We start from the raw sequence: 230686 nt of genomic DNA, 5'->3' as shown, positions 1-230686 counted from the left end.
GAGCACGATCGCACCGATGCGCGTGCCGCGGTCGCGCAGCGGGATGGTGCGCAGCGACACCTGCACGCCGCGAGCTTCCATGTCGGCCCGCCACGGAGCGCGACCGCTCACGACCACGGGGAGCGACTCGTCGACGTCTTGGCGCTTGGCGGGGAGGATGCGCGCGGTCACCTCGGCGAGCGACTCGCCCTCGAGCTCGTCGTCGAAGCCCATGCGGTTGAACGCCGACAGCGCGTTGGGGCTCGCGAAGGTCGTGATGCCGTCGACGTCGAGGCGGATGAGGCCGTCCGAGGCGCGGGGCGCTCCCCGCCGCGGGGCGGTGGGGGCGGTCAGGTCGGGGAACTCGGCGGACGAGATCATTCCGAAGAGGTCGTCGGCGCAGTCGTTGAAGGTGATCTGCTGGCGGGAGGGGGTGCGCGTCTCGCCCAGGTTGGTGTGGCGCGTCAGCACGCCGACGGTGGTTACGGCGTGACCCTCGCGCGAGAGTTCGCGCACGATCGGCACGGCGCGGACGCGGGTGGGCGTCTCTTCGAACCAGTCGGGCGAGGCCGAATCCACGATGCGCCCGCTCTGGAACGCCTCGCGCACCTGCGTGCGCCACTGGGGACGTACGCGATCGCCGACGATGTCGCGGTAGAACAGCGTCGCCGCTCCCCCCGGACGCGTGTGCGCGACGGCGACGAACGAGTCGTCGGGGGTGGGTACCCAGATGACGATGTCGGCGAAGGCCAGGTCGGCGAGAAACTGTCCATCGCCGGCGAGACGGTGCAGCCACTCGACATCGGCTTCGCTCGAGCGGCCCTGGGCGTAGACGAGTTCACTGAGTGTCGACACCCCTCCAGACTAGAGGGCTCGTCCGGCGGGACTCGCGGGGTCTCCACCGCGCGGGCGCCGGATCCCTCGGCGTGGGTGAACTCGAAGGTGAACTTGGACAGGCCGTCTCCTTCGGGCGGGCGAAGCGACAGACCATCACCGACGCGCGGAAACACCCGCACATCGCTGCGCGGGTTACGCCGCACCTCTCGTTCGCGTCTCACGGGTGATTCTCGTGTGCCCACCGAAATGGGGACATACTGACCGGATGACGGACGCGTCCTCACCCCGCGAGCGATTCGTCTCGGCCGACCAGGTCGCTCGCACGCTGGGCTTAGGTGTCGCCGACGTCATCGCGCTCGCCCGCGAGGGGCAGCTGCGCGGCGTCGAGATCGGGGAACCGCCACAATGGCGGATCGCCCTCGACAGCGTCGATGCCTACCTCGACGAACGGAGCGAGACGGCTCGCCGGGCGGCTCTCTGGCGGCAGTCGCAGGCGGCGAGTTTCCCCGAGCTGTGGGGACGCGGAGACATCCGCCACGACGACTGAACCCGCACAGAACCCACTCCCCCTCCCCACCTCACCCTTCCCGCGTTTCGTCCACAGAGGCGAAGAATGCCCCGGCGGGTGTTCTCCCGCTGGCCTACTCTCGGCCTCAGCCCCCCGCTCGTTGGCGCCATTCATGACGACGGAGGGAAGCATGACGCTGCCGCTCACACGCTCGACCGCGACCGGGGGCACCGCCACCCGCCACGACGACTTCTTCAGCCCGCAGAAGACGTCGGCGGACGCCCTTCCCCCACCCGAGACGTTCATCCGCAACATCGTGCGGGGCGTGCTCGAGGTGCTGGCCGGTGTTCGCGAGGTGGAGCAACTCGCGCGCTGGCTGTCGGAGGAGGTCTACCGGTCCCTGTCGGTGCGAGCGAACCTCGCGGCCCGCGCCCGCAGCGCGCGGCGCGTGGCCGCTCTTCGCGATGTGCACGAGATCCGCAACGTCCATCTCTCGCAGCCCGCCGACGGGGTCGTCGAGGCCACCGTCACCGCGGCTGCCCGCGCACGCACGCGCGCCATCGCGCTTCGTCTCGAGGGCCTCGACGGGCGATGGCGTGTGACGGCGTTGGCGCTTCTGTGACGACGGTCGATGTTCCCCAGAGGTGCCCCGACATGGGCGCAACGTTCACGCCCATCACTCTTCCGCCGTGGGCACCGTCATCCCGGCGTCGGAACCATACGCTGCACTCTCGACGCATCGGGGAGATCCCAGGCCGAGATGATGACATGCAAGGTCGCGAGCACACCGCATGACGGACGCGCAGCCGTCCGGCGAAGTGATCTTGTACCACCGTGAGGATGGTGCTCCGACCCTCCACGTCCGATTCGACGCGGAGACCGTCTGGTTGAGCCAGCAGCAGATCGCGGAACTTTTACAGACGTCACGTACGAACGTCGTCGAACACATCCAGCACGTCTACGACGAGGGTGAACTCGACGAGGCGGCAACCTGTCGGAAATTCCGACAGGTTCGCGTTGAGGGCCCACGCCGTGTAGCGCGCGAGCTTCCCTTCTACAATCTCGACGCCATCCTCTCCGTCGGCTACCGCGTGAAGAGCGCCACGGCCACACAGTTCCGGATCTGGGCCACCCGACAGTTACGCGAATACCTGGTTCGCGGATACGTCGTCAACGAGCAGCGCCTCGAACAACTCGACGCGATCGTCCACATCCTGCACCGCTCAACGGATGAACTCCTATCCGGAGTCGCTGACGTCCTCCAGAGCTACCTCCCCGGACTCACACTCCTCCGCGACTACGACGACGGAAAGATTGACGCCCAATCGTCCGTCATGCCCGCGTGGGAACTGACCCTCGATGACGCACACCACGTAGTCACGCAACTCCGCAAGGAGTTCCCCGCCGACACGCTACTCGGACGAGAACGCGGCGACAGACTCACCGGAATCATCGCAACGCTCTACCAGAGCTTCGACGGCCACGACCTCTACCCGACCGTCGAGGAAAAGGCAGCCAATTTGCTCTACCTCGTCGTGAAAGATCATCCGCTCGTGGACGGCAACAAACGCACCGCCGCTGCCCTGTTCGTCACCTTCCTCGCCAGGAACGGCATCCTGAACAAAGCGGGCGGCATAAGGCGTATATCAAACAATGCTCTGGCGGCGACCGCCCTACTCGTTGCAATGAGCGACCCGAAGGAAAAAGACGTCATGATCGCACTCGTGACGAGAATGATCACGGAGTAGTCGACGGCGAAGGCCGAGACCAGAATCTACGTAGAAACGTGCAGGAAACTTCCGCGCCCGACCTCGATCACGGCCGCCAGGACGACAAGAAGTTCCCCAACCGCTCGATCGCATCCGAGATCACGCGGGCCTCGGGCAGCGTGACGATGCGCACGTGGTCGGTCGCGGGCCAGTTGAAGCCCGACCCCTGCACCAGCAGCACGTGCTCGGCGATGAGGAAGTCGTGCACGAACTTGCCGTCGTCGGGGATCTCGTACACCTCGGGGTCGAACCGGGGGAAGGCGTAGAGCGCCCCGCGGGGCAGCACGCACGAGACACCCGGGATCGCTTCGAGTCCCTGCCAGGCGGCATCCCTCTGCTCGTGCAGACGACCGCTCGGGGCGATGAGCGCGTCGATGGACTGCACGCCCGACAGCGCCGCCTGCACCGCGAACTGCGCCGGCACGTTGGGGCACAGACGCGTGGATGCCAGCAGGTTGATGCCCTGCAGGAAGCCCTGCGCGTGCTCCATGGGCCCGGTGATCGCCAACCACCCCGAGCGGTAGCCCGCGACGCGGTAGGTCTTCGACAGGCCGTTGAAGGTCAGGCACAGCAGGTCGGGCGCGACCGTGGCCATGGGGATGTGCACCGCATCGTCGAACAGGATGCGGTCGTAGATCTCGTCGGCCAGGAGCAGCAGCGAGTACTCCCGGGCGATGTCGGCGATCCCCTCGAGCACCTCGCGCGAGTAGACCGCGCCCGTGGGGTTGTTGGGGTTGATGATGACGATCGCCTTGGTGCGGGGGGTCACCTTCGCGCGGATGTCGTCGAGGTCGGGCTGCCATTCGCGCTGCTCGTCGCACAGGTAGTGCACCGGCGTGCCGCCGCCCAGGCTCGTCATCGCCGTCCACAGCGGATAGTCGGGCGCGGGGATGAGCACCTCGTCACCCTCGTCGAGCAACGCCTGCATCGTCATGGTGATGAGTTCGGACACCCCGTTGCCGAGGTACACGTGGTCGGGGTCGAGGTGGGGGAACCCGGGCTCCTCCTCGTATCGCGAGACCACCGCGCGCCGCGCCGACAGGATGCCGCGGCTGTCGCTGTAGCCGTGCGCGTTGGGGATCGACTGGATCATGTCGCGCACGATCTGATGCGGAGCCTCGAAACCGAACGTGGCGGGGTTGCCCGTGTTGAGCTTGAGGATCGAGTGCCCCTCGGCCTCGAGCCGGTCGGCCTCGACGAGGGCCTCGCCGCGGATCTCGTAGAGGACATCCTTCAGCTTCGAGGACTGGTCGAGGGGGCGTAGCGGGCTCATCGGTTCAGGATATCCCCGCCGGTATCCAGCCAATCGACACCCGGTGGACCGCTCCTGCACCTCCCTGGTGAAACGACGGATGCCGCGCCCCCACGTGGGGGCGCGGCATCCGGGGTCGTTCTTACTTCTTCTTTCCGGCGGCGCGGCGGTCGGCACGGTTCCCGGATGCCGGCTCCTCGCCGTCGGTCCGCTGCCCGAACGCCCCGCGGGCCGCGGCCGGAGCCGCCTCGGTCGCCGGAGCGGCGGCCTGTCCGGACTGACGCAGGCGGTTGGTGGCTGCCTGCTGCACCTGTCCGCGATCGTTGCGCACCTCGACCTCGCCCGCGTCGTTCGCGGCGGAGTACTCGAGGCGCTGCGTCTCGACGGGGCTGACGGTGAGGCCCTTGGCCTCGACCTCGGCGTTGTCGCCCTCGACCTTCTTCACCTCGACTTCGAGGTTGTAGAGGTATCCGACCGACTCCTCCTTGATCTGCCCCATCATCGACTGGAACATCTGGTAGCCCTCGCGCTGGTACTCGATCAGCGGGTCGCGCTGAGCCATGGCACGCAGGCCGATGCCGTCTTTGAGGTAGTCCATCTCGTAGAGGTGCTCGCGCCAGCGGCGGTCGAGCACCTGCAGCACGACACGGCGTTCGAGCTCACGGATCGCCTGCTCGCCGAGGCTCTTCTCGCGATTCTCGTAAGCGATGCGGGCGTCGGAGATGATCTCGCGCTTGAGGCCCTCGGGGGTGATGCGCCCCTTGTTCCCACCGGCCTCGGCCACGACCTCGTCGATCGACACGCTCACCGGGTACATGGTCTTCAGCTCGGTCCACAGGGCGTCGAAGTCCCACGACTCGGTGTGCCCCGAGCCGGTGTGGTCGTCGATCACCGCGGTGATGGCGTCTTCGATGAAGTGCTGCACGCGGTCGGCGATGTCGTCGCCCTGGAGCATGTGACGGCGGTCGGCGTAGATGGCCTCGCGCTGACGGTTGAGCACGTCGTCGTACTTGAGGACGTTCTTGCGCATCTCGGCGTTGCGGGCCTCGACCTGCGACTGCGCGCTCTTGATCGCGCGCGACACCAGCCCCGACTCGATGGCGACGTCGTCGGGGAAGTTGGTGCGCGCGAGGATCGCCTCGGCCGCACCCGACTGGAACAGCCGCATGAGGTCGTCGGTCAGCGACAGGTAGAAGCGGCTCTCGCCGGGGTCGCCCTGTCGACCCGAACGACCGCGCAGCTGGTTGTCGATGCGGCGCGACTCGTGACGCTCGGTGCCCAGCACGTAGAGCCCGCCGGCCTCGACGACCTTGGCGGCCTCTTCGGCGACGGTGTCGCGCGTGCCCTTGTAGACCGAGTCCCACTCCGACTCGTAGGCCTCGGGCGTCTCGACGGGGTCGAGGTTCTTCGCCTTCATCTCTTGCACGGCGAGGAACTCGGCGTTGCCGCCGAGCATGATGTCGGTCCCACGGCCGGCCATGTTGGTGGCGACCGTCACGGCCCCCAGGCGACCGGCGCGGGCGACGATCTCGGCCTCTCGCGCGTGGTTCTTGGCGTTGAGCACCTCGTGGCGCACGCCCTTCTTCGCCAGCAGGCGCGAGAGGTATTCGCTCTTCTCGACGCTGGTGGTGCCGACGAGGACCGGCTGGCCCTTCTCGTGGCGCTCGACGATGTCTTCGACGACCTGCGCGAACTTCGCCGTCTCGTTCTTGTAGACGAGGTCGGACTGGTCCTTGCGCACCATCGGACGGTTCGTGGGGATGGGCACGACACCGAGTTTGTAGGTCGACATGAACTCGGCGGCCTCGGTCTCGGCGGTACCGGTCATGCCCGCGAGCTTGTCGTACAGGCGGAAGTAGTTCTGCAGCGTGACGGTGGCGAGGGTCTGGTTCTCGGCCTTGACCGGCACGGCCTCTTTGGCCTCGATCGCCTGGTGGATGCCCTCGTTGTAACGGCGCCCGACGAGGATGCGGCCGGTGTGCTCGTCGACGATCATCACCTCGTCGTTCATGACGACGTAGTCGGTGTCGCGCTTGAACAGCGCCATCGCCTTGATGGAGTTGTTGAGGAACGAGATCAGGGGCGTGTTCGCCGACTCGTACAGGTTGTCGATGCCGAGGTAGTCCTCGACCTTCTCGATACCAGGTTCGAGCACACCGATCGTGCGCTTCTTCTCGTCGACCTCGTAGTCGACGCCGGCCTCGAGGGTGCGGGCGAGCTTCGCGAACTCGGCGAACCAGCGGTTGGCCTCGCCGGATGCCGGACCCGAGATGATCAGCGGAGTGCGCGCCTCGTCGATGAGGATCGAGTCGACCTCGTCGACGATCGCGTAGAAGTGACCGCGCTGCACGAGGTCTTCTTTTCGCCACGCCATGTTGTCGCGCAGGTAGTCGAAGCCGAACTCGTTGTTCGTTCCGTAGCTGATGTCGGCCTCGTACTGCTCCCGACGCACCTCGGGGGTCTGTCCGGCCACGACGGTTCCGGTCGTCATGCCGAGAGCACGGTAGACGCGGCCCATGAGCTCCGACTGGTAGCTCGCGAGGAAGTCGTTGACGGTGATGACGTGCACACCCTCACCGGCGATGGCGTTGAGGTAGGCGGGGAGAGCCGCCGTCAGCGTCTTGCCCTCACCGGTCTTCATCTCGGCGATGTTGCCCAGGTGGAGGGCTGCGCCGCCCATGACCTGCACGTCGTAGGGACGCTGACCCAGGGTGCGCTTGGCCGCCTCGCGCACGGCGGCGAAGGCCTCGGGCATGAGCTGATCGAGCGTCTCGCCGGCCTTGTAGCGGGCGCGCAGCTCGACGGTCTCGTTGCGCAGCTCGTCGTCGGTGAGCTGCTCGTAGTCCTCCTCGAGCGCGCCGGTCGCTTTGACCACGCCCTGCAGACGGCGGAGGATGCGCCCCTCACCGGCGCGCAGCAGTTTCTCGAGCGGATTGGCCACGAAGCATCTCCATCTGTCGGGTGCGGCGCCCGCGTGGGCACCGGCCTGCGAACAGGCATACATCGCCCATGTTATCCGTGTTACCCGTTCGTGACCTGCGAGGCGGCCGCAATCCGAAAGTCGGCACTCGCGCCCAAAGCGAACACTCGGCGACGGCCCCTACCCCGCGGCCTAGGATCGACCCATGGCCGGTTTCTGGGGCAAGAGGAAGCGCGAAGAGCAAGACGCGGCGGACGCCGATCTCGCCCGCCGGGCGGAGCTCGCGATCGTCGCCGCCGATGAGCGCGTGCGCCTCACCTCCGACGAGCTGGACTTCGCCCGCGCCGAGCTCGGCGACAAGGCCACCGAAGATCTCGCGGCCGCCCTCGAGTCGGTGCGCACGCACCTCGCCGAGGCGTTCCGGCTGCACCAGCTGAACCACGACGAGATCCCCGACACCAAAGACGAGCTGCGCACGCGCAACGCGCGCATCATCCAGCTGTCGCAGTGGGCCGAAGACCTGCTCGAGGAGCGCACGCAGGTTCTCCAGCCCAAGATCGACGCCGTGCGCCGCGCACCCGAGACGATCGCTCGCGTACGCGCCGACCGCGACCGCCTCGCCGAGCGCGTCCCGAACGCCCGCGAGGTCGTCGAGCGGCTGTCGCGCCGTTACAGCGACTCCGCCCTGCAGCAGATCGGCGGGAATCCCGAAGAGATCGAGCAGCTGCTCGACTTCGCCGTGCACACCGCCGCCGTCTCGGAGCGTCGCCGCGAGGCCGGGCAGCGCGAGCAGGCCTCGGTCGCCCTCGAAGCCGCCACCGAATCGGCACGGCGCGCGGAGTCCCTGCTCGACGCGGTCGACATGTTCGAGATCGAAGCGCTCCGCGCGGAGTCCACCCTCGCCGCCGTCGTCGAGGACTCGCGCGGCGATCTCGCCGAAGCCCGTCGCGGCGCCCAGACCCCCGCCGTCACGCAGGCCATGGCCGACCTGGAGCGTGCTCTGGCGGCACTGCCGGCATCCGGAGCCCGCACCGACCCGTTCGCGGCACTGTCGTCCCTGCGGCAGGCCAACGCCGCTCTCGACCACGCGCGCGAGCGCGCCTCACGTCCCGTCCCCTCTCAGGAACAGGTCGAGCACGCGATCGACGACGCCGACCGTCAGCTCGCCGTCGCCCGCGGCCTGATCACCGGCCACCGCGGGTGGATCGGAGCCGACGCGCGGACGCGCTTCGTCGAGGCCGAGCGGTTGCGCGCGGGACTCCCCCTGGGGCCCGTCGCCGAAGACGATCGCGAGACGGTGCTGGCCACCGCTCGCCGGGCCGGCTCGCTCGCCTCGGAATCCCTGCAGATCGCCCAGCGCGACATCGAGCAGTCCCGACCCAACGAATGGGACGGCAGCGGGCGCGGCGGCGGTTACGGCCGCGGCGGCGGCGGAATGGGCGGCGGCAACATGGTCGGCGGCATGCTGGGCGGTCTCGTCATCGGCTCGCTGCTCGGCGACATCTTCGACGGCTGAGCACGGCCGGATCCGCTTCGCGCGGCGGATGACGCAGCTGCCGCGCTACGGGGTGCGGCAGCGCGAACCCGCGGGCCCCGCCAGACGGAGCCCCTGTCCACCCGGACAGGGGCTCCGTCATGCGGCAGGGTGCGTCAGGACGCGATCTGCTCCGCCGGTGGGGCCTGCGCGGCGAGCGCGATCACGCCGTAGTCCCAGCCCTTGCGGCGGTAGACGACGCTGGGGTGGTCGGTGCGGGCGTCGATGAAGAGGAAGAAGTCGTGGCCGACGAGCTCCATGCGGTCGACGGCGTCCTCGACCGTCATCCACTCGGCGCCGAACTCCTTCTGGCGGATGACGACGGGCGAGTACTCCGCCTCGTCGACATCGGAATCCTGGACCGGCACCTCACCGGTGGCGACGGCGCGCAGCACCTCGACGGAAGCGGGCTCGACGTCGATGCCCGCCAGTTCGCCGGTGCCTTTCTCGAAGCGTGCCCCGCGGGGGTGGTTTCGGGCGTCGACGCGCTTGTCTTTCGCGCGCCGCACCTGCTCGGAGATCTTGTCGACCGCGAGGTCGAGAGCGGCGAACTTATCGGCATCGGTGGCCTCGGCTCGGACCACCGGGCCCTTGCCGTCGAGGGTCAGCTCCACGGTGTCGTCTTCCATGCGCCCGTTGCGGTACGAGCGATGGGTGACCTTGACTTCGAGAGTCTGAGCGCGGGGCGCCAGGTGCTCGATGCGACTGACCTTCTCTTCAACCACGGTGCGGAAACGATCGGTGATACCGACTCCCACTCCGACGATGTTGGTGTCCATCAGTGACCTCCTTGTTCCGGGTTCCGCCCGGTCTAAGGGCGGAACATCCGTCGCCTTCAGTCATCCCCACGCTAGTCCGACGCCACCGCCCTGTCACGTAGCAATCACCTGCGATTCACCTTCTGATGCGCTGCGACGCGGCGTGTACGCGAGCGCGACGGCCCTCACCTCGGCGGCTCCCGCCGCTCGGAGGGCCCGCGTCGCCTCGATGAGCGTGGCCCCGGTCGTCACCACGTCGTCGACGACGACCACCCTGCGCCCGACGACGGACCGCGCGGCGAAGGCTCCCCCGACGTTCTGCTGTCGGGCGATGCGATCGAGGCCGCGCTGATCGGCCGGCGCGCGCCGCACCCGCAGCACGCGCTCCGGATGCCACCCCGCCCGACGCACCAGCAGCTCGACCGGTCGATAGCCGCGGCGTCGGAAGGCCGCAGCCGACGAGGGCACCGGGACGACGAGGGCACCGGAGACAACGGCCGCACGCAAGACATCGGCGAGAGCCGGGGCGAGATCCCGGGCGAGGGAGGTGCGACCGTCTTCTTTGAGGGCGCGCAGGACCCGCGCCGGCACCCCCGAGAACTCGAGCGCGCACAGCACGGGCACCCCCGGCCCCACCTCGCGCGGGACGGGGACGGCGGCCAGAGCCCGGCGGCATCCGGAGCACAGGGACTCATCGAGCGCGCCGCAGCCGGCGCACGCCAGCGGAAGCCAGAAGGTCAGGGCATCGCGGAGGGCCGACGAGATCGTGTCGGTGAGCGCAGGACGAGACATGCGGCCATCGTGGCGGACGCCCCGCACGGGCGCTGGGCGAGAGGCCCGAACCGTGGACGGATGTCACGCCGACCGCGCTGGGGAGAAGCCGCGCCCGCTCAGGACGTGGTGCCCTGCTGCGCCGCCAGCACCCGGATGTTGGAGGCCACCAGGGTCCACGAGCTTCCGCGCCGACTGTAGAGGCGCCCCTGATCGTCGAGCACGCGGACGCTCGTGCTCCCCGCGGCGAGCGTGCGCGCCCCCTCGGGCGCCTGCGCCTCGGTGCCGCGACCGCCCACGCTGAGCTCGCTCAAGCGGCTGACACCGTCGACCGACGAGAGGACGCCGATGGTGGTGTCGTCGAGCCACGCGAGGTCGAACGCCCCCTGCTGCGAGAACGACAGCACGTGCGGCGGACCGAGGTCGATCTCGCCCGCCGAGCGCAGGATGCCGGCGACCCACACCTCGCGCGCACCCGACACGGTGACGATGGCCGCCACCCTCGTACCATCACGGGAGATCTGCATCGCGGTGATCTCGGAGGCATCGGGCCACGCATTGCCGACGTCGCGGGGAACCCCTTCGGGCGTGATGACGTGCAGCTGCGCGGGGGCCGCACTCGGCACGCTCCAGATCGCTCCCTCGGCGTCGATCGTGGGGGCGATGAGGCCCGGGCGGTCGTCGAGCAGGAACGTCCGACCGTCGGCGAGCGCACTCGCCACCGTTCCCTGCTGCGTGCGCACCGCCGCCAGGCTGCGGTCGGCTTCGAGTTCCACCATCGTCGGCGCCAGGGACTCGATCGCGTCGGACAGACCCGGGATCGACTCGACCTGGTCGCCCGACAGGGCGCCGAACACGCCGAGCGAGGTGAGCACCGCCGGCGAGGGATCGATGCGCGTCACGCGCACGGCGACCTCGGAGGCGGTGACCGGGGTGCCCTCCACCGTCATCTGCACCTCGCTGATGCCGGCCGACGAGAGGCTGCGCGCCAGTTGGGTCTGCATGCGGTCGAGGGTCGTGCGGTCCAGGCTCAGAGCCGCCCGCGGCAGTTGTACCTGGGCGACTCCCCCCGACGACAGCGTCACCGAGCGCCCCACGAGCGACAGCTCTTCGGGGAAGGCGTTGCGCACGGCGCCCGACAGCCACGAGCTCGGCTGACCGTCGACCAGGGCGGTCGCGACGCGGCTGGCCACCAGCGCACGGGGGAACCATCGCACGTCGGGGACGATGAAGCTCCACGTCGGGTCGAAGTACGCGATGGATGCCGACTGGTAGACCGTCGGGAACACTTCCTCGTACAGCACGACCCCGTCGGGGGCGGAGGTGATCCGCCACTGGCCGTCGACCTGCGCGAGGGCGAAGGACAGGGTCTGGGCGCTGCCCGTGGCGGCCGGGGCGTAGGCGCCGTCGGCATCCACCCCCGCCACCGTCGACAGCGACACCGTCACCACCGTGCCGTCGGCGGAGGGTGCGGCGCGGCGCGCGGCGAGCGTGTCGATCGTCACGCGGGCGCGGGGGTCCCAGGTGGCACCGGGCGAGAGGAACAGCTTCGCGGTCGCCCAGTCGTCGGCCGGCCCCGAGCCGGCGCGCAGGAATCCCTCGACGATCTCGGCCGGCGACGCGTCATCCTGCGGACCGTCGGGCACGAACGCGAACGCCTGCGCGTCATCGCTCTGCGGGCCGCGCCCGGGGTTGACGTACCCGGTGGTCGGCAGTCCCGTGCACGCCGTCAAGACGAGCACGAGAGCGAGGCTGACGAGGGCCAAGGCGCGTCTCACGGCATCCTCCCGAAGGTCGAGCGGTTGAGCGAGATGGGCTGGGTGAGCCCCAGCGCCTCGAGGGCGCCGCCCTGCTCGTCGTCGGGGACGAGAGGCAGGGGCGAGGCGCCCACGGGTCGTCCGTCTCGGGGCAGGGTGAGCACGAAGTTGGATCCGCGGCCCGGTTCCGACCACACCGCCAGGGTGCCGCCGTGCAGCCGCGCGTCGCCCAGGGCGATCGACAGGCCCAGACCCGTGCCGCCCATCGTGCGCACCCGCGACGGGTCGGCCCGCCAGAACCGGTCGAACACGCGCTCGACGTCGTCGGCCTTCATGCCCAGACCGAAGTCACGCACGCCGAGTGCCACGGCGTCGCGGTTGCTGTCGACCGAGACGACGATCGGCCGCCCCTCGCCGTGCTCGATCGCGTTGCCGAGCAGGTTGCGCACCACGCGCCGCACGCGGCGGGCGTCCATGTCGACGGGGGTGTACCCGCCGGGTGCGACCAGGCGCACGTCGGAGCCGTGCCCTTCGGCGAGCTGCTCCATCGAGAGGATCACGTCTTCGGCGAGGTGGGCGAGGCTCGTCGCCTCGAGCTCGAGCTGCACGGAGCCGGCGTCGTACCGGCTGATCTCGAGCAGGTCGGTGAGCAGCACCTCGAAGCGCTGCACCTGCGCGTGCAGCAGCTCGGCCGCGCGCCCCGTGACCGGATCGAACTCCTCGCGCTGGTCGTTGATGATATCGGCGGCGAGGCGGATCGTCGTCAGCGGCGTGCGCAGCTCGTGCGAGACGTCGGACACGAAGCGCTGCTGCACGAGCGAGAGGTCGGCCAGCTCCTTGATCTGCGACTCGATGCTGTCGGCCATGGCGTTGAACGACCGGTTCAGCGTCGCCAGCTCGTCTTCGCCGCGCACGGGAAGACGCACGCCCAGATCGCCCGCCGCGAGCTTCGCGCTGGTCTCGGCGGCATCCGCGATGGGCGTGGTGATCGAGCGCAGCACGAACCACGCGATCGAACCGATGAGCACCACCAGGATCAGACCCACCACCCACAGCAGCACCTGGACGAACGCGAGGGTCTGCGAGGCGCTGATGAGGTCGTACCCCATGTACAGCTCGTAGGAATCGACCCCGTCTTCGGCCGGGAAGCGCAGTTGATGACCGACCAGGATGCCGGGAACGTCACGGCCCCCGTCGGAGGGCAACGCCACCGACTGCCACCACTGCAGATCGGGACTCGACTGCACCTGTTTGCGCAGCGCATCGGAGACGAGGCCCGACTCGAACGCGGGCGAGATGAACGGCTGCGGCGCCAGGGGCGAGGGCGGCCCGATGCGGTACAGCGCGATCAGATCGCTCGAGGACTGCTGCGACAGCCGCGTCGCGATGCCGTTCATGAGCGTCTGCGCCGCGGCCGGATCGGTCGAGTCGACGGCCGCGTCGAGCGTGGCCTGCGCCGACGCGGTCGCGCGCTGGGCCTCGAGGAGCACCTGGTCCTTGCGGGCGGTGAACAGCTCGTTCTGGATGACGAGGGCCATCGCCACGCACGTGACGAGGATGGTCGCGGCGGTGAGGGCCACCGTGATGAGGATCGTGCGGAAGCGCAGGGAGCGTCGCCACAGCGTCGCCAGGCGATCGCGGACCGCCCGCCAATCGCGCCAGCTGCTGACCCGCGGCGGGAGCGTCCGCACCGCGCCCGTCATCGCGCGCTCAGGCCACCGCGCCGGCGCGGTAGCCCACGCCGCGCACGGTGGTGACGATCCGCGGGTTGTCGGGGTCGGCCTCGATCTTGGCGCGCAGACGCTGCACGTGCACGTTCACCAGACGGGTGTCGGCCTTGTAGTGGTAGCCCCACACCTGCTCGAGCAGCATCTCGCGCGAGAACACCTGCTGCGGCTTCTCGGCCAGGGCGACGAGCAGTTCGAACTCGAGCGGCGTCAGTGCGATCGGGCTGTCGCCGCGTCGGACCTCGTGCGCGGCGACGTCGACGACGAGGTCGCCGATGCGCAACGTCTCGTCGACGGGAGCCTGGGACGGCCGCAGACGCGTGCGGATGCGAGCCACCAGCTCCTTCGGGTTGAACGGCTTCATGATGTAGTCGTCGGCGCCCGACTCGAGGCCCTTCACCAGGTCGGCGGTGTCGGTGCGCGCGGTGAGCATGATGATCGGCACGCCGGACTCGGCGCGCACGCGCGTGCAGATCTCGATGCCGTCGACCCCCGGCAGCATGAGGTCGAGCAGGATGAGGTCGGGTCGCTCGGTGCGCCACGCGTCGACGGCCTGGGCGCCGTCGGCGCAGAAGACCGTGTCGAATCCTTCGGTGCGCAGCACGATGCCGATCATCTCGGCCAGCGCGGTGTCGTCGTCGACCACCAGGATCCGTGAAGTCATTCGGGGGTACGTCTTCCGTCTCGAACCCGTGCGGCACGGGCACAACGCCCGGGGTGAGGGCGCGTTCCTCCGAGAGTAGTCGACGAGGGTGAGATGAGGCCGAGCGTGTCGGGGGTGTGTGACACGATGAAGACACTGCCGTGCAACGAGGAGGCGTCACCGTGACCGCGTATCCGAACTGGACCCCGGCCTCTCGACCCGGCATCGTGCCCCTGCACCCGTACGGCTTCGGCACGATCCTCGGCCGCTCGTTCGTCGCCCTGCGGCACAACCCGAAGGTGCTGCTCGGCTTCGCGCTCGTCGTGCAGGCCGTCGCCTACATCGTGCTGGCCGCCGCGGTGGGCGCCATCGCCGTCGCCAGCTTCTCGCGCCTCGACACCGTTGCCTACGGCGGTGACGACTGGGGCGCGATCTTCGCCGGATCCACCGTCATCACGGGCGCCGCCGCCCTGGTGCTGAGCCTGCTGGTCGGAGCGCTCAGCGTGGTGGTGCAGGGCGTCGTCGTCTCCGAGGTCGCTCACGCGGTCGTGGCCGAGAAGCCGACCCTGAAGGCCGTCTGGGCCCGCGTGCGGCCGGTGATCTGGCGACTCATCGGCTACAGCGCCCTGGTCGTGCTCGCCAGCCTGGTGGTCGTCGGCGTGCTCGCCGGCATCGTGACGCTGCTCGTGATCTCGGTGCTGTGGCTCGGCATCCTCGTCGGCGTGCTGTTCGTGCTCGGGCTCATCCCGCTGTACGCGTGGCTGACAACGAAGCTCTTCCTCGTGCCCTCGGCGATCATCCTCGAAGGCGCCGGCATCCGCGCGGGGATCGCCCGCTCGTGGCGGCTCACCCGCCGGCGGTTCTGGTCGACGTTCGGCGTGATCGTGATCATCTCGTTCGGCTTCAGCGTGCTCGCCCAGCTCATCTCGGTGCCCTTCAGCCTCATCGCGGGGATCGTTCCGGGCATCCTCGCCCCCACCGGCACCGACGAGATCGGGGCCGTCGTGGGAATGGTCGTGGTGCAGGTGATCGGCCAGTTCGGCATCCTGCTCGTGCAGTGCATCGCGCTGGTCGTGCAGTCGACCTCGGCCGCGCTGGTCTACGTCGACGCCCGCATGCGGGTCGAGGGACTCGACCACGATCTGCACACCTACGTCGAGGCACGCGATGCCGGGGCCACCGACCTCGCCGATCCGTACCTCGTCGGCGTCGGTCGCGTCGTCGAGCGGCCCGCACCCGTGCCCGTCGGCACGGCACCGCCGTACGCCGGCTACGGCGCACCGGCTGGATACGGCGCACCGGCCGGGTACGGCGCGCAGGCCGGGTACGGCGCTCAGGCCGGCTACGGCGCCCCCACCGGATACGGCGCCCCGGCGCCGTACGGTGCTCCCCCGGTCCCCGCTCCCGCCTGGGACGCACCCGCGGCGGGGTCGGTCACCCCCGCCGATCGGTCCGCCGACGACGCGGTCTCGGGTCCGGCGACTCCCCCGCCGGCCGCCCCGCCGAGCCCCGACGTGGCCCCGCCCGCGGCGCCCACCTCGTGGGCTGCGCCCGGGTCGCCGACCGATCGATGACGGCCGCCGCTCTCGCGACCGCCGCCGCCGCGGTGTTCCCGCTCCTCCCCGACCCCGACCAGGCGCGGGAGTGGGCGGAGCGCGAGCTCGAAGACCCCTCGTACCAGGCGTCCGAGCCGACCTTCATCGACCGTGTAGCGCAGGCCGTCGCCTCGTTCATCGGCGACCTGCTGCGGCCGTCGGGCAACGCCGACTGGGGGCCCTCGGCCCTCATCGTGCTGGCCGTGCTCTTGGCCGTCGGCATCATCGTCGCCCTGCTCATCTGGGGGCGCCCGCGCCGTCTCGTGCGCGCGCAGCCGGCGGCGCGCGCGCTCTTCGACGACGACGACGGGCGATCGGCCGACGAACTGCGACGCGAGGCCGATGAAGCCGCCGCCCGCGGGGCATGGGACGCCGCGATCGTGCTGCGCTTCCGCGCCGTCGCGCGCGGTCTGTCGGAGCGCGGCCTCGTGGACCCGCCGCCGGGGGCGACGGCGCGCGCCTTCGGCCGTGCCGCGGGGGTCGCCCTGCCCGCACTCGCCGCCGCGATGGACACCGCTGCCGCGAGCTTCGACGACGTGCGCTATCTGCGCCGCCCCGGAACCGCCGACGGGTATCGCGCGATCGCCGATCTCGACGAGGCCGCCGTCCGAGCCCGCGCCGTCACCGACAGCGCCGTCACCGACCGCGCGGCGGCCTCTTCATGAGCGCCCCCTCGGGTGTCGCGAGCCCCGCATCGGCCTCGCGCTCCGCACACCCCCGCCGACGCGCCGCCCTGGGGTGGATCGCGCTGGTGGTGGCCCTGCTGCTCGTCGCGCTCGTCGGCGGCTCCCTCGTGTACGGCGGCTACCAGCAGCGCGCGGTGCTCGACCCCGAGTCGGCCGGCCCCGACGGCACCCGGGCGGTGGTCCGGATCCTCGAGCAGCAGGGCGTCCGCGTCACCGTCGCCCGCGACCGTCAGGCCGCCGAACGCGCGCTCGGCGGAGGCGACGCCACGCTCGTGCTGCGCGACGCCCCGATGCTCTCCGACGACGCACTGAGCAACCTCGCGGAACGGGCACGGCACACCGTGCTCGTCGAACCGCGCTCGCGGGCGCTCGGCGTGCTCCTGAACGGCTCCTCGCTGGGCGGTTTCACCGACGACGCGACGACGGGCCCGGCGTGCGACGTGCCCGCGGCGCGTGGCGCCGGAGACGCCCGCGTGGGCGAACTGCTCGTGCCGGGCGACGGCGTGCAGGGCTGCTACCCCGTCGGCGACGAATACGCCCTGCTGACCGACGAGCGGGGCGGACGCACGGTGACCGCCCTCGACGGTCTGTCGGTGCTCACCAACTCCACCCTCACGGCCGACGGCAACGCCGCGCTGGCGATCGGTGTCCTCGGACAGACCGACGCTCTCGTCTGGTACGTGCCCTCCCCCTCCGACGCCGACCAGGGCACCACCGCCCCCACCCTCGCCGACCTGACACCCCCCTGGGTGACACCGGCGATCCTGCTGCTGCTCGCCTCCGCGCTCACCGCCGCCGTCTGGCGGGGCCGTCGGTTCGGCCCGCTCGTCACCGAGCGCCTCCCCGTCACGGTGCGGGCGAACGAGACCACCGAGGGCCGCGCGCGGCTGTACGCCGCCTCGGCCGACGCGGGGCACGCGCTCGACGAGCTACGGCGCGCGAGCCGCGCCCGGCTCGGTCGGCTGCTGGGCCTCGCGGCGCGCACCTCCCCCGTCGACACCTCCGATGCCGTCGCCGAACGACTGGGCGCCGACCGCGGCCTGGTCCGCGGCATCCTCGTCGACGACTCACCCCGTACCGACCGTGACCTCGTCGCGGCCGCCGACCGACTCCGCGATCTCGAGGCGAGCGTGCGCGCCGCCGTCCGAACCGAAGGGACCACCCGATGACCGACAGCCCCGAGAACTCCGCAGCTCCCCACACCACGACCGCGAGCGCCGACGACCACGCGGCCCTCCGCGAGGCCATGCACCAGGTGCGCCTCGAAGTCGGCAAGGCCGTCGTCGGCCAGGACGGCACCGTGACAGGGCTGCTGATCGCCCTGCTCTCGCGGGGACACGTGCTGCTCGAGGGCGTTCCGGGCGTCGCCAAGACGCTGCTGGTGCGCTCCTTCAGCCGCGCGCTCGGTCTCGACACCCGCCGCGTGCAGTTCACCCCCGACCTCATGCCCGGAGATGTGACGGGTTCGCTGATCTACGACGCGCGGGCCGGGGAGTTCGAGTTCCGCGCGGGCCCGGTGTTCACGCACGTGCTGCTCGCCGACGAGATCAACCGCACGCCCCCCAAGACGCAGGCGGCGCTGCTCGAGGCCATGGAAGAACGCCAGGTGTCGTCCGATGGGGTGAGCCGTGCGCTTCCCGACCCGTTCCTCGTCGCCGCCACGCAGAACCCCATCGAGCACGAGGGCACCTACACCCTGCCCGAGGCCCAGCTCGACCGGTTCCTGCTGAAGCTCGTCGTCGACCTGCCGGGCCGCGACGCCGAGGTCGACGTGCTCCGCCGGCACGCAGGAGGATTCGACCCTCGGCACCTCGACGAGGCCGGGGTGACGCCGGCGGTCACCGCGTCGCAGATCCTGGCGGCACAGCGCGCCGCGGCATCCGTGGCCGTCGACGACGACCTGCTCGGCTACGTGGTCGATCTCGCGCGCGCCACGCGTCAGAGCCCGTCGGTGCTGCTGGGCGTGAGCCCGCGCGCCAGCACGGGACTGCTCGCCGCCGCGAAGGCGTGGGCCTGGCTCGGCGGTTACCCGGCGATCACGCCCGACCACGTGCAGACCATGCTCGTGCCCGTCTGGCGTCACCGCATCCGCCTGCGGCCCGAGGCCGAGATCGAGGGCGTCTCGGTCGACGCGATCCTCACGTCGGTCCTGCAGCAGACGCGCGTCCCCATCTGATGTTCGTTTCCGGCCGTCTCGCCCTGCTCGTCGCCCTCGGCGTCGGGCCCCTCGTGCTGCTCAGCACCGCGGGGGCTCCGGCGTGGGCGGTCGCGGGCGGATGGGTGGCTCTGTGCGTCGTGCTCGCGGCGATCGACATCGCCCTCGCCGCCGACCCGCGCCGGGTCGAGATCACTCGCACGGTGCCGGAGCGGGCGCTGCGCGACGAGCCGGTGACCGGCGAACTGCGGGTGCGCAACCTCGGTACCCGCCTTCTGCGCGCTGTCGTGCGCGACGCGTGGCAGCCGACGGCCGGGGCGCCCGACGAGCGGCAGCGTTTCACCGTGCCGCCCGGCGAGCGACGGGGAGCTGCGCTGTCGTTGCTCCCGCGGCGCCGGGGCGAGTTGCGCAGCGCCTTCGTCACCGTGCGCGCCGCGGGTCCCCTGGGGCTCGCCGGCCGACAGGCGGTGGTCGACGCCCCCGGGCGTCTGCGCGTCCTGCCCCCGTTCACCTCCCGGCGACACCTCCCCTCGCGACTCGCCCGCCTGCGCGAGCTCGACGGCAACACCTCGCTACAGGTGCGCGGGCAGGGCACCGAGTTCGACAGCCTGCGCGAGTACGTGCGGGGCGACGACGTGCGCTCGATCGACTGGCGGGCGACGGCGCGCGCCGGAACGACCATGCTGCGCACCTGGCGTCCCGAGCGCGATCGGCACGTCGTCATCGTCATCGACACCGGACGAACAGCCGCCGCCCGCGTGGGTGACGGCGTGCGGCTGGATGCCGCGATGGAGGCCGCTCTGCTGCTGTCAGTGCTCGCGACGCGCGCCGGTGACCACGTGCACCTCCTCATGTTCGACCGCGTGACCCGCGCGCGCGTCACCCGCACCGACGGCGCGCAGCTGCTGCCCGCGCTGGTCGAGGCGATGGCGCCCGTCGACCCGCAACTCATCGACACCGACTGGGACGCCGCCTTCGCGCAGGTGCGGGGCCTCTCGGTGCGCCCCGCGCTGGTCGTGCTGCTGACGGCCGCCGACGACCCCGAAGCCGCACGCGCGTTCCTCGCGTCGCTCCCGGCGGTCGCGGCGCGATCGCGGCTGCTGGTGGCGACGGCGACCGACGGCCCGGGCGACGCCCCGGCCCACCGCGACGCCGCCGACGTGTACGCCGCCGCCGCGATCGAGCGCGCGCGGCATGACGCCGACCGGGTGCGGGCGGCCGTGGTCCGCGCCGGGGGCGACGCCGTCTCGGCGTCGGCCGACGATCTGCCGCCGCTCGTCGCCGACCGCTACCTCGCGCTGAAGGCGGCCGGGCGCCTGTAGCACACCCAGCCCCCATGCAGCCGAGGACATACGACGCGGCTTATCCTGGGGGGTACCCTTCGAGCCGTCGGCGCGTCCCCTCCGCGCCCGGCTGCGCCGTCTACGCACAGGATGCGGGAGAACTCTTGCCAGGAAACGCCACGACACGCTTCGACGATGTGGCCCTCGTATCGGTGGCGAGCGTTCTGCCCGGCCGGGTCACGACGTCGGACGACATCGAGGATCGGCTCGCTCCCGCGTTGCACCGGCTGAAGTTGAAGCCCGGTCTGCTCCGTCGCGTGGCCGGCGTCAACGAGCGTCGCAACTGGGCCGCGGGCGAGTCGTCCGATGAGGCGACCATCGCCGCGGGCAAGCAGGCACTGGCCGAGGCGGGCGTGGATCCGAGCGAGATCGGCCTGATCATCAACACCTCCGTCACCCGCAAGCACTTGGAGCCCTCGGTCGCCGTCCGCCTGCATCACGGCCTCGGTCTTCCCAGCTCCGCCATCAACTTCGACGTGGCCAACGCGTGCCTCGGCTTCATCAACGGTATGAGCCTCGCCGCGGGCATGATCCAGTCGGGCCAGGTGCGCTACGCGCTCATCGTCAACGGTGAGGACGCCGACGAGATCCAGGTCAACACGATCAACCGGCTCGTGCGCGAAGACCTCGATCGCGACGCGTTCATGCAGGAGTTCGCGTCGCTGACCCTCGGCTCCGGCGCGGCCGCCGCCGTGCTCGGACGCGCGAGCGACCATCCCGAGGGCCACCGCCTGGTCGGCGGCGTCACCCGCGCCGCGACCGAGTTCTACGACCTCTGCGTCGGCAGCGTCGACGGCATGTTCACCGACGCCAAGGCCCTGCTCAAGGGCGGACTCGACCTCGTCGTCTCGGCGTGGAAAGAAGCCAAGGGCGAGTTCTCGTGGACGGGTATGGACCGGTACATCACGCACCAGGTCTCGTCAGTGCACACCTCCGCGATCGTCCGCGCCGCCAAGCTCGACCGCACCCGCGTGCCCGTCACGTACCCCCACCTGGGCAATGTCGGTCCGGCATCCATTCCGATCACCCTCGCCGACGAGCAGCACACGCTCCGCCGGGGTGATCGCGTCCTGCTGATGGGGGTGGGCTCCGGGCTGAACACCGGCATGCTGGAGCTGGCCTGGTGAGGGTCACCGCCCCCGCCGCCACGCTTCCTCCGGCGGGACTGCCCGGGCTCGATCCGTCGCTCTCTCGACTGGTCGAGGTGCCCGGCGCCGCCGCCGACGCGGGGCGCACGCGCACCTGGCACGTGCTCGACACCGGTCCCGCCCTCGCGGAACGCGGCATCGAGCCCCGCGGCACCATCGTCGCGGTGCACGGCAACCCGACGTGGTCGTACCTCTGGCGCGCCCTGGTGAACGCCTCGCTCCGCCGCGCCGAGACCGGGGCGACCCCGTGGCGCGTCGTCGCCGTCGACCAGCTCGAGATGGGCTTCTCGGAGCGCACGACGCTCCGCCGCACGCTCGCGCAGCGCATCGCCGACCTCGACGCCCTCGTGACGAGGCTCGACCTCGCCGGCCCGGTCGTCACCATCGGCCACGACTGGGGCGGACCCGTCTCGCTCGGCTGGGCCGTCGAGAACCGCGACCGCCTCGCGGCCGTCATCGCCCTCAACACCGCCGTGCATCACCCCGACGGTGCCCCCCTGCCCTTCGCCCTGCGGGTGGCGACGGCGCGCGGAATGCTCGCCGCGGGCACCACCGGCACCACGGCGTTCCTCGACACCACCCTCGCGCTGGCCGATCTCGACCCGGCCGTGCGGGCGGCGTTCCGTTCCCCGTACGCCACCGTGGCCCGTCGCCGCGGCATCGGCGGGTTCGTGGCCGACATCCCGGCCACCGCGACCGACGAGAGCACTCCGGCGCTCCGTCGGATGTCGACGGGGCTCCGCGACCTCGACGTCCCCGCGCTCTTCCTGCGCGGACCGAAGGACCCCGTGTTCGGCGAGGGCCACCTCGACGATCTCACCGAGCGGATGCCGCACGCCGACGTGCATCGTTTCGAAGGCGCCGGGCACCTCATCGCCGAGGAGCGCCCCTACGCCGACGTCGTGCTCGACTGGCTCGACGAGAAGGTCGTCGCTCTCCCCGACACCGCCGATGCCGCCCCCGCCGAGACCCGCGCGGGCCGCGCGAAGGCGGCACGCGCGCAAGCGGAGCTCGACGGTGCGGGCGACACCGCCCCCGCCGGTCGCCTGTGGGACGCCCTCGTCGCCCGCCGAGACGACGACGACACCGCCGTGATCGACATGAGCACCGCGCGCGACGGCGCGCCGCTGCGCGTGAGCTGGCGGCAGCTGTCGACCCGCGTCGACGAGCTCGCCGCCGGTCTCGACGCCTTCGGCGTGCGCGCGGGCGACCGCGTCTCGCTCCTGGTGCCACCCGGACCCACCCTGACCGCGGCGTTGTACGCGTGCCTGCGCATCGGCGCCGTCGTGGTCGTGGCTGACCGGGGTCTCGGCATCCGGGGTCTGTCGCGTGCCGTGCGCGGCGCCGGTCCCGACGTCGTCATCGGCGAGGTCGCCGGTCTCGCCGCCGCCCGCGCGCTCGGATGGCCGGGACGCCGGGTGTCGGCCGCCTCTCTGCCGTCGGTGACCTCGCGCGCTCTCGGCGTCGAGGCGAGCCTGTCGGACCTCGCGCGTGCCGGCCGCGGACGCGCGCTGCCCGCCGCCCCCGACGCCGATGCCCTTGCGGCGATCCTGTTCACCTCGGGGTCCACGGGACCGGCGAAGGGCGTCGTGTACACGCACGCGCAACTCACGGCCCTGCGCGACACCCTGGCCGCGCACTTCGGCGTCACGGCCGACACCGGTCTGGTGACGGGCTTCGCGCCGTTCGCACTGCTGGGCCCGGCGCTCGGAACGCGTTCAGCGACCCCCGACATGGACGTCTCGGCGCCGCGCACCCTCACCGCCACGGCGGTGGCCGCAGCCGTCCGTGCCTCCGACGCCCGCATCGTGTTCCTCTCGCCCGCCGCGGTGCACAACGTCGTCGCCACCTCGGATGCCCTCGACGCCGACGACCGCGCCGCCCTCGCCCGCGTCTACACCTTCCTCTCGACGGGTGCCCCCGTGGGCATCGACCTGCTGCGCCGTGCGCAGGAGCTCATGCCCCGGGCGACCGCGCATACCCCGTACGGCATGACCGAGTGCCTGCTCGTCGCCGATGTGACCCTGCCCGAGATCGAGCGCGCGGCAGTGACCGGCGACCGCGGCGTCTGCGTCGGTCGTCCCCTCGGCACGGGCCAGGTGCGCATCTCGGCGATCGGCCCCGACGGCCGCGCCACCGGAGAGCCCTCGACCGACGCCGGAGTGACGGGCGAGGTCGTCATCTCAGCCCCGCACCTCAAGCGCGGATACTTCCGCCTCTACCTCACCGACCGCGAGGCCCGCCGCGGGGTCGCCGACCGCTGGCACCGCACGGGCGACGTGGGTCACCTCGACGCCGACGGACGCCTGTGGATCGAGGGGCGACTCCCCCACGTCATCACGACCGCCGAGGGTCCCGTCACCCCGGTCGGCATCGAGCAGGATGCCGAAACCGTGCCCGCCGTCGAACGCGCGGCCGCGGTCGGGGTCGGCCCCGTCGGTCGACAGGTCGTCGTGGCCGTGGTCGAGGCCGGCGCGCGGCGCCCGGGGCTGGCGACGCCGGAACTGACCGAGGCCGTCCGCGCCTCGACGGCGCAGTCGCTGGCCGCCGTGCTGGTGGTGCCGGCGCTGCCCACCGACATCCGCCACAACTCCAAGATCGACCGCTCGCGCCTCGCCGCGTGGGCCGAGCGTCTGCTCGCCGGCGCGAAGCCGACGGCGCCGTGAGGGTCCTCGCCACCGGCGCGTCCGGCTTTCTCGGCGGCGCGGTCGTGCGTGCCCTGCACGATGCCGGTCATCAGGTGCGCACGCTCCAGCGCCGCCCCTCGCGCGTCGACGGCGCCGAGGATCGCCTCGGTTCCGTGACGGATCCGGATGCCGTGGCATCCGCCCTCGAGGGTGTCGACGGCGTGGTGCATCTGGCCGCGAAGGTGTCGCTGGCGGGAGACCCCGCGCAGTTCCGGGCCGTCAACGTCGAGGGCACGCGGACGCTCCTCGACGCCGCGTCGGCCGCCGGCGTCCGGCGCATCGTGCACGTGTCGTCGCCGTCGGTCGCGCACGCCGGTCACGCCCTGGCCGGGGTCGGGGCCGAGCCCGCCGACCCCGACGCCGCGCACGGCGAGTACGCCCGCACGAAGGCCGAGGCCGAGCTGATCGCCCTCTCGCGCGCGGGCGGCGATACCGCCCTGGTCGCGATCCGCCCGCACCTCGTGTGGGGGCCGGGCGACACCCAGCTGATCGCCCGCGTGGTAGACCGCGCCCGCCGGGGTCGACTCCCGTTGCTCAATGGGGGAACCGCGCTCATCGATTCCACGTACGTCGACAATGCGGCATCCGGGATCGTCGCCGCGTTGGACCGCGTCAACGAGGTGAGCGGTCGCGCGTACGTGCTGACCAACGGCGAGCCGCGCCCGGTCGGCGACCTGCTCGCCGGGATCTGCCGCGCTTCGGGCGTCGAACCGCCGCGGTTCAGCGTGCCGGCGGGGCTGGCTCGCGCGGCCGGCGCCCTCGTCGAGCGCGTGTGGGCCGTGCGCCCGGGCGAGGACGAACCCCCCATGACGCGGTTCCTCGCCGAGCAGCTGTCGACCGCGCACTGGTTCGACCAGACCGAGATCCGCCGCGACCTGCGCTGGACGCCCGCGGTCTCTCTCGACGAGGGTCTGCGCCGCCTGTCGCTCGCCTGAGCCCGGCCGCATCCTCCCCTGCGCACGCGCCGCCCCCGCGAGGCGGTCGCCCGCACCCTGCATGTCCCACTTCGTGCAGTGCCCGTGCCCCAAACCTGCACAAAGTGGGACATCCCCCAGGCAGACACCGCCGCCACCTCGCGCATGTCCCACTTCGTGCAGCAACAGAGCCGCAAACCTGCACGAAGTGGGACATCCCCCGGCAGACACCGCCTCACGCGCCGCCTCTGCACGGCAGTCGCCCGCACCCTGCGTGTCCCACTTCGTGCGGCCCCAGCGCCGCAAACCCGCACAAAGTGGGGACATCCCCCAGGCAGACACCGCCGCCACCTCGCGCATGTCCCACTTCGTGCAGCAACCGGGCCGCAAACCCGCACAAAGTGGGACATCCCCCCGGCGGGGGGACGAAGGCAGCAACAGCTTGCCGGTGAGCCGCAGCAGCGCCGCGCGCACGACGAAAGGCCCGCCCCCGCGAGGGGACGGGCCTTCCGGATGCCGCGGGTACCGAGCCGCAGCGCACCCGCCGCAGCGGGGACGGATGGTCAGACCAGGTCGAAGCGGTCGAGCTCGGTGACCTTCTGCCAGGCGGCGACGAAGTCGCGCACGAACTTCTGCTTCGCGTCGTCCGAGGCGTAGACCTCGGCGAGCGCGCGCAGCTCGGAGTTCGACGAGAACACCAGGTCGACGCGCGTGCCGATCCCGACCGTCTCGCCGGAGCCGTCCTTCGTGCCCTGGAACGCGTGCTTGCCGCTGTCGAGCGGCTTCCACGTCGTGCCGAGGTCGAGCAGGTTCGCGAACACGTCGTTCGTCAGCGCACCGGGGGTGTCGGTGAAGACGCCCCAGTCGGAGCCGTCCCAGTTCGCGCCGATGGCCCGGAGGCCTCCGACCAGCACGGTCATCTCGGGCGCGGTGAGCGTCAGCAGGTTGGCCTTGTCGAGCAGCAGGAACTCCGCGGGCAGCCGCGCGTCGCGCGAAGCGTAGTTGCGGAAGCCGTCGGCGACCGGCTCGAGCCAGCGGAACGACTCGATCTCGGTCTGCTCCTGCGTCGCGTCGGTGCGGCCCGGGGTGAAGGGCACCTCGACCTCGACACCGCCCGCGCGAGCGGCCTGCTCGACACCAGCGTTGCCGGCGAGCACGAGCAGGTCGGCGATCGAGACCTTCTTGCCGTCCGCCGCCTGCGCGTCGAAGTCGGCCTTGAGGTTCTCGAGCACCGAGAGCACGGATGCCAGCTGCTCGGGGTTGTTGACCGTCCAGCTCTTCTGCGGCTCGAGGCGGATGCGCGCGCCGTTCACGCCACCGCGCTTGTCGCTGCCGCGGAAGGTGGAGGCGGCCGCCCAGGTCGTGGTGACCAGCTGCGGCACCGTCAGGCCGCTGTCGAGGATCTGCTGCTTCAGCGCCGCCGCTTCGGCGGCGTCGATGAGCGCGTGGTCGACGACGGGCACGGGGTCCTGCCAGACGAGCACCTCGGCGGGGACCTCGGAGCCGAGGTAACGCTCGCGCGGTCCCATGTCGCGGTGGGTCAGCTTGAACCAGGCGCGGGCGAAGGCGTCCTGGAAGGCGGCCGGGTCCTCGGCGAAGCGGCGCGAGATCTTCTCGTACGCCGGGTCGACGCGCAGCGCCAGGTCGCTCGTGAGCATGCGGGGCTCGCGGCGTCCGTCGGAGTGCGCCTCGGGCACCATGTCGGCGCCGCCACCGTTCTTCGGACGCCACTGGTGGGCGCCCGCCGGGCTCTGGAAGAGCTCCCACTCGTACGCGAAGAGGATGTGGAAGAACTCGTTGTCCCACCGGGTCGGGTGGTAGGTCCAGGTGACTTCGAGACCACTGGTGATGGTGTCGTCGCCCTTGCCCGTGCCGTGGCTGTTCTTCCAGCCGAGACCCTGGTCGTTGATGTCGGCGGCCTCGGGGTTCACTCCCACGTGCGAGTCGCTCGCGGCTCCGTGGGTCTTGCCGAAGGTGTGACCACCGGCGATGAGGGCGACGGTCTCTTCGTCGTTCATGGCCATGCGGCCGAACGTCTCACGGATGTCGTGGGCCGACAGCTGCGGGTCGGGGTTGCCGTTGGGGCCCTCGGGGTTGACGTAGATGAGGCCCATCTGGACGGCCGCGAGCGGGCGCTCCAGCTCGCGGTTGCCCGTGTAGCGCTCGTCGCCGAGCCACGTGGTCTCGGGGCCCCAGTACACGTCGTCGTCGGGCTCCCACACGTCGGTGCGGCCGCCGGCGAAGCCGAAGGTCGGGAACCCCATGTCCTCGAGCGCGACGTTGCCGGCGAGGATCATGAGGTCGGCCCACGAGATCGACTGGCCGTACTTCTTCTTGATGGGCCAGAGCAGGCGGCGAGCCTTGTCGAGGTTGACGTTGTCGGGCCAGCTGTTGAGCGGCGCGAAGCGCTGCATGCCCGCGCCCGAACCGCCGCGACCGTCGGTCACGCGGTAGGTGCCGGCGCTGTGCCACGCCATGCGGATCATAAGGGGGCCGTAGTGCCCGAAGTCGGCCGGCCACCAGTCCTGCGAGGTCGTCATGACCTGCTGGATGTCGCTCTTGACGGCGGCGAGGTCGAGCGCCTCGAACGCGGCGCGGTAGTCGAAGTCCGTGCCGAGCGGGTCGCGCAGCGCGTTGTTCTTCGCGAGGATCTTCACGTTCAGCGACTCGGGCCACCACACGCGGTTGGCGGAGCCCTGGGTCGGATGGGGCAGGGCGCCGGCGGGCTCGCTGTCGGCGGGGGCTTCGCCCACGGGCAGTCGGTTGTCGTCGGGGGCGGCTCCATCGTGGAAGACGGGGCACCCGTTCAGAGCGTCGCTCATCGGGATCCTCTCGGTTTTTCGGCTTCGGACTTCGCTCGACAATCGGAGCACACGCCCCAGAACGTCACCTCGGCGGTTTCGATGAGAAAGCCGCTCTGCTCCGGCATGTGCAGACAGGGAGCCGCGCCGACGACGCAGTCCACGTCGTCGATGCGTCCGCACCCGGTGCACACCACGTGGTGGTGGTTGTCGCCCACGCGCAGTTCGAAGGTGCCGGCGTGGCCGGCGGGTTCGATGCGGCGGGCGAGTCCCGCGTCGGCGAAGTCGCCGAGCGCGTTGTACACGGACTGTTTGCTGGTTCCGGGGAGGGTGCCCCGGATCCCGTCGAACACCGCGTCGGCGGTGGCGTGCGGCCGGGCGCGGAGCGCCTCGAGCACGGCGACGCGTGTCGCCGTCACCCGCAGACCCGCGCCGCGGATGAGGGCATCCGCGGTGGCGTCCGGCTGACTGTCGAGCATGCCTCCACCCTAGCTATTTTTGAGTGAATCAAAAATGACACGCCGGGGAACGGCCGGGAACGACCGGATGCCGTCAGCCGGCGGTGAGGGTCGAAGTCCCCGCCTCGTACTCGGTGAGATCGCCCGTCTCGCCCGCGGCCGCAGCCCTGCGGCCCACCCACAGCATGTAGAACAGGAACACGCCCAGCGCGAGCGCACCGATGGCGATCTTGATGGGCCACGGCCAGTCGCGGGGCGTGACGAAGCCCTCGACGAGACCCGACAGCGCCAGGGCGAACACGAGCCCCACCGCCACCGTGGCCAGCGATCGTCCGGCCGCCGCCAGAGCCGCGGCGCGCGTGCGCCGGCCGGGGGCGACCCAGGCCCAGAAGATCTGCAGACCCGCCGCTCCCGCGACGAAGATCGCGGTGAGCTCCAACAGGCCGTGCGGGAGGATGAACTGGAAGAACACGTCGGCGCGGTCGAAGGCGATCATGATCGCGGCCGACTGCCCCACGCCCACGGCGTTCTGCATGATCACCATCGCCGGCCAGAACCCGGTCACCCCGAACAGCACGCACTGCGCCGCGATCCACGCGTTGTTGGTCCAGACCGTCCCGGCGAAGATCGCGTTGGGATTCTCGCGGTAGTAGTCGACGAAGCGCTCGTCGGCGTAGTTCTGCAGCTCACTCTGCGAGCCGAGCGCGGCCACCGCGGCGGGGTCGTTCGAGATCCAGAGGGCGACGAGGGTGGCGACGGCGACGAAGAACACCGTCACCGCCAGCGTCATCCACCGCACCCGGTACAGCGCCGCGGGCAGCTGCTGCAGGAAGAAGCGCGGGAACTGCTTCAGCACGTTCTCGCGCACGCCCGTCAGCCGCAGCCGCGTGCGGGCGAGCAGCAGCGAGACGTAGTCGCCCTGCGGCGTGCGTCCGGCCGAGGTCTTGATGTCGGCCAGGTCGGCCGATGCCGCGCGGTAGCGCGTGACGAGTTCGTCGACCTCGGGGCCGCTCAACCGGCGCCGACGGCCGAGATCGTCGAGGCGGGACCACTCGTCTCGTCGGGCGGCCGTGAGGGCGTCGAGGTCCATGTGGTCAACTGTACGCATGGCATCGTCGTCGACCCCCGGACCTTCGGTCGCGCTCGTGCACACGGGTGCGGACGAGACCCTCACCGGCGAGGCCGTCGCCCTCGACGTCCAACCCCTCGGGTTCTTCCTGCGGGCGGTCGGCTGCCTCATCGACATGGTGGTGGGATTCGCGCTCCTGCTCGGTGGCGGCCTGCTGATCGCGACCATGGTCGTGGGAGCGACGCTGCCCGAGAGCGCGGTCGGGATCGCCGTGGTCACCCTGCTCGTCGTCGTCATGGTCGCGCTGCCCACGACGGTGGAAACCCTGTCGCGCGGACGCAGCCTCGGCCGCCTCGTGGTCGGTGGGCGCATCGTCCGCACCGACGGCGGCGCGGCGGGGTTCCGTCAGGCGTTCATCCGCTCCCTCGTCGGCGTGCTCGAACTGTGGTTCACCCTCGGGGCGATCGCGGCGGTGGTGGGGATGTTCACGCCCCGCTCCCAGCGCCTGGGCGATCTGCTCGCGGGCACCTCGAGCGAGCGCACGCGCACGCGTCCCCTGCCGCCGCCGGCCCCCGGCATCCCTCCGGGACTCGAATCGTGGGCCGCGATCGCCGACGTCTCGCGCCTGCCCGACCGACTGGCGGCGCGCATGTCGACCTTCGTGCGCGGGGCCGACGCGCTCGACCCGGTCTCGCGCGCGCGGGTCGCCGCCGCGCTGGCCGAGGCGGTCCGCCCGTTCGTGTCGCCCCTGCCCCCGACCGACCCCGAGACGCTCGTGCGGGCCGTGTCGACGGTGCGGCGCGACCGGGAGTACCGGGCGCTGCTGCTCGAGAATCAGCGCGCCGCCGCCCTCACCGAGCGGGTCTGACGCGGCGGGCTCAGGCGCGCAGCGTCTCGTGCCGCACGACGACCCACCCCTGCGGAACAGACAGGCGATCGGCGTGGATTGCGCACAGATCGTGCGCGTGGGGGTCTCCGACGGGACCGAGGGGGCCGAGGGCCGCCATCTGGTCGCCGTAGTCGTAGGTGAGGGTGCTCATCGCCTCGCGGGCGCACGCCACCTTCGAACAGAGTCTGTCGCGCATCGCGGGTCAGCCTACAGAGCCGGCGCATGGCGACCGCCGCGCCGCGCCGTCGCCCCCGGATGCCGCGCCCGACAGCGGCGGTACAGCCACACCATCGCGCCCTCTGCGCCGGGCCCGCATCGCCCCCACACGCATAAACGCTCATCCTGCGTATAAACGCGACGGCAGCGCGTTTATGCGCAGGATCCGCGTTTATGCGTCGACTTCATGCGTCGAAACGAACGGTGGCGGTGCCCGCGGATCATGCAGACGGTACCGACGGAGCTGCCGACGTCGCGCACCGCAACCATAGGATGAACGCATGGTGCGTCGACGATCCCGCGAAGCCCGGCCGGTCGTCCGTCCGTCGCGGCACGGCCGCCACGGGCGCGAGAACCGCAGTCCCGTCGTGCGTCCGCCGCTGCCGCCGGTCGACACGCGCGTCGAGCGCTTCGACGTCGCCGTGGGGGCCGCCGCGGAGTTCCTGCGCTCGGCCTGGACCGAGCTGCGCGACGTGTCGTTCGAGATCGGCATCATGCCGCCGGCCGCGACCGATGGCATCCCCCGGTGGACGGTGCTGCGCGAAGAGAAACGCATCATCCTCTACCGCGTGCCCATCGAGCGCCTCGGGCATCCGCATCACGACGACGACCTGCACCGCCGCATGGTGATCGAGGGCGCCGTCTTCCGCGCCGCGGCCGAGTTCCTCGACCGCGACCCGTGGGACCTCGGCCCCGAGCGCTTCCGCTTCTTCTGATCGACGCGCGCACGCCGCACGGGCGCGACGTCGCGGCGACGCGTCAGGGCAGGATCGTCAGCGCCGAAGCGGCGGCATCCGCCGGCCACAGCGGGTACGACGCGAGCGCGCCCGCTCCCGAGTAGGTCACCGCGGCATGAACCGCGGCGCTCGTCTCGAGACGATAGGCACCCGCCGCCGCGGGGACCGCGACGCTCGTTCCCGCGGCGACCGTCGCCACGATCGGCGCTCCCCCGTCGGTCGGGGCGAGGGTCACCGTGACGTCTTGGGCTTCGGCGGTCAGCACGACCGCGGCGCCCACGCCGGGAGCCACGGCGATGGTGCTCGCCGAGATGAAGCGCGGTGCCGGGGAGTACCAGGCGAAGTCGGCGCCCTCGCCGAATCCCGTGGTCGACCACGTCGCGCCCACGACCGGAGCCGAGGCGTCGACCTCGACGGTGTACGCGCCGGCGGCCAGACCCGACAGGTCGAGCGAGGTGGGTTTGCCGACGCTCAGCGGAACCTGACTCGGAGCGGGGGCGGCGACCGCGGCGTCCAGCGGCGACAGGGTCACCGTGGCGGTGGCGTCGGCGCCGGGCGACAGCAGACGCAGCACCGTGCCGGCCTGCCCCTGACCGGTGGTGAGCACCTCGACGCCCGGGATCACCAGCCGCGTGTCGGCCTGCGCGATCGGCGCGACCTGATCGCTCCCGCCGGGCAGCAGCACGCGGGTGAGGGCGGACTGCAGCGACGCGTGCACCGGAGCGCCCGAGGCGACCACGCGCACGACTGGGCTCTCCTCGCCCAGCAGGAGCCCCGCCAGGGGCACCACGCGGCGACCGGCGGGGGGCACGACGAGGTTGCGCCCGCCGGGAGGCGTCGACACGCCCTGCGCTCCGTAGACCGACAGCTGCACCGTCGCGGGAACCTCGCCGGGGTTGGCGAGCACGACCAGGTCGTTCGCGCCGGTGGTCGTCGCGCCTCCGACCAACCACGACTCCGCGAGGGGGGCGCGGCACGCGGATGCCGCGAACCCGGTCAGATCGTCCGAGACGGCGGTCGCCGACCCCGCGGCGGCCAGAGGGGTCTGGGTCTCGTCGAGCGGTGCCGCGCGGAGGGCCTCGGCGTCGCCGGACGCGTCGGCCGTGGCGCCGGTGAGCGTGGTGACCGCCGCGGCACTGTCGGCGGGTCCGCTGACGACCTGCTGGGCGGCGGCGGCGCTGAGGTTTCCGGCGGCGTCGGCGCTGCGCCCCAGGGCGAGCAGGGGGCCGTCGCACGCGAGCACGGTGTCGGAGGGAGCGGGCGTCGCCTCCACACGCACGGGAGTGGCCGTGTACTCGGGCCAGGGGGCGGCGATGCCGACCACGGTTCCCACCACCGCCGCCGTGGCGACGGCGGCGCCGGCCACGACGCGGGCGCTGGTGGCCGCCACGCGGGCCAAGCGACGGTTGCTCATCGGGATCCTCCCGGCGTCGGGCCGACGATGCGCGGCGTGCGGCGCGCGACGCGGCGCGACGCGGCGGTGGGAACGGCGAGCAGCAGGGCGACCAGCAGCACGCCGATCGATCCGAACGTCACCAGCCGTTGCAGGGCGACCTGGTGGGCGTCCATCTCGGCGCGCGGCTGCAGCGGGGCGTTGACGCGCCACAGGTCGCCCCGGGAGGTCGCCCCGACCGGGTCGAGCAGATCGCGCTGATCGAGCGAGGTGGCCGCCCCCAGGCGCGCCCCGCGGATGACGTCGTCCTCCCCCGCGGGGGCGGATTCCAGCAGCACGAAACCGATGCCGCGTGCGGCCAGGCGCGAGACGACGTCGCCGGCCGAGGGCGATACGAGATCCGCCGCGAGGGCGGCGAGCTCGACGTCGCCCGGACCGGGGGTCGTGCGCGTGGACTGCACGGTGCTCTGTCCCGACAGCGTGGCGCTTCCGCCCCAGACGACGTCGACCCGCAGCCCGTCGGCGCGCGGGTCGAGCACGATGGTCCCGACGTCGGTGGATCCGCGCCCCTCGGCGGCGACGAAGGCCGGCAGGGTCGAGACGGGACCGTTGGTGACGACCGAGCGCCCGGAGTCGCCGTTACCCGTCTGCGCCGTCAGGGCGGGCGCGACGGCGACGAGCAGGGCGGCGAGCACCACGAGGGCGCCGATCGGGCGCAGCGCCGAGACGCGCGGCACGATGCCGGCGTCGAGCGCGACGACCGCCGCACCGACCACCCCCACCCACGCCAGGCTCAGGCCGGCGCCGGGCCAGAGCGGCACCGCGACGGCGTGATCGAACGAGACGGCCACGCCGACGGCGGCGAAGGCGGTGGCCAGCCCGGCGGCGGTGACGACGATGAGAGCGGAGCCGGTGACCCACCGCGGGGTGAGCACCGACAGCACGGCGAGGACCGCCAAGGGTGCCACGAGAAGACCCACCCACCAGACGGGACCGCCGGTGAGCGACGCCCACCCGCCGGGGTCGGAGGTGGGGAAGCCGACGGCCAGGAGCGCCCGCCCGAGGGGATCGGACGGGACCTCGGCGCCGGCGTAGGGCACGCCGGGGTCGGCGAGCAGGCCCCAGACATTGCCCGTGCGCACCTGCGTCCACACCAGCGGCGCGAACACGACGATCGAGGGCACCAGCAGCCAGACCACGCGCGCCACGCCGCGACCGGCGACGAGGGCCACGACGACCAGGGCCGCCGACCAGAGCACGACCACGGCCGGAGCGAGCGAGGGGGCGCACGCGAGCACGCCCACCAGCAGAACGGATGCCGCCCCGGCGGGCGCCCACGAACGGTGGGCGACGCTCGCGGCGTAGAACAGCCACGGCAGCAGCAGGTGCAGCAGCACCCCAGCCGGGCGACCCTCGACGAGCGAGGCGAGGAACGTCGGGGCGAGCGCCCAGGCGAGGGCGGCCGTGATGCGCAGCAGCGACGACTCGGTCACGCGCGTCGCGGCGAACCACGCGCCGAGCACGGCGAGCGGCAGGGCCAGCACCCACAGCACCACGAAGGCCCGCGAGGGGTCGCCGGGCGACAGGGTGCCGATCAGCGCGACGAGGGCCGAGAACGGATCGGCGGGGCCCACGGCATCCAGGCCCAGGGGGCGCGCTCCCCAGGCGGCGTCCTGCCAGAGCTGGGCGATGTTGGCCCGCAGCGGCACGAGGGCGCCCCCGCCGAGCACGGGCCAGGCGAGGAGGGGGGCGAACAGCGCCGCCGACACCGCGAGGGCGCCGAGGACCGTCCACGCGCCCCCACCGACGAAGAAGCGCAGCTCCGAGCGCACGGGGGCGTCGGGGTCGGCCCCGTCGCCCTCCCATCGCAGCCGCATCTCTGCCCGGGAGACCCGCAGGGGGGCGATGCGCGACCACCCCACCGTGCGGACGGCGCGGATGCGGCGGCGGGCGCGGGCGACCGCGGCCACCCGGGCCATCACCAACAGTGTCGCGCCCCACTCGGGAAGGACCCGGTAGGGCATCTTCGTCACGAGGTGCAGCACTGTGCGCCAGAGCGCCAACGGCAGGAACGACAACCAGTGCAGGGGCACGGCGGGCGCCGGCGCGTAGGCGAGACGACGGTGCAACTGCGCGGTGCGCGTGGCGAAGGCGCGTCGTCGGGCCCGTCGACGGCCACGGGCCATCGCCGCGACACCGTCACCGGCGACCGCGACGCGGGCCGCGGGCACGACCGAGACGAGGGTGCCGGCGAGGCGGGCGCGCACGCCCAGGTCGAGCCCCTCGTCGGCGCCGCCCAGGGCGGGATCCAGGCCCCCGAGCGAGGTCCACGCGTCGCGTCGGACGAGCACGCCGCGCACGTCGGTGCCGAGCACGTCGGCGTCGCCGTCGTGCTGGCCCTGGTCGAGTTCGCCCGCGGCGAGCTCGACGGTGCTGCCGTAGTGGTTCATGCTGACGCCGAGCGAGAGGATCATGTCGCGCTCGTCCCACGCCACGAGCTTGGGGGCGGCGACCACGAGCGAGGGCGACAGCTCGAGGGCACCGGCCAGTCGCACGAGGGCGTCGGGGTCGGGCGCGGTGTCCTGCGCGAGCAGCCACACCGCGTCACCGGTGAGGCGTGGGGTCGCGAGTGCGGTCGCGGCGGCGAAGGAGGTTCCCGCGGGGGCGGTGATCACGCCCTCGGCGCCCGAGGTGGCGGCGAGCTGGGTCAGTGCCGGATCGGCGCCGCACAGCACGATGGTGAGGGCGTCGACGGGACGCGTTTGCGCGGCGAGCGCGGCGAGCGTCCGCTGCAGATGGTTCGCGGCGGGAGTGCGTCCTTCGGGGCGGACGACGAGGATGGCGTGTACACGAGCGGGCATGACGCGGATCAGCCTAAGCGCGGTCCTGCGCGATGACGCACGCCGCGCCGTCGGCGACGGGATCGCCCGGTTGCGGGTGAAGCGGGCCGGAGATCAGGCGCGGCGCTTGAGTTTGCGGCGCTCGCGCTCGCTGAGACCGCCCCAGATGCCGAAGCGCTCGTCGTTCTGCAGCGCGTATTCGAGGCACTCGGACTTCACGTCGCACGAGGTGCAGATGCGCTTGGCGTCGCGCGTCGAGCCGCCCTTCTCGGGGAAGAACGCCTCGGGGTCGGTCTGCGAGCACAGCGCATCGGTCTGCCACGAGAGGGTGCTCTCTTCGGTGGAGTCGATGTCACGACGGACTCCGGGAACACCGAGATCGACCGGATCGACGAACCAGTTGTCCGGCACACCGGACCGGTACTGCGATGTCGCCATATCGTCCTCCGCCTGGTTCGAACCCCGTGACGCGCGGTGCCGCGCATGAGTAATTACACCTGTGTCATTCGATTTGGTCAAGTCGCGGATCGTAAACCCTCAAGGCCGAGATGAACCTTCACGACGCGCCACGGCGTGTCGGGTCGTCAGGCGCCGGGCATCGCGACGAAGACCTCGCCGCCGCCGTCGGTCGAGACCGGCGACTCGTCGGGCGTGATGAGCGCCGCCTGACCCGCCGTCAGGGTCACCGTGCCCCCGGCGGCGCCGGTGAGCACCGTCTCACCCGAGACACCCAGGGCGATCGCCACCCCGCGCAGCTCCAGCGCCGCCGCGGCGCCGGGCAGGAGGTGTCCGAGGGCGAAGTCCGCGATCCCCGGGGCGAACACCTCGACACCGTCCGCGACGGTCGGGGGCAGGAACGGCGGCTCCGCCGGACGGAAGTCGACGAGCGAGAGCAGCTCCGCGACGTCGATGTGCTTGGGGGTCAGCCCCCCGCGCAGCACGTTGTCGCTGGCGGCCATGATCTCCACGCCGAGACCCGCGACGTACGCGTGCAGCACGCCGGCGGGCACGAAGATCGCCTCGCCGCGGCGCAGTTCGACGAGGTTCATCAGCAGCGCCACCACGATGCCCGGGTCGGCCGGATACGCCGAGTGGAGCGAGCCCGCCAACGCCAGTTCGGCCGCGAACTCGTCGGAGTGGGCCGCGGCCGCGGCGTCGACGATCTCGGCGATCTCCGCCGCATCGGCGTCTCCCAGCAGCCAGCCGATCGTCGAGCGCAGGGCCGCGCTCGCATCGTCGGCGGCCAGGCGCTCGCGCAGCGCCGTCACCGCGGGCGCGTCGCCGAGGGCGGCGACCAGGGCCCGGGTGCGCGCGATGTCGCGCAGGCCCGCCAGGGCGGTGAACGTGTCGCTGAGGGCGACGATGACCTCGGGCTTGTGGTTGTCGTCCTTGTAGTTGCGCGACCCCGCGTCGCGGGGAACACCGGCGGCCTCTTCACGGGCGAAGCCCTCGACGGCCTGATCCTTCGAGGGGTGCACCTGGATCGACAGGGGCGCGCCGGCGGCGAGCAGCTTGAGCAGGTACGGGAGTTTCGCCGGGACACCGTGCGCCGCGGCCTCGGCCGGGAGCCAGGCGTCGAGCGTGCGGTCGGAGCCGTCGTGCACCTCGGCGGGCGAGCCGGGGTGGTCGCCGAACCACACCTCGGCCTCGGGGGCGCCGGTGGGCTCGCGGCCCTCGAGGTCGGCGATGAGCGTCGGGCTGCCCCAGGCGTAGTCGCGGGGCGTGTTCGAGATCGCAACAAGCACGGGCGTCAGCCTAGTGGCAGCACCCCGCGCCCCCGGATGCCGACCGGTACCCTGAACACACCATGGCGATGTACACGAATCACCCCGTGTCGGCGCCGCCGACGGCACCGCCGCGCGAGACGACCGGGCACCTGCTGATGCGCGCCTGGTGCGTGCTCGTGCTCGTGCTCGCCCTGGGTGGCGTCGGGCTCGTCAACGCGGTCGGCCCCCTCGTCGCCGCGATCGTCGTCGCCTGCTCCGCCGTGGTCTCGGCGATCGTGTGGATCGTGGTGCGTCCCCCGGTGGCGGTGCGCCGCCTGCCCTGGCTCGCCTTCGGATACGTCGCCTGGGCGGCGGCCTCGATCTCGTGGAGCGCGTGGCCCGCGGCATCCGTGCTCACGTGGCTGCTGCTGGCCATCACGACCTTCCAGGCGCTGTTCATCGGCGCCGTGCTCACCTGGCGCGACGTCGTGCGGGCGGTCGCGTCGGCCGCCAAATGGATCGTGGGCCTGTCGCTGCTGTTCGAGGTCGTGGTCTCGGTGTTCGTGCGCGGCCCGCTGCTGCCCGGCTTCGTCGTGCCCTCGGAACGGGTCGATCCGATCGTCTACTGGTCGCGCGACAACCTCTTCGACGGCGGTCGCATCCAGGGCGTGTTCGGCAACGCCAACCTGCTGGCCGCGGTCATGCTCGTCGCCCTCATCGTCTTCGCGGTGCGCCTCGCCGCCGGAGCCCCCCGCCGCACGCTGCTCATCGGCTGGATGGCGGTCGCCGCCTTCCTCTTCGTCCGTGCCGGGTCGGCGACGGCCTTCATCGCGGCGGCCTTCGTCGCCCTCGTGCTCGGCACGGTGCTGGTGATGCGCACCGCCCGTCGCCCCGGCGAACGCACGCGGTGGTACCTGCTGTACGCCGCCGTCGGGCTCGGCGCGGGCGCCGCGCTGTGGTTCGGCCGCGACGCCCTGTTCGGGCTTCTCGGCCGCGGCGCAGACCTCACGGGCCGCGAGGGCATCTGGGCCGACGTCGTGGCGCGCGCCGACCAGCACCCGATCGTCGGGTGGGGCTTCTCGACGCCCTGGATCGCCTCGGAACCGCTCATCGACGGCTGGATCGTCGACCACGGACAGACCGTCGTGCAGGCGCACAGCATGTGGTTCGACGCCTATCTGCAGCTGGGGGGCATCGGCGTCCTGCTGCTCGCGCTGGTGTACCTCGCGTACGTCTGGCGCTCGTGGTTCTTCGCCGTCGATCGACCGCGGTGGGACCTGCGCGCCGATCGCCCGCACTCGCCCCTCACACTGCTCCCGACCCTGATCGGAGCACTGCTGGTCGTGCTCGGCCTGACCGAGTCCGGGCCGCTGCTGCTGTGGGGATGGATGTTCGTCGTGCTCTTCGGCGCGAAGATCAAGCAGACGCCGCTCGTGGGGGTCGGCCCCAGCGAGCAGAGCCTGTCGATCGAACGCGGCGAGCTGCAGAGACCCGCGCCGTGACCTCGGCGCCGGCCGCGCCGCTCCCCCTGCTCGCCTCCCCGGCCCTGGCCCGCGCCTTCACCCTCGCGGTGTTCGCCGCCGCCGTCGGCGGCTTCGCGATCGCGGCGGTCGCCGGGTCGGTGACGCTCGCGACGGTGTTCGCGGGGCTCTGCGCCCTCGGCGGCGCGATCCTCTGGGCCCGGCGCGACGAGATCGACCTCGTGCGCCTGGCCCCCACGACGCTCGTTCTGCTCGTGGCCTGGGCGGGGGCGAGCGTGTTCTGGAGCACGGCCCCCGCCGAGGCGCTCGGCGGATGGCTCTCCTTCGCCGCGCTGGCGTTCCTCGCGGTGGTCATCGGGCTCGTGCGCGACGCGGTGCAGACGGTGCGGGCGCTCGGCGACGTGCTGCGATGGCTGCTGGGCCTGTCGCTCGCGCTCGAGGTGCTCAGCGGCATCCTGCTGGATCTTCCGATCCCCTTCCTGCAGATCCAGGGGGCGATCGCCGACCTGGGCCCCGTGCAGGGCGTGTTCGGAACGCGCAACGCCCTCGGTTTCGTCACGGTCGTGGCCCTGATCACCTTCCTCGTGGAGTGGCGCACCCGCTCGGTCGGGACCGGGGTCGCGATCGGCTCGGTGCTGCTCGGCGGCGTGCTCGCGGCGCTCAGCGGCTCGCCCACCGTCATCGTCGTCGCCGCCGTGACCGGGCTGGCCGCGGGCGCCCTGTGGGCCGTGCGACGCGTTCCTGCCGCTCGCCGTCGCTCGGCGCAGACGCTGCTGGGCGCGGGCGTCGTCGTCGCGACGGGGGCGGTCTTCGCGCTGCGCGCTCCCCTCGTCGCCGCGCTCGGCGCGAGCGCCGACCTGTCGCTGCGCACCGATCTGTGGGTGCGCGTGCTCGACGTGGCCGAGCTGCGTCCGGTGCAGGGGTTCGGCTGGTTCGGGGCGTGGGTACCCGGCATCGTGCCGTTCGACCTGATCACCCTGGCGCTCGGCGCGTGGCATGCCTCCGCGCTCAGCGCCTTCCTCGACGTGCTGCTGCAGCTCGGGTGGGTGGGGCTGCTGCTCTTCGGCGCCCTCGGCGGCCTCGGCCTGGCCCGCGGGTGGCTCGTCGCGGGCTCCCGCCGCGCGGTCGTGCACGCGTGGGCCCCGTTGACGCTGGTCGCCCTGCTCACCGTCTCGGTGTTCGAGAGCTTCACGCTGACGGGGGCCGGGTGGCTGCTGCTCGCGCTGTGCGCGGTGCGGGCGGGGCAGTCCCGCTCGTGGCGCGAGCAGCTCGACCAGCGCATGGCCGCCGCCGCACCGCCGGGCGCTGCGGCGGGCGAGAACCCCGCCGCGGGCCCGCGCACCCCCCGCGCCGACGACGCCGGCGACGGGACCGACGGCGACGCCGACGCTCAGGACGGCCCGCGACGCGCCGGGTAGACTTCCCGCTGGCTGGCTGGCCGCCCGCGGCCGCGGCCCCTGAACGAAAGACCTCTTCGTGACGTACACCCTGCAGAACGCCGTGCTTCCGCTCGATCGCGACCCCGACCTTCTCCCGCTGTACGTCGACCCCGAGACCTGGTCGACGATCGACGAAGAGCCCGTGCGCGTCACGAACGTCGCCCAGCTCAGCAACATCCTCGACCGCCACCGCGCCCGCATCGTCGCGGGGCGCCGCGTGTCGTTCGGCACGTACTTCAACGCCTTCCCCGCCTCGTACTGGCAGCACTGGACGGCCGTCCGCCAGGTGCGCCTGACCGTGCACACCTCGGGCAACGCCACGATCCTGGTGTACCGCTCGAACGGCAGCGGCACGAAGCAGCGCATCGAGACCCGCGAGGTGAAGGGCGACGAGGTCGCGACCTCGTTCGACCTCGTGCTCGACCAGTACAGCGACGGCGGGTGGATCTGGTTCGACGTCGCCGCCGATCGCGCGGACGCGATGTTCGAGGGCGCCGAGTGGACCACCGAGCAGGAGCCGGCGCGCGGCGGCAAGGCCAGCATCGGCGTCACGACCTACAACAAGCCCGACTACTGCGTCGAGACGCTCCAGGCCCTCGCCGACGCCCCCGACGTGCTCGACGTCGTCGACCGCGTGTTCATCATCGACCAGGGCACCGACCTCGTCGAGGATCAGGACGCCTACCCCGCGGTGGCGGAACGCCTGGGTGAGACCTTGCAGGTGCTGCGTCAGCCCAACCTCGGCGGGTCGGGCGGGTTCGCCCGGGCCATGGTCGAGACCCTCGCCCGCTCGGGCAGCGACTTCGTGCAGCTGCTCGACGACGACGTGCGCATCGAGCCGGAATCCATCCGCCGCTCGGTGGTGTTCGGCCGCTACGCATCGGTTCCCACGATCGTCGGCGCCCACATGTTCGATCTGCTCGACCGCCCGAAGCTGCACGCGTGGGCCGAGGTCGTCGACGACGCCCCCTTCATGTGGCGGGCGCTCTACCAGGAGCGCCTCCCCCACGACTTCAGCGTCGCCAACCTGCGCCAGAGCCCCATGCTGCACATGCGCCTCGACGCCGACTACAACGGCTGGTGGATGTGCCTCATCCCCACGAGCATCCTGCGCGACATCGGCCTGTCGCTGCCGGCGTTCATCAAGTGGGACGACGCCGAGTTCTGCGTGCGGGCTCGGGATGCCGGGTACCCGACCGTGTCGATGCCGGGTGTGGCGTTGTGGCACGTGTCGTGGATCGGCAAAGACGATTCCATCGACTGGCAGGCGTACTTCCATGCCCGTAACCGCATCGTCGCGGCCCTGCTGCACTCCCGCTCACCGCTGGGCGGAACCCTCATCCGCCACAGTCGACGTGTCGATCTGAAGCACCTCATGATGATGCAGTACTACCCGGTGGAACTCCGGCACCGGGCACTGCGCGACATCCTGTCGGGCCCCGAGCACATGCGCGCGGGCCTGGCCACCGCCATGCCCGACGCCCGCGCCGTCGCCCGGAAGCACCCCGAGACCGTCGTCCACAAAGACTCGGGCGTTCCGCTGCGGGCCCGTCGCGGCCGGCAGGTGTTCAAGCGTCTGAAGAAGCACGAGTTCGACAGCCCGCGCGGCCTCGCCCTGCGCACCTTCACCGTGCGCACCCTGCTCTCGCACTGGTTCCACACCCCCGACCCGGCCAACGTCGACCAGCCCGAGGTCGAGTTCGGCAAGAACGACGCGCACTGGTGGCGCATCCCGACGTACGACAGCGCGCTCGTGAGCGCCGCCGACGGCTCGGGCAAGAACATCTACACCCGCGATCGCGCCCAGTTCCGCCGCATGCTCGTCGAGAGCGTGCGTCTGCACCGACGCCTGCAGCGCGAGTGGCCCCGCCTGTCCGCCCAGTACCGCCGGGCTCTTCCCGACCTCGTCTCCGAGGCCCAGTGGCGCGCGACCTTCGAGGAGCGCTCGTGAACGCGTTCGACCCGGCCACGGCGACGATCGTCGTCGTCACCTACAACCGCACGCACCTGCTGACGCGCCTGCTCGAGAGCATCACGCAGATGGAGCCGGCGCCCGGCCACCTCGTCGTCATCGACAACGCCTCCACCGATGACACGACCGCCGTCGTCGAATCGTTCCGGGACCGCCTCCCCACCGAGCTGGTGTACCGGCGACTCGACACGAACACGGGCGGCTCCGGCGGCTTCAGCGAGGGCATGCGCGTCGCGTACGAGCTCGGATCCGAGTGGATCTGGCTCATGGACGACGACGTCGAGGTCGTCTCCGACGGTCTCGCCCGCATGGGCCGATGGGCACCGCGATTCCGCAGCATCCAGGGGCGGCGCTACGACTACGACGGCAGCGAGTTCTACTGGCAGTACCGTGTCGCCGAGTCGATGGCGATCCCCATCCCCTTCGCCCCCGCCGGCTTCGACGAGTCCGGCTTCAAGCCGATGAACTCGGGCTGCTTCGAGGGGATGTTCATCCACCGCGACATCGTCGCGAAGATCGGCCTGCCCGATCCCCGATTCTTCATCTACTGGGACGACCAGCTCTACGGGTGGCTCGCCTCCCGCCAGACGCCCTCGGTGATCGTGAACGAGTTCGTGCTGCGCCGCACCCGCGAGATCAAGCAGTGGGACATGGGCATCCGCCACATGAACGCCTCCAGCGACGCGTACCGGTACTACATCATGCGCAACCGCGCGTATCTGCAGAAGTACTACCGCCAGCTCGGCGTCTACCGGGCCCTGCCGTTCAGCGCGGGGACCACCCTGACCTTCGTGAAGGAACTGATCCGCCTCGTGGTGGTGGAGCGCAAGCTCCGCGGCACGAGCCACCTGTTCCGCGGCCTCCGCGACGGGCGCCGCATCACCCGCGACGCGTCGTGGAAGCCGATGCCTCCCCTGGAGCCCGCTCAGCCCGTCGCGTAGTCGGCGTTGTACCGGTCGAGCACCTCGGCGATCGGGGCGTCGAGCTTCAGCTCGCCGCCGTCGAGGTAGAGCCCCCGCGTGCAGAACCGGCGCAGGTCCTTCTCGTTGTGGCTGACGAAGAACAGGGTGCGCCCCTCGGCGAGCAACTCGTCGATGCGGCGATAGCACTTCTCGCGGAACGACCGGTCGCCGACGGCGAGCACCTCGTCGACCAGCAGGATCGGCTCGTCGAGCTGCGAGACCACCGAGAACGCCAGGCGCACCTTCATCCCGTTCGACAGGTGCTTGTACGGGGTGTCGACGAAGTCGCCGATCTCGGCGAAGGCGATCATGTCGTCGAAGCGTCGGGAGACCTCGGCCCGTGGCATCCCGTGCAACCCGGCGGTCAACCGCACGTTCTCGCGGACGGTGAGGTCGCCGACGAAGCCCCCGGTGATCTCGATGAGCGGCGCGACCCCGCCGTCGACGGACACTCCCCCCTCGTCGGGGAGAAGGACGCCCGCGACGAGTTTGAGCAGCGTCGACTTGCCCTGGCCGTTGCGGCCGACCACGCCGATCGACTCCCCCGGCTGCACCCGGAACGACACGTCGCGCAGCGCCCAGAACTCGTCGGGCCGTGAACGGCGCGCGGTGCCGCCGAAGATGTCCTTGAGGCTGCGGCCACCCCGGCGGTTGCGGCGGAAGCGCACCCCCAACCCGTGGACGTCGATCGCGGGACCGGCCATCACAGCTCCTTCAACACCGGACGCTCGAGCCGCGGGAAGACCACCAGGCCCAGACCCAGGATGCCGAGGCTCACCGCCGCGCCCACCACGACCGTGAGGGTGTCCCACTGGTCGGGGAAGAACCCGACGCGGTAGAGCGTGAAGATCCCCGCGAGCGGGTTGAACGCCGCGATGTCCGCGAAGACGCCGGGGAGGTTGCCGACGCCGTAGATGATGGGCGACGCGTAGAACAGGGCCCGCAGCACCAGACGAGTGGTGCGTTCGAGGTCGCCGAACATCACGCACAGCGGGGCGACGATCAGACCGAGCCCCACCAGGAGCGTCGTCTGCAGCAGCACGGCGAGCGGGAAGGCCAGCAGCGCCCACGACACCTGCGCCCCGCCGAAGACCGCGAACAGCACGAGCACCGGGAGCGAGAAGAGGAACTCCACGCCCTTGCTCACCACGATGCGGTTCACCCAGATCCACCGCGGGATCGACGTCGAGCGCACCAGGCGGGAGTCCTTCTTGAACGCTTTCGTGAAATCCGTCACGGCGGAGTTGAACCACACCCACGGCAACAGGGCCGTGATGAGGAAGACGATGTAGGGCTCCTCCCCCACCGAGCGGTGGAAGACCTGGGTGAAGACGAACCAGTAGATGCCACTCATCACGAGGGGATCCAGCACCGACCACAGGTATCCCAACGCGCTGGTCGAGTAGCGCACGCGCAGATCGCGCGCCGACAGCAGCCACAGCGAGTGGAGGGAGCGCCGCGCCGATCCGGGGGCGCCGACGGCGGCGGGGGTCACGGGGAAATCCTACGCGGGGCGCTCATCCGAGCCTGGCCGGGAGCTGCTCGGCCAGCGACGGGCCGAGCGATCGGGCGTACATGCGGGTCAGGTGGTTGTCGTCGCGGTACACCGCGACGTTGCCGATGACACCGACGCAGAGGTCGTCGGGGCAGATCCACGGGGTGAGATCGACCAGGCTCAGCCCCGGTCGATCGAGGTCGTCGGCCGGGTTGCGGTCGGCGAGGGACGCCGAGCGGGGAACCGCGCACTCGAGCGGGTCGGCGGACTCGTTCACGCAGCCGAACATGTCGAAGGCGAACCGCGGGTTGTCGCGGATGCCGAGGACCTCGATCCCGGCATCGCCCATGCGGTCGAGGAACCCCTCGATGCCGGCCCGCACCATCTCGTCGTCGTCGCCGGCGTCGGAGCGCGTGACCACCGTCATCACGGCGTCGGGCGCGATCCGCTCGACGTGCGCGATGGCGGCCTCGCGCCAGTCGTCGCAGGTCGGATCGAGCCCCGGCTCGTCGAGGCCCATCGAGCATCCGCCCTTCACCAGCGACACCACTCCCCAGCGCTGCGCGTCGGCGACCGGCAGCAGCGCGGCCGTGATCTGCTGGGCGTGCGAGTCGCCGATGACGGCGACGGTCCGCGACGCGCGGGAGGTGCCCGCGGTCTCGAAGCACGTCCCCTCGAGGATCTGCTCGGTGACGAGCCGGTCCGACGAGCACACCTGCTCGAGCTGGGTCCACTCGTCGTCGAGCAGGGTGGGAAGCGGCAGCAGCATCGCGTCGGCGGGCGTCCGGGGCAGGGTCGGGTCGCGGAGCACGGCCGCGCCGGGGTTGGCGACCTCCGCGCGCGCAGCGATCACGCGTTGCTCGCTCCACGACGCGATCTGCCAGCTCGCCACCGGCACCGCGACCACCGTGGTGGCCACCGCCAGCACGGCGATCGGAACGAGCGCGGAGGGATCGGAACGCCGCCACGCCCGGACCGGGCGGTCGACGGCCCAGGTGAGCGCGCGCGCCAGCAGCAGCGACAGCACGATGATGCCCGCGCCCCCGACCAGCCCGACCTCGACGCGGTCGTTCACGACGAGGAAGGTCACCAGGATCGGCCAGTGCACGAGGTAGAGGGCGTACGCGTCGCGTCCCACCGCCCGCAGCGGTCGGGATGCCAGCAACCGCCCGGGACCGAGATCGCGTTCCCCGTCGGAGGTCGAGCCCGAGACCACGATCGCGGCGGCGCAGAGCACCGGCCAGAGCGCGAGGAAGCCCGGGAAACCGCCGCGGACATCGAGGACCATGCCGAGCACGAGCAGGCCCGCCAGCCCCGTCCACCCCACGACGGCGCGCGCCACCCGGCCCAGGCGCACGTGCGGCAGCACGAGCACGAGCAGGGAGCCCGCCGCGAACTCCCAGAGCCGAGCGCCGGTGTCGAAGTAGGCCGCCTCCTGCGCGGCCGCGGTGCGGATGACCGAGTAGACGAACGAGACGAGGAACACCGCGCCGAAGACCACCCCGACGACGCGATCGGGTGACAGCCCCCGGCGACGGACGAGCACCTGGCACAGCGCCAGCAGCGCGACCCACAGCAGGAACGCCTGCCCCTGCACCGACAGCGACCAGAAGTGCTGCAGCGGGCTCGGGACCTCGGTGCGCGCGTAGTAGTCCACGGCATCCGCCGCGAGCACCCGGTTCTGCACGTAGGCGAGCGAGGCCCACGTCTGCTCCCACACCATGCGCCACGCGGTGGGCGGGTACAGCGTCCACACCAGCGCGAGCACGCCGACGAGGGTCACCGCGGCGGCCGGCAGGAGCCGGCGGAAGGTTCCCAGCAGGTGGCGGATCGGGCGCACGGGGTGATCTCCGGCCATTCGCCGGACGAAACCGCGGGTGAGGAAGAACGCCGAGAGCATGAGAAAGACATCGACGCCGCCCGAGACCCGTCCGAACCACACGTGGTACAAGACGACCAGCAGGATGGCCACGGCACGCAGCCCGTCGATGTCGGGCCGATACGCCCAGCGCCCCTCGTCCGCCCGTCCGGCGCGTGCCGGGCGGGTGCGCGACCCGAGGGTCAGAGGCACGGCGACGTCACGCGAGCTGGTTGTTCCACATCGTCAGCGCGGAGCCGATCGCCATGTGCATGTCGAGGTACTGGTAGGTGCCCAGTCGTCCGCCGAAGTGCACGTCGCGCTCGCCCTTGGTCAGCTCGCGGTACGCGAGCAGACCGGTGCGGTCGTCGGCCGTGTTGACCGGGTAGTACGGCTCGTCGGCGCGCGTGGCGAAGCGGGAGTACTCCCGCACGATGACGGTCTTGTCGGTCGGGTAGGTGTCGGCGCGCTCGGGGTGGAAGTGCTTGAACTCGTGGATGCGCGTGTACGGGGTGTCGGCGTCGGCGTAGTTCATGACGCTGGTGCCCTGGAAGTCGCCGATCGGCAGCACCTCCTGCTCGAAGTCGAGCGTGCGCCACGACAGCTCGCCCTCGGCGTAGTCGAAGTACCGGTCGACCGGGCCGGTGTAGACCACGGGCACCTGGCCGACGGTGGCCTTCTTGTTCAGCGGCTGCGACTCGTCGAAGTAGTCGGTCGACAGCTTCACGTCGATGTTCGGGTGATCGGCCATGCGCTCCAACCACGCGGTGTAGCCGTCGACCGGCAGACCCTCCCACGTGTCGTTGAAGTAGCGGTTGTCGTACGTGTAGCGCACCGGGAGGCGCGAGATGACCTCGGCCGGCAGGTCTTTGGGGTCGGTCTGCCACTGCTTCGCGGTGTAGTCGCGGATGAACGCCTCGTACAGGGGGCGGCCGATCAGGGCGATCCCGCGCTCCTCGAGGTTCGTGGCGTCCTTGGCCTCGAACTCACCGGCGAGCTCGTGCACGAGCGCCCGCGCCTGATCGGGCGTGTACGCGGCCTGGAAGAACTGGTTGATCGTGCCGAGGTTGATCGGCAGCGGGAACACGACGCCCTTGTGGGTCGTGTACACGCGATGCACGTAGTCGGTGAACCGCGTGAAGCGGTTGACGTACTCCCACACCGTCGGGTTCGACGTGTGGAAGAGGTGCGCACCGTAGCGGTGCACCTCGATGCCCGTCTCGGGCTCGTTCTCGGAGTAGGCGTTGCCGCCGATGTGGTGGCGGCGGTCGATGACCGTCACCTTGCGACCTGCGGCGGCCGCGCGCTCGGCGATGGTCAGGCCGTAGAAACCCGAGCCGACGATGAGAAGATCCATGCGGAGAAGCGTCTTTCGTGTCGACGGATGCGCGGAGACGGTGCCGCGACCCGTCCAGTCTAAACGGCGGCCTCGCCGACGCCTTCAGGGGCGGGTCAGGGACCGTCCGTTAGCATGACTGACTGTCGTCCAGCGAGAAATGGGAGTGCATGAGCGATTCCTGGTCGGTGATCGTGATGCCCGTCATCGTCTCGATCCTCGCTCTCACCGTCCCCGGAATCGTCGTCCTCGCGGCCGGGTGGGGCGTGCGTCGCCTGCGCATCCTGACTCTGGCCCCGGTCGTGTCGATCGCGATCCTCGCGGTCTCCGCCACCGTGGCGCCCTTCGTCGGTCTGGGGTGGTCGCCGCTGCCGGTGGTGATCCTCACGGTCGTCGCCGCCGCCGCCGCGTTCGGGCTGGGCCGCTGGGTCGGCCCCGAACGCGACGACCGCACCCCGCCGTCCACCGCGGCGTGGGGCGTGGTGTCGCTCGGCATCGCAGCCGTCGTGATCGCGCTGCAGCTCGCCGTCGTCTTCGGCGGGCCGGCGCACATCTCGCAGACCTTCGACGCGATCGTCCACCTCAACACCGTCGCCTTCGCCGTCGACACCGACAACGCCTCGGCCTTCCACATCGGCGCGACATCCGACATCGGGTTCTACCCGAACGGCTGGCACACCGTCGCCGCCCTCGCGGCGAACGTCACGGGGGTCTCGGTCCCCCTCGCCGTCAACGCGGCCAACATCGCGCTGTCGGCCGTGGCCTGGCCGCTGTCGGTCGTCGCGCTCAGCACGGCCCTGCTGTCGGAGCGCACCGCGGTCGTGGTGAGCTCCGCGGCGCTGTCGACCGGATTCGGCGCCTTCCCGATCCTGCTGATGTTCTTCGGCGTGCTCTACCCGAACGCCATGGGCTACGCGGTGCTGCCCGGCGGCGTCGCCGTCGTGGTGCACCTGCTGCGCAGCCGCGGCCTGCCCGCCCGCGCCCGCGCCACCGTGCTGCTGCTCGTCGCCTCGGCGGGGGTCGGGTTGTCGCATCCGAACGCGTTCCTCGGCATGGTCGCCCTCGGCGCGGCGATCGTCGTCGTCGAGCTGCTGACCACGGCGATCTCGTTCCCCACCCGCCGCCGGTGGATGGCGACGGCGGCGATGCTGCTCGGACTGCTGCTCGTGCTCGCGGTGCTGTGGCGGGTCATGCGCACCAACGCCGAGATGTCGCGCTGGCTGCCGTGGCAGACCACCGCGCAGGCCCTCGGCGAGGCGCTGCTGCTGTCGCCCCACGGCTACACCGTCACCGTGACGATCTCGCTCCTGCTGCTCGTCGGCGTGGTCGCGATCGTCTGGCGCCCGCGCCGCCTGGTGGTCGCCGGCCCCATGGTGGTCGCCACCGTGCTGTTCGTGCTGGTGTCGGGCACCGCCGCGGGCAACCCGGTGCGCGAGCTGCTCACCAACCCCTGGTACAACGACTCCTTCCGCTTGGCCGCACTGCTCCCCGCCGCGGGGATCCCCGTCGCGGTGCTCGGCGCGATCACGCTGGTCGACCTCGCGGCGCGATCGCTGCAGCGCGCCCGCGCGGCACGCGGCCTGCGCGTGGCCATCGCCGCGGTCGCTGCCGTCGTCGTCTTCTCGGTCGGGGTGAGCCCCAACATCGTCCGCGCGGTGCAGGACGCCCGCGGCGCCTACGCGCTCGACGCGGGTTCGCCCCTGCTCACGGCCGACGAAGAGGCCCTGCTCGAGCGCCTTCCCGAGACCACCCCCGCCGACGCCGTCATCGCGGGCAGCCCCTGGACCGGCACGTCGCTCGCCTACGCGATCGGCGAGCGCGAGGTGCTGCGCAAGCACGTCTTCGGCGCGTTCGGGCCCGACGAGGAGCTGCTCAACAACGCCCTGCGCGACATCGACAGCGACCCCCGGGTGTGCGAGGCGGTCGATCGCCTCGGCGTCGACTACGTCCTCGACTTCGGTGCGCAGAACGTGTGGAACAACCCCGGCGTCGGACTCGACCGCCAGGGACTGTACGGCCTCACCCCGTCGGAGCACCTCGTGCTCGTCGACCAGCAGGGACCCGCCGCACGCCTGTTCCGCATCGAGGGCTGCTGAGGTGCCCCGCTCTTCGACGGTCGCCGTCGCCTACGACTGCCTCTTCCCGTACTCCACGGGCGGGGGCGAGCGGCAGTACCGCGCGTTCGCCGACGAGCTGGGGCGGCGGGGCCTCGAGGTCGACTACCTCACCGCCGTGCAGTGGGAGGGCGCGACCCCCGTCGAGGAGCGCTTCCGCATCCGTCCCGTCACCGGCCGCCTGTCGCTGTACTCCGCCGACGGCGTGCGCCGCATCCCGGCGGCCCTGCGCTACGCCGCCGCACTCTTCCGCGCCCTCGTGCGTCGGCGCCGGCGCTACGCCGCCGTCATCGTGAGCGGACTGCCCATCTTCAACGTCTTCGCCGCGCGCCTGGCGCTGCTCGGCTCCGGCACGCGCCTGGTGGTCGACTACCTCGAGGTGTGGCACCGCCGCCAGTGGGTCGAGTACTCCGGCGCCGTCACCGGCACGATCGCGTGGGTGCTGCAGCGCGCGGCGATCGCGATCACGCCCCTCGCGACCTGTCACTCGCAGCTCAGCGCCACGCGCCTGCGCCGCGAAGGGCTCCGCCGCCCGCCCGTGGTGAGCCCGGGCCTCATCGACGGCGCCGTCGACGTGGCGGCCCCCTCCCCCGCGACCACGCCGCCCTACGTGCTGTACGTCGGTCGTCACATCCCCGACAAGCGCGTCGAGGCCCTGCCCGCCGCCGTCGCCGCCGCCCGCGCGGGAATCCCCGACCTGCGCCTGGTCGTGCTGGGCACCGGACCCAGCTCCGACGCCGTCCGAGCCGAGGTGCGCCGCGTCGGGGGCGACGAGTGGACCGACTTCCCCGGCTTCGTCTCGGATGCCGAGCTCGACACGCTCCTGCACGGCGCCCTGTGCCTGGCGAACCCGTCGCGTCGCGAGGGGTACGGACTCGTCGTCGTCGAGGCCAACGCCCACGGCACGCCCGTCGTGCTCGTGGCCGACGAGGGAAACGCCGCCACCGAACTCATCGACGACGGCGTCAACGGCGTCGTCGCCCCCTCCACCCGACCCGACGACCTCGCCCGGGCGATCCGGGCCGTCGCCGACGGGGGTGACGACCTGCGCCGCACCTCGCGAGCCTGGTACGACACCGCCGTGGGCACCCGCACCATCCGCCGCACCGTGGAAGGGATCCTCTCGGCACTGCCGCTGCCGGCCCCCGCCGCGGTGAAGACGAAAGAAGACACCCCGTGACCACTCCCGACTCGACGGACGTCGAGCTGACGATCCTCATGCCGTGCCTCAACGAGGCCGAGACGCTGGAGATCTGCATCCGCAAGGCGCAGGGCTTCCTCGCCCGCAGCGGCATCCGGGGCGAGGTGCTGATCTCCGACAACGGCAGCACCGACGGCTCGCAGGCCCTCGCCGAGCGCCTGGGCGCCCGCGTCTCGCACGCGCCGCGGCGCGGCTACGGCGCGGCCCTCATCAACGGCATCGAGACCGCGCGCGGGCAGTACGTCATCATGGCCGACGCCGACGACAGCTACGACTTCGAGAACCTCGAGCCGTTCGTCGAGCGCCTGCGCGCCGGAGCCGACCTGGTGATGGGCAACCGGTTCCTCGGCGGCATCGCCCCGGGCGCCATGCCGCCGCTGCACAAGTACCTCGGCAACCCGGTCCTGTCGTTCATCGGACAGCTGTTCTTCCGACCGGGCATCCGCGACTTCCACTGCGGCCTGCGCGGCTTCAACCGCGCGCGCATCCGCGAGCTCGACCTGCAGACCACGGGGATGGAGTTCGCCTCCGAGATGGTGGTGCGCGCGTCGCTCGCGCGGTACCGCATCGAAGAAGTACCCACCACGCTGAAGAAGGACGGGCGTTCGCGTCCTCCCCACCTGCGCAGCTGGCACGACGGCTGGCGCCACCTGCGCTTCCTGCTGCTGTTCGCCCCGCGCTGGCTCTTCGTCTACCCGGGCCTGGTGGCGTTCTTCCTGGGGGCCATCACCGTCGGCGTGCTGTCGTTCGGCGGCATCGAGATCGCCGGGGTCGGGTTCGACGTGACGACCATGGTCTACGCGAGCGCGCTGTGCGTGACGGGGTTCCAATCCCTGCTGTTCTTCTGGTTGACCAAGCTCTACGCCACGCAAGAGGGCTTCCTCCCCACCAGTGAGCGGTATCGGCGGATCGTGGCGAGGTGGTCCGCCGAGCGCGGCCTCCTCATCGGCGTCGGCCTGTTCCTGCTCGGCATCGTGATCGCCATCGTGCAGGTCTCGCTGTGGGGCAGCCTCGACTTCGGCACGCAGAACGCCGCCCAGGCGGTGCGCATCGCCGTACCCAGCGCCCTGACGATCGTCCTGGGCTTCCAGACGGTGATGATGAGCTTCTTCTCGGGCGTGCTCACCACGCCCCGGCGCGAGCAGCGCCCCGAAGCCGTCATCGAGAGCTGATGGCCGACCGACGCATCCTCGTCGATCTGCTCGGCTTCACCGGGTCGCGCGGAGGCACCGAGACGTACGTGCGCGAGCTTCTGCCGCGCCTGGCGGAGCGCCTGCCGCACGTGCGCTTCGCCGCCCTGACGGGCCGCGCCGGCGCCGAGCGCGTGTCGTCGTTCTTCCCGGGGCACGTGCAGACGGTGCCGTGGGTGGGCGCCGACCCCGCCACGTGGGCGCTGGGCGCCGTCGCCGTCACCGGCCCCGTCGCCCGTCGCGGCCGCGCCGACCTCGTGTGGGCGCCGGCGAACTTCGGGCCGGTGTTCCGCGGCGTCCCGCGCGTGGTGACCGTGCACGACGCCATCTACGACGAAGTGCCGGGCGGCCTGGCCCAGCGGGCGCAGCGCGCGGTGACCTCGACGCTCATGCGCCGGTCGGCCCGCACCGCCGACCGCGTGCTCACCGTCTCGCACGCGGCGGCGGCCAGCATCTCGGCGCATCTCGACGTCGACGCCACGCGCATCCGCGTCGTGCACAACGGCAGCACCGCACCGCGTCCGGTCGCCGATCCCGCCGGCATCCTGGCGCCGCTCGGACTGCCCGATGACCGGCCGATCGTGCTGAGCGTGGGCAACCGCATGCCCCACAAGAACTTCCCCGGCCTGCTCGCCGCTTGCGCCACCATCGACCCGGCCGTGCGCCCCGTCGTGGTCGTCGCGGGCAGCCGCCTGCCCGACCCGCTCGCCGAAGACGTGCGGCGACTCGGCCTCGAGCGCGACGTGGTGCTGCCCGGGTGGGTGAGCGACGACCAGCTCGAGGCGCTGTTCCAGGTCGCCGACCTGTACGCGTGCCCCTCGCTGGTCGAGGGCTTCGGGCTGCCGGTGGTCGATGCGCTGCGGCGCGGCGTCGCCGTGCTCGCCCACGACGTGCCCGTGCTGCGCGAGGTCGGCGGCGACGCCGCCCGGTACGCCGATGCGACGGATGCCGCCGCCTTCGGCGCCGCGATCACCTCCGCGCTGACGGCGCCGCCGGATGCCGCCACGCGATCCGCCGCCCAGCGGTGGGCGTCGCGCTTCACGTGGGACGACGCGGCCGACGCCACCGCCGAGGTGCTGGATCGCACGCGCGGGGAGCGACGACGGTGAAGGTCCTGCTCGCGCGCCTGATCGGCTTCGGCACCGCCCCGATGATCGTCGCGGTCGTGCCGCTGCTGGTGCTGCCGATCGCGGCGCGCATCCAGGGCGCCGAGGGATGGGCGGCGATCGGAACGGGTCAGGCGCTCGGCAGCCTGTTGGCGATGATCTCGAGCTACGGCTGGAACGTCGCCGGTGGCGCCCGGATCGCGATGGCCGAGCACGACGAGGCGCGTCGCGACGTCTACGCGCACAGCTTCTGGTCGCGTCTGGCCGTCTTCGCCGTCGTCGGCGGCGTGACGGCCGCGATCGCCGCGGCCCTCGTCGGCGGGGCGTTCGGCGGGGTGGCCGCTCTCGTGGTGCTCGCGACGGGGCTCACCGGCCTGACGATGTCGTGGTACGCCGTCGGCACCGGCCGGGCGCGGATGGTGCTGTGGTTCGAGGCGATCCCCATGGCCGTGTTCACGGCCGCGAGCGCCGCGATCATGCAGCTCACCGGTCAGCTGGTGGCGTATCCGCTCATGATGATCGCGGGCGTACTCGTCGGTCTCGCCGCGCTGCACGTGCACATGTACGGCCGCGTCGTCCCCCCGTTCCACGTCGGCGGCATCGGGCGCAGCTTCCGCGAGAACCTGCCCCTCGCCAGCGCCGACGGCCTCGGCGGCAGCTACACCACCGCGCCGGTGCCGATCGCGCAGGGGGTCGTGGGCACGCAGGCCGCGGCCGAGCTCACCTCGGCCGACAAGCTGTACCGGGTCGGCCTCACGGCCATCCTCATCGTGGGCAACACCCTGCAGAAGTGGGTGCTCGAAGCCTCGTGGGCGGCCGGCCGCACCCGCCGCCACCTCGTCGCGCTCGCGCTGCACCTCGTCGTCGGCGTGATCGGCCTGCTGGTGCTCGTGCTGCTCGGCCCCTGGCTCACGGCGGCGTTCCTCGGCGAGGCGGTGGCCCCTCCGGCATCCATGTTCCCCGCCTACGGCGTGACGTACCTGATCATCTCGCTGACGACGCCGCTCATCCGCAACGTCCTGGTACCGGCGGGCCGCAACCGCGTCGTGCTGCTGGCGATCGTCGCTTCGGCGAGCGTCGGCCTTCCGGCCATGTTCGTGCTCGGCGCGACCCTCGGCGCGACCGCGATCGTCTGGGGTCTGGCCGTGTCGGAGGTCGTGGTGCTCACGGTCGTCGGCATCGCCGCGACCCGCGAGATCCGCGCGCAGCGCAGGCTCCTCACCCGCGGCTGAGGGCACGGCCCGGGCAGACGCACCGACCGCGGCGGCTCAGCGCGCGGCGTTCCCGCGCCGACCGCCCGTGACGCTCCAGAGCGCCGCCCCGAGCAGGTGTACGACGGCGGTGCGCGGGGTCGCCTCCGAGCGACGGACGGCCCCGACAACGGCGCGCACCGTCGCCCCGGCCCGCCGGCGACGGCCGAAGGCGGCGGCGAGCGCGCGCGCGACGGGGGTGTCGACCCGTGCGCGCAGGGCGTCGGTCATGGCTTCGGCCCAGCCGGCGTTGACGACGTAGAGCGAGCGGGCGAGGGCGCGCGGGCCTCCGCCCTCGGCGGCGAGCGCCGCGCGGCGTCGTCTCAGCGTCTCGCGCCAGCCGAGGCGCGCGGCATCGGCCTCGCCGAGCACGTTGGCGGTGTGCTGCACGTAGTCCTGCACGACCCGGTCGACCACGCGGGTGCCGTCGGTCGCGGCGGCGCACACGGCCAGCCAGTGATCGTGCACCTGCGCGGGTCCGGGGAGGTCGGGGAAGGGCAGGGCCACGTCGAGCAGCGAGCGGCGCAGAACGCACAAAGCGCCCGAGAACTGGTTCTCCAGCACCAGCGAGGCCGCGTCCACCTCGCGCCGCGCCGTGGATGCCGTGACCACCACGCCCTCCGGATACGTCACCACGCGCGCCTGCCCGCTGACGAGCGCAGCGTCCTGCAGCGCCGGCACGAGGGTGGCGAGCTTGTCCGGCATCCAGACGTCGTCCTGGTCGCTCAGGGCGACCCACGCGGCGTCGGCGGGCACGGCGGCCAGTCCGCGTTCGAAGTTGCGGTAGAAGCCGACGCGCTCCTCGAACCCGATGACCTCGAACCTGTCGTCGTCGCCGACGGCGTCGATCATCTGCGCGCGCACCGCGTCGGAGCCGCCGTCGGCGACGACGAGGCAGCGGAACGCGCCGAGCGTCTGCGCCTGGAGCGAGCGCAGCTGTCGGGCGAACAACTCCGCCGGGGGCCGGTACGCCGCCAGCACGATGTACCCCTCGGTCGGGGCGGCGGCGGGGTCGGTGGGGGTCATGGGCGGGTGCGCCGGGGAGGCGGTCCCATCGTACCGACCCGGGTCGACCACGGGTGCGGTCGTACACTGGGGGCTCATCCCCCGTGCTGCCCTCCGGGTGCCGGTGTCCGAACGAAAGGCCGGTCGCGCATGAGTGCCGATCCCGAGATCGACATCGTGATCCCCGTGTACGGGGGCTGGGACTTCGTGCGCACGTGCGTGCGCGCGGCGCTGGACCAGAGCGTCGCGGCACGCGTCATCGTCGTCGACGACCGCTCGCCCGACGACACCGCCGACCGCATCGAGAAGGCCTTCCCCGAGGTCACGCTGCTGCGCAACGAGGTCAACCTCGGCTTCGCCCGCACGTGCAACGTGGGCATGGAGGCGGGAGACGCGCGGCTGGTCATGCTCGTCAACAGCGACGTCGTGCTCGAGCCCGGTGCGGTCGCTGCGGCGATCACCGCGCTGCCCGACGACTCGGCATCCCGCATCGGCAGCGCCGCGACCCTGCTGCTCGCCCCCGACGGCTCCGTCGACTCGTACGGCATCGTCGCCGACGTCACCGGCGCCGGCTTCGTGCGCTTCCACGGCGCGCCCCTCGCGGCGGTGCACGCGAGCGTCCCGCCCGTGCTCGGTCCGTACGGCGCGGTCGCGGTCTACCGCCGCGCCGCGCTCGACGAGGTGGGCACGTTCGACACGAACATCTTCATGTACGGCGAGGAGCTCGACCTGGCCTTCCGCCTGCGCGCGGCGCGCTGGGGCTGCGTCGCGATCACCGAGCCGGTGGGCACGCACCTCGGCGGGGCGAGCGCGGGCACCGAGTCGGAGCGCCAGCGCCGGTTGTCGGGGTTCGCCCGCGGCTACCTGCTGCGCAAGTACGGCGTGCTGCGTTCGCGGTGGGGACTGCGTGCCGTCGCCGTCGAAGCGGTGGTGTCGGTCGCGCGCCTCGTGCTGCGGCGCGACCTGGTGTCGCTGCGCGGCCGCATCGAGGGATGGCGCCGCGGTGCGCGGGCGCCCCGACTCCCCCTGCCGCTCGACGCCGTCGACGCGACGATCGATCTGCGCACCTCGCTGCGCATGCGCGGCGACGGCTACTGGGCCGGGCGCGCCTGACCCCGTCGGCCGCATCGCCGGTCGCTCCGTAAAATCGGACGCATGCTGTCCGCTCTCCGCTCGCGCGTGCGCGCCGCGCGCGACCTCGCTCCCCTGCGCCCCCTGGTCGCGCGCCTCGACCGCGTCTGGTGGGCGCGCGTCATCCGGCGGGCGGGCATCGTCGACCTCGACTACGTCCGCGCGCAGACGGGTTCGCCGCTCTCCGAGGCCGCCGCCGTGCGCCGCTACGTGAACGGCGGATACCGCGACGGCCTGCGCCTGTCTCCGCTGTTCGTCGACACCGCGGTCGGCGACCACCTCCCCGAGGCGTGGCGCGTTCCCGCGCTGTACGCCTATCTCGTCGCCGATCCGCGAGGTCTGCAGGTGAGCCCCCTGTGGGATGCCGTCGCGTACGGCACCCGTCATCCCGACGCGTGGGACGCCCCGGGAGGACCGGTCGGACACGCCTGGCGCCGGCGCGAGGCCCACTCCCTGCCCTACGGCCCCGCGGCGGAACCCGCCGTCGCGACGTGGTCCGAGCTGTCCCGCACGATCATCGCGGCGGCGTCGCGCGCGCGCGTCGGCGGAGAGGTCGCCGCGACGGCGGGTCGCACTCCCCTGTCCCGCGAGCTGCTGCTCGCCCTCGGCCCCGAGGAGTGGGATTTCGACGAGTCGATCGCCGAGGCCGTGCGCTTCGCCGACGTCGACGGTCAGGGAGTGGCGATCGCCGTGCTCGACGACCGCCCCGAGGACTGGACGCTCGCCTCGATCATGGCCGCGTCGCACCCACGCGTCCGTATCAGTCGGCGGAGGCATGACGACGCCGCGCGCGCCCTCGACGAACTCGTGCAGACCTCGACCGCCGAGGTGCTGGTGCTGCGCGGCCCCAACGAGACGCTGACCGCCGCCGACGCGGTCGTCCTGACAGCGCGCGTCGCCGCGGAGCCGTCGGGAACGGCCGTCGCCCCGGTCTGGCGCGACGGCGACGGCACGATCGCCGCGGTCGGAGCGACCTCCGAGGGGCGCTTCCTCGCCGGGCACCCCGTGGAGGACCTCACCGCCCTCTCCCCCGCCACGATGCTCGAGGTCCCGTCCCTGGCGGGCCTCACCGTCGCCGTCCGTCGCGCCGACATCGACACCGCGCTGCGGGGCCTGGATGCCGCGGGCCGCCTCGGCACCCGCGCGCTCGTCGCCCTCGACCTCGAGACGCGCACGCGCTCGCGCGTCGCCGACCCCACCGCGCAGACCCCGGATGCCGGTTCCCGCACTCCCGGATCCGCCGGCCGCGACGCGGCGTCTGCCGAGGCGCCGCGGCCCCTCGCCGGTGCCGACGACCTCCTCCGCCGCGCGGGGTGGGAGCGCACGCGCTCCGGTCCGCTCCCCCGGGTGCGGCGCCCCGGGCGCACGATCGAGCTCGCCGACGGCACCGAGGTCCCCGTGCTGCGCTGGGCCCTGCGGACCGCGACACCGGTCGGCGTGCGGGCCGAGGGATGGGGCGACACGCACTTCGCCCGCGCCCTGGCCGGGGCGCTCCGCCGGCTGGGGCAGGAGGTCGTGATCGACTCCTACGCCGCTCGCACGCGCTCCACGCGGCACCTCGACGACGTCACGGTCGCCCTGCGGGGTCCCGAACCCCTCGAGGCCTCCCCCTTCGGCGTCTCCCTGCTGTGGGTCATCAGCCACCCCGACGAGATCACCGCGACCGACGTCGCGGGCTTCGACCGGGTCTTCGCGGCCTCCGCCCCCTGGGCCGCCGCCACCGGCGCCGAGCTCGGCGTCGCCATCACGCCCCTGCTGCAGTGCACCGATGCGACGCGTTTCCGCCCCGAGGGGCGCGAGCGCGGCGACGACATCCTCTTCGTGGGCACGGCGCGCGGCATCCTGCGCCCCTCGATCGTCGAGCCCATCCGCGCCGGCATCCCCGTCACCGTCATCGGTCCCGATTGGCGCGGCTGGATCCCGGCCTCGCACATCCGCGCGACCGGTGTGTCGAACGACAACCTGCCGGGCCTGTACGAGAGCGCCGGTGTGGTGCTGAACGACCACTGGCCCGCCATGCAGCAGCGGGGGTTCATCGGCAACCGCCTCTTCGACGTGGTCGCCGCGGGCGGCCGGGCCATCAGCGACCGGGTCGAGGGGATCGACGAGCTGTTCGGCGGCGCCGTCGCCACCTACGACGAGGTGCCCGAGCTCATCCGCATGCTCTCGCACGACGTGGATGCCGTCTTCCCCGACGCCGATGTGCTGGCCGCGGCCGGCGCGCGGGTGCGCGCCGAGCACTCTTTCGACGCCCGGGCGCGTACGCTGCTCGACGCTGCCGTGCGCGCCTCGGAGGCGCAGCCGCGACGCTGACCCGCGGGTGCGGGTCGGCGGGGGCTCAGCGGAAGCGCACCTCGGCGGGGACCGAACCCAGCGAGTCCGACCGGCCGTGCACCGTGAACTCCGCGCCCTGCATGAGGGCGTGCGAGGTCGACTCGCTGATGCCGTGCAGGTTCGCATTGACCCAGTAGCTGCCCGGGTTGAACCGGGCGCTGTCGACGTCGATCTCGACGGTCGTCGTCTCGCCCTCGTGCAGCGGCGGCAGCGAGGTGCCCAGCATGCTGGTGTTCGACGCCAGGGCCAGCAGACCCGACGAGGTGTCGATGCTGAAGCCGAGCGCCCACTCGTCGAGCGTGCGCAGACCGTGCACGGTCACACCGACGCGGAAGGAATCGCCCGTCTGGAAGTCGTTGGACCGGGTGCCGTCGGCCGCGCGCACGTCGACCGCGACGATCTCCGCTGCCCGCAGCACCTGCTCGGGGCGCGCGGACACCTTGCCGGATCCCTCCTCGAGCAGCTCGCGGAAGCGATCCACGGCGGCCTCGGCGAGACCGTCGAACGCGACCCGACCCTTGTCCATAAGGATCACCCGATCGCACAGCTCCTCGATCTGGTCGAGGGCGTGCGACACGATGATGATCGTGCGCCCCTGGCGCTGGAACTCCTTGATCTTGTCGAGGCACTTGCGCTGGAACTGCTCGTCGCCCACGGCGAGCACCTCGTCGACGAGCAGGATGTCGGGGTCGGTGTGCACGGCGATCGCGAACGCGAGGCGCACGAACATCCCCGACGAGTAGAACTTGACCTGGGTGTCGATGAAGTCGCCGACGCCCGAGAAGTCGAGGATGTCGTCGAAGCTCGCCCGGGTCTCTTCCCGGCTGAGCCCGAGCACCGAGGCGTTCAGGTAGACGTTCTCGCGACCGGTGAGGTCAGGGTGGAACCCGGCGCCCAGCTCGATCAGAGCCGCCACGCGTCCGCGCTGCTTCACGTCGCCGGAGGTCGGCTGGATGATTCCTCCGATGACCTTCAGCAGCGTGCTCTTGCCCGAGCCGTTGTGCCCGATCAGACCGATGGTGTTGCCCGCGCGGATGTCGAGGCTCACGTCGTTCAGCGCCCAGAAGTCCTGGCGGTGGCGACGGCCGGCACGGCCGAGCGTGACGAGGCGCTCCTTGATGGAGGTGTCTTTGCGCACGACGAACCGCTTCGACACGTCAATGAGCACGACGACCTCGGGGCGCGCCAGGGCGGGAGTCACGTCAAAAGACATATCGATCACAGTTCCTGGGCGAAGTTGCCCTGAAGGCGCACGAAGACACGGTGGCTGAGCACGAGCAGCACGAAACCGATGAGCAGTGCGACGACCATGCGCAACACGAGGTGGGCGGGCTGATCCAGACCGTCGCCCCCGAGCCAGAACGCCCGTTGGAATCCGAGCACGGCGAGGGTCAACGGGTTGTTCGTGTAGATCTCCAGCAGCGTCGGGCTGGTGATGATCTGACGCGCAAGGTGCCAGGCGTACAGCACGGGCGAGAGCCACATGAGGAGCATCGTCACGACCTCCACCAGGTACTGCACGTCGCGCAGGTAGACGTTCACCGCCGAGAAGAAGAGGGAGAAGGCCATACCGTAGACGAGGATGAGCAACAGCGAGGGGACCACGTAGACGATCTGCCAGTGCAGCGGTGGCTTGCCCGCGATCAGCGTCGCGACCAGCAGCACACCGAGTTGGATGAGGAAGTTGAACAGGGCCGACCCGGTCGCCGCGAGCGGGAAGATCTCGCGCGGCATGTACACCTTCTTCACGACACCGCCGTTGGCGATGATCGACCCGGTGCCGCCCACGGCGATCTCCTGGAACAGGCTCATCGCCGTCAGGCCGGTGAAGATGAAGATGGCGAAGTCCGGGATGCCGCGCGCCGCGCCCAGGAACTGGCCCAGCACGACGAAGTAGATACCCAGCAGGATGAGGGGGCGGATGAGCGCCCACACGAATCCGAGCGCGGAATCCTTGTAGCGCGCCTTGATGTCGCGCTTGACGAGGAGGTCGAGCATCTCGCGGCGCGCGAAGATGTCCCGCAGCGTCGTCCAGAGCGATGCGAACCCCAGGCCGGGGGTGACGCCGACGGAGCGCATCGGCATCTCCGCGAGGCGGGCGAAGCGCGCGTTATCCGCGGAGGATGAGGAACTGGACATGGGGACCGATTCTACTGGTGGGTTCCTGCACGGGGTCTGAACTCACCGACGACGCAGTCGCTGACGGGCCCGCCAGAGGCGCCCACGGACACGCTCGGTGGAGGTGAATACCCGATCGATGCGGTCGGCGGCCGAGGGCCGGTGCAGCCGGACCCACATGTCGACGAAGTCACGGAATCGTCCCCACCCGATGTAGCCGGCGCGTCGGAGAAACTGCACTTGGTGCTGCGTGTCCTCGGGCATCGTGGCCGACATGTGGTCGAGGTTGTAGTCGAAGGCGGTGTAGCTCTTCGAGAGGTACTCGGGGGTGGCGATGGTCATCGAGTGATACCCGAGCTCGCCGGCCGCGTAGACCGGCATCCGCTCGAGAATGTGCGCGAGTCCCCCGTCGACGTACGCCTCGACACCGCCGAACTCGTCGTAGGTCCACTCGCGCTCCAGAAGCAGGCGCAGCGCCTGAGGACGGGCGAAGAACATCGACCCGAACGGCGCGAGGGGCGAGACCTCGTCGAGCGGAACCCGGATGCCGAGCTCGGCGCACAACTCGGCCACCCCGGGCCGATTCGCCCACCATCCGTGCCCCATGGTCGGGTGTCCGAGGTGCACGGTGGGGGGGAACGCGAGTCCGAGACCCGGCTGCTGCTGGAAGAGCGAGACGATGGTGGCTGCCTCGTGGGGGCCGCCGAGCAGGTTCTCGAACTGGTGGCGACGGAAATGACGACCCATGTTCGCGCCATCCTGCGGCGTCTTCTTCGAGTGGATTTTGACCACCAGGTCGTACCGGTCCGACAGCAGCACGTCGCGGCATCCGATGAGGAAAGCCGCCTGGTCGCGGCCGTTGTTCGACGCCACCACCCGCACCTCGACGCGCCCGGGGAATCCCCGCGCGGCGATGATGCGCTCGATCTCGTCGGCGCGCTCGCGCTCGGGCGTCGTCACGATGAGGTCGACGTCGCCGGGCAGGTGGCCCGCGCGATCGAGGATCTCGTCGGTCATCTCAACGTAGAAGATGTGCGCGAACACGGCCGTGCGCATGGGCTTCGACGGGTCGTAGCCGTCGTCGGTGGGTGAGAGCACGCGCAGGAGCGCGGCGTCGGCGTTCAGCACACGCGGCTCGACGTTGCGCGCGAGGTCGTCGAAGATGAGCTCGACCGGGTAGCCGTTGCGCTCCACGGCTTCGAGGGTCCACTTGCCGACCACCGCGACGCGGTCCAGGAAGACCGGCCATTGGAAGAACGGCCGTCGCTTCAGCGTCGGGCACCCGGCGTTGATGAGCTGCTCGGCGTAGAGCACCGCGTGGTTCTCGATCTTGTCGGTCAGCGTCGGGAACGCGACCTCACCCGAGAAACCCTGCTGGGTGAAGTGCTGGGTGAAAATGCCCTCGTGCTTGGTGACCGCGTCGGAGTACGTCGTCATCGCCGGAAGGTCGCGCCAGTAGGCGTCCCACTCGGGCGAGGCGAACATGTTTCGACGTACGGCCACCCAGTACGACTGCAGGTGATACGGCAGGTAGTCCTCGTCGGACGTGAACGGGTGCGGTTCCACCCGCAGGTGGTCCGTCATGCCCCAGAAGTGCAGGGGGTGCGCGTTCATTCGCTCGAAGATCGGGCCGAACGGCCGGATGGGACCGAACCAGGTGTCGTTGACGAGCAGCAGCTCGTCGAACGACGCGACCCGCTCCCCGACGGCGTCCAGACCGTGCTTGTAGCCCCAGATGTCGTAGCCCTCGTTGGGACGCTCGAGAACCAGGTCGCCGACCGTCTCGAGCCGCGCGCGGCCCTGGGCGGTGAGCGGGCCGTTCGAGACCACCACGATCTCGTCGCAGAACGCGCGCATGTGCTCGAGGGCGTACAGCACGAAGTCGCCCACCTCGCCGCGACGGTCGAAGACGACGTAGATGAGCAGCCGCTTGCCGTCGGGAGGGAACGTGTCTGCTGGCCGCGTCCAGTCTCCGATTAGCTCTGCGGTCTTCACGACGACACCTCTCGCTCATTCTCGCCCCGTTCGCTGCGCAGGCTGCGTAGACGCGAGGCGACGCGGCGACCCGCCGACAGCACACGGTGAGCCCGCAGCGCCACGCGGTACACGGGACGGAAGACGTCCGCCACCCGCGGATGATTGGTGCGCACGTACATGCGCGCCAGGGCGACGATCCCGCCGTAGCCGGTGTAGCCGGCCCGATGCAGGAACCCGATCTGCTCGACGGGCCACCCGCGGGTGGTCGAGAACATCTGGTCGACCTTGTACTCGAGCGCGGTGTAGCCGATCTCGGCGTGCGCGTAGTTCAGCACGGTGCGGCAGTAGTAGCCGGCCTGCCCGGCCGCGGCGCTCACCAGTCGCTCCTGCAGGTGGGCGAGGTGACCGAAGCGCCGCTCACCCTTCCAGCCGTAGTCGGCGAAGGTCCACCGGCGCTGCGTCAGCACGCGGAAGGCCGCGGGACGCCCGACCCACATGCCCCCGTACGGCGCGAGGGGCGAGACGGCGTCGAGCGGCACGCGGATACCGAGGCGCTTGCTCAATCGTTCGGCGTGGGGTTCGAGCAGAGCCCACCCGCGCCCCATCGTCGCGTAGCCGATGTGGATCATCGGGGGGAAGACGACGCCCAGACGCTCTTCCTTCTCGAACAGCGACAACAGGTTGCGCACGTAGCCGGGGCTGCTGAGCAGGTTGTCGAACTGGTACCGGCGGAAATACCGCAGCCGGTTCATCGTCTTCCAGGGCGCGCGGCGCATGTGCAGCTTCACGACCAGGTCGTACTGGTCGGACTGGATGACGTCGCGGCATCCGACGAAGTAGTCGGCCATGTCGCGGCCGGGGCTCTGGGGGGTGACGCGCAACTCGTAGGTGTGCGCGTTGGTCGTGGCCCACGCTTCGAGCAGGCGCTCCAGGCGGGCCGCCGTGACGCCCTCGGTCGTCGTGATGAACACGGAAGCGCCCGACGGGAGGAACTGCAGGCGGCGCAGGGCCTCGTCGATCTCGTCGACGTCGCTCACGTGCACGACCGCGGCGATCGACAGCGACGATCCCGCGTCGGGCTCGACCGCTTCGTCGGACAGCACCGAGAGCAGCCCCAGCGTGGTGTTGAGCGCCTTCGGAGCCACGCACGTCGCGAGGCTCGAGCGCAGCACGTCGAGCGGGTACCCGCGCTCGCCCATCATCGCGGCGATCTCGCTGCCGATGATCGCGAAGCGATCGAGGAACGGCGGGTAGCTGGTGAACACCGCGCGGTCGACGAAGGGCACGTCGACGTCGAGCAGGTCTTCGGGCGCGAATAGCCCGGGGTCGTGCGCGTGGAAGCGTGTGGTGTCGAAGGCCCGCTCGTGGGCGAAGCCCGCCGCGGTCACCGCTGTGACGAGCGAGCGTTCCCGCTCACCGGCGGCGGGTGTCGGCCCCCACCACCGGTGCCACGCGGCACTCTCGAAGAGCGCGCGGCGGACCACGGTGAAGAACCAGGGCCGGTCGGCGATAGCGGGGAACCCCTCGCCCGGAAAGGCCTCGCGCGGCGGAGCCGCCGGCAGCACGTCCCAGACGTCGGCGGTACTGTCGGCCATGCGCTCGAACAACGGATGCAGGTCGGCCACAGGGCCGAACCAGGAGTCTCCGGTGAGCACGATCTCGTCGATCGCGGGCCACCGGCGGCGCAGGCGTTCCATCGCGGGGACGTACGCCTCCGAGTCGAACTCCTCGGCGTCGGTTTCGATGACGTCGTCGATCAGGTCATCGAGGCGGGCGCGGACTTCGGATGCCAGGGGCCCGGGGTGCACGAGCACGATCGCGGTCGACACGTGGCGCAACGCTTCGAGGGCGAGCACGCTGGTTTCTTCGATCCGGCCCGCCGCACGCACGGCGTAGACGACGGCGCGCCCGGCGGCACCCGGACGCGCGGAAGCGGACGTCTCCTCGGTCAGAGGTGTCGTCCGCTCCCGCTCAGCGCTCGGCACCATGTTCGAGAGCGCTGAGGAGGTAGCGACCGTAGCCGCTCTTCACCAGCGGCTCGGCGCGCGCGCGCAGTTCGTCGTCGGACAGGAAGCCCATGCGCCACGCCACCTCTTCGGGGCAACCGATCGACAGCCCCTGACGCTTCTCGACCGTGCGGATGAACTCCGTCGCCTCGCTCAGCGAGTCGAAGGTGCCGGTGTCGAGCCACGCGGTGCCGCGCGGGAGCAGCTCGACGCTCAGGCGCCCCTGCTCGAGGTAGGTGCGGTTGACGTCGGTGATCTCGAGCTCGCCGCGCGGCGACGGCGTGAGGGCACGGGCGATCTCGATCACGTCGTTGTCGTAGAAGTACAGTCCCGGGACCGCGTAGTTGCTCTTGGGGTGCTCGGGCTTCTCTTCGAGCGAGACGACGCGCCCCTCGGCGTCGAACTCGACGACGCCGTAGGCCGTGGGGTCGGCCACGCGGTATCCGAAGACGACACCGCCGTCGAGGTCGCTGTACTGGCGCAGGCGCGTTCCCATGCCCTGGCCGTAGAAGATGTTGTCGCCGAGAACGAGGGCGACCGAGTCGGAGCCGATGTGCTCCTCGCCCAGGATGAAGGCCTGCGCGAGACCGTCCGGCGAGGGCTGCACCCGATAGGTGAGCGAGATCCCGAAGCGCGAACCGTCGCCCAGCAGCCGCTGGAACTGCTCGGCGTCCTGCGGCGTCGTGATGATGAGGATGTCGCGGATCCCGGCCAGGATGAGGGTCGACAGGGGGTAGTAGATCATCGGCTTGTCGTAGACCGGTACGAGCTGCTTCGAGATGCCCTGAGTGATGGGGTGCAGTCGGGAGCCCGTGCCGCCCGCCAGAATGATTCCGCGCATGAGGTCCAGTTTCCCCCATCCGGAGGCGCCTGCCAATCCGGGTGCCCCGCGATCGGCCCGGGCGCCCCGGTAACCTGTCGGTATGAGTCGTCTTCTCGTGACCGGTGGCGCCGGTTTCATCGGTTCCAACTTCGTGCACCACGTCATCGCGCACACCGACCACACGGTGACCGTGCTCGACAAGCTCACCTACGCGGGCAACCGCGCCTCGCTCGAGGGGCTCCCCGCCGATCGCGTGCGCCTGGTCGTGGGCGACATCGCCGACGCCGCCGTGGTCGACCCGCTCGTCGCCGAGGCCGACGCCGTGGTGCACTACGCCGCGGAGTCACACAACGACAACTCGCTGCACGACCCGCGCCCCTTCCTCGACACCAACATCATCGGCACCTACACGCTGCTCGAGGCCGCGCGTCGTCACGACGTGCGCTTCCACCACATCTCGACCGACGAGGTGTACGGCGACCTCGAACTCGACGACCCCGCGCGCTTCACCGAGAACACTCCGTACAACCCGTCGTCGCCGTATTCCTCGACGAAGGCCGGTTCCGACCTGCTCGTTCGTGCCTGGGTGCGCTCGTTCGGCGTGCGCGCGACCATCAGCAACTGCTCGAACAACTACGGCCCGTACCAGCACGTCGAGAAGTTCATCCCCCGCCAGATCACCAACGTGCTCCGCGGAATTCGCCCGAAGCTGTACGGCACGGGCGAGAACGTGCGCGACTGGATCCACGCCGACGACCACTCGTCCGCCGTGCTGACGATCCTCGACAAGGGCGAGATCGGCGAGACGTACCTCATCGGCGCCGACGGCGAGAAGGACAACAAGAGCGTCGTCGAACTGATCCTGCAGCTCGCGGGCCAGCCCACCGACGCCTACGACCTCGTCACCGACCGGCCCGGACACGACCTGCGCTACGCGATCGACTCGACCAAGCTGCGCACCGAGCTCGGCTGGAAGCCCACCTACGGCGACTTCGAGTCGGGGCTCGCCGCCACGGTCGACTGGTACCGCGACAACGAAGCCTGGTGGGCGCCCACCAAGGACGGCGTCGAAGCCTTCTACGCCAGCAAGGGACAGTGACCACGGTGTCCATCGAGTTCGGCAAGTCCCTGTCGGTGCGCGAGACCCCCATCCCGGGGCTCGTCGTGCTCGATCTGCCGGTCCACGGCGACGCCCGCGGCTGGTTCAAAGAGAACTGGCAGCGCGAGAAGATGACGGCCGCCGGGATCGAGCTGCCGGACTTCGGCCCGGTGCAGAACAACATCTCGTTCAACGATGCCGTCGGCACGACCCGTGGCATCCACGCCGAGCCGTGGGACAAGTACGTCTCGGTCGCCACCGGCCGCATCTTCGGCGCCTGGGTCGACCTGCGCGAGGGCGACAGCTTCGGCGCCGTGTTCACCACCGAGCTCGACCCGTCGACGGCGATCTTCGTGCCGCGCGGCGTCGGCAACTCGTACCAGACGCTCGAACCCGACACCGCGTACACCTATCTCGTCAACGACCACTGGTCGCCCGACGCCACGTACACCTTCCTCAACCTCGCCGACGAGACCGCCGCGATCGCGTGGCCCATCCCCCTCGACGAGGTCGAGATCAGCGCCAAGGACATCCAGCACCCGCGCCTCGCCGACGTGGTGCCCATGCCCCCGCAGAAGATCCTCGTGACCGGGGCGAACGGTCAGCTCGGCCTCGCTCTGCGCGCGGAGTTCGGCGACCACCCGTGGATCGAATACGCCTCGCGCGCCGAGCTCGACCTCACCTCGCCCGAGCTCGACACCGCGCGCCGCTGGCGCGACTACGGCACGATCATCAACGCGGCCGCGTACACCAAGGTCGACGTGGCCGAGACGCCGGAGGGGCGTACCGAGGCGTGGGCCGCGAACGTCACCGCGGTGGCCGCGCTCGCCCGGATCGCCACCGCCAACGGCATCACCCTCGTGCACGTCTCGAGCGACTACGTCTTCGACGGGACGAAGGACGGCGCCTACGCGACCGACGACGTCGTCTCACCGCTCGGCGTCTACGGCCAGACGAAGGCCGCGGGCGACGCCCTCGTGTCGGCGGTCCCCCGCCACTACATCCTGCGCACCAGCTGGGTGATCGGCGAAGGCAACAACTTCGTGCGCACCATGGCCTCGCTCGCCGAACGCGGTATCGATCCGCGTGTGGTCGACGACCAGGTGGGACGCCTGACGTTCACCGTCGACATCGCGGCCGCGATCCGCGCCCTGCTCGACACGCGCGCCCCCGCCGGTGTCTACAACGTCACCGGCCAGGGCGAACCGACCACCTGGTTCGACATCGCCCGCCGGGTGTTCGAGCTGACAGGTCACGACCCCGGGCGCGTCAGCGGCGTGAGCACCGACGAGTACTTCGCCGGCGCTCAGGGGCCGGTGGCCCCGCGTCCGCTGAACAGCGTCCTCGACGCGCGAGCGACCGAGACCGCCGGTGTTCCGCTCGGCGACGCCGGCGTGCGACTGCGCGAGTACCTCGAACGCCCGTGAGCGAGCGCGTGTCCGCCCTCCCCGACGCGGTGAGCGCCACTCGAGGCTGACGCTCGAACGCGCGGGCCTCCAGGTGCGCCGACGAGGCGACACAGCGCCCACGCCAACCGAGACGGCGACCACGAAACGACCGCGGGCAAGCCACGTCGGGACAGTCCGCGGCCGCCCCCGCACCGGAGTGCGTACGACGCGCTCCGACTCCCCGACCACGTTGAACGGGCCCGTAGATCGCAGCGACGATCGACGGGCCCGTTCAGCGGTTCGGCTCGCCCTGCCTCAGCGGACCGTCACCGAGGTGCAGCCCAGCGACACGGGAGAACCGCCCTTGTCGTCGACGACGCTCGCGCACACCCGCCGATTGCCCTTCGAGGCCGTCAGCCGCTGCTCGAAACCGTGCGCCGAGCCGGCGGCCGGGAAGGCCGCCCCCACGTCGGGCCGATTCTTGTCTGCCCGGACCTCGCGCGTCGTGCCGTCGATGGCGACCCGCACGGTCACGGGACCCTTCACGTCGGGGTCGAACGCCCAGCCCCGCACCGACACCGTGCCGGTCCCTCCGCTGGCCGCATCGAGACGGCCCACCGGGGCACCGGCCATGCCGATCACGGTGCGGCAGCCCAGCAGGGGGTTGGCACCGGCGGTGTTGATCGCGTAGATGCACACGCGCGAGGTGCCGACCGGGATCGGCACGTTCGTCTGATACCCGTGCGCCGAACCGTAGGGCGGATACGCCGCGCCCACGTCGGGCCGGCTCCGGTCGGCGGTGAGCGCCGTAGCAGAACCCCCGACGTACACGTGGACGGCGATGGGACGCGCGGTGTCGGGATCGATCGCCCACCCGCGCACCGTGGCGGTCGTGCCCGAGACGCTCACCTCGTCGACGCTGCCGATCGGGGTGCGCCCCTCGTCGCGCGTGGTGATCGAACGGCATCCGAGGTCGGTGTCGGGCCCACTCGTGTTGACGGCGGTGACGCAGACCTTCGAGGGGCCGATGGGGATGTCCACCGCGCGCGAGAACCCGTGGGCCGCTCCGTACACGGGATAGGCGCCGGCCACGTCGGGGCGGTTGGCCTGGGCGGTGAGGCGGGTCACCTTGCCGTCGACCGAGATGCGCACCGCGATGGGACGCACGGTGTCGGGGTCGAGTGCCCAGCCGGTCACGGTGGCGCTGCGCCCCGAGACCGAGACCGACTCGAAGTTCCCGATGGGCGCGCGCCCCTGATCGGCCGCGGTGACGTCGCGGCATCCGAGGGTGGTGTTGGCGCCCGAGGTGTTGATGGCGTAGACGCAGACAGTGCTCCTGCCGGGCACCAGGTCGACGACCTCGGAGAAGCCGTGGGCGTTGCCGTACGCGGGGTAGGCCCCACCGACATCGCGACGGGAGTCGTCGGCGGTGATGGCCCGACCGGCTCCGGCGACGTAGATGTGCACCGGGATGGACTTCTTCGTGTCGGGGTCGATCGCCCAGCCCGACACGCGGGCCGACGTGCCCGCCACGTCGACGGCATCGAGGCTGCCGATCGGCGCGCGACCGATGTCGCGCGAGGCCGGCGTCATGATGCTGCGACAGCCGAGGGTCGTGTTGTCGCCGCGACCCGTGTTGATCCCGTACAGACAGATCTGCTTCGCATCGAGCGGGACCTTCAGCGTCGCGCTGTAGCCGTGCTTCGTGCCGTGCACGGGGTAGTGCGTGGCGAGGTCGGTGCGCGAGCCGGAGGCGCGGAGCGCCGTCCCGACTCCGTCGACGTACGCGTGCACGTCGATCGACGAGGCCGTGTCGGGGTCGATGGCCCATCCCGAGACCGTGACCGAGCCCGACGAGACCTTGACCGCGTCGACCGCGCCCACCGGTGACCCGGTGTAGAACGGCATGTCGCGGCATCCGAGGGTCACGTTGGACCCGCGGGCGGTGTTGATGGCGTAGACGCACACCTGCCCACTGCCCCCCTGGGTCACGGGGATGCGCGAATCGAAGCCGTGCCTACTGCCGCTGCCGGGATAGGCCGAGCCCACATCGGGTCGGTCGCCGTCGGCGGTGAGCGCGGTGGCGTCGCCCGCGAGGTAGGCGTGCACCTGGATCGGGTCGGAGGTGTCGGGATCGATCGCCCACCCCCGCACACGGATGCCGCCGGGGTACGCCTCGATGGCGTCGAGGTTGCCGAAGGGGCGGCCGCCGGCCTGCGTCGAGCCGAACCAGTCGGAGTAGGTACGCCAGAAGTTGCGGTTTCCGTAGGCCGAGCAGCCGTCGCCCTCGCCGTAGAGATTGTTCAACGCCGCCTGGTTGGGCACGTACGGGGTGTAGATGTAGAGCCCCGCGGTGGCCTGGTTCTCGATGAAGACCCGCTGCGTGCCGCAGCTCGCGCTGGGGTTGTAGAGGATGTTGTTCCAGCGGCCCGCCTGGTAGCCCCACCAGCTGGGGTTCATGCGGTACACCTCGAACTGCCGGGCGCCGTAGTAGACCTGGTAGAAGAAGCCCTGGGTCGACGCGTCGCACGGCGCGGTGTCGGGGCAGCCCTGGCCGGTGGCCGCGGAGTAGTTCCAGGCCGATGGGGCGGTCGAGGTGACCAGGCCCTGCTCTTTCTGCAGCAGGACGAGCAGCGCCTTCTGGCTGATCCCGCACGAGCGCGCGACCTTGTCGATGATGGTCGCGGCGCTCTCGTTGGCCGCGCCGGCGTACCCGTTGCAGTACTTGTCGGCGGGGCGGTCGTCGGTGTTCTGCCGGTAGTCCTTGAGGCAGGTGTAGCCCGACCGGCAGGTGGTGACCTTGCCGTTGAGGAAGCTCTGGATCTCGCCGGCACCCATCGCCGAGCCGTCGTAGAAGACCGCGTCGTCGATGATGTTGCCCGGGTTGAAGTCGCGGGCGTCGGCCGCGGCGGCCGACTCGACCGGGGCGATCGTCGCGGGGAGGGTGACGGGCACCGCGGCCAGCAGCGCGATGGCGCAGGCCCACGTGGCGATGACCGCCGCAACGCTGCGGCGGCGCGACCGCTGCCTCACGGCGCGAGCTCGATCGTGGCCGTCTCGGACTGCGCGCGCAGGTTCGACGAGGAGTAGCCGACGTGGAACGCGACGTCGGCGGAGGTCGTGTCGACGGCGATCGACATCACGCCGCAGTAAGTGACGTCTTTGCCCTCGTTGGCGGAGACCGATACGGACGCCTGGGTGTCGTCGAGCGTCAGCGTGCAGGTTCCCCCCGATTCCGACACCCCGGGGACCATCGCGGTGACCTCGAGGTTGCCGTCGCGCACCTCTGACGTGATGACGAGCACCTCGCCGTTGTACGGGGCGTCGGCGGTGGCGCTATCGGTGGGAGTCGGCTCGGGAGCCGCGGTCTCGGACGGCGACGCCGTCGGCGTCGGCGAGGCAGACGCCGTGGCCGACGCGGTCGGCGACGGGCTGGCCCCCGCCACCGGGGTGGCGCAGGCCGAAAGCGTCAGCACACCCGCCACGAGCAGGAGGCCGGGCAGCGCGACACGCGCGCGCCTCGAGCGAGACGGGCGGGCGGCGTCGAAAGCGTGCTTCACGCGTTCATTATGCGTGGCTTGAGTGACGGATGGGAATATTGCGTGGAATCGGTAAGCGGCCGTTACCGACGCCCGAGGCGGCGGCGCCACCCCCGCAGGCGCGAGAGAACCGGCTGGTGCGCGTCGATCTCGCGCCGCAGATCGTCGCGGATCTCGGCCCGCAGACGCTCCGCGACGCCGTCGAGCTGAGCGCTCAACTGGGCCTGCAGGGCCGACATGTACAGCGGCAGACCGGCCCCCTCTCGCTGCACCCACTCGGCGAGGGCGCGGTCGCGCACGACGGCGTCGTCGCGGGCGTGCTCGGCGGCCAGGCCGAACATGCTGTTGGCGTCGAGCCCGACGGAGTCGGGGCGCTGCGTCCAGAAGGCCAGGGGCTCCCCGCCGAGGAAGCCGATGTCGTGCCCGCGCAGGATGCGCAGGTAGAAGTCCCAGTCCTCGACGGCGTCAAGGGTCTCGTCGTACCCACCCACCTCGTCGTGCAGCGCACGGCGGTAGACGAACGAGATGGGCACCGCGCGGTTGACCGACATCATCTCGCCGAGTGAGATCCGCGTCATGCCCGCCCAGAAGGGGGCCCGGCCGACCTCGACCCACGCGCCGCCGCGGTTCTCTTCGTAGACGATCTCGGTCGCCGCCGAGACGGCCGCCTGGTCGGGGTGCGCGTCGAGCCAGGCACCGGTGCGGGCGAGGAACTCCGGATGCCACCGGTCGTCGTCGTCGTGCAGCACGACATAGTCGGTGCGCAGGGAGCGGATGCCGGCGTTCGCCGCCGCGCACCGCCCTCCGTCTCCCGGGGCGATGTGGATGACGTCGACGCGATCGCCGAGCTCCGCGGCGGCGACGATCGCGTCGACCTCGGCGGGGTCTCCCCCGTCGTTGACGACGACGAGACGCCACTCGGTCTCGGTCTGGGCGGCGATGTCGGTCAACGCCCGCCGGAGGAATCCGGGACGCTGACGGGTGCGGACGACGATCCCGACGGGTGCAGGCATGCGTCCGAGCTTAGGGGGCCGTCGCGCTGTCGTCCGCTGCGGTCACAACTCGGCGTGCAGGGCCCAGACCCGGTCGGCGCAGGCCTCCCAGGCGAAGCCCTTCGCCCGGTCGCCGGCGAGGACCCGCAGTCGGTCGGCGTCTTCTGCGATGGCCCGTGCCACGGCCGCGCCCAGCTCGTCGGCGGCCGCGAAGACCGCGGCGTCGGCGAGCACCTCGCGGTGCACCGGGGTGTCGAGGGCGACGATCGGCACGCCCACGGCGAGCGCGTCGACCGGGCGCCACGGCCAATCGGTGCGTCCGCACGCGGTGACGAAGGCCGCGGCGTGCGAGAGCACCGCCGCGCGGTCCCAGCGGTCGAGGGAGCCGCGCGCGTGCACGCGGGCCTCGGCGAGACCCGCCGCCGCCGCGATGTCGGCGATCGCCGGTTCCTCCCCCTCGGGGACGTCCAACACCACGACGTCGCCCTCCCAGCCCGAGGCGACGACGGCCGAGAACACCTCGGCGAGTCCGTCCGAGGCGGCGGCACCTCCGGCGGCGGCGAGGAAAGACAGGGGCAGATCGAGTGCGCGCAGGCGTCCCACGGCATCCGAGGGCACACGCAAGCCCGCGGCGGGGGCGCCGCCGATGACGCGCACCTTCTGCACGAGCTTGGATTTGGCGACCTCGGCGAGACGCTCGGCCATCGCGTGGGTGGGAACCACGACGGCGTCGGCGTGCTTGGCGACGCGCGAGAGCAGGGCGCGGCTCGCGAGGATCTCGGCCTTGGGCAGCTCGTCGGGCGTCTCCCAGGCGCGCAGATCCCACAGGGTCACCACGATCTGGTGCGTCTCGTTGACGCGGTCGTGGCGCACGAGGGGGGCGAGGGCGGTCGGCGAGTGGATGAGGCCCTTGCCAATCCCGGGGGCGACCCCGAGCTGCCACGAGGTCGCGAGCTCGCGACGGCGCACGGCCAGGCGCGTCTCGGAGGTGAGCCCGGTCACGCCGACGTCGTCGGGCAGCCCGGGCGCGGGGACGATCGCCGCCACGTCGCAGCCGCGCGGGGCGGTGTCGACGAGCGCCTGGGTGAGAGACGCCGAGGCCTCGGCGAGGTCGCGCGAGGTCGGTGAGACGAGTTGGTCGAGGACGACGCGCAGGGTGACGGTCATGGGGTGGGGCTTTCCGTCTCGGTCGGCGGGTGCAGTCTGTCGCGCACCATCTGCTGCACCTGGGCGTAGTCGGGGTCGAACTCGTCGACGCCGCCCTCGGGGGTCAGCTCCAGCGTGCCGACGGGCTGTCCCTTGGCCTTCAGCGCGAGGTCGACGAGCGTGGGGGCGATGAGGCCCTGCGGAAGGTCGGTCTCGACGACGTTCGTTCCCGCCTTCGCGACCTCCTGGAAGTGCGAGAGCACGTTCTGCGGCGTGAACTGGGCGAGGATCGCCTCTTGCAGCTGCCGCTGGCGACCCATGCGGTCGAAGTCGCTGGTCGTGTAGCGCGAACGGGCGAACCACTGGGCGGTGTCGCCGTCCATGTGCTGCGCGCCCGCTTCGACCCAGCCGAACGCCCAGTCGTCGACGGGCTGCCCGTCGTAGGCGGGGCCGCCCTTGGGCAGGCGCTCGTTGACGGTGATGTCGATTCCGCCGAGCGCGTCGATCACGTCGGCGAAGCCCTTCATGTCGATGAGCACGTAGTACGGGATCTGGATGCCGAGGATGCCCTCCGCCGCGTCTTTCGTGGCCTCGATGCCGGGCTCGGAGCCCTGCGACACGGCGTTCGGGTACAGCGCGTTGCCGTCCTGGCACACCTCGACCTCGGTGCGCAGCTGATTGATGCCGCTCCCCCACCCGCAGGTCGGGTCGAACTTGCCCTCGTGGCCGTTGGGGTACTCGTCCTGCATCGGGCCCGGAGCGAAGGGGAAGCCCGGCATGTCGCGCGGGATGCCGGTGATGGTCGTCGCGCCGGTGGTGGCGTTGACCGAGACCACCGAGATGCTGTCGAAGCGCATGGAGTCGCGACCCTCGCCGGAGTCGGCGCCGAGAAGGAGGATGTTGTAGTACCCGTCGGAGGGCGGCACGACGGGCGCCGACTGCGAGAAGATGTCGGCGAACGCGTCGCGCGTGGCGCCCGCGGTCTGCGCGGCCCACGCCGCCCCCGATCCCGAGAGCACGAGCAGGCCGACCGAGACGATCGTCATGCCGATCCTCGCCACGGGCCCGACCTTGACCAGGCGCACCAGACGCAGGGTGTCGATCGTGAGCACGACCCACAGCACGACGTAGGCCACCAGGGCGATCTGCACGAGGGTGAGCGGCAGCGGGCGGAACCACGACAGGAACTCGGGGATGAACGAGCCCGTCGCCAGGGCGAAGAACCCGCTCGGCCAGAGCGCCGCACCGACGGCGGTGAGCACGAGGATCGCCCACATCGCGAGGGTCGCGCCGAGGCCGATGCGCCCCAGCCGGCGGGTGCCGGCGAGCACTTGGGCCGACCCCGGCACGAGGAAGTTCATCACGACGAGCCACCAGCCGCGGCGGGTCATCACCGCGGGATCGGAGGCATCGGGGTTGCGCAGCGGGCGCGACTCGATGAGCGGCGCCTGCCGGCGGGGGCGCGGCGGGGCCGCCACGCTCACAGGGAGTCCTTCAAGCGGCGGTTCTTCTCTTCGACCTGGGCCTCGAGGTCGCGGGCGTACGACTCGATCCGATCGGCCACCGCGTCGTCGGAGGTGCCCAGGATGCGCGCGGCGAGCAGCCCCGCGTTCTTCGCCCCGTTGATCGAGACGGTCGCCACCGGGATGCCGGCGGGCATCTGCACGATGCTCAGCAGGGAGTCGAGACCGTCGAGGGTCGCCAGTTGCACCGGGACGCCGATGACCGGCAGGGCGGTGACCGAGGCCAGCATCCCCGGCAGGTGCGCGGCGCCCCCGGCCCCCGCGATGATCGCGCGCAGCCCCCGGCCGCGGGCCTCGCGGCCGTAGCGCATGAGCTTGTCGGGGGTGCGGTGCGCCGAGACGACCTCCACCTCGTGGGGGATGCCGAACTCGGTGAGCATCTGAGAGGCGTCGCTCATCACGCGCCAGTCGGAGTCGGAGCCCATGACGACGCCGACCACGGGCGTCTCGGAGGAATGCAGCGGCCGGGTCACCGGTCCAGAGTAGGGCGGCTCGCTGGAAGAAGCCGGAACGGCGCGCGAGCGCGGGCTCAGTCGAAGAACGCCGCGGCGCCGCGCGCCTCGTAGACCACATCGTCGAGGTCGTCGCCGATGACGGTGACGTGCCCCACCTTGCGACCCGGCCGGGGGGCCTTGCCGTAGGTGTGGATCTTCGCCGACGGGTGGGCGGCCATGGCCGGCGCGAAGCGCTCCTCGAGGGTGCCGTCCACGGGACCGCCGAGCACGTTGATCATGACGGACCAGGGCGCGATGGCATCCGTGGACCCCAGCGGCAGGTCGAGAACCGCGCGCAGGTGCTGCTCGAACTGGCTGGTGACCGCCCCGTCCTGCGTCCAGTGCCCGCTGTTGTGCGGGCGCATCGCGAGCTCGTTGATGAGGATGCGCTCGTCGGTGGTCTCGAACAGCTCGACCGCGAGCATGCCCGTGACCCCCAGGCCCTCGGCCACGGCGACACCGATCTCGGCGGCGACGCGCTGCACCCGGTCGGCCGCGCGGGGGGCCGGGGCGAGCACCTCGGCGCAGACGCCGCCGCGCTGCACGGTCTCGACGATCGGGTAAGCGCGCACCTCGCCCGACGGACGCCGCGCCACCTGCTGCGCGAGCTCGCGGGTGAAGTCGACGAGTTCCTCGACCAGGAGCGAGCCCCCGTTGCCGTCCTCGGCCAGGGCGGCGAACCAGTCGTCGGCCTCGGTCGCGGCCGACACGACGCGCACGCCCTTGCCGTCGTACCCGCCGCGCGGGGTCTTCACCACCGCGCGACCGCCGTGGTCGTCGAGGAAGGACTGCAGGTCGGCGGCGTCGGAGACGGCCGCCCATTCGGGCTGCGGGAGGCCGAGCTCGGCCATGCGCCGACGCATGACGAGCTTGTCCTGCGCCACCCCCAGCGGGGCGGGACCCGGGTGCACGGCGACACCGGCATCGACGAGGGCGGCCAGGACGTCCTGCGGCACGTGCTCGTGGTCGAAGGTGATCACGTCGACGTCGCGAGCGAACGCCAGCACGGTGTCGACGTCGCGATAGTCGCCCACGGCGGTCGCCGCCAGCGCCGCGGACATCCCCTCGTCTTCGGCGAGAACGCGGATCTCGAGCCCCAGCTCCACGGCGGGCGCGATCATCATCCGCGCCAGCTGTCCGCCACCGACCACTCCGACTCGCAGCACCATGCCGCTCCTTCCGTCGGCATCCATTCTGTCGGGCCCGTCACGGGGGCGCGAGCCGGATGCCGCCCACTCCGGGAGGCGCCGCTCGGGTCAGACGTCGACCGAGCCCGAGCCGAACGTCTGCGAATCGCGGTGCGCCAGGATCTGGTTGACCTCGACCTGGTCGACGAGGGTCTCGTGCACGAGCACCGCGTTCGGGATGTTCTTCATGCGCAGCGCCGGCTCCACGCCGTTCGACAGCGACAGGGTGCCCGCGCCCCACAGGCGCTGCAGGATGCCGCGCCGCATCTGGATCGCGTAGCCCCGCACGTGTGAGATCTCGCGGTGGTTCGCCCCGAACGGTCCCGAGCGTTCGATCACCCGGCGCGTCGTGATGGTCCAGGTGTGCGAGAGCCAGACGAGGAACGGGATGACCACGAGCAGCAGCACGAGCGCACCGGCCGTCGTCAGCAGCATCCAGTTCTCGTACGGCGCCGGGAGGTTGTCGTAGAAGTAGGCCGTCGCCCCCGCGACCGCGATCAGGACGAGGGCCGACCACGTCAGACGCCGCGCGTGGGCCCGCAGTCGCGCGATGCGCAGTTCCGGCGCGGCGGTGCCCGGCGCCGGCGTGCGCGGGCGCCCGATCGAGCTGGTCGGCTGGGTCACGTTCTCATTGTGCGGCGTGAGCCGCGTCAGACCCGTCGCACACGCGGAACGGCGGCGGGGTCATCGCCCGTGCGCCCTCGCGTCCGTCGGCGCGCGTGCCCGTCGGCGCACGTGCCCGTCGGCGCACGTGCCCGTCGGCGCGCGTGCCCGTCAGCGCACGTGGACGACGTCGCCGGCCGAGACGATCGTCTCGATCGTTCCGGATTCAACGACCAGGCGACCATCCCCGTCGAGGCGCGACGCGCGCCCCCGCACGCTCGTTCCGTCGGGAAGCGAGACAGTGACCTCGCGCCCGATCGTCGTGCACAGCTTCTCGATGTCGCGGTGCACGCGCTCGGCTCCTCCCGACGACAGGTGCGACAGCAGCTCGTCGAAGTGCTCGACATAGTCGGAGAGCAGCCGGTCGTCGTCGCACTCGGCACCGATCGCGGCGAACGAGGTGGCCGTGGTCACCGGCAGATCGGCACGGCTCATGCGCGTGTTGATCCCCGCGCCGACCACGACCGTGTCGAAGGTCCCCGGCACGGCCTCGGCCAGGATGCCGCAGATCTTGCCGCCGTCGACGAGGACGTCGTTCGGCCACTTGAGCTCGGCGGTGCCCCCGTGACCGGTCAGCTGGGTACGGATCGCCCGCGTCATCGCGGCGCCCGCCGCGAGCGGCACCCAGCCGCGCAGCGCGAGGGGGATCGTCGAGGCGTCGACCACCAGCGACACCGCGAGCGCGGTCCCCGCCGGCGCCGTCCACGACCGGTCGAGCCGCCCGCGCCCCGCGCGCTGGTCGTCGGTCACCAGCAGCGACAGGTGGGGCCAACCGGCCGGATCGTGCGTGACCGCGGCGACGACGTCGGCGTTCGTGGAGTCGGTGGTCTCGACCACCTGGACACGGGGGCTCCGGGCCGCGGTGCGCGGGTAACCGTCTGAGGGAATCGCCATGCACCACACCCTAGGGATCCCGCCGGATCGGGGCACCCGTCTTGCGCCTCGGCGCGTCACCGGGCAGGGACGGCGGTGGACGGATGCCACAGCACCCCACGGTTTCGCTTGTGCGTACCCTCCAACGCCGGTGCCGTCGCGGTCGCTAGGGTGGAAAGCGTGACCGACCAGCCCGATCTCTTCACCACCGCCGGCAAGATCGCGGACCTGCGCACCAGGTTCCAGGAGGCGGTCGTCGACGCCGAAGCCGCCGCCCGCGACAAGCAGCACGCGAAGGGCAAGCTCACCGCGCGCGAGCGCCTCGAGATGCTGGTCGACCCCGGCTCGTTCGTCGAACTCGACGAGTACGTCCGCCACCGCACCACCGCCTTCGGCATGGACAAGTCCCGCCCCTACGGCGACTCGGTCGTCACCGGCACCGGCACCATCCACGGCCGCACCGTCGCGGTGTACGCGCAGGACTTCTCGACCTTCGGCGGGTCGCTCGGCGAGGTCGCCGGCGACAAGATCATCAAGGTGATGGAGCTGGCCCTGCGCAGCGGCATCCCGATCATCGGCATCCTGGACTCCGGCGGAGCGCGCATCCAGGAGGGCGTCGTGGCCCTCGGCAAGTACGGCGAGATCTTCCGCCTGAACACCGCGGCCTCGGGCGTCATCCCGCAGATCTCGCTCATCATGGGCCCCGCCGCCGGAGGGGCCGTGTACTCCCCCGCCCTCACCGACTTCGTCATCATGGTCGACAAGACCAGCCAGATGTTCGTCACCGGTCCCGACGTGATCAAGACCGTCACCGGCGAGGACGTCGGGATGGAAGAGCTCGGCGGCGCGCACACGCACAACACCCGCTCGGGCGTCGCGCACTACCTCGCCGACGACGAGGACGACGCGATCGACTACGCGCGGAGCCTCATCGGCTACCTCCCCGACAACAACCTCGCCGAGATCCCGGTGTACGACACCCCGTTCGAGTTCGAGACGACCGATGCCGATCGCTCGCTCAACACGGTCATCCCCGACTCCCCCAACCAGCCGTACGACATCCACACGGTCATCTCCGGGCTCGTCGACGGCGCCGACTTCCTCGAGGTGCAGCCGCTGTTCGCCCCGAACATCGTGATCGGCTTCGGCCGCATCGAGGGACGCACGGTCGGCATCATCGCCAACCAGCCGTCGCAGATGGCGGGCACCCTCAACATCGACGCCGGCGAGAAGGCCAGCCGGTTCGTGCGCTTCTGCGACGCGTTCTCGATCCCCATCGTCACCCTCGTCGACGTCCCCGGCTACCTCCCCGGCACCGACCAGGAGTGGACCGGCGTCATCCGCCGCGGCGCGAAGCTGCTGTACGCCTACGCCGAGGCCACCGTGCCGCTGGTGACGGTGATCCTGCGCAAGGCCTACGGCGGGGCCTACATCGTCATGGGCTCGAAGCAGCTCGGCGCCGACATCAACCTCGCCTGGCCCACCGCCGAGATCGCCGTCATGGGCGGTCAGGGCGCGGTCAACATCCTGTACCGCGGCGAGATCAAACGCGCCGAAGAGGCCGGCGAAGACGTCGCCGCCGTGCGCACGCGCCTGGCCAACGAATACACGTACAACGTGGCATCGCCGTTCCTCGCCGCCGAACGCGGTGAACTCGACGGGATCATCGAACCGGCGCAGACGCGCGTGTCGATCGCCAAGGCCCTGCGGGCCCTGCGCAACAAGCGCGCGAGCCTGCCCGCCAAGAAGCACGGGAACATCCCGCTGTGAGCCGGCCGAGCACCGACGCCGGGATCGACCCCGGCGCACCGCGCGCCGTCGCCGAGGTCGTCCGCGGCACCCCCACCGACGAGGAGCTGGCTGCGGCGGTCGTCGTGGTCAGCGAGGCCTACCTGCGCGAGGTGGCCGACGCCACGGTGCCCGAGACCGCGACGCGCTCGCGGTGGGAGCTCTCGGCGCGCGGGCTGCGCCGGCCGCTCGACCGCATCGCCGGCTGGAACGGATTCACCGCCTGAACCTCGGAAGTGTCCCCCGAAATGCCTACAGACGACGGTGGGACAGCTGTCGAATACTGGAGGAGCTGGAACGCATCATGCGTTCGGTCGGACCGCTCTGAGAGCCGGTTCCGGCTTTGCGGGCAGTTTTCGGGTAACTGTCCGCCCGGGTGAGGGGTCGGCGATCACGCCGCCCCTCACCCCTCGGTCTTCTCGGTGCACGTGCGTCGGCGGTTCCCCCCTCCGCCCCCGGCCCCGGCTGTCAGCGGGGTCGGCGGATCTCCCGCCAGAGGTCGACCTCATCGTCGTCGCCGGAGCCGCCCTCGCCGCGGGAGCGCCCGACGACCGTCACCGCCACCTCGTGGTGCGGCGACGTGCGGATGATCAGGCGCTCCGAGACGGCATCGCTGAGGACGGATGCCAGTTCCGTGCGGATGTCGTCGAGGTCGGCCGCGCCGAGCCCCGCGAGCCCACCCTCGTCGAAGAGGTTCACCACGGCCCCGCGCCGGCGCGCAGCGTCGATCTCGGCGCGGACGCCGTCGTCGAGCAGGCGTGTGCCGCGCAGCTCGTCGCGGAGGCTGGCCTCGGCGCGGCGCGCAGCGGCCTTGTCGGACGGCCGGAGGTTGCCCCCCGACTCGATGGTGCGGGCCAGCACGGGGCCGGCCGCCTGCAACGCCCGCTGCACGTGGATACGACGTTCCCGCTGCCGGCCGCTCTGCGAAGCCTGCCAGGCCGACGCGGCCTGCTGCAGCTCCGCGAGATGGTCGGCGTCGCGGGCCGTGCGATCCAGAGCGATCATCACGAGCTGGGCGGCGGCGACCCAGACCAGAGAGCCGACGAGACCCAGGCTGAAGGCGGCGAGCGGGCCGAGCCAGAACGACGCCGACAGGGTGAGCACCGCCATGCCGACCCACGCGACGATCGGACGCCGACGGATCATGATGATGGTCATCAACGCGCCGATGGCGCCGATCACCCAGGTCACGAACGGTTGCGTCCGGCCCGCCTCGGTCACCGCGAAGAAGGTCGCGTTGGGGACGACGACGGCCGCCAGCATCGCCAGCGCCACGCCCCAGTTGGGCACGCGCCGCGCCACCCGGGGTTCGGCGGACTGCTCGGGGGTGCCCGTGCCGATCGCGAAGACCCACAGCCACGTCACCGGCAGGTACAGCACGAGCGCGGCCACGATCAGCCACCCGCGTTCGACGGTGTCGGGCTCGGTCCACAGCAGACCGCGCGCCGCGAGATAGGCGGTGAATGCGAGGGCGATCCCCGAGAGGATGGAACGGACGGTCACCAGCGGTCACCGCTCTCCCACTCGAGCGTGACGGTGGTGCCCGTCGGACCCGACTCAATGTCACTGCGTCCCCCGACCGCCGTCAGGCGGGCGATGATCGAGCCCCGGATGCCGAGACGATCGGGCTGGATCGAGTCGAGCACGAATCCGCCTCCGGAGTCGCGCACGCGCACGGCGACGCCTCCGGGCGCGGCATCACCGGTGAGCTGGACGGTCAGCCCCTGCGCGTCGGCGTGCTGCACGGCGTTCGCGACGGCCTGCATCGCCGCGAGCACGAGCGCACGGGCCACGCGTCCGGGCACGCGGGGAGTGCCCTCCTCGACGCGGCGCGCCACCTCGATCTCCACACCCAGGTCGCGCGCGGCGATCTCGATGTCGTCGGCGAGCCTCGAGGCGGGGACCGGCTCGTCGCTGCCCTCGAGGGCGTCCTTCTCGGCGTTGGCCAGACGCGTGAGAGCCTCACGCGCCATGCTGACCGCGAGGGTCCGCTCCCGCGGGGTGCCGGCGCGCTCCGCGGCCAGCAGAGCCCCCAGCACGCTGTCGTGCATCAGGGCCGCCACCGCGATGCGCTCGTGCTCGCTGGCGGCGGTAGCCGCCGCGGTCGCGTAGCTCGACACCGCGAGCGTGCGCGCCTGGTCGACGTTGGCCGCGATAGAGCGGTACATCCACGCCAGGGTGAGCAGCACGCTGCCGAGGATCAGCGCGAACGACACGTCGAGCAGGATCGGCACGATGAACTCGGGCCGCCCGCCGGCCTGCACCAGCCGCACGACGCCGAACAGCAGGGGTGCGGCGAGCGTCCACGCGATCTGGAACGGCAGCGGGAAGGCCACGACCGCGGCGACCGTGGCGACGTTGACGAGGTAGAAGATCCACGGGTTCTCGGTGGGCACGGGGGTCGGGCCGCCGGCCGTGGCCACCGGCCAGAGCGCGAGCGCGACCAGGAAGAGAACGGCGAAGATCCCCGAGAACGTGCGGGCGAAACGCCCCACCGCGCACGCCACGATCATGGCGACGAGCGGGACGAACACGCCGATGACGAGGGGCAGATGCCATCCCGCGGCCTCGTCGCCCGGGACGAACGCGGCGACGAACGCCTGAGCCCCCAGGACGAGGGACGCCGGCCCCACGATGATCGTGAGGACCCGCTCGATGCGGGTCTGCGTGAAGGAACCCGTGTCGGCTTGGACCTCACGAGTGTGGGGGATGCGTCCCCACGCTTCGTCCAGGACCGACCGGTCGTTCTCACCCATGGCCCGCGGGGGCGTCGGGCGCGTCGTGCAGGATGCCGTCTTCCATGGCCCGCCGCAGCAGGTCGACCTTGGTCGGCGCCGGGCGTCCGACCTCGACGTACTTCACCCGCACGCGCGTGATGTTCTCTTTCGCGGTCGAGTACGCCACTCCGAGCCGCTCTGCGACGGCTTTGAGCGGCAATCCGGCCGCGTACAGCCGCAGGACCTCGCGCTCACGCGCCGACAGCTGAGCGTCGGCGAACTCGCGGTCGCCCTCGACCGCGCTGGCCCACTCGACGTTGTCGAGCAGTTCGCCGCGGGCGACCACCGCGATGGCGCCCAGGACCTCGTGCGTCGGAGACGACTTGCTCACGATGCCGGCCGCTCCCGCGGCGAGCGCCTCGCGCACCGCGGCGGCGCGATCGGCGACGCTGTGGATGATGACGCTGGATCCGTCGCGCACGACGCGGTCGACGTTCTCGGACACCGTCGTGCCATCGCCGAGGGTGAGGTCGAGGACGACGACATCGGCCGGCGACGTGGCCGACGCGCGACGCCAGGCGAGGTAAGACGAGACGTTCGCGCCGGAGAAGACCACATCGGTGGCTTCGGTGCGCGTCAGTGCGGCTTCGAGTCCGAGCCGGACCGACTCGTGATCATCGATGAGGGCGACGCGCGTCATTGGTTCATCGTATCCATGCGGAGGTGCCGTGCGAGGGCTTGCAGACCCGCCGATCGGCGGGTCATCGGCGAAGAACGGCCACCGCTTCGACGTGATGCGAGTGGGGGAACAGGTCGATGCCACGGATTCCGCGATCGGCGCGATACCCCAGGTCGGCGAATGTCGACAGATCGCGGGCCAGGGCCACCGGGTCGCACGCGACGTAGACCACCGTCGAGGGGGCCAGGGCGGCGATGCCCTCGACGACCTCGCGGCCCGCCCCCGCGCGCGGCGGGTCGAGCAGCACCACGCCGCGCCCGAGGCGCTCGCGTTCGCGCTCCGAGGCGTCGGCGGCGAGCTTGGCGACGAAGCGGTCGGCGCGAGCCGTCTCGGCGCGCGCACCGATCCACTCGGCCAGGTTCTCGCCCGCGTGCTCGGTGGCGCGCGGGTCGGACTCCACGCTGACGACACGCGTCGAGGGGCCACCGAGATCGCCGAGGGTAGCGGCGAACAGGCCGACCCCGCCGTACAGGTCGAGGTGCAGCGCCTCGGGGTCGAGGCCGCCGATGGCCGCGATCTCTTCGGAGACCAGCGAGGTGAGGGTGCGCGCCGCGAGGCGATGCACCTGCCAGAAGCCGCCGGCGTCGACGCGGAACACGCGATCCCCCACGCGCTCCTCGACGACCTCGGGCGCGGGACGCGATTTCACGCCGTCGGGTCGCACGAGCACCCGGACGCGGCCGTCGGCCGGCTGGACGAGATCGATGCGACCCGGCTCACTCCCCCGCAGGGCGGCGGCGGCGCGGGCGACCTCGGCGGTGGCGAGGGGCAGGTCGGGCGTCTCGATCACGCGATGCGAACGGGCGGCGTACGCGCCGACGCGGCCGCTCTCGTCGACGTGCAGGCTCACGCGGGTGCGCCATCCCGTGCCGTCGGCGGACTCGGGGTCGGCGTCATCGCCGGCGGAACGCACCTCGACCGGGAGGTCGAGGCGACCCACGCGCTCCAGGGACTCGCGGATGACCCGCTCCTTCAACGCGCGCTGGTGCTCGAGGGCGATGTGCCCGAACTCCGCACCGCCGGGACGCTCTGCCGGATCGACGTCGATGTCGGCCGCCGCCCACACGTGCGGTCGCCGGTCGGCTGCGGCGTCAAGCACCTCGACGGCCTCGGCACGCCAGAACGCCTTCTTGCGCGTGTCGGTGACGCGCGCGCGCACGCGCTCGCCGGGCAGGGTGTCGGAGACGAACACCACGCGCCCCTCGTGCCGCCCGACGAAGACGCCGCCGTGCGCGATACCGGTGATGTCGAGATCGATGAGGTCGCCGTCGTGCATCCTCCGAGCCTGTCACATGCGGCCGGGACACCGCGCGGCGCCGGCGCCGCGGACGGAGCACCGGGAGCCTGTCGAACGGCCGGGGCGGTGGCGACGGCCCCGACGGGTCGGGTGCCGCCCGGCGGTGTGCCCGCACGTGGGTAGCGTGGACGCATGCGCGTGTGCCTGGCATCCACTTCCCCCGCCCGACTGATGCTGCTGCGCCAAGCGGGGATCGAACCCGAGGCGCGCGCGCCGCAGGTCGACGAAGAGGCCGTGATCGCCGAGGTGGAAGCCGCCGAGGGGCGACGCCTGCCCGCCGCCGAGCACGTGCTGCTGCTCGCGCGGCGCAAGGCCGCCGACGTCGCTCAGCGCCTGTGGGCCGACGACCCGGACTTCGAGGGCTTCGTCGTCGGGGGCGACTCGATGTTCGAGCTCGGCGACGAGATCCTCGGCAAGCCCTACACGCCCGAGGCGGCGACCGCGCGCTGGCGCGCGATGCGCGGATGCACCGGGGTGCTGCACTCGGGGCACAGCGTGTTCCGCCTCTCCCCCGGCGCCGCGCCCACCGAGGCGTCCGCCGTCGCCGAGGCCTCGGTCACCTTCGCCGACGACGTCGACGACGACGAGATCGCGGCCTACGTCGCCAGCGGCGAACCCCTGTTGGTGGCCGGGGCGTTCACCGTCGACAGCCTGGGGGGCGCGTTCATTCGGAACGTGCAGGGCGACCCGTCGACCGTCGTCGGGATGTCACTGTCGACCGTGCGCCGCCTGGTGCGCGAACTCGGCGGCTCGTGGACGGACCTGTGGAACCGTTCGTAGACTCCCGCACACGTTTTTCGGCGTTTCTTGTCGAGGAGGGTCAAAAGGGAGGGGGGACCCCTCGCTAGGCTGGGAGGATGCCGAAGATCGCCAAGGTCCTTGTCGCCAACCGCGGCGAGATCGCCGTCCGAATCATCCGTGCCGCCCGGGATTCGGGCAAGGCGTCCGTCGCCGTCTACGCCGACCAGGACCGCGACGCCCTGCACACCCGCCTCGCTGATGAGGCTTACGCCCTCGACGGCGCCACCAGCGCCGACACCTATCTCTCCATCGACAAGATCCTCTCGATCGCCCGGCGCTCCGGCGCCGACGCCGTGCACCCCGGCTACGGCTTCCTCGCGGAGAACGCCGACTTCGCCCGCGCCGTGATCGCGGCGGGGCTCGTGTGGATCGGTCCGTCGCCGGATGCCATCGAGGCCCTGGGCGACAAGGTCACCGCCCGCCACGTCGCCGAAAAGGTGGGCGCCCCGCTCGCCCCCGGCACGCCCGGTCCCGTCTCGGGCGCCGACGAGGTCATCGCCTTCGCCGAGCAGGTGGGGCTCCCCATCGCCATCAAGGCCGCCTACGGCGGCGGCGGACGCGGGCTCAAGGTGGCGCGCGAACTCGACGAAGTGGCCGAGATGTTCGAATCGGCCACGCGCGAGGCCGTCGCCGCCTTCGGCCGCGGCGAGTGCTTCGTCGAGAAGTACCTCGACAAGCCGCGCCACGTCGAGACCCAGTGCCTGGCCGACGCGAGCGGCAACGTCGTGGTCGTGTCGACGCGCGACTGCTCGCTGCAGCGTCGCCACCAGAAGCTCGTCGAAGAGGCGCCGGCGCCGTTCCTCACCGACGCGCAGAACGAGATCCTCTACACGGCATCCAAGGCGATCCTGCGCGAGGTCGGCTACGTCGGTGCCGGAACCTGCGAGTTCCTGATCGGCGCCGACGGCACCATCTCGTTCCTCGAGGTCAACACGCGCCTGCAGGTCGAGCACCCCGTCTCGGAAGAGGTCACCGGCCTCGACCTCGTGCGCGAGCAGTTCCGCCTCGCCGAGGGCGAGGAGCTCGGCTACGACGACCCCGCCCCGGTCGGCCACTCGATCGAGTTCCGCATCAACGGAGAAGACCCGGGCCGCGGGTTCCTGCCCCAGCCCGGTCCGATCCACGTCTTCAAGACGTTCGGCGGCCCCGGTATCCGCCTCGACTCGGGCGTGACCGCGGGCGACAGCGTCTCGGGCGCGTTCGACTCGCTGCTGGCGAAGATCATCGTGACCGGCCGCGACCGCGCCGAGGCGCTCGAGCGTTCGCGCCGTGCGCTCGACGAGTTCGAGGTCGCCGGCATGCCCACCGTGCTCCCCTTCCACCGCAAGGTGGTCCGCGACCCCGCCTTCACCGCCGAGGACGGCACGTTCGGCGTCTTCACGCGGTGGATCGAGACCGAGTTCGACAACGACATCCCCGCGTGGGACGGCGAGCTCGAGGCTCCCGCCACCGCCGCCGGCCGGCACACCGTCGTCGTCGAGGTCGCGGGCAAGCGCCTCGAGGTGAGCCTGCCCGACCGCATCTCGGCCGCCGCTCCGCAGGTGGGCCGCCCGGCCGCGGCCCCGCCGTCCCGACGCTCGCACGCCGCCTCGCCCGCCGCCGGCGCCACGGGCGACGCGGTGAAGTCGCCCATGCAGGCCACGATCGTCAAGGTCGCCGTCGAAGAAGGACAGCAGGTCGTCAAGGGCGACCTGGTCGTCGTTCTCGAGGCGATGAAGATGGAGCAGCCCCTGCAGGCCCACAAAGACGGAACCGTCACCGGCATCGACGCGACCGCCGGCACCACGGTGTCGGCCGGGCATCAGCTGCTGCTGATCAGCTGAGACGCACCGCATCCTTTCGACGCCGCATCCCTCTCGGGGTGCGGCGTCGTCGTTCCTCGCGGGGTCGGTTGGTGCGCGGGGGTGCGCCCCGCCGCGACGTACGCCGAGCGAGTGACGCGAGGGTCCCCCATCCGCATAAACGGTGATCCTGCGGAGAAACGCTCACACACCCCGTTTATGCGCAGGAACGGCGTTTATGCGTGGCTGCGCGCGGGACGAGCGCGGGCTCGGGCGGGGCGCGCGGCGCGCAGCGAGGGACGGATGCCGCGGAGCGCGGCATCCGGAAGGCTCAGTCCTCGCCGGGATCGTCGCGGTCGACGATGTGCATCGCGCGCGCGGCGTCGGTGATGCTCGAGGTCAGGGACGGGTACACCGCGAAGACGCGGGCGACCTGGTCGACGGTGAGGCGGCGCTCCACGGCGATCGCCAGCGGGTAGATCAGCTCCGACGCCTTGGGCCCGACGATGACGCCGCCCATGACCGTCCCACTGCCCTGCCGGGCGATGATCTTGACGAAGCCGTCGGTGATGCCCTGCATCTTCGCGCGCGGGTTGGCCGAGAGGGGGAGCTTCTTCACGACGCCCTTGAAGCGTCCCTCGGTCACGTCCTGCTCGCTGAAGCCGACGGTGGCGATCTCGGGGGCGGTGAAGATGTTGGCCGTGATGCGGCGGGTCTCGAGCGGGATGACGATGTCGCCGAGCGCGTGGAAGATGGCCTGACGCCCCTGCATCGACGCGACGGATGCCAGCGGCACGAAGTTCGTGCAGTCGCCGGCCGCGTAGATGTTCGGCACCGAGGTGCGCGCGACGCGGTTGACGCGGATGTTGCCCCCGGGCGTCATCTGCACACCGGCCTGCTCGAGACCGATGCCGGCGGTGTTGGGGATCGAGCCGACCGCCATCAGACAGTGGCTGCCCTCGATCGTGCGTCCGTCGGCGAGGGTGACGAGCACGCCGTCACCGGTGTTGACGACCGACTCGGCCCGCGCCTTCGCCAACAGCGTCATGCCGCCGCGCTGGAACACGCGCTCCAGCACGGCCGCGGCATCCTGGTCCTCACCGGGCAGCACCTGATCGCGGCTCGAGACCAGCGTGACCTTGGCACCGAGGTTCATGTACGCCGACGCGAACTCGGCGCCCGTGACGCCCGAGCCCACCACGATGAGGTGCGCGGGCACGGACTTCATGTTGTACAGCTGCGTCCACGTCAGGATGCGCTCGCCGTCGGGCTGCGCCGAGGGGAGCTCGCGCGGCGAGGCGCCCACCGAGACGACGAGCGTCTCGGCCTCGATACGGTCGAAGTCGGTGCCGCCGGCCTCGGTCGAGACCACCACCGCGGAACCGCCGTCGAGACGGCCGTGACCCGAGATGATGCGCACGCCCGCCTCGAGGAGCGAGCTGCGCATGTCATCGGACTGCTGACGGGCCAGCGAGAGCAGGCGCTGGTTGACGGCGGCGAGGTTGATGGCCACCTCGGGGGTGAGGGGCTTGCCGCGGTCGTCGCGGGCGAACAGCTGCACGCCGAGGTCGCTCGCCCCGCGGATCGCGACGGCCGCATCGGCGGTGGCGATGAGGGTCTTCGAGGGGACGACGTCGGTGATGACGGCCGAACCGCCCACGCCCGCGCGCTCCACCAGGGTCACGTCGGCGCCCAACTGCGCGGCGGACAGGGCCGCCTCGTAGCCGCCGGGGCCGCCCCCGACGATCGCGACGGACTGCTTGCGCTCGAAGCTCTGCACCATGGCATCCATTGTGTCAGCGTCGTCTGCGTCGGCGACACGCGAACGACCCGTTGTGCCCGCGTCTGGCCCCGGGGGCTCCGCGCTTTCTAGAGTGGAGGCATGTCCAACAGCACTTCTCACCCGCTCGATGACCCGGCGGTCGACCCGTTCGAGGTCGCCACGGCCGCAGCGGCCGACATCGCCCGCCTCTCCGGGGTCGAGCACCACGACATCGCCGTGACCCTCGGGTCGGGGTGGGGACGCGCCGCCGAGCTCATCGGCGAGGAGACGGCGTCGTTCCCCGCCACCGAGGTCGTCGGTTTCTCGAAGCCCGCCCTCGAGGGGCACGTCGGCACGCTCCGCAGCGTCCGCACCCCCGGCGGCAAGAACGTCCTGGTCATCGGCGCGCGGACGCACTACTACGAGGGTCACGGAGTACGCCGGGTCGTCCACAGCGTGCGCACGGCCGCCGCCACGGGGGCGACCACGATGATCCTCACCAACGGCGCGGGCGGCATCCGCGAGACGTGGACGCCCGGGCAGCCCGTGCTCATCAGCGACCACATCAACCTCACCGCCGACTCCCCGCTCGAGGGCGCGACCTTCATCGACCTCACCGACCTGTACTCGGCGCGGCTGCGCGCCGTCGCGCGCGAGATCGACCCCACGCTCGACGAGGGCGTCTACACGCAGTTCCGCGGTCCGCACTACGAGACCCCGGCCGAGGTGCAGATGGCGAAGACCATCGGCGGACACATCGTCGGCATGTCGACGGCCCTCGAGGCGATCGCCGCGCGTCAGGCCGGCATGGAGATCCTGGGCTTCTCGCTCATCACGAACCTGGCCGCCGGCATCCAGCAGACCCCGCTGAGCCACGCCGAGGTGCTCGAAGCCGGCCGCGAGGCCGAGCCCGTGATCTCGGCGCTGCTCGCGCGCGTGATCGGCGCGCTGTGAGCGCGTACCTCGACGCGGCCCGCGCGTGGCTCGCGCAGGATCCGGATGCCGTGACCCGCGACGAGCTGTCGGAGCTCATCGCCCGGGTGGAGACGGGGGATGCCGAGGCCGAGGCCGATCTGGACGACCGCTTCTCGACCCGCCTGGCGTTCGGCACGGCAGGCCTGCGCGGAACCCTGGGCGCCGGCTCCAACCGCATGAACCGCGTGCTCGTCGCGCAGGCCGCGGCCGGATTCGCCGCGTACCTGCTCGAGCATCGCCCCGGAACGCCGACCGTGGTGGTCGGCTACGACGGGCGTCGCAACTCCGACGTCTTCGCGCGCGACTCGGTCGAGATCTTCACGGGAGCGGGGCTGAACGCCATCCTGCTCCCCCGCATGCTGCCCACTCCCGTGCTCGCGTTCGCGGTGCGTCACCTGGGCGCCGACGCCGGCGTCATGGTGACCGCCAGCCACAACCCGCCCGACGACAACGGCTACAAGGTGTACCTCGGCGGCGTCGACCAGGGTGCGCAGATCGTGTCGCCCGCCGACGCCGAGATCGCCGCCCACATCCAGCGGATCGCCGACGAGGGCAACGTCACGGTGCTCCCCCGGTCGGTGGGCTACGCCAACGCCCCCGAGTCGGTCGTCGACGCCTACGTCGCGGCCACCGCGGCCGTCGCCCCCGCCCCCGCGGGGGCCGCGGGCCTGCGGTGGGTCTACACCGCGATGCACGGCGTCGGGTGGGAGACCGTCTCACGTGTGCTCGCCGAGGCGGGGTACCCGCAGCCCACGGTCGTCGAGGCGCAGATCCACCCCGACGGGCGGTTCCCGACCGTGGCGTTCCCCAACCCCGAGGAGCCGGGCGCGATGGACCTCGCGTTCGAGACCGCGCGCGAGGCGGACGCCGAGCTCGTCATCGCGAACGACCCGGATGCCGACCGCCTCGCCGTCGCGATCCCCGACTCCGACGCCGAGGCCGGCTGGCGCCGCCTGACCGGCAACGAGATCGGGCTGCTGTTGGGCTGGCGCGCGGCGCGGGCTGCGGCGTCCGCGCGCGACGACTCTGCGCACGACGCCCGGGACGCGGACGCGGGGGCCCCGGCATCCCTCGCCTGTTCGCTCGTGTCGTCGCCGGGCCTGCAGGCGGTCGCCGAGCACTACGGACTCGACTTCCACTCCACGCTCACCGGCTTCAAGTGGATCTCGCGGGCACCGGGCATCGTGTTCGGCTTCGAAGAGGCCCTGGGGTACCTCGTGAACCCCGTCACCGTGCGCGACAAGGACGGCATCTCCGCCGCCGTCGCGCTGCTTGAGATGGCGGCCGATGCCCGCGGCCAGGGCCGCACCGTCGCCGACCTGCTGCAGGAGTTCCGCGACACGTTCGGCGCGTTCGCGAGCGATCAGATCTCGATCCGCGTCAGCGACGTGAGCGAGATCGGCGGGATCATGGCATCCCTCCGCGCCCAGCCGCCGTCCGCGATCGGCGAGACCGCGGTGACGCGCATCGACGACCTGCTCGACGGCGTCGACGGCTTCCCGCCGGGCGACGTGCTGCGCCTGTGGCTCGACGACGGCTCGCGCCTGATCGTGCGTCCCAGCGGCACCGAGCCCAAGCTCAAGCTGTACCTCGACGTTCGCGGCACGTCGGCCAAGAAGGCGACCCGCCGCCTCGCCGCGCTGCGCGCGGGGGCGGAGGCGTTGTTGGTGTCGATGCGCTGAGCGGCGCGGCGCGGGGCCGGGCGGCGCGGCGGCGCGGCGCGAACGGGGCGCGATCGGGGCAACGGGGCGGTCGATGATCGCCCCGTTGCACCGATCCCGCCCCTATCCCGAGCTCCGCACGGTTCCTCCCCCGCGGGCAGGTTCGCGGCCCCGTCCCCAGACGGCCCGATCTGTGTGAGAGCAGCCCCACGAAGAAGACACAGTGGGTCGATGGACCCCCACGCCGTGCCGCTTCTTCGACGTGCCGATCTGGTCGAGCGCGGATGGCACTCCCGCCGCGTCCGGCGTGAACTCGACGTCGGGTTCCTGCGCTCCATCCGCCCGGGTATGTACGCCCGGGCGGCCGACGTGGATGGGCTCAGCCGCGAAGAGAAGATCGTCGTGAAGGCTCGTGCGCTGGCCCGCACGAGCGGGTCCCCGCCGGTGTTCTGCGGACTCACCGCCGCGGCTCTGCTGGGGCTGCCCTGCCTGCGAGACGACGGCGGTCTGCACGTCCTCACGGCTGAATCGCGCCCGAGCTCCGGCGCGGGGGTGGTGCGCCATCGCTCCCTCACCGAGGGGACGGAGCTGGTGGAGGTGGAGGGGCTGCGCTGCACGCCTCTCGCACGAACGATGGCGGATGTCGCGCGCGCGGAGACGCGGGAGGTCTCGGTCAGTATCGCCGATGCGGCACTGCGAGCTCGGGCGTTCTCTTCACCCGGCCGGTACGACGTCGAGGACGCGGAGCGCCTCCGCGAAGAGGCGTTGAGCTGGGCGCGCACGTCGCCCCGGGGTCGTCGCGCCGCCGAGAAGGTGCTGCTGTTCGCCGACGGGCGCGCCCAGCTGCCCGGTGAAAGCGTGAGCCGTCTGCGGCTGCACGACCTCGGCTTCGCACCGCCGTCCCTCCAAGTCGGGGTTCCCGGACCGCACGGCAACACGTATTGGGTCGACTTCGGCCTCGACGATGTCGCCGCATGGGGCGAGTTCGACGGTCGCGTGAAGTATCGGGGTATCGCGGCGGCCGAAGGCAAGACCCCTCAGCGCGTCATCGAAGAAGAGAAGCGCCGAGAGGACTGGATCCGCGGGACCACGCGGCGCCACGTCGCCCGGTGGGGCTGGGAGGATCTCGGCGACGCGGCCACGCTCGGCCTCCGCCTCGCTGCCTTCGGCATCACTCCTCCGCGCGGCGGGGCGCGATCGGCGCACCGGGGCGCGCAATGACCGCCCCGTTGCACCGAACCCGCCCCACACCAGGCGGCGCCGCGCGGCACGGCACGGCGGCGCGGCACTGCACGACACCGCGCGGCACGGCACGGCACCGCACGACACGGCGCCGCACGGCACGGCGGCACGGCACGGCGCCGCACGGCACGGCACGGCCGAAGGGGCCGATGTGTCAGCCGTCGATCACCGCGACCAGCTCGTCGAGGAACGCGGGGAAGCTCGTCGCCTTGCGCACGATCCGCTGCACGCTGTCGCGCTCGCTGAAGACCTCGACGAACTGCTCGAACACCGTCTGGAAGGCCTCGCGGTCGGTCTCGCTGAACGCCACCAGCGCCACGACCTGCACGCGGCCCTCTCCCCAGGTGATCGAGGGGTCGGCGATGCCGATCGCGATGCGCGTCTGCGTCGCGGTCATGCCCATCGCGTGCGGCACGGCGAGGGCGTCGGTGAACGCGGTCGACGAGATCGCCTCGCGCTCCACGGCGCGCACGACATAGGCGTCGTCGATCACCCCCTGCTCCACCAGCAGCCCGCCGAGGCGCCGGATGACGCCGGCCTCGCCGTCGGTGGCATCCAGGCCCCGCACGAACGCCCCGGGCGCGAAGTACCGCTCGAGCTCGGCGCGCAGCCGCGCCAGGCGACGCCCGCGGCGGATGCGACCGGCCGCGGCCTGTACGCGCTCGACGTCGGCGTCGGTGAGGAAGGGCTGGATCCGCACGAAGCGGTCACCGGGGCGCGGCGGGTCGATCGTGGTGAGCACCAGGTCGGTGTCGATCGCGTCCCAGGCCGGGTCGATGCGCGTCTCGACACCGACGACCTCGATGGCCTGACCGAGCGAGCGGTCGACGCTGGAGCGCAGCAGCTCGTGCAGCTCGTAGTACCCGGGGCACACGATCGTCGCCGTCAGCAGTTGGTCGGCGCGACGGCTGCGCTCGAGGCGCCCACCCACGTGCATCGCGATGTAGGCGATCTCGTCGTCGAGGATCGGAATGCCGAGGCCGTCCTGCAGTCCCTTGGCGATGTAGACGGCGACCTCGAAGATCATCGGGTAGGTCGACTTCAGCGAACGGGTCAGGGGGTTGCGCGACCAGGCCTGCTCGCGCGAGCGGTGCAGCAGGTTCTGCACGTGCAGCGCGAGGCGCAGGATGAAGTCGTCGTGCGCGATGTCGACGAGGAACTCGGATGCCGCGTTCTCGACGACCCGCCGCACGGCCACCTCCACCGCGGGGTCGAGGCGCGAGCGCACGTCGTCGACGGCCGGCGAGCCGGGGGCGACGATGCGCGTGAGCACGAGGGTCGCGAGATGGCGCAGGTCGCCGGAGCCCAGTTGCACGCCGATGTGCTTGAGCGTCAACCGGTCGAGCAGCGCCGCCACGGCGGCGGCGGCGTCCGACGAATCGCCGCCGGGAGATCCCAGCGCGCGGTCGCGGGTGGTGCGGTCGGCGGCGATGGCGATGTGCATGACGACGTCGCCGATGCCGATCTCGTTGACGTAGTACCCGAGGGATCCGAGTTCCGACACCAGCTCGGCCTTGAAGGGTCCGAAGGCGCGCGCACCCACCGAACGCTCCCCGAGCGTGCGCCGCAGGGCGTCGAGGTCGAAGTGCCCGGCATCCATCTCGTCGTGCGCGAGCTTCGAGAGCAGTCGGCGCTGGGCGACCTCGGTCCCGCGGAGGCGGGCGGTGGATGCCGAGCGCTCCAGGGTCAGTTCGGTGCCGCCGAGCAGTCCGCGCACGCGCGACAGATCGGCTTCGAGGGTCGCGGCGCTCACGTGCAGCGCGTCGGCGGTCGCGTAGACGTCGATGCCGTCGGCGGAGTCGAGCAGGCGCCGCACGAGGGTGTGGAGGCGGTCGCGGGGGGTTCCGGCATCCGATCCCGAGATCGCCCGCAGCGCGGCGGCCGCATCGGCTCCCGCGCGGTACCCGAGCGGGCCCGATTCGATGGCGGCGCCTCCCGCCACGCGCGCGTTGACGGCCGTCACGTACGACCGGACGCTGCGCGGGGTGACGCCCAACGCATCGGCCAAGGACGCTGCGGTCGACCATTCCCCGTCCCGCAGCAACAGGGCCAGCAGGCGGTCTTGGCGAGCTTTCGTCGTCACGATCCGTCCTCCGCGCCGCACCGAGTGTGGCAGCGCTCCCTCCATCCAACCACGCACCCCCTCCCCCGGCGCGGGTGGGCGGCATCCATGTTCCGGGGGGTGGGAAACGAACCTGGTTGTCTGCTGGGAGCGCGGTGCGGACAATCGAGAGGAAGAAAGGCCGGTCGATGAGGATCCTCGTGGTGTGCGGAGCGGGTGCGTCGAGCACGTTCGTCGCGCAACGCGTCCGTCATGCTGCGCAAGACAAGGGCCTCGCCTACTCCGCCTCGGCGGGAACCGTCCGCTCGTTGCCGATCGACCTCGATCAGGCCGACATCGTGCTCGTCGGACCCCACCTGGCCGCAGACCTGGAGCGCATCCGGCAGGACGCCGCCGCACGGGACGTCCTGGTCGCCCTGCTCCCCGACGACGTCTTCACCGACCGCAGCGGCATCCGCACGCTCGCGCTCGTCGAAGAGGCCCTGCGCGCCCGCCCGGGCGCGGACACGATCTGAGACCGACGGAAAGGATCCCCATGCCCCACCTCACCCGCACCGTCCGCATCGGATCGACGCACGGGCTGCACGCGCGCCCCGCGAAGCTCTTCGCCCAGGCCGCGAAGGACTCCGGCATCCCCGTGACGATCGCCAAGGACGCGGGCGCCGCGGTCAACGCCGCCAGCATCCTCGGCATCATCGCGCTGGGTCTCGAGTACGGCGACTACGTCACGCTCACCGCCGACGGCGACAGCGCCGAGGCCGTCATCGACCGCCTCAGCGAACTGCTGACCACCGACCACGACACCGAGTAAAGGAAACAGCACCATGACGGAACTCCGTGGAGTCGGAATCGGACTGGGCGTCGCCCAGGGACCCGTGGCGCGCATGGCCGAGCCCCTGCCCGCCCCGAAGGACGAGAAGAGCGCGCAGTCGGTCGAGGCCGAGACCACACGCGTGCGCGAGGCCATCGCGGCTGTCGCCCGCGAGCTCGAAGCCCGAGGAGCACAGGCCGGCGGCGCCGCCCGCGACGTGCTCGAAGCCCAGGCGATGATCGCCGAAGACCCCACCCTCGAGGCCGAGGTCGACAGCCGTCTCGCGACCGGCAAGACCGGCGAGTTCGCCGTGCACGACGCTTTCGCCTCGTTCCGTGAGCAGCTCGTCGCCCTCGGCGGCTACCTCGGCGAGCGCGCCGCCGACCTCGACGACGTCGCCCAGCGGGTCATCGCCCGCCTCCGCGGCGTCGCCGCCCCCGGCATCCCCGACCCCGGCCACCCGTTCGTGCTCGTCGCCAAGGACCTCGCCCCCGCCGACACCGCGCTGCTCGACCTCGACAAGGTGCTGGCCCTGGTCACCACCGAGGGCGGGCCCACCTCGCACACGGCGATCCTCGCCCGTGAGAAGTCGATCGTCGCCGTCGTCGGCGCGGCCGGCGCCAAAGACCTCGTCGACGGCCAGTCCGTGATCGTCGACGCCGCCGCCGGTGTCGTGACCCTCGACCCGACCGACGACGAGAAGGCGCGCGCGCTCACCCGCGCAGCCTCCCGTGCCGCCGCGGCATCCGCCCCCATCACCGACGGCGCGCTCGCCGACGGCACCAAGGTGCCCCTGCTGGCCAACCTCGGAAAGCCCGGCGGAGCCGCCGAAGCCGTCGAGCTGGGCGCCGAGGGCGTGGGCCTGTTCCGCACCGAGTTCCTCTTCCTGAGCTCCAGCTCCGCCCCCACCGTCGAGGAGCAGCGCGCCGCGTACACCGAGCTGCTCGGGGCGTTCCCCGGCAAGAAGGTCGTCGTGCGCGTGCTCGACGCCGGCGCCGACAAGCCCCTGCCCTTCCTCAACGACGCCCACGAAGAGAACCCGGCGCTGGGCCTTCGGGGCCTGCGCGCCCTGCGCGCGAGCGAGGACATCCTGCGCGAGCAGCTCACGGCCCTGGCCGAAGCGGATGCCGCGACCCGCAAGACCGAGGCGGGCCCCGCCGACCTGTGGGTCATGGCCCCCATGGTGTCGACGGTCGAAGAGACCCGGTACTTCACCGCGCTCGCCAAGGACTACGGCCTGAAGACCACCGGCGTCATGGTCGAGGTCCCCTCCTCGGCGCTGCTGGCCGACCGCATCCTGCAGATCGCCGACTTCGCCTCGATCGGCACCAACGACCTGACGCAGTACACCCTCGCCGCCGACCGGCTGCTCGGCTCGGTCGCGTCGTTCCAGGACCCGTGGCATCCGGCCGTCCTGCGCCTCATCCGCGAGGTCGGCGCCGCCGGACGCACCTACGACAAGCCCGTGGGCATCTGCGGCGAGGCCGCGGCCGACCCGCTGCTCGCCGTCGTGCTCGTCGGTCTCGGCGCCACCACGCTGTCGATGGCCCCCACCGCCCTCGCCGACGTGCGCGCCACCCTGCTCACCCACACTCTCGACGATGCGCTCCGCATCGCCGAGGCCGCCCTGGCCGCCGATGACGCGGCCTCCGCCCGAGAGGCGGCCCAGGCCGCCTCGGCAGCCCGGGAAGCGGCTCCCGCCTCGTCCTGACCACGTGAAGCGACCCCGGTCGCTTCCTCGAACACCGGCGGCACCAGCCGCTTCCCCACTGCGTGGCCCCCGCTGCGCACCACACCAAGGAGACACAGCAATGACGACGACGTCACCCACCAAGAAGCCGGGAGGGGCACGGGTCGCGGTACAGCGGTTCGGCACGTTCCTCTCCGGCATGATCATGCCGAACATCGCGGCCTTCATCGCATGGGGCTTCATCACCATGCTCTTCATCCCCGACGGCTTCTTCGGGGCGCGCAGCCCGTTCGGCTGGCACTGGGAGCCGGTTGCCGAGATCCTCGGCGGCGGCGGTGACGCCGCCACGATCGGCTGGCCCGGCGCCATGACCGCCCTCACCGAGGGCGACGCCGGCACCTACCAGGGCTACGTCGGCCTGGTCAGCGTCATGATCACCTACCTGCTGCCCCTGCTCATCGCCAACACCGGTGGACGCATCGTCTACGGTGCGCGCGGTGGCGTGGTCGCCACGATCGCGGTCATGGGTGTCATCGCCGGCACCAACATCCCGATGTTCCTCGGCGCGATGATCATGGGCCCGCTCGCGGCCTACGTCACCAAGCAGATGGACAAGCTGTGGGACGGCAAGATCCGCCCCGGCTTCGAGATGCTCGTGAACAACTTCTCGGCCGGCATCCTCGGCATGATCCTCGCGATCGTCGGCTTCTTCGCCTTCGGTCCGGTGTTCCTCGGCATCAGCGCCTTCCTCGGCGGCATCGTCGCCTTCCTCGTGCAGTTCAACCTGCTGCCGGTTCTGTCGATCATCGTCGAGCCCGCGAAGGTGCTGTTCCTCAACAACGCCATCAACCACGGCGTCTTCACCCCGCTCGGCATCGAGCAGGCGGCGGAGTCGGGCAAGTCGATCCTGTTCCTCATCGAGGCGAACCCCGGCCCCGGCCTCGGCCTGCTGCTCGCGTTCACCTTCTTCGGTGTCGGCGCGGCGAAGGCTTCGGCTCCCGGTGCGATCATCATCCAGTTCTTCGGCGGCATCCATGAGATCTACTTCCCGTACGCCCTCGCGAAGCCGATGACGATCCTCGCCCTGATCGCCGGTGGCGCTGCCGGTGTCGCCACGAACATGATCTTCGGCGGTGGCCTGCTCTTCCCGGCCGCTCCCGGCAGCATCATCGCCGTGACCGCCGCTGCCGCCGGTGGCGGCATCGCGAACGTGCTCGTGGTCTACCTCTCGGTGATCATCGCCGCCGCCGTGACCTTCCTGGTCGCGGGCGTCATCCTGCGGGCCTCGCGCAAGCGCGACCTGGCCGCCGAGGGGGGCGACGACAAGTTCGCCGCCGCCATCGACCAGACCCAGGCCAACAAGGGCAAGGAGTCCTCGACGCTCGGGGCCCTGCGCACCCGCACCTCGAACGACGTCAACGCCTCGGCGGACCGCGACGTCGAGGGCGCCCTGGGCGGCCTCGAGGGCGGCGCTGTCGCGACCAAGCAGCTGAACAACATCGTGTTCGCGTGCGACGCGGGCATGGGCTCGTCGGCGATGGGCGCGAGCGTCCTGCGCAACAAGATCAAGAAGGCGGGCATCGACGGCATCACGGTCACCAACCAGGCGATCGCGAACCTCGACGGCTCGGCCGATCTGGTCATCACGCAGAACCAGCTCACCGACCGCGCGAAGGCGCAGTCGCCCGACTCGCTCCACGTCTCGGTCGACAACTTCATGAACTCGCCGAAGTACGACGAGGTCGTGGAGATGGTGCGCGCCCAGCACGACGCGAAGTAATCCACTATCACGGAGGGGCCGGAGCACATGCGCCGGCCCCTCCGCCTTCCCGTCCGGCCCGATCTTTGCGAGGCTGGACAGCACGACGAGAAAGGCGAGAACCATGTCACACGACGTCCTCCGCATCGAATCCGTCCGCATCCACCCCGGGAGCGCCACCCGCGAGGAGGCGATGAAAGAGGCGGCCGACCTGCTGCAGGCCACGGGCTCGGTCACGGGTGAGTACTTCGCCGCCATGCAAGCCCGCGAAGAGACCGTCTCGACCTACATGGGCAATGAGCTCGCCATCCCCCACGGCACCAACGAGACCAAGCAGGCCATCCTCGAGTCCGGCCTGTCGGTCGTGCGCTACGACGGCGGCGTCGACTGGGGCGGAGAGCCCGTCAGCTTCGTCATCGGCATCGCCGGCAAGGGCGACGAGCACCTCGAGATCCTGTCGCAGATCGCCATCCTCTTCTCCGAGGACGATGACGTCGCGCGTCTGAAGGCGGCCTCCTCGCCCGAGGAGCTCTTCGAGGCCCTGTCCGGGTCCGTCAACGCATGAAGGCCGTCCACTTCGGCGCGGGCAACATCGGTCGCGGCTTCGTCGGACTGCTGCTGCACGAGGGCGGCTACGAGCTCGTCTTCTCCGACGTCTCGGCGGCTCTGGTCGCGGCCATCAACGACGTCTCGTCGTACACCGTCCACGAGGTGGGAGACGGCGGCGTCGACAAGACGGTCACCGGTTTCCGTGCCATCGACAGCTCGGTGGATGCCGAGTCCCTCGTCGACGAGATCGCCACGGCCGACGTGGTCACCACCGCCGTCGGTCCCACCATCCTGAAGTTCGTGGCCCCGCACATCGTCGCGGGGCTCGCGCTGCGCGACCCCTCGCTCGCCCCGCTGCAGATCATGGCGTGCGAGAACGCGATCGGCGCGACCGACCAGCTGCGCGAGCACATCGTCGAGCTGGCCGGCGAATCGTGGGACGCCCTGGCCGCCCGCGCGGTGTTCGCCAACACGGCGGTCGACCGCATCGTTCCCGCCCAGGCGCAGGGCGGTGTCGACGTCACCGTCGAGCCGTTCTACGAGTGGGCGATCGAGCGCGGGCCCTTCGGCGACACCCCTCCGCACATCCCCGGTGCGCACTTCGTCGACGACCTCGAGCCCTACATCGAGCGCAAGCTCTTCACGGTGAACACGGGCCACGCCACGACGGCGTACTTCGGCGCGCGCGCCGGCATCGACCGCATCTCCGACGCGCTGGCGGACCCTGCGATCTCGGCACGGGTCGAGGCCGCGCTGGAAGAGACCAGCGCCCTGCTGGTCCAGAAGCACGAGCTCGACCCCGACGTGCAGGGCGAGTACCGCGCGACGATCCTGCGCCGCTTCCGCAACGCGGCGCTTCCCGACACCGTCTGGCGGGTGGGTCGCCAGCCGCTGCGCAAGCTCTCGCGGCACGAGCGCTTCGTCGGGCCCGCCGCCGAGGCGATCGAGCGGGGGCTCCCGGTCGACGCGCTGGTCGCGGCCATGTCCGCCGCCCTCGACTTCTCGGATACCGAGGACACCCAGGCCGTCGACCTGCAGCGTCTGCTGCGCGAGCTCGACGCCGAGGCCTTCACGGCAGAGGTGACGGGGCTCACTCCCGAGCACCCGCTGCACGCCCGGATCGTCGAGATCGTCGCCGCACGGCAGGCAGCCCTGGCCGCGTGACAACCCCGGTCTCCTCACGACACGCAGCGTTACGCTCGTGAGGTGACCGACACCACCCCGTCCGACGCCGGCGGAGCGCCCCGAGCGCCCCGCCGGCGTCGTCGTGTTCTGCGCTGGGCCCTCGGCGGCATCGGCGCTCTCGTGGTGCTGCTGATCGCCGGGATCCTGATCTACACCCAGGTCGGCGTCATGGGCGCCGAGCCCGGCCCCCTCGCCGAGGCCGAGGCGGACCCCGCGCTGACGATCACCGACGACGGCGCGGGGATCGTGCTCTCGCCCACCGCCGGCGCCACGGGCCAGGGGCTGGTCTTCATCCCGGGCGCCAAGGTCGAGGCCGAGGGATACATCGCCACGTTCGCCGACACCGTCGTCGACGACGGCATCACCGTCGTCATCACCCGGCCGTGGCTGAACCTCGCGTTCTTCGACCCGCGGCCGCTGTCGACCTTCACCGACCTCGCCCCGGGGGTGTCGACCTGGGCGGTCGGCGGCCATTCCCTCGGCGGTGTCCGCGCCTGTCAGCTGGCACCCGACGCCGACGCACTCGTGCTCTTCGCCTCGTACTGCGCGAACGACCTCACGGCATCCGGACTCCCCGTCCTCAGCCTCTCGGGATCGGAAGACGGTCTGAGCACCCCGCAGAAGATCGCGGATGCCGAGAAGGAGCTCCCCGCGAACGCCACGTTCGTCGAGATCCCCGGCGCATCGCACGCCTCGTTCGGCGCGTACGGCCCCCAGCCGGGCGATGGCACGCCCACGGCTGATCCCGCCGACGTCGACCGGGTGATCGCCGAGCAGCTGGCCGGCTTCCTTCCTCGGCCCTGAGCTGACCTCGCGCTGCCCGGCGCAGGACGGGCGCGGCCCGCGGGGCGACGACGGCCGACCTCGGCGGGGCGGCGGTCCGGTGCCCCGGCCCGCGATCACCCCGTCGTGAGCTGAGCCCGTGCGCAAGACGTCTCGCGCACGGGCTCAGCCGGGTGACGCGTCCCCTCACCGACCCCCGTAGTCGCCTCGGTAGTAACCCCGTAGTCGGTCTGTTCCCGACCGCTCAGCGGATTCGTAGCATCGGTCGTACGGGTCCTCGCGAGGCAGATGAGGCGGACGAGACCCCGATCGTCCCGTCCCCCCGGATCGCCGCGACCCCCCGGTCGGTGATTCGCGACCCCGCGGCGCTGAGCGTCGCGCAAGAGGCCCATGCATCACTCGCGTCCCCCCGGCGCGCGCCGCCCGCGCGCGCTCGTCGCTTCCGCGGCGGCGACGCTGGCGGTCATGGCGGTGCTGGTGGGGTCGGGTGTCGCTCCGGCGAGCGCGCTCCCCCTTCCGCCGTCCCCCACGGGGAACCCGAGTGAGCCGACCGTCGCCCCATCACCGATGCCGAGCCCGAGCGACGCCCCCGGCACGCCGTCGCCCGCGGCGAGCCCGAGCGCGTCGGCGACGATCGCAGCCCCCACGCCCGGCGCCGACCGCCCCCTTCCCTCACCGGCCCCCGACGACGACGACACCGTCGACGTCCCGTCGACGCCCTCCCCGGACGGCGGCGAAACTCCCGACCCGCCCGCCGAATCCTCACCCGGCGACGAGGCCGACCCGCCCGGCGACGCCGACTCGACCCCCGGCCCCGAGGCGCGCGACGGCGCCGACACCGGCATGCCGGCGCAGCGCGCTCCGCCGAGCGCACGCATCGACGCCCTCGCGGCGGGGGTTCCCGAGGCACCCGCCACGGTGTGGACCGAGAGCTTCGAACAGGGCCTGACTCCGACCACGCTCACCTCCATCACCGGCTACGCCACCGGGCGCTTCACCGCCTCGACCGGCTGGGCGAGTGGCTCCACCTGCACCGGCGTGGTGCTGGCGTACGCCGCCCCCTACCCGAACGCGCAGGTCTGCCCCAACCAGGGCATCGTCTCGAACTCGTCGCTCTCCGCCCGCGAAGTCCGTCGCCTGGCCGACGTCCTCGGCCAGCTCGGCGCGGGCGTCGCCGGATCGACCGCCGCCGGCACCCCGGCCAGCGGCTCCACCGACGCGACCCGCGGCAACCACGCCGTGGTGGCCCTCCCCTACACCACCGTCGCCGGGGGCACGACGCTCGCCCAGAGCACCGCCGGCATCGGCGTGAGCGCGACCGCATCCCGCTACTACACCGTGCGGTTCGACGCCGCCGCCGCCGCGTGCTCGGCGAACACGCCCGCGCTGTCGGCGGGACTCTTCTCGGGAACGACGACGCTGCTCAGCGCCTTCCCCACCGCCGTGAACCCGTGCGCGGCGACCGGCCCCGTGTTCTACACCTCGACGCCCGTGCTCGCCCCGGGCGGCTCGATCGGCGGCATCCTCGATCCCACCATCAGCACCTCCGCCCGCGCCACGACCTACACGGGCACGGCGGCGGCGCTGCTCACGCCCGCACAGATCTCCGCCGCCCAGGTGCGCCTGACGAACACGACGACCGGCGCCGGCAGCGCTTTCGGCATCGACAATCTGCGCGTGCTCGATGCCACCCCCCGTCTCGACCTGTCGTTCTCGCCCGCCAGAGTCGCCGTCGGCTCGACCTCGACGCTCACCTACACCGTCACCAACACCTCCGAGGGCGCGTCGAAGAACGACTGGTCGTTCACCAACACCCTTCCCGCCGGGCTCACCGTCGCCCCGACACCGGCGATCGGCGGCACCTGCACGCAGGTCACCGGTACGGCCTTCGTCGTCACCGCCCTCGCCGGGGGCTCGAGCATCGCCGCCGTCGGCGGCGACCTCCCCGCCGGAAGCGCGAACACCTCGTGCACGATCACGGTGAACGTCGTGGCATCCGTCGAGGGCACGTACACGAACGGCCCCGGCAACGTCGTCACCCCGCTCATCGCCACCGAGGCGACGACGCTCGCCGTCACCCCCGCCACTCGCCTCACCCTGCGCAAGAACCTGCCCGCGCGCGGCGCCTCGACCGATCAGTTCACCCTCTCGATCCGCACCTCCGCGGCCACACTGGCCACGACGACGACGACCGGCAACAGCTCCGGCGTGCAGTCGGCGCAGATCTCGCGCCTGATCGTGAACCCCGGCGGCACCTACACGATCAGTGAATCGCCCACCTCGGGAACGGGACTCGGCTACGCCGCCTCGTACGACTGCACCCGCGACGGCACGGTCGTGGCCACCGGCACGTCCCGCTCGGGGACCATCAGGATGCCGGATGACGCGGGCGCCGAGATCGTCTGCACCTTCACGAACACCCTGCAGCAGACGCGCCTGGCCTGCGACAGCGGGTTGTTCTACGGCCTGACCGTCACGGGCGCACTCGTGCAGGGCGACATCGTCGGCGGAGGCCAGACGACCGTCGGCACCTGGCCGAACGTCGCGGCCGCGAACTCGCTCGGCATCTCCGCGGGCGGAACCACCGCGTACGCCCTGAACCGCTCCACCGACGGCGCGAACGTGCTGTCGATCCTCAAGTGGACGCCGAGCGGAGGCTTCGAGACCCTCGCGGGCACCGCGTACACGACCGCCGGGCCCGGGGGCACCGCCGTCGCCGGCAGCATCGTCACCGGCGCCGTCGACCTCTCCACCGGCCGGTACCTCTTCGGCAAGTTCACCAACGGCGCGTTCCACCTGTGGAGCTTCACCGAGTCGGCGCCGACCGCGTCGCGGTTCGCCTACCTCGGCTCCTTCTCGGCGGGCACCGCCCCCAACGGCAACGGGGACATGGCCTTCGACTCCCGCGGCAACCTCTACGTGCTGGGCGCGGCGACCGTCAACAACGCCAGCAGCGCCGCCATCTTCACCGTCACGACCGAGACCCTGGCCGCGGCCAGCGGCGGCACGCTCGCCGTGAACACCTCCAACACCCGCGCGCTCGTCGGCATCGACCCCACCCCGGCACCGGCCTTCGGCAGCGTCACGGGACTCGCCTTCTCGCCGCGCGGCACCGTCTACCTCGCCAGTAGCACCAGCGCCTACGAGTTCGACCCCACGTCGTGGACGCGCATCGCCGGGTCGCCGCGCCTCGACATCGCCGCCAGCGACCTGGCCAGCTGCACCGGTCCCGGGAGCGTCATCGTGCAGAAGAACGTCGTCGGACGCGCCGCGGCCGCCGATCAGTTCCAGCTCTCGCTGTCCGACGCCAGCGGCGCGGTGGGCACCGCCGTCACCCCGGGCGCCGCCACCGGGCGTCAATCGGCCCAGGTCGGCCCGTTCCCCGTGCAGGTGGGCACGACCCTGACGGTCTCCGAGACCATGGCGGCGGGCTCGACCTCGACCATCGGGGCGTATACCATCCGCGTGGAGTGCTGGAGCGACGGCATCCGGATCACGAGCGCGAGCTCCGCGAGCGCCGACGTCACCATGCCCGAGCGCTTCGGCGCGAGCGTCGTGTGCACGTTCTTCAACTCCCCCAGCCCCGTCGCGACGGTGACTCTCACCGCACGCGTGCTCGATCCGGCCACGGGGCAGACCACCCCGGTCGCCGGGTGGAGCCTGGGCACCGCGGCCGCGGCCACCGCAGGAACCGCCACCGCGCTCCCCAGCGAAGCACCGCGCCAGAACTCGGATCCCTCCGGCAACGCCGTGTGGAGCGTCCTCTTCGGCTCGGCGGCGTCCCGCGCCACGCTGACGATCTCCGAGGTGTTGCAGACCCGGTTCACTTTCGTCAGCGGAGCGTGCACCGTCAACGGCACGGCGGTCGCCGTCACGTTCACCACCGCGGGCGGCGTGGTCAGCGGCACCCTGCCCAACGTCGCTCCGTCCGCGATCGTCGCGTGCACGCTCATCACGCAGCCGGTCACCTCTCTCACCCTGGTGAAGTCCGTGTCGTTCGGCGCGGCCGCGGCGACGGACTGGACGCTCACCGCCGCCGCATCGACCGGTTCGCTGCCCGGCCCCACCGGACGCACCGGAACGGCCGCCACGACGAACGTGCCCGTCAGCCCCGGCCGCGCGTACCGCCTCTCGGAAGCCGGAACCACCGCCACCTATCTGCAGGTGGGGGCCTGGCGTTGCATCGAATCGACGGGAACCGTCGTCGCGGTGTCGACGGCCGGCGACGTCACTCTGCGAACGGGAGCCGCGGTCACCTGCACGGTCACCAACGCGACGGCGACCCTGACGGTGCTGAAGGACGTGCTCACCCCCAGCACCGGCTTCGTCCCGGCCACGTGGACGGTGACGGCGACCCCCGCGGTGCTGGCCGGGGCGTCCCTGCCGACGCAGAGTCGCGTGGGTGCGGCGTACGACGCCGTCGGCGGGAACGCCGCGAGCACCTTCGAGGTGCGCCCGGGCCACGGCTACACGCTGTCGGAGGCGCCGACGGTCGCGGGAACCCGCCTGGCGTACCAGACGCTGCGCCTCGAGCGCCTAGACGGAGCGACCTGGACCACGGTGGCGAGCCGGAGCATCACCGCGCCCGCCGCGGGACAGAGCGCCGTGTACCGGTTCGTCAACGCGCCCGTGACCGGCCCCGGCCTGCCGATGACGGGCGGTCTCGGCGCCGACACCTTCCTCCTCTCCGGAGGTCTCCTGCTCGCCCTGACCGTCGGGGGCGCCGTGATCCACCGCAGACGCAAGGGAGGAAGCCTTCCGCTATGACCTCTCCCGTCGGGCGACACCGCCGACTGCACGACTTCTCGATTCCCACCCTTCACCACCTTCCGAAAGGCACGCACATGTCCATCCGAAAGAGAGCAGGCGCCGTTCTGAGCGTCCTCGCGCTCGGAGCCCTCACCGTCGTCGGTGCCGTCGCACCGGCATCGGCCGTGACACTCCCGGGCAACATCGACTCCACCGTCACCCGCACCCTGACGCTGCACAAGCACGCGCTGGGGCCGTCGACGCCGCTGAACCCGACGTCGACGGGTCAGGAGCTGGCGAACCCGCCCGCCGACCCCCTCTCCGGCGCGCAGTTCACCGCCACCCTCGTGTCGGGCGTCGACCTGACCACCTCCGCGGGGTGGTCCCAGGCCGCCACGCTGACGCCGGCGCAGGCCGCTCAGCGCCCCAACACGGTCAGCTTCGTCTCGTCGTTGTCGAACACCGCCGGTCTCGCGACGTTCGCCCCCGACCCCGCGCTTTACCCGGACGGACTGCCCATCGGCGTCTACCTCATCACCGAGACGCAACTGCCGGCCACCGCCACCAACCCGGCCGCCCCGTTCCTGGTGACGCTGCCCACGCCGACCGGCGCGGCCGGATCCCCGGCCAACCAGTGGATCTACGACGTCCACGTCTACCCCAAGAACGCCGTCACTCAGCTGACGAAGACGCGCGTTCCGGCACCCGCCGGGTCGGTCGAGCAGCGCAACCCCGACCTGATCCGCTGGGCCGTCGCCTCGTCGATCCCGACGCTCGCCGCCGGTGACGCCATCGACGTGTTCACGCTCACCGACAACCTGCCGTCCGAGCTGACCTACCTGACGGCGGCCACCGTCCCGGCCGGGGTCACCCCGTCGAACGTCGTGGTCACCAACGCCGCCGGTGTCGCGCAGACCTTCACCGAGACCACCGACTACACCGTCGCCAACACCGCCGGGGCTCTCACGATGACCTTCACGCCCGCCGGACGCACCCGCCTCGCCGGACTCCCCGGCGGCACCGTGACGTTCAACGTGCTGACCAGGGCCACCTCCATCCCGGCCAGCGGCGTCATCGTCAACACCGCGACGGCGAACATCAACGGCAGCACCGAGTCGGTCACCGGCAGCACGCCGATCGGCCAGCTCACGGTGTCGGCGTACACGACCTCGAACGGCGCGCGCGTCCCGCTCGCCGGCGCGACGTACCAGGTGTTCCTCACGGAGCAGGATGCCATCAACGGCGCCAATCCGATCGTGATCAACGGCGAGACGAACTGGCTGACCCTGGCCAACGGCAACGTGCTCATCCCGATCATCACACCGGGCAACTACTGGGTGCGCGAGATCACGGCGCCCACCGGCTACCAGCTGCCGTCGCCCGACCGCATTCTGACCGCCGTGGTGCCCGGCCCGACCTCGACCACCGCTCCCGTGCGCAACTACCTCGAGTTCGCCCACAACCAGGTGCCCGCGTTCGCCCTGCCCATCACGGGTGGCGACGGCGGCCTCTGGTTCGGCGTCGGCGGGGCGGCCCTGCTGACGGTCATGGTGGGCTCGGCGTTGGTCGTCGCTCGCCGGCGTGCCCGCGCGGCCCAGGCTCCGGCCTGAGGACGGTCGATCGGTGAGCGGGGGGACGACGCAGCGGCCGGGCGCTGCGGCCTCGTCCCCCTCGCCGGAGGGGAGCCCCGATGCGCGGGACTCCCCTCCACCCGCGCGACGTGACCGCCGACGCCCGCGCTGGCGGCTCTCGATCGTCTCGCTGCTTCTGGCGGTGGGGGCGCTGGCGGGCGTCTGCCTGCTGATGTACCCCACCGTCGCCGGCTGGTTCGCCCAGTACGCCCAATCCCAGATCATCGACGGCTACTCGGATCAGATCCGCGACCTCGGCGCCGATACGCTCGCCGACCGACTCGACGCGGCACGGGAGTACAACACGCGGCTCGTCGACGGCGGCGCCGAGATCGCCGCGAACGAGCGGCTCCCGCTGGCGAACTCCGCCGATCAGCAGACCGACTACGCCGAGCAACTTCGCTCCGATCAATCGGGGCTCATGGCACGGGTGAAGATCCCCTCGATCGACGTCGACCTCCCGGTGTACCACGGCACCAGCGAGCAGGTCCTCTACGAGGGCGTGGGGCACCTCGAGGGCACCGCTCTGCCGGTGGGCGGCGAGACCACCCATTCGGTGCTCACCGCGCATCGCGGGCTCGCCACCGCGGAACTGTTCACGCACTTGGATCGGGTCGCCCTCGACGACACCGTCACGATCGAGGTGTTCGGCGAGGTCCTGGTGTACCGCGTCGTGCAGACCCTCGTCGTCGAACCCGAAGACACCGAGTCGCTGGTCCCCGTGGTGGGGCGCGATCTCGTCACCCTCGTGACGTGCACCCCGCTGGGCGTGAACAGCCACCGCATCCTCGTCACGGGTGAACGTGTCATCCCGACCCCGCAGGGCGCCCTCGACGGCGCAGGAACCCGCCCCGAGATCCCCACGTTCCCGTGGTGGATCGTCGTGCTCGCGGGGTCCGTGCTCGCCGCCGCCGCGTACGTGTGGGGGGCCGGTCGTCCCCCGCGGGCGCCTCGGAACGGGCCCGGGAACGACGACGGGCGCACGCCGGCATCGACGCGCGCCCGAGGTCGGGTCAGGCCTGGAAGCCCTCCGAGATGATCTCGATGAGCTCTTCGCGCTCCTCCACCGGCAGGAATGCGCCGGCGGCGGCGTTGAGCTGGAACGCCTCGAGGTCACCCAGGTCGTAGTCGAACGCCTGGGCCAGCAGCCCCAGCTCACGGGTGAGCGTCGTCGCGCTCATGAGGCGGTTGTCGACGTTCACCGTCACCGAGAAGTCGAGCTGGTACAGCAGGTCGAACGGGTGGGCGTCCATCGTGTCGCCCCAGGCCGTCACGGCGCCGCTCTGCAGGTTCGAGGTCGGCGACAGTTCCAGCGTGATCTCGCGGTCGCGCACCCAGCGCGCCAGGTCGCCGAAGGTGACCTGCACCTCTTCGCCCTCGCGCGAGACGACGTCGAGGTCGTTGGCGATGCGCACACCGTGGCCGAGGCGCAGGGCGCGTCCGTCGAGGAGTGCGGAACGAATGGATGCCAGACCCGCCCCCTCACCGGCGTGCACCGTGGTGGGGAAGAACTGCTCGGCCAGATAGTCGAACGCCTCGCGGTGACGCGACGGCAGGAAGCCGTCTTCCGGGCCGGCGATGTCGAAGCCGACGACGCCGCGACCGCGCCACGAGACGGCGAGTTCGGCGATGTCGCGGGAATTGTCGTTGTGGCGCAGCGCCGTGAGCAGCTGACCCACGCGGATGTCCTGTCCGCGGGCGTCGGCGGCGTCTTCCCCCGCTTCGATGCCCTCCTGCACCGCATCCACGACGTCGTCGAGGCTGAGACCGCGGGTGAGGTGCTGTTCCGGCGCCCACCGCACCTCGCCGTAGACGACGCCGTCGGCGGCGAGATCCTCGACGAACTCCTTCGCCGTGCGCACGAGACCCTCGCGGGTCTGCATCACCCCGACCGTCGCCGAGAACTTCTCGAGGTAGTCCTCGAGCGATCCGCCGTCGATGTGGTCCGAGAACCAGGCCTCGAGGCCCTTCGCGTCGTCGGCGGGGAGGTCGAGGTCGATCTCATCGGCCAGCTCGAGGACGGTCTGCGGGCGCAGTCCCCCGTCGAGGTGATCGTGCAGCGACACCTTGGGCAGGCTCTGCACCTTCACACCCCCGATGCGGACGTCGTCGGTGGCCATGGTGCTGCTCCTTCGGTCGGATGCCATCACGCGGTGATGCGCTCGCGCACGAGCGGGGATGCCGCAGGCGCCGTGTCGCCGATCTCCCACGCTCCATCGACCGAGGCGAGTGCCCGCTCGAAGCGGGCCCCGTCGTCCGCCGACAGCGTGAACAGGGGCTGGCCGGCCGTGATCGGCTGGCCGACGGTGACGTGCAGGTCGATGCCCGCGGCGTGCACGACCGCGTCTTCGGCACGGGCGCGACCGGCGCCCAGGCGCCAGGCGCCGACTCCGAACGGCAACGCCTCGATGCGCGTGACGATGCCCGAGCGGTCGGCGACGACCGTGTGGGTCTCGCGCGGCGTGGGCAGGGCGGCATCCGGATCGCCGTCCTGCGCGCGGATCATGCGCTTCCAGACGTCCATCGCGCGGCCGTCGTTCAACGCCGCCTCGACGTCGGCATCGGGCTGGCCGGCGAGCGTCAGCATCTCGCGGGCGAGCGAGACCGTGAGCTCCACGACGTCGGCGGGGCCGCCGCCGGCGAGCACCTCGACCGATTCGCGCACCTCGTTGGCGTTGCCGATGGCGAGGCCGAGCGGGGTGTTCATGTCGGTGAGGAGCGCGGTGGTGTTGACGCCGGAATCGGTGCCCAGGGCCACCATGGTGCGGGCCAGCTCGCGTGCGCGGTCGATGTCCTGCATGAAGGCGCCGGAGCCGAACTTCACGTCGAGCACGAGCGAGTCGGTGCCCTCGGCGATCTTCTTCGACATGATGCTCGACGCGATCAGCGGGATCGCCTCGACCGTTCCGGTGACGTCGCGGAGGGCGTAGAGCTTCTTGTCGGCCGGGGCGAGCCCGGTGCCCGCGGCGCAGATGACCGCGCCGACGTCGGCGAGCTGCGCCATGATCTCGTCGTTCGACAGCGCTGCGCGCCAGCCGGGGATCGACTCGAGCTTGTCGAGCGTGCCGCCGGTGTGCCCGAGGCCGCGACCCGAGAGCTGCGGCACGGCGACGCCGAACGCGGCCACGAGGGGCGCCAGCGGAAGCGTGATCTTGTCGCCGACCCCGCCGGTGGAGTGCTTGTCGACCGTCGGCTTGCCGAGCGACGAGAAGTCCATGCGCTCGCCCGAGGCGATCATGGCGTCGGTCATCACGCGGATCTCGTCGCGTTCCATCCCCCGCAGCAGCACGGCCATGGCGAACGAGGCCATCTGCGCGTCGGAGACGTAGCCCTTGGTGTAGTGCTCGATGAGCCAGCGAAGGGCCGACTCCGAGATCGTGCCGCCGTCGCGCTTGGTGCGGATGACTTCGACCGCGTCGTGCGGGTGAACGGTGGTCATCGTGCCGCCTCCTCGAGCTCGCGGGGCCCGAAGGCGTCGGGCAGCACTTCGTCGATCGTGCGGATGCCGCTGACGGTCTCGAGCAGCATCCCGGGGATGGCGTGCTCGAACAGCAGCTGGCGGCAGCGACCGCACGGCATGAGCGTGCGGCCCTCGCCGTCGACGCACACGAACGCGACGAGCTGGCCGCCACCGCTCATGTGCAGTTCGGAGACGAGCCCGCACTCGGCGCACAGCGTCACCCCGTACGAGGCGTTCTCGACGTTGCATCCCGAGACGATGCGGCCGTCGGCGACGAGCGCCGCGGCGCCCACCTTGAAGCGGGAGTAGGGCGCGTAGGCGCGGTGCATGGCGTCGGTCGCGGCGGAGCGCAACTCATCCCAGTCGATGTCGGTCATCGTGGAGTGCAGGGTCCTCTCGTGAAGGCGAAGTGGGCGGGTTCAGCCCTTGATATATGGTTTGCCGGCGGCCGCGGGGCCGCGGACCTTCCCGACGAGACCGGCGACGGCGAAGATCGTCACGACGTACGGCAGCATCAGCATGAACTCGCTCGGCACGGGCGACCCGATGACGCCGAGGGTGTTCTGCAGGTTCGAGGCGAAGCCGAACAGCAGGGCTGCGAGCGTCGCGCGGATCGGGTCCCACTGGCCGAAGATGACCGCCGCCAGAGCGATGTAACCGGCACCGGCCGTCATCTCTTTGTTGAAGGCTCCGACCGAACCGAGCGTGAAGAACGCGCCACCGACGCCCGCGATCGCGCCGCCCAGCGCCACGTTCCAGAAGCGGGTCTTGGCGATGTTGATGCCCACCGTGTCGGCGGCTTGCGGGTGCTCGCCGACCGCGCGCAGACGCAGACCCCAGCGCGTGTGGAACAGGCCCACGTACACCAGCGCCACCGTGACGTACATCAGGTACACGATGATCGTCTGGTTGAACAGCATGGGCCCGATAAGGGGGATGTCGGCGAGGAACGGGATCGGCAGGCGCGGGAAGCGCGGCGGCGCGTTCAGCGTCGCGGCGTTCGGGGCGAGCAGCTGGGAGAAGAGGAAGCTCGTCAGCCCCACCACGAGCACGTTCAAGACGACACCGACGATCACCTGGTCGACGAAGTACTTGATCGCGAACGCCGCGAGCACGAACGACACGAGCACGCCCGAGACGCCGGCCGCGAGCAGCCCGATGAACGGGTTTCCGGTCGCGGTGGCGACGATCGCCGAGGTGAACGCCCCCGCGAGGAGCTGGCCCTCGATCGCGATGTTCACCACGCCCACGCGCTCGCTCAAGACACCGGCCATCGCCCCGAAGATCAGCGGGACCGACAGGCTGAGGCCACCGGCGAGCAGGCCGGTCAACGGGATCACCGAGGTGGTGGCTCCGGCGGCGGCCCAGGTGAGGAAGCCGACCATGAAGACCAGCGCGAAGATGACGGCCAGCCACAGCGGCGGCCGGCGGTGCGCGCGCACCAGCAGGACGCTGGCGACGGTGACGAGCGCGAGCAGGACGGTGCAGACGGCGCCGGTGACGACCCCTCCGAGCACCACCTCGGGCAGTTGCAGGAACTCCCCCGGGCTCGAGATGCGGAACACCGCGTCGCCGTCCTGGCGGGCCACGACGAAGAGCACCGCGGCGAGCACGGTGATGACGCCGTAGACGATCGGCGCCTTCCAGCTGAGGACGACGGCCGTGTCGAGCGCCTCCGGCTGTGGTGACACCCCGTGGTGCTGTGCGGTGGTGCTCACTTGACCGCCTCCTTCTTCTTGGCGGCGCGGGTCTTCGACGCGCGCGCACCGGGCGCGGGCAGACGGAAGATGGCGCGCACGAGCGGGGGTGCGGCGATGAACAGCACGATGAGGGACTGCACGACGAGCACGATGTCGATCGGCACACCGTTCGCGGCCTGCATGGCGAAGCCGCCGGCCTTGAACGCGCCGAACAGGATGCCGGCGACCAGCACGCCGACCGGAGTGGATCGGCCCAGCAGGGCCACCGTGATGGCGTCGAACCCGATGCCGGCGTCGATACCGCTCGAGAAGCCCGTCGTCACGGTGCCGAGCACCTGGTCCACGCCGGCGAGGCCGATGAGGCCGCCGGAGATCAGCATCGCGACCACGTACATCGACTTGACGTTGATGCCGGCCACGCGCGCGGCGTTCGGGTTGAGCCCGACCGCGCGGAAACGGAAGCCCAGCGACGAGCGCTCGAGGATCCACCACACCAGGACGACGGCGGCGAGGGAGAGCAGGAACCCGAAGTGCAGGTTGTACGCGGGGCCGAACAGGTCGGGGAAGACCGCGGTCTCTTTCATCGCCGGCGTGGTGGGGTTGCTGGATCCCGGAGCCTGCAGTAAGCCGGGGGTGCGCAGCAGGTAGTAGACGAGGTAGAACGCGACGTAGTTGAGCATGATCGTGACGATCACCTCGTGCGCTCCGGTGCGGGCCTTCAGGAGCCCCGCGATTCCCGCCCACAGGGCACCCGCCACGACGCCCGCGACGAGCGCGACGAGCGCGTGCAGGCCCCAGGGGAGGTCGAAGGCGAACGCGACATAGCCGCCGGCCGCCGCGGCGACGAGCATCTGTCCGCGACCACCGATGTTGAACATGCCGACGCGGAACGCGAGCGCGACGCCGAGGCCCGCGGCGATGAGCGGCGTCGCGAAGGTGAGGGTCTCGGTCAGAGGACGGATCCCGGTCGCGAACTCGGGGCGGCGGAAGTTGTAGATCGCGCCCTGGAAGAACGACGCGTAGGCACCCGACACGGACTGCCAGATCGCGACGAGGGTGTCGCCCGGGCGCGCGAAGAAGTAGACCGCTGACGCCTGGACGTTCTCGTCGGTCGCCGCGATCATCACCGCTCCGACGAGGAGGGCGAGGATGACGGCGAGGACCGAGATGATGGCGTTGCCGGTGGCGACCTCGCGCAACGCGCGGCGCCAACGGTTCTCTTCGGTGGCGGGCTCGGGGGCGACCACGCGTGCGCCGGCGGCCGGGTCGACCTCGGCAGCGCCCTCGAGGGCAGCACCGGCGGAGGTCTGATCGGCGACCTCGGCGGCGCGGTCCGCGCGCGTGGCATTCGGGTCGTGCGGGCTATGCGGATCGCTCACGCCGCGACTCCTTCGTTCTGGGGTGTTTCGCCGGCCATCATCAGGCCCAGCACGTCGCGGGTGGTGTCGCCGGGCACGATGCCGACCACGCGGCCCCGATACATGACCATGATCCGATCAGCGAGCGCGGTCACCTCGTCGAGCTCGGTGGAGACGACGATCACCGGCACGCCCGTGTCGCGCGTCTCGATGATGCGCTTGTGGATGAACTCGATCGAGCCCACGTCGACACCGCGGGTGGGCTGTGCCGCCACGAACAGCCGCAGTTCGCGGCTGAGCTCGCGAGCGAGGACGACCTTCTGCTGGTTTCCGCCGGACAGCTTTCCGACGGGCGTCTCGATCGAGGGCGTGCGCACGTCGAACTCCGCCACCTTCTCGCGGGCGAAGCCCGCCAGCGTCGACAGCTGCAGCGCTCCCCCCTTGACGAAGGGGGCTCCGTCGGCACGATCGAGCATGAGGTTCTCGGCGATCGAGAACTCCCCCACGAGGCCGTCTTCTTTGCGGTCCTCGGGGACGAAGCCGACACCGGCATCGAGCACCGCGCGGACGGTCGAACCGGCGAGGTCTTTGCCGTCGAGCGTGATGGAGCCTTCGACCCGATCCTGCAGCCCGACGAGTGCCTCGGTGAGCTCGGTCTGGCCGTTGCCCTGCACGCCCGCGATGGCGAGGACCTCGCCGCGGCGCACCTCGAAGCTCACGTCGTTGACGACGACCTGTCCGATCGCGTCGACCACGGTCAGGCCCTTCACCGACAGCCCGACGTCGCCGAGAGTGGGCGCGTCCTTCTGCACGGTGAGCTCGACCGCGCGGCCGACCATGAGCGAGGCGAGTTCGGCGTTGGAGGCGGTGGGTTCGGCCTCGCCGACCACCTTGCCCAGGCGGACGACGGTGATGCGGTCCGCGACCTCGCGGACCTCACGCAGCTTGTGGGTGATGAAGACGATCGAGGTGCCCGCGGCCTTGAGCTGCCGCATGATCGACATGAGTTCGTCGGTTTCTTGCGGCGTGAGCACGGCGGTGGGCTCATCGAACACGAGCACCTTCGCGTCGCGCGAGAGCGCCTTGACGATCTCGACGCGCTGCTGCACGCCGACCGGCAGGTCGTCGACGAGAGCATCGGGATCGACGTCGAACCCGAAGCGGTCGGAGATTTCCTTCACCTTGGCGCGCGCGGCCGCGATGTCGAGGCGACCGCCGGCTTTCGTCGGCTCGTGCCCGAGCATGACGTTCTCGGCCACGGTGAAGACGGGGACGAGCATGAAGTGCTGGTGCACCATGCCGATGCCGGCGCGCATCGCGTCGCCGGGGCCGGAGAAGTGCTGGACGGCGTCGTCGAGCAGGATCTCTCCGCCGTCGGCCTGGTAGAGGCCGTAGAGGACGTTCATCAGAGTGGACTTGCCGGCGCCGTTCTCACCGAGCAGGCAGTGGATCTCTCCGGCCTCGACAGTGAGGTCGATGTGGTCGTTCGCCACGAGGGACCCGAAGGTTTTCGTGATCCCGCGGAGTTCGAGCTTCATGTTCCCGATCCTAAGTTCTGTGGCACCGGACGCGGGAGGCGTCTGGGAGGAGGCCGCGCCTCGTGTGCACCGGCTTCCCGGGGGGGGTGTGCGCGGTCGAGGGGACGCCCTCGACCATAAGGGAGGGGAGGCCGGCGGACGCCGGCCTCCCCTGGAGAATGGTTCTCTCAGCCGGCGAGGTAGGACTCGACGGTGATGTCGCCGCTGATAATCCCGGCCTTCAGCTCGTCAATCTTCGACGTGAGCTCGGCGGGGACGCGGTCGGCCCAGTCGTGGTACGGGGCCAGGCCCACGCCGTCGTTCTCGAGCGTGCCGACGAAGGGCGAAGTGTCGAACGTCCCTTGCCCCGCTGCGGTGATGGCGTCCTCGACGCCGACATCGATGCCCTTGCGGACCGAGGTCAGCAGGATCTTCTGCACGTCGGGGTTGGTGTCGGTTTCGTAGACGTCCGCGTCGACTCCGATCAGGGCGATGTCGCGGCCGGAGTCGAGGATTGCCACCGCACCTGACTGATAGGCGGGGCCGGCCACGGGCATGAGTACGTCGACGTTCTGGTCGATGATCGCCTGGGCGGTCTGACGCGCGGCGTCATTGGCCTCGAAGCCACCGGTGAAGGACCCGTCCTTGGCTGCGCGGTCCCAGCCCACGACGCGCACACTTGCGCCGTTGTCGGCGTTGTACTTCTCGACGCCCTGCGCGAAGCCGTCCATGAAGATGGTGACGGTGGGGATGTTCAAGCCACCGAATGTGCCGACCACACCAGTCTTCGACGTCCCGGCGGCGAGGTAGCCGGCGAGGTAGGCCGCCTGCGCGGTGTCGAAAATGATGGGCTTGATGTTCGGGGCGTCGGTCTTGCCGTCGAAGTCCTGGTCGACGGTGTCATCGATCGAGACGTACTGGAGGTCGGGGTTGGCCGTGGCCGACTCCAGAGCAGCGGGAGCGAGGAGGAAGCCGACGGTGACGATGGTGTCGCAACTCTGATCGACCAGGCTCTGCAGGTTGGACGCGAAGTCCGTCTCCGACTGGGACTGCACCTCAATGGGCTTCGCCGAGCCGAGGGCGGCGGCGGCGGCGTCGAGACCTTGCTTTCCGAGCTGGTTGAACGACTTGTCGTCGAATCCGCCCGAGTCCGAGACCATACAGGGAAGGTAATCGCTGGCTCCGGCGCTGGCACCGGTGCTCTCGGGTGCGGCGCCGCAACCGGCGAGCAGCGCTGTCACGCCGATCATGGCGAGGCCGCTGATGACGGCCTTCTTCGTGGTTTTCACGAATGGTCCTCCAAGACGGATGCCCCCAACGGGTTCGGGGGACGATCCCGTCACGTTACCCACTGTGACGCCGTGCTTGCGCACCGGTAGCCGCCGCGAGGCCCAATGGTTACAAAGACGCAATCTCACGTGATGCGGCCGCCGCACACCGGCCGACATGGCGGGACTGGATGCCGAAACAAATGGCATCCAGTCCCACGAAGGTGTCAGCGCGAAAACCGGGCTGACCTTCTCTGCATCACCAGGCTCCACCCTGGCTCGCGGATTGCGTTGATGCGTTGAACTGCAGCCACGCCGTCGAACTCGGGAAATCCAGCGTCTGCACATTGAACCGCAATTGAATTGCATCATCGTTGGGCTGCGTGAATTCCTGATTCGACGCATTGCCCCCCACGACACTCACGGACGGAGTGTGCCAATTCCAGACACTCGATCCACCCGACCACACGGAATAGCTCGTGTAGAAAGATGCGCCGATCGTCATGCTGGAGTTGTAGACGTAGCAGTCCTGCCCGTAACTCACGCCCGCGCTCGATCCGAGCGTGCAGCCGTAGTAGCTGGCCTGAGTTGAGAGCCCGTCCGATTCGGTTGCCTCTTTGGGGATCTGCACATCACTGCCGCGGACCGATCCGTCCGCGAACGTCGAGACGGTGCGCTCGAACCCGTCGACCTGCTCTGTCCGCACGGACACCGGTTCCGCTCCGGAATCGGAGTCGAGCACTTCACCGCGCTCCACCCGCTCCAGGAGGGCTTGCGCCGTGTCGTCGTCGACGCCCCATCGGACGGCGTTGTCGAGGAACCACTTCGCGTCCTCCGCGCTGACGGTCGAGGAGTCGGTCGAGGGCGCCTCCTGAGCGGCGTACGCTGGGGCGCCGCCCCAGAACATCGTCGTCGCCAGCGCGAGAGCGGCGAGACCCGTAACACGCGTCTTCATTGTCGTCTTCGTGTTCATGTCAGCGCTCCTCAGTAGTTCGCGTACGTGCTCACGCCGGACGACGTCGCGAGCAGTTTCAGGTATCGCGACGTCGTCGCGTACGGGTTGTCGGCTTGCCAGCTGTACTGCACCCAGGTGGAGCCGGGCGCGGTCGACTCGCTGAAAGTGCCGCCCGACACTCCCCCGGCGAGGTCGTAATTGACCCATGCGTCTCGCACGTCGTAGATGGATTGGTCGTTCGCCCACACGGAGTAACTCGCGCGGAACTGGGCACTCGCGGCCCCTGTCTCCTCCTTGACGAGGCAGTTCGTGCCGTACGCCACACCCGCGCTCGTGCCGCTCGTCGCACACTCCGTCACCGACATGGCGCTCAACTGCCCCTCGACCGGGGCCGCCGCGATACCGGAGGCCACGAACGAGCCGTCCTCGAAGGACTGGACCGTATACGGGAAACCGTCGACGACGCGTTCCTCGACCGTGACCGGGTCGGACGCGCCGTCGGAGTCCCAGGCGATCCCCGCCTGGAAATCGCGCACCAGCGAGTCGGCCTGGGCCGGCGACGCTCCGAAATCGACGAACTTGTCGGTCATGAATTGAACCTGGTCCGACGTCAACTGGTGCGACGACGATTCGTCGACCGTGGCCGCACCGGCCATGCTCGGCACGACAATGACCGAAGCCAGTCCTACGCATCCGGCGATGATTGCCGAACGAATTCGTGAATTCTTCATGCTCACCCTTCCTGATGAATTAGTTCCCTAATCCACACTAGGTCGGTGAGCGAATATGCCAAGTGAGAATACTCTCATTCGGAATTCACGCGGTAATCATGCTCCGATTGCATCGATGCGGCGGGGGCGCAACCTCCGAACTGGTCAGAGCACGTCGCCGCGGCCCGTGAGCTTGAGGGCGTCGACGACGCCCTTCACCCGCTGCGCGTTCTCGCTGGTGGTGACCAGGAGGGCGTCGGGGGTGTCCACGACGACGATGTCACGCACGCCGATGAGGCTGATCACGCGCTTGGTCTGCGACACGACGATGCCGCTCGAGGCGTCGGAGAGCACGCGGGCGTCTTCTCCGAGGATGGCGAGCTCGTTGCGGCCACCGTGCGAGTTGAGCTTGGACAGGCTGGCGAAGTCGCCCACGTCATCCCAGTCGAAGTGACCGGGGATCACGGCGAGGCGCCCCTTCTCGGCGGCCGGCTCGGCGACCGAGTAGTCGATGGCGATCTTCTTCAGGCTCGGCCACAGGCGGTCGACCGCGGGACCCCGGCGATCGCGGTCGTCCCAGGCGTCGGCGAGTTCGATCAACGACGCGTGCAGTTCGGGCTCGTTGACGGCGAGCTCCGCCAGCAGCACGTCGGCGCGGGTGATGAACATGCCGGCGTTCCAGAGGTACTCGCGGTCTTCGAAGTACTGCTTCGCCGTGTCGAGGTCGGGCTTCTCGACGAAGCGCTCCACCATGTAGGCCTCGGGGGCGCCGTCGACGATGAGCTCGCCGGCCTGCTTGATGTAGCCGAAGCCCACCGAGGCCTCGCTGGGCTGGATGCCGATGGTGCAGATGTACCCCTCGCGCGCGACGGCGACGGCCTGGCGCACGGCGAACTCGAACTGCCGGGTTTGGCGGATGACGTGGTCGGCGGCGAACGATCCGATGATGACGTCGGGTTCGCGGCGCACGAGGATCGCCGCGGCCAGGCCGATGGCGGCCGACGAGTCGCGGGGCTCCGACTCGAGGAACACATTGTGATCGGGGACGCCCGGGAGCTCCCGCTCGACGGCGGCGCGGTGGGCGCGGCCCGTCACGACGGCGATGCGGTCCTCGCCGGCGAGCGGCGCGAGCCGGTCCCACGTGTCACGCAGCAGCGTCTGCCCCGACCCGGTGAGGTCGTGCAGGAACTTGGGGGCGTCGGCGCGAGAGAGCGGCCAGAGGCGACTGCCGATGCCTCCGGCGGGGATCACGGCGTAGAAGTCTTCGATAGCGGGGTCAGCCATGGCCCCGACCCTAGCGGTCGCGGGCCCGCGCTCCCGCGAGGCGGTGCGCAGCGCCACCCGGGTGAGGTGGGCGCGTCTCGCCCGGGCGCGCGGCGCAGCACCGGAGATATCTCGACGTCGAGAGAGTGTTAGGCGCCCCTAATCCCCGCCGTTCATAGCCCGGACGTAGTATTCAATGGCGCCCGTGTGACGCTCGAGGCCTGTGTCGGCCTCACCTCGTGTTCGATCAGGGAGGACGACCGTGTCAGCACCAGCACGTGCCACGCCGTCAGTGAAAGCGACCACCTCGAAGAGGCCGCGCGGAACGCTGTACCGCGGCCGCGAAGGCATGTGGTCGTGGGTTCTGCACCGCATCACCGGTGTGGCGATCTTCTTCTTCCTGCTCGTGCACATCCTCGACACGGCGCTCATCCGCGTGTCCCCCGAGGCGTACGACGCGGTGATCGGCACGTACAAGAACCCCATCATGGGTCTCGGCGAGGTCGCCCTCGTCGGTGCGATCGCCTACCACGCCTTCAACGGCCTGCGCATCATCCTGGTCGACTTCTGGCCCTGGGCCACGCGCCACCAGCGTCAGCTGTGGTGGGGCGTGCTCGGCCTCTGGGTCGTCACGATGCTCGGCTTCACGCCGCGCCACCTGATCAACGTCTTCAGCGCCGTCACCGGGAGCCACTGATGTCCGTCGCCCAAGAAGCCGCCACGATCCCCGCTCCGCGCACGCCCAGTGTGCGCAAGAAGGGCGCCAACCTCGAGAAGTGGGGCTGGCTCTACATGCGCGCCTCCGGCGTGCTGTTGATCGTCCTGATCTTCGGCCACCTGTTCGTCAACCTCATGACGGGCGACGGCATCCACCAGATCGACTTCGCGTTCGTCGCGGGCAAGCTCGCCTCGCCGTTCTGGCAGTGGTGGGACGTCCTCATGCTGTGGCTGGCCCTCATCCACGGTGCCAACGGCATGCGCACGATCGTCAACGACTACGTCACCCACGCCACGGTCCGCAAGATCCTCGTGTGGTCGCTGTGGCTGTCGGCGGGCTTCCTGATCGTGCTCGGCACGCTCGTGGTCTTCACCTTCGACCCCTGCCTCGGCGTGACCGAGAGCAGCTCCCTGTGGGACGTGTGCCAGGCGGCGTGAGCCGACGGCATCCCTTCTTTCGACCGACAGCAGAGGTATTGCACACGTGAGCACTCAGAACACCGTGGACTCCACCGTCAAAGACGGTGTCCACTACCACCAGTTCGACGTCATCATCGTCGGCGCCGGCGGCGCAGGCATGCGCGCGGCGATCGAGGCCGGACCCGGTGCGAAGACCGCGGTCATCTCGAAGCTCTACCCCACCCGCTCCCACACGGGCGCAGCGCAGGGCGGCATGGCCGCAGCGCTGGCGAACGTCGAAGAGGACTCCTGGGAGTGGCACACCTTCGACACCATCAAGGGCGGCGACTACCTGGTCGACCAGGATGCCGCGGAGATCCTCGCCAAAGAGGCCATCGACGCCGTCATCGACCTCGAGAACATGGGCCTGCCGTTCAACCGCACGCCCGAGGGCAAGATCGACCAGCGGCGCTTCGGCGGCCACACCGCCGACCACGGCAAGACGCCCGTGCGCCGCGCCTGCTACGCGGCCGACCGCACCGGCCACATGATCCTCCAGACGCTGTTCCAGAACTGCGTCAAGCTCGGCATCAACTTCTTCAACGAGTTCTACGTGCTCGACCTGATCACGGTCAAGGACGCGGCGGGCGCGACCCAGGTCGCCGGCGTCGTCGCCTACGACCTCGCCACCGGCGAGCTGCACGTCTTCCAGTCCAAGGCCGTCGTCTTCGCCACCGGCGGTTTCGGCAAGATCTTCAAGACCACCTCCAACGCGCACACCCTCACCGGTGACGGCGTCGGCATCGTGTGGCGCAAGGGCCTGCCGCTCGAGGACATGGAGTTCTTCCAGTTCCACCCGACCGGCCTCGCCGGTCTCGGCATCCTTCTCACCGAGGGCGCCCGCGGCGAGGGAGCGATCCTGCGCAACGCCAGCGGTGAGCGCTTCATGGAGCGCTACGCCCCGACCATCAAGGACCTCGCGCCCCGCGACATCGTCGCGCGCTGCATGGTGCAGGAGGTCTCGGAGGGCCGCGGCGCGGGCCCCCACCGCGACTACGTGCTGCTCGACTGCACCCACCTGGGCGCCGAGGTGCTCGAGACCAAGCTCCCCGACATCACCGAGTTCGCCCGCACGTACCTGGGCGTCGACCCGGTCGTCGAGCCGGTCCCCGTCATGCCGACCGCGCACTACGCGATGGGCGGCATCCCGACCAACATCAAGGCCGAGGTGCTCGCCGACAACGACACCGTCGTGCCCGGCCTCTACGCCGCCGGCGAGTGCGCCTGCGTCTCGGTGCACGGCTCGAACCGCCTCGGCACCAACTCGCTGCTCGACATCAACGTGTTCGGCAAGCGCGCCGGACGCAACGCGGTCGAGTACGTCAAGACGGCCGACTTCGTGCCCCTGCCCGAAGACCCCGCCGCCGAGGTGCGCGGACTCATCGAGGGGCTCCGCAACAACAGCGGGACCGAGCGCATCGCCGTCCTGCGCAAGACGCTGCAGGACGAGATGGACAAGGGCGCGCAGGTGTTCCGCACCCACGACTCGCTCTCGAAGGTGCTCGACGTGATCGCCGACCTGCGCGAGCGCTACAAGAACATCCACGTCGACGACAAGGGCAAGCGCTTCAACACCGACCTGCTCGAAGCGGTCGAGTTGGGCTTCCTGCTCGACCTCGCCGAGGTCGTCGTCTACTCGGCGCAGAACCGCGAAGAGAGCCGTGGCGGTCACATGCGCGACGACTTCCCCACGCGCGACGACGAGAAGTACATGCAGCACACCATGGCGTACCTGTCGGGCGACCCCCACTCGTCGCACCCGGCCGATCACATCGAGCTGGGCTGGAAGCCCGTGGTGTTCACCAAGAACGAGGCGGGCGAGTTGCGTTACCCGCCGCTTGAGAGGAAGTACTGAGATGGCATCCACCGTCATCGAGAGCGTCGACACCTCCGACAAGGTCGAGCAGACCCCGGAGGACACCGGGATCCAGTCGTTCCTCGTCACCTTCAACATCCGTCGCTTCGACCCCGAGGTCGACGACGAGCCGCGTTGGGTCGACTACGACGTGGAGCTCTACTCCACCGACCGCGTGCTCGACGCGCTGCACAAGATCAAGTGGGAGACCGACGGCTCGCTGTCGTTCCGCCGCTCGTGCGCGCACGGCATCTGCGGATCGGATGCCATGCGCATCAACGGCCGCAACCGCCTGGCCTGCAAGACGCTGATCAAGGATCTTGACATCTCGCAGCCCATCTACGTCGAGGCGATCAAGGGCCTGCCCCTCGAGAAGGACCTCATCGTCGACATGGAGCCGTTCTTCGCCTCCTACCGCGAGGTGCAGCCCTTCCTGATCTCGAGCTCCAAGCCCGAGGCCGGCAAGGAGCGCGTGCAGTCGATCGTCGACCGCGAGGTCTTCGACGACACCACCAAGTGCATCCTGTGCGCCGCGTGCACCTCGTCGTGCCCCGTGTTCTGGACCGACGGGCAGTACTTCGGCCCCGCCGCGATCGTCAACGCGCACCGCTTCATCTTCGACTCGCGCGACGACGCCGGCGACGTGCGTCTCGACATCCTGAACGACAAAGAGGGCGTGTGGCGTTGCCGCACCACCTTCAACTGCACCGAGGCGTGCCCCCGCGGTATCGAGGTCACCAAGGCCATCGCCGAGGTCAAGCAGGCCGTCCTCCGCGGCGGTCGCTGACCCCTCCCCCTCGAACGGCGGGTGCGCTTCGGCGCCCCGCCGTTCGGCGTTCGACCCCGGGGCCCGACGCGGTCCGGCGTCGACGGAGGTCGCCGTCACGGGCGTGCGTCCCCGCGCGCGGCGAGGCCACGGCATCCATTCATTAGGCTCGACGGGTGACCGAGACCCACTCCGATCCGCGGCCGCTGCCCGCGGTCCGTGAGGACGACACGTCGCTGCGCGATCGGCTCGAGGCCGCGCAGAGCGCCGTGCGCAGCCGCCTCGATCAGCCCATCGCCCGCGCCGCCCGAATCGCGCGCTGGTTCCCGATCCGGGTGTGGCGGCACTTCCTGCAGCACAACGGCTTCCTGCTCGCGGCGGGTATGAGCTACCAGGGGATCTTCGCCGTCTTCTCGGCGCTGTACCTCGCCTTCGCCGGGGTGGGCATCTGGCTCGGCGGCAGCAAGAGCGCCATCGACGGGCTCATCGGGATCATCAACAGCTACATCCCCGGCATCATCAGCAAGAACGGGCTCGTCGATCGCGAGCAGGTCGAGTCCGTCGCCCAGGAGAGCGGACGGCTTCTCACCATCACGGGCATCGTCGCCGTGGTCGTCGTCGTCTGGACGGCCATCGGCTTCGTCACGTTCACGCGCCGGGCGGTGCGCGACACCTTCGGCCTTCCCTTCGACATGCGCAACTACGTGCTGCTCAAGGCCCGTGACTTCGTCGCCTCGATCCTCTTCGGGCTCGCGCTGCTCGTGGGCGCCCTGCTCGGCTCGGTCACGACCGGTGCCGTCGACCTGGTGTTCGGGTTCATCGGGTGGGACCGGGAGACACTCGGATGGTCCGTCGGCGCGCGGGTCGTCTCGCTGCTCGTCGCGTTCGCCGTGAACACCGTCGCCCTCGCCGCGCTGTTCCGGTTCCTCACCGGCACGACCCTCACGTGGCGCCGCGCCTGGCCCGGAGCCCTGGTCGGGGCGACCGGCATGGTGCTGCTGCAGGTCGGTGCGGGATTCCTCGTCGTGTACTCCCCCACGAACCCGCTGCTCGGCACGTTCGCGGTCCTGATCGGCTTCCTTCTGTGGTTCCGCCTCATCGGGATCGTCATCCTGGTCTCGGCGGCGTGGATCGCGGTGGCGGCGGGCGACCGCGACGTTCCGTTGCGCTCGCCCGAGGACCGTCGCGCCATGGAGCAGGCGGCCCTCGTGATCGCGGCGCAGGTGGGCGTGCGCGAGGCCGAGAAGACCCTGGCACTCACCCGGTGGCCGTGGCGCTGGCGCGCGAAGCGGGCGCTGTCCGCGGCCGAGAAGACCCTCGCCCGGGCCGAGGCGGACGTTCCCGCGCCCCGCCGCATGTCGCTGATCCCCGACTGACGCAGAGCGGCGAGGTGGGCGCCCCGTCGAGACCTGCGGCGATGTCGGACCCCGCGGCTAGGCTCGACGGGTGGCTCGTTCCGTACGTATCGTCTCCGTCAACGTCAATGGCATCCGTGCCGCCGTCCGCAAGGGCATGACCGAATGGCTCGACGCCTCCGGCGCCGACATCGTCACCCTTCAAGAGGTGCGGGCGACCGCCGAACAGCTGGCCGAGGCGCTGCCCGGCTGGCAGATCGTCAACGACGAGGCCCTGCAGAAGGGCCGCGCCGGTGTCGCGATCATCAGCCGGCTGCCCGGTATCGCGACGCGCACCCACCTCGGGCCCGAGCCGCTCGACGCCTCGGGCCGCTGGATCGAGACCGACTTCGACATCGACGGCGAAACCGTCACCATCGTCAGCGCGTACGTGCACAGCGGCGAGGTCGACACCCCCAAGCAAGACGCGAAGTGGGTGTTCCTCGATGCCATGGAGCAGCGGTTGGCCGATCTGGCTTCGGAGCGCGAGCTGGCTCTCGTCACGGGTGACCTCAACGTCGGCCATCGCGAGCTCGACATCAAGAACTGGCGCGGCAACCGCAAGAACGCCGGCTTCCTCCCGCGGGAGCGCGCGTACTTCGACCGGTTCTTCGGACCGGCCGGCGAGCAGGTCGAGGGCGTCGACGGTTCCACCGGCGCGGGCCTCGGCTGGGTCGACGTGGGTCGACGCGCCGTCGGCGAGGTCGACGGCCCGTACACGTTCTGGTCGATGCGCGGAAAGGCGTTCGACACCGACAGCGGCTGGCGCATCGACTACCACGTCGCCACTCCGGCCCTCGCGGAGCGCGTCACGAGCTATCACGTGGAGCGCGCCGCCTCGTACGACACCCGCTGGAGCGACCACGCTCCGGTGATCGTCGAGTACACGCTCGGCGCCTGAGGCCCGGCGCCGGTCCCACCGGCATCCGGATGCCGTCGCGTCGTCGTCGCGTGGCGCTCGGGGCATCGACCGCCGCCGACGCCGTCCCGAGAACGGTGCTCCCCGCACCGACGCCTAGGATCGAGGGGTGACTCAGCAGCGCCTCTATTCCGGAATGCAGCCCTCCGCCGACAGCCTCCAGATCGGCAACTACATCGGTGCGCTGCTGCAGTGGCGCGAGCTGCAGGACGAATACGACGCGTTCTTCTCGGTCGTCGACCTGCACGCGCTCACGCAGCCCGGCGACCCCGCCGAGCGCCGCGAGAAGACCCGCCGCACCGCGGCCCAGTACATCGCCGCCGGCATCGAGCCCTCGCGCTCGACTCTCTACGTGCAGTCGCACGTCCCCGCCCACGCCGAGCTGCAGTGGGTGCTGTCGACCCTCACCGGTTTCGGCGAGGCCGGGCGCATGACGCAGTTCAAGGACAAGTCGGCCCGCTACGGCACGGATGCCACGAACGTCGGCCTCTTCACCTACCCGGTGCTCATGGCCGCCGACATCCTGCTGTACCAGACCGACGTCGTTCCCGTCGGCGACGACCAGAAGCAGCACATCGAGCTCACCCGCGATCTGGCTGAGCGCTTCAACCAGCGCTTCGGCCAGACGTTCACCATGCCGAAGCCGATGATCCAGCGCGAAACCGCCCGCATCTTCGACCTGCAGAACCCGACCTCGAAGATGTCGAAGTCGGCCGAGTCCGACGCGGGCGTGCTGTGGATGCTCGACGAGCCGAAGGTGAGCGCCAAGAAGATCATGCGCGCGGTCACCGACTCCGAGGGAGCCGTGCGCTTCGACCGTGACGAGAAGCCCGGCGTCTCGAACCTCCTCGTGATCTACTCGGCCCTCACCGGTCGCGAGATCACCGCGATCGAAGACGAGTACTCCGGTCGCGGCTACGGCGACTTCAAGAAGGGGCTCGCCGAGGTCGTGGTGAACGAGTTCGAGCCGGTGCGCGAGCGCGCCCTCGAGCTGCTGTCCGACCCCGCCGAGCTCGACCGCGTGCTGGCCACGAACGCCGAGCGGGCGGCATCCGTCGCCGAGAAGACCCTCACCGACGTGTACGACAAGATCGGGCTGCTGCGCCGCGGCTGAGCCGGGCCGTTCGAGCCGCCACGCCGACGGTACGATGGCGCGACGGCAGGACGCCGTCCCGACAGGAGTCCCCGTGCCATCGCCGACGTCCTCGCGCCGCGCCGCTCTCATCGCACTGATCGCGCTGGTCGGCCTGAGCGTCCCGACCACCGCTCAGGCGGCCGCCCGCACCGACTGTCGTCCCGTGCCGGCGCCCGCGGCCGACATCCTGCGTGCCAGTGATGCCTGGAGCACGTTCGGGGTCGACGGCAGCGGCGTGCGAGTGGGCGTCATCTCGGACTCGTTCGGCACGGCCGGCGAGGACGTGGTCGCCGCCGACGTCGCAGCGGGATGGCTTCCCGGGCCGGGCAACCCCTGCGGATGGACCACGCCCACGCGGGTGGTGCTCGAGAATTCCACGAGCGCGAGCGACGAGGGCCGGGCGATGGCCCAGCTCGTCCACGGCATCGCGCCGGGGGCCGAACTGATGTTCGCCGCTCCCCCCACGAGCGACAACGCGGGCCTCGCCGTGGCCATCGACGCCCTTCGCGACGCGGGCGCCGACATCATCGTCGACGACCTCGCCGCCGACGACGACCTCGCGTACGAGCGTCTCGCGGCGGGATACGCCGTCCAGCGAGCCGTGGACGCCGGCGTCCTGTACGTCTCCGCCGCGGGGAACTTCGGCCGTCCCGGCGCGGAGGGATACCCCAGCGCGGGCTACCCGGTCTCGGGATGGTCGTCGAGCCGGTACCGCCCGATGCCCTGCGCCGCCGATGTCGAGCAGTCCGCCCTCGCTTCGGCCCCGGAGATCACCGCGGTGGACTGCATGGATGTCGACCCCGGCCCCGGGAGCGATCCGGGTCTGGGGGTGACGCTCTTGCCGGGCTTCGCCACCCTGTCCAACCTGCATTGGGCGCAGAAAGCGGGTTCCGTGACGACGCACCTGGGGTTGGGCGTCAAGAACCTCTCGACCGGAGAGCTGAAGGTCGTCTGGGCCTCCGATCCGGAGCGGCCGCTCGTTCCCTCGGCGTTGTCCGGCCTCGGATCGGCGGATCCGACCGAATGGGAGGTGTCGATCGTGCGTCGGGTGACACCCGAGGCGTCGACGCCGGCGGTCAGCATCGTGATGCCGAACGTCGTGAGGTTCCTCGCGGTCGCCGCTCTGGAGTATTTCCACTCCACCGAGACCGACGACATCGGGGGGAGCCTGATCGGCCACGAGGCCGACCCCGCGACGTTGGCCGTGGCCGCGGTCAACGCCTCCGACCTCACGCTCGGCACCTATTCGTCGGCCGGCCCGGCCACCACCCTGTTCGGCGTGCCGACGGCGACGACGGTGCCCGGTCCCGCGCTCGCGGGAGTCGACGGCCTGCCCGTGAGTCTGCCGATGGACGGTGAGGAGAACCTCTTCTTCGGCACGTCTGCCGCCGCTCCCACGGTCGCCGCCGTCGCCGCTCTCGCTGTGCAGGCGGCACCCGGCACGACGCCGGCTGCCTTGCGCGCCGCGCTCGTCGACGGTGCCCGCGCCGACGCGTTCGCCTCGCCGTGGCCGTCGACGCTCGACGCGTCGCGCTTCTCGGGGGCCGGCTTGACCGACGCGGTCGCGACGGTCGCCGCCGTCCTGCCGCCCGCGCCGACGCCGACGCCCACGCCCGTGCCGACGTCCGTTCCCACACCGACGGCCGTGCCCGCACCCGACCCGACCGCCGCGCCGGCCGCGGCGTCTCCCCCGGGCCGGCTCGCCGAGAGCGGGACGTCGATCGACGGCGTCGCCCTCGGCGCCGGCGTGCTGAGCCTGGTCGCGGGACTCGTCGTCGTGCGCGTCCGCACGCGTCGGCGAAACGGCAGCGACGCGGCGGTCACCGGACGCCGGTGACCGGGGGGAGCGGCCGCACGGCGTCCTGCCCGCGCGCAAGACCCGCCCGCGATGTCGGGGGTGCGTGACACGATGTCCCCATGCCGGAGATGCCAGAGGTCGAAGGGCTCGTCGAGTTCCTGCGCGGACGCATCACGGGGCTGCGCGTCGACAAAGCCACCGTGTCGGCGATCAACGCGCTGAAGACCTACGACCCCCCGCTCACCGCGCTGGTGGGGTCCACGGTCACCGCCGTCGATCGTCACGGCAAGTTCCTCGACGTCACGACCGATGCCGGGCTCCATCTCGTGTTCCATCTCGCCAAGGCCGGGTGGCTGCGGTGGTACGACGCGCTGCCGACGACGATCATCAAGCCCGGCAAGACGCCGATCGCGCTGCGCGTGGGCTTCGACGACGGCTCGGGGTTCGATCTCACCGAGGCCGGCACCAAGAAGTCGCTGGCCGTGTACGCGGTGCGCACGCCCGACGAGGTGCCGGGCATCGCACGGCTCGGCCCCGACCCCCTCGGCGAGGGCTTCGACCGCGCCGCCTTCGGCGCACTGATCGCCGGACGACGCACGCAGATCAAGGGCGTGCTGCGCGACCAGTCGATCATCGCCGGCGTCGGCAACGCGTACTCCGACGAGATCCTCCACGCCGCGAGAATGTCTCCTTATGCTCTGGCGGCGACGCTCACCGACGACGAGGTCGACCGCCTCTTCACCGCGATGACCGAGACCCTGGCCGAGGCGATCCACGAAGCTCGGGGCAAACCGCCCGCCCAGCTGAAGGATGCGAAGCGACGCGGCATGCGCGTGCACGGCCGACGCGGCGAGCAGTGCCCGGTCTGCGGCGACGAGGTGCGCAGCGTGTTCTTCGCCGACAACTCGCTCGAGTACTGCGCCACGTGCCAGACCGGCGGCAAGCTCCTCGCCGACCGGCGCCTGTCGCGGCTGCTGAAGTAGACGCCCGGGGGCGATGCGACCGTTCGCTGTGCGGTCCGGTCGGCCGGAGGCCCCGGTGATCATCACCAGCCTTTGACGACAGGAGTGTCGGCATGAACCGCCACCTCACCATCGCGAGCATCACTCGCGACATCGTCGGCGCAGATCGCGGCTTCAACGTCGCAGCCGACGTTCCCAGCATCACCGCCGACGGCGTTTCGCTGAACGACCTCTGGCGCGAGTTCTCTACGGCGCTCGCGGAGTGGAACAAGACGCGAGACGCAATCTCCGCCCTCTCCACCCGCGCGACCACCGAGTCGTTCGCGCAGACTCTGGTCGGGTCAAACAACATCGAGTTCGAGAAGCAGTCGGAGTTAGGCGTTCCGCAGGCGAGCCGTGTGAGCCCGGATTACATCCGGATGGGTTTCCCGCTCAACTGGTCGGACGCCGGTCTCCGGTATACGCGCAAGTTCCTCCGCGACGCGACTGCCGAGCAGGTCTGCGCGCAGCACCTTGCGGCGCTTGAGGCGGATAACCGAGCCACCTTCCGGGACACCATGTCTGCTCTCACCACCAAGGCGCAGAAGGGCTCTCGCGGCGCGAATCAGAACGGTGTCGAGATTCTTCGACCTCTGGGACGGATCGACCGGCGAGGTTCCGCCTTCGTACGCCGGCCGATCGTTCACGTCCACCCACGATCACTACCTCGCGTCGGGTGCGATGCAGATCGAATTAGGCGACATCGAGGCGCTGATCACCACGATTCAGGAGCACGGCCACGGTCTGCGCGAGTCGAACGAGCAGCTCATCATCATGGTGAACCCCGCACAGATGGACGCGATCAGCTCGTGGAGGAAAGGCGAAGCCAACGCGAACGGCGCGGTCGCGAAGTACGACTTCATCCCTGCCACGTCGGCACCGGCATACCTGACGGATCTGACTATCGTCGGCGACCGCTCACCGTCCCAGTTCAGCGGTCTCGCGCTCGAAGGGTCAATACGGCGACGCGTGGTTGACGAAGAGCTACTTCGCTCCGGCCAACTACCTGATCGCCGTCGCGACCGGAGGGGCGAACTCAGCACATCGGACGCCCCTCGAAGACGGACCTGCGCGGTGAGGTCGTGAACTACATCACCATGCATCGGGACGCGGGCGCTCGAATCTCCGAGATCGCACGCGAACTGAACGAGGCCGGCCACACCACGTCGCTCGGTAACCGGTTCTACCCGTCGACGGTGGCGAAACTGGTTGGGCGCGTCGCTGCGCTCACGGCTCAGAAAGGCGCACCCTCCTGCGGCGGCTCGGAAGCCGAAGAGCTTCGCAGCGTGAAGCTCGCGCTTCGCTTAGATTTCACCTCATCCGTCCATGACAGGCGGACGTAGACGAACCCTTCCTCGTCGGTCCCTCTGATGGTGCCGCTAAACTCCCCGAAAGCGATACCTGACAGTTTTGGCCAATAGGCCGCATCGTCAAACGCGAAGGATCCGTAGGTTCCGTCCGCATTATCCATCCGAACTCCGAGTGCGACACTGCCCGGAATGAGGTTCTCGATGCGGTAACGGCTCACACCGACTCGTCGGTCCTTCTCCGAGGTGACATTCGAAAGACGCCATCGCGGATCTGGCGTCGGCACCTCCGGCGCCTTGACGACGTCGACGCGATCTGCGTCGGTGATCCAAGCTGGGTTGCTCGGCGCCTTGACGTCGACGACCTTTTTGAGGCGAGCTACTTCCTTCTCTATGTCGGCCATTCTTGTCGCGGCAGCTTCTTTCTGCTCATTCATCTGAGTCAAGATTGTCAGCACGACGTTGGGGATTGACTCGCGCACTGCGTTGATAGCTGTGTCCGCGCGCTGCCCCATCGCCTGTCGAGCGACATCGGCTTCCCGAGTGTTCTCCGCCAAGGCCGCGAGCTCGCGCGCGTGCCGACGACTACTGACGGGCCGCCACGAGTAGGCCCACCGCCAAGCCCTGCGCAGACCCGATCGAACATGCGGCCCAAGGCGCGGGAGGCGGCTGAACACGCCGACGATGGCAATGACTAGAAGGCCGCCAATGATCGTCGCGCCGAGGTTGCCGTCGGCCCACTCCCAGAACTCGTTCCAAACCACGTGATCTCCGTCTCAAACCCTACGTTCCTCGGATGAGACGGATCATGGTCCAGTCTCAATCTTCGAAGAACTCATCTTCATCGACGAACTGCTCAGGCCGAGTCACGCCCTCGTCGGCGCGATGGACGACCTTCACTAGTTCACGCAGAATAACCACCAGCCGCACGGCGCCATGCGCGGCAAGCAACAGACAGAGCTCAACGGTCCAAACTGATATCCCGAACGCTCCGATGCCAGCTGCGCTCGCCGCGAGTAGCGCACCAAAAGCAGCGACAAGAGGGGTCGTCACTACCGAGGTCCAGTTTCGGCGCAGACTCGTCGCGGCCTTCATGCGAACTTCCCGGAACCGTGCGTCCTCGCTACTGAGTCCAAACACGACTACTACGCCCGCGAAACCACCGACCATCGCGGCCACGCCAGCCAACCCGAGCGCAAGCTGCGACAGGACTGAACGCTGATCGTTTTCGGATAGCTCGGAGAAGAGCAGGCTCAGATCGAGGTCGTGCAACCACAGAGCGGAGACAATGAATTGAACCGCGACGATTCCGACCAGCAGCGTTGTGACGACGGTCGGGTGATCGACGAACGTCGACAGCAACTTCTTCACCACGTGCATCACCCCCTGTGCGAGACGTTAGTCGGGGCCTCAGACACCGGGAGTGTTGTTGAACTCCTGCACGGCGTTAGACATCGCGACCAGAATCTCTTCGGTGGTCGAGCGCTTGTCACGATGGGTCTGCCAGTTCGCCTTCTTGGTGATCTTGTCGACCATCAAGTCGTGGGTCTCGCGCCTGAGGTCGCCGTCTTCGTTCTCGACGACCATGTTCACCTTGATCCGCCGCGCGAGTGAGTCTTCCTTGAACTTTGCCGCGATGCGCTTGAGCTGGTTTTTCTCCTGAGCGCTACCGCCCTTGATTCCTAGGGACCACCCGACCATCAATGTACCCGTCTGAGGGCCTTCCGCCCGGAGGTTCTCCACTGCGTCAAGCAACGGAATGCCGCCATCTCCGTCGTCGTCCGTGGCGATTTCTTCCTCGGAGTCGAGGTGGAATTCCACTCCAACCGCGCCTTCCGAGTTCAGCAGGCGTTCCAGCGCCGCGTCGTCGATGACAGGACGGAGTTCGATCGATTTTCCTTTCGTCACGTACCCGAGGGCCAAGGTGAGCCAGTTCCCAATGGTCTCGGCTCGGGTCGAACGCCCTGGGCTCATGACGGCGACGCGACCGCCCGAGCCGAAGGGCACGACGAATGTTGGCTCGGACACTCGCAGGTTGTCGGAAAGTACCAGGGGTGCAACCGTCCCTGTTACGAGGTCCGTCTGCTCGATGTGCTCCGATCGGTCGCGCAGCCGCCCTACCTGCAGGTGGTTGATCGCGGGCGCGGCGGGACGAACCACCTGCCCGTAAAACTGATTGCCCCGAATGGAGGTCGTCCGGTCCTTCGGATCTGTCTTTGCTTCGAGCTTGTCGAGCAGTCTGATCCAGAAAGTTGCCTTCACGCGCTTCTCGGTTAGCGGCTTCGTCGCCGTTGCGGCCTGCACGACCCACGTGTCGTAAAACCGTACTTCTTTCGTCGCCATCAGGCAGGTCCCCCCCAAGGTTCAGTCAAGATACGCTACCCGGCTCGTTGAGATTGCTGACGTCCGACTCGCAATCTCGACAGGGCAAAAGAAACACCAACAAGCGGCTCGCACTGTTCGTGTGACCTCGCGTGCACCACGTCCTCAACGCCCAGACCGAGATTTGCCGCCCAGGAACCGTGAGAGCGCGCCTCTAAAACTCAAGGGACCATCGCGCGGCGATATCGCGCCGGTTCGCTCGATGCGTCTTTCGCGCTTCTGGGACCGCCGTTTCGGCAGGCGCGAGTGAGCTACCGAGGACGAGTCACCAGTGGTCGATCCTCAGAGCCATTCCCCAGACGATCGGAACCGGTGCGCTACTTGTCCTAGCTTGCTGCGCGCGTTCGGGGACCGGTTCTACGCACTTGATCCGATGAGTGGCGTAGGCGTCGAGTAGGCGCGCGTCGCCCGACGAGATTCCGGCCGCGCGGCACACTGCGCCGAAGAATTTTTGGCTATCGCCTAGGGCAGCACCGTCGTTGCGACAGGTATGGGTGAAGCGAAATACGGCCTCGACACCACCGGTCGGATCATCCACGTATTCCCACACTGCGCTGATCCAATCGCGATTAGCCACCGACGACGACCGCCTCCCCCACTCGACCGTTCGGAAGCGCTGGTAGACCGCCTCGGATACAAACCACAGTTGACACTCGATGTAGGCGGCGCTGATCGGCTTCCGCAGCCGAGCCTTCTTCTCACCCATGTTTGCCATTCCTCTAACTGCCCCGGGAACGCAAAAACGGACCCGAAGCGTGATCGACGCTTGAGTCCTTTGGGAGCCTTTGGACTGCGGCTCTGGCAGTTCCTGCAGGCTATCACTGCGTCCTCAGCGGGACCATTCAATAACCACACGCGCCTCCATCGCTGCACGTGCCAGCGCAACTCGACGAGCCTCGAAAGCAGGTCCCGACTCCCCCTTACGGGGCAGGGTCGTCGTTGGCAGACCAGCCGGCCAGTCCCTCACCGAGACACGAGCGACCATCGCGCGGAAGAACAGCCGACGCTCACCGGGCGTCCAGTCATCGAATCGGTCGAGAACGTCGCGGCGCTCATGCCAAACGTCGCGCGCCACCGGGCCTCCACGCGAATGGTCGATCTGCTGCGTGAGGTGTGCGATTTCGGAGTCGAGGCGGGCTACCTCGATCTGGGCGTCACGCTCGCTCATGATCCCGGCGACGAATGCCCGCCCCGCGCGATCGCGTTCCCCTTGTCGAGCGTCTCGCTCGGCTCGCAGCTTGGCAGGGTTGCTGTCGGCTGTTTCGCGCTTGCGTTTTACGTCGTCCCAGAACTTGTCATCTTGGAGGTGCGCGAGGCACCGTTCGAAGAGGTGGGCTTCTAGGGCGGCAGCATCAATGCTGACGCGCCCCTCGCTCGTTCCGTTCTCGCGCTTCGGTTGATTCTCGTGGTCACCGTTCGCGAAAGCGCGGCAAACGAGCTTGGTCGGTGCACCCTGTCGTGCCACGGGGTGGAGCGGCTTCCCGCACCGACCGCAGACGATCAGACCTCCGCCAAGCGCGTGCTTCGAGGACTTCACGCCGAGGGGGTTTGTACGGCGCGCCGAATCCGGCGTAAGGCGCTCGGTCAGCCGGTCGAACGTCTGCTGATCGAGGATCGTACTCCAGCAGTTCTGCACACCCGCGGAGTTGGGGCCGATGAGCGCCAAATTGGTGAGGACGTTCCTGAGGACGCTGTGCTTCCAGGGAGCACCCTTCCGAGTCAGGTCACCGCGCTCGTTCCAGTCCTTCACAATGCTGTAAGGCGTCTCGTCCTGGTCGAGGACGCGGGATGCTGCCTCGCCGATCAACGCTGCTTCCCGGTCGTCAAGGACCAGAGTCTTCGACTCTTCAAGAAGCCGAATGGAGGGAGGCCACCGTGCCAGCGCCCAGACTCGACACGCTGAGTGGCCGCTCGCTTGACCCGCTCGCCCACCCGCTCCGCTTCGGCTTGGTCCCAGGTCGCCAGAGTGATTGCTGTAGCTCGGCCATCAGCGGTGCCGAGGTCGAACTCACCACACGCGACTGTCTTGATAACCACCCGACCCGCCTTCGCGAGGTCGATCAGATCGAGTGATTCCCGCAGACGACGGGTGAGGCGACTGTTCAAGTAGGCGAGGACGTGAGAGAACTCGCCCTCCTGCACGCGCCTCACCATGTCGTCGAAAGCTGGCCGGTTCTTCGTGGGGTTCGTCGACGCGGAAACGTTGTTGTCGGTGAAGACGTTCATGACGCGGAGGCCCAGGCGATCAGCCAGGTCACGGCAGTCCCGCTCTTGTCGCGCAACCCCGAGGGCAGCACCTTCCGGATCGTCAGAGATGCGCGTATAGATAGCTGCATGCCCAGGCGACGTAGCAACGGAACCCCTCGGGTCCGCACTGCTGATTCGTCCCATGTCTCGTCAGCCGATCGTGCTGCTGAGGACGCGGGGTATCGCACGTTCGAGTACTGCCCAACGTGCCAAACCCACGGCAGGATCCTCGCTGACCGGCGTCGCTCCCGTCTCGATAAATAGCGCAGGGCGCAAATGCGCCTTGATTACAACTCGCTCGAGTACTGCGCCACGTGCCAGACCGGCGGCAAGCTCCTCGCCGACCGGCGCCTGTCGCGGCTGCTCAAGTAGACGCGCGGACGAGCCCCCGTCGCGTGTCACTGCGTTTCGGGAATGAACCTCGAAACGATGCGTTGACTAGACTTCGAAGAGCAACAACGTGCTCCGGGGTCGGTGAGAATCCGAACCGGCGGTGACAGTCCGCGAACCCCTCCACCTCGGTGGTGGGGCCGATCCGGTGGAATTCCGGGACCGACGGTGATGCGACGGGTATCCGTCGCTAGTCCGGATAGGAGGCAGCACGGATGGCGTGACACGCCTTCCCGCTGGCCCTGCCCCGACTTCGCGGGAAAGGACAAGGCAATGGCATCCGCCGTCGAGATCGACGCCATGAGGCGAGCGCTGCAGCTCGCCCGGCGCGGCCCGCGCGGGCTGAACCCCCAGGTGGGTGCCGTGATCCTCTCCCCCGCCGGCGAGGTGCTGGCGGAGGGCTTCCACCGTGGCGCGGGAACCCCGCACGCCGAGGTCGACGCGCTCTCGCAGCTCGCCCCGGGCGCGGCCCGCGGCGCGACCGCCGTGGTGACCCTCGAGCCGTGCAATCACACCGGCCGTACCGGTCCGTGCGCGCTCGCCCTCATCGACGCCGGTGTGACCCGCGTCGTCTACGCGCTCGACGACCCCACCGACGCCGCCTCGGGCGGAGCCGATCGCCTGCGCCGGGCGGGCGTCGACGTCGAGTCCGGGATCGAGCGCGATGCCGCCGAGTCCGTCGTGCACGACTGGACCGCCCTCGTGCGCACCGGCCGCCCGCACGTCACGGTGAAGTGGGCGCAGAGCCTCGACGGTCGCGCCGCCGCCGACGACGGCACGAGCCAATGGATCACCGGCCCCGCCGCCCGGCGCGACGTGCACGCGCGACGCGCGGCCGCCGACGCGATCGTCGCCGGAACCGGCACCGTGCACGCCGACGATCCCGCTCTCACCGCCCGCGCCGACGACGGCTCGCTGCTCGACGCGCAGCCCACGCCCGTGATCGTCGGACAACGCGAAACTGCCCCGGATGCCGCGGTGCGCCGCCACCCGCGGGAGCCCCTGTTCTACGCCACCCACGATGTGGCCGCCGTGATGGCCGACCTCGGCGCGCGAGGCGTCCAGCGGGTGTTCGTCGAGGGCGGTCCGACGCTCGCGAGCGCGGTGGTCGGCGCGGGCCTCGCCGACGAGCTGCTCGTCTACGTCGCCCCCGTGCTGCTCGGGGGATCGCGCCTCGCCCTCGGCGACGTGGGCGTGTCGACCATCGCCGCCGCCCGTCGGCTGAGCGTGGCATCCATCCAGAACCTCGGCGACGACCTGTTGATCGTCGCCCACCCCAGCTCTGATCGAGAGGGACAATCCTGATGTTCACCGGAATCGTGGAAGAGATCGGCGCCGTCACCGCCGTGGAGCCCTCGGGCGACGGGGTGCGGCTGACGCTGCGCGCGCCGCTGTCGGTATCGGATGCCGGCCACGGCGACTCGATCTCGGTCAGCGGCGTGTGCCTCACCGTCGTCGACCAGGGCGACGACTGGTTCACCGCCGACGTCATGAAGCAGACGCTCGACATGTCGACGCTGGCCGGCGTCTCCGCCGGTCTGCCCGTCAACCTCGAGCGCGCCACCGCCGCACACGGGCGCCTGGGCGGTCACATCGTGCAGGGCCACATCGACGGCACCGGGGTGGTGCGCGAGGTGCGTCCGGGCGCGCAGTGGAGCGTCGTGCGGGTCGGCATCCCGGCTCACCTCGCCCCCCTGGTCGTCGACAAGGGCTCCATCGCGATCGACGGCGTCTCGCTCACCGTCAGCGCGGTCAGCGACGCCGCGGAGTCCGACCCGTGGCTCGAGGTCTCGCTCATCCCCGAGACGCTCGAGGCGACGACCCTGGGCCGCGCCGAGGCCGGCACCCCCGTCAACCTCGAGACCGACATCCTCGCGCGCCACGTGCAGCGCATGCTCGCCTTCCGTACGACCGAGAATCCCGCGGCTGCGGCCGCATCGACCGAGAGGGGCTCCGCATGAGCCTGTCCACCATCCCCGAGGCCCTGGAGGCCCTGCGTCAGGGCCGACCGATCCTGGTCGCCGACGATGAGGACCGCGAGAACGAGGGCGACGTCATCCTGTCGGCCCAGCTCGCGACCCCCGAGGCCCTCGCCTGGACCGTCCGCTGGTCGAGCGGATACGTCTGCGCCCCCATGCCGGGCGAGTGGGCCGACCGCCTGGATCTGCCGCCCATGGTGGCGGTGAACGAAGACGCCCGGGGCACCGCGTACACCGTGAGCGTCGACGCCGCCTCCGGCGTGACCACCGGCATCAGCGCCTCGGACCGCGCGCGCACGCTCAACGTGCTCGCCGACCCCGCGTCGGTGCCGACCAGCGTCATCCGCCCGGGGCACGTGCTGCCGCTGCGGGCCGTCGACGGCGGTGTGCGCGAGCGCGCCGGTCACACCGAGGCCGCCGTCGACCTCATGCGCCTCGCAGGCCTCGAGCCGGTCGGCGCGATCGCCGAGGTCGTCGCCGAGGACGGCAGCATGATGCGCCTGCCCGGACTCTTCGAGCTCGGCGAGCGCGACGGCATCCCGGTCATCACCATCGAGCAGCTCATCGGCTACCTGAACGAGACCGACCCGCTGCCGGTCACGGCTCCCGCGCGGCGCCGGGTGAGCCTGCGGGCGGAGTCGAACGTGCCCACCTCGCACGGCACGTTCCGCTTCCTCGCCTATAAGGACCGCGTCACCGGGACCGACCATCTCGCGGTCGTCTCGGGCGACCTGACCGAGCAGGCCCCGCTGGTGCGGGTGCACTCCGAGTGCCTGACCGGTGAGGCCTTCGGTTCGCTGAAGTGCGAGTGCGGCCCGCAGCTCGACGCCGCCCTCGACACGATCGACCGCGACGGCGGCATCGTCATCTACATGCGCGGCCACGAGGGGCGCGGGATCGGCCTCATCAACAAGCTGCGCGCGTACAACCTGCAGGAGCGCGGCCTCGACACCGTCGACGCCAACCTCGCGCTCGGCCTGCCCGCCGATGCCCGCGATTACGCCGCCGCCGCCGGCATCCTCACCGACCTCGGTGTCGACAAGGTGCGCCTGCTGACGAACAACACCGACAAGGTGTCGCAGTTGCGCGCCCTCGGCCTCGACGTCGTCGAGCAGGTCCCCCTGCTCGTGGGCGTCGGTCCCAACAACCACCAGTACCTCGAGACCAAGCGCGATCGCATGGGTCACATCATCGCCGAGGACGACCTGCGCGACGCCCTCGCGCACATGAAGGAAGAGAGCGCCTGATGGCCGGCAGTGGAGCACCCGAGACCGGCGGCATCGACGCGTCGGACCTGAACGTCGTCGTCATCGCCGGCACCTGGCACGAGGTCATCACGAACGGCCTGATCGCGGGCGCGAAGCGCGTTCTGGATGCCACCGGTGCGACGTACCGCGTCGTGCGGGTTCCGGGCTCCTTCGAGCTGCCGGTCGCCGCCCGGGCCGCCTTCGAGGGCGGCGCGGACGCCGTCGTCGCCCTCGGCGTGATCATCCGGGGCGGCACGCCGCACTTCGAGTTCGTGTCGTCGGCGGCGACCGACGGCCTCACCCGCGTCGCCCTCGACGCGGGCAAGCCCGTGGGATTCGGCGTGCTGACCCTCGACGACGAGCAGCAGGGTCTGGATCGGGCCGGGCTCGAGGGCTCGAAAGAGGACAAGGGCGAGGAGGCCGCGGACGCGGCCATCCGCACCGCCCTGGTTCTGCGGGAGCTGCGCGGCTGACGCGGTGCGGCGGGCCGGCGCGGCGGGCGCGGGTTCGGGGCGCGGAACGTGCACCGGGGCGGTCGACGGACGCCCCGGTGCACATTCTCCGCCCCGGTGTGATCCGGTGACGGTGTCATCCGGCGCTGAGCGCGCGACGGGCGGGACGCATTGCCAGGCGTAACCCGACGAACGCTCAGCGCACGCATAGACTGGTTCGCCTCACGCCCCTCACACGGGGACGTTCCCGGTGCCCCCGCCGCGCGCTCGATCTCGCACACCCCCGCGATCGTTCCGCGCCACCGCTGCGCCCCACCTCGGACGCGAACGATCGACCCTCCCGTCAGGCTGTCATGACCACCTCTTCCCCCTCCACCCGTTCCTCTTCGGCTCCGGCGAACCCGCGCTCGCGCGTCATCACCGCGAGCCTCATCGGAACGACGATCGAGTTCTACGACTTCTACGCGTATGCCACCGCGGCGGTGCTCGTCTTCCCGATCCTCTTCTTCCCCACCGGCAACGAGACCACGTCGCTCCTGCTGTCGTTCAGCGTCTTCGGCGCGGCCATGGTCGCGCGTCCCCTCGGCGCGGTGGTGTTCGGCCACTTCGGCGACCGGTTCGGCCGCAAGGCCACCCTCGTGGCATCCCTGCTGACGATGGGTGTCGCGACCTTCCTCATCGGCCTGCTCCCCACGTTCAACGACATCGGCGTGTGGGCGGCCATCCTGCTGCTGGTGATGCGCCTCGCGCAGGGCTTCGCCCTCGGCGGCGAGTGGTCGGGTGCGGCGCTGGTCGCGACCGAGAACGCCCCGAAGGGCAAGCGCGCGCTGTTCGGCACCTTCCCGCAGCTGGGCGCGCCGATCGGCTTCATCATCGCCAACGGCGTGTTCCTCTTCATCAACTTCGCCCTGCCGCACCCCGACGGCACCGCGCAGCGCTCGGCCGAGTTCCTCGCGTGGGGCTGGCGCGTGCCGTTCCTCTTCTCGGCCGTCATGGTGATCGTGGGCCTGTGGGTGCGTCTGCGCCTCGTCGAGAGCGAGTCGTTCGCCAAGGCCGAGAAGACCGGCGCGATCAAGAAGTTCCCGCTCGGCGAAGCGCTGCGCCGCAACTGGAAGCAGCTCATCCTCGGCACGTTCATCATGCTGGCGACCTACGTGCTGTTCTACCTGATGACGAGCTTCACGCTGTCGTACGGCACCAAGGCGACCCTCGAGGGCGCGCAGGCCGCGGCCGAGAAGGCCGGCACGCCGTTCGATGCCGCCGCCTACGTTCCCGGGTTGGGCTTCGGCTACACCGACTTCGTGATCATGCAGATCATCGGCGTGGTGTTCTTCGGCATCTTCACGATGCTGTCGGGCCCGATCGCCGACCGCATCGGACGCAAGCGCCTGCTGATCGGCGTCACGCTCGCGATCATCGTGTTCGGCCTGACGTTCTCGTTCTTCCTCGTGCCGCACGCCGACCCCGCATTCACCCGCGTGCTCGTGCAGTCGTTCCTCATCGTCGGATTCCTGCTCATGGGCGCGACCTTCGGTCCGATGGGCGCCGTGCTCCCCGAGCTGTTCCCGACGAACGTGCGGTACACGGGCTCGGCGATCTCGTACAACGTCTCGTCGATCCTCGGCGCGGCCCTGGCACCGATCGTGGCCGTCGCCCTGTGGGCGGCCGGCGACGGAAACCCGTGGCTCGTCGGCGTCTACCTCTCGGCCATGGGTGTGCTGACGCTCATCGCGCTCGTGCTCTCGCCCGAGACCAAGGACGTCGACTACGACGACAACATCGCCGCCGGAGCGATCGCGCCGTAGGCGCCGGTTCTTCGGACAGCGGATGCCACGGGGCCTGGGCCTCGTGGCATCCGTCGTCTGCACCCGGCGGCGCGTGCACGACTCCGGCAGATCGGACGCCGCGGCCGCCCGAGCGAGAGGGACGCGCCGAAGCGCAGGAGTCATGCACGTCGGCCGTCGCACCGCGGCGCGAGGTACGGTCGAAGGACCCCCTTTCTTCTTCCCGAGGTGAGCATGTCCGTTCCCGCTCCCGCGCGCGGTCGGCGCGGCCGCCGCGTGCCCCAGGGCCCGCGCGCGTCGTTCCGGCAGCTGCTGCCCTTCCTTCTCGAGCACAAGCGCACCCTCGTGGTCGTCGCCGTCTTGAGCGTGCTCGGCGCCGCCACCACCCTGGTGCAGCCGCTGCTGGTGGGCGAGGTCATCCAACGCGTGCAGAACACCGTGCCCCTCGGGGCGCTGGTCTGGCTGCTCATCGGCTTCGTGGTGCTGTCGTCGCTCATCTCGGGCTACCAGCACTACCTGCTGCAGCGCACCGGCACCGCCGTGGTCTACTCGAGCCGGCGGCGGCTGATCGCCCGCATCCTGCGCCTTCCGATCAGCGAGTTCGACGCACGCCGCACGGGTGACCTCGTCTCGCGCGTGGGTACCGACACCACGCTGCTGTACGCGGTGCTCACACAGGGACTCGCGGATGCCGTGGGCAACGCCCTCATCCTGGTCGGCGCCGTCATCGCCATGGCCTTCATCGACCCGCTGCTGCTCGGGCTCATCGTCGTCGTGATCGGCGCCTCGATCGCGGTGGTCGTCGGGCTGAGCACGCGCATCCGCGCGGCGTCGGCGGTGCAGCAAGAGAAGGTCGGCGAGCTGTCGTCGGGCGTCGAGCGCGCGGTCGGGTCGATCCGCACCATCCGCGCGGCGGGCGCGACCGAGCGCGAGACCGCCACCGTCACCGAGACCGCCACCGAGGCCTACGCCGCGGGCGTGCGCATCGCCAAGGTGTCGGCCCTCATCGTGCCCGTCGCGGGGATCGCCCTGCAGGTGTCGCTGCTCGTCGTGCTGGGCGTCGGCGGGTTCCGCGTGGCATCCGGAGCCATCGACGTGGCCGCCCTCGTGACGTTCGTGATCTTCCTGTTCCTGCTCGTGCAGCCCCTCGCCTCGGCGATCGGGGCCATCACGTCGGTCAATCAGGCGCTCGGGGCGCTCGGGCGCATCCAAGAGGTGCTCGACCTGCCTCTCGAGGACGACGGCGACCGCGCCGCCGGGGCGTCGCCGGTGGCGGATGCCGCGGCGATCGAGTTCCGCGACGTGCGGTTCCGCTACCCCGACCACGTCGTCGAAGCCCGCGAGGCCGCGGCGAGAGAAGCACGCTCGGTGCTCGCCGAGGTGCACCTCGACTCCGCCACCGCCGACGCCGGCACCGAGGTCGAGGACACCGACCGCGAGGTGCTGCGAGGCGTGTCGTTCACCGTGCCCCGCGGGGCGCGCGTCGCCCTGGTGGGCCCGTCGGGCGCCGGCAAGAGCACGATCCTCTCGCTCGTCGAGCGCTTCTACGACCCCACCGGCGGAGCGATCCTCGTCGACGGCGTGGACGCCCGTGACCTGGGACGCGACGCCCTGCGCGCCCGCTTCGGCTACGTCGAGCAGGACGCCCCGACGCTCGCCGGCACCATCGCCGACAACCTGCGCCTCGCCTCGCCGTCGGCCTCCGACGCCGACTGCGCGCGCGTGCTGCACGCCGTGAACCTCGGCGACGTGCTCGAGCGCAATCCGCTGGGCGTCGACGCCCCCGTCGGCGAAGACGGCGTCATGCTCTCGGGCGGCGAGCGTCAGCGCCTCGCGATCGCGCGAGCGCTGCTGGCCGCTCCCCCGGTGCTGCTGCTCGACGAATCGACCTCGTCGCTCGACGGCGTCAACGAGCAGCGCATGCGCGAAGCCATCGACGCCGTGGCCACCGACCGCACGCTGCTGGTCATCGCGCACCGCCTGTCGACGGTCGTCGACAGCGACGTGATCGTGGTGCTCGAGAACGGCCGCGTCGTCGGACAGGGCACGCACAGCGAGCTGGTGGCATCCACCCCGCTCTACCGGGATCTGGCCAAGCACCAGCTGCTCGTGTGAGGACGGCGGCTCGGCCGGAAGCGGAGTCGCCCTCCGCGCGGTGGCGCGGTGCGCGCGCGCTCCGCCGGCGCCGAGACCCGGGCCTCCGCTCGCGTCCCCGGCACGTGGCACGCGCACATGCCGATGCCCCTCGCGCGCGCCAAGAGCGGGAGGGGCATCGGAGTCGGGGCTCGTCTCGCGGCGCGGGACGAGCGGGGGCTCAGGCGCGCTGCAAGCGGTAGCGGAGCGCGGCGAGCTCGGCGCGCAGGGCGGCCGGAAGGTGACTGCCGAACGTGTCGTAGAACTCCTCGGTGAGGTCGGCCTCGGCGAGCCACGAAGCGCGGTCGATCGAGAACAGCTCGTCGAGGTCGGCGGCCGGCAGGTCGAGACCCGACAGCTGCAGATCCTCGACGCGCGGAAGGCGACCGATGGGGCTCTCGACGGCATCGACCTGACCGTCGACGCGGCGGATGATCCAGTCGATCACGCGGGCGTTGTCTCCGAAGCCGGGCCAGAGGAAGCGTCCGTCGTCGCCCTTGCGGAACCAGTTGACCTGGAAGATGCGCGGTGCGCGGTCGAAACGCAGCTTCTGGCCGACGGAGAGCCAGTGGCCGAAGTAGTCGCCCATGTTGTAGCCGCAGAACGGGAGCATGGCGAAGGGGTCGCGACGCAGCTCGCCGACCGTGCCCTCCTGCGCGGCCGTCTTCTCGGACGACACCGTCGAGCCGATGAAGACGCCGTGCGACCAGTCGGTGGCCTCGACCACGAGCGGCACGTTCGTGGCGCGTCGGCCGCCGAACAGGATGACGTCGAGCGGCACCCCCTGGGGGGCCTCCCAGTCCTCGGCGATCTGCGGGCACTGGGCGGCACCGACGGTGAAGCGCGAGTTGGGGTGCGCGGCGGGTCGACCCGACGCGGGCGTCCAGGGGTTGCCCTCCCAGTCGGTGAGGTGCGGGGGCGCCTCGTCGGTCAGGCCCTCCCACCAGACGTCGCCGTCGGGGCGGAGCGCGACGTTGGTGAAGATCGTGTTGCCCCAGAGCGTCTCGATGGCGGTGACGTTGGTCGACTCGCCCGTGCCCGGTGCGACGCCGAAGAAGCCGGCCTCGGGGTTGATTGCCCACAGGCGCCCGTCTTCTCCCGGACGGATCCAGGTGATGTCGTCGCCGAGGGTCTCGACGCGCCAGCCGGGGATGGTGGGGCGGAGCATGGCGAGGTTGGTCTTGCCGCAGGCCGAGGGGAAAGCGGCGGCCACGTGGTACGCCTTGCCCTTCGGGTCGATCACGCGGATGAGCAGCATGTGCTCGGCGAGCCAGCCCTCGTCGCGGCCGATGATCGACGCGATGCGCAGGGCGAAGCACTTCTTCGCCAGGATCGCGTTCCCGCCGTAGCCCGAGCCGAACGACCACACCTCGAGGGTGTCGGGGAAGTGCACGATGTACTTCTCGTCGTTGCAGGGCCACGAGACGTCGTCCTGACCGGCGGCGAGCGGCGCTCCGACCGAGTGCACGGTCTTGACCCACGGGGCCCCGGCGGCGATCTGCTCGGTGACGGCCGTGCCGACGCGCGTCATCACACCGATGGATGCCACGGCGTAGGCGCTGTCGGTGATCTGCACGCCGATGTGGCTGAGGGGGCCGCCGACCGCGCCCATCGAGAAGGGCACGACGTACATCGTGCGCCCGCGCATCGAACCCTCGAAGACGCCGTTCAACGTCTCGCGGATCTCGGCCGGGGCGATCCAGTTGTTGGTGGGCCCGGCATCCTCTTCGCTCTCGGAGGCGATGTAGGTGCGCGACTCGAGACGGGCGACGTCGCCGGGGTGCGAGCGGGCCAGGTACGAACCCGGACGCCACTCGGGGTTGAGCTTGATGAGCTTGCCCTCGTCGACCATCTCGCGCAGCAGGGCGTCGTTCTCGGCGGCCGAGCCGTCGACCCAGTGGATGCGGTCGGGCTGCGTGAGGGCGGCGACCTGGTCGACCCACGCGGTCAGCGCGGCGAGACCCGGGCCCTCGACGGCCGGACGCACGCCGTGACCGGCACGAGGGGCGCGGGTGGGGGACGCGACGTTGCGCGGGGTGGAGCTGAAGATGTCGGCGAGTGCCATGTCGTTCTCCTCGGTTGAGAGCGAAATCGGTGGTCTTCCTCCATGGTGCGGGTGCGTGCGGGTTCTTTCCGGCGAAAACAGCAGCAAGAATCGGCATTCTTTCGATATGGTCAAGGAATGGCATCGTCGTTCGAACTCACCACCCTGGGGCATCGCATCCGGCACCACCGCCTCGCCCGGGGATACACGCTCGACGAGCTCGGCGCGATGGTCGGAGTCGCCGGCAGCCAGCTGAGTCTCATCGAGAACGGCAAACGCGAACCCAAGCTCTCTCTGCTGCAGCAGATCGCGGGCGCGACCGAGACCGACGTCGCCGAGCTGCTGTCGAACGAGCCGCCGAACCGGCGGGCCGCCCTCGAGATCGAGCTCGACCGGGCGCAGACCAGTCCGTTCTTCCGGCAGCTCGGCATCCCCCCGATGAAGGTCACCAAGGGCACCAGCGACGACACGATCGAGGCCGTGCTGGGCCTGCACCGGGAACTCCAGCGCCGCGAGCGCGAGACGATCGCGAGCCCCGAAGAGGCCCGGCGCGCCAACACCGAGCTTCGCCTGCGCATGCGCTCCACCGACAACCACCTGCCCGAGATCGAGCGCCTCGCCGAGAAGCAGCTCAAGGCCGCCGGACACACCACGGGGGCCCTCACGCACCGCACGGTCAGCATCATGGCCGAGCAGCTGGGCTTCGAGCTCATCTACGTCAGCGACCTGCCGCACTCGGCCCGTTCGGTCACCGACCTCGAGAACGGCCGCGTGTACCTGCCGCCGGCCTCGATCCCCGGCGGCCACGGCCTGCGCTCGATGGCTCTGCAGGCGATGGCGCACCGCCTGCTGGGGCACCGCCCACCCACCGATTACGCCGACTTCCTGCAGCAGCGTCTCGAGATCAACTACTACGCCGCGTGCTGCCTCATGCCCGAGACGAGCGCGGTCGCCTTCCTCTCGCAGGCGAAGCGCGACCGCAACCTCGCCGTCGAGGACTTCCGCGACGCGTTCGGGGTGACCCACGAGGCAGCGGCCATGCGCATGACGAACCTCATGACCGCGCACCTCGGCATTCGGCTGCACTTCATGCGCGTCGACGGCGACGGGGCGATCTCGCGCGTGTACGAGAACGACGGCCTCCCCCTACCCACCGACGTCACCGGGTCGGTCGAGGGGCAGATCGTGTGCAAGAAGTTCTCGGCGCGCTCGGCCTTCGACGAGCACAACCGCACCACAGAGCACTACCAGTACACCGACACCCCGGCCGGAACCTTCTGGTGCTCGACCCAGACCGGCAGCACCTCGGCCGGCGACTTCTCGATCACCGTGGGCGTGCCGTTCGACGACGCCCGGTGGTTCCGCGGACGCGAGACCAGCACGCGCGGCATCTCACGCTGCCCCGACGAATCGTGCTGCCGCTGCCCCGACGCCGAGGCCGCCGAGCGGTGGCAGGGCAAGGCCTGGCCGAGCGCCCGAGTTCATCAGTACATGTTCTCGCCGCTCCCCCGCGGCATGTTCCCGGGCGTCGACGATGCCGAGGTCTTCGCGTTCCTCGACCGTCACGCCGACGGCTGAGGCGGGTCTTCGCGCGGGCCGTCCGCACGATTCCGGCAACGGCGCGCGAGCGGTGCGCGCGAGGACCGGGTCGTCGGTTCTGCCGGAGTCGTGCATCGGCGGCGGCCGACGGCGGCGGATGCCACGAGCCCGGGCCCTCACGGGGTGCCGGGGTCGTGGCATCCGGAGTTCAGGTGTTCACTCCACGCCGACCAGGTCGTCGGCCTCGACCGACGCCGCGGGCGGGATGTCGCGACCGGATGCCGAGACCTTGGGCAGCCGGCCCGTGTCGCGGTGGTGGAGGGTGAAGACGTCGGGCCGGGAGTAGTGCCCCACGGGGTCGGCGGCGTTCTTGGCGGCGAGGATGGCCGCGTAGTCGATGTCCGCGAAGAGGATGCCCTCCTCGTCGGGCGCGAGCGGGTCGGCGAGCGAGCTGCCGTCGGGACCGAAGATGCGGGCGTAGCCGCCGCCGAGCGGGAGCATGGCGCGCTTGGCGTCGGTGTCGGCGAACAGCTCCTGAGCCGCGGGACCGACCGTGGCACAGGGGGCGAGGACGAACGTCTGCCCCTCGACGGCGTACTGCCGCGATGCGCCGATGTTCACCTCGGGTCCGAGGGCGTTGACGGCACCGCCGAAGATCGAGAAGCTCGGCCACGCGGCGACGTGCAACTGCTCGTCCTGCGAGAACATCGCGTACTTGGTCAGGGGCTGCAGGTGCTCCCAGCAGTTGAGCGAACCGACGCGGCCGACGGGGGTGTCGACCACCACGACGTCGGAGCCGTCGCCGTCGCCGAACTGCGTGCGCTCGACGTGCGTCGGCTTGAGCTTGCGCCGGGTGTTGAGGGTGCGGCCGTCGGCGCCGATCACCGCCTGCCCCATGTACAGCGACCCGCCCGCGCGCTCGCTGAAGCCGAACGCGAGCGAGATGCCCACCGAACGGGCGATGCCCTCGAGCCGCTGCCACTCGGGACTGCCGATCTCGATCGAGTTGGCGGCGTACGGCACGACGAACTGCGACTGCCACGCCACGGAGTCCAACCACAGGAACCACGGGTAGCCGGGGATCCACACCTCGGGGAACGCGACGATGTCGGCTCCGCCGGCCCGGGCGTCGCGGGCGTAGGACTCCAGTTTGTCGATGCCCCCGTCGACGTCGTTCCAGACGGGTTCGGCCTGGACGGCGGCGGCGCGGAAGCTCTTTCGGTAGTCGGGCATGACGACTCCTTCGGGTGAGCGGGGTCGGATACCCCGCGGTGCCCACACGTTAGGAGCGGGTGCCGCGCGCGCACCCGGCTTCGCGCGCACACCGCCCGGCGTTGCACGCCCCGGTGCCGGGGCGCGTCGCGGCATCCGGCGATCCGCGCACGATTCCCGGCGCTCGCACCCGACGGCGCGCGGGCGAGGCGGCCCCGGGCGTATCATCCCCGCATGTCGCCTGTGGCCGTCTCCTCCGTCGCGGAGTGGACGCGCGCATGCAGCGGGGCCTTCGTCCCCCTGCGGGTGCACACGGCTGCACCGGCCTTCCGCGCCAGCCTCTCGCAGGTAAGGCTCGGACCCGCCGTGCGGGTGACCCGGGTGGTCAGCGAGGCATCGACGGTGTTCCGCGATCAGGACCTCATCCGCAGCCAGCCTCGCGACGACGTCCTCATCTCGTTGCACCGCCGCGGGCGGGGATCGATCCGTCAGCACGAGCGCACCGCCGAGCTCGGATGCGGATCGGCGGTCATGTACGACGCGGCTTCGCCCTATGCCCTGTCGTTCCCCGGGGCGATGAGCGAAGTGGTGCTGCAGCTCCCCCGTCGCACGCTCACCCGCACCGGGCACACCTTCGCGGGGCTGACCGCCGTGGAGCTGCCGGACTCGGCGCAGCTGCGCTCCCTCACGATGCTCGCCGCGTCCATCGAGCAGCCCGGAGACGATGAGGCGGAGGAGATCGGCGAGGCGCTCGTCGGGCTCCTCCGCGCGGTCGTCCGCGGGCGCGACACCCGCACGCCCGCAACCGACCCCCGGCTCCTGGCCGAGGGGATCCGACTCTGGATCGACGAGAACTCGGCCGATCCCGATCTCACGCCCGAACGGGTGGCCGCCCACTTCCACATCGCCGTGCGCACGTTGCAGAAACTGTTCGCCACCGAGGGCGAGTCCCCGGCGGCGTTCATCCGCAGCTGCCGCCTGCGGCGCAGCCGGTCGCTGTTGGCCGGCGGCGCGAGCGTGAGCGAGGCCGCGCGGCGCAGCGGCTTTCTCGACATCGACAGCTTCACCCGCGCATTCAAGCGCGAGTTCGCACAGACGCCGTCTTCTGTCCGCGCCGACGGCGTCCGCGCCGCCGGCGCCTGACGCGCGCACCCGGCGGTCCGGGCCGAACTCCTGAGAAATCGACGCCCGCCCGCCTCACAACGCGCCCACGACTGGCCCGCCCGGCCGACGCCGGCAGAAACTCAGGAGTTCGGCCCGCGTCGGAGAGGGGCAGGACGAGGGATGCCACGAACCCGGGCCCTCACGGGGCGCCGGGTCGTGGCATCCGGTGTTCTCGGCTCGGCCGATCAGGCGTACGGGTTCGCCGTCAGCGTGTACTTCGTCTGCAGGTACTCGTGGATGCCCTCGTCGCCGCCCTCGCGGCCGAGGCCCGACTGCTTCCACCCGCCGAAGGGGGCGGCGGCGTTGGAGACGACGCCGACGTTGAGGCCCATCATTCCGGTCTCGAGGCGGTCGATCATGCGCTGGCCGCGCGCGAGCGATTCGGTGAAGACGTACGAGACGAGGCCGTACTCGGTGTCGTTGGCGATGCGCACCGCGTCGTCCTCGTCATCGAAGGGGACGATCGCGAGCACGGGGCCGAAGATCTCCTCGCGCAGGATGTCGCTGCCCGGCTGCACGTCGGTGACCACGGTGGGCTCGAAGAACGTGCCGGGCCCGTCGATGGGCGACCCACCCGTGGTGACCGTGGCGCCGCGCTCGACGGCATCGCCCACCAGGGTGCGCGCCTTGTCGACGGCGCGGTCGTCGATCAGGGGTCCGATCTGCACGCCCTCCTCGGTGCCGCGGCCGATCGTGAGGCCCTGCACGCGCTCGGTCACGCGGCGCGAGAACTCCTCGACCACGCTGCGCTGCACGATGAAGCGGTTGGCGGCCGTGCACGCCTGACCGATGTTGCGGAACTTCGCGAGCATCGCCCCCTCGACCGCCTTGTCGAGGTCGGCGTCGTCGAAGACGACGAAGGGCGCGTTGCCGCCGAGTTCCATCGAGGTGCGGAGTACACCGGGAGCAGCCTGCTGCAGCAGCTTCACTCCGACGGGCGTGGAGCCGGTGAACGAGAGTTTGCGCAGGCGCGGGTCCGAGATGATGCGCTCCGAGACCGGGCCGGTGTTCGTCGTGGTGATCACGTTGACCACGCCCGCCGGCAGTCCGGCATCCTGCAGGATCTGCGCGAAGAAGAGCGTCGTGAGCGGCGTGAGGGTCGCCGGCTTGATGACGACCGTGCAGCCGGCGGCGAGCGCGGGCGCGATCTTGCGGGTCGCCATCGCGAGGGGGAAGTTCCAGGGGGTGATCAGGTAGCAGGGGCCCACGGGGTGCTGCGACACGATCATGCGGCCGGTGCCCTCGGGGTTGGCGCCGTAGCGGCCCTGCGTGTGCGCGGTGACCTCGCTGAACCAGCGCAGGAACTCCCCGCCGTAGGCAACCTCACCGCGGGCCTCGGCGAGGGGCTTGCCCATCTCGAGCGTCATCAGCAGCGCGATGTCCTCCTTGCGCTCCTGCAGCAGGGCGAACGCGCGGCGCAGGATCTCGGCCCGCTCGCGCGCGGGGGTCGCCGCCCAGGACGGGAAGGCGTCGGCCGCGGCATCCATCGCCGCGATCCCGTCGTCGACGGTGGCGTCGGCGATCTCGCGGATGACCTCGCCCGTGGCGGGGTCGTTCACGGCGACGGTCTCGCCGCCGGTGGCCGCGCGCCATTCGCCGCCGATCAGCAGACCGGTGGGTACGGATGCCAGCAGCTCGCTCTCGCGTGAATCGGTCATGGGTCCTCCTGGATCGGGGCGGGGTTCCCCGCCATTCTGCTCAGCCCGCGGGGCGGGGCCGATATACGTCGTGTACAAACGGGGTGTTGCCATGGCCGCGGTGGAGGCTCAGCGTCGTCGGGCGGTGGGCCGCCGACCACCGCCGGGGAGGTGCGGCTCCGGTGCGTTCGGCGGCGTGAGCGGCACGGGCCGCGGCGCCGGCCCTCACGCATAAACGCCGTTCGTGCGCAGAAACGCTCAGCCGACGCGTTCACGCGCAGGAACGGCGTTTATGCGAGAGGGGGTGCAGACGCGGGGCCCGACGACAGGAGCGCCCGCTCGAGGAACCGCTCCAGGCTCTCGGGCGCCGACAGCGGTAGAACGTGCGCCACGTACTGGTCGGGACGCACCACCACGACGGCACCCTCGGCCCCGATTCCCCGCTCGGCGAAGATGTCGGCGCTCGTCCACGCCGAGGGCGCGGCGGCGAACACCTTCTCGAGGTCGGTCAGGCCCAGCGGCCCGGACTGCGGGCGGAACAGCGAGGGCACCTCGGTCACGTCCTCCCAGCGGCCGGGGTAGACGACCTTCACGTCGAACACCGCGTCGAGGTCGGCGCCGTCGGGCGTGAACCGCTCCACGATCGGGCGCGCGGCCTCGGCCCAGTCGCGCAGCGCCGCGCCGTCGGCATCCGCGAAGGCGTAGACGCGCCACCGCCCGTCGGCGCGCGCGTGGTGCCCGAGGTGCACGGCGTTGCCGTCGCACACCCGCACGACCTCGACGCTGTGGAAGCGCCGACCGACGGGGAATCCGGATGCCAGCTGCTCGGCCGCCTCGGACGCGACGATCCGCGACGGGGCGTAGCGCGTGCCGAAGCCGGAGGGGAACTCCGCCGTCGCCAGGTAGTAGGTCGCTAGCTCGTCGGGGTCGGTGATCTCGCCGGGCTTGCGCGCCATGAGCGAAGACCACTCCCGGTCGAAGTCGATCAGCTGCTGGGCGACGGGGTGCCGCTCGTCGTTGTACGTGCGCAGCAGCTCCGCGGGCGCGAGGCCGGTGAGCACGTGCCCGAGCTTCCATCCGAGGTTGAAGCCGTCCTGCATCGAGACGTTCATCCCCTGGCCCGCCTTGGCGCTGTGCGTGTGACAGGCGTCGCCGGTGAGGAAGACGCGGGGGCTCTCGGCATCGTCGACGAAGCGGTCGGTCACCCGGTGCCCCACCTCGTAGACGCTGCTCCACGCGACCTGTTTCACGTCGATCGTGTACGGGTGCAGGATGGCGTTCGCCCGCGCGATCACCTCGTCGATCGGTGTCTGGCGCACCCGGTGGTCGTCGTCTTCGGCGACCTCGCCGAGGTCGATGTACATGCGGCTGAGGTATCCGCCCTCGCGCGGGATGTGCAGGATGTTGCCCGCGGCGGCGTTGATCGCGCACTTGATGCGCCAGTCGGGGAAGTCGGTCTCGACCAGCACGTCCATGACGCCCCAGGCGTGCTTCGCCGCCGCACCCACGTGCGGGCGGCCGATGGCCTGGCGCACGCCACTGCGGGCACCGTCGCACCCGGCGACGTACTTGGCGTGGATGGTGCGCTCCCCCGTTGCGTCTCGCACCGTCACCTCGACCGGGTACGCGCCCTCGCCGACCGTGAGGCCGACGAACTCCACGCCGTAGTCGGGCGCGATGCGCGCGGGGCCCTGGGCGGCGGCCTCGGCGAAGTAGTCCAGCACGCGCGCCTGGTTGACGATGAGGTGGGGGAACTCGCTGATCTTGAGCCCGTAGTCCTCGGTGCGGGTCGTGCGCACGATCCGGTCGGGGTTCTCGGGGTCGGGGGCCCAGAAGTTCATCCAGCCGATGTTGTACGCCTCGGCGGTGATGCGGTCGGCGAAGCCGAACGCCTGGAACGTCTCGACGCTGCGGGGTTGGATGCCGTCGGCCTGGCCGAGCGGCAGACGCCCCTCGCGCTTCTCGATGAGGCGCGTCGTGATCTGAGGGAACTGCGACATCTGGGCCGCGAGCAGCATGCCGGCGGGACCCGAGCCGACGATGAGCACGTCGACCTCGTCGGGGAGCTCCGCCGGGCGGTCGAGGCCCGTGCCGGTGGCGTTCTGCACGCGCGGGTCGCCCGAGACGTAACCGTGGTGGTGGAACTGCATGAGACTCCTGACGTCGGTGTCGGGGGCACCGCGACCTCGCGATGCTTGCGGGCAGATCCATCTGTGTTCTATATTCGAACGCAGCGTTCTGCTATCGAACGAAAGGTTAGCCGCTCCATGCCCCCACGGCAAGACTCCTCCCCCGCCTCGCAGACGCTGAGTCGCGGCATCCGCCTGCTCGAAGAGCTCGCCGATGCTCGGAGCCCCCTCACCATCGACGAGCTCGCGGAGTGCGTCGATCTGCACCGCTCGGTGACGTACCGACTGCTGCGCACGCTCGAAGACCACGGGCTCGTCTCTCGGGATGCCGCGGGCGCGGTGCGCCTGGGAACGGGCCTGGCGGCCCTCGCCGCGGGCGTCGCCGCGGACCTGCAGGCCGAGGCCCTGCCCGAACTCACCGCCGCGGCGAACGACCTGGGCATGACGTGCTTCCTCGTCGTGCTCGACCACGACGAATGCGTGACCCTGGTCAGCGTCGAGCCCCGGCACACGGTCACCGCCGTGGCGCAGCGGCCCGGGTCGCGGCATCCGGTCACCCGGGGCGCCCCCGGTCGGGCGATCCTCGCGCAGCTTTCCCCGCGCCGGTGGCCCGACGACGTCGACGCGCGGCTCGCGTCGGAGGTCGCCGACGCCGCGGAGCGCGGCTGGGCGACGAGTCACGACGAGGTGATCCCCACGTTCCGCGCCGTGGCGGTGCCCCTCGCCGTGCAGGGGCGCGAGCCCGCCGCCGTCGCCGCCGTGCACGTGGCGACCGACCTCGACGACGCGGCGATCGCGGGGCGACTCGAGGCTGCGGCGGACGCGATCCGCTCGGCGCTGTAGTTCGGCCCGACACCTTGAGGCCGCGCGCGGCTGGGCGAGCGGGCCGGGCGAGCGGGTCGGGCGGCGGGTGAGGCACGCCCCCGTCGCCCCGCGCCCGCGGATCGTATATGATCACTCCCGTCAGGCGCACGAGGTCGTGCGTCGCTGCTCGAAAAAAGGGCACGTAGCGCGAGAACCGCGCGAGACACATACGGCTCATTCCCGTTCCTGTTTCGCGAAAGGCTCGTCATGCCCATCGTCTCCGCGCACGTCGCCCACACCCTCGGCCGCCACCTCGACCACGTCTTCGGCGTGATGGGCAACGGCAACGCGTATTTCCTCGACGCCCTGCACCGCCACACCGACGCGACCTTCACCGCGATGCGGCACGAGGCCGGCGGAGTGGTCGCCGCCGACGCGCACTATCGCGCCTCGGGGCGCATCGCCGCCGCCACCGCCACCTACGGCGCCGGCTTCACCAACACCCTCACCGCTCTGGCCGAGTCGGCCCAGGCGCGTATCCCCCTGCTCCTCGTCGTCGGCGACGAGCCCACGTCGGGCCCGCGCCCGTGGGGGGTCGACCAGGTCGCGCTCGCGTCGGCGGTCGGGGTCCGCACGTACACCGTCGGCGATCGCGACGCCTCGGCCACCGTGCTCATTGCCCTCGAGCACGCCCTGACGTACCGCGTCCCCGTCGTGCTGGCAATCCCGTACGACGTGGTCATGCGCGAAGCGGGGCCGCTGACGGATGCCGGCACCGTGACGATCCCCGCACCCCTGCCCCCGCAGGGGCCCGCGGCCTCCGCCGCGCTCGACCGCATCGCCGACGCCCTGGCCGGCGCCGCGCGCCCCTTCCTGCTGGCCGGACGGGGAGCCTGGCTCGCCGACGCCGGCCCCGCGCTCGGTCGGCTCGCCGAGCTGACCGGGGCGATCACGGCATCCACCGCCCTCGGCCGCGGCATCTTCCCCGACACCGCCCACGACCTCGGCGTCACGGGGGGCTTCGGCGCCGAGGGCGCGATGGAGCTCGTGCGCGAGGCCGACGTCGCCGTGGTCTTCGGCGCGGGGCTGAACCAGTTCACGATGCGCTTCGGCGAGCTCTTCGCCCCCGGCACGCGGGTGTTCCAGGTCGACGTGGCGCCGACGGCGACGCACGCGCAGGTGGGCGGGTTCGTGCGGGCGGATGCCGCGCTGGCGGCCGACGAGATCGGGAACCGCCTGCGCTCCCGCGGTGCGGTGTCGTCGGGGTGGCGCGACCGCATCGATGTGGCGCCGCTGCGCGAGCAGGAGAGCGGCGAGGGTCTGGCCCCCGACGGCCGGCTCGACCCGCGCTCCGCCGCCGCACGGATCGGCGAGCTGCTCCCCGAGGACCGCGTCGTGGTGTCGGACGGTGGGCACTTCCTGGGCTGGTCGAACATGTACTGGCCCGTCTCCTCACCCGACCGCGTCATGATGATCGGCACCGCATACCAGTCCATCGGTCTCGGCTTCCCCTCGGTCGCCGGGGCGATCGCGGTCCGCCCCGACACCACCGTCGTGCTGACGACCGGCGACGGCGGCGGACTCATGGCCATCGCCGACCTCGAGAGCGCGGTACGCACGGCCGCCGGCCACGGCATCGCCGTCGTGTGGAACGACGCCGCCTACGGCGCCGAGATCAACCTGTACGGCCTCAAAGGCCTCGCCCGCGAGCCGATGCTCATCCCCGAGGTCGACTTCGCGGCCGTCGCGCGCGGCTTCGGCGCCGAGGGAGTGGTGGTGCGCGAGGTCGCCGACCTCGAGGCGCTGGCGGAGTGGACCCGGCGCGACCCCGCCGAGCGGCCGTTCCTGCTGCTCGACCTGCGCATCAGCGGCACCGTGATCGCGCCGTACCAGCGCGAGATCATCCGGGTGAACTCGTGAGCATCGTCGGGCTCGCCGCTCCGGGAGGCTCCGGCGACCCCGGCGACGGCCTCGACGCGCCGAGCGGCGGCACGGGTGAATCGGGGGACGTCCTCGACGAGCTGCGCGCCAACCTCGGCGAGCGCCTGCTCCACGACCCCGCGAGTCTCGCCGCGTACGCCGTCGACAGCTCGCGCGCACAGCCCGAGGGTCTGCCGATCGCCGTGGTCCGGGCGACCTCGACCGGCGACGTCTCGACCGCCCTGGCGTGGGCGCACGCCCGCGGCATCCGGGTCTCCGTCCGCGGCGCGGGCACCGGGCTCTCCGGCGGGGCCGTGGCCTACGCGGGCGGGCTCGTGGTGTCGTTGGAGGCGATGGATCGGATCGTCTCGATCGACGCCGACAACCGTCTCGCCGACGTCGAGGCGGGCGTCGTCACGGCCGACCTGGATGCCGCCGCCCACGCGCACGGCCTCTTCTTCCCGCCCGACCCGGCGAGCGCGCAGTGGTCGACGATCGGCGGCAACATCGCCACCAACGCCGGAGGCCTGCGCTGCGTCGCCCACGGCGTGACCACCGACGTCGTGGCTGCCCTCGAGGTGGTGCTCGCCGACGGGCGGATCATGCGCACCGGCGCCCGCACCCGCAAGAACACCACCGGCTACGACCTCACGAGCCTGTTCTGCGGGTCGGAGGGCACGCTCGGCGTGATCACGGCGGCGACCGTGCGCCTCAAGCCCGTGCCGCCGGGGCAGCCCCGCACCTTCCGCGCGAGCTTCGACGACATCGAAGACGCCGGCCGCGCGGTCACGGCGATCGTGTCGGGCCCCGCGGCCCCCGAGGTGCTCGAGCTGATCGATGCGCGCAGCGTCGAGATCATCGAAGCGTTCCACCCGAGCGGCCTCCCCTCCCCCGGCGCGGCCATGCTGGTCGGTCAGACCGTCGGGCTCACCGCCCACGACTCCGCCGAGGCGATCACCGCGATCTGTCGCGCGCACGGCGCCGTCGAGACCGAGGTCTCGGACTCCGACAGCCTGCTTGAGGCCCGGCGCCTCGCCAACCCGGCGCTGACCGCACAGGGACTGCGGGTGTCGTGCGACGTCGGCGTGCCGGTCTCGCAGCTGGCGACGGTGTTCCGCGGCATCGGCGAGCTGGCGCAGCGCCACGGCCGGCGCATCGCCATCGTCGCCCACGCCGGCGACGGCAACCTGCATCCGACCGTCGAGGCGGGAGACAGCCCCGCCGAGTATGCCGCGGCGGAGCTGGTGATCGACGACATCACGCACCTGGCGCTCTCGCTCGGCGGCACCATCTCGGGCGAGCACGGCATCGGCTCGGTCAAGCGTCACGAGCTCCCCTGGCAGCAGGATGCCGTGACCCTCGACGTGCAGCGCGCGATCAAGGCCGCACTGGACCCGAGCGGCATCCTGACGCCGGGGCGGGCGATCTAGCGACCGGACGGCCCGGAGCCGACGAGCGCGCGTGTCCGAGCCTTCTGGTCTCACGACAAGAACGCGCCTGATCGCCTCGGGCACCGCGATCGCGATGATCAGCGGCGCCGTGGTGGTGCTGTATTTCTTCCAGCCGTGGCGGAGCTGCGAGTACGAAGACACCTCCGCGGGCTGCTCGATGCTCCCGAACGACGCCGCCGCGATGGGTGTGGCGGTGTTGGTCTTCGTCGTGGGGATCGTCGTTCTCGCGGCGGGCCTGCTGATGCGCCGGGTGCCCACGTGACCGAACCGCGCACCCTCGAGACGAGGGGAAGGTTGCCTCGCGTCTGGTGGATCACGGTGGTGTGCGGTGTCCTGATCATGGGCCCCGTCGTCTTGGCCGGCTCATACCTCTGGGCTCGGCACCAGTACGAGAACGGCCCCGACGTGGACGGCGTCCTCTGGCGCCAGGTGGCATCGGTCGAGGACCCCTTCGACAGGGCGCTGTACTCACCGACGGCCGGCTCAGTCACGGCCCTTCTCGACGCGCTCGAAGGCAACCGATGGGATGGCAGCCCGGAGGGGGCGGACGCCCTGGACTTCTCCCGACCCACTCTGGTCATCCACGACATCGAGCAGGACACAGACGCGGTCGCCTTCCGGGTCTTCCTCTCGTCGGGAGAGCGCCCCGGTCCCCCCGGCCAGCGAGCCCGGCTGCCGTGGGAGTCCTCGGCGTACTTCACCTGTTACGGAGTGACCGTGACGTTCACGGGTTCCTCCCCACCCTCCGTCGCCGGAGCCGACGAGCGCGCGTGTCCGAGCCTTCTGGTCTCACGGATGCCATCCGACTCGGTGTACATGGTTCCCTCGACCTTTTCCGGGTGAGGCAGATGTCCTCTCGACGCGTCGGCGGTCGCTGACGTCACGGTCCCCGGCCAGAAGCAGAGCTATTCCGCAGGAGCCGTGCCGCCGCGCACGGACGTCGCGACCCCTCGCCCACCCGTGCACGCGAATGTGCTGTGCGCGCACGATCGATCCTCATCCCTGTCGCCGGGGCGCCCCTCTTCCTACGCTCGCGTCATGCGCAGAATCAGACGGCACGGGACCCCGGTCCTGCCGTCGGGCGCGCGGGTCGAGGTCGTACGGGTCGAGGGCGCGCGGGTCGGGGGCGCGCGGGTCGAGGGCGCGCGGGTCGGGGTCGGGCGATGACGATGGAGCTCCTGACGCACGGCGCCGCCCTCCTCTGCTCGGGGATCGCTGCGTGCTGCGCGAGATCGGGTCCCCCGGCGGAGCGTCGCGAGCGGGTCGCCACGTCGGCGCTCATGACCGCCGCGATGATCGATTCCGCCGTCCTGCACGCGGCCCCTCCCATCGTCTGGGCGGCCGTCCTCCTCGGGGTCGCGCTCGTCGTGAGCGCGGGGCGCCGGCTGCGCTCGGGGCGCGGCGGTCACGGCATCCACACCCCTGTAGGGCTCGTCGTCATGGCCGCCCTGATCGCGTCGACCACGCACGGCGACCCGGGCGCCGCCCCCGCCGCCGCCCACGCCCACGGCGGGATGGCTGTCGGCTCCGCGACCCTGGTGTGGCTCTGCGTGGCCCTCGCCGTCGCGCACGTCGTCGCTTCAGCGCACCGGGCGCTGAGCGGATCACGCGCGGATCGCGCGCACCATGCCGCGATGGGTGGATCGACCGCGCTGATGGCCCTGGCGGCGCTGCTGTGAGCCGCACCCTGCGCGATCCGGTGACCGTTCCCCCGCACCCGCACGACGAACGGCCCCGCCGCGGCTGTGCGCGAGAAGGCCGTTCTCTCACCGGGTCAGACGCGCGAGAGCCCGCGGATCGGGCTGACCTCCTGCTCGGCCTCGTGGTCGGGACCGAGGGGGATGCCGCTGCGGTCGCGCAGCAGCAGCGTCGCGACGAGGCCCAGCACCGCCATGATCGCCAGGTACACCGTCACCGACACGGTCGTTCCGGTCTGCTCCACGAGTGCCGTCGCGATGGTCGGGGCGAACGCTCCGCCGAGGATGGCGCCGAGAGCGTAGGCGATCGAGACGCCCGAGAAGCGGATGGATGCCGGGAACAGCTCGGCGTACAGCGCGGCCTGGGGGCCGTAGGTCAGGCCGAGGCCGACCGTGAGCAGCATGAGGCCGACCGTCAGCAGCACGATGCTGCCGGAGTTGACGAGCGGGAACAGCGCCACGATCGCCACGAGCATCGAGATCCATCCGATGATGTACGTGTTGCGGCGGCCGATCTTGTCGCCCAGCCACCCGCCGAGCCAGGTGAAGATGAGCCAGGTCACCGCCGACAGGGTCACGGCGCCGAGCACGTCGGCGGTCGCGAGACCGAGGGGACCGTCGGGGTTGGTCGCGTAGCGCTGGATGTACCCACCGGTGGTCATGTAGCCCACGGCGTTGTTGCCGGCGAAGACGAACGCGGCGATGAGCACGAGCAGCGAGTGCTTGCGGAACAGCTGCACGATCGGCATGCGGGTCTGCTCCTTGCGCTCGGCGAGTTCGACGAACACCGGGCTCTCCTCGACCTTCCGGCGCACGTAGTAGCCGACGAGGATCAGCACGAACGACAGCAGGAACGGCACGCGCCATCCCCACGCGAAGAAGGCGTCGCCGGGGGCGATCAGGGCCATCAGCCCGAGCATGCCGCTCGCGAGCAGCAGGCCGAGGGGCACGCCGAGCTGCGGCGAGGCGCCGAACAGGCTGCGCTTGGTCTTGGGGGCGTGCTCGACGGCCATGAGCACCGCGCCACCCCACTCGCCACCGGCCGAGATGCCCTGCAGCACGCGCAGCAGGATCAGCAGCACGGGGGCGGCGACGCCGATCACCTCGTAGGTGGGCAGCACGCCGATGAGCGTGGTCGAGGCGCCCATCATGATCAGGGTCAGCATGAGCACGACGCGGCGGCCGTACTTGTCGCCGAGGTGGCCGGCGAGGAAGGCGCCGAGGGGTCGGAACAGGAAGCTCAGACCTACGGTGAGGAACGCCAGGATCTGCGCGATGCCGGGGCCGGCGGGCGCGAAGAACAGCTGGCCGAAGACCAGGCCCGCGGCCGAGGCGTAGAGGAAGAAGTCGTACCACTCGACGGTGGTGCCGACAACGGTGGCGAAGACCACGCGGCGGCGGTCCTTCGTGGTGGAGATCGTGCCGGTGGGCGTGAAGCCCTGCGGCTGAGAGCGGGACATGGGGACTCCTTCGAGACGTCATCGTCGGGCCCCGGGACGTCGTCGTCGGTGACGAGGCGTGGTGTTGCTGGGGCGTTCGTCATCGTATACGATTTCGGATACGACGCAAGGGAGCTCCATGAACGACACCTCTGACCCCCGGTTCACCGCCCTCGGCGGCCGCCCGGGAAAGATCGTGGCCGTCCACCTCTCTTACACGTCCCGCGCTGACCAGCGCGGCCGCCGCCCGGCCGCCCCGTCGTACTTCTTCAAGCCGTCGAGCTCGCTCGCCGCCTCCGGATCCGAGATCGTGCGCCCCGCCGGCACCGAACTCCTCGCCTTCGAGGGCGAGATCGCGCTCGTGATCGGCGAGCCCGCCCGATGGGTGACTCCGGATGCCGCCTGGGCGCACGTGGCATCCGTCACCGCCGCGAACGACTTCGGTCTGTACGACCTGCGCGCGAACGACAAGGGATCGAACGTCCGCTCCAAGGGCGGCGACGGCTACACCCCGCTCGGTCCCGCGCTGATCGATGCCCGCGACGTCGATCCCGCCGCCCTGCGCCTGCGCACCTGGGTCGACGGCGAGCTCGTGCAAGACGACTCGACCGCGGGGCTGCTCTTCCCCCTCACCCAGATCGTCGCCGACCTGTCTCAGCACTTCACCCTCGAAACGGGCGACGTCATCCTCACCGGCACCCCCGCGGGCTCGTCGGTGGTCACGCCGGGCCAGGTCGTCGAGGTGCAGGTGGATGCCGGCTCCCTGTCGACCGGCCGACTCCGCACCGCGGTGGTCCAGGGCGACCGCGCGTTCGACGCCGCCCTCGGCTCCCTGCCCGCGGTGGACGACACCCAGCGCACCGAGGCGTGGGGGTCGGCCGAGGCCGCCGGGCTCGTCCCCGCCGCCCCCGTCCTCACCGCCGCCCTCCGCGACAAGCTCTCGCGCGTTCCCGTCGCGGCCCTCAGCGGACAGCTGCGCAAGCGCGGCCTCAACGACGTCACGATCGACGGCGTCCACGCGCTGACCCCGGGCAGCCGGTTCGTGGGCACGGCCCGCACCCTGCGCTTCGTCCCCCACCGCGAAGACCTCTTCGCCTCGCACGGCGGCGGCCAGAACGCCCAGAAGCGCGCGTTCGACGCGGTGGAAGAGGGCGAGGTCATCGTCATCGAGGCGCGCGGAGAGACCGGATCCGGCACCCTCGGCGACATCCTCGCGATCCGCGCGCACGCCCGCAAGGCCGCCGCGATCGTCACCGACGGCGGCGTCCGCGATGCCGAGGCCGTGGCCGCGGTCGGCATCCCCGTGTTCACCGCCGGCCCCCACCCCGCGGTCCTCGGCCGCCGGCACGTGCCGTGGGAGACCGACGTGGCCGTCGGCTGCGGAGGCACCACCGTCGAGCCCGGCGACATCCTCGTCGGCGACGGCGACGGCGTCATCGTCGTTCCTCCCGCCCTCGCCGAAGAAGTGGTCGACGCCGCCCTCGCGCAAGAGGCCGAAGATGCGTGGGTCGCCCGGCAGGTGGCATCCGGTCACCCCGTGAACGGGCTCTTCCCGATGAACGCCGAATGGCGCGCGCGCTACGAGAGCGAGGGGCGCTCATGAGAGACGTCACGACCCCGGCGACGAAGAGCAAGTCGCAGCAGGCCTACCAGTGGATCAAGCAGCGCATCGCGTCGCAGGAGTTCACCCCCGGCTACCGCCTGGTCCTCGGCTCGATCGCCGGCGAGCTCGACATGAGCGTCGTGCCGGTGCGCGAGGCGATCCGTCAGCTCGAGGCCGAGGGCCTCGTGATGTTCGAGCGCAACGTCGGCGCCCGCGTCTCGATGGTCGACGACACCGCGTACCGCTTCAGCATGCAGGCGCTGAGCCTGCTCGAGGGGGCGGCGACCGCCCTGTCGGCCCGGGCGCTCACCACCGAGGACGTGCGTCGCGCGCGGCAGGTGAACGAGCTCATGGTCGAGACCCTCGAGCACTTCGATCCCCGCGCCTTCACCGCGTTGAACCAGGAGTTCCACGCCATCCTGTTCGAGAAATGCGCCAACCCGCGCATGCTCGAGCTGGTGCAGGCCGAGTGGGCACGGCTCGGGCACCTGCGCGACTCGACGTTCAGCTTCGTGCCCGGACGCGCCGCCGAATCGGTGCGCGAGCACGAGAACATCCTCGTTCTCATCGAGACCGGCGCCCCGCTCGCCGAGATCGAGAAGGCGTCGCGGCGCCATCGCTCGGCCACCCTCGACGCGTACATGATCCACGAGCACCCCGACCAGGTGCTCGGACTTCCCGCTTTCTGATTCCGGATGCCACCGGCATCCGCCCCTCCAACGAAGGAGCATCCATGACCCGCCGCATCCCGGCCGACCTGCCCGAGCGCATCCAGCACTACATCGGGGGCGCCTTCGTCGACTCGGTCGACGGCGACACCTTCGACGTGCTCGACCCGGTGACGAACCAGACCTACGTCTCGGCCGCCGCCGGCAAGAAGGCCGACATCGACCTCGCCGTCGCCGCCGCCCGCACGGCCTTCACCGAGGGCCCGTGGCCGCGCATGCTGCCCCGCGAGCGTTCGCGCGTGCTGCACCGCATCGCCGACCTCGTCGAGTCGCGCGACGAGCGCCTCGCCGAACTCGAGAGCTTCGACTCTGGCCTGCCCATCACCCAGGCCCTCGGCCAGGCGCGGCGGGCGGCCGAGAACTTCCGCTTCTTCGCCGACCTGATCGTGGCGCAGACCGATGACGCGTTCAAGGTGCCCGGTCGCCAGCTCAACTACGTCAACCGCAAGCCGATCGGCGTCGCGGGGCTCATCACCCCGTGGAACACGCCGTTCATGCTCGAGTCGTGGAAGCTGGGCCCCGCCCTTGCGACCGGCAACACCGTGGTGCTCAAGCCCGCCGAGTTCACCCCCCTGTCGGCGTCGCTGTGGGCCGGGATCTTCGAGGAGGCGGGCCTTCCCGAGGGCGTGTTCAACCTCGTCAACGGACTCGGCGAAGACGCCGGCGATGCGCTCGTGAAGCACCCCGACGTGCCGCTCATCTCGTTCACCGGCGAGAGCAGCACCGGGCAGCTGATCTTCGCCAACGCCGCCCCCTTCCTCAAGGGCCTGTCGATGGAGCTCGGTGGCAAGAGCCCCGCGATCGTCTTCGCCGACGCCGCCATCGACGCCGCCATCGACGCCACGATCTTCGGCGTCTTCTCGCTCAACGGCGAGCGCTGCACCGCGGGCAGTCGCATCCTGGTCGAGCGCTCGGTGTACGACACCTTCGTCGAGCGCTACGCCGCGCAGGCCGACCGGGTGAGCGTCGGCTACCCCGACGATCCCGCGACCGAGGTCGGGGCGCTGGTGCACCCCGAGCACTACGCCAAGGTCATGTCGTACGTCGAGCTCGGCAAGACCGAGGGGCGCCTGGTCGCCGGCGGCGGCCGCCCCGAGGGGTTCGACGAGGGAAACTTCGTGCGACCCACGGTGTTCGCCGACGTCGCCCCCGATGCGCGGATCTTCCAGGAGGAGATCTTCGGCCCGGTCGTGGCGATCACGCCCTTCGACACCGATGCCGAGGCTCTCGCGCTCGCGAACGACACCCGCTACGGGCTGGCCGCCTACGTGTGGACGAACGACCTGAAGCGCGCGCACCTGTTCGCGCAGAACGTCGAGGCGGGCATGGTGTGGCTCAACAGCAACAACGTGCGCGACCTCCGCACCCCCTTCGGCGGGGTGAAGGCCTCGGGCCTCGGACACGAGGGCGGCTACCGCTCGATCGACTTCTACACCGACCAGCAGGCCGTGCACATCACGCTCGGCGGTGCCCACAACCCCACCTTCGGCAAGGCGCACTGACCCCGCCCCCGCCCCATCCCCCACTCGTCATACGCAAGGACGCGCACCATGGCAAAGCACACCGAAGAACAGAAGACCTCCTCGGGGTTCTGGGTGACCCAGGAAGCCCCCATCGTCTCCGAGAACCCCATCCCCACGCCCTCCTCCCCCGCGCCCGACATCCTGCGCTGCGCCTACATGGAACTCGTGGTGACCGACCTCGCGGCATCCCGGGTCTTCTACGTCGACGTGCTGGGCCTGCACGTCACCGAAGAAGACGACGAGGCGATCTACCTGCGCTCGACCGAGGAGTTCATCCACCACAACCTGGTGCTGCGGCGGGGCGAGGTCGCCGCGGTCGCCGCGTTCTCGTACCGCGTGCGCTCGTCCGACGACCTCGACGCGGCGGTCGCCTTCTACGAAGAGCTCGGCTGCGACGTGCGTCGGGAGCCCGGCGGCTTCACGAAGGGCATCGGCGACTCGGTGCGCGTCGTCGACCCCCTCGGCTTCCCGTACGAGTTCTTCTTCGACACCGAGCACCAGGAGCGCCTCTCGTGGCGCTACGACCTGCACTCCCCCGGCGAGCTCGTGCGCCTCGACCACTTCAACCAGATCACCCCCGACGTGCCCCGCGCGGTGAACTTCATGCAGTCGCTCGGCTTCCGCGTGACCGAGGACATCCAAGACGAAGAGGGCGTCGTCTACGCGGCCTGGATGCGCCGCAAGCCCACCGTGCACGACACCGCCATGACCGGCGGCGACGGCCCCCGCATGCATCACGTGTGCTTCGCGACGCACGAGAAGCACAACATCCTCGCCATCTGCGACAAGCTCGGGGCCCTCCGCCGATCGGATGCCATCGAGCGCGGCCCCGGCCGCCACGGCGTCTCGAACGCGTTCTACCTGTACCTGCGCGACCCCGACGGCCACCGCGTCGAGATCTACACGCAGGACTACTACACCGGCGACCCCGACAACCCCGTCATCACGTGGGACGTGCACGACAACCAGCGCCGCGACTGGTGGGGGAACCCCGTCGTGCCGTCGTGGTACACCGAGGGCTCGCTCGTGCTCGACCTCGACGGCCACCCGCAGCCGGTCCGCGCCCGCGAGGACTCGTCCGAGATGGCCGTGACGATCGGCGCCGACGGCTTCAGCTACACCCGCGCGCCCGAGGACACGGCATCCGCCACCCCCTCCGCCGAGTTCAAGCTCGGCAACCAGCTGTAGCCCGCCGGGCATGTCCCACTTCGTGCAGAAATCACCGCCGAACGTTGCACCAAGTGGGACACGCACCGCCCGCCCTGCCCCTCCCCGCCAGGCATGTCCCACTTCGTGCGGAAATCGCGGCAGAAGCTCGCACGAAATGGGACACGCACCGTCCGACCGTGCCCCATCGACAGGAGACAGCATGCTCACCGACGCACAGATCGACGCCATCGCGGCCGAGCTCGCCGAGGCCGACCGCGCCCACGCGGTCATCCCGCGCATCACGGCGAGGTACCCGGATGCCACGGTCGACGACTCGTATCGGATCCAGGGCCGCTGGCGCGATACGCAGATCGCCGCGGGGCGCACGCTCGTGGGGCGCAAGATCGGCCTGACGTCCAAAGCGATGCAGCAGGCGACGGGCATCACCGAGCCCGACTACGGCGTGATGTTCGACGACACCGTCCACCACTCCGGGGCGGCGATCCCCGTCGACCACTTCTCGAACGTGCGCATCGAGGTCGAGCTCGCCTTCGTACTGAAGGCGCCGCTCGAAGGCCCCGACTGCACGCTCGACGACGCCCTCGCCGCGATCGACTACGCCGTGCCCGCGCTCGAGGTGCTGAATTCGCACATCGAGCTCGAGGGCCGCACGATCGTCGACACGATCAGCGACAACGCCGCCTATGGCGCAATGGTGCTCGGCGACGTGCACAAACGCCCCGACGAGATCGACCTGCGCTGGGTCCCCGGCGTGCTGAGCCGCAACGGCGAGATCGAAGAGACGGGGGTCGCCGCCGGCGTCCTCGGTCACCCGGCGACCGGCGTCGCGTGGCTCGCCAACAAGTTCCATCAGCACGGCGCGCGCCTGGAGGCCGGCGAGATCATCCTGGCAGGATCGTTCACACGCCCGACGTGGGTGTCGCGCGGCGACGACGTGCTGTGCGATTACGGACCGATGGGAACGATCTCGTGCCGCTTCGTCTGACCCCCACCTTCCGGGCCGCGTTGGCGGCATCCGATCGTCCGCTCGCCGGCATGTGGCTCTGCACGGGCAATCCCGTCGTCGCCGAGGTGGCCGCCGGTTCCGGCCTCGACTGGCTGCTCATCGACATGGAGCACTCGGCGACCTCGATCGAGCAGGTGCTCGTGCAACTGCAGGTCGTCGCCGCCTACCCGATCACCCCCGTGGTGCGCGTGCCCGCGAACGACGTCGTCACCATCAAGCGCGTCCTCGACGTGGGCGCGCAGAACCTCATCGTGCCGATGGTCTCGTCCGCCGACGAGGCCCGGGCCGCCGTCGCGGCGACCCGGTATCCGCCGCAGGGCGTGCGCGGAGTGGGCAGCGCCCTGGCCCGCAGCGCCCGCTGGAACCGCATCGACGGCTACCTCGCCGAGGCCGCTGAGCACGTGTCGCTGACGGTGCAGATCGAGACCACCGCGGGTGTCGCCGCCGCGGCCGAGATCGCCGCCGTCGAGGGGGTGGATGCCGTCTTCGTCGGCCCCTCCGACCTGTCGGCGTCGATGGGACTCCTGGGGCAGCAGTCGCACCCCGAGGTCGTGGCAGCGGTGCACGCGGTGTTCGCCGCGGCGCGGGATGCCGGCACCCCGGTCGGCGTGAACGCCTTCGACCCGGCGGTGGCCGAGGCCTATCTCGACGCGGGCGCCGACTTCGTCGCGGTGGGGGCCGACGTGGCGCTGCTGGCGCGGGCGTCGGAAGCCCTGGCCGCGCGCTTCGTCAGCCCGCGCGGGGGTCTGCGCGAGAGCTACTGAGCGCGCGCCGTCCCCAGCGCCGCCAGCTCCGCGCGCGTGGAGACGCCGGCCTTCCGCAGCAGGTTCGACACGTGGAACTTCGCCGTGTTCTCGCTGATCCCCAGACGTTCGGCGATCGCGCGGTTGCGCGAACCCGCGACGACCAGGCTGAGCACCTCGCTCTCGCGGGGGCTGAGGTCGACCGCCTCGTCGAGGAAGTCGGGCCGCGGCGGCGGATCGAGCGGCAGCACGACCGACAGCTCGGAGCCCCATCCGGGCGTCGACGCGACGTCGAACGCCCCGTTCAGGGCACTCACCCGCTCGACGATCGGTCCGAGCGAATCGTCGTGGGCGGTGAGCGTGCCCGCCCCGTCGTCGCGGATGCCGATCAGCAGGTTGAGTCCGTCGCAGTCCCACTGGATGCGCACGCGGTGGGGCGTCCCCCGGTCGAGCAGGGCCAGCACGGCGCTGCGCACGATGGCCCGCGCCTCGTGGGCGACCTCGCCGGGCAGGGCGCGTCCGGTTGCGGGCGGCTCGACGAACTGCACGTCGAGGTCGCCGTGTCGCACGAGCGGGCGCAGGTCGGTGCGCAGCCGCGCGAACGCGCCGGTCACGGGTTCGAGCAGGGCGCTGCGCTGCTGGTCGGTCGAGGTGCGCAGAACGACGAGGGCGGCGGCCGCGGTCTCGACGGCCAGGGCACGGGCGGCCCGATCGTCGAGCCGCGCCGACCGCAGGATCGCCAGGATCGACTCGAGGGTCACCGCGTGACGGTCGGCCTGTTCGGCGACGATGCGCTCGTGTTCGATGACGAGCGCGCGCGACGCGGTCGACGACAGTTCGGGTGACTCACTCACGCGCCTAACCTAGCCCACCGGCAGGCACCTACCCGTTCGGGTAGGTAGGCCCGTGCCATCGACCGGCGACGGTCACGCCCGGCGAGGCGGAGCATGGAGGCATGACCTCATCCGACGCCCGCATCGCGGACTCCCTCGCCCGGATCTCCGGCGAGCTGACCGCGGTCGTCGACCGTCTCGTCACTGAGCCCGCCGGTCTCGACGGCGTCCTCGACGTGCTGACCGACGCCGACCGCGTCTTCGTCTTCGGCGCCGGTCGCTCGGGCCTGGCGCTGCGCATGACCGCGATGCGCCTCATGCACCTCGGCCTCGACGTGCACGTCGTCGGCGAGACCACCACCCCGGCCATCGGCCCCGGCGACGCGCTCCTGACCGCGAGCGGCTCGGGCACGACGGCGGGGATCGTCCGCGCGGCCGACACCGCGACCGAGGTCGGCGCGCGCATCGTCGCGATCACCACGGCCGCCGATTCGCCGCTCGGCCGCACCGCCGACGCGCTCGTCGTGGTTCCCGCCGCGGACAAGCTCGACCGCTCGGGAGCCGCCTCGACGCAGTACGCGGGCGGTCTCTTCGAGCAGGCCGTCGTGCTCGTCGGCGATGCGATCTTCGACGCGCTGTGGCAGCGCTCGGGACTCTCGGCCGACGACCTCTGGCCGCGCCACGCGAACCTCGAATGATTCCTCCCTCCCCACCGCAGAAAGTAAGGACACCCGCATGAAGCTGCAGTTCGCCATGGACACCCTCACGACCGAGGCCGCCCTCGACCTCGCCGCCGCCGCGGCGCCCCACGTCGACATCCTCGAGCTGGGCACGCCGCTCATCAAGAGCGAAGGCCTGTCGGCCATCACCGCGATCAAGAAGGCGCACCCCGACAAGATCGTCTTCGCCGACCTGAAGACGATGGATGCCGGTGAGCTCGAAGCCGACATCGCCTTCGGCGCCGGTGCCGACCTCGTCACCGTGCTCGGCTCGGCCGGCGACAGCACGATCGTCGGCGCGGTCACCGCGGCCAAGAAGCACGGCAAGGGCGTCGTCGTCGACCTGATCGGGGTGGCCGACAAGCCCGCCCGCGCCCGGGAGGTCATCGCCCTCGGCGCCGAGTTCGTCGAGATGCACGCCGGCCTCGACGAGCAGGCCGAAGAGGGCTTCACCTTCGGCACGCTGCTGCGCGACGGCGAAGCGGCCGGGGTGCCGTTCTCGGTCGCGGGCGGCGTCACCGTCGCGAGCATCGCCGACGTGCAGAAGTCGGGCGCGCAGGTCGCCGTCGCCGGCAGCGCCATCTACAGCGCCCCCGACGTGGGCGCCGCCGCGGCCGCGCTCCGCGCCGCGATCGTCTGACCGCAGCCCGAGCAGAATGAAAGAGGGACCGAGCCGCGCGGCTCGGTCCCTCTTCTCGTCTCGAGGATCAGCCCTCGGTGGTCTCTTCGTCGTCTTCTTCGTCGTCGCCGATGATCTCGATGTCTTCGACCTCGAGCTCGGGGGTCAGCTGCACGTGCACGAGCGCGTCGGGGAACGACGTCTGGCCGGCGAACACGACGATGATGGCGTCGGCGAACACGCCCACCCCGATCGCTTCGAGGTCGGTGCGCAGGTCGATGTCGGCGCTGAGCTCGTCGTCGTCGAGGGCGTCCTCGATGTCGCTCGCGACCTCTTCGACGATCGCGCGCCAGCGGTCCTCGCTCACCGACAGCACGTCCTTGAGCGCGACCATGATCGCGTCGAGGTCGGAGTCGCTCTCGTCGTCGAGCTCGGGGTCGAGGTCGACCTCCACCTCGACGCCGGCGGCATCCAGGTGCCCCACGCCGATGACGCTGTCTTCGTCGATCTGGGCGTCGTCGAGCAGACCGCTCTCGGTGACGCGGCGGAGGAGGTCGTTCAGCACAGACTCAGTCATGTCTCTACGATCCCACGTCGCCGGGTTTCGCGCCCGCCTCTTGCGCACGCCGCGCCGTGTGTTCAACCGGCGGCACCGAGCGGTTCACCGTCAGAGGGCGGTGGCACGCTCCGCGGCCTCGACGACGTTCGTCATGAGCAGCGCCACGGTCATCGGACCGACGCCTCCGGGGTTCGGCGAGACGAACCCGGCGACCTCGGCCACGTCGGGGTGCACGTCACCGTGAACGCGCGACTTGCCCGTCTCGGGGTCGGTCTCGCGGGTGACGCCCACGTCGAGCACCGCGGCGCCCGGCTTGACGTCTTCGGCGCGCACGATGTGCTTCACGCCGGCGGCGGCGACGATCACGTCGGCCTGACGCAGGTGCTTCGCCAGGTCGGCCGTTCCCGTGTGGGTGAGGGTGACGGTCGCGTTGATCTCGCGGCGGGTCAGCAGCAGCCCGATCGAACGGCCGATGGTCACGCCGCGCCCGACGACGACGACCTCTTTGCCCTTCAGGTCGTAGCCATTGCGCAGCAGCAGCTCGATCACTCCGCGCGGCGTGCACGGCAGCGGAGTGGTGATCGGCGCGTTGACGTTCAGCACCAGGCGACCAAGGTTGGTGGGGTGCAGGCCGTCGGCATCCTTGGCCGGGTCGATGCGCTCGAGGATCGCGTCGGTGTCTATGTGCTTCGGCAGGGGCAGCTGCACGATGTACCCGTGGCAGGCGGGGTCGGCGTTGAGCTGGTCGATGACGGCCTCGACCTCGGCCTGCGTGGCCTCGGCGGGCAGCTCCACCTGGATCGAGTTCATGCCGATCGCCTCGGACTGCCGGTGCTTCATCCCCACGTACAGCTGCGAGGCCGGGTCGGCGCCGACGAGCACCGTCGCGATGCCCGGCACGACCCCGCGCTCGCGCAGGGCCGCCACCCGCTCGGCGAGTTCGTCCTTGATCGCCGCCGAAGCGGCCTTGCCGTCGAGAATCGTCGCCGTCATGGCATCCCTCTTCCTGGTGTCGGTCATCGTCATGCGGGGGTGTTCGAGGACGCATAAACGGCATTGCTGCGCAGAAACACTCCCTCTGCGCGTTTATGCGCACGGACGGCGTTTATGCGTGGGGCTCGGTCGTCGAGGCATCCGGATGCCGGACCCGCGACGTCGCGACACGCCCGGCGCAGGAACGCGGCAGCGGATGCCGCGACCCCGCCGCTGTGCGTCGCGGGGCGGGTGCCGGGACGAACCGCCGCGCGACGCGGCGGCCGTCCCGGCCGGGGCTCACTGCTTTAGGTCGGGGTACAGCGGGAAGGCGTCGGCCAGCACGGCCACGCGCGCACGCAGGGCCTCGAGCTCGGCGCTGGGCTGCAGGGCCAAGGCGATGATGTCGGCCACCTCGGTGAACTCGGCGTCGCCGAAGCCGCGGGTCGCGAGCGCGGGGGTGCCGATGCGCAGGCCCGAAGTCACCATCGGCGGACGCGGGTCGTTCGGAACCGCGTTGCGGTTGACCGTGATGTGGATCTCGTGCAGCAGGTCTTCGGCCTGCTTGCCGTCGATCTCGGCGTCGCGCAGGTCGACGAGCACGAGGTGCACGTCGGTGCCGCCCGAGCGCACGGCGATGCCGGCGTTCGCGACGTCGTCCTGCGTGAGGCGGTCGGCGATGATCGACGCGCCGCGCAGGGTGCGCTCCTGGCGCTCCTTGAACTCGGGGGTCATCGCGAGCTTGAACGCGGTCGCCTTGGCGGCGATCACGTGCATGAGCGGACCACCCTGCTGGCCGGGGAAGACCGCGGTGTTGATCTTTTTGGCGAGATCGGCGTCGTTGGTGAGGATGAGGCCCGAGCGGGGGCCGCCGATGGTCTTGTGCACCGTGGTCGACACGACGTGCGCGTGCGGCACGGGGTTCGGGTGCACGCCCGCGGCGACGAGACCGGCGAAGTGCGCCATGTCGACCCACAGGTACGCGCCCACCTCGTCGGCGATCGCGCGGAACGCCTCGAAGTCGAGCTGACGGGGGTAGGCCGACCAGCCGGCGATGATGACCTTGGGCTTGTGCTCGACGGCGAGGCGGCGCACCTCGTCCATGTCGATGAGCGAGGTCTCGGGGTCGACGCCGTAGGCGACGATGTCGTACAGACGGCCCGAGAAGTTGATCTTCATGCCGTGGGTCAGGTGGCCGCCCTGGTCGAGCGAGAGGCCGAGCAGCGTGTCGCCGGGGCGGGCGATCGCGTGCAGCACGGCGGCGTTCGCGGTGGCACCGGAGTGGGGCTGCACGTTGGCGAACTCGGAGCCGAAGAGGGCCTTGGCGCGCTCGATGGCGAGCGACTCGGCGACGTCGACCTCTTCGCAGCCGCCGTAGTACCGGCGACCCGGGTAGCCCTCGGCGTACTTGTTCGTGAGCACCGAGCCCTGCGACTGCAGCACCGACACGGGCACGAAGTTCTCGGAGGCGATCATCTCGAGGAAGCTGCGCTGGCGGTCGAGCTCACGCTCGAGCACCTGGGCGATCTCGGGGTCGACCTCGGAGAGGGGGGCGTTGAAGTACTGATCGGTCATGCGATCTCCTTGACGATGGCTTCCGGATGCCGCGGGCTCGGTCGAGTCCGCGTGAATACCGCATCGACCCAGGCGTACGGTCGAATACCGCCAAGCGGTCGCTCCCCGGTGGTGGCCCACCTCAACGCCAGTCGCGACGGTGCCACTTTAGCGGGTAAAGCGTCCGCTCCCCCGCGTGTCCCGGCATCCACCGGTCCTCCACAGGGTCGTTCTCCGCTCGATGCCGAGAGACCCCGGATGCCGCGGCCCGGCGCCCACGTAAAATGAGGGGGTGACCGACTCATCGAACGTCCGCGCCCAGGCGCCTCTCGCTCCCGGCATGCGTCCGCGGCCGTCGGCGCTCGAGATCGTCGGAGTGCTCTGCGGGCTGTTCGCCTTCGTCACCCTGGCCGTCTGGGGTTTCCTCGCGTGGCCGTTCCCGTGGAACATCGTCGTCGGCATCGGCGCACCCGCCCTCGCCGTGCTCGTGTGGGCCCTCTTCGTCTCGCCGCGCGCCGTGCTCGCCGTGCACCCGTTCATCCGCGCGCTGGTCGAACTGTTCGTCTACGCCGCGGCGACCGTGGCGTGGTGGAGCATGGGCCAGGCCGCGATCGGCCTCGTCTTCGCCATCGTCGCCGTCGTGGTGGGCGCGCTGAACGGTCGCCGGCGCCTGGCATGACCGCCGACGTCGTCGCGCAGCTCCGTGCCGAGCTCGGCGCGCGCGTCGACACCTCGCCCGCCGCCCTCGAGGCCGCCCGGGCCGACAAGTCCGGCCACGCGGCCGAGAGCGTCCCCCTCGCCGTCGTGCGCGCGGCCTCCGTCGCCGACGTGCAAGCGGTGATGCGCATCGCCTCGGCCACCGGCACCCCGGTCGTCCCGCGGGGCGCCGGTACGGGTCTCGCCGGCGGCGCCAACACCGGGGGCGGCGAGATCTCGCTGTCGCTGCGCGCCATGGACCGACTGATCGAGGTGCGCCCCGACGACCTTCTCGCCGTCGTCGAACCCGGCATCCTCAACGCCGAGCTCAACGCGCTGCTCGAACCGCACGGCGTGTGGTGGGCGCCCGACCCGGCCAGTCGGGCGATCTCGACCGTCGGCGGCAACATCGCCACGGGCGCGGGCGGCCTGCTGTGCGCCAAGTACGGGGTCGTGCGCGACGCCGTCCTGGGAGTCGACCTCGTGCTCGCCGACGGGCGTCTGCTGCACCTGGGGCACCGCAGCGTGAAGGGCGTCACCGGACTCGACCTCACCTCGCTCGTGATCGGGTCCGAGGGCACGCTCGGCATCGTGGTGGGTGCCACGCTCAAGCTCCGCCGCCTCATCGCGGGCGAGCGCGTCACCCTCACCGCCCTCTTCGACGGCGTGCGCGCCGCCGCGGTCGCCTCGGCCGCGGTCACCGCATCCGCACCCCAGCCCGCGATCATGGAGCTGATGGATGCCACGAGCCTCGCCGCCGTGCACCGCCTGCTGTCGCTGCCGGCCCCGCCGGTGGGCGCGGCACAGCTGACGATCCAGACCGACGGACCGGTCGCGGCCGACGAGGCCCGCGCGATCGCCGACGTGCTGACGGCCGCGGGTGGGCGCGTGTCCGTCGCCGCCGACGACGCGGAGGGCGAGGAGCTGCTGGCCGTCCGCCGCGCGATGCACCCCGCGATGGAGACCCTCGGCACCGCCCTCATCGAAGACGTCTCGGTGCCGCGCAGCGCCCTGCCCGACATGTTCGACGAGATCGCCCGCATCGAGCGCCGGTTCGACCTGGTCATCCCGACCGTCGCGCACGCGGGCGACGGCAACCTGCACCCCAACTTCGTCTTCGAGGGGCCCGAGGTGCCGCCCGTGGTGTGGCAGGCCGCCGAAGAGCTGTTCCACGCGGCCCTGCGCCTGGGCGGAACGCTCACCGGCGAGCACGGCATCGGCGTGCTCAAGCGCCGCTGGCTGGCCGACGAGCTCGGCGACGACCAGTGGCGGCTGCAGCGCGACATCGCCCGGGTGTTCGACCCGAACGGCATCCTGAACCCGGGCAAGGTCTTCGCGCCGTGATCGCCCCCTGCATTTCTGCGGCGTGACCAGACCGTGATAATGCTCCCGGCGATTGCGCAGCAGACCCACTTACCATGGGAAGACTGACTACTGGGGGGTTTGACACATGACCGACGGCGCAAACGGCACCGACGGCGCGACCTACGCCTGGGCTCCGCCCGAGCCCACGAAGCGCAAGAACCGCTCCGGCCTGTGGATCGGCATTCCCGCCGGTGCGACGGCCGTGGCCCTCATCGCGGCCTCGCTCGTGCTCATCGCTCCCGGGGCCTCGGTCGCCGGCGTGCAGATCGGCGGTCTGACCGCCGGCGCCGCCGCACAGGCCATCTCGACGCGACTGGCGCAGACGGCCATCACGGTCGAGAGCCCCGCCGGAGAAGTCACCGTCACCGGCGCCGATCTGGGCGCCTCGGTCGACGCGGCCGCCCTGGCCGACAAGGCGTTCTCCGAGAACCCGATGTGGAAGCCCTCGTCGTGGTTCCCGCAGGGCACCGGAGTCACCGTCGCCGTCGACCCGTCGGCCGCCGCCGTGGCCCTGCGCGACCGTGCCCCCGGCACGTACCGCGCGCCCGTCGACGCCACCGTCGCCTATGACGCCGGCTCGCAGACGTACGTCACCTCCCCCGCCGAGGCGGGCGAGGGCATCGACGTCGCCGCCGTCACCGCCGCCCTGCAGTCGGCCTTCGACTCCGGCACCCCCGCGACCACGGTCGACGCGGCGCTCGTGCCGGTCGAAGCCCCCGTCAGCACCGAAGAGGCCGACGCGGCCGTCGCCACGCTCAACGGCGTGCTCGACACCGCCGGCTTCTACGTCGGCGACGAGCGCACCGTCACCGTCGATCGCGCCACCGCCGCCTCGTGGCTCACCGTCACCCCTGACGGCAAGGGCGACTTCGCCATCTCGGCCGACACCTCCGCCATCGAACAGGCCGTCGCCGGTCTTCCGGGCGCCGTCGACCGCGGAGCCGTGAACGCCGACGTGATCGTCGACAGCGGTGGAGAGGTCATCAAGACGCTCACCGAGGGTCAGACCGGTCGTGCCCTGGGCGACACCGCCGGCGTGGCCGCTGCTTTCGCCGCTCAGCTCGCCGACGGCAACGCCAAGTACTCCCTCGCCGTCTCCGAGACGCCGTTCGAGACCGCGAAGACCGAGCGTCGAATCGACGTGAACCTCAGCGCGCAGACGGTCACCCTGTACGAGAACGGTCAGGTCTACCGCAACTGGTCGATGTCGTCGGGCAAGAGCGGGTGGGAGACCCACACGGGCACCTACCGCATCGGCTGGAAGACCTCCATGCAGGACATGGGCTGCGCTCCCGGCTACGACTGGTGCACGAAGGACGTCCCCTGGGTCGCGTACTTCAACGGCGACGAGGCCTTCCACGGCACGTACTGGCACAACAACTTCGGCACCCCCATGAGCCACGGCTGCGTCAACCTCACGGTGAACAACGCCAAGGAGCTCTACGACTGGGCGTACAAGGGCACCGAGGTCTCGGTCCACTACTGAGCCCGCAACGGAGAAGGGGCGGATGCCGATGGCATCCGCCCCTTCGTCGTTCCTAGCCCCGCGTCACCGCCGCGGCGCGAGCGCACGTGTCCGCGCACGACTCCCGCAGAACAGCGCCGAACCGCGACACAGCCCGCGGGTCACGCCGGTGTGTCGGGGTCGTGCACGAGGCGCACGCGACGCAGCCGGTCAGACCTCGGCCCCGCGCCGGGAAACGGAAGAGGGGCGGATGCCCGCGGCATCCACCCCTCTCGCTTCAGCGTGTCAGCGACTCAGCGCAGACCGTCGACCACCGCGTTCAGCGTGGCCGAGGGACGCATGATCTTCTCGACGAGGGCGGTGTCGGGGCGGTAGTAGCCGCCGATCTCGGCTGTGTGGCCCTGCACCGCGTTGAGCTCCGCGACGATGGTCTCTTCTTCGGCGGCCAGCTTCTCGGCCACCGGGGCGAAGACTCCGGCCAGTTCGGCGTCGCTCGACTGCCGGGCCAGCTCCTGCGCCCAGTACAGGGCGAGGTAGAAGTGGCTGCCGCGGTTGTCGATGGTGCCGAGCGCGCGGCCGGGGGACTTGTCGTTCTCGAGGAACGTGCCGGTCGCGGCGTCGAGCGTCTGCGCGAGCACGCGGGCCTTCTCGTTGCCCGTCGTGTCGGCGAGGTGCTCGAGCGAGGCGGCCAGTGCGAAGAACTCGCCCAGCGAGTCCCAGCGCAGGTAGTCCTCTTCGAGCAGCTGCTGCACGTGCTTCGGGGCCGAACCGCCGGCGCCCGTCTCGAACAGTCCGCCGCCGGCGAGCAGCGGCACGATCGAGAGCATCTTGGCGCTGGTTCCGACCTCGAGGATCGGGAACAGGTCGGTGAGGTAGTCGCGCAGCACGTTGCCGGTCACCGAGATGGTGTCCTCGCCGCGGCGGATGCGCTCGAGCGAGTAGCGCGTCGCCTCGGCCGGCTCGAGGATCTCGATGGTGAGGCCCTCGGTGTCGTGGTCGGCGAGGTACTCGTGCACCTTGGCGATGAGGTTCTTGTCGTGCGCGCGGCTCTCGTCGAGCCAGAACACGGCCGGAACGCCCGCGGCGCGGGCACGGGTGACGGCGAGCTTCACCCAGTCGCGCACGGCGACGTCTTTGGTCTGGGTCGCGCGCCAGATGTCGCCCGTCTCGACCTCGTGCTCGAGCAGCACGTCGCCGTTCGAGGCGACGACCTGCACGCGGCCGGGGGCCGCGATCTCGAACGTCTTGTCGTGGCTGCCGTACTCTTCTGCGGCCTGGGCCATGAGACCCACGTTGGGCACCGAGCCGATGGTGGCGGGATCCAGTGGGCCGTTCGCGATGACGTCCTCGATGGTCGCCTGGTACACACCGGCGTAGGACGAGTCGGGGATCACGGCGAGGGTGTCGTCTTCTCCCCCGTCGACGCCCCACAGCTTGCCACCGTTGCGCACGAGCGCCGGCATCGAGGCATCCACGATGACGTCGGAGGGCACGTGCAGGTTGGTGGTGCCCTTGTCGCTGTTGACGTACGACAGACGCGGGCCGTTCGCGAGCGCGTCGCGGATCTCGGCCGCGATGGCGTCGCCGCCATCGACGTTCGACAGACCGGCGAGGATCGAGCCCAGGCCGTCGTTCGGGGTGAGACCGGCGGCCGCGAGGGCGTCGCCGTGGCGGTCGAACACGTCGGCGAAGAAGGCCTTCACGACGTGACCGAAGATGATCGGGTCGCTGACCTTCATCATCGTGGCCTTGAGGTGCACCGAGTAGAGCACGTCGTCGGCCTTCGCCTCGGCCAACGTGTCGGCGAGGAACGCGTCGAGCGCCGCGGCCGAGAGGAACGTGGAGTCCACGATCTCGCCCTGGAGGACCTTGAGTCCCTCCTTGAGCGTCGTGGTGGTGCCGTCGGCCGCGACGTGCTGGATCGTCAGCACGTCGTCGTCGGCCAGCACGACCGACTTCTCGTTCGAGCGGAAGTCGTCGTGCCCGAGGGTGGCGACGCGCGTCTTCGAGCCCGCGCCGAACGCCTTGTTGCGGTGCGGGTGCTTCTTGGCGTAGTTCTTCACGGCGAGCGGGGCACGGCGGTCGCTGTTGCCCTCGCGCAGCACGGGGTTCACGGCGGAACCCTTGATGCGGTCGTAGCGGGCGCGCACGTCTTTGTCTTCGACGCTCGACGCCTCGTCGGGGTAGTCGGGAATGTCGTATCCCTGCGCCTGCAGCTCGGCGATGGCCGCCTTCAACTGCGGGATGGATGCCGAGATGTTCGGCAGCTTGATGATGTTCGCCTCGGGCAGCGTGGCGAGTCCGCCGAGCTCGGCGAGGGCGTCGCCCACCTGCTGCTCGGGGGTCAGCCGCTGCGGGAAGGCGGCGAGGATGCGGCCGGCGAGCGAGATGTCGCGGGTCTCGACGTCGACGCCCGCCTGCTTCGTGACGGCCTGCACGATGGGCAGGAACGACGCCGTGGCAAGAGCCGGCGCCTCGTCGGTGTACGTGTAAATGATGGTGGAATCGGGCACGTCAGATCTCTCCGTAGAGGCGGCCAGGGTTGTGTTTCAGCCTATCGCACCGCGGCAAAGTCTCTTGATGTCGAGATAGTTCTCGGCATCCGCGCCCTGCCCCGACCCGCGCTGCGCCGGTCAGCGGCGCAGGCCGTGCTCGCGAGCGGTCTTGGGATTGCCCAGGCTCTCGGCGGGCAGATCCACCGCCCTGCCCCAGCCGGCGCCGCCGACGGCGACGCCGCGGGCGACCAGGCCGTCGATGACCGCGTCGACGGCCTCGGCCACGGTCGGAGCCAACTCGTCGCCGAGGACCATCGACACCACGATCTCGGTGAGATCGTCGCGCGGCGTCGCCTCGACGACGACCACCGCTTCCAGCGACAGCGGGCCGAGACGGGAGGTGAGGAGCGACAGTCCCGTGCCGTTGAGGATCGTGTCGCCCACGGCACTCCCCCGGCGGAGGACGATGACGCCGTCGGGCGCGTCGGCGCGGGTGAAACCCGCCCGGCCGAGAAGCTCGCCCACCGCGACGATGCCGGCCGTCGACTCGGAGGGCGGGACCGTGAAACGGCACGCGGCGCGGATCTTGTGGCCCCCGACGAGCGACTCGCGCCAGAGCGGGACCGCGCGCGCGGCGGCGCTCATCCGGGCCACCCGGTGGCCAGGTCGGCCTCGAGCTGCTCCACCTCGCCCACCCAGTCGTCGAGGGCCTGGCGCGTGCCGTCGAGCAGGGTGTTCATGCGGATCATTCCGGCGGACCACTCGGCCTGAGCCGACGCGTAGGCGGCCTGCGCGTCACCCGACCACCCGCCCGACAGCGTGGCGGCCGCGGATTCGAGCGCGCTCAGACGCTCGGCGATGCCCGACTGCGCCGCCGCGATCCGCGCGGCCGCCTCGTGCGCGGCGCTGAACTCGAGTCGCATCCCGCTCATCGCGGCATCCCTTCGGTCGGGCCGATCAGATCGGACAGACGGGCACGGAGCGCCGCCCCGCGGGCGAGGAGCCGCTCCCTCTCGAGCTCGAGCTCGGCGACGGGGTCGGGCTCTCCCTCGGCGTCGGCGATCGCCCGCGCCTCCTCGCCGAAGAGACCGACACCCTCGTTCGCCGCCTCCCGGACGCTGAGAGCGGCGACGCTGTCGTCGGTGCCGTCGAAGATGGCGGTGCGGCTGGTCTCGCCCAGGTCGATGCGCCCCTGCAGCACCTGCCAATCGATGCCGAGCTCCCCGGCGCGTGCGCGGCGGGCGAACTCCTCTTCGGCGTCGAGTTCTTCGTCGTCGTCGAGGGAGCGTGCCTCCGCGACGAGGGCTTCGATGCGGGCGATGCGCTGCCGGGTGAGGTCGAAGAGATCGTCGTTCATGCTGCCGCCCGCCTTCCGGTGTCGATGAGGAATCTCAGCAGGTCGTCGACCAGCAGGGCCGTCTCGACCAGTTGCGCTTTCGCCTCCACGGCACCCTCGATCGCATCGAAGATGGTGTCGACGATCGTGTAGATGAGGCGGACGAGCGAGAAGATCTTGGTCGCCAGGTGCGCACCCTCGGCCGCTGCCACGATCCAGCCCGCCACGGGAACGGTCGCCTCGGCCGCCATGCGCAGCAGCTTCTGCGAGATCTGGTTGAGGATGAGGCCGATGGCCGCGGCCGCCGACTTCGACACCAGCACCAAGGTGCCGACCTTCGCCGAGACGATGTCGCACGCCGCGCCGACGCCGAACATCGTTCCGCCGATCGCCGTCATCCCCCCGCGGAACGCCAGGCCGGCCTCGCCGTCCCAGAACTCGCCCTGCTGAACGAGGCCCGCCGTGTTGTCGGCGACGGCACGGCTCGCCTCCCCCAGGTACTGCCAGGCGATCGAGACCTCTTCGATCCCCGTCCAGTCGCCGGCGAACGGCTTCATGATGACGTCTTCGAGAAGGCTGAACCCGGCGATCTTCTCGAACACCCAGTCGACGCCTCCGAGGAGCGGACCCGCGCCCCAGCGCATCGATTCGACCTCGCTCTTCGTCGCATTCGGCGCGACCAGGAAGCTCGAGGGATCCTGCCGCTCCACGACGCCCGTGGCCCCGACTGACCAGGAGTTCACGGCGCCCGAGATGTCGTCGACCATGCCGCGACCCCCGCTGACGAGGGACTGACCGGCGTCGTAGGCCTGCTCGAACAGCCACGGCTCCGGATCGCCGTGCCCCGCCGGCGCCCCGCCCTGCGCGGCCGGGAGGGTCGGCGGGTTCGAACGCGGATCGACGAACGGCGTCCCCCCGCCCAGAGGCGCGAGGATCTGGTTCATCCGGTCGTGCAGAGCCTTCTCCTGCTCCGCATAGGCGGCCGCGGCGCCGTCGACCTTGTCGGCCGCGGAGTTCATCACCTGCGCCAGTCCCTCGGCGATCTGCACACCCACCACGGCGATCGCGAGCGAGAGCGCCGTGAACGGCATCATGATCATCCCCGTATCGGCGGGGGTCAGGATGCCGCGGTCCTGCACGTACCGCGACATCGCGGGGAGGTGCTGCTCACCTTGGCGGCGGAGCGTCTGCGAGCACAGGGCCAACTGTCCGTAATCCACACGCATTCGACAAGCCTAATCCGGGCCTGCGCGCACTTCCCAAGCCCCCTGCGTGCTCGTTGGTTCACCCCGGCCTTGGGGCTGAGGGATCGGGCCGCTAGCCTGGGCGCATGGCTGACCTGCGTCTCGTCGAACTGTCCGCCGCCACGATCGTGGCCGTGAACACCCTGTCGCTCAAGCCCGGGCAGGAGCAGTTCCTCGCTCCCGTCAGCTACGGCATCGCCGCGACGGTGAGCAATCCCCAGACGTCGTGGCAGCGCGTGGTGCTCGACGGCGACGAGGTGGTCGGCTTCGTCAGCGCCAACTTCGACCCCGAGGCCCACGAGGAGCATTTCCGCTCCGTGCTGTGGCGCATCAACGTCGACGCCGACGAGCAGGGCCGCGGCGTCGGCAGCTACGCGATCGCCGCCGTCCTCGAAGAGGCACGCGGTCGCGGGATGGATCACGTCGACGTCATCTACGAACCCGGTGTCGGCGGCCCCGAGGCCTTCTTCGAGCACGTCGGCTTCGAGGCGGTCGGCGAGACCGAGTACGGCGAGGTCATCGCACGCATCAGCGTCTGACGCCCGCACCTCGAACGACGGATGCCACGCTCCCCCGCGACGCGGGAGGCGTGGCATCCGTCATTGCGACGTGCCCCGAGGGCTCTGGCTCACACCAGCGACTGGCGCCAGGCGGCGTGCAGCTGGGCGAACTTGCCCGTGCCCGCGATGAGGGCCGCGGGGGCGTCGTCTTCGATGATGCGGCCGTGCTCCATGACCAGCACGCGATCGGCGATCGCGACCGTCGAGAGGCGGTGGGCGATGATGATCGCGGTGCGGTCGGCGAGCAGGGTCTGCAGCGCGTCCTGGATCTGACGTTCGCTCGGAATGTCGAGCGACGCCGTCGCCTCGTCGAGGATGAGCACCGCGGGATCGGCGAGGAACGCGCGCGCGAACGAGATCAGCTGACGCTGACCCGCCGAGACACGCCCACCGCGCTTGTTCACGTCGGTCTCGTAGCCGTCGGGCAGCTTCTCGATGAAGCCGTCGGCGCCCACGGCGCGCGCCGCCGCGCGGATCTCGTCCATCGTGGCGTCGGGCTTGCCCAGTGCGATGTTGTCGGCCACGGTCCCGCTGAACAGGTAGGCCTCTTGCGTGACCATGACGATCGCGCGGCGGAGGTCCTTCGGGTGCAACCGACGCAGGTCGACGTCGTCGAGGGTGACCGCCCCCTGCGAGGGGTCGTAGAAACGCGAGATGAGCTTCGCGAGCGTCGTCTTGCCGGCGCCCGTGGTGCCGACCAGGGCGATCGTCTGCCCCGCGGGGATGTCGAGCGAGAAGTTCGGCAGGATGACGCGACCTTCGGTGTAGCCGAAGGTGACCTCGTCGAAGCGCACGTGCCCGCGGGCGTTCCACAGGTCGACCGGGTCGGTGGGGTCGGGAACCGTCGGCTCCTCCTCGAGCACGCCCGACACCTTCTCGAGGGCAGCCGTGGCCGACTGGTAGGAGTTCAGGAAGAACGCGACCTCTTGCAGCGGCGAGAAGAAGTTGCGCACGTACAGCACCGCCGCCGTCAGCACACCGATCTCGAGCGGACCCGCGATGACACGACCGCCGCCCCAGAGCAGCACCAGGGCGACCGACACCGCGGCGACGGCCATGATGCCCGGCTCGAAGGTGCCGAAGAGGCGGATCGAGCGCATGTTGACGTCACGGTACGCGCCGGACAGGTCGCCGAACTCCTCGTCGTTACGGGGTTCCTTTCGGAAGGCCTTCACGGCGCGGATACCGGTCATGGTCTCGACGAACTTCACGATGACCTGCGCGCTGATGACGCGCGACTCGCGGTAGATCACCTGCGACCGCAGGTAGAACCACCGCATGAGCAGGTACATCGGAATGCCCATGACGGTCAGGATCACGCCCGACTGCCAATCGATGAGGAAGAGCGCCGCGAGCGTGAACAACCCGTACAGCACCCCCGACACCAGCTCGTTCAGACCGCCGTCGAGCAGCTCGCGGATCGTGTCGAGGTCGCTCGTCTGACGCGAGATGATGCGGCCCGACGTGTACGACTCGTGGAACTCGAGGCTCAGCTTCTGCGTGTGCAGGAAGATGCGTTTGCGCAGATCCAGCATCACCGCCTGGGTGAGGCGTGCGGCGACGACGACATACCACCCGATCAGCACGGCCCCGCCGATACCGGCGAGCAGGTACACCCCGACGACGCCGATGGTCGGCATCCAATCGCTCTGCTCGATGACGGCGGGCAGGGCGTTGTCGATGCCGTAGGCGATGAGCGCGGGGCCGGCGACGCGCAGCGCCGTCGACACGACGAGCACCGCCGCGGCGAGGATCAGCTGCCCGCGCAGGGGCGACACGAGAGAGCCCAGCAGGCGGAGCGAGCGCTGCCGGATCGAGCGGCTCTCGGCGCTCGTGTAGTCGGAGCGGTCTTCGCCGCTGGTGCCGGAGACGGTCGCGGTGCTCATCGGGTCGCCTCCTTCTCGGTGAGGGCATCGTCGTCGGAGGTGGTGATGACGGGAATGGCGCCGGTGCGGGCTTCGCGTTCGGCCTCTTCGAGGCTCGAGATGACGTACCGGTAGTGGTCGCTCTCGCGCAGCAGATCGGAGTGCACTCCGACGGCGGTGACGCGGCCGTCTTCGAGCAATGCCACGCGATCGGCGAGCGTCACGGTCGACGGGCGGTGAGCCACCACCAGGGCGGTCGTGGAGCTGAGCACCTCGCGGAGCGCGTCTTCGACGAGCGCCTCGGTGTCGACGTCGAGCGCCGACAGCGGGTCGTCGAGCACGAGCACGGCGGGCCGCGCCGCGACCGCGCGGGCGAGGGCCAGACGCTGCCGCTGGCCGCCCGACAGGCTGAGGCCCTCTTCGCCGATCACGGTGTCGAGGCCGTCGGGCAGCTCGTAGACGAAGTGCGCCTGGGCGACCTGCAGAGCTTCGCGCAGGACCTCCTCGGCCTCGTCGGACCCCGGAGTGAGGTCTTCTCGGCCGAGCAGGATGTTGTCGCGCACGGTCTGCGAGAACAGCGTCGCGTCTTCGAAGGCCATGCCCACGTGACGGCGCAGCTCGGCGAGCGTCAGGTCGCGCACGTCGACGCCGTCGATCAGCACGCGGCCGCCGGTGACGTCGTACAGGCGCCCCGGCAGGGTGGTCAGCGTGGTCTTGCCCGAACCGGTGAGTCCGACCAGGGCCATGGTCTCGCCGGGCCGCAGCACCAGGTCGATGCCGTCGAGAAGGTCGGGCTCGGTGGCCGCCGCATCCTGGTAACGGAAGTGCACGTCCTCGAACGTGAGTTCACCGCGGGGTGCGGTCAGGGTGCGCGGGTTCTCGGGATCGACGATGGTGTTCTGCTCGTCGAACACCTCGAAGATGCGGTCGGTCGCCGTGCGGGCGTCGAGCAGGAACGAGAAGAGGAAGCCGATGGACTCCATGGGCCACCGCAGCACGGTCGCCATCGCGAAGAACGCGACGAGCTCGGCGACCTGCAGCTGCCCGAGCTGCGTCAGCACGATGCCGGCGCCCAGGCACACGGCGAACGCGATGTCGGGCAGCAGCACCAGGAAGAACCAGATCCAGCCGACGGCGCGTGCCTTGTCGATCTCGGTCTCGCGCAGCGACTCGGCCTGGCGGGTGAACTTCTGCAGGGCGTGCCGGCCCCGGCCGAAGGCCTTGAGGACCCGGATGCCGTGGACGCTCTCTTCCACGGCGGTGGCGAGGTCGCCGGCCTGATCCTGGCTCTGACGGGTCAGCGCGCCGTACCGCTTCTCGAACCGGAAACCGACGTAGATGACGGGCGCGGAGGTGACGAGGAACAGCGCGCCGAGCAGCCAGTGCCACCGGAACAGCAGGACGGCGCCGATGACGATGGTCAGCATGTTGACCACGAGCAGGATGACGCCGAAGGCGAGCCAGCGGCGCAGCATGCTGATGTCCTGCATCATGCGCGAGAGCAGCTGACCCGACTGCCACCGGTCGTGGAACGCCACCGGAAGACGCTGCAGCCGCGAGTAGAACGACTGGCGCAGGTCGTACTCGACCTTGGTGGCCGGCCCGAGCACGAACCAGCGACGCAGCCACACCATCGCGGCTTCGGCGAGGCCGAGGCCGAGTACGGCCAGCGATCCCCACACGAGCGCGGTCGGGTCGAGCGAGGCGATGGGACCGGCGACGATCTGTTCGAGAACGAGGGGGATCGCCAAGGCCAGCAGGCTCGCGACGAGTGCGGTGCCGGCACCGGCGATGAGGCGCGGCAGCACCGGGCGAGCGATGGGGAGAAGGCGCGCGAGGGCGCGCGGCGTGGAGAGGTGCGGGCGGGGCGTGGAGGTGGTCATGATCCTCGAGGAGTCGAAGCGGGCGCCGGGATCGGGCGCGGAGGGGGAAGCCGTGAAGCGGCGCGACGAAGATCGTCGGGCGGGGCGGAACGGACGCGCCGAAGCGCGGAACGCGGGGCCCTAGGCGGATCGGCCGGGGCGCGCGACGACGAAGGGCGCGGCAACCGGGGCGACGGGGGCGTCGATTCGGTACATGGCATCCTCCTTGGTCGGCGTGAGCCACCGCGGGGGGACGGCAGCCCTCCAGAGTATCCCTGAGCGAAGCTCGGGGGCAAGAGTGTCTTCCGGGCCTCGATCGTCAGGCCGCCGACTCGCGCGCCAGCAGGCTCTCTTTCACCGGCGTGCCCCACGCGAAGCCGCCCATCGTTCCGTCACCGCGGAGCACCCGGTGACAGGGCACGAAGAGCGCGACGGCGTTGCGCGCGCAGATGGATGCCGCGGCGCGCACCGCCGACGGCGCCCCCAGGGCGGCGGCGAAGCCGGTGTAGGTGAGCGGGGTCCCGGCCGGAACGCGCCGAAGGGCCTCCCACCCGGTCCGCTGCAGCGGGGTGCCCCACTGGGCGACGGCGACGGAGTCGATGGCGGCGATGTCTCCGTCGTAGTAGGCGCGCACCGCCTCGGCCGCCGCGGTCTCGCCGGCCACGATGTCGGCCGGCCGACGTTCGGGGCGGAGCCGCGCGAGCACGGCGTCGGTGTCGGCGGTCCAGCCCGAGACGATCACCCGATCGGCGTCGTCGGCGAGGATCGCGAACGACCCGTCGGGGGTGTCCAGGAACTGGAGGGTGGCGGTGCTCATGCGGATCGCTCACTTTCAGGCGCGGGAGGGGAAGAAGGAAGGACCACATCGACCGCCCGGAGGTCGACGCGGGTGCTCGTCGTCCGCCGGCGCGGGCGCGTCACGGCGGCCGCCGCGGCCGTCTCGGCCGGGGAGCGCCACGCCTGGGTCACCGGGGCGGCGTACCAGTAGTGCGCCATCGCGTAGCTGCGCCAGGGCGCCAGGCGCTCCGACCACGCGGTGAAGCCCGCGGGGTCGGACGGCAACCCCAGCGCCGCCGCGCCCGCCCGGGCGGCCACGTCGCCGGGGAGCAGCACGTCGGGGTCGCCGAGCACGCGCATGCGCACGTAGTCGGCGGTCCACGGCCCGATCCCGCGGCGCGATAGGAGCTTGGCACGCTGCTCCGCGGCGTCATCGCCGGCACTGAGTTCGAGGGTGCCGTCGCTGAGCGCCGCGGCGGCCTCGACGATGGCGCGCATGCGCGCGGCGGGTCCGCGCAGCACCTCGAGACCCCGTTCCGCGATCGCCGCCGGCGTCGGGAAGAGTGTCATCGCCTCGGGGCCGACGGCGACCCGCTCGCCGAGTTCGGCCGACAGACGGCCCTGCATCGTGCGGGCGGCGGCGACGCTGATCTGCTGCCCGATCATGGCGCGCAGCAGCATCTCGTCGGCGTCGACGGCCCCGGGCACCCGGACACCGGGGATGGCGGCCACGGCGGGGGCGAGCTCGGGATGCCGGGCCAGGGCCTCATCGATCGCGAGCGGATCGGCATCGAGGTCGAACAGTCGCCGGATGCGCGAGATGAGGGTGCCGAGGTCGGCCAGGGCCGACAGCCGCGCGCGCAGACGCAGCCGCCCGTCGTCGGCGAGGCGCACCTCGAACCAGGCCGGACCGCCGGGCAGCCGCACGACCCGCGCGAACGAACGGTCGTCGCCCTGCTCGACACCGGGGATGGCGTGCGCCCTCATCCACCCGAAGAGACCGGTCGTGTCGATCGGTCCTCGCACGGGCAACGCGAGGTCGATCTCACCCGCCGACGCCTCGATGCCGGAGGCGTGCGAGCGTCGAGCGCGCAGGTCGCGCGGAGGCATGCCGAACACCTCGCCGATCGTCTCGGTGAACTGCCGGATGCTCGTGAACCCCGCCGAGAACGCGACATCGGCCGACGACAGGTCGGTGCCCACGAGCAGAGTGCGAGCCGTATGTGCGCGGTGCGCGCGGGCGAGGGCCAGGGGCCCGGCGCCGAGCTCCGCGGCGAGCAGACGCGTGAGATGGCGCGACGAATAGCCGAGGCGCCGGGCCAGACCGGGGACACCCTCGCGATCGACGACGCCGTCGGCGATGAGACGCATCGCGCGCGCCACGACGTCTCCGCGCACGTCCCACTGGGGCGAGCCGGGAGCGGCCTCGGGCAGACATCTCTTGCACGCGCGGTAGCCCGCCTCGTGGGCTGCGGCCGACGTGGCGTAGAAGGTGACGTTCTCTTCGTTCGGCGTGCGTGCGGGGCAGCTCGGGCGGCAGTAGATGCGGGTGGACCGCACGGCCGTGACGAACTGCCCGTCGAAGCGACGGTCGCGCGACTGGATGACGCGATAGCGCTCGGCGAAGCCCGGAGCGTCGGCCACGGTGGGGGTCATGGCATCCACCCTGCCACCGACCTCCGACATCGGCTGGCGGAAATCGGACACGGCCGTGAGGCGCGCCCGCCGCCCCCACGCGCCCCCGTCGCGAGACGCCGTCTCGCGCAGGACGACCGCCCCGGCCCCGCACCCGCACGAGCACGAACGCCCGAGCTGGCGAGGCGCTGCGCGCGGCCTGTCGACGTTAAGCGGAGGCCTGCCGCTCCGCGCGCAACCCCTGCGCGATGTCGGTGGCCGTCGATAGCGTGAGGATCATGAGCGAACGCGAATACGACCTCATCGTCATCGGTGCCGGCCCCGTCGGCGAGAACGTGGCCGACCGTGCCGTGCAGGCCGGCCTCACCGCCGCGATCGTCGAGTCCGAACTCGTCGGCGGCGAGTGCTCATACTGGGCGTGCATGCCCTCGAAGGCCCTGCTGCGCAGCGCCGCGGCCCTGCGCGCGGCCCGCGACGTCGACGGAGCCCGCCAAACCGTCACCGGCGACCTCGACGTCGCCGCCGTGCTGCGCCGCCGCGACACCATGACCAGCGGACACGACGACTCCGGCCAGGTCGAATGGTTGCAGGGCGCGGGGATCGACCTCGTGCGCGGACACGGCCGCCTCTCGGGTGAGAAGACCGTGCGCGTCACCGCCGAAGACGGCTCCACGACCGATCTCGTCGCGCGTCACGCCGTCGCCGTCTGCACCGGTACCGCCGCACTCCTGCCCGACATCCCGGGCCTCGCCGACATCTCGCCCTGGACCAGCCGCGAAGCCACCGCCGTGCAGCAGGTGCCCGGCTCGCTTGCGATCATCGGCGGGGGCGTGGTCGGCGCCGAGATGGCGACCGCGTTCCAGAGCCTCGGCACCGACGTCACGATCATCGCCCGCTCCGGCCTGCTCGGCGGCAACGAGCCGTTCGCCGGCGAGCTGGTCGCATCGTCGCTCCGCGACCGCGGCGTGACCGTCAAGAACGGAGCGGACGCCACGGCAGCCCGCCGCGACGGCGACGGACGCGCGGTCCTCGAACTCTCCGACGGCACCACCGTCACGGCCGACGAGGTCCTCGTCGCGGTCGGTCGCACTCCGCGCACCGGCGACCTCGGATTGGATGCCGTGGGCCTCGAGGCCGACACCTGGCTCGACGTCGACGACACCCTGCTCGTACGCGGGTTCGATTGGCTCTACGCCGTGGGCGATGTCAACCACCGCGCTCTCCTCACCCACCAGGGCAAGTACCAGGCGCGGGCGGCGGGCGACGTGATCGCGGCGCGGGCGCAGGGCGGCGAGGTCGACGACGCCCCGTGGGGTGCCCACGTCGCCACGGCCGATCACGACGCCGTCCCCCAGGTCACCTTCACCGACCCCGAGGTCGCCTCGGTCGGTCTCACCGCCAAGAAGGCCGAGCAGAAGGGCCTGAACGTGAAGGTGCTCGACTACGACCTCGCGAGCATCGCCGGGTCGAGCGAGCAGTCCGACTCCTACGTGGGCCAGGCCCGCGCGATCGTCGATCTCGACCGGGGCGTGCTCGTGGGTGCCACGTTCGTCGGACCCGACATCGCCGAGCTGCTGCACTCCGCCACGATCGCGATCGTCGGCGAAGTGCCGGTGAAGCGCCTCTGGCACGCGGTGCCGTCGTACCCGACGGTCAGCGAGGTCTGGCTGCGGCTGCTCGAGACGCTCGGGCGCGACTCGGCCTGACGCCGACCCGCGCGGGTGGGGCTTCGCGTGCGCCGGGCCTCGCGTGCGCCGGGCTTCCCGCGAGCCGGGCTTCGCGTGCACCGGGCTCCACGCGCACTGATGAGCTCACGCGAGTCGCGCTAGGGTCGCTGCATGTCCCGCAGCGTCGCCCTCATCCGCGGTGTCGGCGGTCCGACGGCGCTGAAGATGGCCGCGCTGCGCGAGGTGTTGGCATCCGCGGGTCTCGGTGGGGTCGAGACGCTGCAGGTCGCGGGGAACGTCGTGGTCGACGACGCCGGACGCTCCCCCGGCGACATCGCCTCGGTGGTGCGTGAGGCGGTGCGCGGGGCGTTCGGATTCGATCTGCCGGTCATCGTGCGCACGCACGCCGAGCTGGCCGCCAGCCGCGCCCGCAACCCCTACGCCCATGCCCCGGAGGGCCGCTGGGTGCAGACGGTGTTCCTCGACGCGAGACCCGCCGTCCGGCTCGAGCTGCCGGACGGCGTGCCCGAAGAGGCGGTGCTCGACGGCCGCGAGGTCTTCGTGCGCTACCCCGAGGGCATCGGCGGGTCGAAGCTGCAAGCGGGCTGGTTCGAGAAACGCCTCGGCGTCACCGGCACCGCACGCAACGCCAACACCGTCGCGAAGCTCATCGCGATGAGCGCCTGACGCGCGCCCGCCGCCCCGTGTCTGCCGCGCGCATCCGCGCCACCCCGGCCGCGCACGTAAACGCTATTCCTGCGGATAAACGCGGCGACAGCGCGTTTATGCGCAGAATCAGCGTTTATGCCTCAGCCCGCGCGCACACCGCGGCCCGAGCGCACACCGCGGCCCGAGCGCACACCGCGGCCCGAGCGCACGACCGCGCCGCTCCCGGCACGCATCTCGCACCGCACCGCACCGCACCGCACGACACCGGCCCCGCGCATAAACGCCGTTCCTGCGCATAAACGCCGCGACAGCGCGTTTATGCGCACGAATAGCGTTTATGCGTCCGTGCGCCTCCCCGACGCCACCCCGCCCACGCCGCGCCGCCACCCCCGCCCACGCCACCCCGCCCACGCCATGCCACGCCGCCGCCGCAGTGTCGGCGCCCGCACCCCGCACCCCGCACCACCGCCACCGCGCCTGCGCCCGCCCCACCGCCCCCACACACGACAACGCCACCGCAACCGAAGCTGCGACGGCGTCGACCGTGAGGCGAGGACTCAGTGGAAGAAGTGACGCTCCCCCGTGAAGAACATCGTCACGCCGGCCGCGCGGGCGGCGTCGACGACCTCGGCATCGCGCACCGAGCCGCCGGGCTGGATGATCGCCGAGATGCCGGCGTCGATCAGCACCTGGGGGCCGTCGGCGAAGGGGAAGAAGGCGTCGGATGCCGCGATGGAGCCGGCTGCCCGGTCACCGGCGCGCTCGACGGCGAGACGGCACGAGTCGACGCGGTTGACCTGGCCCATGCCGATCCCGACGGTGGCCGACCCCTGGGCGAGCACGATCGCGTTCGACTTGACGGCGCGGCACGACTTCCACGCGAAGATCAGGCTCTCCATGTCGGCCTCGGCGGGACGCTCGCCCGAGACGAGCTCCCAGTTCTTCGCGACCGACTCGATGTCGTCGGGGAAGCGGTCGGCGTCCTGCAGCAGCAGGCCGCCCGACACGAGCCGCACGTCCATGCGCTCCTGCTGCCAGTCGGCGGGCAGGCTCAGCACGCGCAGGTTCTTCTTGAGCTTGAACACCTCGAGCGCTTCGGGTTCGAAGTCGGGGGCGATGATGACCTCGGTGAAGATGTCGCGCAGGTTCTCGGCCATCTTCAGCGTGACCGTGCGGTTCGCGGCGATGACGCCGCCGAAGGCCGAGACCGGGTCGCACTCGTGGGCGCGCAGGTGTGCCGAGGCGATGGGGTCGAGGGCGTTGGGCGCGGCGACGGCGATCCCGCACGGGTTGGCGTGCTTGATGATCGCGACGGCCGGCTTCACCATGTCGAAGGCGGCGCGGAGCGCGGCGTCGGCGTCGACGTAGTTGTTGTACGACATCTCCTTGCCCTGCAGCTGCGTGGCCTGGGCGATGCCGTGGCCACCGACGCGCGAGTAGATCGCGGCGCGCTGGTGCGAGTTCTCGCCGTAGCGCAGCGTCGACAGGCGCTCGGCCTGGATGGTCAGGTGCGCGGGCAGGTCGATGTCGTCGGCGAGGGTGCCCTCGGCGAACCAGGTCGACACGGCGGTGTCGTACGCGGCGGTGTGCGAGAACGCGCGGGCGGCGAGCTCGCGGCGCTGCACGAGGTTGGTGCCGCCCTGGGACTGCAGGGCGTCGATGATCGCGGGGTACGACTCGGGCGAGACGACGATGGCGACGTTGGCGTGGTTCTTGGCCGCGGCGCGCACCATGGCGGGACCGCCGATGTCGATCTGCTCCACGACGTCGTCACCCTCGGCACCGGATGCCACGGTCTCGACGAACGGGTACAGGTTGACCACGACCAGCTCGAACGGGCGGATGTCGAGCTCCTCCAACTGCGCCTCGTGCGAGGCCAGACGCAGGTCGGCGAGCAGTCCGGCGTGCACCTTGGGGTGCAGCGTTTTCACGCGACCGTCGAGCGACTCGGGGAAGCCGGTGACGGCGGCGACGTCGACGACGTCGTAGCCGGCGTCGCGGATGGTCGAGGCGGTCGACCCGGTCGAGACGATCTCGACGCCGGCGGCGGCGAGGGCTTCGGCCAGCACCAGCAGGTGGGTCTTGTCGCTCACCGAGACCAGCGCCCGGCGGATGGGGACGACGTCGCGGGGACGGTAGTCGGCGGGGTCGTGGCGGGGTCCGGCCATGGCTTTCGGCTCCTGTGTCTCGAGTCGGATTCGGGTGCACGACGGGCCGGGGCCCGGCGGGCGGGTCAGGCGGTTCGGGATGCCGGGGCGGCGAGGTCGAGGTCGCCCTCGGCGATGCGACGGACGACGTCGATGAGCAGACGTCGTTCGACGGGCTTGATGCGTTCGTGCAGGGCGTCTTCGTCGTCGCCGGCCAGCACGGGGATGCGCTCCTGGGCGAGGATCGGCCCCGTGTCGACGCCGGAGTCGACGACGATGACACTGGCTCCGGTCTGCGTCACGCCCGCGGCCAGCGCGTCGCGCACACCGTGCGCGCCGGGGAACTCGGGCAGGTACGCGGGGTGCGTGTTGATGATGCGGGGTTCCCACTCGGCGACGAGGTCGGCCGGCAGGAGCCGCATCATGCCGCTCAGCACGACGAGGTCGGGCTGCCAGACGGCGAGCTGGGCTCCGAGTTCGGCGCCCCATTGCTCGCGCGAGGCGAAGGCGCTGTAGGGAACCAGGAAGGTGGGGATGCCGAAGTGCTCGGCGTGCGCGAAGCCGTCGGCCTCGCGATCAGCGCCGACCGCGACCACGCGCGCCGGGAAGTCGGGGGCGGCAGCCGCCTCGAGCAGGGCGCGGAGGTTGGAGCCGGTGCCGGAGATGAGGACGGCGACCGTGAGCACGCGCTCAGTCTACGCAGGTGCGTCGGAGCCCGTGGAGCCGCGGGATGGGCGACGTGGGGCGACCCGCGTCGGCCGCTCCGTCAGCGTCGACCCGCGGGACCCTTGTCGCCGTCGTCGGGATTCGCCCAGGCGGCGCGGATGCGCGCGCGTACCTCGTCGTCGTCGAGCGCGGCCGACGGTGCGTGATCGGCGTCTTCGGGGCCGCGGTACGCGCTGGGCCAGACGTCGGAGGCGATGCCGGTTCCGGGCGCCGACACGAGGGGCGCGGGTCCGGTCGCGTGCTCGTCGCGGTCGAAGGGAACGTGGGCGCGGGGCGCGAACGAGAATTCCGGGGTCTCGTCGCGCTCGTCTCGGACGCGCGGGGGAAGGTCGTCGGCGGCGGCACCGAAGCGGGGACTCAGCAGCAGGATGGCGAGCCCCAGCAGCACCTCGAGACCGAGGGCGAGGGCGAGGGGTCCGGGCTGGGGGCCCGTGTCGGCGAGGCGACCGGGTCCGAGCGAACCAGCCGAGACGAGCGCGGCGAGCGCGCCCGCGCCACCCGTGAGCGCGGCGACGACGACCGTGAGTGTCAGCCGGGGGCCGATCGGTTCGGGGTCGGTGGTCACCGGCATCCGGGAACGCAGGATCCAGCCGGCGAGGGCTCCGACGCCGATCGGCAGTAGCACGAGCAGCAGCAGCCACGACGAGGTCGAGTCCGGCACCGCGCCGAGCACGGGGATGCCGGGGAGGGCACCGACCTGCGTGGCGGCCGGGGTGATGGCGGTGTCGGTGCCCAGCGCGAACCCGGGGCCGGCGACGAACGACACCGCCCACAGCACCAGGGTCGGCAGGTACATGAGCTGGCCGAGGGCTATGACGGTGGCGCCGATGGCATCCGCGTTGCTGGCCTGGTAGATGCCGATCACCTGCGTCGAGCGGGCGATGAGTCCCACCACCACAACGATCCCGCCGACTCCCACGAGCCCCAGCGTCGTGAGCGCGAAACCGCGCAGCGCCAGCGCGGGCACCGTCGCCCAGGCGCCGGGGAGGCGCTCGACCCGTTCCCGCAGGGCGTCGATGGGTCCGTCGTCGCCGACCCGCCACGCTCCGACGATCGCACCCACGAACGACGGCACCAGAAACAGCAGCGACGGCAGCAGGATGGCCGGCCAGGTCTCGGATGCCACGAGCGCGGCGTTTCCGGTCAGGGCGACGAGGGTCGCGATGCCGGCGAAGACGACGGAGCCCGAGAGCCAACCGGTGAGCGCGGCGCCGGCCTCGCCCGCGCGGGCGCCCGAGCGGGCGGCGAACAGGGCCGTGAACGCGGCGAACGCCAGGGGCGCGAGCGACAGGGTGAAGTTCGCGAACGAGGGATCGATGCCGGTGGCGGCGAGGTAGGTGTCGGGCAGGGTCACCGTGATCGGCACGAGATGGCCCAGGTGCCAGACCGCTGCGGTCGTGGGCCACAGGGCTCCCCAGTCGGGGCTTCCCACGCCGACCACCCACAGCAGCGCGAGGGGGGCGAGGACCACGGCGATACCGCCCGCGGCGGCCAGGATGGCGTCGAGAGCGGCCAGGAGGGCGACGAGAAGGCGATGCATGGGCGACTGTGAGCGTACCCGCGTCGGCTCGGCGCACCTTTCAGGCGCGGCGGCGAGGGCGCACTCCGCGCGGCGTCGTCGCGCGACGACGCCGACGCCCGCGCGCGGGCGGTCTGCACGCAGACCGGGGCGATGGCGGCTCGCAGGTGCGCTCACGCGCGGCGGTCAGCGGCGTGTCCCCACTGTTGAGTGTCCAAGACACGCCGCATCCCTCTCGGGCACAGCGGCGTGTCCTGGACACTCAACGCTCTGAGACGGCGGCGTACACCCGGAGCGCCCCGGGGCGGCGGGGACCGCGCGGGCGGGCCTCAGCCGACGGGCGTCAGTCGAACGGCGTCAGCACGAACAGCTCGATGCGCCGCTCGGTCTTCTTCTGGTACTCGTCGTAGTCGGGCCAGACCTCGGTCGCGTAGCCCCACCACTCGTCGCGCTCGGCTCCCTCGGCCTGGTGCGCGTCGTACTCCTTCTTCACGTCGCCGTCCTGCAGGGCGACGCGGGGGTTCTTCACGAGGTTGTAGAACCACGCCGGATGCTCCGGAGCCCCACCCTTGGATGCCACGACCGCATACTTGCCGTCGTGCTCGACGCGCATGAGGGCGGTCTTTCGCAGGCCCCCGGTTTTGGCGCCGACGGTGGTGAGGACGATGATGGGTACGCCCCGCATGTCGGCGGACTCCTGGCCTCCCGAGGCCTCGAACGTCTCGGCCTGCTGGCGGGCCCATTCGCTGGTGCTGGGTAGATACTCTCCTGAGAGTGACATAGCTCACACGATACGTCGGCGTCTTCCCCTCCGGTCTAGTCCCTCCCCCTTTTTTCTGGAGCCTTCATGAGCGATTCCGCTCCCGAGACCACTGCTGCCACCGCACCGAAGAACCGTCTCGACCGGTTCTTCGAGATCACCGCCCGCGGCTCGACCGTCGGCACCGAGATCCGCGGAGGAGTGGTCACCTTCGTCACGATGGCGTACATCGTCATCCTGAACCCGATCATCCTGTCGGGAACCCCCGACGTCGCCGGCAACGCCCTCGGCTTCCCGCAGGTCGCCGCGGTCACCGCCCTCACAGCCGGTGTCATGACGATGCTGTTCGGCCTCGTCACGCGCCTGCCGTTCGCGTTCGCGGCGGGTCTGGGCATCAACTCGTTCCTGGCCGTCGGCATCGTCGGTCAGGTCACCTGGCCCGAGGCCATGGGCCTCGTCGTCATCAACGGCCTGATCATCGTGCTGCTGGCCGTCACCGGACTCCGCCGCATGATCTTCGAGGCGGTTCCCCTCGCGCTCAAGACCGCGATCACCGTCGGCATCGGCCTCTTCATCGCGTTCATCGGCTTCGTCGACAGCGGGCTGGTCACCTCGACCGGCCTGAGCTCGCCCCCGGTGGGCCTGGGTGTCGGCGGCTCGATCACCACGGTCCCCACCGCCCTGTTCGTGCTGACCCTCGTCATCACCGCCGTGCTGCTCGTGCGCAAGGTCAAAGCCGCGCTGCTGATCGGTCTGCTCTCGGGCACGGTCATCGCCGTGATCGTCGAGGCCGTCTTCGGTCTCGGCGCGCGCGCCGACGGCAACCCCGGCGGCTGGGGTCTGAGCGTTCCGACGCTCCCCGCGCAGTGGGTGAGCCTTCCCGACCTCGCGCTCGTCGGTCAGGTCGACCTCGTCGGATCCTTCGGCCGCATCGGCGTGCTCGCCGCCCTCATGCTGGTCTTCACCCTCGTGTTCACGAACTTCTTCGACGCCATGGGCACGATGACCGGCCTGTCGCGCGAGGCGGGTCTCGCGGCCCCCGACGGCACGTTCCCGCGCCTGCGTTCGGCGCTGGTCATCGAGGGCATCGGTGCCGTCGCCGGCGGCGCCACCTCGTCGTCGTCGAACACCGTCTTCATCGAGTCGGGATCGGGCATCGGCGAGGGCGCGCGCACGGGCCTGGCCAACGTCGTCACCGGCGGACTGTTTCTGCTCGCGATGTTCTTCACGCCGCTGACGAGCATCGTGCCCACCGAAATCGCGGCCGCGGCCCTGGTCATCGTCGGCGCACTCATGATGGGGCAGATCCGCCACGTTGACCTCAGCGACATGTCGGTGCTCATCCCGGTCTTCCTCACCGTGACCGTCATGCCCCTGACGTACTCGATCGCGAACGGCATCGGCGCGGGCTTCGTCAGCTGGGTGCTCATCCAGGCCCTGTCGGGCCGCGCCCGCCGGGTGAGCCCGCTGCTGTGGATCGTCGCCGCCGGCTTCGTCGTCTTCTTCGCCCGCGGCCCGGTCGAGGCGCTTCTGGGCTGAGCCCCGCGCTCGTGAGGGGCCCGGATGCCACGGCATCCGGGCCCCTTTTTCGTCGCCGCTGCGCCGTCGGACGTATCCGCGGCATCGAAACCGCACGCGTTTGCCGAGGACGCACCCGTTCGGCGCCAATCCGATGCGGTCTCGGCAATCTCGTGCGGTCTCGCGAGGTGCGTGTTCCGCGGCAGGCCCCGCCCGACACGAGAAAGGGCCCGGATGCCATGGCATCCGGGCCCTCGAGAGAGTGCTGCTTACAGGCTCTCGATGATCTCGCGCATCAGCGAAGCGGTCTCGGACGGCGTCTTGCCGACCTTGACGCCGGCGGCCTCGAGGGCCTCCTTCTTCGCCTGTGCCGTGCCGGCCGAGCCCGAGACGATGGCGCCGGCGTGGCCCATGGTCTTGCCCTCGGGGGCGGTGAAGCCGGCGACGTAACCGACGACGGGCTTGGTGACGTGCTCGGCGATGTAGGCGGCGGCGCGCTCTTCGGCGTCTCCGCCGATCTCACCGATCATGACGATGGCCTTGGTCTCGGGGTCGGCCTCGAACGCCGCGAGGGCGTCGATGTGCGTGGTGCCGATGACCGGGTCGCCGCCGATGCCGATGGCGGTCGAGAAGCCGAGGTCGCGCAGCTCGAACATCATCTGGTACGTCAGGGTGCCCGACTTCGACACGAGGCCGATGGGTCCCTTGCCGGTGATGTTCGCGGGGGTGATGCCCACGAGCGCCTCGCCGGGCGTGATGATGCCGGGGCAGTTCGGCCCGATGATGCGGGTCTTCTCGCCCTTGCTCTTCGCGTAGGCCCACGCCTCGGCGGTGTCGCCGACGGGCACGCCCTCGGTGATCACGACGAGCAGCGGGATCTCGGCGTCGATGGCCTCGACCATCGCGTCCTTCGTGAAGGCCGGGGGCACGAACGCGATCGACACGTCGGCGCCGGTCTCGCGGATGGCCTCTTCGACCGAGGCGAAGACGGGCAGCTCGACGTTGTTGCCTGCGGCGTCCTTGTGCGAGACGGTGGTTCCGGCCTTGCGGGCGTTCACTCCGCCGACGACCTGGGTGCCGGCCTTGAGCATGAGGGCGGTGTGCTTGGTGCCCTCGCCGCCGGTGATGCCCTGGACGATGACCTTGGAGTCTTTGTTGAGGTAGATCGACATGTCTGGTGTTTCCCTATCCCTTACGCGTTGGCCAGTTCGGCGGCCTTGTCGGCGCCCTCGTCCATACCGGCGGCGAGGGTGACGAGCGGGTGGTTGGCGGCGGCGAGGATCTCGCGGCCTTCCTCGACCTGGTTGCCGTCGAGGCGCACGACGAGCGGCTTGGTCGCGGTGTCGCCCAGGATCTCGAGGGCCTTGACGATGCCCTCGGCCACGGCGACGCACGACGTGATGCCGCCGAAGACGTTGACGAACACGCTCTTGACCTGCTCGTCGCCGAGGATGACGTCGAGGCCGGCGGCCATGACGGTCGCCGAGGCGCCGCCACCGATGTCGAGGAAGTTGGCGGGCTTGACGCCACCGTGGTTCTCACCGGCGTAGGCGACGACGTCGAGGGTCGACATGACCAGGCCCGCGCCGTTGCCGATGATGCCGACCTGACCGTCGAGCTTGACGTAGTTGAGGTCGTGCTGCTTGGCCTTGGCCTCGAGCGGGTCGGCCGCGTCCTTGTCTTCCAGCGCCTCGTGGTCGGGGTGGCGGAAGCCGGCGTTCTCGTCGAGCGAGACCTTGCCGTCGAGGGCGATGATGTCGCCGTCTTCGCTCTGGATGAGGGGGTTCACCTCGACGAGCGTGGCGTCCTCGCCCTTGTAGACGTTGAAGAGCTTGACGAACACGTCGGCCACCTTGGGGGCCAGCTCGTCGTCGAACTTCGCAGCCTTCGCGATCTCGAGCGCCTTCTCGGGCGTGATGCCCTCGATCGGGTCGACCTCGATGCGCGCGAGCGCCTCGGGACGCTCGACGGCGAGCTCTTCGATCTCCATTCCGCCCTCGACGCTCGAGAGCGACAGGTAGGAGCGGTTGGAGCGGTCGAGCAGCACCGAGAAGTAGAACTCCTTGGCGATGCGGGCGCCCGCTGCGACCATGACGCGCTTGACGACGTGGCCCTTGATGTCGAGGCCGAGGATGGCCTGGGCCGCCTCGAATGCCTCTTCGGGGTTCTTGGCGACCTTCACGCCGCCGGCCTTGCCGCGGCCTCCGGTCTTGACCTGAGCCTTGACGACGACCACACCGCCGAGCTTCTCGGCAGCCGCCTTCGCCTCCTCAGGGGTGTCGGCGATGATGCCGGCGAGTACCGGCACCTCGTACTTTTCGAACAGGTCACGTGCCTGGTACTCGTAGAGATCCACGGACAATCCTTCGCTGGGCGATCGGTGGTGGGAGAAGACGAAGTCTCTCGATATCAAGAGATCTCGCCAGTCGACAACCCTACTAGACGGGGGTGAAGGAGCCCGACCCTTGCACCTCCGAAGGGAGGGGGCAGAGGTGACTCGACCGCTCCCCGCCTCACTTTCGCGGACGCACCACGAGCCACGCGATCACGGCCCCGACGATTCCGACGACGAGGCCGAACGAGATCCCGAACCCGACCCCCACCGAGGGCACGAGCAGGCCGACGATCGGTCCCGCGATCATGCCGACGACGACTCCGATGATGACGTAGCGGGCCAGACCCGCGTCTCGCGATGCGCGCTCACTCATGCGCCGAAGCTACCGACGGTGATCGCCGTGCGGCAGTGGTTGACGCGCCGCGCTGTGCTGTGGGTGAGCGTCCTCGCGCCGGTCGCCGCTAGATCCAGCCCCGCTCGCGCGCGTGGATCGTCGCCTGCTGCCGGCTCGCCAGCCCGAGCTTGCCCAGCACCGACGAGACGTGGTTGCGCACCGTGCCGGCCGACAGGTGCAGGGATGCCGCGATCTCGGCGATCGTCTCACCGCGGGCGCCCGCCCTCAGCACGTCGAGCTCCCGGTCGGTGAGGGGGCTGCGTTCGTCGCTCAGGGCGTCGGCGGCGATCTCGGGGTCGACGTATCGGCGCCCCGCCGCGACCTCGCGGATCACCGCGGCCACGTCATCCGCGGGGCGCGACTTGGGCAGGAACCCGTCGACGCCCGCGCCGAGCGCCCGCCGCAGCACGCCGGGTCGGGCGTGCCGCGTGACGATCACGCAGCGCGAGGGCACGCGCCGCAGGATGCGCGCGGCCGTGTCGACGCCGTCGAGTCCCGGCATCTCGAGGTCGAGAAGGCACACGTCGGGCCGCAGTCGGTCGGCTTCGGCGATCGCGCTCTCGCCGTCGCGGCACTCGGCGACCACGTCGAGGTCGGGCTCGAGGCGCAAGAGGGCGGCGAGCGCCGTGCGGATCATGTCCTCGTCGTCGGCGATGAGCACGCGGATCACGCCATCACCCCCTCGGGCACCCGGACGGTGACCCTGAATCGATCGCCGGAGTGCCCGGCATCCACTGTTCCCCGCACGCTGCCGACGCGGTCGGCGATACCGTCCAGACCGCTGCCGCCCGTGCCACGTACCTCGCGCACGTCGTTGTCGATGGTGAAGACCCATTCGCCGTCGTGGTGCATCAGAGCGAGGGATGCCGAGACCCCACCGCCGTGCTTCAGCACGTTCGTCGTGCACTCGCGGATCACCGGGCCGAGCACGTCGGCCGGGGCGTCGGCGGCGTCGGGGGCGACCGACAGCTCGACGCGCAGCCCCGCGGCGCGCAGCAGGTCGGCGGCGTTCGCGAGTTCGTCCGGCAGCGGCACCCCACGGAAGCGCGTCGCGAGCTCGCGGGTGCCGCGGCGGGCTTCGTCGACGCTCGTGCGCGCGAGGCGCACCTGTTCCACGGCGGCCGCGGGGTCGCGGGCGAGCATCTTCTCGGCGAGTTCGAGCTGCAGCGCGATCACCTGCAGGTGGTGGCCCTGAAGATCGTGCAGGTCGCTGGCGAGACGCAGGCGCTCCTGGGCGGCGGCGAGACGCCCCTCGGCGCGACGAGCGCGGTCGAGTTCGCGCACGATGTCCCACCACCACAGCGACGTCGCCGTGAGCGGCGGCAGCATCGCGAGGAACAGGCCCACGCCGAAGGCATCGGCGACGTATCCGGCGGGGTTGAGGCGGGTGACCTCGATCACCCACGCCGCGACGATGACGACGATCAGCAGCACCACGAGACGCATCCGGATGCCGGCACGCCAGCGCACCAGACACAGTGTCTGCGCTCCGAGGACGACGGCGAGCAGCAGCGACCCGGCCGCCGCTCCCGTGACACCGCCGAAGACGATGCCGGCGATGACCAGCGGCCAGACGGGCCGGTGGCCCGAGACGTCGCCGATGTCGAGCGGTTCGCGGCGGTAGCGCGCCATCAGCAGCAGCGAGACGGCGACCGACCCGAGGCCGCCCGCGACGAAGAGCACGATGGCGGGCATCGACGCTCTCAGCACCATGAGCAGGGTCCAGATGAAGAGCCCGAACACCTGGAACCCGGCGATGGACGCGGCGGTGTACCACCACGTGACCCGCACGTCGCGGGCGAACGTCGACGCGGGCGGGGGCGCGGGGAGGGGGCTCGTCACACCGGCCACAGTACGTCCATGACATTCGTCACGGGTGGAGCGCCCGGCGCCCCACCCGCCGTTCGATCAGCCTTTCGGTGTCCGACGGCTGCTGTGGCGGTTGATCGCGTAGAAGATCGGTGTGAGGACGACGAGGATGCCGAGAGCCCCGGCCAGGATGTAGGTCGTGTCGTGCTGGAAGATCAGTTCGACGATCACGTATCCGAGCGCCGCGGCGAGCGCGCTGTAGAAAGCCTTGAGCCACTGTCGCGGTGCGGACGGGGCGGCGGGGTTGTCGGTCATGGTGCACTCTCCTTGGGGTTTGTCCGAACGTATCGAGAATTCCGCCGTCGCCCCAACGCCCACGCTCCCGCCGCGCCGCCGGGCGCATGACATTCGTCACGGGTCGGTCGGCACATCCTCCCGCCCGGTCATGACACCGCGACACTGCCGCGGAGACGCCGCTCCCGATGGGATGGGATCACCGCGGAACACGCCGCGGACTCGTCCCCCCAGGAGTCCTCATGTCGAACCCCGTCTCGGATCTCATCCTCGGCTTCCAGGGCCTCGTCGCCGACGTGCCCGACCTCGTGCAGCCGCTCATCGTCGCCCTCGCCGGTGCCGTGCCGTTCATCGAAGGAGAGGGTGCCGCCGCGATCGGCATCGTCGGCGGCATCCACCCGGCCGTCGCGGCCATCGCCGGCGCGATCGGCAACCTGATCTGCGTCGCCGTCGTCGTGTTCGCGACCTCGCGCGTGCGTACGGCCGTCACCACCCGTCGCGGAGCCGTCGAGAAGCCCCTGACCGCGCGCCGCCAGAAGTTCGAGAAGGCCTACCACCGCTACGGGACCCCCGGCGTGAGCCTGCTCGGCCCCCTGCTGCTGCCCACGCAGTTCACCGCTGCCGCCCTCACCTCGACCGGTGTCTCGCCCCTGCGCGTGCTCGCCTGGCAGGCCGCGGCGATCGCACTGTGGACGACGGTCATCACGCTGATCCTCACGGGCGTTCTGCGGGCGGTCGCCTGACGAAGGCTCCGGATGCCACTCCCCCGGCGCCCTCGACGCGGCAGGGCGGCCGCGGGCCGCGGCTCGAGTGCACATGCACACGTCCACATAGCGTTTCCATAGCTCTTCTTGGCTCCGCGTAGGGCTGGCTTAGGGCGCGAGAAGGGCGCGGCACCTTTCCTGGTGCCATGGACCCCGCAGCCCCCACCCCCGACACCGCCCCCGACGGTGCACCGGCCTCGGCCTCTCGCCGCGGCCGGGCGACGCCGTCCGACGGACCCCGCCGCCCGAAGCGGCCCGTCGCCCGCCGCGCCTTCCTCGCCGGCGGTTTGGCCGTCGCGCTCACCGTCGGCGGCTCCGCAGCGTGGGCCGCGAATCGCTTCCTCATCCCCCACGTCGAGATCACCGACGTCGCCGCGTACGAAGCCGCGCACGCCACGGCATCCGCCACGGCATCTGCCACCGCCGAGCCCGCGGCCACCGCCGCGACCGAGACGAGCCTGACCGACACCAGCTTCAGTGACGGCTCCACCTCGGTCACCGTCTCGACGGTGACCACCGACACGCTCACCTATTACGTCGCCGACGTCGTGCTCGGAGACGCCACCGACCTGCGTTCCGCCTTCGCGAACAACCAGTTCGGCGAGAACATCACGCAGACCACCAGCGAGATCGCCGCCGCCAACGACGCGGTCTTCGCCATCAACGGCGACTACTACGGCTTCCGCTCCACGGGCATCGAGATCCGCAACGGCGTCGTCTACCGCGACGAGGGCGCTCGGCAGGGACTCGCCTTCTACACCGACGGCCACGTCGAGGTGTACGACGAGACGCAGACCACGGCCGCCGAGCTGCTGGCATCCGGGGTCTGGAACACGCTCAGCTTCGGTCCCGCGATCGTCGAGGACGGCCAGGTCGTCGACGGCATCGAGAGCGTCGAGGTCGACACGAACGTCGGCAACCACTCGATCCAGGGCGACCAGCCGCGCACCGCCGTCGGTGTCATCGACGCCAACCACCTCGTCTTCGTCGTGGTCGACGGCCGCCAAGAGGGCTACAGCGAGGGCGTGACGCTGCCCGGGCTCGCCGACATCCTGCTCTCGCTCGGCGCGACGACCGCCTACAACCTCGACGGCGGCGGCTCGTCGACGATGTACTTCAACGGACAGGTGATCAACTCGCCCTCGAACGGCGGCGAGCGCGGCACCAGCGACATCCTCTACGTGGCGGGCTGAGCGGTGTTCGTTCTCATCCCCGCCTTCGAGCCCGGTCCGCGGATGCCGGCCCTCGTCGCCGCGCTGCTGCGCAACGACCCCGACGTCGACGTGCTCGTCGTCGACGACGGCAGCGGCCCCGCGTTCGCGGCGGTGTTCGACGCCGCCCTCGAGGCCGGCGCCCACGTCCTCACGCACGCGACCAACCGCGGCAAGGGCGCGGCTCTCAAGACGGGCTTCGCCCACATCGCCGCGCACGATCCGGATGCCGACGTGGTCACCGCCGACGCCGACGGGCAGCACACACCGGCCAACATCTGCCGCGTGGCCGACGCTCTGCGCACTGACGCGGCCGAGGGCCGCAGCGCCCTCGTGCTGGGGGTCCGCGGCTTCGACGGCGCCGTGCCGCTGCGCAGCCGCCTGGGCAATGCGGCCTCGCGCGGGCTGTTCCGCCTCGCCACCGGGCGGCGGGTGACCGACACGCAGACCGGGCTCCGCGGCATCCCCGCCGATCGCCTGGGCTGGGCCCTCGGCATACCGGGCGACGGGTTCGAGTACGAACAGCGGATGCTGTTGCGCCTCGGCCCCGACCAGGTCTCCGCGCACGAGGTGCCCGTCGACACCGTGTACCTCGACCGCAACTGGTCGAGTCACTTCCGTCCGGTGCGCGACTCGCTGCGCGTGCTGCTGCCGGTGCTGCTGTTCGCGTCGTCGTCTCTCGCGGCGTTCGTCGTCGACACCGTCGCGTTGCTCGTCCTGCAGGCGCTGACCGGATGGCTCGTGCCCTCGATCATCGCGGCGCGGGTGCTGTCGGCCACCGCGAACTTCGTCGTCAACCGCCGCGTGGTCTTCCGCGCGCGGGGCGGATCGATGCTTCCGCAGGCCCTGCGCTACGGCGTGCTCGCCCTCGCGCTGCTCGCCTCGAACATCGCGTGGATGTCGTTCCTCACCGACAACGGCCTGGCCCTGCTGCCCGCGAAGGTCGTGACCGAGGGCGTGCTGTTCGTCCTCAGCTACGGCGTGCAGCGCTCGCTCGTCTTCCCCCGAACGGATGCCGAGACCCCGGCGCGCGTGCCCATCTCACGCCCGGGGCCGCCCGGCGCGACAGCCCGCGGGCCCGACGCCCGCGACACGGCATCCGGATCCCCCGACACCTCTCCCCTCATCCCCGCAAGGAGCACCTCATGACCACCACCGCCCTGATCCTGGCCGCGACCGACCTCGTCGCCGCCGTCCTGCTGAGCGCCATCTACTTCCAGCGCCACCGCCGGCGAGACCTCGTCGTCGCCTTCCTCGGCGTCAACGTGGGCGTGCTCGCCGTCGCGACCGTCCTCGGCACCGCCGAAGTCGCTCTGGGCCTCGGGCTCGGACTGTTCGGGGTGCTGTCGATCATCCGGCTGCGCTCGAGCGAGATCACGCAGCGCGAGGTGGCGTACTACTTCGCGGCTCTGGCGATCGGCCTGATCTGCGGCCTGCCGCCCGTCGACCTCTCCATTCCCCTTCTGCTGGTCGGGCTCATCGTGGCCGTGCTCGCCGTCGCCGATCACCCGCGGGTGCTGTCGCGGGCCCGTCACCAGACCGTGCACCTCGATCGCGCGATCGCCGACGAGACCGAGCTGCGGGCCGAGCTCGGTCGCCTACTCGGCGGCGAGGTGACCGGCGTCACCGTGCAGCAGCTCGACCTGGTCGACGACACGACGCTGGTCGATGTGCGGTACCGGGTCCTGGCCGCCCCCACCGCGCCCGCCGCCGTTCGCGAAGCCGTCGACGCCACCCCCGGCCAACGCCGAACCACCGACGCGAGCTTTGCCGACCTGATCGGCGGCACCCGGTGACCGCCCGCGACCGCGCGGCCACCGCCATCGCAGCCCTCCCCGCGATCGGGCTCGACGCTCTCACCACCGAGGCCGCCCTGCTCACCCGCGTCGACCGCAAGTACGTCGTGCCGATGGATGCCGCGGCATCCCTGCTCGAGACCCTGCAGCGCTCCGACGAGACTCCCGCCGCCCTCGAGATCGCCGGCGAGCGCGAGCTGGCCTACCGCTCGGTGTACTTCGACACCCCCGATCTGCTCAGCTTCCGCCTCGCCGCTCACGGGCGCCGCCGCCGGTTCAAGCTGCGTACCCGCACCTACGTCGACACCGGGGCCGCCTACCTCGAGATGAAGACCCGCGGAGCGCGCGGTCTCACCCGCAAAGACAGGGATGCCTACGACCTCGATGCGGCCGACCGGCTCACCGCCGAAGCGCGCGACGACGTCGCCGAGGCCCTCGGCGCGATCGGCGTCGAGCCGGGTCGCGCCGACGACCTCGACGCGCGGCTGCAGACGCTGTATCGGCGCACGACGCTGCTGCTGGCGGGCGACGTGCCCTCCCGCGTCACGATCGACCTCGACCTGCGGTGGATCGATGCCGACGGCGCAGGGTTCACCCTCCCCCGCTACGCGATCGTCGAGACCAAATCGCCCGGGCAGGCGGGTGCTCTCGACCGCGCGCTCTGGCGAGCCGGGCACCGCCCGCAGCGCATCAGCAAGTACGCCACCGGCATGGCAGCCCTGCGCGCCGACCTCCCCCGCAACCGCTGGACCCGCGTGCTCGCGGGCCCCTTCGCCTCATCCCAGAACACCCGAAAGGACGCATCATGCGCCGCCTGATCCCCCTCGCCCTTCCCCTCGCTCTCGCGGGCCTCGTGCTCGCCGGGTGCGCCGTCACCGCTCAGCCCGCCGCGACATCGGCGCCGGCCACCACGGCATCCAGCGTCGAGTCGAGCGTGCAGACCACCTCCGACATCGACTCCACCATCCCCACGGCCGCCGCCGAACTGCTCGCGGCCAACGCCGACGGCACCGTCGTGAAAGACGACGAGTGGAACCTCGCGGATGCCGAGACCATCACGCTCGCGGGCTCCACCGCGTCGAGCGACTCGGCGGGAGTCCGCATCGACGGCTCGACCGTCACCATCACCGCCGCCGGCGTCTACACGCTGACCGGAACGCTCGACGGGAACGTGGTCGTCGCCGCCCCCGACGACGCGCAGGTGATCCTCGTGCTCGACGACGCGACCATCGAGAGCACCTCGGGCGCGGCCATCCAGGTCGTGACCGCCGACGACGTGGCGATCAACCTCGCGGCGGGCTCCACCAACACGGTCACCGCGGCGAGCTCCGCCGACGCCGACGCGAGCGCCGCCATCTACGCCGACAGCGACCTCACCGTCTCGGGCTCGGGGGCCCTCACCGTCACCGACACGGGCAACGACGGCATCTCGTCCACCGACGACCTCGCGATCATCGGCGGCACGATCACGGTGACCGCCGCCGACGATGCCCTGCGCGGCAAGGACTCGCTCGCCGTGAAAGACGGCACGCTCACCCTCACCGCCGGGGGCGACGCCCTCAAGAGCGACCAGACGGATGACGCCACCCAGGGCTACGTCTGGATCGCCGGCGGCACGATCGACGCCACCGCGACCGACGACGGCATCGACGCGTGGACCGACGCGCTGATCACCGGCGGCACCGTGTCGATCGCGGCCGAGGACGATGGCATCCATTCCGAAATCGCCCTGGCGATCGCGGGCGGAGACGTCACCATCAGCCAGTCGTACGAGGGCATCGAGTCGGGCGACATCCGCATCGCCGGCGGAATCACCTCGGTCATCTCGTCGGATGACGGGGTGAACGCCTCGGGCGCTACCACGACGAGCTCGGGCGGCGGAATGGGCGGTGTCATGCAGGACACCGGCGAGACCCTCACCATCTCGGGCGGCACCCTGGTGGTCGACGCTCAAGGCGATGGCCTCGACTCCAACGGCAGCATCACCATGACCGGCGGAGACGTCACCGTGTACGGTCCCACCCAGCAGGGCAACGGCGCGCTCGACTCGAACGGCGGCATCGACGTCTCGGGCGGCACGCTCGCCGCTCTCGGCAGCACCGGAATGGCCGAATCGCCCGACGAGTCGTCCGCGCAGGGGTGGCTGGCCGCGACGGCCTCGGGCAGCGCGGGCTCAACGGTGCAGATCACGGATGCCAGTGGCACGGTCATCGCGCAGTACACCGCCGAGAAGACCTTCGGATCGGTCGTGTTCACGTCGTCGGCGATCACCGACGGCCAGTCGTACACGGTGACCGTCGACGGGGTCGCGACCTCGGTCACAGCCGGCGTCGCGGTGGCCGGCGGAATGGGAGGTGGGGGCATGGGCGGCGGGCGCCCCTGAGCGTCGAGAGTGCGGGGCCGCGGGCCGGGGTTGCTCCCCTCGGGTCGCGGCTTTCGCGCGGTGTCGGGGATGGGTGAGCGGCAGAGTCTTTGCGGATGCCGATCCGCCGGGCACCAGAGAGGGAGGATGGGGCGCGGGCCCACGGCATCCGCGCCCCACCCCTGTCGTCAGAGCGAGCCCTGCAGACCTGCTCGGCTGATACCGTCAACGACCTCATGGCCAGCAACGCCTGGCTCGTGGTCGCGCTCGACACCCGAGTCGATCTGAGGCCATTCAAGAACTCATCTCGTTTACAGAAGGGCGCTCCGCGTGGCAATCGAACCCGGCATCTACGAACACTTCAAAGGCCGGCGGTACGAGGTGTTCGGAACGGCGAGGCATTCCGAGACCGAGGAGGTCTTCGTCTCGTACCGCAAGCTCTACGACGACTACTCGTTCTGGGTCCGCCCGGTGGAGATGTTCACCGAGACCGTCGACCGCGACGGCTACTCGGGACCCCGGTTCCGCCGCGTCGCCTAGGGCGCGGTCGCTCCGCCGGCCCGGTAGGGCGGGCAAGTGCGGTCGCCGATGCGCCGCGATTGCTCATCCGAACGCCGCGTCGTACACGGCAGTCAGCCCCGCATCGGCGACTCCGCTCACACCGCACGTGATGATGACGCCATCGGTGCTCGCGCTGATCAGATAGGTCTCACCCTCGACGAAGACGATCGGTTCGCCGTCGATACCGGCCCCGACGCCCTGAGTGACGGTCACCGTGTCACCGACCTCGCCGTCGAAGCGCTCGTCGACGGCGAGCGTGACGGTTCCGTCCGCGATGCTGCGGACGTCGGCGCGAAACGACGTACCTGCGGCCGCGACCGCCTCGGGGGTCACCTGGGCGCACATCGCCGCCGGCCCACCCGCACCCGGCTGCGTCAAAGCGGTCGCAGCGACCGAGGTGCCGACGATCGCAGGAACGGCGAGTGCCACGGCCGCGATCGCCGCCGCACCCGCGCCGATGGCGCCGAGAAGAAGTCCTGGCCGGTTGACACGGCTCCGGGGCGAGGTGTTCTGGGGGTTCATGGTGTCCTCCGAGAGTCGGATGATCTGGTCGCTCCGCAAAGGCGGGAGCGACGGAGCTGGGTCGCCCGCTCGGAGCAGTCGGCGCAGTGCGTCGTGGTGTGCGTCGTTCACGGCTCGTCCCCTTCTCTTGTCTCGATATGTCCGGAGCCTCCGTGGGTCTTACGCCATTCGCCCTCGAAGCGCCGTCGCGCGCGGTGCAGCCTCACCGTCGCAGCATTGACCGTGGTGCCGAGGACGATCGCGATCTCCCGCGGAGCGAGCTCGTCCCACGCCCACAGCCGCAGCACCTCTGCATCCGCTGTCCGCAGGCCCGCGAGGGTGACGCGCACCGCCTCGTCGACGGGTCCGCTGTGCTCGGCGACGAACGCGGCGGGCGGGTCGAGGACGGTGATCTTGGCGACCAATCTGTCGCGACGCCGCTGGGCTCGGTTCGCGTTCGCGAGTTGCAGCCGAGCCACACCGATCGCCCAGGCGACGGCCTCGGCGTCGGCCGGCATGCGCTCGTGACGTCGCCACATCACGATGAGGGTCTCTGCGAGCACATCCTCCGCGGTGGTGGGGTCAGCGCGTCGCCACAGGTAGCGGCGTACGGGGTCGCCCACGAGCCGCACCGTCTCCTCGAAACGCGCGCGGGCGGATGGGGATGACACATCTTCCACGCTTACCCATGTTCGTCATCGACGCGACTCTTACACGCGGTGCGAAATGAGTACGCCGGCTTGCTCGCTCCTGAGCTTCGCTCCGTGGGTGCCCGGGCGCGTGGGCCGCTGGCTCGCCGGGATCCGTGCTTAGGTGCCGACCGCGCGGCGAGAGAGCAGGCGTCTCACAACATTTGCCTGAATGGACCCGAGCGGACAGAATGCAGAAACATCGAGGACCGCGTGGGGGCCGTGGCCCGGGCGTGCAGCTGTCGATGAGAAACATTCAATTGGGGGAACAGTGGAGTTTCAGGACCGTCTTACCGCGCTCGCAACCAAGGTGAGCAATCAAGCGTCGGCTATCGGCACCGAGGAAGCAACGAAGAATGCCTTCGTCATGCCCTTCATCTCGACCATCTTGGGCTACGACGTGTTCGACCCGCTCGAGGTTGTTCCCGAGTTCACCGCCGATGTGGGGATCAAAAAGGGCGAGAAGGTCGACTACGCGATCATGCGCGACGCTGAGGTGCAGATCCTCATCGAGTGCAAGGCATCCACGGGCGTCCCCAAGATCGAGCATGCGTCGCAGTTGTTCCGCTACTTCTCGACCACGAACGCTCGGATCGCGGCGCTCACGAACGGCGTGATCTGGCAGTTCTTCACCGACCTCGACGCGCCGAACAAGATGGACGCCAAGCCGTTCCTGGTGCTCGATCTGCTGGATATCGATGACACGCTGATTCCCGAGGTCCAGAAACTCAGCAAGGACAGCTTCGACCTCGACTCGATCATCAGCGCAGCAGAAGAACTGAAATACGTGGGCGCACTCAAACGCGAGATCGCCGGCCAGTTCCGCGAACCTAGCGACGAGTGGATCAAGTTCTTCACCCAGAGGGTCTACGACGGCTCGTACACGGCGAAGGTTCGGGAGCAGTTCACGTCACTCGTGACGAAGGCCTCGCGACAGTTCCTCACGGAGAGCGTCAACGACCGCCTGAAGACCGCACTGGGTGCTGGCGCGGGCGTCGCGATACCACTGTCGGCGGAAAGCACGGCAGTGGTGTCGAGCGAGCCCGCCGCTCAGGCCGACCTCGATCGCGACACAGAGATCGATACGACCCTCGAGGAACTCGAGGGCTATCAAATCGTGAAGGCCATTGCGTGCGGCGAGACGAAGCCTCACCGGGTCACTCATCGCGACGCGAAGAGCTACTTCGCCGTGCTTCTTGACGACAACAACCGCAAGCCGATCGCACGGCTGCATTTCAACGGCCGACAGAAGTACCTGGGGTTGCTCGACGAGCAGAAGGTCGAGACACGTCACCCGATCGACGAACTCGATGCGATCTACGAGCACGCCGAGAGCATTCGCGAAGCCGTCGTCCGGTATCGGTGACGTCGGACCCACACCGCTGGTGTCACGGTGCCGCCCTTGGCTGGTGCTGGATCCGCCCGGTGGAGATGTTCACCGAGATCGTCGAGCGCGACGGCTACTCGGGGCCCAGATCTCGCCTCATTACTCAGGGCTCGGTCGCTTCGCTCGCCCGATCGGTTCGGCATGCGCTCACCTCTCGCTGAGAACTGATCAACCTCCTCCGAGCCCTGTCGAAGATCGCGGCCCCCGGCGTAGCATCGCCGGTACGTCGGAGTCCCTCCGCGGCCTCCGGTCCCTCCGAACCGACGAGAACACGGGAGATGCAGATGGACACGATGGCAATGATGAAGTCGATGGACATGGGCGAGATGACCATGGACATGGATGCCATGCAGGAATGCATGCAGTCGCTGAACGCCTGCGCGATGGCCGCGGCGATGTGCGCCGGCAGCGACATGATGCACGGCCCCGAGATGGCCACGTGCTGCGCGATGTGCTCGAACATGGTCGAGATGGCGCAGGCGACGATGCACATGATGATGCGTCCGGCGGGGATGAACATGGGCGTGATGAGCGCCATGATGACCGCCTGCATGGCCATGGGCAAGGCCTGCGCCGCCGAGTGCCGCGCGCACGCCGACATGGACGAGATGTGCCGCTACTGCGCGATGGCCTGCGACGACATGGTGATGAAGTGCGAGGCGATGATGGCCTCGATGTCTGCGTAGCTTTGGCGTTTACGCGACGCGCGCGGTAGTGAGGATCGCCGACGCGCTGAGGAGTTCCGCAACCGGGTGGTAGGCCACCGGCTCCCCCACCGCGAGGTCGACAGCCGGGCCGACGACCCGCAGGTCTACCGTCGTGCCGTTGAGCAGCGCGACGGTCGCCGTCGTGCCATCGGCGTCGATCACGAGGCCGTCCCACCACGCCGACGGGTTCGAGGCTGCCATGCAGCGCTGGATCGGGTGGACTGTCGACGAGATCGTGCGGGACGTGGCTTCACCTGCCTTCGGAGGGGTTGGTGAGATGAAGCTACGGGATGCCGCGGGGGTGGGCGATCCGGTGCGTATTGGGGCGTAACAACGGCGAGACGAGAGTGGACCAAACCGACATGATGGCGGTGTGGCACGTCTCCGACCGCCGTTTGGTGGGCACCACGCGGCGAGCGCGCTCCCCGGCACCACCGTGCTCAGGCGCCGCCAGCATGTCGAGATCGGGGCGGTTGTTGCGCGACGGCGAGGCCGGAGCGCGCCATTCTGAGGACTAATCACGCCAACTTGACACCGTCCCAGGCCCACGAGCGCTAACTTCCTCGCATCACGCGAAGACGCGGCGAGAACGGGGATCAAGATGCCGACCTACATTGTCAACGAGAACGCTCAAAGCAACGGCGACTACGAAGTCCATGACCAGGCCTCGGCCTACGGTTGCCTGCCCAACTCGTCGAACCAGGTATGGCTGGGTTCCTTCTCCTCCTGCAAGGGGGCAGTGGACGAGGCCAACTCGCCCGGATATAGCCCGGCAAACGGGTGCTTCTACTGCGCCAACAGCTGCCACACCGGCTGACGCCCTAAAACGCCTGGTCTCCGGGCGCAGGCCCAATTGTCAACGCCGCTTCAACGCCTGCCCCAAAGGGGAATGTCACACCCTCCCCCGTCGCGTCGAAGCAGGAGACGGGACCACCAGGCTCATAGAACGTGTCGCCCGCGCGGAGGATCCACCGTAGGGGGGGCGAGTTGAGGCGTCACCCGAGATATGGGTGTGACGATGCCGGTTGCCCTGGAGACGGCGCCGCTGATTGAAGTCTGATTGGACCAGTAGCTGGCCGCAACCTCGGTCCACTCCAAATTACTCGAGGCATAACGGTGCCATCGTTTTCCCGATAGAACTGGAGCGATCCGCCACCGTCGGTCGGCGCACGATGGGCTACTCGATTGCGAAACTCGCGCAAGGCTTCGGTAGTTTTGGACATCCTTCTCAAGGCCGCCAATTCTCAAGGGAGTCTTGATCCTCGTTCGCATGTACCGCTGCAAGTTTTAGAATAATTCTTGCACGAGAGATAGGGGCCTAGATTTTCGCGGGTCGTTTAAGACGCGGGGCGGCTCCCAGGAATGGCGGAAGACCACGCTCGGCCACCGAACCGCGAAGCCGCTGGTAACCCATTACGGGGGTTCTGCGGGTGATGGCGCAGGGATACTCCGCTCTCAAAATCACCTGCCCCTCATCCATTTGGATGAATAGATCCTCCTGAGCGTCTCGGAACCTGACGAGTCGACCGACGCGCCTCTGCTCCGGACTAGTGTTCGACCAATTCTCCTGTGGGGAGCGGGCGGCGTAGCGAACGCTGGGGCGCGTTCACGATGATGCCGCCGAACCGGTGTCCGTGGTCGCTCCTCGGTCGCGCACCTGAACGCCGCGTGCAACGCGCCTGCACAGAGAGAGCCGAGCGCGCGTGCGCTCGTGTCCTATGCCCGAAGAACCGAGGAATCTCCATGACCGATAACACTCCGGCCTACCCCGCAGGCTGGTACGCCGACACCAACGCACTCGGAACCGAGCGCTACTACGACGGCACCGCCTGGACGAACGAAACCCGCCCCGTGCCGATCGGGGCCAGTCCCCTCGCAGAACCTGCCGCCAAGGCACCCTGGTACAAGCGAAAGGCAATCGTCATCCCCGTCAGCGTCCTGGCCGGACTCATCGTCATCGGAAGCATCGGCAGCGCAATGGGTGGAGGAAAGGGTGCCACCACAACAGCCGACACGAAGGCAGTGGCGGCGGCTCCGGTCGTCGAAGAGGACACGGATGCCGCGATCACCGTTCCCGAGACAACGGGTCTGACCGCTAAGGAAGCGGCCGCGCTGATCGAGAACGCGGGACTTCAAGCGGAATTCTCCGCCGACAAGGGGTTCGTCATCGATCGAGACAACTGGACCGTCCTGAGCACGACTCCCGCTTCCGGGGCAGCCGCCAAGACCGGCGACACCGTCGTGATCAACGTCGAGAAGACGGCTGCCGCTGCGCCCTCGACCGCGCCTGAGGCCGCCGCCCCGTCAGCCCCACCCGCGGCCGCTGAGCCCAAGAAGCCCGCATTGACGACGGCGCAATCCAGCGCGGTCCGCTCAGCGAAGTCCTACCTGTCCTTTAAGGGCTTCTCGCGTGCCGGACTCAGCGAGCAGCTGACGAGCGAGTACGGAGAGGGGTTCGCCCCCGAGGACGCCGAGTTCGCCATCGCCCAATTGGAGGCCACCGGCGCCGTCGACTGGAACCAGGAGGCCGCAGAGGCAGCCAAGTCGTACCTGGGCTTCCAGGGGTTCTCTCGCGATGGTCTGTACGAACAGCTGACCAGCGAATACGGAGAGGGATTCACCCCCGAGCAGGCGAACTTCGGCCTCGCGGCCGTCGGCCTGTAAGTCGTGCATGGGGCGGGCATCACGACGCCCGCCCCATGCACCGCGTTCGCCGCATACGTGCGGCTGGGGGCCGCCTCTCCGTGATCAACCTTGAGCACGCGTGGCTGCTGCGGTCGTCGGCGGTGAGGCCAGAGTGCGCCACTCAGAGCACAAATCACGCTAGCGAGACGCCGTCTCAGACCCACGAGCGCCGAACACCCTCGCGGGCATTCCGCGGCGACGCGGCCACTCTCTCACCGCGTCGATGTCGACGCCCGGGCCGGCCATCTATGACCCGCTTATTGTGGCGAGTCGGGTTTGCGCCGCGCCGCGGCCGAGGCCTCCATTACGCCGCATAGCAAGCCGAGCGCGCCTCCGATCATCGTTGCAGCGGCAACGACGGGGCGCGCACTCGCGAAGCTCGCGTATCCCGCCGCAGCACCAATCGCGGCGGGCACCATGGCAACCGCCAAACGCGCCACGGGATGCTGAACAAACGACAGGGTCATAAGAGAGCGGGTCGTCCCCCATGCGATCAGGCCGAGCGCGGCCCCGATAGAAAACCCGGCAGGCCCTGCCCACAGCATCAACCCCCAAGGAGCTGTCGCCACCGATACTTCAGGACTCACGATCGCTAAAGCGGCCAACACCACGCCCCCTGCGCCCGCGACGAAGCACGCTAGGAAAGCTCGCGCGCTCGGGCGCAGGGAGGTGTGCCGCATGACCCGACGCTACAGCGTGCGCTGGCGGATTAGGTTGGCCAGGAAATTGGCCCACGTCTGGCTCGCGATGCGGCGATTTGTTTCGTTCGCGAGCGCACCTCGGTCCTTCCAGATGAGCGCAACGACCGAAATATGCAGCCACCCGGAACGGTCGTTGTAGAAGCGGAAGGAGACCGTAGAGTCAACTCCGTCGAAGTGACCGGGCAACGCGATGAAGTTGAATCCGTCTTTCACGACCGCTGAGACTCGCACCGGTGCCGCGACGTTGATCATGGTGAACGGGCTTGCGTTGAGATTGATGGTCTGACCGACTGATGGGAAGGCTCGCGGCGCGTTCGCAACCGGGAAACTGCAGTTGAAGCACCTTCTCAGCTCAGCCATGACCCGCGACGGCGTGGCCTTCTCCTTGCCGGTGATCAGGTTGAAGGATGCGTGATCTACCGCATAGGTCCAAGCCGGATCCGCCACCACGGGAAAAACTGCGCCGGTGAAATCAACGTGCTGCCGCAGTTCGTTTCCCGTCAGCGTGTAGCGGGTGGGGAGGTATCGCCCCGAGGCATCGATGGCCCAGGGTGCGGCAAGATCCACGATGTATCGATCATTTGAGTCGAGCACCTTGAACGCGTCGCCAACTTGCACGAGGTAGGGATCAAGGACGCCACCCATCTCGTACCTCAGATCGACGACGTCCTCCGCGGTGGGAAACGTCGAGATGATACGTATGCCATCCCCCGTCGCGTCCGTATAGAAGACCGGTGCGGCGGACGACTCGTCACCTTCGACCTCAGCTGAGGGCGTCGACGGCAGGACGACATCCACGGCCTGACCAGAGAGCCCCTCCGGACTCAGCTCAACTTCAGACGCGGCCCCGGCCTGGACCGGATCAGCCTGCTCTTCTCCGTAATGCGCCTCGAGAGCCCCCGCTGTGACCGCGGTGAGAGTGTCGCCTTCGGAAGGTTCGGGCGCCGTATCGGACGCGTAAACGGGCATCGCGACAGATATCGCGAGCGCGCAGGTAATCCCTGCGGTGATGACGACGTTCAATCGACGGCGCATTGGTCCTCCTCGTTGAGGAACACGGCGAGGCCCTTCCTCCCGTGTCGGTGCTCAACACCGAAGCAGGAGACCGCCGATCACTGAGGAGATTTCACTGCAGGGGAGCCCGTATTTCATCCGAGCGGCGCGGATCCCCTCGAGCAGGGCGCGCCTCGCGGCCCCGAGATGACGACGTGCTGCGCGATGTGCTCGAACATGGTCGAGATGGCTCAAGCGACGATGCACATGATGATGCGTCCAGCCGGAATGAATATGGACGTGATGAGCGCCATGATGACCGCCTGCATGACCATGGGCAAGGCCTGCGCCGCCGAGTGCCGCGCGCACGCCGATATGGACGAGATGTGCCGCTACTGCGCGATGGCCTGCGACGACATGGTGATGAAGTGCAAGGCGATGATGGCCTCGATGTCTTCCTGACCCACTTCGGGATCGAAGAACGTCGCCGGTAGCCCGGACGTCAATAGGAAGAAGACCGCAAGCACGGCGATGACGAGAACGGCGACCAGTACGGCGGGAGAACCCTCTCGCTCGCCCTGGGCCATTGGTCTGCCTCCCCTGCGAGGCTAAGCCAAGCGCGCGGTCGTGAGAATCGCCGACGCGCTGAGGAGTTCCGCAACCGGGTGGTAGGCCACCGGCTCCCCCACCGCGATGTCGACGGCTGGGCCGACCACCCGCAGCTCTACCGTCGCGCCGTTGAGCAGCGCGACGGTCGTCGTCGCTCCGTCTGCGTCGATCACGAGGCCGTCCCACCACGCTGACGGGTTCGAGGCTGCCATGCAGCGCTGGATCGGGTGGACTGTCGACGAGATCGTGCGGGACATGGCTTCACCTGCCTTCGGAGGGGTTGGTGAGATGAAGCTACGGGATGCCGTGGGGATGGGCGATCGGCGGCGTAGTAAGGCGTAACGACGCGGGCTCGCTCGACACCAATGCACTGCGCGTTCGGAGCTCTCGGCGCCGCAGAGGCGGGGAAGCGGAGCAGACCAGTCAAACTGACAGTTGACGTTATGCCAGTTGCGTAGCACCCCGGGCATTAGTTCAACGAAGTGTTCGATTTACGCCGCCGCCCCCGACGAAGTGAGCGGTTGCGTGCAGGCCTCCGCGAAGGGTATCTTCCCGACGTTCGGGGCAGAACGTGCATTGTCGCCTTCGAATAATCCTCGACTGAGCCGACGGGCAGCGGGCAGCGGCAGTGGACTTTCCGCTGCCGAACCTTGTTGACACAAGCGCTCGATTAGGGGGCCTTGGTTCAATCTGTCGACGCGGCGATGCCGGTCGAGCCTCGGACGATCAGCGTCGTTGACAGTCTCGTCTGGTCACTGTTCCCGGCGTCGCCGGAGAGACCGGCGAGGAGGTCCTCGACCGCGCGCCGGCCGGCTTCGGCCAGCTGCGCGCGCACTGTTGTCAGCGGTGGCGTGATGAGTTCGCTCCCGAAGATGTCGTCGAAGCCCGCGACGCTGAGCTGCCGTGGAACCTGAATGCCCTGCTCGGCTGCGGCTTGCATGAGGCCCAGACCCATCAGGTCGTTGAATGCGATGACCGCGGTCGGCCTCGCGGCCAGAACTCGCCGAAGCGCCGCCCGCCCGCCGTCGATCGTCGGCACATTCGGACCGATCTCGACGAGAGCAAACCCCAGCCGGTCAGCCTCTTCGAGCATCAGATCGAAGCGGCGATCGCTGATCCACGAGCTCTCCGGCCCGGCGAGGTAGACGATCGAACGGTGCTCGAGCTTCGCAAGATGCTCGAGCAGTTCGCTGACACCCTTCTCGACATTGGGGAGGACGCTGGGGATCCCTTCAACCGCGCGGTTGATAAGCACGACTGGCTTGCGCTCGGCGACGCTGACGATTCTCTCGTCGGAGAGCCGGGTGGTCGCCATGACGATGCCGTCCACAGTGGGAATCAGACGCTCGATGGCTTCAGCTTCCGCCTCGCCCGATTCCTGGGACTCGGCGATCACCAACGTGTAGCCCGCTGCGCTGGCGGCGTGCTCCGCTCCGCGGACGATGCCGAACACGACAGGGTTGGTGATGTCGGCGACGACCAGGGCAAACGTGTGGCTTCGGCCCGTCAAAAGTGCCCGGGCCATGGGGTTGAACCGGAAGTTCAGCTGCTCGGCCGCGGCGCGAACGCGTGCTTCGGTCTTGGCACTGATCCTCCCCGGCTTCGACAGCGCGCGCGAAACTGTCGAGGGCGAGACGCCAGCGAGCTCGGCGATGTCGTAGATCGTCGCAGCTCCCCCACGCCGTTGGAGTCGGGTTGCGAGCTCCGCGGGGATCTCCGGTTCGGTAGCGGTTCCGTCAGGCATGGGTCCTCCAGCGAACGAGCGAGACGAGAGGCATGGAGCGATCATCCCTGTTCGCCACGGACGACGCCAATCTGCACACGCGGGCCGATCTTCCACCGGGCACGTCGTTCACTGTTCCGCATTGGCGAAGATCTGTTGGCGGATGTTGTCGAGGACCCGCGCCGTGGAAAGGGTGGCCGCGGCATCATGCTCTGGATTCTCGCGCGTTCCCGCGGTGACCGCGGCCGCCACCGAACGGATCATCGGCACGTAGCCGTTACCCTCACGAGGTCGAAGAAGCGGGATCGGGTCGCCGAAGAGCGCTCCCTGCGAGCCCGCGTGCACGCGGGCGACGCCGCCCGCCCAGAACATCGCCGGGATCTCGATCCAGCCGGCAGTGCCGCTGATCGAGGCGGACGGGTCGAGGAATTCGAGGACCGAGCAGGCCAGCTGCGATGAGCCACCGTCGAGGTGTCCCAGCGTGATCTGCGCCGCCACGTCGACGCCGTCCCGCACTGCTCCGGTCGCCGTGATCAAGACCACGGGGCCGAGCAGCCACTCGGCGAGGGTCACGGGGTAGATGCCCTGGTCGAGGACCGTGCTGCCGCCGAGATCAGCCCGCCAGCGGCTACCGCCGGAGGGGAACGGCATGCCGAAGGCGCCACGGACGTATCGGGGAATTCCGAGGACTCCGTCGCGCACCTGGCGGGCGACCTCGAGGTGGAGCGGATTGAACTTCATCCACATCGCCTCCATGACGAAGCGGTCGTTCACTGCGGCGATCTCGAAGAGTCGTGCGGAATCGACGGCGCTGGTCGTCATCGGCTTCTCGACGAGGACGTGCTTGCCCGCCTGGAGCGCGCGGGCGGCGAGCTCGAGGTGGGTGGCCGGCGGGGTGGCGACGTAGACGATGTCGATCCCGGGGTCGCCGAGCAGGGCGTCCAGCTCTGTCGTGGAGCGCGGGATGCCGTGCGCGGCGGCGAAGGCCTCGACCGTCTCGGTGCGCCTCCCCCACACCGCGCCGACGACTCCGCCCGCCGCGCGGATGTCGGGGACGAAGGACTCCGAGATGCGGCCCGTGCCGAGTATTCCCCAGCGCAGCGGCGGTGCGTCCGTGCTTGGCTCGCTACTCATCGCTGGACGGCTTCGCGCCGTCGAGTCCGCGCCAGCGCTTGCGCAGCGCCCAGGCGGCGGCCTTGGGCTTGCGGTCGCGGGAGAAGACGCCCTTCTTGTTGCCGTCGACCCGGTGTAGGCCGTTGTCGGTGGCAAAGTCGGCGAAGTTCCAGACCTGCTCGCCGACGAACTGGGGGAAGCGGTCGAAAACGCGGTGGTTGGCGTCGAGGTAGGCGATCTGGTACTCCTCGGTCCAGACGCGGTCCTCCCAGACGGAGTGCAGTCCGGGCTCGGTGTCGGCGCCGTACTCGCTCATCATGATCGGCTTGTCGATGCGGTCGATCCAGCCCTGAATGTCGCCCTCCAAGTAGGCCTGCGCGACGTCGAGCTCGCCGCCGGCGATGTACCAGCCGTAGTAGCGGTTGAGGCTGATCACGTCGAAGAGGTCGATGATCCTGTCGTTCTGGAAGGTCGCGAACATCACCAGCGAGTAGGTGAGCGGGCGGGTCGGATCCAGCTCCCGGGCGAGGTTCACGAGCGGCTCGAAGTACTCGCGGGCGCCCTCCTCGTTGGAGGCGGGCTCGTTGGCGATGCTCCACATTACGACGGAGGGGTGGTTGCGGTCCCGGACGAGCAGCTCGCGCAGGTGCTGTGCGTGCGCGGCCTGGGTGTTGTCGTTGGCGAACTGGTCGGAGAAGGTCGGGAACGGGGGCGTTCCGCTCATCCCGCCGACGACGCCCATGTTCAGGCCGACGGCGGCGGTCTCGTCGATCACGACGATGCCGTGGCGGTCGGCGAACTCGAGCACTTCCTCGGCGTAAGGGTAGTGCGAGGTGCGGAACGAGTTGGCGCCGATCCACTCGAGCAGCTGGAAGTCGTGGACGAGGTAGGCGTCGTCGTGGCCCTTGCCGCGGATCGGGGTGTCCTCGTGCTTGCCGAAGCCGGTGAAGTAGAAGGGCTCGCCGTTGATGAGGAACTCGTGCCCGCGCACCTCGACCGTTCGAACGCCGACCGCTAGCGGGTAGCTGTCGACGACCTCGCCGCCGTCGACCAGCTCGACGGTCAGCTCGTAGAGGTAGGCGGCACCGGGCTTCCACAGCACGACGTCGGCGATCTCGAGGACGCCCTGCCCACCCTCCCCCTCGGCGACGACTGTGCCGTCGGCGTCCTTGAGGCGCACCCGGACATCGGCTCCGCCGGTGGACTCGACGCGGTAGTCGACGGAGCCGGCCGTGCCCTCGAAGTCGGTCACCACGACGACGTCGTCGATGCGGCTCTTCGGCCGGCTGTGCAGCCAGACGGAGCGGGCGAGGCCGGCGTAGTTGAAGAAGTCGTGGAAGTAGACCTGCTTGCGCTTGCCGGTCGCGGTCACGTCGATCCGGCCGGGCGGGATGGTCTCGTTGGTCAGATCGCCGCTCACCGCGACGGTCAGTCGGAACTCGCCGCCGGCGGCGACGTGGTCGGTGATGTCGACGTCGAAGGGCGTGTAACCGCCGACGTGCTCGCCGACGAGCTCGTCGTCGACGTAGACCTTCGCGGCGTGGGTCGCCGCGTCGAAGCGGAGCAGGATGTCGTCCTCGCCCCAGCCGCGGGGCACGCGCACGGTGCGCTGGTAGTAGACCCAACCGACGTGCTTGCGGATCTCCGGGTCGGTGAAGAGGTCGTTGTAGGACGCGGGGACCGCAGCCTCGAGCGGGGTGTGCAGCGTCGCGGTCCACGGCGACTCATCGACGCGGGAGTCGAGCGCGAAGCGCCAGACGCCGTCGAGGTTGACGAGCTCTCGGGTGGGAGTGGGACGGGGCTTCAGCATGCTTGCCTCTCTTCGGGTCGGCACGAAGCCGACGCGGTTCAGTGTGATCGAGCTTTCAGAGGGATCGCGGAGCGATCCGGGACGGTGAGTGGGTCGGCCGGCGGACGGTCACTCCGATGAGTGCACCGCCGAGCAGCGCGAGCGCTGCCGCCGTGAGGTAGAGGGCAGTGAAGTTCTCGCCGCCGCCGAGGGCGAGCACGAGCGGGGCGGCCAGCGGCGAGATCACTCCCGGGATCTTCTGCGCGAACAGGGTGATCGCGGTGTACCGCCCCGCCTGTATTTCCCGGTGCGGGAGGACGTCGAGCGAGAGCGCCTGCCCCACCGCGGAGAACAGCGCGATACCGAGGGAGGAGAGCAGCGAGCCGATCAGGAGCGTCGGCAGGGCGCCGGCCGTGGCGGAAACGATCGAGCCGACGGCGAACAGCGCGGCGCCGGCGACGACGAACGGCCGCCGCACTCCGGTGCGGTCGCTGAGCCAGCCGCCGCCGAGGGAGCCGACCAGCGCCGTACCGATGCTCAGCGCCGAGGTGAGCGCGAGCACGCCCGCGACGTCGGGCACCGCGAGGTCGAGGCGCTGGGCGAAGAAGAACACGGTGAAGCTGGTGGTGAGGCTCAGCCCGACGAAGAAGACGAACCGGCCGATCCAGTTCCACGTGAACTCGGGGAACGCCCGCGGGTCGAAGAAGTAGCTGCCGAGGATCCGACGGAGCGTCATCCGGTCCAGCGGCGCCGGGCCCCGACTGTCAGGATCGGCGGCGAAGCACGCGAACGCACCCGCGAGCAGGACGCCGACGACGGCCGGGATCGCGAAGACCAGCAGGGTCTCGGAGCGGACGGTCCCGACGAGCAGGATGCCAAGGACCGGCGAGATCTGCATCGTAAGTCCCGTGAGCCCGGAGACGGTGCCGCGCTGCTGCGCCGCGAGCCGGTCGGCCTGCCAGTTGCCGATCGAGGCGCCCGCCGTGTTCCAGCCGACCGTCGACAGGATCCACCCCACAGCGAGGACCGGGACGGTCGGCGCGGTCACGAGCACGGGGACCGCGGCGACGCCGAGGGCGATGCCAACCACGGTGAATGGCCGGCGGCGCCCCCAGCGGGACCGAGTCCGGTCGCTGAGCACACCGGTGAGCGGCGCGACGACCAGCGTCGCCGCGGAGCCGACGCCGAGCAGCACCCCGAGCAGATCCGGGCGGCCCGGAGCGAGCTCCTCGAGCCGGACCGCGAGCGAGTAGGCCATCGGCACGATCATCGCCATGCCGGAGCCGAATGTCGCCGCGACCAGCAGCGCGATCGCGAGCCGCCCGACCGGCCGTTGCTCGCCGACGACGCCGGTCTGCGAAGCCGGCGTCGCGGTGCTCCCCCTCATGCGGTCGGGCCTCTCACGCGGCTGCGAGCGTGAACCGGGTCACCAGGGCGTCGGTGCCCAGCGCCTCGACGCCGATCACGCGACCGGTGAAGCCGCCGGCGACCTCGGTCGAGAGGTACCGGCCGTCGAAGGACGCGAGCTCGACGAACCCCTCGGGGCCCTCGGCGCCGAGGACGATCCGGTCGGGACCCTGGCGCTGGCCGGGCTGTCCGCCGAAGGGGTCCGCGCGGAGGACCAGGTGCGCCTGAGCGCCGAGGTCGTCGCGCTCTCCCAGGACCTGGTCGAGCGGTCCGATGACGAGACGGGCGCGAACGCCGCCGCCGACACGCTCCACCATCGCCTGGTGCTCATCGTCGATCCGCACGGTCAGGGAGAGATCGCCATCCGCCGCCACCCGGGCCACCCAGGCCTGCTCGGTCGCGCGCACGGCGAGCAGCCGTTCGGCGGCCGGCGAATCCGGAGCGCGGCCGGCCCGGAGCCGGAGACCGGCGGGAGACGGCGACGCGAACGACGACGGCACCGCGCCCGGCGCGATCCAGCGCGGATCCAGCGACGGCCCGGAGAAGCGCTCGTCGAGATCGGCCGCGCCGGTCGCCGGCGCGAAGCGGCCCTCGACGACAACGGGCCAGTCGTCGACCCAGTCGATACCGGAGAGGAACGTCTCTCGACCGTTGGTGTGCCACTTCGGGAAGGATCCACGCGGGCGGGTGCCGAGATGCACGATCGCCCAGCCGCCGTCGGCCAGCTCGACGAGGTCCGCGTGACCGGTCGACTGCACCGGGTCGGTCGTGCTGCGATGAGTGAGGATCGGGTTCGCCGGGTTCGACTCATAGGGACCATCGGGAGCATCCGCCCGCGCGATCGTAACCATGTGGCCGTGCGCCGTCCCGCCCTCGGCAACCACCAGATACCAGCGGCCGCCGCGGGAGAACACGTGCGGGCCCTCGGCGTGCGCGCCACCGGTACCGCGCCAGATCTCCTTCGGTTCGGAAAGAACCTCCCCCGTCAGCGGGTCGACGACGGCCTGGGAGATGCCGCCGTTCACGACGTCGGACCAGGTCAGCCGGCAGACGCCGTCTTCGTCCCACGACAGGTCAGGATCAATGCCGAGCAGTCCGGTGGTGCGGACCGGTTCGCTCCACGGTCCGGCCGGGTCGTCGGCGTGCACGATCAGGTGCCCGTCGCGGATCTCGTGCAGGTTCGTGGTGACCATCCAGAAGCGACCGTCGTGGTGGCGAAGGGTCGGCGCATAGATTCCGCCGCTGGCGTTCTCGATGCCGGTACGCACCTGGAGCTGCGAGGGTCGGTCGAGGACGCTGCCGAGCTGCGTCCAGGTCGCGAGGTCGGTACTCGTGAAGATCGGGACGCCCGGGAAGTACTCGAAGCTCGAGGTGATGAGGAAGTACTGCTCCCCCGCTCGGCAGATCGACGGGTCCGGGTGGAACCCGGGCAGGGCGAGCGCAGTCATGACGCCTCCTTCAGCGTGATGCGGCGCTGCTCGCGGCGCGCGCTCTGGCGGCGCGGGTCGGCGACCGGGGCCGCCAGCAGGAGACGCCGGGTGTACGGGTGCGCCGGCGTCAGCGTGACCGTGGGCGCATCTCCCGTCTCGACCAGATCGCCGCGGTAGAGGACCGCGACCCGGTGGCTGATGTGCCGGATGACCGAGAGGTCGTGCGAGACGAAGAGGTAGGCGACGCCGGTGGCGCGCTGGATCTCGACGAACAGCTCCATCACCCGCGCCTGGGTGGAGAGGTCGAGCGCCGATACGGGCTCGTCGCAGACGATCAGACGCGGACCGGGGGCCAGCGCGCGGGCGATGGCGACGCGCTGGCGCTGCCCGCCGGAGAACTCGCGCGGCAGCCGCTCGAGGGCGTCGGACGGCAGCTGGACCTGGTCGAGCAGCGTGCGCACGCGGGCCCGGGCGTCCTTGGCGGTCGCGCCCTGGACGACGAGCGGCTCGGCGAGGATCTCGCCGATCGTCATCGACGGGTTCAGCGAGGTGTACGGGTCCTGGAAGACGACCTGGATCTGGTCGGCGATCGCGCGGCGCGCGGCGCCGCGCAAACCACCGATCTCCTGGCCGTTGAAGCGGATGGTCCCGGCGGAGGGCCGGACGAGGCCGAGGACGGCGCGGCCGATCGTGGTCTTACCGGAGCCGGATTCGCCGACGAGGCCGACGGTCTCCCCTGCGGCGACGTCGAGGTCGATGCCGTGCAGGACCTCGACGGGCTTCGCGCGGAAGCCGCGGCCGGGGAAGGCGACGCGCAGGTCGCGGATCTCGAGCAGGCTCACGCCGCACCTCCGGTGGTCGTCGCCGTCACCGGCGGGTCGGTTCTGACGGTGTCCTCGTCGAGGATCGAGTCGAGCAGCATCGCCGTGTAGGGGTGCTCGGGGGCGTCGAAGACGGCCTCGACGTCGCCCTGCTCGACGATCTCGCCCTGGCGCATCACGGCGATGCGGTTGCAGACGTCGGCGACGACGCCGAAGTTGTGGGTGACCAGCAGCACGGCCATGTCGAGCTCGTCCTGCAGGTCGCGCAGCAGGTCGAGGATCTCGGCCTGCACGGTCACATCCAGGGCCGTCGTGGGCTCGTCGGCGATCAGCAGCTTCGGGCGGCTGACGACGGCGCCGGCGATGAGGACGCGCTGCGCCATCCCGCCGGAGATCTGGTGCGGGTAGGAGCGGAAGGTGCTCTCGGGGTCGGCGATTCCCACCCGGGCGAGCAGCGCGATGATGCGCGACCGGGCCTCCTTCTTCGAGATCCCGAGCGCGGCGCGCGCGCCCTCGACGAGCTGCGCTCCCACGGTAAAGGAGGGGTCGAGGTTCGACATCGGCTCCTGCGGGATGTAGGAGATCGCCTTGCCGCGGAAGGGACGCATCTGGGCGTCGGAGAGCCCGATCAGCTCGGTGCCGTCGAAGAGGATGGAGCCTCGGACGACCACCGCCTCATTCGGCAGGACGCCGAGCGTCGCGAACGCCGTCTGGGACTTCCCGGACCCGGACTCGCCGACCAGCCCCATCACCTCGCCCCGGGCCACGGTGAGCGAGACGCCGTGGACCACCTCGTTGAGGGTGCCGTCGGGGCCCGGGTAGGCGATGACCAGGTCGCGGATGTCGAGCAGGGAGCGAGCGGCCCGCTCGCGGTCGACAGCCTCGTCGGCGACGACCCGCTGCCCTCCGCCGATCTTGGCGGGCTTGGGCTTGGAGCCCTCGAGCGCGTCGCGGAGCGAGTTGCCCAACAGGACGAGCGACGCGGTGATAATGCCGAGGCCGATACTGGGCCAGAGGAACTGGGTCGGGGCGATGTAGAGGTTGCGGAAGCCCGACGCGATCATCGCGCCGTAGCTGGGGACCTCAAGCGAGCCCACGCCGAGGAAGGCCAGGCCCGACTGCACGGCGATGGCCGAGCCGAAGAGGAAGGCGGCGGCGATGATGATGGGCCCGCGCACGACCGAGAGCACGTGCCGGCCGAGGATGCGGAGGTTCCCGAGCCCCGAGACGCGCGCCGCGTCGACGTAAAGCTCGTTCTTCACGCCGAGGACGAGGTTGCGGACGATGCGGTAGATACCCGGTGAGAGCAGGACGCCGAAGATCAGCATGGTGGCGCGGTAGTCGCCGCCGGTGACGGGCATCAGGATGATCAGCAGGAGCAGCCCGGGGAAGGTCATGATCAGGCTGAAGACCCACTCGGTGGTCGCCTGCGTCACGCGGCCGAAGTAGCCGCCGATGAGGCCGGCGACCACGCCGATCACGAGAGCGACCCCGGCGCCGATCAGTCCCGCGATGACGGCGGTCTGCGTCGAGAGGATCATCCTGCTCAGGATGTCGCGGCCGGACTCGTCCGCTCCGAACGGATAGCCCGGTGATCCGACGGGAGCGTTGATCGCGGAGAGGCTCGACTCGTTCGCGCCCATCGGTGCGAGCAGCGATGCGAAGACGCCGACGAGGAGGACGATGAGCAAGAGCACGGAGGTGATCAGCGCCTGCGGGTCCTTCAGCAAACGCCGCCAGAGCGACGTGCGAGCGGCGCGGACCTCGGCCGCGATGGTCTGCAGCCCCTCGGTGCTCGGGATCGCGATCGCCCGCGTGAGGGGAGCAGCATCCGCCGAGGCGGCGCCCGCTGCCTGCGAGGTGGGAGTGGACTGCGCCGGAGGGGCGGTCTGCTCGTCGGCCGGGCCGGTCGGGCGGGCGGTGTCGTCGGATGGGGTCATCGGACTCTCGCTTTCGGGTTGAGCCAGCCGTTGGCCAGGTCGGTGACGAGGTTGACCACGATGACCAGGGCCACACCGAACGCCGCGATGCCCAGGACCACCGGGATGTCTCCCTGCAGGGACGCGTTGAACGCGTAGCTGCCGTAGCCGGGGAGGGCGAAGACGTTCTCGATGATGAGGGCGGCGCCGAACATCTGGATGAACTCGAGGGACAGCACGGTCAGGGCCGGGCTGCCGGCGTTGCGCAGGGCGTGCTTGAGCACGATCGCGCGGGTGGGCACGCCGCGGGTGCGCAGAGTGCGGACGTAGTCGCGGCGCAGCTCGTCGATCATCCGGCCACGCACCTGCGCGGCGAGACCGGCGATGCCGCCGATCATCAGGACGATGACGGGGATGACGATGCTGCGGGCCCAGCCCACGGGGCTGTCAGTGAAGGGGGTGAAGCCGGTCGCGGGCAGCCACTTCAGCTGCACGGCGAATATCACGACCAGTCCGATCGCGAGCAGGAGGCCGGGGACGAGGTAGCCGACGAGCGAGATGCCCTGGGCGATCTTGTCGACGATGCCGCCACGCGAGGCGGCCCAGACGCCGAGTGCGGTGGCGATGACGGCGGTGAGGATCAGCGCCGGGACGATGATCGACAGGGTCACGGCCAGCCGCTGCAGCACCGAGGGGCCGACGGGCAGCGAGGTGTAGACGGAGATGCCGAGGTCGCCGCGCAGCAGGTGCAGCAGCCAGTCGGCGTACTGAACGAGGACCGGGCGGTCCCAACCCTTCGAGGCCATCAGCCCGGCGACGTTCTCGGGTGTCGCGGAAGAGCCGAGGATCGTGCTCGCGACGTCGCGGAAGGACGTGCTGAGCAGGAGGAAGGTGATGAAGGTGACCAGGAGGGCGAGGACGATTCCGGCCCCGAGGCGCTTCGCGATGTAGAGGATCATCTGATTCCCATCCCGCGGGGACGGCCGTCACCGGCCGCCCCCGCGTGGCGGTCAGCCTTCGTAGGCGAAGGTTCGGACGGTGGCGGGAGCGCCGCCGTAGTTGACGATGCTGATGCCGTCCGCGGTGGCCCACTTGCCTCCGACGAAGAGGATGGGCGCCTCCCAGGCCTGCTCGACCGCGTAGGCGTTGAGCTCCTTGTAGGTGGGGACCGCGGCGTCGAAATCGACGGTGGAGTTCAGAGTCGCGAACAGGCCGTCGAGGGTCGGGTCGGTGAAGTGCTGCGGGTTGCGGTCGCCGTCGACGCCGTAGTGCGTGAACGCGTCGGCCGGATCGGAGTTGAAGCCCGTGATCTGGTAGGTCAGCCCGAACTCGCCGGACTGCAGCGCCGACTGCGCCTGCTGCGGAGGAACCGCCACCCACTCCAGTCTCAGCCCGATGTCGGTGAACGCCTGCGAGAGCGTCGATTCGATCGTGGTGGTGAGGAAAGTGCTCGGGATCTTAAAGGTGGTCCCGGTGTAGCCGGCCTCCTCGACGAGCGCCTTGCCCTTCTCCGGGTCGTAGGAGTAGGTGCCGTTCAGCGACTCGTCGTAGACATCGCCCGCGGGGTTGAAGATCTGCTCGGTCGGCTGGCCGATGCCGTTGTAGATGCCATTGACGATGCCTTCGCGGTCGAGCGCGTAGTTGATCGCTTGACGGACCCGGACATCACCCAGAGCCGGATTGGTGGTACCCGCACGGTCGAGGATACCGATGTAGCCGACCGCTTGGACCTTCGTGTCCGTGATGGTGAAGCGGCTGGTGTCGAGCTGAGATGCGACCTGCGCCTGCACGGTTCCCGCGTTGATCTCGCCCGCCTGGAGGGCGTTGAGCGAGGCGGTCGGGTCCTGGAGCACGCGGACGGTCACCGAGGGGAACGGGTAGGCGTCGGCGTTCCAGTAGTCGTCGCGCTTCTTCAGGACGTAGGAGGTGCCGGGGACCGACGCCGCGGTGTCGAGCGTGTAGGGGCCCGAACCGATCGGGTCGGTGGCGGTCGAGGAATCATCGAGCGTCTCGGCGTCACCGATGGCGCCGGCGCCGAGGGCGAGCAGCCAGAGGAACTGCGCGTCGTAGGCGGTGAACGAGACCTTCACCGTGAGGTCGTCCTCGGCGGTGATGTCGGAGACGAGGCCGTAGCGCGGCTGGACGATCCCGGGGGTGTTCTTGCTGCGCAGCATTGTCGCGGCGACGGATGCGGCGGTGACGGGGTCCCCGTTGCTGAAGGTCATCCCTTCGCGGAGCTTCAGCGTGAGCTGCGTGCCGTCCTCGTTGTACTCCCAGCTCTCCGCCGCATTAGGGATGAGCTCTCCGGTCGCGCTGTCGCGGGCGAGGAGCGTGTCGAGCACC

General features: G+C 70.6%; 194 protein-coding genes and 2 riboswitches (2 of these 196 running past the window's edge). Of the genes, 95 read left to right on the top strand and 99 right to left on the bottom strand.

The annotated features are described in order from the left end of the window. Nucleotides 1-834, bottom strand: partial view of a sensor histidine kinase gene (locus ASF96_RS05455; RefSeq protein WP_055936704.1) — the 5' portion only. The gene continues 663 nt to the left of window position 1, outside the view; the window shows 834 of its 1497 coding nt (coding positions 1-834); the start codon lies at nucleotides 832-834; its stop codon lies off the left edge, out of view. A gap of 247 nt (nucleotides 835-1081) precedes the next feature. Here ASF96_RS05455 and ASF96_RS05450 point away from each other — a divergent pair, with 247 nt between their 5' ends. The 3 genes from ASF96_RS05450 (at nucleotide 1082) to rhuM (ending at nucleotide 3072) form a co-directional block, all read left to right on the top strand. Next, nucleotides 1082-1363, top strand: coding sequence for a helix-turn-helix domain-containing protein (locus ASF96_RS05450; RefSeq protein WP_055936701.1), 282 nt, complete (start codon nucleotides 1082-1084; stop codon nucleotides 1361-1363). 151 nt (nucleotides 1364-1514) lie between these two features. Continuing rightward, nucleotides 1515-1946 (top strand): Rv3235 family protein, encoded by a 432-nt coding sequence (locus ASF96_RS05445; RefSeq protein ID WP_055936699.1) that lies wholly within the window; start codon nucleotides 1515-1517, stop codon nucleotides 1944-1946. A 169-nt stretch (nucleotides 1947-2115) separates the two neighbouring features. Beyond that, the gene (rhuM, locus tag ASF96_RS05440) at nucleotides 2116-3072 is read left to right on the top strand and encodes a RhuM family protein (protein WP_055936696.1); all 957 of its coding nucleotides are present in this window, start codon (nucleotides 2116-2118) and stop codon (nucleotides 3070-3072) included. A gap of 67 nt (nucleotides 3073-3139) precedes the next feature. On the opposite strand, the gene ASF96_RS05435 is transcribed toward rhuM, so the two are convergent. Both ASF96_RS05435 and secA read right to left on the bottom strand, forming a co-directional pair. After that, entirely contained in the window at nucleotides 3140-4366 is a 1227-nt protein-coding gene (locus tag ASF96_RS05435; protein ID WP_055936693.1) for a pyridoxal phosphate-dependent aminotransferase, read from the bottom strand. Nucleotides 4367-4487: 121 nt separating this feature from the next. Next, nucleotides 4488-7286 carry a preprotein translocase subunit SecA gene (gene secA / locus ASF96_RS05430; RefSeq protein ID WP_055834588.1) on the bottom strand — a complete coding sequence of 933 codons (2799 nt, stop codon included), beginning with the start codon at nucleotides 7284-7286 and terminating at the stop codon, nucleotides 4488-4490. 184 nt (nucleotides 7287-7470) lie between these two features. Here secA and ASF96_RS05425 point away from each other — a divergent pair, with 184 nt between their 5' ends. After that, a complete protein-coding gene (locus ASF96_RS05425) occupies nucleotides 7471-8781 on the top strand; it encodes a hypothetical protein (RefSeq protein WP_055936691.1) in 1311 nt (436 codons plus the stop codon). 134 nt (nucleotides 8782-8915) lie between these two features. Here the strand turns inward: ASF96_RS05425 and hpf are convergent, their stop codons facing one another. From hpf to mtrA, 5 genes are all read right to left on the bottom strand, one after another. Further along, entirely contained in the window at nucleotides 8916-9578 is a 663-nt protein-coding gene (gene hpf / locus ASF96_RS05420) for a ribosome hibernation-promoting factor, HPF/YfiA family (protein ID WP_055834583.1), read from the bottom strand. A 93-nt stretch (nucleotides 9579-9671) separates the two neighbouring features. Next, entirely contained in the window at nucleotides 9672-10349 is a 678-nt protein-coding gene (locus ASF96_RS05415; protein WP_055834580.1) for a ComF family protein, read from the bottom strand. 98 nt (nucleotides 10350-10447) lie between these two features. Then, nucleotides 10448-12106 (bottom strand): LpqB family beta-propeller domain-containing protein, encoded by a 1659-nt coding sequence (locus ASF96_RS05410; RefSeq protein WP_156458736.1) that lies wholly within the window; start codon nucleotides 12104-12106, stop codon nucleotides 10448-10450. Further along, nucleotides 12103-13788, bottom strand: a complete 1686-nt coding sequence (gene mtrB, locus ASF96_RS05405; RefSeq protein ID WP_055936687.1) for an MtrAB system histidine kinase MtrB — start codon at nucleotides 13786-13788, stop codon at nucleotides 12103-12105. The genes ASF96_RS05410 and mtrB overlap by 4 nt, the downstream gene beginning before the upstream one ends. Before the next feature lie 7 nt (nucleotides 13789-13795). Then, on the bottom strand, nucleotides 13796-14476 hold the full coding sequence (mtrA, locus tag ASF96_RS05400; protein WP_055834573.1) for an MtrAB system response regulator MtrA: 681 nt from the start codon (nucleotides 14474-14476) through the stop codon (nucleotides 13796-13798). 161 nt (nucleotides 14477-14637) lie between these two features. Here mtrA and ASF96_RS17505 point away from each other — a divergent pair, with 161 nt between their 5' ends. From ASF96_RS17505 to ASF96_RS05360, 8 genes are all read left to right on the top strand, one after another. Further along, complete coding sequence (locus tag ASF96_RS17505) at nucleotides 14638-16029, top strand: glycerophosphoryl diester phosphodiesterase membrane domain-containing protein (RefSeq protein ID WP_055936685.1); 1392 nt, start codon at nucleotides 14638-14640, stop codon at nucleotides 16027-16029. Continuing rightward, nucleotides 16026-16715, top strand: a complete 690-nt coding sequence (locus ASF96_RS05390) for a DUF4129 domain-containing protein (RefSeq protein ID WP_156458735.1) — start codon at nucleotides 16026-16028, stop codon at nucleotides 16713-16715. The genes ASF96_RS17505 and ASF96_RS05390 overlap by 4 nt, the downstream gene beginning before the upstream one ends. Then, entirely contained in the window at nucleotides 16712-17905 is a 1194-nt protein-coding gene (locus ASF96_RS05385) for a DUF4350 domain-containing protein (protein WP_055834564.1), read from the top strand. The genes ASF96_RS05390 and ASF96_RS05385 overlap by 4 nt, the downstream gene beginning before the upstream one ends. Further along, nucleotides 17902-18912: an AAA family ATPase gene (locus tag ASF96_RS05380; protein WP_055936681.1), complete on the top strand. Its 1011-nt coding sequence runs from the start codon at nucleotides 17902-17904 to the stop codon at nucleotides 18910-18912. The genes ASF96_RS05385 and ASF96_RS05380 overlap by 4 nt, the downstream gene beginning before the upstream one ends. Beyond that, nucleotides 18912-20213: a DUF58 domain-containing protein gene (locus tag ASF96_RS05375; protein ID WP_055936678.1), complete on the top strand. Its 1302-nt coding sequence runs from the start codon at nucleotides 18912-18914 to the stop codon at nucleotides 20211-20213. The genes ASF96_RS05380 and ASF96_RS05375 overlap by 1 nt, the downstream gene beginning before the upstream one ends. A gap of 125 nt (nucleotides 20214-20338) precedes the next feature. Next, complete coding sequence (locus tag ASF96_RS05370; RefSeq protein WP_055936675.1) at nucleotides 20339-21361, top strand: 3-oxoacyl-ACP synthase III; 1023 nt, start codon at nucleotides 20339-20341, stop codon at nucleotides 21359-21361. After that, nucleotides 21358-24048: an alpha/beta fold hydrolase gene (locus tag ASF96_RS05365; protein ID WP_055936672.1), complete on the top strand. Its 2691-nt coding sequence runs from the start codon at nucleotides 21358-21360 to the stop codon at nucleotides 24046-24048. Before ASF96_RS05370 ends, ASF96_RS05365 begins: the two co-directional genes overlap by 4 nt. Beyond that, nucleotides 24045-25004 carry an NAD-dependent epimerase/dehydratase family protein gene (locus ASF96_RS05360; protein ID WP_055835930.1) on the top strand — a complete coding sequence of 320 codons (960 nt, stop codon included), beginning with the start codon at nucleotides 24045-24047 and terminating at the stop codon, nucleotides 25002-25004. Before ASF96_RS05365 ends, ASF96_RS05360 begins: the two co-directional genes overlap by 4 nt. Nucleotides 25005-25546: 542 nt before the next feature. Here the strand turns inward: ASF96_RS05360 and katG are convergent. The 3 genes from katG to ASF96_RS05345 form a co-directional block, all read right to left on the bottom strand. Next, nucleotides 25547-27805, bottom strand: a complete 2259-nt coding sequence (katG, locus tag ASF96_RS05355; protein ID WP_156458734.1) for a catalase/peroxidase HPI — start codon at nucleotides 27803-27805, stop codon at nucleotides 25547-25549. Then, a complete protein-coding gene (locus ASF96_RS05350; protein ID WP_055834549.1) occupies nucleotides 27802-28263 on the bottom strand; it encodes a Fur family transcriptional regulator in 462 nt (153 codons plus the stop codon). The genes katG and ASF96_RS05350 overlap by 4 nt, the downstream gene beginning before the upstream one ends. A 73-nt stretch (nucleotides 28264-28336) precedes the next feature. After that, a complete protein-coding gene (locus tag ASF96_RS05345) occupies nucleotides 28337-29332 on the bottom strand; it encodes a stage II sporulation protein M (RefSeq protein ID WP_055936669.1) in 996 nt (331 codons plus the stop codon). Nucleotides 29333-29348: 16 nt separating this feature from the next. On the opposite strand from ASF96_RS05345, the gene ASF96_RS05340 reads away from it, so the two are divergent. Continuing rightward, entirely contained in the window at nucleotides 29349-30179 is an 831-nt protein-coding gene (locus ASF96_RS05340) for an RDD family protein (protein ID WP_055936663.1), read from the top strand. A 10-nt stretch (nucleotides 30180-30189) separates the two neighbouring features. Here the strand turns inward: ASF96_RS05340 and ASF96_RS05335 are convergent, their stop codons facing one another. Next, nucleotides 30190-30396: a DUF3499 family protein gene (locus ASF96_RS05335; protein WP_055834540.1), complete on the bottom strand. Its 207-nt coding sequence runs from the start codon at nucleotides 30394-30396 to the stop codon at nucleotides 30190-30192. 301 nt (nucleotides 30397-30697) lie between these two features. Here ASF96_RS05335 and ASF96_RS05330 point away from each other — a divergent pair, with 301 nt between their 5' ends. Next, entirely contained in the window at nucleotides 30698-31132 is a 435-nt protein-coding gene (locus ASF96_RS05330; protein ID WP_191926293.1) for a hypothetical protein, read from the top strand. A gap of 43 nt (nucleotides 31133-31175) precedes the next feature. Here ASF96_RS05330 and ASF96_RS05325 read toward each other — a convergent pair whose 3' ends face one another. The 4 genes from ASF96_RS05325 to manA all read right to left on the bottom strand — a co-directional run bounded on the left by ASF96_RS05325 (nucleotide 31176) and on the right by manA (nucleotide 37131). Then, nucleotides 31176-32567 carry a DUF5719 family protein gene (locus ASF96_RS05325; RefSeq protein WP_055936660.1) on the bottom strand — a complete coding sequence of 464 codons (1392 nt, stop codon included), beginning with the start codon at nucleotides 32565-32567 and terminating at the stop codon, nucleotides 31176-31178. After that, the gene (locus ASF96_RS05320; protein ID WP_055936657.1) at nucleotides 32564-35407 is read right to left on the bottom strand and encodes a glycosyltransferase; all 2844 of its coding nucleotides are present in this window, start codon (nucleotides 35405-35407) and stop codon (nucleotides 32564-32566) included. The genes ASF96_RS05325 and ASF96_RS05320 overlap by 4 nt, the downstream gene beginning before the upstream one ends. A gap of 93 nt (nucleotides 35408-35500) precedes the next feature. Beyond that, on the bottom strand, nucleotides 35501-35824 hold the full coding sequence (locus ASF96_RS05315) for a WhiB family transcriptional regulator (RefSeq protein WP_082509300.1): 324 nt from the start codon (nucleotides 35822-35824) through the stop codon (nucleotides 35501-35503). A gap of 146 nt (nucleotides 35825-35970) precedes the next feature. Then, nucleotides 35971-37131, bottom strand: coding sequence for a mannose-6-phosphate isomerase, class I (gene manA, locus ASF96_RS05310; protein ID WP_055936649.1), 1161 nt, complete (start codon nucleotides 37129-37131; stop codon nucleotides 35971-35973). 62 nt (nucleotides 37132-37193) lie between these two features. On the opposite strand from manA, the gene ASF96_RS05305 reads away from it, so the two are divergent. The 4 genes from ASF96_RS05305 to ASF96_RS05290 are packed head-to-tail and all read left to right on the top strand — an operon-like array spanning nucleotide 37194 to nucleotide 42925. Further along, on the top strand, nucleotides 37194-38594 hold the full coding sequence (locus tag ASF96_RS05305) for an O-antigen ligase family protein (protein WP_055936646.1): 1401 nt from the start codon (nucleotides 37194-37196) through the stop codon (nucleotides 38592-38594). Then, complete coding sequence (locus ASF96_RS05300; protein WP_200934070.1) at nucleotides 38591-39991, top strand: O-antigen ligase family protein; 1401 nt, start codon at nucleotides 38591-38593, stop codon at nucleotides 39989-39991. Before ASF96_RS05305 ends, ASF96_RS05300 begins: the two co-directional genes overlap by 4 nt. Before the next feature lie 58 nt (nucleotides 39992-40049). Beyond that, complete coding sequence (locus tag ASF96_RS05295; protein ID WP_055936639.1) at nucleotides 40050-41963, top strand: glycosyltransferase; 1914 nt, start codon at nucleotides 40050-40052, stop codon at nucleotides 41961-41963. Beyond that, the gene (locus ASF96_RS05290; RefSeq protein WP_055936635.1) at nucleotides 41960-42925 is read left to right on the top strand and encodes a glycosyltransferase family 2 protein; all 966 of its coding nucleotides are present in this window, start codon (nucleotides 41960-41962) and stop codon (nucleotides 42923-42925) included. The genes ASF96_RS05295 and ASF96_RS05290 overlap by 4 nt, the downstream gene beginning before the upstream one ends. On the opposite strand, the gene ASF96_RS05285 is transcribed toward ASF96_RS05290, so the two are convergent. Genes ASF96_RS05285 through glf form a run of 4 tightly spaced genes read right to left on the bottom strand, consistent with a single transcriptional unit; the run spans nucleotide 42910 to nucleotide 47656 of the window. Continuing rightward, nucleotides 42910-43650 carry an ABC transporter ATP-binding protein gene (locus ASF96_RS05285; RefSeq protein ID WP_055834515.1) on the bottom strand — a complete coding sequence of 247 codons (741 nt, stop codon included), beginning with the start codon at nucleotides 43648-43650 and terminating at the stop codon, nucleotides 42910-42912. The genes ASF96_RS05290 and ASF96_RS05285 overlap by 16 nt on opposite strands. After that, entirely contained in the window at nucleotides 43650-44441 is a 792-nt protein-coding gene (locus ASF96_RS05280) for an ABC transporter permease (RefSeq protein ID WP_055834512.1), read from the bottom strand. Before ASF96_RS05280 ends, ASF96_RS05285 begins: the two co-directional genes overlap by 1 nt. A 22-nt stretch (nucleotides 44442-44463) precedes the next feature. Next, complete coding sequence (locus ASF96_RS05275) at nucleotides 44464-46512, bottom strand: acyltransferase family protein (protein WP_082509299.1); 2049 nt, start codon at nucleotides 46510-46512, stop codon at nucleotides 44464-44466. 7 nt (nucleotides 46513-46519) lie between these two features. After that, nucleotides 46520-47656, bottom strand: coding sequence for a UDP-galactopyranose mutase (gene glf, locus ASF96_RS05270; RefSeq protein WP_055834508.1), 1137 nt, complete (start codon nucleotides 47654-47656; stop codon nucleotides 46520-46522). A gap of 149 nt (nucleotides 47657-47805) precedes the next feature. Between glf and ASF96_RS16775 the strand changes: the two genes are divergently transcribed. From ASF96_RS16775 to ASF96_RS05245, 5 genes are read left to right on the top strand one after another with little or no spacing between them, the layout of a single operon-like run. After that, nucleotides 47806-49731 (top strand): DUF6541 family protein, encoded by a 1926-nt coding sequence (locus tag ASF96_RS16775; RefSeq protein ID WP_055936634.1) that lies wholly within the window; start codon nucleotides 47806-47808, stop codon nucleotides 49729-49731. Between the two features lies 1 nt (nucleotide 49732). After that, nucleotides 49733-50929: a glycosyltransferase family 4 protein gene (locus ASF96_RS05260; protein WP_055936631.1), complete on the top strand. Its 1197-nt coding sequence runs from the start codon at nucleotides 49733-49735 to the stop codon at nucleotides 50927-50929. Further along, on the top strand, nucleotides 50926-52122 hold the full coding sequence (locus tag ASF96_RS05255; protein ID WP_082509297.1) for a glycosyltransferase family 2 protein: 1197 nt from the start codon (nucleotides 50926-50928) through the stop codon (nucleotides 52120-52122). Before ASF96_RS05260 ends, ASF96_RS05255 begins: the two co-directional genes overlap by 4 nt. After that, a complete protein-coding gene (locus ASF96_RS05250) occupies nucleotides 52122-53249 on the top strand; it encodes a glycosyltransferase family 4 protein (RefSeq protein WP_055936628.1) in 1128 nt (375 codons plus the stop codon). Before ASF96_RS05255 ends, ASF96_RS05250 begins: the two co-directional genes overlap by 1 nt. Then, nucleotides 53246-54478, top strand: a complete 1233-nt coding sequence (locus ASF96_RS05245) for a lipopolysaccharide biosynthesis protein (RefSeq protein WP_055936624.1) — start codon at nucleotides 53246-53248, stop codon at nucleotides 54476-54478. The genes ASF96_RS05250 and ASF96_RS05245 overlap by 4 nt, the downstream gene beginning before the upstream one ends. Before the next feature lie 36 nt (nucleotides 54479-54514). On the opposite strand, the gene ASF96_RS05240 is transcribed toward ASF96_RS05245, so the two are convergent. Next, nucleotides 54515-55522, bottom strand: a complete 1008-nt coding sequence (locus tag ASF96_RS05240) for a glycosyltransferase (protein ID WP_055936621.1) — start codon at nucleotides 55520-55522, stop codon at nucleotides 54515-54517. A gap of 129 nt (nucleotides 55523-55651) precedes the next feature. Between ASF96_RS05240 and ASF96_RS05235 the strand changes: the two genes are divergently transcribed. Beyond that, nucleotides 55652-56614: a glycosyltransferase family 2 protein gene (locus ASF96_RS05235; RefSeq protein ID WP_055834491.1), complete on the top strand. Its 963-nt coding sequence runs from the start codon at nucleotides 55652-55654 to the stop codon at nucleotides 56612-56614. Between the two features lie 42 nt (nucleotides 56615-56656). After that, nucleotides 56657-58945 (top strand): glycosyltransferase, encoded by a 2289-nt coding sequence (locus ASF96_RS05230; RefSeq protein WP_055936618.1) that lies wholly within the window; start codon nucleotides 56657-56659, stop codon nucleotides 58943-58945. A 25-nt stretch (nucleotides 58946-58970) separates the two neighbouring features. Here ASF96_RS05230 and ASF96_RS05225 read toward each other — a convergent pair whose 3' ends face one another. From ASF96_RS05225 to rfbA, 5 genes are all read right to left on the bottom strand, one after another. Beyond that, a complete protein-coding gene (locus ASF96_RS05225; protein ID WP_055937716.1) occupies nucleotides 58971-60179 on the bottom strand; it encodes an ABC transporter ATP-binding protein in 1209 nt (402 codons plus the stop codon). A gap of 5 nt (nucleotides 60180-60184) precedes the next feature. Then, nucleotides 60185-61105 (bottom strand): ABC transporter permease, encoded by a 921-nt coding sequence (locus tag ASF96_RS05220; RefSeq protein ID WP_055936615.1) that lies wholly within the window; start codon nucleotides 61103-61105, stop codon nucleotides 60185-60187. 42 nt (nucleotides 61106-61147) lie between these two features. Further along, nucleotides 61148-63079, bottom strand: a complete 1932-nt coding sequence (locus ASF96_RS05215; RefSeq protein ID WP_055936612.1) for a rhamnan synthesis F family protein — start codon at nucleotides 63077-63079, stop codon at nucleotides 61148-61150. Beyond that, nucleotides 63076-64917, bottom strand: coding sequence for a rhamnan synthesis F family protein (locus tag ASF96_RS05210; protein WP_162239402.1), 1842 nt, complete (start codon nucleotides 64915-64917; stop codon nucleotides 63076-63078). The genes ASF96_RS05215 and ASF96_RS05210 overlap by 4 nt, the downstream gene beginning before the upstream one ends. Nucleotides 64918-65032: 115 nt before the next feature. Next, nucleotides 65033-65908: a glucose-1-phosphate thymidylyltransferase RfbA gene (gene rfbA / locus ASF96_RS05205; RefSeq protein WP_055936606.1), complete on the bottom strand. Its 876-nt coding sequence runs from the start codon at nucleotides 65906-65908 to the stop codon at nucleotides 65033-65035. 82 nt (nucleotides 65909-65990) lie between these two features. Here rfbA and rfbB point away from each other — a divergent pair, with 82 nt between their 5' ends. Together rfbB and ASF96_RS05195 are read left to right on the top strand one after the other, a co-directional pair. Further along, nucleotides 65991-66989 (top strand): dTDP-glucose 4,6-dehydratase, encoded by a 999-nt coding sequence (rfbB, locus tag ASF96_RS05200; protein WP_055936604.1) that lies wholly within the window; start codon nucleotides 65991-65993, stop codon nucleotides 66987-66989. Between the two features lie 5 nt (nucleotides 66990-66994). Then, the gene (locus ASF96_RS05195; protein WP_055937713.1) at nucleotides 66995-68416 is read left to right on the top strand and encodes a sugar nucleotide-binding protein; all 1422 of its coding nucleotides are present in this window, start codon (nucleotides 66995-66997) and stop codon (nucleotides 68414-68416) included. 276 nt (nucleotides 68417-68692) lie between these two features. Here the strand turns inward: ASF96_RS05195 and ASF96_RS05190 are convergent, their stop codons facing one another. The 9 genes from ASF96_RS05190 to ASF96_RS05150 all read right to left on the bottom strand — a co-directional run bounded on the left by ASF96_RS05190 (nucleotide 68693) and on the right by ASF96_RS05150 (nucleotide 78815). Then, nucleotides 68693-71410: a hypothetical protein gene (locus ASF96_RS05190; protein ID WP_235560533.1), complete on the bottom strand. Its 2718-nt coding sequence runs from the start codon at nucleotides 71408-71410 to the stop codon at nucleotides 68693-68695. Then, nucleotides 71407-71937: a hypothetical protein gene (locus ASF96_RS05185; protein WP_055936601.1), complete on the bottom strand. Its 531-nt coding sequence runs from the start codon at nucleotides 71935-71937 to the stop codon at nucleotides 71407-71409. Before ASF96_RS05185 ends, ASF96_RS05190 begins: the two co-directional genes overlap by 4 nt. Before the next feature lie 62 nt (nucleotides 71938-71999). Continuing rightward, on the bottom strand, nucleotides 72000-72929 hold the full coding sequence (locus ASF96_RS05180) for a glycosyltransferase family A protein (RefSeq protein ID WP_055834452.1): 930 nt from the start codon (nucleotides 72927-72929) through the stop codon (nucleotides 72000-72002). 42 nt (nucleotides 72930-72971) lie between these two features. Continuing rightward, the gene (locus tag ASF96_RS05175) at nucleotides 72972-74075 is read right to left on the bottom strand and encodes a hypothetical protein (protein WP_055936599.1); all 1104 of its coding nucleotides are present in this window, start codon (nucleotides 74073-74075) and stop codon (nucleotides 72972-72974) included. After that, nucleotides 74072-75538 (bottom strand): LCP family glycopolymer transferase, encoded by a 1467-nt coding sequence (locus tag ASF96_RS05170; protein ID WP_055936596.1) that lies wholly within the window; start codon nucleotides 75536-75538, stop codon nucleotides 74072-74074. Before ASF96_RS05170 ends, ASF96_RS05175 begins: the two co-directional genes overlap by 4 nt. After that, nucleotides 75535-76002: a 5-(carboxyamino)imidazole ribonucleotide mutase gene (gene purE / locus ASF96_RS05165; protein ID WP_055835907.1), complete on the bottom strand. Its 468-nt coding sequence runs from the start codon at nucleotides 76000-76002 to the stop codon at nucleotides 75535-75537. Before purE ends, ASF96_RS05170 begins: the two co-directional genes overlap by 4 nt. Before the next feature lie 104 nt (nucleotides 76003-76106). Then, nucleotides 76107-77240 (bottom strand): 5-(carboxyamino)imidazole ribonucleotide synthase, encoded by a 1134-nt coding sequence (locus ASF96_RS05160; protein WP_055834445.1) that lies wholly within the window; start codon nucleotides 77238-77240, stop codon nucleotides 76107-76109. Nucleotides 77241-77327: 87 nt separating this feature from the next. After that, nucleotides 77328-77882 carry a PH domain-containing protein gene (locus ASF96_RS05155; protein ID WP_055936592.1) on the bottom strand — a complete coding sequence of 185 codons (555 nt, stop codon included), beginning with the start codon at nucleotides 77880-77882 and terminating at the stop codon, nucleotides 77328-77330. Between the two features lie 150 nt (nucleotides 77883-78032). Beyond that, complete coding sequence (locus ASF96_RS05150; RefSeq protein WP_055834439.1) at nucleotides 78033-78815, bottom strand: biotin--[acetyl-CoA-carboxylase] ligase; 783 nt, start codon at nucleotides 78813-78815, stop codon at nucleotides 78033-78035. A gap of 159 nt (nucleotides 78816-78974) precedes the next feature. On the opposite strand from ASF96_RS05150, the gene ASF96_RS05145 reads away from it, so the two are divergent. Then, nucleotides 78975-80564 carry an acyl-CoA carboxylase subunit beta gene (locus ASF96_RS05145; protein ID WP_191926318.1) on the top strand — a complete coding sequence of 530 codons (1590 nt, stop codon included), beginning with the start codon at nucleotides 78975-78977 and terminating at the stop codon, nucleotides 80562-80564. Next, on the top strand, nucleotides 80561-80809 hold the full coding sequence (locus ASF96_RS05140; protein ID WP_055936589.1) for an acyl-CoA carboxylase epsilon subunit: 249 nt from the start codon (nucleotides 80561-80563) through the stop codon (nucleotides 80807-80809). The genes ASF96_RS05145 and ASF96_RS05140 overlap by 4 nt, the downstream gene beginning before the upstream one ends. A gap of 241 nt (nucleotides 80810-81050) precedes the next feature. Here the strand turns inward: ASF96_RS05140 and ASF96_RS05135 are convergent, their stop codons facing one another. The 4 genes from ASF96_RS05135 to ASF96_RS05120 all read right to left on the bottom strand — a co-directional run bounded on the left by ASF96_RS05135 (nucleotide 81051) and on the right by ASF96_RS05120 (nucleotide 85314). Further along, entirely contained in the window at nucleotides 81051-82085 is a 1035-nt protein-coding gene (locus ASF96_RS05135; protein WP_082509295.1) for a hypothetical protein, read from the bottom strand. Further along, the gene (locus ASF96_RS05130; protein WP_055834427.1) at nucleotides 82082-83338 is read right to left on the bottom strand and encodes a sensor histidine kinase; all 1257 of its coding nucleotides are present in this window, start codon (nucleotides 83336-83338) and stop codon (nucleotides 82082-82084) included. Before ASF96_RS05130 ends, ASF96_RS05135 begins: the two co-directional genes overlap by 4 nt. Next, on the bottom strand, nucleotides 83331-83999 hold the full coding sequence (locus ASF96_RS05125) for a response regulator transcription factor (protein ID WP_055834424.1): 669 nt from the start codon (nucleotides 83997-83999) through the stop codon (nucleotides 83331-83333). The genes ASF96_RS05130 and ASF96_RS05125 overlap by 8 nt, the downstream gene beginning before the upstream one ends. Nucleotides 84000-84060: 61 nt before the next feature. Continuing rightward, the gene (locus ASF96_RS05120; protein WP_055936586.1) at nucleotides 84061-85314 is read right to left on the bottom strand and encodes a class I SAM-dependent RNA methyltransferase; all 1254 of its coding nucleotides are present in this window, start codon (nucleotides 85312-85314) and stop codon (nucleotides 84061-84063) included. A 153-nt stretch (nucleotides 85315-85467) separates the two neighbouring features. Between ASF96_RS05120 and ASF96_RS05115 the strand changes: the two genes are divergently transcribed. After that, entirely contained in the window at nucleotides 85468-86115 is a 648-nt protein-coding gene (locus ASF96_RS05115) for a Maf family protein (RefSeq protein ID WP_055936583.1), read from the top strand. Nucleotides 86116-86192: 77 nt separating this feature from the next. Next, nucleotides 86193-87959 carry an ATP-binding protein gene (locus ASF96_RS05110; RefSeq protein WP_055834416.1) on the top strand — a complete coding sequence of 589 codons (1767 nt, stop codon included), beginning with the start codon at nucleotides 86193-86195 and terminating at the stop codon, nucleotides 87957-87959. 289 nt (nucleotides 87960-88248) lie between these two features. Here ASF96_RS05110 and ASF96_RS05105 read toward each other — a convergent pair whose 3' ends face one another. Beyond that, nucleotides 88249-89709, bottom strand: coding sequence for an NAD(P)H-quinone dehydrogenase (locus tag ASF96_RS05105; RefSeq protein ID WP_055834414.1), 1461 nt, complete (start codon nucleotides 89707-89709; stop codon nucleotides 88249-88251). Between the two features lie 90 nt (nucleotides 89710-89799). On the opposite strand from ASF96_RS05105, the gene ASF96_RS05100 reads away from it, so the two are divergent. From ASF96_RS05100 to ASF96_RS05090, 3 genes are all read left to right on the top strand, one after another. Further along, the gene (locus ASF96_RS05100) at nucleotides 89800-90633 is read left to right on the top strand and encodes a purine-nucleoside phosphorylase (protein ID WP_055936580.1); all 834 of its coding nucleotides are present in this window, start codon (nucleotides 89800-89802) and stop codon (nucleotides 90631-90633) included. Further along, a complete protein-coding gene (locus tag ASF96_RS05095; protein WP_055936577.1) occupies nucleotides 90630-92336 on the top strand; it encodes a phospho-sugar mutase in 1707 nt (568 codons plus the stop codon). Before ASF96_RS05100 ends, ASF96_RS05095 begins: the two co-directional genes overlap by 4 nt. A gap of 210 nt (nucleotides 92337-92546) precedes the next feature. Then, nucleotides 92547-93536 (top strand): hypothetical protein, encoded by a 990-nt coding sequence (locus ASF96_RS05090; protein ID WP_055936574.1) that lies wholly within the window; start codon nucleotides 92547-92549, stop codon nucleotides 93534-93536. Between the two features lie 175 nt (nucleotides 93537-93711). Here the strand turns inward: ASF96_RS05090 and ASF96_RS05085 are convergent, their stop codons facing one another. Then, a complete protein-coding gene (locus ASF96_RS05085) occupies nucleotides 93712-95685 on the bottom strand; it encodes a BglG family transcription antiterminator (protein ID WP_235560532.1) in 1974 nt (657 codons plus the stop codon). Nucleotides 95686-95807: 122 nt separating this feature from the next. Here ASF96_RS05085 and ASF96_RS05080 point away from each other — a divergent pair, with 122 nt between their 5' ends. From ASF96_RS05080 to ASF96_RS05030, 10 genes are all read left to right on the top strand, one after another. Next, complete coding sequence (locus ASF96_RS05080; protein WP_055834402.1) at nucleotides 95808-96134, top strand: PTS sugar transporter subunit IIB; 327 nt, start codon at nucleotides 95808-95810, stop codon at nucleotides 96132-96134. 20 nt (nucleotides 96135-96154) lie between these two features. After that, entirely contained in the window at nucleotides 96155-96430 is a 276-nt protein-coding gene (locus ASF96_RS05075) for an HPr family phosphocarrier protein (RefSeq protein WP_055834397.1), read from the top strand. A 13-nt stretch (nucleotides 96431-96443) separates the two neighbouring features. Next, a complete protein-coding gene (gene ptsP, locus ASF96_RS05070) occupies nucleotides 96444-98141 on the top strand; it encodes a phosphoenolpyruvate--protein phosphotransferase (RefSeq protein ID WP_055936571.1) in 1698 nt (565 codons plus the stop codon). Nucleotides 98142-98241: 100 nt separating this feature from the next. After that, entirely contained in the window at nucleotides 98242-99900 is a 1659-nt protein-coding gene (locus ASF96_RS05065) for a PTS mannitol transporter subunit IICB (protein ID WP_055936568.1), read from the top strand. 103 nt (nucleotides 99901-100003) lie between these two features. Continuing rightward, a complete protein-coding gene (locus ASF96_RS05060) occupies nucleotides 100004-100444 on the top strand; it encodes a PTS sugar transporter subunit IIA (protein ID WP_055936566.1) in 441 nt (146 codons plus the stop codon). After that, entirely contained in the window at nucleotides 100441-101592 is a 1152-nt protein-coding gene (locus ASF96_RS05055) for a mannitol-1-phosphate 5-dehydrogenase (RefSeq protein ID WP_055936564.1), read from the top strand. The genes ASF96_RS05060 and ASF96_RS05055 overlap by 4 nt, the downstream gene beginning before the upstream one ends. 42 nt (nucleotides 101593-101634) lie before the next feature. Then, nucleotides 101635-102417: an alpha/beta hydrolase gene (locus ASF96_RS05050; RefSeq protein WP_055936561.1), complete on the top strand. Its 783-nt coding sequence runs from the start codon at nucleotides 101635-101637 to the stop codon at nucleotides 102415-102417. 546 nt (nucleotides 102418-102963) lie between these two features. Then, the gene (locus ASF96_RS05040; protein WP_055936554.1) at nucleotides 102964-107163 is read left to right on the top strand and encodes a DUF7933 domain-containing protein; all 4200 of its coding nucleotides are present in this window, start codon (nucleotides 102964-102966) and stop codon (nucleotides 107161-107163) included. Then, nucleotides 107160-108755, top strand: coding sequence for a SpaH/EbpB family LPXTG-anchored major pilin (locus tag ASF96_RS05035; RefSeq protein ID WP_235560531.1), 1596 nt, complete (start codon nucleotides 107160-107162; stop codon nucleotides 108753-108755). The genes ASF96_RS05040 and ASF96_RS05035 overlap by 4 nt, the downstream gene beginning before the upstream one ends. 13 nt (nucleotides 108756-108768) lie before the next feature. Then, nucleotides 108769-109815 (top strand): class C sortase, encoded by a 1047-nt coding sequence (locus tag ASF96_RS05030; protein WP_156458733.1) that lies wholly within the window; start codon nucleotides 108769-108771, stop codon nucleotides 109813-109815. On the opposite strand, the gene ASF96_RS05025 is transcribed toward ASF96_RS05030, so the two are convergent. The 9 genes from ASF96_RS05025 to ASF96_RS04985 form a co-directional block, all read right to left on the bottom strand. Next, nucleotides 109790-110896, bottom strand: a complete 1107-nt coding sequence (locus ASF96_RS05025) for an adenosine deaminase (protein ID WP_055936551.1) — start codon at nucleotides 110894-110896, stop codon at nucleotides 109790-109792. The two genes, ASF96_RS05030 and ASF96_RS05025, sit on opposite strands and share 26 nt — an antisense overlap. 26 nt (nucleotides 110897-110922) lie before the next feature. After that, the gene (locus ASF96_RS05020; RefSeq protein ID WP_055936548.1) at nucleotides 110923-112215 is read right to left on the bottom strand and encodes a thymidine phosphorylase; all 1293 of its coding nucleotides are present in this window, start codon (nucleotides 112213-112215) and stop codon (nucleotides 110923-110925) included. Beyond that, nucleotides 112212-112613: a cytidine deaminase gene (locus tag ASF96_RS05015; protein ID WP_055834370.1), complete on the bottom strand. Its 402-nt coding sequence runs from the start codon at nucleotides 112611-112613 to the stop codon at nucleotides 112212-112214. Before ASF96_RS05015 ends, ASF96_RS05020 begins: the two co-directional genes overlap by 4 nt. Before the next feature lie 42 nt (nucleotides 112614-112655). Then, entirely contained in the window at nucleotides 112656-113954 is a 1299-nt protein-coding gene (locus ASF96_RS05010) for an ABC transporter permease (protein WP_082509293.1), read from the bottom strand. Next, the gene (locus tag ASF96_RS05005) at nucleotides 113951-115315 is read right to left on the bottom strand and encodes an ABC transporter permease (protein ID WP_200934068.1); all 1365 of its coding nucleotides are present in this window, start codon (nucleotides 115313-115315) and stop codon (nucleotides 113951-113953) included. The genes ASF96_RS05010 and ASF96_RS05005 overlap by 4 nt, the downstream gene beginning before the upstream one ends. Continuing rightward, nucleotides 115312-116832 carry an ABC transporter ATP-binding protein gene (locus tag ASF96_RS05000; RefSeq protein ID WP_055936545.1) on the bottom strand — a complete coding sequence of 507 codons (1521 nt, stop codon included), beginning with the start codon at nucleotides 116830-116832 and terminating at the stop codon, nucleotides 115312-115314. The genes ASF96_RS05005 and ASF96_RS05000 overlap by 4 nt, the downstream gene beginning before the upstream one ends. Nucleotides 116833-116999: 167 nt before the next feature. After that, a complete protein-coding gene (locus ASF96_RS04995; protein ID WP_235560530.1) occupies nucleotides 117000-118100 on the bottom strand; it encodes a BMP family lipoprotein in 1101 nt (366 codons plus the stop codon). A gap of 238 nt (nucleotides 118101-118338) precedes the next feature. Continuing rightward, nucleotides 118339-119052, bottom strand: a complete 714-nt coding sequence (locus ASF96_RS04990) for a hypothetical protein (RefSeq protein ID WP_055936542.1) — start codon at nucleotides 119050-119052, stop codon at nucleotides 118339-118341. Between the two features lie 11 nt (nucleotides 119053-119063). Then, nucleotides 119064-119624, bottom strand: coding sequence for a hypothetical protein (locus ASF96_RS04985; protein ID WP_156458732.1), 561 nt, complete (start codon nucleotides 119622-119624; stop codon nucleotides 119064-119066). Between the two features lie 49 nt (nucleotides 119625-119673). Between ASF96_RS04985 and ASF96_RS17500 the strand changes: the two genes are divergently transcribed. Then, entirely contained in the window at nucleotides 119674-119796 is a 123-nt protein-coding gene (locus tag ASF96_RS17500; RefSeq protein WP_268768478.1) for a hypothetical protein, read from the top strand. A gap of 113 nt (nucleotides 119797-119909) precedes the next feature. Here the strand turns inward: ASF96_RS17500 and ASF96_RS04980 are convergent, their stop codons facing one another. Then, the gene (locus ASF96_RS04980) at nucleotides 119910-121028 is read right to left on the bottom strand and encodes a mannose-1-phosphate guanylyltransferase (protein ID WP_055936536.1); all 1119 of its coding nucleotides are present in this window, start codon (nucleotides 121026-121028) and stop codon (nucleotides 119910-119912) included. A 241-nt stretch (nucleotides 121029-121269) separates the two neighbouring features. Between ASF96_RS04980 and sdhC the strand changes: the two genes are divergently transcribed. The 10 genes from sdhC (at nucleotide 121270) to ASF96_RS04930 (ending at nucleotide 132137) form a co-directional block, all read left to right on the top strand. Further along, the gene (gene sdhC, locus ASF96_RS04975) at nucleotides 121270-121704 is read left to right on the top strand and encodes a succinate dehydrogenase, cytochrome b556 subunit (RefSeq protein ID WP_082509292.1); all 435 of its coding nucleotides are present in this window, start codon (nucleotides 121270-121272) and stop codon (nucleotides 121702-121704) included. After that, nucleotides 121704-122162 carry a succinate dehydrogenase hydrophobic membrane anchor subunit gene (locus ASF96_RS04970; protein WP_055834361.1) on the top strand — a complete coding sequence of 153 codons (459 nt, stop codon included), beginning with the start codon at nucleotides 121704-121706 and terminating at the stop codon, nucleotides 122160-122162. The genes sdhC and ASF96_RS04970 overlap by 1 nt, the downstream gene beginning before the upstream one ends. A 46-nt stretch (nucleotides 122163-122208) precedes the next feature. Further along, nucleotides 122209-124038, top strand: coding sequence for a succinate dehydrogenase flavoprotein subunit (gene sdhA, locus ASF96_RS04965; protein ID WP_055936534.1), 1830 nt, complete (start codon nucleotides 122209-122211; stop codon nucleotides 124036-124038). Nucleotide 124039: 1 nt separating this feature from the next. Beyond that, the gene (locus tag ASF96_RS04960) at nucleotides 124040-124825 is read left to right on the top strand and encodes a succinate dehydrogenase iron-sulfur subunit (RefSeq protein WP_055834355.1); all 786 of its coding nucleotides are present in this window, start codon (nucleotides 124040-124042) and stop codon (nucleotides 124823-124825) included. Between the two features lie 155 nt (nucleotides 124826-124980). Next, on the top strand, nucleotides 124981-126180 hold the full coding sequence (locus ASF96_RS04955; protein WP_082509291.1) for a YihY/virulence factor BrkB family protein: 1200 nt from the start codon (nucleotides 124981-124983) through the stop codon (nucleotides 126178-126180). 70 nt (nucleotides 126181-126250) lie between these two features. Then, nucleotides 126251-127099 carry an exodeoxyribonuclease III gene (locus tag ASF96_RS04950; RefSeq protein WP_055936531.1) on the top strand — a complete coding sequence of 283 codons (849 nt, stop codon included), beginning with the start codon at nucleotides 126251-126253 and terminating at the stop codon, nucleotides 127097-127099. A gap of 127 nt (nucleotides 127100-127226) precedes the next feature. Next, a complete protein-coding gene (gene trpS / locus ASF96_RS04945; protein ID WP_082509290.1) occupies nucleotides 127227-128231 on the top strand; it encodes a tryptophan--tRNA ligase in 1005 nt (334 codons plus the stop codon). A gap of 73 nt (nucleotides 128232-128304) precedes the next feature. Further along, complete coding sequence (locus ASF96_RS04940; RefSeq protein ID WP_055936525.1) at nucleotides 128305-130089, top strand: S8 family serine peptidase; 1785 nt, start codon at nucleotides 128305-128307, stop codon at nucleotides 130087-130089. Nucleotides 130090-130169: 80 nt separating this feature from the next. Further along, on the top strand, nucleotides 130170-131033 hold the full coding sequence (locus ASF96_RS04935; protein ID WP_055936522.1) for an Fpg/Nei family DNA glycosylase: 864 nt from the start codon (nucleotides 130170-130172) through the stop codon (nucleotides 131031-131033). Between the two features lie 591 nt (nucleotides 131034-131624). Next, nucleotides 131625-132137, top strand: a complete 513-nt coding sequence (locus ASF96_RS04930; RefSeq protein ID WP_055936519.1) for a hypothetical protein — start codon at nucleotides 131625-131627, stop codon at nucleotides 132135-132137. Nucleotides 132138-132285: 148 nt separating this feature from the next. Here the strand turns inward: ASF96_RS04930 and ASF96_RS16770 are convergent, their stop codons facing one another. The 6 genes from ASF96_RS16770 to ASF96_RS16395 form a co-directional block, all read right to left on the bottom strand. Then, entirely contained in the window at nucleotides 132286-133122 is an 837-nt protein-coding gene (locus tag ASF96_RS16770) for a hypothetical protein (RefSeq protein WP_156458731.1), read from the bottom strand. Nucleotides 133123-133177: 55 nt separating this feature from the next. After that, nucleotides 133178-133732, bottom strand: coding sequence for a hypothetical protein (locus ASF96_RS04920; RefSeq protein ID WP_156458730.1), 555 nt, complete (start codon nucleotides 133730-133732; stop codon nucleotides 133178-133180). A gap of 36 nt (nucleotides 133733-133768) precedes the next feature. Continuing rightward, the gene (locus ASF96_RS04915; RefSeq protein ID WP_055936510.1) at nucleotides 133769-134701 is read right to left on the bottom strand and encodes a hypothetical protein; all 933 of its coding nucleotides are present in this window, start codon (nucleotides 134699-134701) and stop codon (nucleotides 133769-133771) included. Nucleotides 134702-135005: 304 nt separating this feature from the next. Further along, nucleotides 135006-135446, bottom strand: a complete 441-nt coding sequence (locus ASF96_RS16765; protein ID WP_156458729.1) for a hypothetical protein — start codon at nucleotides 135444-135446, stop codon at nucleotides 135006-135008. Nucleotides 135447-135569: 123 nt separating this feature from the next. Continuing rightward, nucleotides 135570-136547 (bottom strand): recombinase family protein, encoded by a 978-nt coding sequence (locus tag ASF96_RS16760; RefSeq protein WP_156458728.1) that lies wholly within the window; start codon nucleotides 136545-136547, stop codon nucleotides 135570-135572. Further along, complete coding sequence (locus ASF96_RS16395) at nucleotides 136544-137131, bottom strand: recombinase family protein (RefSeq protein ID WP_082509288.1); 588 nt, start codon at nucleotides 137129-137131, stop codon at nucleotides 136544-136546. The genes ASF96_RS16760 and ASF96_RS16395 overlap by 4 nt, the downstream gene beginning before the upstream one ends. Before the next feature lie 313 nt (nucleotides 137132-137444). Beyond that, a riboswitch (FMN riboswitch) is annotated at nucleotides 137445-137593 on the top strand. A 57-nt stretch (nucleotides 137594-137650) separates the two neighbouring features. On the opposite strand from ASF96_RS16395, the gene ribD reads away from it, so the two are divergent. The 6 genes from ribD (at nucleotide 137651) to ASF96_RS04875 (ending at nucleotide 144954) form a co-directional block, all read left to right on the top strand. Then, on the top strand, nucleotides 137651-138682 hold the full coding sequence (gene ribD, locus ASF96_RS04900; RefSeq protein WP_055936502.1) for a bifunctional diaminohydroxyphosphoribosylaminopyrimidine deaminase/5-amino-6-(5-phosphoribosylamino)uracil reductase RibD: 1032 nt from the start codon (nucleotides 137651-137653) through the stop codon (nucleotides 138680-138682). Continuing rightward, nucleotides 138682-139338: a riboflavin synthase gene (locus tag ASF96_RS04895; protein WP_055936499.1), complete on the top strand. Its 657-nt coding sequence runs from the start codon at nucleotides 138682-138684 to the stop codon at nucleotides 139336-139338. Before ribD ends, ASF96_RS04895 begins: the two co-directional genes overlap by 1 nt. After that, nucleotides 139335-140603: a bifunctional 3,4-dihydroxy-2-butanone-4-phosphate synthase/GTP cyclohydrolase II gene (locus ASF96_RS04890; protein ID WP_055834333.1), complete on the top strand. Its 1269-nt coding sequence runs from the start codon at nucleotides 139335-139337 to the stop codon at nucleotides 140601-140603. The genes ASF96_RS04895 and ASF96_RS04890 overlap by 4 nt, the downstream gene beginning before the upstream one ends. Next, nucleotides 140603-141076: a 6,7-dimethyl-8-ribityllumazine synthase gene (gene ribH, locus ASF96_RS04885; RefSeq protein WP_055834329.1), complete on the top strand. Its 474-nt coding sequence runs from the start codon at nucleotides 140603-140605 to the stop codon at nucleotides 141074-141076. The genes ASF96_RS04890 and ribH overlap by 1 nt, the downstream gene beginning before the upstream one ends. Nucleotides 141077-141408: 332 nt before the next feature. After that, complete coding sequence (locus ASF96_RS04880) at nucleotides 141409-142860, top strand: MFS transporter (RefSeq protein WP_055936496.1); 1452 nt, start codon at nucleotides 141409-141411, stop codon at nucleotides 142858-142860. A gap of 213 nt (nucleotides 142861-143073) precedes the next feature. After that, on the top strand, nucleotides 143074-144954 hold the full coding sequence (locus tag ASF96_RS04875) for an ABC transporter ATP-binding protein (protein WP_055936493.1): 1881 nt from the start codon (nucleotides 143074-143076) through the stop codon (nucleotides 144952-144954). Between the two features lie 199 nt (nucleotides 144955-145153). Here ASF96_RS04875 and ASF96_RS04870 read toward each other — a convergent pair whose 3' ends face one another. Continuing rightward, entirely contained in the window at nucleotides 145154-147037 is a 1884-nt protein-coding gene (locus ASF96_RS04870; protein WP_055936491.1) for a phosphoenolpyruvate carboxykinase (GTP), read from the bottom strand. Nucleotides 147038-147154: 117 nt separating this feature from the next. On the opposite strand from ASF96_RS04870, the gene ASF96_RS04865 reads away from it, so the two are divergent. Then, on the top strand, nucleotides 147155-148594 hold the full coding sequence (locus ASF96_RS04865) for a helix-turn-helix transcriptional regulator (RefSeq protein ID WP_055936488.1): 1440 nt from the start codon (nucleotides 147155-147157) through the stop codon (nucleotides 148592-148594). 177 nt (nucleotides 148595-148771) lie between these two features. Here ASF96_RS04865 and ASF96_RS04860 read toward each other — a convergent pair whose 3' ends face one another. Then, nucleotides 148772-149788 (bottom strand): carbon-nitrogen hydrolase family protein, encoded by a 1017-nt coding sequence (locus ASF96_RS04860; protein ID WP_082509287.1) that lies wholly within the window; start codon nucleotides 149786-149788, stop codon nucleotides 148772-148774. A 213-nt stretch (nucleotides 149789-150001) separates the two neighbouring features. Here ASF96_RS04860 and ASF96_RS04855 point away from each other — a divergent pair, with 213 nt between their 5' ends. Then, on the top strand, nucleotides 150002-150910 hold the full coding sequence (locus ASF96_RS04855; RefSeq protein ID WP_082509286.1) for a helix-turn-helix domain-containing protein: 909 nt from the start codon (nucleotides 150002-150004) through the stop codon (nucleotides 150908-150910). A gap of 206 nt (nucleotides 150911-151116) precedes the next feature. Here the strand turns inward: ASF96_RS04855 and ASF96_RS04850 are convergent, their stop codons facing one another. Together ASF96_RS04850 and ASF96_RS04845 are read right to left on the bottom strand one after the other, a co-directional pair. Continuing rightward, nucleotides 151117-152589 carry an NAD-dependent succinate-semialdehyde dehydrogenase gene (locus ASF96_RS04850; RefSeq protein WP_055936483.1) on the bottom strand — a complete coding sequence of 491 codons (1473 nt, stop codon included), beginning with the start codon at nucleotides 152587-152589 and terminating at the stop codon, nucleotides 151117-151119. Nucleotides 152590-152858: 269 nt separating this feature from the next. Continuing rightward, on the bottom strand, nucleotides 152859-154718 hold the full coding sequence (locus ASF96_RS04845) for an FAD-dependent monooxygenase (RefSeq protein ID WP_055936479.1): 1860 nt from the start codon (nucleotides 154716-154718) through the stop codon (nucleotides 152859-152861). Between the two features lie 117 nt (nucleotides 154719-154835). Between ASF96_RS04845 and ASF96_RS04840 the strand changes: the two genes are divergently transcribed. The 6 genes from ASF96_RS04840 to ASF96_RS04815 all read left to right on the top strand — a co-directional run bounded on the left by ASF96_RS04840 (nucleotide 154836) and on the right by ASF96_RS04815 (nucleotide 160551). Beyond that, nucleotides 154836-155540: an IclR family transcriptional regulator gene (locus tag ASF96_RS04840; RefSeq protein WP_055936476.1), complete on the top strand. Its 705-nt coding sequence runs from the start codon at nucleotides 154836-154838 to the stop codon at nucleotides 155538-155540. Nucleotides 155541-155768: 228 nt separating this feature from the next. Then, a complete protein-coding gene (locus tag ASF96_RS04835; protein WP_055936473.1) occupies nucleotides 155769-157421 on the top strand; it encodes a thiamine pyrophosphate-binding protein in 1653 nt (550 codons plus the stop codon). Continuing rightward, the gene (locus ASF96_RS04830; protein ID WP_235560529.1) at nucleotides 157418-158851 is read left to right on the top strand and encodes an FAD-binding oxidoreductase; all 1434 of its coding nucleotides are present in this window, start codon (nucleotides 157418-157420) and stop codon (nucleotides 158849-158851) included. The genes ASF96_RS04835 and ASF96_RS04830 overlap by 4 nt, the downstream gene beginning before the upstream one ends. 31 nt (nucleotides 158852-158882) lie before the next feature. Continuing rightward, complete coding sequence (locus tag ASF96_RS04825) at nucleotides 158883-159134, top strand: hypothetical protein (RefSeq protein WP_055936470.1); 252 nt, start codon at nucleotides 158883-158885, stop codon at nucleotides 159132-159134. 77 nt (nucleotides 159135-159211) lie between these two features. Continuing rightward, on the top strand, nucleotides 159212-159715 hold the full coding sequence (locus ASF96_RS04820; protein ID WP_162239401.1) for a hypothetical protein: 504 nt from the start codon (nucleotides 159212-159214) through the stop codon (nucleotides 159713-159715). A 320-nt stretch (nucleotides 159716-160035) separates the two neighbouring features. Then, complete coding sequence (locus ASF96_RS04815; protein WP_055936464.1) at nucleotides 160036-160551, top strand: hypothetical protein; 516 nt, start codon at nucleotides 160036-160038, stop codon at nucleotides 160549-160551. 95 nt (nucleotides 160552-160646) lie between these two features. Here the strand turns inward: ASF96_RS04815 and ASF96_RS04810 are convergent, their stop codons facing one another. Then, entirely contained in the window at nucleotides 160647-162029 is a 1383-nt protein-coding gene (locus tag ASF96_RS04810) for an MFS transporter (RefSeq protein ID WP_055834288.1), read from the bottom strand. A 118-nt stretch (nucleotides 162030-162147) separates the two neighbouring features. Here ASF96_RS04810 and ASF96_RS04805 point away from each other — a divergent pair, with 118 nt between their 5' ends. The 6 genes from ASF96_RS04805 (at nucleotide 162148) to ASF96_RS04780 (ending at nucleotide 168802) form a co-directional block, all read left to right on the top strand. Next, a complete protein-coding gene (locus ASF96_RS04805; RefSeq protein ID WP_055936461.1) occupies nucleotides 162148-163611 on the top strand; it encodes a fumarylacetoacetate hydrolase family protein in 1464 nt (487 codons plus the stop codon). Next, a complete protein-coding gene (locus ASF96_RS04800; protein WP_055936458.1) occupies nucleotides 163608-164300 on the top strand; it encodes a GntR family transcriptional regulator in 693 nt (230 codons plus the stop codon). Before ASF96_RS04805 ends, ASF96_RS04800 begins: the two co-directional genes overlap by 4 nt. A gap of 44 nt (nucleotides 164301-164344) precedes the next feature. Beyond that, nucleotides 164345-165841, top strand: a complete 1497-nt coding sequence (gene hpaE / locus ASF96_RS04795; RefSeq protein WP_055936455.1) for a 5-carboxymethyl-2-hydroxymuconate semialdehyde dehydrogenase — start codon at nucleotides 164345-164347, stop codon at nucleotides 165839-165841. A 48-nt stretch (nucleotides 165842-165889) separates the two neighbouring features. Further along, complete coding sequence (gene hpaD / locus ASF96_RS04790) at nucleotides 165890-167050, top strand: 3,4-dihydroxyphenylacetate 2,3-dioxygenase (RefSeq protein ID WP_055936452.1); 1161 nt, start codon at nucleotides 165890-165892, stop codon at nucleotides 167048-167050. Nucleotides 167051-167231: 181 nt separating this feature from the next. Then, a complete protein-coding gene (locus tag ASF96_RS04785) occupies nucleotides 167232-168017 on the top strand; it encodes a fumarylacetoacetate hydrolase family protein (protein ID WP_055936449.1) in 786 nt (261 codons plus the stop codon). Continuing rightward, on the top strand, nucleotides 168002-168802 hold the full coding sequence (locus tag ASF96_RS04780; RefSeq protein WP_055936446.1) for an aldolase/citrate lyase family protein: 801 nt from the start codon (nucleotides 168002-168004) through the stop codon (nucleotides 168800-168802). The genes ASF96_RS04785 and ASF96_RS04780 overlap by 16 nt, the downstream gene beginning before the upstream one ends. Here the strand turns inward: ASF96_RS04780 and ASF96_RS04775 are convergent. Beyond that, nucleotides 168796-169635, bottom strand: a complete 840-nt coding sequence (locus ASF96_RS04775; protein WP_055936443.1) for a helix-turn-helix transcriptional regulator — start codon at nucleotides 169633-169635, stop codon at nucleotides 168796-168798. The genes ASF96_RS04780 and ASF96_RS04775 overlap by 7 nt on opposite strands. A gap of 101 nt (nucleotides 169636-169736) precedes the next feature. On the opposite strand from ASF96_RS04775, the gene hxlB reads away from it, so the two are divergent. Together hxlB and hxlA are read left to right on the top strand one after the other, a co-directional pair. Continuing rightward, nucleotides 169737-170312 carry a 6-phospho-3-hexuloisomerase gene (gene hxlB, locus ASF96_RS04770; protein WP_055936440.1) on the top strand — a complete coding sequence of 192 codons (576 nt, stop codon included), beginning with the start codon at nucleotides 169737-169739 and terminating at the stop codon, nucleotides 170310-170312. A 37-nt stretch (nucleotides 170313-170349) separates the two neighbouring features. Next, nucleotides 170350-170973 carry a 3-hexulose-6-phosphate synthase gene (hxlA, locus tag ASF96_RS04765; RefSeq protein ID WP_055834260.1) on the top strand — a complete coding sequence of 208 codons (624 nt, stop codon included), beginning with the start codon at nucleotides 170350-170352 and terminating at the stop codon, nucleotides 170971-170973. A 67-nt stretch (nucleotides 170974-171040) separates the two neighbouring features. Here the strand turns inward: hxlA and ASF96_RS04760 are convergent, their stop codons facing one another. From ASF96_RS04760 to glyA, 3 genes are all read right to left on the bottom strand, one after another. Beyond that, nucleotides 171041-171529, bottom strand: a complete 489-nt coding sequence (locus tag ASF96_RS04760; RefSeq protein WP_156458725.1) for a cytochrome C5 — start codon at nucleotides 171527-171529, stop codon at nucleotides 171041-171043. A 90-nt stretch (nucleotides 171530-171619) separates the two neighbouring features. Further along, complete coding sequence (locus ASF96_RS04755; RefSeq protein WP_055936437.1) at nucleotides 171620-172504, bottom strand: bifunctional methylenetetrahydrofolate dehydrogenase/methenyltetrahydrofolate cyclohydrolase; 885 nt, start codon at nucleotides 172502-172504, stop codon at nucleotides 171620-171622. A 279-nt stretch (nucleotides 172505-172783) separates the two neighbouring features. Beyond that, nucleotides 172784-174058 (bottom strand): serine hydroxymethyltransferase, encoded by a 1275-nt coding sequence (gene glyA / locus ASF96_RS04750; protein WP_055936434.1) that lies wholly within the window; start codon nucleotides 174056-174058, stop codon nucleotides 172784-172786. Nucleotides 174059-174117: 59 nt separating this feature from the next. Further along, a riboswitch (ZMP/ZTP riboswitch) is annotated at nucleotides 174118-174203 on the bottom strand. 126 nt (nucleotides 174204-174329) lie between these two features. On the opposite strand from glyA, the gene ASF96_RS04745 reads away from it, so the two are divergent. From ASF96_RS04745 to ASF96_RS04735, 3 genes are all read left to right on the top strand, one after another. Continuing rightward, nucleotides 174330-174716 (top strand): YrdB family protein, encoded by a 387-nt coding sequence (locus ASF96_RS04745; RefSeq protein WP_235560528.1) that lies wholly within the window; start codon nucleotides 174330-174332, stop codon nucleotides 174714-174716. Then, nucleotides 174713-176077, top strand: coding sequence for an FAD-binding oxidoreductase (locus ASF96_RS04740; RefSeq protein ID WP_055936431.1), 1365 nt, complete (start codon nucleotides 174713-174715; stop codon nucleotides 176075-176077). Before ASF96_RS04745 ends, ASF96_RS04740 begins: the two co-directional genes overlap by 4 nt. 106 nt (nucleotides 176078-176183) lie before the next feature. Continuing rightward, a complete protein-coding gene (locus ASF96_RS04735) occupies nucleotides 176184-177584 on the top strand; it encodes a L,D-transpeptidase family protein (RefSeq protein ID WP_055834244.1) in 1401 nt (466 codons plus the stop codon). Nucleotides 177585-177856: 272 nt separating this feature from the next. On the opposite strand, the gene ASF96_RS04730 is transcribed toward ASF96_RS04735, so the two are convergent. The 5 genes from ASF96_RS04730 to ASF96_RS04710 all read right to left on the bottom strand — a co-directional run bounded on the left by ASF96_RS04730 (nucleotide 177857) and on the right by ASF96_RS04710 (nucleotide 182620). Continuing rightward, nucleotides 177857-180076: an NADP-dependent isocitrate dehydrogenase gene (locus tag ASF96_RS04730; protein WP_055936429.1), complete on the bottom strand. Its 2220-nt coding sequence runs from the start codon at nucleotides 180074-180076 to the stop codon at nucleotides 177857-177859. Nucleotides 180077-180196: 120 nt separating this feature from the next. After that, nucleotides 180197-180703, bottom strand: a complete 507-nt coding sequence (locus tag ASF96_RS04725) for a hypothetical protein (protein ID WP_156458724.1) — start codon at nucleotides 180701-180703, stop codon at nucleotides 180197-180199. Then, nucleotides 180700-180990 carry a WXG100 family type VII secretion target gene (locus ASF96_RS04720; protein ID WP_055936423.1) on the bottom strand — a complete coding sequence of 97 codons (291 nt, stop codon included), beginning with the start codon at nucleotides 180988-180990 and terminating at the stop codon, nucleotides 180700-180702. The genes ASF96_RS04725 and ASF96_RS04720 overlap by 4 nt, the downstream gene beginning before the upstream one ends. Beyond that, the gene (locus ASF96_RS04715; protein ID WP_055936420.1) at nucleotides 180987-181415 is read right to left on the bottom strand and encodes a hypothetical protein; all 429 of its coding nucleotides are present in this window, start codon (nucleotides 181413-181415) and stop codon (nucleotides 180987-180989) included. The genes ASF96_RS04720 and ASF96_RS04715 overlap by 4 nt, the downstream gene beginning before the upstream one ends. Next, nucleotides 181412-182620 carry a hypothetical protein gene (locus ASF96_RS04710; protein WP_156458723.1) on the bottom strand — a complete coding sequence of 403 codons (1209 nt, stop codon included), beginning with the start codon at nucleotides 182618-182620 and terminating at the stop codon, nucleotides 181412-181414. The genes ASF96_RS04715 and ASF96_RS04710 overlap by 4 nt, the downstream gene beginning before the upstream one ends. A 104-nt stretch (nucleotides 182621-182724) precedes the next feature. Between ASF96_RS04710 and ASF96_RS04705 the strand changes: the two genes are divergently transcribed. Beyond that, complete coding sequence (locus ASF96_RS04705; RefSeq protein WP_055936414.1) at nucleotides 182725-183177, top strand: GNAT family N-acetyltransferase; 453 nt, start codon at nucleotides 182725-182727, stop codon at nucleotides 183175-183177. Between the two features lie 89 nt (nucleotides 183178-183266). On the opposite strand, the gene ASF96_RS04700 is transcribed toward ASF96_RS04705, so the two are convergent. From ASF96_RS04700 to ASF96_RS04685, 4 genes are all read right to left on the bottom strand, one after another. Continuing rightward, nucleotides 183267-185084, bottom strand: a complete 1818-nt coding sequence (locus tag ASF96_RS04700; RefSeq protein ID WP_055936411.1) for an ABC transporter ATP-binding protein — start codon at nucleotides 185082-185084, stop codon at nucleotides 183267-183269. Then, nucleotides 185081-186946, bottom strand: coding sequence for an ABC transporter ATP-binding protein (locus ASF96_RS04695; protein ID WP_055834222.1), 1866 nt, complete (start codon nucleotides 186944-186946; stop codon nucleotides 185081-185083). Before ASF96_RS04695 ends, ASF96_RS04700 begins: the two co-directional genes overlap by 4 nt. A 298-nt stretch (nucleotides 186947-187244) precedes the next feature. Then, on the bottom strand, nucleotides 187245-187742 hold the full coding sequence (locus ASF96_RS04690) for a methylated-DNA--[protein]-cysteine S-methyltransferase (protein WP_055936408.1): 498 nt from the start codon (nucleotides 187740-187742) through the stop codon (nucleotides 187245-187247). Then, nucleotides 187739-189358 carry an AlkA N-terminal domain-containing protein gene (locus ASF96_RS04685; RefSeq protein ID WP_055936405.1) on the bottom strand — a complete coding sequence of 540 codons (1620 nt, stop codon included), beginning with the start codon at nucleotides 189356-189358 and terminating at the stop codon, nucleotides 187739-187741. The genes ASF96_RS04690 and ASF96_RS04685 overlap by 4 nt, the downstream gene beginning before the upstream one ends. Before the next feature lie 257 nt (nucleotides 189359-189615). On the opposite strand from ASF96_RS04685, the gene ASF96_RS04680 reads away from it, so the two are divergent. Further along, nucleotides 189616-191043 carry a dihydrolipoyl dehydrogenase family protein gene (locus ASF96_RS04680; protein WP_055936403.1) on the top strand — a complete coding sequence of 476 codons (1428 nt, stop codon included), beginning with the start codon at nucleotides 189616-189618 and terminating at the stop codon, nucleotides 191041-191043. Between the two features lie 132 nt (nucleotides 191044-191175). Continuing rightward, nucleotides 191176-191691 (top strand): DUF1697 domain-containing protein, encoded by a 516-nt coding sequence (locus ASF96_RS04675; RefSeq protein ID WP_055936400.1) that lies wholly within the window; start codon nucleotides 191176-191178, stop codon nucleotides 191689-191691. Nucleotides 191692-192230: 539 nt separating this feature from the next. Here ASF96_RS04675 and purH read toward each other — a convergent pair. From purH to ASF96_RS04655, 4 genes are all read right to left on the bottom strand, one after another. Beyond that, nucleotides 192231-193841 carry a bifunctional phosphoribosylaminoimidazolecarboxamide formyltransferase/IMP cyclohydrolase gene (gene purH, locus ASF96_RS04670; protein ID WP_055834207.1) on the bottom strand — a complete coding sequence of 537 codons (1611 nt, stop codon included), beginning with the start codon at nucleotides 193839-193841 and terminating at the stop codon, nucleotides 192231-192233. A gap of 65 nt (nucleotides 193842-193906) precedes the next feature. Next, nucleotides 193907-194506: a phosphoribosylglycinamide formyltransferase gene (gene purN / locus ASF96_RS04665; protein ID WP_055834203.1), complete on the bottom strand. Its 600-nt coding sequence runs from the start codon at nucleotides 194504-194506 to the stop codon at nucleotides 193907-193909. An 80-nt stretch (nucleotides 194507-194586) separates the two neighbouring features. Further along, nucleotides 194587-196086: a cell division protein PerM gene (locus ASF96_RS04660; protein ID WP_055936398.1), complete on the bottom strand. Its 1500-nt coding sequence runs from the start codon at nucleotides 196084-196086 to the stop codon at nucleotides 194587-194589. Between the two features lie 322 nt (nucleotides 196087-196408). Next, the gene (locus tag ASF96_RS04655) at nucleotides 196409-196846 is read right to left on the bottom strand and encodes a nitroreductase family deazaflavin-dependent oxidoreductase (protein WP_055936395.1); all 438 of its coding nucleotides are present in this window, start codon (nucleotides 196844-196846) and stop codon (nucleotides 196409-196411) included. 66 nt (nucleotides 196847-196912) lie between these two features. Here ASF96_RS04655 and ASF96_RS04650 point away from each other — a divergent pair, with 66 nt between their 5' ends. Further along, a complete protein-coding gene (locus ASF96_RS04650; RefSeq protein WP_055834182.1) occupies nucleotides 196913-198364 on the top strand; it encodes an NCS2 family permease in 1452 nt (483 codons plus the stop codon). Nucleotides 198365-198612: 248 nt separating this feature from the next. On the opposite strand, the gene sucD is transcribed toward ASF96_RS04650, so the two are convergent. The 6 genes from sucD to ASF96_RS04620 all read right to left on the bottom strand — a co-directional run bounded on the left by sucD (nucleotide 198613) and on the right by ASF96_RS04620 (nucleotide 203196). Beyond that, nucleotides 198613-199515: a succinate--CoA ligase subunit alpha gene (gene sucD, locus ASF96_RS04645; RefSeq protein WP_055936392.1), complete on the bottom strand. Its 903-nt coding sequence runs from the start codon at nucleotides 199513-199515 to the stop codon at nucleotides 198613-198615. Nucleotides 199516-199535: 20 nt separating this feature from the next. Further along, on the bottom strand, nucleotides 199536-200699 hold the full coding sequence (gene sucC, locus ASF96_RS04640; RefSeq protein ID WP_055834177.1) for an ADP-forming succinate--CoA ligase subunit beta: 1164 nt from the start codon (nucleotides 200697-200699) through the stop codon (nucleotides 199536-199538). A 157-nt stretch (nucleotides 200700-200856) separates the two neighbouring features. After that, nucleotides 200857-201051, bottom strand: a complete 195-nt coding sequence (locus ASF96_RS04635) for a hypothetical protein (protein ID WP_055834174.1) — start codon at nucleotides 201049-201051, stop codon at nucleotides 200857-200859. Between the two features lie 88 nt (nucleotides 201052-201139). Continuing rightward, nucleotides 201140-201742 carry a response regulator transcription factor gene (locus ASF96_RS04630; RefSeq protein WP_055936389.1) on the bottom strand — a complete coding sequence of 201 codons (603 nt, stop codon included), beginning with the start codon at nucleotides 201740-201742 and terminating at the stop codon, nucleotides 201140-201142. Continuing rightward, complete coding sequence (locus ASF96_RS04625; protein WP_055937699.1) at nucleotides 201739-202914, bottom strand: sensor histidine kinase; 1176 nt, start codon at nucleotides 202912-202914, stop codon at nucleotides 201739-201741. Before ASF96_RS04625 ends, ASF96_RS04630 begins: the two co-directional genes overlap by 4 nt. A 66-nt stretch (nucleotides 202915-202980) precedes the next feature. After that, nucleotides 202981-203196 (bottom strand): hypothetical protein, encoded by a 216-nt coding sequence (locus ASF96_RS04620; RefSeq protein ID WP_055936386.1) that lies wholly within the window; start codon nucleotides 203194-203196, stop codon nucleotides 202981-202983. Nucleotides 203197-203417: 221 nt separating this feature from the next. Between ASF96_RS04620 and ASF96_RS04615 the strand changes: the two genes are divergently transcribed. The 7 genes from ASF96_RS04615 to ASF96_RS04585 all read left to right on the top strand — a co-directional run bounded on the left by ASF96_RS04615 (nucleotide 203418) and on the right by ASF96_RS04585 (nucleotide 209848). Continuing rightward, nucleotides 203418-203918 carry a hypothetical protein gene (locus tag ASF96_RS04615; RefSeq protein ID WP_055936383.1) on the top strand — a complete coding sequence of 167 codons (501 nt, stop codon included), beginning with the start codon at nucleotides 203418-203420 and terminating at the stop codon, nucleotides 203916-203918. Between the two features lie 167 nt (nucleotides 203919-204085). Beyond that, a complete protein-coding gene (locus tag ASF96_RS04610) occupies nucleotides 204086-205132 on the top strand; it encodes a phosphodiester glycosidase family protein (protein WP_082509285.1) in 1047 nt (348 codons plus the stop codon). Nucleotides 205133-205135: 3 nt separating this feature from the next. Continuing rightward, the gene (locus ASF96_RS04605; RefSeq protein WP_055936380.1) at nucleotides 205136-206299 is read left to right on the top strand and encodes a bifunctional glycosyltransferase family 2/GtrA family protein; all 1164 of its coding nucleotides are present in this window, start codon (nucleotides 205136-205138) and stop codon (nucleotides 206297-206299) included. After that, nucleotides 206296-206946, top strand: coding sequence for a DUF4956 domain-containing protein (locus tag ASF96_RS04600; protein ID WP_082509284.1), 651 nt, complete (start codon nucleotides 206296-206298; stop codon nucleotides 206944-206946). The genes ASF96_RS04605 and ASF96_RS04600 overlap by 4 nt, the downstream gene beginning before the upstream one ends. After that, entirely contained in the window at nucleotides 206943-207764 is an 822-nt protein-coding gene (locus tag ASF96_RS04595; protein ID WP_055936377.1) for a polyphosphate polymerase domain-containing protein, read from the top strand. The genes ASF96_RS04600 and ASF96_RS04595 overlap by 4 nt, the downstream gene beginning before the upstream one ends. After that, the gene (locus ASF96_RS04590; protein ID WP_055936374.1) at nucleotides 207752-209329 is read left to right on the top strand and encodes a carbohydrate-binding domain-containing protein; all 1578 of its coding nucleotides are present in this window, start codon (nucleotides 207752-207754) and stop codon (nucleotides 209327-209329) included. Before ASF96_RS04595 ends, ASF96_RS04590 begins: the two co-directional genes overlap by 13 nt. Before the next feature lie 309 nt (nucleotides 209330-209638). Next, a complete protein-coding gene (locus tag ASF96_RS04585) occupies nucleotides 209639-209848 on the top strand; it encodes a DUF1653 domain-containing protein (RefSeq protein WP_055936371.1) in 210 nt (69 codons plus the stop codon). 63 nt (nucleotides 209849-209911) lie between these two features. Here the strand turns inward: ASF96_RS04585 and ASF96_RS04580 are convergent, their stop codons facing one another. After that, nucleotides 209912-210391 (bottom strand): hypothetical protein, encoded by a 480-nt coding sequence (locus ASF96_RS04580; protein ID WP_156458722.1) that lies wholly within the window; start codon nucleotides 210389-210391, stop codon nucleotides 209912-209914. A 107-nt stretch (nucleotides 210392-210498) separates the two neighbouring features. Beyond that, nucleotides 210499-211041 carry an RNA polymerase sigma factor gene (locus ASF96_RS04575; protein WP_055937693.1) on the bottom strand — a complete coding sequence of 181 codons (543 nt, stop codon included), beginning with the start codon at nucleotides 211039-211041 and terminating at the stop codon, nucleotides 210499-210501. Nucleotides 211042-211330: 289 nt separating this feature from the next. Between ASF96_RS04575 and ASF96_RS04570 the strand changes: the two genes are divergently transcribed. Next, nucleotides 211331-212425: a type I restriction enzyme HsdR N-terminal domain-containing protein gene (locus tag ASF96_RS04570; protein ID WP_055936365.1), complete on the top strand. Its 1095-nt coding sequence runs from the start codon at nucleotides 211331-211333 to the stop codon at nucleotides 212423-212425. A 299-nt stretch (nucleotides 212426-212724) separates the two neighbouring features. Continuing rightward, a complete protein-coding gene (locus tag ASF96_RS04565) occupies nucleotides 212725-213132 on the top strand; it encodes an aldehyde dehydrogenase (RefSeq protein ID WP_235560527.1) in 408 nt (135 codons plus the stop codon). A 9-nt stretch (nucleotides 213133-213141) separates the two neighbouring features. On the opposite strand, the gene ASF96_RS04560 is transcribed toward ASF96_RS04565, so the two are convergent. After that, complete coding sequence (locus tag ASF96_RS04560) at nucleotides 213142-213354, bottom strand: hypothetical protein (protein ID WP_055936362.1); 213 nt, start codon at nucleotides 213352-213354, stop codon at nucleotides 213142-213144. A 1542-nt stretch (nucleotides 213355-214896) separates the two neighbouring features. Here ASF96_RS04560 and ASF96_RS04555 point away from each other — a divergent pair. Then, nucleotides 214897-215817: an Ltp family lipoprotein gene (locus tag ASF96_RS04555; RefSeq protein ID WP_055936359.1), complete on the top strand. Its 921-nt coding sequence runs from the start codon at nucleotides 214897-214899 to the stop codon at nucleotides 215815-215817. 710 nt (nucleotides 215818-216527) lie between these two features. Here ASF96_RS04555 and ASF96_RS04550 read toward each other — a convergent pair. After that, entirely contained in the window at nucleotides 216528-217574 is a 1047-nt protein-coding gene (locus ASF96_RS04550) for a hypothetical protein (RefSeq protein ID WP_055936356.1), read from the bottom strand. Nucleotides 217575-217769: 195 nt separating this feature from the next. Here ASF96_RS04550 and ASF96_RS04545 point away from each other — a divergent pair, with 195 nt between their 5' ends. Further along, on the top strand, nucleotides 217770-217994 hold the full coding sequence (locus ASF96_RS04545) for a hypothetical protein (protein ID WP_192013495.1): 225 nt from the start codon (nucleotides 217770-217772) through the stop codon (nucleotides 217992-217994). 146 nt (nucleotides 217995-218140) lie between these two features. On the opposite strand, the gene ASF96_RS04540 is transcribed toward ASF96_RS04545, so the two are convergent. The 10 genes from ASF96_RS04540 to ASF96_RS04495 form a co-directional block, all read right to left on the bottom strand. Next, the gene (locus tag ASF96_RS04540) at nucleotides 218141-218398 is read right to left on the bottom strand and encodes a hypothetical protein (protein WP_055936353.1); all 258 of its coding nucleotides are present in this window, start codon (nucleotides 218396-218398) and stop codon (nucleotides 218141-218143) included. Between the two features lie 428 nt (nucleotides 218399-218826). Then, entirely contained in the window at nucleotides 218827-219885 is a 1059-nt protein-coding gene (locus ASF96_RS04535; RefSeq protein ID WP_055936349.1) for a LacI family DNA-binding transcriptional regulator, read from the bottom strand. A 108-nt stretch (nucleotides 219886-219993) separates the two neighbouring features. Beyond that, nucleotides 219994-220998: a Gfo/Idh/MocA family protein gene (locus tag ASF96_RS04530; protein ID WP_082509281.1), complete on the bottom strand. Its 1005-nt coding sequence runs from the start codon at nucleotides 220996-220998 to the stop codon at nucleotides 219994-219996. Beyond that, nucleotides 220991-222787 carry a beta-glucuronidase gene (uidA, locus tag ASF96_RS04525; protein WP_055936343.1) on the bottom strand — a complete coding sequence of 599 codons (1797 nt, stop codon included), beginning with the start codon at nucleotides 222785-222787 and terminating at the stop codon, nucleotides 220991-220993. Before uidA ends, ASF96_RS04530 begins: the two co-directional genes overlap by 8 nt. Before the next feature lie 55 nt (nucleotides 222788-222842). Beyond that, entirely contained in the window at nucleotides 222843-224153 is a 1311-nt protein-coding gene (locus tag ASF96_RS04520) for an MFS transporter (protein WP_055936340.1), read from the bottom strand. Nucleotides 224154-224166: 13 nt separating this feature from the next. Next, nucleotides 224167-225621 carry a glycoside hydrolase family 43 protein gene (locus ASF96_RS04515; RefSeq protein WP_055936336.1) on the bottom strand — a complete coding sequence of 485 codons (1455 nt, stop codon included), beginning with the start codon at nucleotides 225619-225621 and terminating at the stop codon, nucleotides 224167-224169. After that, on the bottom strand, nucleotides 225618-226445 hold the full coding sequence (locus tag ASF96_RS04510; RefSeq protein ID WP_055936334.1) for an ATP-binding cassette domain-containing protein: 828 nt from the start codon (nucleotides 226443-226445) through the stop codon (nucleotides 225618-225620). The genes ASF96_RS04515 and ASF96_RS04510 overlap by 4 nt, the downstream gene beginning before the upstream one ends. Further along, nucleotides 226442-228364: a dipeptide/oligopeptide/nickel ABC transporter permease/ATP-binding protein gene (locus ASF96_RS04505; RefSeq protein ID WP_082509279.1), complete on the bottom strand. Its 1923-nt coding sequence runs from the start codon at nucleotides 228362-228364 to the stop codon at nucleotides 226442-226444. Before ASF96_RS04505 ends, ASF96_RS04510 begins: the two co-directional genes overlap by 4 nt. Further along, nucleotides 228361-229302: an ABC transporter permease gene (locus tag ASF96_RS04500; RefSeq protein ID WP_055936331.1), complete on the bottom strand. Its 942-nt coding sequence runs from the start codon at nucleotides 229300-229302 to the stop codon at nucleotides 228361-228363. Before ASF96_RS04500 ends, ASF96_RS04505 begins: the two co-directional genes overlap by 4 nt. Nucleotides 229303-229353: 51 nt before the next feature. Next, nucleotides 229354-230686 carry the 3' portion of an ABC transporter substrate-binding protein gene (locus ASF96_RS04495; protein WP_162239400.1) on the bottom strand. 218 nt of this gene lie beyond the right edge of the window, so the window shows 1333 of its 1551 coding nt (coding positions 219-1551); its start codon lies beyond the right edge, outside the window; the stop codon is at nucleotides 229354-229356.

It is taken from the genome of Microbacterium sp. Leaf179, assembly GCF_001423785.1.
Classification (GTDB): Bacteria; Actinomycetota; Actinomycetes; order Actinomycetales; family Microbacteriaceae; genus Microbacterium.
Note: the sequence above shows the minus strand (reverse complement) of the source record. Positions and strands in the feature narration are given on the sequence as shown.

Coding starts and splice junctions, on each gene's coding strand:
- ASF96_RS05450 (WP_055936701.1), top strand. CDS start 1,082: ATGACGGACGCGTCCTCACCCCGCGAGCGATTCGTCTCGGCCGACCAG.
- ASF96_RS05445 (WP_055936699.1), top strand. CDS start 1,515: ATGACGCTGCCGCTCACACGCTCGACCGCGACCGGGGGCACCGCCACC.
- rhuM (WP_055936696.1), top strand. CDS start 2,116: ATGACGGACGCGCAGCCGTCCGGCGAAGTGATCTTGTACCACCGTGAG.
- ASF96_RS05435 (WP_055936693.1), bottom strand. CDS start 4,366: ATGAGCCCGCTACGCCCCCTCGACCAGTCCTCGAAGCTGAAGGATGTC.
- ASF96_RS05425 (WP_055936691.1), top strand. CDS start 7,471: ATGGCCGGTTTCTGGGGCAAGAGGAAGCGCGAAGAGCAAGACGCGGCG.
- hpf (WP_055834583.1), bottom strand. CDS start 9,578: ATGGACACCAACATCGTCGGAGTGGGAGTCGGTATCACCGATCGTTTC.
- ASF96_RS05415 (WP_055834580.1), bottom strand. CDS start 10,349: ATGTCTCGTCCTGCGCTCACCGACACGATCTCGTCGGCCCTCCGCGAT.
- mtrB (WP_055936687.1), bottom strand. CDS start 13,788: ATGACGGGCGCGGTGCGGACGCTCCCGCCGCGGGTCAGCAGCTGGCGC.
- mtrA (WP_055834573.1), bottom strand. CDS start 14,476: ATGACTTCACGGATCCTGGTGGTCGACGACGACACCGCGCTGGCCGAG.
- ASF96_RS05390 (WP_156458735.1), top strand. CDS start 16,026: ATGACGGCCGCCGCTCTCGCGACCGCCGCCGCCGCGGTGTTCCCGCTC.
- ASF96_RS05385 (WP_055834564.1), top strand. CDS start 16,712: ATGAGCGCCCCCTCGGGTGTCGCGAGCCCCGCATCGGCCTCGCGCTCC.
- ASF96_RS05380 (WP_055936681.1), top strand. CDS start 17,902: ATGACCGACAGCCCCGAGAACTCCGCAGCTCCCCACACCACGACCGCG.
- ASF96_RS05375 (WP_055936678.1), top strand. CDS start 18,912: ATGTTCGTTTCCGGCCGTCTCGCCCTGCTCGTCGCCCTCGGCGTCGGG.
- katG (WP_156458734.1), bottom strand. CDS start 27,805: ATGAGCGACGCTCTGAACGGGTGCCCCGTCTTCCACGATGGAGCCGCC.
- ASF96_RS05350 (WP_055834549.1), bottom strand. CDS start 28,263: ATGCTCGACAGTCAGCCGGACGCCACCGCGGATGCCCTCATCCGCGGC.
- ASF96_RS05345 (WP_055936669.1), bottom strand. CDS start 29,332: ATGGACCTCGACGCCCTCACGGCCGCCCGACGAGACGAGTGGTCCCGC.
- ASF96_RS05340 (WP_055936663.1), top strand. CDS start 29,349: ATGGCATCGTCGTCGACCCCCGGACCTTCGGTCGCGCTCGTGCACACG.
- ASF96_RS05335 (WP_055834540.1), bottom strand. CDS start 30,396: ATGCGCGACAGACTCTGTTCGAAGGTGGCGTGCGCCCGCGAGGCGATG.
- ASF96_RS05330 (WP_191926293.1), top strand. CDS start 30,698: ATGGTGCGTCGACGATCCCGCGAAGCCCGGCCGGTCGTCCGTCCGTCG.
- ASF96_RS05325 (WP_055936660.1), bottom strand. CDS start 32,567: ATGAGCAACCGTCGCTTGGCCCGCGTGGCGGCCACCAGCGCCCGCGTC.
- ASF96_RS05320 (WP_055936657.1), bottom strand. CDS start 35,407: ATGCCCGCTCGTGTACACGCCATCCTCGTCGTCCGCCCCGAAGGACGC.
- ASF96_RS05315 (WP_082509300.1), bottom strand. CDS start 35,824: ATGGCGACATCGCAGTACCGGTCCGGTGTGCCGGACAACTGGTTCGTC.
- ASF96_RS05305 (WP_055936646.1), top strand. CDS start 37,194: ATGGCGATGTACACGAATCACCCCGTGTCGGCGCCGCCGACGGCACCG.
- ASF96_RS05285 (WP_055834515.1), bottom strand. CDS start 43,650: ATGGCCGGTCCCGCGATCGACGTCCACGGGTTGGGGGTGCGCTTCCGC.
- glf (WP_055834508.1), bottom strand. CDS start 47,656: ATGGATCTTCTCATCGTCGGCTCGGGTTTCTACGGCCTGACCATCGCC.
- ASF96_RS16775 (WP_055936634.1), top strand. CDS start 47,806: ATGAGCGATTCCTGGTCGGTGATCGTGATGCCCGTCATCGTCTCGATC.
- ASF96_RS05250 (WP_055936628.1), top strand. CDS start 52,122: ATGGCCGACCGACGCATCCTCGTCGATCTGCTCGGCTTCACCGGGTCG.
- ASF96_RS05240 (WP_055936621.1), bottom strand. CDS start 55,522: ATGACCCCCACCGACCCCGCCGCCGCCCCGACCGAGGGGTACATCGTG.
- ASF96_RS05235 (WP_055834491.1), top strand. CDS start 55,652: ATGAGTGCCGATCCCGAGATCGACATCGTGATCCCCGTGTACGGGGGC.
- ASF96_RS05230 (WP_055936618.1), top strand. CDS start 56,657: ATGCTGTCCGCTCTCCGCTCGCGCGTGCGCGCCGCGCGCGACCTCGCT.
- ASF96_RS05225 (WP_055937716.1), bottom strand. CDS start 60,179: ATGTCTTTTGACGTGACTCCCGCCCTGGCGCGCCCCGAGGTCGTCGTG.
- ASF96_RS05220 (WP_055936615.1), bottom strand. CDS start 61,105: ATGTCCAGTTCCTCATCCTCCGCGGATAACGCGCGCTTCGCCCGCCTC.
- rfbA (WP_055936606.1), bottom strand. CDS start 65,908: ATGCGCGGAATCATTCTGGCGGGCGGCACGGGCTCCCGACTGCACCCC.
- rfbB (WP_055936604.1), top strand. CDS start 65,991: ATGAGTCGTCTTCTCGTGACCGGTGGCGCCGGTTTCATCGGTTCCAAC.
- ASF96_RS05180 (WP_055834452.1), bottom strand. CDS start 72,929: ATGCCTGCACCCGTCGGGATCGTCGTCCGCACCCGTCAGCGTCCCGGA.
- ASF96_RS05175 (WP_055936599.1), bottom strand. CDS start 74,075: ATGACCGTCACCCTGCGCGTCGTCCTCGACCAACTCGTCTCACCGACC.
- purE (WP_055835907.1), bottom strand. CDS start 76,002: ATGGGCTCCGACTCCGACTGGCGCGTGATGAGCGACGCCTCTCAGATG.
- ASF96_RS05160 (WP_055834445.1), bottom strand. CDS start 77,240: ATGGTGCTGCGAGTCGGAGTGGTCGGTGGCGGACAGCTGGCGCGGATG.
- ASF96_RS05150 (WP_055834439.1), bottom strand. CDS start 78,815: ATGGCGATTCCCTCAGACGGTTACCCGCGCACCGCGGCCCGGAGCCCC.
- ASF96_RS05130 (WP_055834427.1), bottom strand. CDS start 83,338: ATGGGTGAGAACGACCGGTCGGTCCTGGACGAAGCGTGGGGACGCATC.
- ASF96_RS05125 (WP_055834424.1), bottom strand. CDS start 83,999: ATGACGCGCGTCGCCCTCATCGATGATCACGAGTCGGTCCGGCTCGGA.
- ASF96_RS05120 (WP_055936586.1), bottom strand. CDS start 85,314: ATGCACGACGGCGACCTCATCGATCTCGACATCACCGGTATCGCGCAC.
- ASF96_RS05115 (WP_055936583.1), top strand. CDS start 85,468: ATGCGCGTGTGCCTGGCATCCACTTCCCCCGCCCGACTGATGCTGCTG.
- ASF96_RS05110 (WP_055834416.1), top strand. CDS start 86,193: ATGCCGAAGATCGCCAAGGTCCTTGTCGCCAACCGCGGCGAGATCGCC.
- ASF96_RS05105 (WP_055834414.1), bottom strand. CDS start 89,709: ATGGATGCCATGGTGCAGAGCTTCGAGCGCAAGCAGTCCGTCGCGATC.
- ASF96_RS05100 (WP_055936580.1), top strand. CDS start 89,800: ATGTCCAACAGCACTTCTCACCCGCTCGATGACCCGGCGGTCGACCCG.
- ASF96_RS05090 (WP_055936574.1), top strand. CDS start 92,547: ATGGACCCCCACGCCGTGCCGCTTCTTCGACGTGCCGATCTGGTCGAG.
- ASF96_RS05085 (WP_235560532.1), bottom strand. CDS start 95,685: ATGGAGGGAGCGCTGCCACACTCGGTGCGGCGCGGAGGACGGATCGTG.
- ASF96_RS05080 (WP_055834402.1), top strand. CDS start 95,808: ATGAGGATCCTCGTGGTGTGCGGAGCGGGTGCGTCGAGCACGTTCGTC.
- ASF96_RS05075 (WP_055834397.1), top strand. CDS start 96,155: ATGCCCCACCTCACCCGCACCGTCCGCATCGGATCGACGCACGGGCTG.
- ptsP (WP_055936571.1), top strand. CDS start 96,444: ATGACGGAACTCCGTGGAGTCGGAATCGGACTGGGCGTCGCCCAGGGA.
- ASF96_RS05065 (WP_055936568.1), top strand. CDS start 98,242: ATGACGACGACGTCACCCACCAAGAAGCCGGGAGGGGCACGGGTCGCG.
- ASF96_RS05060 (WP_055936566.1), top strand. CDS start 100,004: ATGTCACACGACGTCCTCCGCATCGAATCCGTCCGCATCCACCCCGGG.
- ASF96_RS05055 (WP_055936564.1), top strand. CDS start 100,441: ATGAAGGCCGTCCACTTCGGCGCGGGCAACATCGGTCGCGGCTTCGTC.
- ASF96_RS05040 (WP_055936554.1), top strand. CDS start 102,964: ATGCCGAGCCCGAGCGACGCCCCCGGCACGCCGTCGCCCGCGGCGAGC.
- ASF96_RS05035 (WP_235560531.1), top strand. CDS start 107,160: ATGACCTCTCCCGTCGGGCGACACCGCCGACTGCACGACTTCTCGATT.
- ASF96_RS05025 (WP_055936551.1), bottom strand. CDS start 110,896: ATGGCCACCGACGACGTCCGCATCGGGGGTGTGAAGGTGCAGAGCCTG.
- ASF96_RS05020 (WP_055936548.1), bottom strand. CDS start 112,215: ATGACCACCGTTCACCCGCACGACGCGGTCGAAGTCATCCGCACCAAG.
- ASF96_RS05015 (WP_055834370.1), bottom strand. CDS start 112,613: ATGACCGACATCGACTGGGATGAGTTGCGCTCCGCCGCGACCGACGCC.
- ASF96_RS05000 (WP_055936545.1), bottom strand. CDS start 116,832: ATGAAGCTCGAACTCCGCGGGATCACGAAAACCTTCGGGTCCCTCGTG.
- ASF96_RS04990 (WP_055936542.1), bottom strand. CDS start 119,052: ATGAACACGAAGACGACAATGAAGACGCGTGTTACGGGTCTCGCCGCT.
- ASF96_RS04985 (WP_156458732.1), bottom strand. CDS start 119,624: ATGACCGACAAGTTCGTCGATTTCGGAGCGTCGCCGGCCCAGGCCGAC.
- ASF96_RS04980 (WP_055936536.1), bottom strand. CDS start 121,028: ATGGCTGACCCCGCTATCGAAGACTTCTACGCCGTGATCCCCGCCGGA.
- ASF96_RS04970 (WP_055834361.1), top strand. CDS start 121,704: ATGTCCGTCGCCCAAGAAGCCGCCACGATCCCCGCTCCGCGCACGCCC.
- ASF96_RS04960 (WP_055834355.1), top strand. CDS start 124,040: ATGGCATCCACCGTCATCGAGAGCGTCGACACCTCCGACAAGGTCGAG.
- ASF96_RS04935 (WP_055936522.1), top strand. CDS start 130,170: ATGCCGGAGATGCCAGAGGTCGAAGGGCTCGTCGAGTTCCTGCGCGGA.
- ASF96_RS04915 (WP_055936510.1), bottom strand. CDS start 134,701: ATGGCGACGAAAGAAGTACGGTTTTACGACACGTGGGTCGTGCAGGCC.
- ASF96_RS16765 (WP_156458729.1), bottom strand. CDS start 135,446: ATGGGTGAGAAGAAGGCTCGGCTGCGGAAGCCGATCAGCGCCGCCTAC.
- ASF96_RS16395 (WP_082509288.1), bottom strand. CDS start 137,131: ATGGGACGAATCAGCAGTGCGGACCCGAGGGGTTCCGTTGCTACGTCG.
- ribD (WP_055936502.1), top strand. CDS start 137,651: ATGGCATCCGCCGTCGAGATCGACGCCATGAGGCGAGCGCTGCAGCTC.
- ASF96_RS04895 (WP_055936499.1), top strand. CDS start 138,682: ATGTTCACCGGAATCGTGGAAGAGATCGGCGCCGTCACCGCCGTGGAG.
- ASF96_RS04890 (WP_055834333.1), top strand. CDS start 139,335: ATGAGCCTGTCCACCATCCCCGAGGCCCTGGAGGCCCTGCGTCAGGGC.
- ribH (WP_055834329.1), top strand. CDS start 140,603: ATGGCCGGCAGTGGAGCACCCGAGACCGGCGGCATCGACGCGTCGGAC.
- ASF96_RS04880 (WP_055936496.1), top strand. CDS start 141,409: ATGACCACCTCTTCCCCCTCCACCCGTTCCTCTTCGGCTCCGGCGAAC.
- ASF96_RS04875 (WP_055936493.1), top strand. CDS start 143,074: ATGTCCGTTCCCGCTCCCGCGCGCGGTCGGCGCGGCCGCCGCGTGCCC.
- ASF96_RS04870 (WP_055936491.1), bottom strand. CDS start 147,037: ATGGCACTCGCCGACATCTTCAGCTCCACCCCGCGCAACGTCGCGTCC.
- ASF96_RS04865 (WP_055936488.1), top strand. CDS start 147,155: ATGGCATCGTCGTTCGAACTCACCACCCTGGGGCATCGCATCCGGCAC.
- ASF96_RS04860 (WP_082509287.1), bottom strand. CDS start 149,788: ATGCCCGACTACCGAAAGAGCTTCCGCGCCGCCGCCGTCCAGGCCGAA.
- ASF96_RS04855 (WP_082509286.1), top strand. CDS start 150,002: ATGTCGCCTGTGGCCGTCTCCTCCGTCGCGGAGTGGACGCGCGCATGC.
- ASF96_RS04850 (WP_055936483.1), bottom strand. CDS start 152,589: ATGACCGATTCACGCGAGAGCGAGCTGCTGGCATCCGTACCCACCGGT.
- ASF96_RS04845 (WP_055936479.1), bottom strand. CDS start 154,718: ATGCAGTTCCACCACCACGGTTACGTCTCGGGCGACCCGCGCGTGCAG.
- ASF96_RS04840 (WP_055936476.1), top strand. CDS start 154,836: ATGCCCCCACGGCAAGACTCCTCCCCCGCCTCGCAGACGCTGAGTCGC.
- ASF96_RS04835 (WP_055936473.1), top strand. CDS start 155,769: ATGCCCATCGTCTCCGCGCACGTCGCCCACACCCTCGGCCGCCACCTC.
- ASF96_RS04820 (WP_162239401.1), top strand. CDS start 159,212: ATGGGCCCCGTCGTCTTGGCCGGCTCATACCTCTGGGCTCGGCACCAG.
- ASF96_RS04815 (WP_055936464.1), top strand. CDS start 160,036: ATGACGATGGAGCTCCTGACGCACGGCGCCGCCCTCCTCTGCTCGGGG.
- ASF96_RS04810 (WP_055834288.1), bottom strand. CDS start 162,029: ATGTCCCGCTCTCAGCCGCAGGGCTTCACGCCCACCGGCACGATCTCC.
- ASF96_RS04805 (WP_055936461.1), top strand. CDS start 162,148: ATGAACGACACCTCTGACCCCCGGTTCACCGCCCTCGGCGGCCGCCCG.
- ASF96_RS04800 (WP_055936458.1), top strand. CDS start 163,608: ATGAGAGACGTCACGACCCCGGCGACGAAGAGCAAGTCGCAGCAGGCC.
- hpaE (WP_055936455.1), top strand. CDS start 164,345: ATGACCCGCCGCATCCCGGCCGACCTGCCCGAGCGCATCCAGCACTAC.
- hpaD (WP_055936452.1), top strand. CDS start 165,890: ATGGCAAAGCACACCGAAGAACAGAAGACCTCCTCGGGGTTCTGGGTG.
- ASF96_RS04785 (WP_055936449.1), top strand. CDS start 167,232: ATGCTCACCGACGCACAGATCGACGCCATCGCGGCCGAGCTCGCCGAG.
- hxlB (WP_055936440.1), top strand. CDS start 169,737: ATGACCTCATCCGACGCCCGCATCGCGGACTCCCTCGCCCGGATCTCC.
- hxlA (WP_055834260.1), top strand. CDS start 170,350: ATGAAGCTGCAGTTCGCCATGGACACCCTCACGACCGAGGCCGCCCTC.
- ASF96_RS04760 (WP_156458725.1), bottom strand. CDS start 171,529: ATGACTGAGTCTGTGCTGAACGACCTCCTCCGCCGCGTCACCGAGAGC.
- ASF96_RS04755 (WP_055936437.1), bottom strand. CDS start 172,504: ATGACGGCGACGATTCTCGACGGCAAGGCCGCTTCGGCGGCGATCAAG.
- glyA (WP_055936434.1), bottom strand. CDS start 174,058: ATGACCGATCAGTACTTCAACGCCCCCCTCTCCGAGGTCGACCCCGAG.
- ASF96_RS04740 (WP_055936431.1), top strand. CDS start 174,713: ATGACCGCCGACGTCGTCGCGCAGCTCCGTGCCGAGCTCGGCGCGCGC.
- ASF96_RS04735 (WP_055834244.1), top strand. CDS start 176,184: ATGACCGACGGCGCAAACGGCACCGACGGCGCGACCTACGCCTGGGCT.
- ASF96_RS04725 (WP_156458724.1), bottom strand. CDS start 180,703: ATGAGCGCCGCCGCGCGCGCGGTCCCGCTCTGGCGCGAGTCGCTCGTC.
- ASF96_RS04720 (WP_055936423.1), bottom strand. CDS start 180,990: ATGAGCGGGATGCGACTCGAGTTCAGCGCCGCGCACGAGGCGGCCGCG.
- ASF96_RS04715 (WP_055936420.1), bottom strand. CDS start 181,415: ATGAACGACGATCTCTTCGACCTCACCCGGCAGCGCATCGCCCGCATC.
- ASF96_RS04710 (WP_156458723.1), bottom strand. CDS start 182,620: ATGCGTGTGGATTACGGACAGTTGGCCCTGTGCTCGCAGACGCTCCGC.
- ASF96_RS04705 (WP_055936414.1), top strand. CDS start 182,725: ATGGCTGACCTGCGTCTCGTCGAACTGTCCGCCGCCACGATCGTGGCC.
- ASF96_RS04700 (WP_055936411.1), bottom strand. CDS start 185,084: ATGAGCACCGCGACCGTCTCCGGCACCAGCGGCGAAGACCGCTCCGAC.
- ASF96_RS04695 (WP_055834222.1), bottom strand. CDS start 186,946: ATGACCACCTCCACGCCCCGCCCGCACCTCTCCACGCCGCGCGCCCTC.
- ASF96_RS04690 (WP_055936408.1), bottom strand. CDS start 187,742: ATGAGCACCGCCACCCTCCAGTTCCTGGACACCCCCGACGGGTCGTTC.
- ASF96_RS04685 (WP_055936405.1), bottom strand. CDS start 189,358: ATGACCCCCACCGTGGCCGACGCTCCGGGCTTCGCCGAGCGCTATCGC.
- ASF96_RS04680 (WP_055936403.1), top strand. CDS start 189,616: ATGAGCGAACGCGAATACGACCTCATCGTCATCGGTGCCGGCCCCGTC.
- ASF96_RS04675 (WP_055936400.1), top strand. CDS start 191,176: ATGTCCCGCAGCGTCGCCCTCATCCGCGGTGTCGGCGGTCCGACGGCG.
- purH (WP_055834207.1), bottom strand. CDS start 193,841: ATGGCCGGACCCCGCCACGACCCCGCCGACTACCGTCCCCGCGACGTC.
- ASF96_RS04660 (WP_055936398.1), bottom strand. CDS start 196,086: ATGCATCGCCTTCTCGTCGCCCTCCTGGCCGCTCTCGACGCCATCCTG.
- ASF96_RS04655 (WP_055936395.1), bottom strand. CDS start 196,846: ATGTCACTCTCAGGAGAGTATCTACCCAGCACCAGCGAATGGGCCCGC.
- ASF96_RS04650 (WP_055834182.1), top strand. CDS start 196,913: ATGAGCGATTCCGCTCCCGAGACCACTGCTGCCACCGCACCGAAGAAC.
- sucD (WP_055936392.1), bottom strand. CDS start 199,515: ATGTCGATCTACCTCAACAAAGACTCCAAGGTCATCGTCCAGGGCATC.
- ASF96_RS04635 (WP_055834174.1), bottom strand. CDS start 201,051: ATGAGTGAGCGCGCATCGCGAGACGCGGGTCTGGCCCGCTACGTCATC.
- ASF96_RS04620 (WP_055936386.1), bottom strand. CDS start 203,196: ATGACCGACAACCCCGCCGCCCCGTCCGCACCGCGACAGTGGCTCAAG.
- ASF96_RS04615 (WP_055936383.1), top strand. CDS start 203,418: ATGTCGAACCCCGTCTCGGATCTCATCCTCGGCTTCCAGGGCCTCGTC.
- ASF96_RS04610 (WP_082509285.1), top strand. CDS start 204,086: ATGGACCCCGCAGCCCCCACCCCCGACACCGCCCCCGACGGTGCACCG.
- ASF96_RS04600 (WP_082509284.1), top strand. CDS start 206,296: ATGACCACCACCGCCCTGATCCTGGCCGCGACCGACCTCGTCGCCGCC.
- ASF96_RS04590 (WP_055936374.1), top strand. CDS start 207,752: ATGCGCCGCCTGATCCCCCTCGCCCTTCCCCTCGCTCTCGCGGGCCTC.
- ASF96_RS04580 (WP_156458722.1), bottom strand. CDS start 210,391: ATGAACCCCCAGAACACCTCGCCCCGGAGCCGTGTCAACCGGCCAGGA.
- ASF96_RS04565 (WP_235560527.1), top strand. CDS start 212,725: ATGCAGATGGACACGATGGCAATGATGAAGTCGATGGACATGGGCGAG.
- ASF96_RS04560 (WP_055936362.1), bottom strand. CDS start 213,354: ATGGCAGCCTCGAACCCGTCGGCGTGGTGGGACGGCCTCGTGATCGAC.
- ASF96_RS04555 (WP_055936359.1), top strand. CDS start 214,897: ATGACCGATAACACTCCGGCCTACCCCGCAGGCTGGTACGCCGACACC.
- ASF96_RS04550 (WP_055936356.1), bottom strand. CDS start 217,574: ATGCGCCGTCGATTGAACGTCGTCATCACCGCAGGGATTACCTGCGCG.
- ASF96_RS04545 (WP_192013495.1), top strand. CDS start 217,770: ATGGTCGAGATGGCTCAAGCGACGATGCACATGATGATGCGTCCAGCC.
- ASF96_RS04540 (WP_055936353.1), bottom strand. CDS start 218,398: ATGTCCCGCACGATCTCGTCGACAGTCCACCCGATCCAGCGCTGCATG.
- ASF96_RS04535 (WP_055936349.1), bottom strand. CDS start 219,885: ATGCCTGACGGAACCGCTACCGAACCGGAGATCCCCGCGGAGCTCGCA.
- ASF96_RS04530 (WP_082509281.1), bottom strand. CDS start 220,998: ATGAGTAGCGAGCCAAGCACGGACGCACCGCCGCTGCGCTGGGGAATA.
- uidA (WP_055936343.1), bottom strand. CDS start 222,787: ATGCTGAAGCCCCGTCCCACTCCCACCCGAGAGCTCGTCAACCTCGAC.
- ASF96_RS04520 (WP_055936340.1), bottom strand. CDS start 224,153: ATGAGGGGGAGCACCGCGACGCCGGCTTCGCAGACCGGCGTCGTCGGC.
- ASF96_RS04515 (WP_055936336.1), bottom strand. CDS start 225,621: ATGACTGCGCTCGCCCTGCCCGGGTTCCACCCGGACCCGTCGATCTGC.
- ASF96_RS04505 (WP_082509279.1), bottom strand. CDS start 228,364: ATGACCCCATCCGACGACACCGCCCGCCCGACCGGCCCGGCCGACGAG.
- ASF96_RS04500 (WP_055936331.1), bottom strand. CDS start 229,302: ATGATCCTCTACATCGCGAAGCGCCTCGGGGCCGGAATCGTCCTCGCC.